This window comes from Denitratimonas organivorans, assembly GCF_037478135.1.
Classification (GTDB): Bacteria; Pseudomonadota; Gammaproteobacteria; order Xanthomonadales; family Xanthomonadaceae; genus Denitratimonas.
In genome coordinates this window covers 1-229,803 of record NZ_JBBHDV010000001.1, presented here as the reverse complement: position 1 = coordinate 229,803, position 229,803 = coordinate 1, and the positions used below count along the sequence as shown (strand labels likewise).

Annotated in this window: 199 protein-coding genes, 2 tRNA genes, 1 other RNA gene and 2 riboswitches (1 of these 204 only partly in view); of the genes, 55 read left to right on the top strand and 147 right to left on the bottom strand. The window is 65.8% G+C overall.

Annotated features, from left to right (window positions below; all coding sequences use genetic code 11):
- The 4 genes from WDB66_RS01000 to dnaB all read left to right on the top strand — a co-directional run.
- Nucleotides 1-679, top strand: the 3' portion of a protein-coding gene (locus tag WDB66_RS01000) for an ABC transporter permease (RefSeq protein ID WP_339396559.1). 317 nt of this gene lie to the left of the window's left edge; the window shows 679 of its 996 coding nt (coding positions 318-996); its start codon lies off the left edge, out of view; it ends in the stop codon at nt 677-679.
- Between the two features lie 406 nt (nt 680-1,085).
- Nucleotides 1,086-1,322: a hypothetical protein gene (locus WDB66_RS00995; RefSeq protein ID WP_339396558.1), complete on the top strand. Its 237-nt coding sequence runs from the start codon at nt 1,086-1,088 to the stop codon at nt 1,320-1,322.
- Between the two features lie 50 nt (nt 1,323-1,372).
- The gene (locus WDB66_RS00990) at nt 1,373-2,131 is read left to right on the top strand and encodes a PP2C family protein-serine/threonine phosphatase (protein WP_339396557.1); all 759 of its coding nucleotides are present in this window, start codon (nt 1,373-1,375) and stop codon (nt 2,129-2,131) included.
- Nucleotides 2,128-3,483, top strand: coding sequence for a replicative DNA helicase (dnaB, locus tag WDB66_RS00985; protein ID WP_339396556.1), 1,356 nt, complete (start codon nt 2,128-2,130; stop codon nt 3,481-3,483). Before WDB66_RS00990 ends, dnaB begins: the two co-directional genes overlap by 4 nt.
- A gap of 74 nt (nt 3,484-3,557) precedes the next feature.
- Here the strand turns inward: dnaB and WDB66_RS00980 are convergent, their stop codons facing one another.
- The 10 genes from WDB66_RS00980 to WDB66_RS00935 form a co-directional block, all read right to left on the bottom strand.
- A complete protein-coding gene (locus tag WDB66_RS00980) occupies nt 3,558-4,187 on the bottom strand; it encodes a hypothetical protein (protein WP_339396555.1) in 630 nt (209 codons plus the stop codon).
- Between the two features lie 34 nt (nt 4,188-4,221).
- A complete protein-coding gene (locus WDB66_RS00975; RefSeq protein ID WP_339396554.1) occupies nt 4,222-4,401 on the bottom strand; it encodes a hypothetical protein in 180 nt (59 codons plus the stop codon).
- Nucleotides 4,398-5,012 carry a 3'-5' exonuclease family protein gene (locus WDB66_RS00970; protein WP_339396553.1) on the bottom strand — a complete coding sequence of 205 codons (615 nt, stop codon included), beginning with the start codon at nt 5,010-5,012 and terminating at the stop codon, nt 4,398-4,400. Before WDB66_RS00970 ends, WDB66_RS00975 begins: the two co-directional genes overlap by 4 nt.
- Complete coding sequence (locus tag WDB66_RS00965) at nt 5,013-5,468, bottom strand: hypothetical protein (protein WP_339396552.1); 456 nt, start codon at nt 5,466-5,468, stop codon at nt 5,013-5,015.
- Nucleotides 5,469-5,531: 63 nt separating this feature from the next.
- Nucleotides 5,532-6,494, bottom strand: a complete 963-nt coding sequence (locus tag WDB66_RS00960; protein ID WP_339396551.1) for an IS1595 family transposase — start codon at nt 6,492-6,494, stop codon at nt 5,532-5,534.
- On the bottom strand, nt 6,452-7,207 hold the full coding sequence (locus WDB66_RS00955; RefSeq protein ID WP_339396550.1) for a hypothetical protein: 756 nt from the start codon (nt 7,205-7,207) through the stop codon (nt 6,452-6,454). Before WDB66_RS00955 ends, WDB66_RS00960 begins: the two co-directional genes overlap by 43 nt.
- Nucleotides 7,195-8,475: an MBL fold metallo-hydrolase gene (locus WDB66_RS00950; RefSeq protein ID WP_339396549.1), complete on the bottom strand. Its 1,281-nt coding sequence runs from the start codon at nt 8,473-8,475 to the stop codon at nt 7,195-7,197. The genes WDB66_RS00955 and WDB66_RS00950 overlap by 13 nt, the downstream gene beginning before the upstream one ends.
- 246 nt (nt 8,476-8,721) lie before the next feature.
- Nucleotides 8,722-9,720: a helix-turn-helix transcriptional regulator gene (locus WDB66_RS00945; RefSeq protein WP_339396548.1), complete on the bottom strand. Its 999-nt coding sequence runs from the start codon at nt 9,718-9,720 to the stop codon at nt 8,722-8,724.
- 135 nt (nt 9,721-9,855) lie between these two features.
- On the bottom strand, nt 9,856-10,344 hold the full coding sequence (locus WDB66_RS00940; RefSeq protein ID WP_339396547.1) for a DUF2721 domain-containing protein: 489 nt from the start codon (nt 10,342-10,344) through the stop codon (nt 9,856-9,858).
- Nucleotides 10,345-10,404: 60 nt separating this feature from the next.
- A complete protein-coding gene (locus WDB66_RS00935) occupies nt 10,405-11,814 on the bottom strand; it encodes a class II fumarate hydratase (RefSeq protein WP_339396546.1) in 1,410 nt (469 codons plus the stop codon).
- A 268-nt stretch (nt 11,815-12,082) separates the two neighbouring features.
- Between WDB66_RS00935 and purB the strand changes: the two genes are divergently transcribed.
- Genes purB through WDB66_RS00920 form a run of 3 tightly spaced genes read left to right on the top strand, consistent with a single transcriptional unit; the run spans nt 12,083 to nt 15,641 of the window.
- Nucleotides 12,083-13,447 (top strand): adenylosuccinate lyase, encoded by a 1,365-nt coding sequence (purB, locus tag WDB66_RS00930; protein WP_339396545.1) that lies wholly within the window; start codon nt 12,083-12,085, stop codon nt 13,445-13,447.
- Nucleotides 13,448-13,504: 57 nt separating this feature from the next.
- Nucleotides 13,505-14,671 carry a cupin domain-containing protein gene (locus WDB66_RS00925; protein WP_339396544.1) on the top strand — a complete coding sequence of 389 codons (1,167 nt, stop codon included), beginning with the start codon at nt 13,505-13,507 and terminating at the stop codon, nt 14,669-14,671.
- A 19-nt stretch (nt 14,672-14,690) separates the two neighbouring features.
- Nucleotides 14,691-15,641: a GNAT family N-acetyltransferase gene (locus WDB66_RS00920; protein ID WP_339396543.1), complete on the top strand. Its 951-nt coding sequence runs from the start codon at nt 14,691-14,693 to the stop codon at nt 15,639-15,641.
- A 197-nt stretch (nt 15,642-15,838) separates the two neighbouring features.
- Here WDB66_RS00920 and WDB66_RS00915 read toward each other — a convergent pair whose 3' ends face one another.
- Complete coding sequence (locus WDB66_RS00915) at nt 15,839-16,936, bottom strand: OmpA family protein (RefSeq protein ID WP_339396542.1); 1,098 nt, start codon at nt 16,934-16,936, stop codon at nt 15,839-15,841.
- Between the two features lie 232 nt (nt 16,937-17,168).
- On the opposite strand from WDB66_RS00915, the gene WDB66_RS00910 reads away from it, so the two are divergent.
- From WDB66_RS00910 to WDB66_RS00900, 3 genes are all read left to right on the top strand, one after another.
- Nucleotides 17,169-19,199, top strand: a complete 2,031-nt coding sequence (locus tag WDB66_RS00910; protein WP_339396541.1) for an FAD-dependent oxidoreductase — start codon at nt 17,169-17,171, stop codon at nt 19,197-19,199.
- A 501-nt stretch (nt 19,200-19,700) separates the two neighbouring features.
- Nucleotides 19,701-20,147: a cell wall hydrolase gene (locus WDB66_RS00905; RefSeq protein WP_339396540.1), complete on the top strand. Its 447-nt coding sequence runs from the start codon at nt 19,701-19,703 to the stop codon at nt 20,145-20,147.
- A gap of 83 nt (nt 20,148-20,230) precedes the next feature.
- On the top strand, nt 20,231-20,845 hold the full coding sequence (locus tag WDB66_RS00900) for a glutathione binding-like protein (RefSeq protein ID WP_339396539.1): 615 nt from the start codon (nt 20,231-20,233) through the stop codon (nt 20,843-20,845).
- Between the two features lie 120 nt (nt 20,846-20,965).
- Here the strand turns inward: WDB66_RS00900 and tgt are convergent, their stop codons facing one another.
- The 5 genes from tgt to queA form a co-directional block, all read right to left on the bottom strand.
- Nucleotides 20,966-22,105: a tRNA guanosine(34) transglycosylase Tgt gene (gene tgt, locus WDB66_RS00895; protein ID WP_339396538.1), complete on the bottom strand. Its 1,140-nt coding sequence runs from the start codon at nt 22,103-22,105 to the stop codon at nt 20,966-20,968.
- A gap of 58 nt (nt 22,106-22,163) precedes the next feature.
- A complete protein-coding gene (locus tag WDB66_RS00890) occupies nt 22,164-23,177 on the bottom strand; it encodes an ABC transporter ATP-binding protein (protein WP_339396537.1) in 1,014 nt (337 codons plus the stop codon).
- Nucleotides 23,174-24,862: an ABC transporter permease gene (locus tag WDB66_RS00885; RefSeq protein WP_339396536.1), complete on the bottom strand. Its 1,689-nt coding sequence runs from the start codon at nt 24,860-24,862 to the stop codon at nt 23,174-23,176. The genes WDB66_RS00890 and WDB66_RS00885 overlap by 4 nt, the downstream gene beginning before the upstream one ends.
- Before the next feature lie 22 nt (nt 24,863-24,884).
- Nucleotides 24,885-25,985, bottom strand: coding sequence for a Fe(3+) ABC transporter substrate-binding protein (locus WDB66_RS00880; protein ID WP_339396535.1), 1,101 nt, complete (start codon nt 25,983-25,985; stop codon nt 24,885-24,887).
- A 112-nt stretch (nt 25,986-26,097) separates the two neighbouring features.
- Entirely contained in the window at nt 26,098-27,144 is a 1,047-nt protein-coding gene (gene queA, locus WDB66_RS00875; RefSeq protein ID WP_339396534.1) for a tRNA preQ1(34) S-adenosylmethionine ribosyltransferase-isomerase QueA, read from the bottom strand.
- Nucleotides 27,145-27,359: 215 nt separating this feature from the next.
- On the opposite strand from queA, the gene WDB66_RS00870 reads away from it, so the two are divergent.
- The 3 genes from WDB66_RS00870 to WDB66_RS00860 all read left to right on the top strand — a co-directional run bounded on the left by WDB66_RS00870 (nt 27,360) and on the right by WDB66_RS00860 (nt 30,429).
- Nucleotides 27,360-28,859 (top strand): aminotransferase class III-fold pyridoxal phosphate-dependent enzyme, encoded by a 1,500-nt coding sequence (locus WDB66_RS00870; protein ID WP_339396533.1) that lies wholly within the window; start codon nt 27,360-27,362, stop codon nt 28,857-28,859.
- 168 nt (nt 28,860-29,027) lie between these two features.
- Entirely contained in the window at nt 29,028-29,594 is a 567-nt protein-coding gene (locus tag WDB66_RS00865) for a PadR family transcriptional regulator (protein ID WP_339396532.1), read from the top strand.
- A 22-nt stretch (nt 29,595-29,616) separates the two neighbouring features.
- On the top strand, nt 29,617-30,429 hold the full coding sequence (locus tag WDB66_RS00860; protein WP_339396531.1) for a siderophore-interacting protein: 813 nt from the start codon (nt 29,617-29,619) through the stop codon (nt 30,427-30,429).
- Between the two features lie 55 nt (nt 30,430-30,484).
- Here WDB66_RS00860 and pip read toward each other — a convergent pair whose 3' ends face one another.
- The 8 genes from pip to rpmI form a co-directional block, all read right to left on the bottom strand.
- On the bottom strand, nt 30,485-31,432 hold the full coding sequence (pip, locus tag WDB66_RS00855; RefSeq protein WP_339396530.1) for a prolyl aminopeptidase: 948 nt from the start codon (nt 31,430-31,432) through the stop codon (nt 30,485-30,487).
- Nucleotides 31,433-31,548: 116 nt separating this feature from the next.
- Nucleotides 31,549-31,625: transfer RNA gene (locus WDB66_RS00850), tRNA-Pro, on the bottom strand.
- A 90-nt stretch (nt 31,626-31,715) separates the two neighbouring features.
- Complete coding sequence (locus WDB66_RS00845) at nt 31,716-32,072, bottom strand: MerR family transcriptional regulator (protein WP_339396529.1); 357 nt, start codon at nt 32,070-32,072, stop codon at nt 31,716-31,718.
- Nucleotides 32,053-32,352 (bottom strand): integration host factor subunit alpha, encoded by a 300-nt coding sequence (locus tag WDB66_RS00840; protein ID WP_339396528.1) that lies wholly within the window; start codon nt 32,350-32,352, stop codon nt 32,053-32,055. Before WDB66_RS00840 ends, WDB66_RS00845 begins: the two co-directional genes overlap by 20 nt.
- On the bottom strand, nt 32,352-34,730 hold the full coding sequence (gene pheT / locus WDB66_RS00835) for a phenylalanine--tRNA ligase subunit beta (RefSeq protein WP_339396527.1): 2,379 nt from the start codon (nt 34,728-34,730) through the stop codon (nt 32,352-32,354). Before pheT ends, WDB66_RS00840 begins: the two co-directional genes overlap by 1 nt.
- Nucleotides 34,731-34,844: 114 nt before the next feature.
- A complete protein-coding gene (gene pheS / locus WDB66_RS00830; protein WP_339396526.1) occupies nt 34,845-35,843 on the bottom strand; it encodes a phenylalanine--tRNA ligase subunit alpha in 999 nt (332 codons plus the stop codon).
- A 150-nt stretch (nt 35,844-35,993) separates the two neighbouring features.
- Nucleotides 35,994-36,353: a 50S ribosomal protein L20 gene (rplT, locus tag WDB66_RS00825; RefSeq protein ID WP_339396525.1), complete on the bottom strand. Its 360-nt coding sequence runs from the start codon at nt 36,351-36,353 to the stop codon at nt 35,994-35,996.
- Between the two features lie 13 nt (nt 36,354-36,366).
- Nucleotides 36,367-36,564 (bottom strand): 50S ribosomal protein L35, encoded by a 198-nt coding sequence (gene rpmI, locus WDB66_RS00820; protein WP_337334683.1) that lies wholly within the window; start codon nt 36,562-36,564, stop codon nt 36,367-36,369.
- 524 nt (nt 36,565-37,088) lie between these two features.
- Here rpmI and WDB66_RS00815 point away from each other — a divergent pair.
- The gene (locus tag WDB66_RS00815; RefSeq protein WP_339396524.1) at nt 37,089-38,309 is read left to right on the top strand and encodes a helix-turn-helix transcriptional regulator; all 1,221 of its coding nucleotides are present in this window, start codon (nt 37,089-37,091) and stop codon (nt 38,307-38,309) included.
- A gap of 63 nt (nt 38,310-38,372) precedes the next feature.
- Here WDB66_RS00815 and WDB66_RS00810 read toward each other — a convergent pair whose 3' ends face one another.
- The 3 genes from WDB66_RS00810 to WDB66_RS00800 all read right to left on the bottom strand — a co-directional run bounded on the left by WDB66_RS00810 (nt 38,373) and on the right by WDB66_RS00800 (nt 43,329).
- A complete protein-coding gene (locus tag WDB66_RS00810) occupies nt 38,373-40,439 on the bottom strand; it encodes a S9 family peptidase (RefSeq protein WP_339396803.1) in 2,067 nt (688 codons plus the stop codon).
- A gap of 87 nt (nt 40,440-40,526) precedes the next feature.
- Nucleotides 40,527-41,825 carry an amino acid permease gene (locus WDB66_RS00805; RefSeq protein ID WP_339396523.1) on the bottom strand — a complete coding sequence of 433 codons (1,299 nt, stop codon included), beginning with the start codon at nt 41,823-41,825 and terminating at the stop codon, nt 40,527-40,529.
- A gap of 4 nt (nt 41,826-41,829) precedes the next feature.
- Complete coding sequence (locus WDB66_RS00800; RefSeq protein WP_339396802.1) at nt 41,830-43,329, bottom strand: amino acid permease; 1,500 nt, start codon at nt 43,327-43,329, stop codon at nt 41,830-41,832.
- Nucleotides 43,330-43,512: 183 nt separating this feature from the next.
- Between WDB66_RS00800 and WDB66_RS00795 the strand changes: the two genes are divergently transcribed.
- The 3 genes from WDB66_RS00795 (at nt 43,513) to WDB66_RS00785 (ending at nt 46,569) form a co-directional block, all read left to right on the top strand.
- Entirely contained in the window at nt 43,513-44,073 is a 561-nt protein-coding gene (locus WDB66_RS00795) for an NUDIX hydrolase (protein ID WP_339396522.1), read from the top strand.
- A 97-nt stretch (nt 44,074-44,170) separates the two neighbouring features.
- The gene (locus WDB66_RS00790; protein ID WP_339396521.1) at nt 44,171-45,895 is read left to right on the top strand and encodes a glutamine--tRNA ligase/YqeY domain fusion protein; all 1,725 of its coding nucleotides are present in this window, start codon (nt 44,171-44,173) and stop codon (nt 45,893-45,895) included.
- Between the two features lie 155 nt (nt 45,896-46,050).
- Nucleotides 46,051-46,569, top strand: a complete 519-nt coding sequence (locus tag WDB66_RS00785) for a hypothetical protein (RefSeq protein ID WP_339396520.1) — start codon at nt 46,051-46,053, stop codon at nt 46,567-46,569.
- A gap of 355 nt (nt 46,570-46,924) precedes the next feature.
- Here the strand turns inward: WDB66_RS00785 and WDB66_RS00780 are convergent, their stop codons facing one another.
- The 9 genes from WDB66_RS00780 to prmC all read right to left on the bottom strand — a co-directional run bounded on the left by WDB66_RS00780 (nt 46,925) and on the right by prmC (nt 54,053).
- A complete protein-coding gene (locus tag WDB66_RS00780; RefSeq protein WP_339396519.1) occupies nt 46,925-47,533 on the bottom strand; it encodes a Uma2 family endonuclease in 609 nt (202 codons plus the stop codon).
- 285 nt (nt 47,534-47,818) lie between these two features.
- Nucleotides 47,819-48,136 (bottom strand): type II toxin-antitoxin system RelE/ParE family toxin, encoded by a 318-nt coding sequence (locus WDB66_RS15180; protein ID WP_489670803.1) that lies wholly within the window; start codon nt 48,134-48,136, stop codon nt 47,819-47,821.
- Nucleotides 48,136-48,360, bottom strand: a complete 225-nt coding sequence (locus WDB66_RS00775; RefSeq protein ID WP_339396518.1) for an addiction module protein — start codon at nt 48,358-48,360, stop codon at nt 48,136-48,138. Before WDB66_RS00775 ends, WDB66_RS15180 begins: the two co-directional genes overlap by 1 nt.
- 301 nt (nt 48,361-48,661) lie before the next feature.
- On the bottom strand, nt 48,662-49,972 hold the full coding sequence (locus tag WDB66_RS00770) for a hypothetical protein (protein ID WP_339396517.1): 1,311 nt from the start codon (nt 49,970-49,972) through the stop codon (nt 48,662-48,664).
- Nucleotides 49,944-50,420 (bottom strand): hypothetical protein, encoded by a 477-nt coding sequence (locus WDB66_RS00765; protein ID WP_339396516.1) that lies wholly within the window; start codon nt 50,418-50,420, stop codon nt 49,944-49,946. Before WDB66_RS00765 ends, WDB66_RS00770 begins: the two co-directional genes overlap by 29 nt.
- A gap of 26 nt (nt 50,421-50,446) precedes the next feature.
- Complete coding sequence (locus tag WDB66_RS00760) at nt 50,447-51,295, bottom strand: dockerin type I domain-containing protein (RefSeq protein WP_339396515.1); 849 nt, start codon at nt 51,293-51,295, stop codon at nt 50,447-50,449.
- Nucleotides 51,296-51,736: 441 nt separating this feature from the next.
- The gene (locus tag WDB66_RS00755) at nt 51,737-52,384 is read right to left on the bottom strand and encodes a LuxR C-terminal-related transcriptional regulator (RefSeq protein ID WP_339396514.1); all 648 of its coding nucleotides are present in this window, start codon (nt 52,382-52,384) and stop codon (nt 51,737-51,739) included.
- Nucleotides 52,381-53,139, bottom strand: coding sequence for a sensor histidine kinase (locus tag WDB66_RS00750; protein ID WP_339396513.1), 759 nt, complete (start codon nt 53,137-53,139; stop codon nt 52,381-52,383). Before WDB66_RS00750 ends, WDB66_RS00755 begins: the two co-directional genes overlap by 4 nt.
- A gap of 44 nt (nt 53,140-53,183) precedes the next feature.
- On the bottom strand, nt 53,184-54,053 hold the full coding sequence (gene prmC / locus WDB66_RS00745; RefSeq protein WP_339396801.1) for a peptide chain release factor N(5)-glutamine methyltransferase: 870 nt from the start codon (nt 54,051-54,053) through the stop codon (nt 53,184-53,186).
- 9 nt (nt 54,054-54,062) lie between these two features.
- Between prmC and WDB66_RS00740 the strand changes: the two genes are divergently transcribed.
- Nucleotides 54,063-55,004, top strand: a complete 942-nt coding sequence (locus tag WDB66_RS00740) for a hypothetical protein (protein ID WP_339396512.1) — start codon at nt 54,063-54,065, stop codon at nt 55,002-55,004.
- 166 nt (nt 55,005-55,170) lie between these two features.
- Here the strand turns inward: WDB66_RS00740 and WDB66_RS00735 are convergent, their stop codons facing one another.
- The gene (locus tag WDB66_RS00735) at nt 55,171-55,737 is read right to left on the bottom strand and encodes a Pycsar system effector family protein (protein WP_339396511.1); all 567 of its coding nucleotides are present in this window, start codon (nt 55,735-55,737) and stop codon (nt 55,171-55,173) included.
- A gap of 21 nt (nt 55,738-55,758) precedes the next feature.
- A complete protein-coding gene (locus WDB66_RS00730; RefSeq protein ID WP_339396510.1) occupies nt 55,759-55,890 on the bottom strand; it encodes a hypothetical protein in 132 nt (43 codons plus the stop codon).
- A 242-nt stretch (nt 55,891-56,132) separates the two neighbouring features.
- Here WDB66_RS00730 and ggpS point away from each other — a divergent pair, with 242 nt between their 5' ends.
- The gene (gene ggpS / locus WDB66_RS00725; RefSeq protein WP_339396509.1) at nt 56,133-58,526 is read left to right on the top strand and encodes a glucosylglycerol-phosphate synthase; all 2,394 of its coding nucleotides are present in this window, start codon (nt 56,133-56,135) and stop codon (nt 58,524-58,526) included.
- A gap of 64 nt (nt 58,527-58,590) precedes the next feature.
- Here the strand turns inward: ggpS and WDB66_RS00720 are convergent, their stop codons facing one another.
- The 4 genes from WDB66_RS00720 to WDB66_RS00705 all read right to left on the bottom strand — a co-directional run bounded on the left by WDB66_RS00720 (nt 58,591) and on the right by WDB66_RS00705 (nt 64,861).
- Nucleotides 58,591-59,238 carry a hypothetical protein gene (locus WDB66_RS00720; RefSeq protein WP_339396508.1) on the bottom strand — a complete coding sequence of 216 codons (648 nt, stop codon included), beginning with the start codon at nt 59,236-59,238 and terminating at the stop codon, nt 58,591-58,593.
- An 89-nt stretch (nt 59,239-59,327) separates the two neighbouring features.
- Nucleotides 59,328-59,633, bottom strand: coding sequence for an FmdB family zinc ribbon protein (locus WDB66_RS00715; protein ID WP_339396507.1), 306 nt, complete (start codon nt 59,631-59,633; stop codon nt 59,328-59,330).
- A 257-nt stretch (nt 59,634-59,890) separates the two neighbouring features.
- Nucleotides 59,891-61,834, bottom strand: a complete 1,944-nt coding sequence (locus WDB66_RS00710; RefSeq protein WP_339396506.1) for an ABC-F family ATP-binding cassette domain-containing protein — start codon at nt 61,832-61,834, stop codon at nt 59,891-59,893.
- A 204-nt stretch (nt 61,835-62,038) separates the two neighbouring features.
- A complete protein-coding gene (locus WDB66_RS00705; protein ID WP_339396505.1) occupies nt 62,039-64,861 on the bottom strand; it encodes a reprolysin-like metallopeptidase in 2,823 nt (940 codons plus the stop codon).
- A gap of 353 nt (nt 64,862-65,214) precedes the next feature.
- On the opposite strand from WDB66_RS00705, the gene WDB66_RS00700 reads away from it, so the two are divergent.
- From WDB66_RS00700 to arsC, 9 genes are all read left to right on the top strand, one after another.
- Nucleotides 65,215-65,934 (top strand): YceH family protein, encoded by a 720-nt coding sequence (locus WDB66_RS00700; protein WP_339396504.1) that lies wholly within the window; start codon nt 65,215-65,217, stop codon nt 65,932-65,934.
- 163 nt (nt 65,935-66,097) lie between these two features.
- Nucleotides 66,098-68,917, top strand: a complete 2,820-nt coding sequence (locus WDB66_RS00695; RefSeq protein WP_339396503.1) for a monovalent cation/H+ antiporter subunit A — start codon at nt 66,098-66,100, stop codon at nt 68,915-68,917.
- Entirely contained in the window at nt 68,917-69,270 is a 354-nt protein-coding gene (locus WDB66_RS00690) for a Na+/H+ antiporter subunit C (protein WP_339396502.1), read from the top strand. Before WDB66_RS00695 ends, WDB66_RS00690 begins: the two co-directional genes overlap by 1 nt.
- Nucleotides 69,267-70,796 carry a monovalent cation/H+ antiporter subunit D gene (locus WDB66_RS00685; protein ID WP_339396501.1) on the top strand — a complete coding sequence of 510 codons (1,530 nt, stop codon included), beginning with the start codon at nt 69,267-69,269 and terminating at the stop codon, nt 70,794-70,796. The genes WDB66_RS00690 and WDB66_RS00685 overlap by 4 nt, the downstream gene beginning before the upstream one ends.
- Before the next feature lie 4 nt (nt 70,797-70,800).
- Nucleotides 70,801-71,298, top strand: coding sequence for a Na+/H+ antiporter subunit E (locus tag WDB66_RS00680; RefSeq protein WP_339396500.1), 498 nt, complete (start codon nt 70,801-70,803; stop codon nt 71,296-71,298).
- Nucleotides 71,299-71,321: 23 nt separating this feature from the next.
- The gene (locus WDB66_RS00675; RefSeq protein ID WP_339396800.1) at nt 71,322-71,564 is read left to right on the top strand and encodes a K+/H+ antiporter subunit F; all 243 of its coding nucleotides are present in this window, start codon (nt 71,322-71,324) and stop codon (nt 71,562-71,564) included.
- Entirely contained in the window at nt 71,561-71,938 is a 378-nt protein-coding gene (locus tag WDB66_RS00670) for a Na+/H+ antiporter subunit G (protein WP_339396499.1), read from the top strand. Before WDB66_RS00675 ends, WDB66_RS00670 begins: the two co-directional genes overlap by 4 nt.
- A 327-nt stretch (nt 71,939-72,265) precedes the next feature.
- Nucleotides 72,266-74,686: a TonB-dependent receptor plug domain-containing protein gene (locus WDB66_RS00665; protein WP_339396498.1), complete on the top strand. Its 2,421-nt coding sequence runs from the start codon at nt 72,266-72,268 to the stop codon at nt 74,684-74,686.
- 82 nt (nt 74,687-74,768) lie between these two features.
- Complete coding sequence (gene arsC, locus WDB66_RS00660; protein WP_339396497.1) at nt 74,769-75,119, top strand: arsenate reductase (glutaredoxin); 351 nt, start codon at nt 74,769-74,771, stop codon at nt 75,117-75,119.
- Nucleotides 75,120-75,256: 137 nt separating this feature from the next.
- On the opposite strand, the gene WDB66_RS00655 is transcribed toward arsC, so the two are convergent.
- From WDB66_RS00655 to WDB66_RS00645, 3 genes are all read right to left on the bottom strand, one after another.
- Nucleotides 75,257-76,267 (bottom strand): Nudix family hydrolase, encoded by a 1,011-nt coding sequence (locus WDB66_RS00655; protein WP_339396496.1) that lies wholly within the window; start codon nt 76,265-76,267, stop codon nt 75,257-75,259.
- A 98-nt stretch (nt 76,268-76,365) separates the two neighbouring features.
- Nucleotides 76,366-79,098 carry a preprotein translocase subunit SecA gene (secA, locus tag WDB66_RS00650; RefSeq protein WP_339396495.1) on the bottom strand — a complete coding sequence of 911 codons (2,733 nt, stop codon included), beginning with the start codon at nt 79,096-79,098 and terminating at the stop codon, nt 76,366-76,368.
- Between the two features lie 136 nt (nt 79,099-79,234).
- Nucleotides 79,235-80,176: a M23 family metallopeptidase gene (locus WDB66_RS00645; RefSeq protein WP_339396494.1), complete on the bottom strand. Its 942-nt coding sequence runs from the start codon at nt 80,174-80,176 to the stop codon at nt 79,235-79,237.
- 24 nt (nt 80,177-80,200) lie between these two features.
- On the opposite strand from WDB66_RS00645, the gene WDB66_RS00640 reads away from it, so the two are divergent.
- Entirely contained in the window at nt 80,201-80,641 is a 441-nt protein-coding gene (locus WDB66_RS00640; RefSeq protein WP_339396493.1) for a DciA family protein, read from the top strand.
- Nucleotides 80,642-80,734: 93 nt separating this feature from the next.
- On the opposite strand, the gene lpxC is transcribed toward WDB66_RS00640, so the two are convergent.
- From lpxC to rnpB, 16 genes are all read right to left on the bottom strand, one after another.
- Nucleotides 80,735-81,649, bottom strand: a complete 915-nt coding sequence (lpxC, locus tag WDB66_RS00635) for a UDP-3-O-acyl-N-acetylglucosamine deacetylase (protein WP_339396492.1) — start codon at nt 81,647-81,649, stop codon at nt 80,735-80,737.
- A 274-nt stretch (nt 81,650-81,923) separates the two neighbouring features.
- Entirely contained in the window at nt 81,924-83,123 is a 1,200-nt protein-coding gene (gene ftsZ, locus WDB66_RS00630; protein WP_339396491.1) for a cell division protein FtsZ, read from the bottom strand.
- Nucleotides 83,124-83,209: 86 nt separating this feature from the next.
- Nucleotides 83,210-84,445, bottom strand: a complete 1,236-nt coding sequence (ftsA, locus tag WDB66_RS00625; RefSeq protein ID WP_339396490.1) for a cell division protein FtsA — start codon at nt 84,443-84,445, stop codon at nt 83,210-83,212.
- The gene (locus tag WDB66_RS00620) at nt 84,442-85,290 is read right to left on the bottom strand and encodes a cell division protein FtsQ/DivIB (RefSeq protein WP_339396489.1); all 849 of its coding nucleotides are present in this window, start codon (nt 85,288-85,290) and stop codon (nt 84,442-84,444) included. The genes ftsA and WDB66_RS00620 overlap by 4 nt, the downstream gene beginning before the upstream one ends.
- Nucleotides 85,287-86,243 (bottom strand): D-alanine--D-alanine ligase, encoded by a 957-nt coding sequence (locus tag WDB66_RS00615; RefSeq protein WP_339396488.1) that lies wholly within the window; start codon nt 86,241-86,243, stop codon nt 85,287-85,289. Before WDB66_RS00615 ends, WDB66_RS00620 begins: the two co-directional genes overlap by 4 nt.
- A complete protein-coding gene (gene murC / locus WDB66_RS00610; protein ID WP_339396487.1) occupies nt 86,240-87,670 on the bottom strand; it encodes a UDP-N-acetylmuramate--L-alanine ligase in 1,431 nt (476 codons plus the stop codon). Before murC ends, WDB66_RS00615 begins: the two co-directional genes overlap by 4 nt.
- The gene (murG, locus tag WDB66_RS00605) at nt 87,667-88,740 is read right to left on the bottom strand and encodes an undecaprenyldiphospho-muramoylpentapeptide beta-N-acetylglucosaminyltransferase (protein WP_339396486.1); all 1,074 of its coding nucleotides are present in this window, start codon (nt 88,738-88,740) and stop codon (nt 87,667-87,669) included. The genes murC and murG overlap by 4 nt, the downstream gene beginning before the upstream one ends.
- Nucleotides 88,737-90,083, bottom strand: a complete 1,347-nt coding sequence (ftsW, locus tag WDB66_RS00600; RefSeq protein ID WP_339396799.1) for a putative lipid II flippase FtsW — start codon at nt 90,081-90,083, stop codon at nt 88,737-88,739. The genes murG and ftsW overlap by 4 nt, the downstream gene beginning before the upstream one ends.
- Nucleotides 90,084-90,085: 2 nt before the next feature.
- A complete protein-coding gene (gene mraY, locus WDB66_RS00595) occupies nt 90,086-91,165 on the bottom strand; it encodes a phospho-N-acetylmuramoyl-pentapeptide-transferase (RefSeq protein WP_339396485.1) in 1,080 nt (359 codons plus the stop codon).
- Nucleotides 91,155-92,537 carry a UDP-N-acetylmuramoyl-tripeptide--D-alanyl-D-alanine ligase gene (locus WDB66_RS00590; protein ID WP_339396484.1) on the bottom strand — a complete coding sequence of 461 codons (1,383 nt, stop codon included), beginning with the start codon at nt 92,535-92,537 and terminating at the stop codon, nt 91,155-91,157. Before WDB66_RS00590 ends, mraY begins: the two co-directional genes overlap by 11 nt.
- A complete protein-coding gene (locus tag WDB66_RS00585; protein WP_339396798.1) occupies nt 92,534-94,003 on the bottom strand; it encodes a UDP-N-acetylmuramoyl-L-alanyl-D-glutamate--2,6-diaminopimelate ligase in 1,470 nt (489 codons plus the stop codon). Before WDB66_RS00585 ends, WDB66_RS00590 begins: the two co-directional genes overlap by 4 nt.
- A 2-nt stretch (nt 94,004-94,005) precedes the next feature.
- The gene (locus WDB66_RS00580; RefSeq protein ID WP_339396483.1) at nt 94,006-95,925 is read right to left on the bottom strand and encodes a peptidoglycan D,D-transpeptidase FtsI family protein; all 1,920 of its coding nucleotides are present in this window, start codon (nt 95,923-95,925) and stop codon (nt 94,006-94,008) included.
- On the bottom strand, nt 95,922-96,191 hold the full coding sequence (gene ftsL, locus WDB66_RS00575) for a cell division protein FtsL (protein ID WP_339396482.1): 270 nt from the start codon (nt 96,189-96,191) through the stop codon (nt 95,922-95,924). Before ftsL ends, WDB66_RS00580 begins: the two co-directional genes overlap by 4 nt.
- Nucleotides 96,188-97,126, bottom strand: coding sequence for a 16S rRNA (cytosine(1402)-N(4))-methyltransferase RsmH (gene rsmH / locus WDB66_RS00570; RefSeq protein ID WP_339396481.1), 939 nt, complete (start codon nt 97,124-97,126; stop codon nt 96,188-96,190). The genes ftsL and rsmH overlap by 4 nt, the downstream gene beginning before the upstream one ends.
- Nucleotides 97,127-97,128: 2 nt before the next feature.
- Nucleotides 97,129-97,575, bottom strand: a complete 447-nt coding sequence (gene mraZ, locus WDB66_RS00565; RefSeq protein WP_339396480.1) for a division/cell wall cluster transcriptional repressor MraZ — start codon at nt 97,573-97,575, stop codon at nt 97,129-97,131.
- A gap of 496 nt (nt 97,576-98,071) precedes the next feature.
- Nucleotides 98,072-98,487: RNase P RNA component class A (gene rnpB, locus WDB66_RS00560), an RNA gene on the bottom strand.
- A gap of 167 nt (nt 98,488-98,654) precedes the next feature.
- Nucleotides 98,655-98,772: riboswitch (SAM riboswitch) on the top strand.
- A gap of 96 nt (nt 98,773-98,868) precedes the next feature.
- On the opposite strand from rnpB, the gene metX reads away from it, so the two are divergent.
- On the top strand, nt 98,869-99,915 hold the full coding sequence (metX, locus tag WDB66_RS00555) for a homoserine O-succinyltransferase MetX (RefSeq protein WP_339396479.1): 1,047 nt from the start codon (nt 98,869-98,871) through the stop codon (nt 99,913-99,915).
- Complete coding sequence (gene metB / locus WDB66_RS00550; RefSeq protein ID WP_339396478.1) at nt 99,912-101,129, top strand: cystathionine gamma-synthase; 1,218 nt, start codon at nt 99,912-99,914, stop codon at nt 101,127-101,129. The genes metX and metB overlap by 4 nt, the downstream gene beginning before the upstream one ends.
- Before the next feature lie 91 nt (nt 101,130-101,220).
- On the opposite strand, the gene WDB66_RS00545 is transcribed toward metB, so the two are convergent.
- From WDB66_RS00545 to WDB66_RS00520, 6 genes are all read right to left on the bottom strand, one after another.
- Nucleotides 101,221-101,994 carry an oxygen-binding di-iron domain-containing protein gene (locus WDB66_RS00545; RefSeq protein WP_339396477.1) on the bottom strand — a complete coding sequence of 258 codons (774 nt, stop codon included), beginning with the start codon at nt 101,992-101,994 and terminating at the stop codon, nt 101,221-101,223.
- A 109-nt stretch (nt 101,995-102,103) separates the two neighbouring features.
- A complete protein-coding gene (locus WDB66_RS00540; protein WP_339396476.1) occupies nt 102,104-102,595 on the bottom strand; it encodes a hypothetical protein in 492 nt (163 codons plus the stop codon).
- Nucleotides 102,596-102,786: 191 nt separating this feature from the next.
- On the bottom strand, nt 102,787-103,056 hold the full coding sequence (gene minE / locus WDB66_RS00535) for a cell division topological specificity factor MinE (protein ID WP_339396475.1): 270 nt from the start codon (nt 103,054-103,056) through the stop codon (nt 102,787-102,789).
- Nucleotides 103,057-103,060: 4 nt separating this feature from the next.
- The gene (gene minD / locus WDB66_RS00530) at nt 103,061-103,870 is read right to left on the bottom strand and encodes a septum site-determining protein MinD (RefSeq protein ID WP_339396474.1); all 810 of its coding nucleotides are present in this window, start codon (nt 103,868-103,870) and stop codon (nt 103,061-103,063) included.
- Between the two features lie 137 nt (nt 103,871-104,007).
- Entirely contained in the window at nt 104,008-104,790 is a 783-nt protein-coding gene (minC, locus tag WDB66_RS00525) for a septum site-determining protein MinC (protein ID WP_339396473.1), read from the bottom strand.
- A gap of 2 nt (nt 104,791-104,792) precedes the next feature.
- A complete protein-coding gene (locus WDB66_RS00520) occupies nt 104,793-105,386 on the bottom strand; it encodes a GNAT family N-acetyltransferase (protein WP_339396472.1) in 594 nt (197 codons plus the stop codon).
- 154 nt (nt 105,387-105,540) lie between these two features.
- On the opposite strand from WDB66_RS00520, the gene fnr reads away from it, so the two are divergent.
- Together fnr and WDB66_RS00510 are read left to right on the top strand one after the other, a co-directional pair.
- Entirely contained in the window at nt 105,541-106,308 is a 768-nt protein-coding gene (fnr, locus tag WDB66_RS00515) for a fumarate/nitrate reduction transcriptional regulator Fnr (RefSeq protein WP_339396471.1), read from the top strand.
- A gap of 56 nt (nt 106,309-106,364) precedes the next feature.
- A complete protein-coding gene (locus WDB66_RS00510; protein ID WP_339396470.1) occupies nt 106,365-107,627 on the top strand; it encodes a phospholipase A in 1,263 nt (420 codons plus the stop codon).
- A 46-nt stretch (nt 107,628-107,673) separates the two neighbouring features.
- On the opposite strand, the gene WDB66_RS00505 is transcribed toward WDB66_RS00510, so the two are convergent.
- From WDB66_RS00505 to WDB66_RS00435, 15 genes are all read right to left on the bottom strand, one after another.
- A complete protein-coding gene (locus WDB66_RS00505; protein WP_339396469.1) occupies nt 107,674-108,165 on the bottom strand; it encodes a YciI family protein in 492 nt (163 codons plus the stop codon).
- A 90-nt stretch (nt 108,166-108,255) separates the two neighbouring features.
- A complete protein-coding gene (locus tag WDB66_RS00500) occupies nt 108,256-110,667 on the bottom strand; it encodes a protein kinase domain-containing protein (RefSeq protein WP_339396468.1) in 2,412 nt (803 codons plus the stop codon).
- Nucleotides 110,664-111,248, bottom strand: coding sequence for an ECF-type sigma factor (locus WDB66_RS00495; protein ID WP_339396467.1), 585 nt, complete (start codon nt 111,246-111,248; stop codon nt 110,664-110,666). The genes WDB66_RS00500 and WDB66_RS00495 overlap by 4 nt, the downstream gene beginning before the upstream one ends.
- Before the next feature lie 107 nt (nt 111,249-111,355).
- Nucleotides 111,356-112,081 (bottom strand): sulfite exporter TauE/SafE family protein, encoded by a 726-nt coding sequence (locus WDB66_RS00490; RefSeq protein WP_339396466.1) that lies wholly within the window; start codon nt 112,079-112,081, stop codon nt 111,356-111,358.
- Complete coding sequence (ccoS, locus tag WDB66_RS00485; RefSeq protein ID WP_339396465.1) at nt 112,071-112,364, bottom strand: cbb3-type cytochrome oxidase assembly protein CcoS; 294 nt, start codon at nt 112,362-112,364, stop codon at nt 112,071-112,073. Before ccoS ends, WDB66_RS00490 begins: the two co-directional genes overlap by 11 nt.
- Complete coding sequence (locus tag WDB66_RS00480) at nt 112,361-114,805, bottom strand: heavy metal translocating P-type ATPase (RefSeq protein ID WP_339396464.1); 2,445 nt, start codon at nt 114,803-114,805, stop codon at nt 112,361-112,363. Before WDB66_RS00480 ends, ccoS begins: the two co-directional genes overlap by 4 nt.
- 11 nt (nt 114,806-114,816) lie before the next feature.
- Nucleotides 114,817-115,329: a FixH family protein gene (locus tag WDB66_RS00475; RefSeq protein ID WP_339396463.1), complete on the bottom strand. Its 513-nt coding sequence runs from the start codon at nt 115,327-115,329 to the stop codon at nt 114,817-114,819.
- A 5-nt stretch (nt 115,330-115,334) separates the two neighbouring features.
- Nucleotides 115,335-116,915: a 4Fe-4S dicluster domain-containing protein gene (locus WDB66_RS00470; protein ID WP_339396462.1), complete on the bottom strand. Its 1,581-nt coding sequence runs from the start codon at nt 116,913-116,915 to the stop codon at nt 115,335-115,337.
- Between the two features lie 18 nt (nt 116,916-116,933).
- A complete protein-coding gene (locus WDB66_RS00465; protein WP_487932607.1) occupies nt 116,934-117,242 on the bottom strand; it encodes a hypothetical protein in 309 nt (102 codons plus the stop codon).
- Entirely contained in the window at nt 117,242-118,147 is a 906-nt protein-coding gene (gene ccoP / locus WDB66_RS00460; protein WP_339396460.1) for a cytochrome-c oxidase, cbb3-type subunit III, read from the bottom strand. Before ccoP ends, WDB66_RS00465 begins: the two co-directional genes overlap by 1 nt.
- Entirely contained in the window at nt 118,144-118,305 is a 162-nt protein-coding gene (locus WDB66_RS00455; protein WP_339396459.1) for a cbb3-type cytochrome oxidase subunit 3, read from the bottom strand. Before WDB66_RS00455 ends, ccoP begins: the two co-directional genes overlap by 4 nt.
- Nucleotides 118,302-118,955, bottom strand: coding sequence for a cytochrome-c oxidase, cbb3-type subunit II (ccoO, locus tag WDB66_RS00450; RefSeq protein WP_339396458.1), 654 nt, complete (start codon nt 118,953-118,955; stop codon nt 118,302-118,304). The genes WDB66_RS00455 and ccoO overlap by 4 nt, the downstream gene beginning before the upstream one ends.
- Before the next feature lie 11 nt (nt 118,956-118,966).
- Nucleotides 118,967-120,400: a cytochrome-c oxidase, cbb3-type subunit I gene (gene ccoN / locus WDB66_RS00445; RefSeq protein WP_339396457.1), complete on the bottom strand. Its 1,434-nt coding sequence runs from the start codon at nt 120,398-120,400 to the stop codon at nt 118,967-118,969.
- A gap of 224 nt (nt 120,401-120,624) precedes the next feature.
- Nucleotides 120,625-122,223, bottom strand: coding sequence for a peptide chain release factor 3 (locus WDB66_RS00440; protein WP_339396456.1), 1,599 nt, complete (start codon nt 122,221-122,223; stop codon nt 120,625-120,627).
- A 65-nt stretch (nt 122,224-122,288) separates the two neighbouring features.
- Complete coding sequence (locus tag WDB66_RS00435) at nt 122,289-123,605, bottom strand: NTP/NDP exchange transporter (RefSeq protein WP_339396455.1); 1,317 nt, start codon at nt 123,603-123,605, stop codon at nt 122,289-122,291.
- Nucleotides 123,606-123,791: 186 nt separating this feature from the next.
- Nucleotides 123,792-123,868: riboswitch (S-adenosyl-L-homocysteine riboswitch) on the top strand.
- A gap of 49 nt (nt 123,869-123,917) precedes the next feature.
- Between WDB66_RS00435 and ahcY the strand changes: the two genes are divergently transcribed.
- Nucleotides 123,918-125,366: an adenosylhomocysteinase gene (gene ahcY, locus WDB66_RS00430; RefSeq protein ID WP_339396454.1), complete on the top strand. Its 1,449-nt coding sequence runs from the start codon at nt 123,918-123,920 to the stop codon at nt 125,364-125,366.
- A gap of 221 nt (nt 125,367-125,587) precedes the next feature.
- Here the strand turns inward: ahcY and WDB66_RS00425 are convergent, their stop codons facing one another.
- The 6 genes from WDB66_RS00425 to WDB66_RS00400 all read right to left on the bottom strand — a co-directional run bounded on the left by WDB66_RS00425 (nt 125,588) and on the right by WDB66_RS00400 (nt 132,501).
- The gene (locus WDB66_RS00425) at nt 125,588-126,793 is read right to left on the bottom strand and encodes an NAD(P)/FAD-dependent oxidoreductase (protein WP_339396453.1); all 1,206 of its coding nucleotides are present in this window, start codon (nt 126,791-126,793) and stop codon (nt 125,588-125,590) included.
- Nucleotides 126,794-127,115: 322 nt separating this feature from the next.
- On the bottom strand, nt 127,116-128,063 hold the full coding sequence (locus WDB66_RS00420) for an aldo/keto reductase (RefSeq protein WP_339396452.1): 948 nt from the start codon (nt 128,061-128,063) through the stop codon (nt 127,116-127,118).
- Between the two features lie 64 nt (nt 128,064-128,127).
- The gene (locus WDB66_RS00415) at nt 128,128-129,048 is read right to left on the bottom strand and encodes a hypothetical protein (RefSeq protein WP_339396451.1); all 921 of its coding nucleotides are present in this window, start codon (nt 129,046-129,048) and stop codon (nt 128,128-128,130) included.
- Nucleotides 129,049-129,112: 64 nt separating this feature from the next.
- Nucleotides 129,113-129,724, bottom strand: coding sequence for a DUF938 domain-containing protein (locus WDB66_RS00410; protein WP_489670802.1), 612 nt, complete (start codon nt 129,722-129,724; stop codon nt 129,113-129,115).
- A gap of 4 nt (nt 129,725-129,728) precedes the next feature.
- Nucleotides 129,729-130,781 (bottom strand): NAD(P)-dependent alcohol dehydrogenase, encoded by a 1,053-nt coding sequence (locus WDB66_RS00405; protein ID WP_339396450.1) that lies wholly within the window; start codon nt 130,779-130,781, stop codon nt 129,729-129,731.
- A 31-nt stretch (nt 130,782-130,812) separates the two neighbouring features.
- On the bottom strand, nt 130,813-132,501 hold the full coding sequence (locus WDB66_RS00400; RefSeq protein WP_339396449.1) for a M28 family metallopeptidase: 1,689 nt from the start codon (nt 132,499-132,501) through the stop codon (nt 130,813-130,815).
- Between the two features lie 178 nt (nt 132,502-132,679).
- On the opposite strand from WDB66_RS00400, the gene WDB66_RS00395 reads away from it, so the two are divergent.
- Nucleotides 132,680-133,483 carry a CHAD domain-containing protein gene (locus WDB66_RS00395; RefSeq protein WP_339396448.1) on the top strand — a complete coding sequence of 268 codons (804 nt, stop codon included), beginning with the start codon at nt 132,680-132,682 and terminating at the stop codon, nt 133,481-133,483.
- An 86-nt stretch (nt 133,484-133,569) separates the two neighbouring features.
- Here the strand turns inward: WDB66_RS00395 and WDB66_RS00390 are convergent, their stop codons facing one another.
- Nucleotides 133,570-134,127 carry a DUF3228 family protein gene (locus WDB66_RS00390; protein WP_339396447.1) on the bottom strand — a complete coding sequence of 186 codons (558 nt, stop codon included), beginning with the start codon at nt 134,125-134,127 and terminating at the stop codon, nt 133,570-133,572.
- Nucleotides 134,128-134,290: 163 nt separating this feature from the next.
- On the opposite strand from WDB66_RS00390, the gene WDB66_RS00385 reads away from it, so the two are divergent.
- Complete coding sequence (locus tag WDB66_RS00385) at nt 134,291-135,928, top strand: tetratricopeptide repeat protein (RefSeq protein WP_339396446.1); 1,638 nt, start codon at nt 134,291-134,293, stop codon at nt 135,926-135,928.
- Nucleotides 135,929-135,991: 63 nt separating this feature from the next.
- Here the strand turns inward: WDB66_RS00385 and WDB66_RS00380 are convergent, their stop codons facing one another.
- The gene (locus WDB66_RS00380; RefSeq protein ID WP_339396445.1) at nt 135,992-139,072 is read right to left on the bottom strand and encodes an efflux RND transporter permease subunit; all 3,081 of its coding nucleotides are present in this window, start codon (nt 139,070-139,072) and stop codon (nt 135,992-135,994) included.
- The gene (locus WDB66_RS00375) at nt 139,072-140,184 is read right to left on the bottom strand and encodes an efflux RND transporter periplasmic adaptor subunit (protein ID WP_339396444.1); all 1,113 of its coding nucleotides are present in this window, start codon (nt 140,182-140,184) and stop codon (nt 139,072-139,074) included. The genes WDB66_RS00380 and WDB66_RS00375 overlap by 1 nt, the downstream gene beginning before the upstream one ends.
- A gap of 72 nt (nt 140,185-140,256) precedes the next feature.
- On the opposite strand from WDB66_RS00375, the gene WDB66_RS00370 reads away from it, so the two are divergent.
- Nucleotides 140,257-140,907 carry a TetR/AcrR family transcriptional regulator gene (locus WDB66_RS00370; protein ID WP_339396443.1) on the top strand — a complete coding sequence of 217 codons (651 nt, stop codon included), beginning with the start codon at nt 140,257-140,259 and terminating at the stop codon, nt 140,905-140,907.
- Nucleotides 140,908-140,913: 6 nt separating this feature from the next.
- On the opposite strand, the gene WDB66_RS00365 is transcribed toward WDB66_RS00370, so the two are convergent.
- The 6 genes from WDB66_RS00365 to WDB66_RS00340 all read right to left on the bottom strand — a co-directional run bounded on the left by WDB66_RS00365 (nt 140,914) and on the right by WDB66_RS00340 (nt 148,038).
- Entirely contained in the window at nt 140,914-142,314 is a 1,401-nt protein-coding gene (locus tag WDB66_RS00365; protein WP_489670801.1) for a purple acid phosphatase family protein, read from the bottom strand.
- 14 nt (nt 142,315-142,328) lie between these two features.
- On the bottom strand, nt 142,329-143,468 hold the full coding sequence (locus WDB66_RS00360; protein WP_339396441.1) for a phytase: 1,140 nt from the start codon (nt 143,466-143,468) through the stop codon (nt 142,329-142,331).
- Nucleotides 143,469-143,655: 187 nt separating this feature from the next.
- Nucleotides 143,656-144,201, bottom strand: coding sequence for a DUF3016 domain-containing protein (locus tag WDB66_RS00355; protein WP_339396440.1), 546 nt, complete (start codon nt 144,199-144,201; stop codon nt 143,656-143,658).
- 50 nt (nt 144,202-144,251) lie between these two features.
- Nucleotides 144,252-145,274: a D-2-hydroxyacid dehydrogenase gene (locus WDB66_RS00350; RefSeq protein WP_339396439.1), complete on the bottom strand. Its 1,023-nt coding sequence runs from the start codon at nt 145,272-145,274 to the stop codon at nt 144,252-144,254.
- Between the two features lie 158 nt (nt 145,275-145,432).
- Nucleotides 145,433-147,370, bottom strand: a complete 1,938-nt coding sequence (locus WDB66_RS00345) for a M48 family metallopeptidase (RefSeq protein ID WP_339396438.1) — start codon at nt 147,368-147,370, stop codon at nt 145,433-145,435.
- Between the two features lie 59 nt (nt 147,371-147,429).
- Entirely contained in the window at nt 147,430-148,038 is a 609-nt protein-coding gene (locus tag WDB66_RS00340; RefSeq protein WP_339396437.1) for a LemA family protein, read from the bottom strand.
- A 118-nt stretch (nt 148,039-148,156) separates the two neighbouring features.
- On the opposite strand from WDB66_RS00340, the gene WDB66_RS00335 reads away from it, so the two are divergent.
- A complete protein-coding gene (locus tag WDB66_RS00335; protein WP_339396436.1) occupies nt 148,157-149,455 on the top strand; it encodes a serine hydrolase domain-containing protein in 1,299 nt (432 codons plus the stop codon).
- Nucleotides 149,456-149,656: 201 nt separating this feature from the next.
- Here WDB66_RS00335 and WDB66_RS00330 read toward each other — a convergent pair whose 3' ends face one another.
- Nucleotides 149,657-150,343, bottom strand: a complete 687-nt coding sequence (locus tag WDB66_RS00330; RefSeq protein WP_339396435.1) for a histone H1-like repetitive region-containing protein — start codon at nt 150,341-150,343, stop codon at nt 149,657-149,659.
- A 302-nt stretch (nt 150,344-150,645) separates the two neighbouring features.
- On the opposite strand from WDB66_RS00330, the gene WDB66_RS00325 reads away from it, so the two are divergent.
- Nucleotides 150,646-150,990 carry a hypothetical protein gene (locus tag WDB66_RS00325; protein ID WP_339396434.1) on the top strand — a complete coding sequence of 115 codons (345 nt, stop codon included), beginning with the start codon at nt 150,646-150,648 and terminating at the stop codon, nt 150,988-150,990.
- A 185-nt stretch (nt 150,991-151,175) separates the two neighbouring features.
- Here the strand turns inward: WDB66_RS00325 and gcvH are convergent, their stop codons facing one another.
- Together gcvH and gcvT are read right to left on the bottom strand one after the other, a co-directional pair.
- Nucleotides 151,176-151,571 (bottom strand): glycine cleavage system protein GcvH, encoded by a 396-nt coding sequence (gcvH, locus tag WDB66_RS00320; RefSeq protein ID WP_339396433.1) that lies wholly within the window; start codon nt 151,569-151,571, stop codon nt 151,176-151,178.
- A gap of 123 nt (nt 151,572-151,694) precedes the next feature.
- A complete protein-coding gene (gcvT, locus tag WDB66_RS00315; RefSeq protein WP_339396432.1) occupies nt 151,695-152,789 on the bottom strand; it encodes a glycine cleavage system aminomethyltransferase GcvT in 1,095 nt (364 codons plus the stop codon).
- Between the two features lie 169 nt (nt 152,790-152,958).
- On the opposite strand from gcvT, the gene WDB66_RS00310 reads away from it, so the two are divergent.
- From WDB66_RS00310 to WDB66_RS00295, 4 genes are all read left to right on the top strand, one after another.
- Complete coding sequence (locus WDB66_RS00310; RefSeq protein ID WP_339396431.1) at nt 152,959-154,839, top strand: MFS transporter; 1,881 nt, start codon at nt 152,959-152,961, stop codon at nt 154,837-154,839.
- Between the two features lie 123 nt (nt 154,840-154,962).
- Nucleotides 154,963-156,702, top strand: coding sequence for a DNA primase (gene dnaG / locus WDB66_RS00305; protein WP_339396430.1), 1,740 nt, complete (start codon nt 154,963-154,965; stop codon nt 156,700-156,702).
- Nucleotides 156,703-156,960: 258 nt separating this feature from the next.
- Nucleotides 156,961-159,495 carry a hypothetical protein gene (locus WDB66_RS00300; RefSeq protein WP_339396429.1) on the top strand — a complete coding sequence of 845 codons (2,535 nt, stop codon included), beginning with the start codon at nt 156,961-156,963 and terminating at the stop codon, nt 159,493-159,495.
- A 91-nt stretch (nt 159,496-159,586) separates the two neighbouring features.
- Nucleotides 159,587-160,870, top strand: coding sequence for a lytic murein transglycosylase (locus WDB66_RS00295; protein ID WP_339396428.1), 1,284 nt, complete (start codon nt 159,587-159,589; stop codon nt 160,868-160,870).
- A gap of 225 nt (nt 160,871-161,095) precedes the next feature.
- Here WDB66_RS00295 and WDB66_RS00290 read toward each other — a convergent pair.
- The 13 genes from WDB66_RS00290 to WDB66_RS00230 form a co-directional block, all read right to left on the bottom strand.
- Nucleotides 161,096-161,170 (bottom strand) — tRNA-Val (locus WDB66_RS00290).
- Nucleotides 161,171-161,263: 93 nt separating this feature from the next.
- A complete protein-coding gene (locus WDB66_RS00285; RefSeq protein ID WP_339396427.1) occupies nt 161,264-161,938 on the bottom strand; it encodes a DNA-3-methyladenine glycosylase family protein in 675 nt (224 codons plus the stop codon).
- A gap of 342 nt (nt 161,939-162,280) precedes the next feature.
- Nucleotides 162,281-165,127, bottom strand: a complete 2,847-nt coding sequence (locus tag WDB66_RS00280; protein WP_339396426.1) for a penicillin acylase family protein — start codon at nt 165,125-165,127, stop codon at nt 162,281-162,283.
- Nucleotides 165,128-165,232: 105 nt separating this feature from the next.
- The gene (locus WDB66_RS00275; RefSeq protein WP_339396425.1) at nt 165,233-165,634 is read right to left on the bottom strand and encodes a DUF423 domain-containing protein; all 402 of its coding nucleotides are present in this window, start codon (nt 165,632-165,634) and stop codon (nt 165,233-165,235) included.
- A gap of 4 nt (nt 165,635-165,638) precedes the next feature.
- On the bottom strand, nt 165,639-166,760 hold the full coding sequence (locus WDB66_RS00270) for a DUF4340 domain-containing protein (RefSeq protein WP_339396424.1): 1,122 nt from the start codon (nt 166,758-166,760) through the stop codon (nt 165,639-165,641).
- Nucleotides 166,757-168,622, bottom strand: coding sequence for a Gldg family protein (locus WDB66_RS00265; protein ID WP_339396423.1), 1,866 nt, complete (start codon nt 168,620-168,622; stop codon nt 166,757-166,759). The genes WDB66_RS00270 and WDB66_RS00265 overlap by 4 nt, the downstream gene beginning before the upstream one ends.
- A 9-nt stretch (nt 168,623-168,631) precedes the next feature.
- A complete protein-coding gene (locus WDB66_RS00260; RefSeq protein WP_339396422.1) occupies nt 168,632-169,366 on the bottom strand; it encodes an ABC transporter permease subunit in 735 nt (244 codons plus the stop codon).
- Complete coding sequence (locus WDB66_RS00255) at nt 169,363-170,304, bottom strand: ABC transporter ATP-binding protein (RefSeq protein ID WP_339396421.1); 942 nt, start codon at nt 170,302-170,304, stop codon at nt 169,363-169,365. The genes WDB66_RS00260 and WDB66_RS00255 overlap by 4 nt, the downstream gene beginning before the upstream one ends.
- A 223-nt stretch (nt 170,305-170,527) precedes the next feature.
- Complete coding sequence (locus WDB66_RS00250) at nt 170,528-171,700, bottom strand: hypothetical protein (protein ID WP_339396420.1); 1,173 nt, start codon at nt 171,698-171,700, stop codon at nt 170,528-170,530.
- 330 nt (nt 171,701-172,030) lie between these two features.
- Nucleotides 172,031-172,672, bottom strand: a complete 642-nt coding sequence (locus WDB66_RS00245) for a response regulator (protein ID WP_339396419.1) — start codon at nt 172,670-172,672, stop codon at nt 172,031-172,033.
- Nucleotides 172,669-173,823 (bottom strand): sensor histidine kinase, encoded by a 1,155-nt coding sequence (locus tag WDB66_RS00240; protein WP_339396418.1) that lies wholly within the window; start codon nt 173,821-173,823, stop codon nt 172,669-172,671. Before WDB66_RS00240 ends, WDB66_RS00245 begins: the two co-directional genes overlap by 4 nt.
- Before the next feature lie 68 nt (nt 173,824-173,891).
- The gene (locus WDB66_RS00235; protein WP_339396417.1) at nt 173,892-174,767 is read right to left on the bottom strand and encodes a UPF0149 family protein; all 876 of its coding nucleotides are present in this window, start codon (nt 174,765-174,767) and stop codon (nt 173,892-173,894) included.
- A gap of 7 nt (nt 174,768-174,774) precedes the next feature.
- Nucleotides 174,775-176,160: a glutamate--cysteine ligase gene (locus tag WDB66_RS00230; protein ID WP_339396416.1), complete on the bottom strand. Its 1,386-nt coding sequence runs from the start codon at nt 176,158-176,160 to the stop codon at nt 174,775-174,777.
- 173 nt (nt 176,161-176,333) lie between these two features.
- Between WDB66_RS00230 and trhA the strand changes: the two genes are divergently transcribed.
- Nucleotides 176,334-176,972 (top strand): PAQR family membrane homeostasis protein TrhA, encoded by a 639-nt coding sequence (gene trhA / locus WDB66_RS00225; protein WP_339396415.1) that lies wholly within the window; start codon nt 176,334-176,336, stop codon nt 176,970-176,972.
- 257 nt (nt 176,973-177,229) lie between these two features.
- Here trhA and WDB66_RS00220 read toward each other — a convergent pair whose 3' ends face one another.
- Genes WDB66_RS00220 through mtgA form a run of 4 tightly spaced genes read right to left on the bottom strand, consistent with a single transcriptional unit; the run spans nt 177,230 to nt 180,071 of the window.
- On the bottom strand, nt 177,230-177,736 hold the full coding sequence (locus WDB66_RS00220; protein ID WP_339396414.1) for a hypothetical protein: 507 nt from the start codon (nt 177,734-177,736) through the stop codon (nt 177,230-177,232).
- A gap of 3 nt (nt 177,737-177,739) precedes the next feature.
- Nucleotides 177,740-178,258: an RNA polymerase sigma factor gene (locus WDB66_RS00215; protein WP_339396413.1), complete on the bottom strand. Its 519-nt coding sequence runs from the start codon at nt 178,256-178,258 to the stop codon at nt 177,740-177,742.
- Between the two features lie 22 nt (nt 178,259-178,280).
- On the bottom strand, nt 178,281-179,294 hold the full coding sequence (locus WDB66_RS00210) for a glycosyltransferase family 2 protein (RefSeq protein WP_339396412.1): 1,014 nt from the start codon (nt 179,292-179,294) through the stop codon (nt 178,281-178,283).
- Between the two features lie 39 nt (nt 179,295-179,333).
- Complete coding sequence (mtgA, locus tag WDB66_RS00205; protein ID WP_489670800.1) at nt 179,334-180,071, bottom strand: monofunctional biosynthetic peptidoglycan transglycosylase; 738 nt, start codon at nt 180,069-180,071, stop codon at nt 179,334-179,336.
- 62 nt (nt 180,072-180,133) lie between these two features.
- Here mtgA and hslO point away from each other — a divergent pair, with 62 nt between their 5' ends.
- Complete coding sequence (gene hslO / locus WDB66_RS00200) at nt 180,134-181,039, top strand: Hsp33 family molecular chaperone HslO (RefSeq protein ID WP_339396410.1); 906 nt, start codon at nt 180,134-180,136, stop codon at nt 181,037-181,039.
- Nucleotides 181,040-181,063: 24 nt separating this feature from the next.
- On the opposite strand, the gene WDB66_RS00195 is transcribed toward hslO, so the two are convergent.
- Nucleotides 181,064-184,054, bottom strand: coding sequence for a bifunctional diguanylate cyclase/phosphodiesterase (locus WDB66_RS00195; RefSeq protein WP_339396409.1), 2,991 nt, complete (start codon nt 184,052-184,054; stop codon nt 181,064-181,066).
- Nucleotides 184,055-184,326: 272 nt separating this feature from the next.
- On the opposite strand from WDB66_RS00195, the gene WDB66_RS00190 reads away from it, so the two are divergent.
- Complete coding sequence (locus WDB66_RS00190; protein ID WP_339396408.1) at nt 184,327-185,343, top strand: hypothetical protein; 1,017 nt, start codon at nt 184,327-184,329, stop codon at nt 185,341-185,343.
- 107 nt (nt 185,344-185,450) lie between these two features.
- Here WDB66_RS00190 and plsB read toward each other — a convergent pair whose 3' ends face one another.
- The 8 genes from plsB to WDB66_RS00150 form a co-directional block, all read right to left on the bottom strand.
- Nucleotides 185,451-187,979: a glycerol-3-phosphate 1-O-acyltransferase PlsB gene (gene plsB, locus WDB66_RS00185; protein WP_339396407.1), complete on the bottom strand. Its 2,529-nt coding sequence runs from the start codon at nt 187,977-187,979 to the stop codon at nt 185,451-185,453.
- A 76-nt stretch (nt 187,980-188,055) separates the two neighbouring features.
- Nucleotides 188,056-188,982 carry a hypothetical protein gene (locus tag WDB66_RS00180; protein WP_339396406.1) on the bottom strand — a complete coding sequence of 309 codons (927 nt, stop codon included), beginning with the start codon at nt 188,980-188,982 and terminating at the stop codon, nt 188,056-188,058.
- A gap of 323 nt (nt 188,983-189,305) precedes the next feature.
- The gene (locus tag WDB66_RS00175) at nt 189,306-190,178 is read right to left on the bottom strand and encodes a 5'-nucleotidase, lipoprotein e(P4) family (protein ID WP_339396405.1); all 873 of its coding nucleotides are present in this window, start codon (nt 190,176-190,178) and stop codon (nt 189,306-189,308) included.
- 79 nt (nt 190,179-190,257) lie between these two features.
- Nucleotides 190,258-192,234 (bottom strand): UvrD-helicase domain-containing protein, encoded by a 1,977-nt coding sequence (locus tag WDB66_RS00170; RefSeq protein WP_339396404.1) that lies wholly within the window; start codon nt 192,232-192,234, stop codon nt 190,258-190,260.
- Nucleotides 192,235-192,415: 181 nt separating this feature from the next.
- On the bottom strand, nt 192,416-192,751 hold the full coding sequence (locus WDB66_RS00165) for a hexameric tyrosine-coordinated heme protein (protein ID WP_339396403.1): 336 nt from the start codon (nt 192,749-192,751) through the stop codon (nt 192,416-192,418).
- Between the two features lie 278 nt (nt 192,752-193,029).
- Complete coding sequence (locus WDB66_RS00160; RefSeq protein WP_339396402.1) at nt 193,030-193,773, bottom strand: hypothetical protein; 744 nt, start codon at nt 193,771-193,773, stop codon at nt 193,030-193,032.
- The gene (locus tag WDB66_RS00155; protein WP_339396401.1) at nt 193,770-194,705 is read right to left on the bottom strand and encodes an alpha/beta fold hydrolase; all 936 of its coding nucleotides are present in this window, start codon (nt 194,703-194,705) and stop codon (nt 193,770-193,772) included. The genes WDB66_RS00160 and WDB66_RS00155 overlap by 4 nt, the downstream gene beginning before the upstream one ends.
- A 30-nt stretch (nt 194,706-194,735) precedes the next feature.
- Nucleotides 194,736-196,592 carry a M1 family metallopeptidase gene (locus tag WDB66_RS00150; RefSeq protein ID WP_339396400.1) on the bottom strand — a complete coding sequence of 619 codons (1,857 nt, stop codon included), beginning with the start codon at nt 196,590-196,592 and terminating at the stop codon, nt 194,736-194,738.
- 147 nt (nt 196,593-196,739) lie between these two features.
- On the opposite strand from WDB66_RS00150, the gene WDB66_RS00145 reads away from it, so the two are divergent.
- Complete coding sequence (locus WDB66_RS00145; RefSeq protein WP_489670805.1) at nt 196,740-198,440, top strand: alkaline phosphatase family protein; 1,701 nt, start codon at nt 196,740-196,742, stop codon at nt 198,438-198,440.
- Nucleotides 198,441-198,560: 120 nt separating this feature from the next.
- On the top strand, nt 198,561-200,276 hold the full coding sequence (gene olsF, locus WDB66_RS00140) for a bifunctional ornithine lipid synthase OlsF (RefSeq protein ID WP_339396398.1): 1,716 nt from the start codon (nt 198,561-198,563) through the stop codon (nt 200,274-200,276).
- 52 nt (nt 200,277-200,328) lie between these two features.
- On the opposite strand, the gene WDB66_RS00135 is transcribed toward olsF, so the two are convergent.
- The 14 genes from WDB66_RS00135 to lptM all read right to left on the bottom strand — a co-directional run bounded on the left by WDB66_RS00135 (nt 200,329) and on the right by lptM (nt 211,953).
- Nucleotides 200,329-200,793: a DUF2269 family protein gene (locus WDB66_RS00135; protein ID WP_339396397.1), complete on the bottom strand. Its 465-nt coding sequence runs from the start codon at nt 200,791-200,793 to the stop codon at nt 200,329-200,331.
- 5 nt (nt 200,794-200,798) lie between these two features.
- Nucleotides 200,799-202,088 (bottom strand): NAD(P)H-binding protein, encoded by a 1,290-nt coding sequence (locus tag WDB66_RS00130; protein WP_339396396.1) that lies wholly within the window; start codon nt 202,086-202,088, stop codon nt 200,799-200,801.
- A 166-nt stretch (nt 202,089-202,254) separates the two neighbouring features.
- Entirely contained in the window at nt 202,255-203,043 is a 789-nt protein-coding gene (gene ubiE, locus WDB66_RS00125) for a bifunctional demethylmenaquinone methyltransferase/2-methoxy-6-polyprenyl-1,4-benzoquinol methylase UbiE (RefSeq protein ID WP_339396395.1), read from the bottom strand.
- Nucleotides 203,040-203,228: a hypothetical protein gene (locus WDB66_RS00120; RefSeq protein WP_339396394.1), complete on the bottom strand. Its 189-nt coding sequence runs from the start codon at nt 203,226-203,228 to the stop codon at nt 203,040-203,042. Before WDB66_RS00120 ends, ubiE begins: the two co-directional genes overlap by 4 nt.
- Before the next feature lie 88 nt (nt 203,229-203,316).
- The gene (locus WDB66_RS00115; protein WP_339396393.1) at nt 203,317-205,704 is read right to left on the bottom strand and encodes a serine/threonine-protein kinase; all 2,388 of its coding nucleotides are present in this window, start codon (nt 205,702-205,704) and stop codon (nt 203,317-203,319) included.
- Nucleotides 205,701-206,291: a sigma-70 family RNA polymerase sigma factor gene (locus tag WDB66_RS00110; RefSeq protein WP_339396392.1), complete on the bottom strand. Its 591-nt coding sequence runs from the start codon at nt 206,289-206,291 to the stop codon at nt 205,701-205,703. Before WDB66_RS00110 ends, WDB66_RS00115 begins: the two co-directional genes overlap by 4 nt.
- 52 nt (nt 206,292-206,343) lie before the next feature.
- Nucleotides 206,344-206,727 (bottom strand): gamma-butyrobetaine hydroxylase family protein, encoded by a 384-nt coding sequence (locus WDB66_RS00105; RefSeq protein WP_339396391.1) that lies wholly within the window; start codon nt 206,725-206,727, stop codon nt 206,344-206,346.
- 108 nt (nt 206,728-206,835) lie between these two features.
- Nucleotides 206,836-208,164 (bottom strand): ATP-dependent protease ATPase subunit HslU, encoded by a 1,329-nt coding sequence (gene hslU, locus WDB66_RS00100; RefSeq protein WP_339396390.1) that lies wholly within the window; start codon nt 208,162-208,164, stop codon nt 206,836-206,838.
- A gap of 20 nt (nt 208,165-208,184) precedes the next feature.
- Nucleotides 208,185-208,595, bottom strand: coding sequence for an NUDIX hydrolase (locus WDB66_RS00095; protein ID WP_339396389.1), 411 nt, complete (start codon nt 208,593-208,595; stop codon nt 208,185-208,187).
- Between the two features lie 3 nt (nt 208,596-208,598).
- A complete protein-coding gene (gene hslV, locus WDB66_RS00090) occupies nt 208,599-209,141 on the bottom strand; it encodes an ATP-dependent protease subunit HslV (protein ID WP_339396388.1) in 543 nt (180 codons plus the stop codon).
- A gap of 262 nt (nt 209,142-209,403) precedes the next feature.
- Nucleotides 209,404-210,330 (bottom strand): tyrosine recombinase XerC, encoded by a 927-nt coding sequence (locus tag WDB66_RS00085; protein ID WP_339396387.1) that lies wholly within the window; start codon nt 210,328-210,330, stop codon nt 209,404-209,406.
- Nucleotides 210,330-211,007, bottom strand: a complete 678-nt coding sequence (locus tag WDB66_RS00080; protein ID WP_339396386.1) for a DUF484 family protein — start codon at nt 211,005-211,007, stop codon at nt 210,330-210,332. Before WDB66_RS00080 ends, WDB66_RS00085 begins: the two co-directional genes overlap by 1 nt.
- Nucleotides 211,004-211,837 carry a diaminopimelate epimerase gene (gene dapF, locus WDB66_RS00075; RefSeq protein ID WP_489670799.1) on the bottom strand — a complete coding sequence of 278 codons (834 nt, stop codon included), beginning with the start codon at nt 211,835-211,837 and terminating at the stop codon, nt 211,004-211,006. The genes WDB66_RS00080 and dapF overlap by 4 nt, the downstream gene beginning before the upstream one ends.
- Nucleotides 211,837-211,953 (bottom strand): LPS translocon maturation chaperone LptM, encoded by a 117-nt coding sequence (gene lptM / locus WDB66_RS15175; protein WP_487931850.1) that lies wholly within the window; start codon nt 211,951-211,953, stop codon nt 211,837-211,839. Before lptM ends, dapF begins: the two co-directional genes overlap by 1 nt.
- Before the next feature lie 40 nt (nt 211,954-211,993).
- Between lptM and WDB66_RS00070 the strand changes: the two genes are divergently transcribed.
- A complete protein-coding gene (locus tag WDB66_RS00070; RefSeq protein ID WP_339396384.1) occupies nt 211,994-212,674 on the top strand; it encodes a hypothetical protein in 681 nt (226 codons plus the stop codon).
- Nucleotides 212,675-212,809: 135 nt separating this feature from the next.
- Here WDB66_RS00070 and WDB66_RS00065 read toward each other — a convergent pair whose 3' ends face one another.
- Complete coding sequence (locus WDB66_RS00065) at nt 212,810-214,864, bottom strand: S9 family peptidase (RefSeq protein WP_339396383.1); 2,055 nt, start codon at nt 214,862-214,864, stop codon at nt 212,810-212,812.
- A gap of 98 nt (nt 214,865-214,962) precedes the next feature.
- On the bottom strand, nt 214,963-217,131 hold the full coding sequence (locus WDB66_RS00060) for a prolyl oligopeptidase family serine peptidase (protein WP_339396382.1): 2,169 nt from the start codon (nt 217,129-217,131) through the stop codon (nt 214,963-214,965).
- Nucleotides 217,132-217,394: 263 nt separating this feature from the next.
- Here WDB66_RS00060 and phbB point away from each other — a divergent pair, with 263 nt between their 5' ends.
- Nucleotides 217,395-218,135, top strand: a complete 741-nt coding sequence (gene phbB / locus WDB66_RS00055; protein ID WP_339396381.1) for an acetoacetyl-CoA reductase — start codon at nt 217,395-217,397, stop codon at nt 218,133-218,135.
- A gap of 206 nt (nt 218,136-218,341) precedes the next feature.
- The gene (phaR, locus tag WDB66_RS00050; protein ID WP_339396380.1) at nt 218,342-218,872 is read left to right on the top strand and encodes a polyhydroxyalkanoate synthesis repressor PhaR; all 531 of its coding nucleotides are present in this window, start codon (nt 218,342-218,344) and stop codon (nt 218,870-218,872) included.
- Between the two features lie 85 nt (nt 218,873-218,957).
- On the opposite strand, the gene phaC is transcribed toward phaR, so the two are convergent.
- Both phaC and WDB66_RS00040 read right to left on the bottom strand, forming a co-directional pair.
- Nucleotides 218,958-220,022, bottom strand: coding sequence for a class III poly(R)-hydroxyalkanoic acid synthase subunit PhaC (gene phaC, locus WDB66_RS00045; RefSeq protein WP_339396379.1), 1,065 nt, complete (start codon nt 220,020-220,022; stop codon nt 218,958-218,960).
- Nucleotides 220,019-221,464, bottom strand: coding sequence for a poly(R)-hydroxyalkanoic acid synthase subunit PhaE (locus WDB66_RS00040; protein ID WP_339396378.1), 1,446 nt, complete (start codon nt 221,462-221,464; stop codon nt 220,019-220,021). The genes phaC and WDB66_RS00040 overlap by 4 nt, the downstream gene beginning before the upstream one ends.
- Before the next feature lie 95 nt (nt 221,465-221,559).
- On the opposite strand from WDB66_RS00040, the gene WDB66_RS00035 reads away from it, so the two are divergent.
- From WDB66_RS00035 to WDB66_RS00025, 3 genes are all read left to right on the top strand, one after another.
- Nucleotides 221,560-222,894 carry a hypothetical protein gene (locus tag WDB66_RS00035; RefSeq protein WP_339396377.1) on the top strand — a complete coding sequence of 445 codons (1,335 nt, stop codon included), beginning with the start codon at nt 221,560-221,562 and terminating at the stop codon, nt 222,892-222,894.
- 155 nt (nt 222,895-223,049) lie between these two features.
- Nucleotides 223,050-223,814 (top strand): 3-hydroxybutyrate dehydrogenase, encoded by a 765-nt coding sequence (locus tag WDB66_RS00030; RefSeq protein ID WP_339396376.1) that lies wholly within the window; start codon nt 223,050-223,052, stop codon nt 223,812-223,814.
- A 79-nt stretch (nt 223,815-223,893) separates the two neighbouring features.
- Complete coding sequence (locus tag WDB66_RS00025; protein ID WP_339396375.1) at nt 223,894-224,571, top strand: response regulator; 678 nt, start codon at nt 223,894-223,896, stop codon at nt 224,569-224,571.
- A 142-nt stretch (nt 224,572-224,713) separates the two neighbouring features.
- Here the strand turns inward: WDB66_RS00025 and WDB66_RS00020 are convergent, their stop codons facing one another.
- Nucleotides 224,714-227,209, bottom strand: a complete 2,496-nt coding sequence (locus WDB66_RS00020; RefSeq protein ID WP_339396374.1) for an ABC transporter permease — start codon at nt 227,207-227,209, stop codon at nt 224,714-224,716.
- A complete protein-coding gene (locus WDB66_RS00015) occupies nt 227,206-228,120 on the bottom strand; it encodes an ABC transporter ATP-binding protein (RefSeq protein WP_489670798.1) in 915 nt (304 codons plus the stop codon). Before WDB66_RS00015 ends, WDB66_RS00020 begins: the two co-directional genes overlap by 4 nt.
- A gap of 37 nt (nt 228,121-228,157) precedes the next feature.
- Here WDB66_RS00015 and WDB66_RS00010 point away from each other — a divergent pair, with 37 nt between their 5' ends.
- Nucleotides 228,158-228,796 carry an arylesterase gene (locus WDB66_RS00010; protein WP_339396373.1) on the top strand — a complete coding sequence of 213 codons (639 nt, stop codon included), beginning with the start codon at nt 228,158-228,160 and terminating at the stop codon, nt 228,794-228,796.
- A 318-nt stretch (nt 228,797-229,114) separates the two neighbouring features.
- On the opposite strand, the gene WDB66_RS00005 is transcribed toward WDB66_RS00010, so the two are convergent.
- Nucleotides 229,115-229,803 (bottom strand): IS110 family RNA-guided transposase (locus WDB66_RS00005; protein WP_339396372.1); only part of this gene is annotated, 689 nt, incomplete at its 5' end.

The following is a 229,803-nucleotide window of genomic DNA, read 5'->3' as shown; positions in this document are numbered from 1 at the left end:
GGCGCTCTACGACGACCGCCGCGACCGCAGCATCCTGTTCTGGAAATCGCTGCCGGTCTCCGACTGGCTGACCGTGCTGTCCAAACTGGCCTGGGCGCTGCTGCTGGCGCCAGTGCTGGCGATCGGGATCGGCCTTGCCATCGGCGCCTGCCTGCTGCTGATTTCGGCGCTGACCATGGCGATCAACGGCATGGACGGCAGCTGGGCGATGATCTGGCACTCGCACCCGATAAGGGTCACGTTCAACGCCTTGAGCATCGTGCCGGTCTACGCCGCCTGGTCGCTGCCGACCGTGGGCTGGCTGATGCTGTGCTCGGCGTTCGCGCGCAGCAAACCGTTCCTCTGGGCCGTGCTGGTGCCGGTGCTGTCGGCCACGCTGCTGAGCTGGATGGGCGCCCTGCCCGGCATCTCGATGCCGCACGGCAGCATCTGGTACACGCTGGTCTATCGCGGCCTGCTCAGCATCGCACCGGGCACCTGGTACATCGACAGTACCCTGGTCGGCCGCCTTGCCGCCAGCGCACAGCACATCGAAAACCCTTCGGACCTGATGCGCGTCATCGACCTGAGCCGCGGCTGGCACATCTTCGCCGGCGCCGATGTCTGGATCGGCATGGCGGCGGGCACCGCGATGATTGCGCTGGCGATCTGGCTGCGGCGCAGGCGCGATGATGCGTGAGGCGCTGATGGCCTGACCACACCACACGAAAAGGCCGCCGGTTTTACGGCGGCCTTTTCGTGTGCGCCCGGAGGCTATCCCGCAGGCGGCGAGCCGCTCCTGACCGTCAACAAAGCCTTGCGACGCTGGGCCGCCAGGTTGGGATTGCGGGCCGAAGCATTGGCCTGAGCGGGTCGAACCCAGGCCAAACCGGCACCGTTCCCTGGAAGAAGGCCGTTCGCATGTAATGGATCGCGTATGGATGCGCTGCATGATGCAGGCAAGTGCGACAGCGACAGTCGTATCGAAATGATGAAGACCCCCGCCTTCGGATGCCCCTGCACGATTTCTCCGGCGATGCGACGACCCCTGTCGCACCGGTATGCCGAAATACGCTTCTCAGGAAAGACAACCACGAGGAGCACGCATGCCCACGCACACCACCCGGATGCAGATCACGTTGAGCGCCGAGCAGACCGCCCGCCTGCTCGAATGGGCCGGCACGACGACGGCGGCAGAGGTCGAGGCCGATTGCGAACCCAGCGGCTACATGCTGGAAGTTGCGATAGGCGGGTTCCCTTCATGGGCTGAAGCCGTGGGCGGCGGTGGACGGATCGACCTGGGCGATGTGGATGTGGCGCTGATCGACGAGGACCTGCGCTGATGCCGGGCGAATCCCCGCACAGCGCTTCCCGGTTGCGCATCGCAGCGACCATGCACCGGGGCCGCAACCGGCAGCAGCAGGATGCCATGTGGCTGGCCGGCTGCGCCTGCCAGCACGCCGACATGCCGCCGCGCGAAATCCCCGCTGCCGCCGAAACCCTGCTCGCCATCGCCGATGGCGTCGCCACCAGCCCCACACCTGCACGCGCCAGCCTGCTCGTGGTTCAGGCGCTGGCCGAACAGCTCCAGGCGCGATCCGACTGGTCTTTCGATGGCCTGCTCGGCACCCGCCATGTGCGCGCCGCACAAACCGCACTCTGCGACGCGCTCGCCTCGCGTCGCCTCGCATGGGGCGCATCCACCACCCTCGTTGCCGCACACCTGCGCGGCAACCGCCTTGCCATTGTCAACAGCGGCGACAGCCGTGCCTATCTGATCCGCGCCAATGGCGACACCACGCAACTGAGCCGGGATCACACCGAACTCCAGCATTTGATCGACAGCGGACAAGCGCAGGCCGGCATCGAGTACGCCAGCGTCTACCACGCCTTGAGCGACTGCCTGATCGCCGACCCGGAAGCCGAAGATTTTGCCGTACACCGCGAAACCACCGAACTCAAACCCGGTGATCGCCTGATCCTGTGCAGCGATGGTGTGCACGATGTGCTGGACGAAACGGCATGGCTGGTGGCGATGGCAGCCCCATCCGATCCGCTGAAAATGGTCGAAGTCACCCGCCGGGCCGTGCTGGAGCGTGGTGCACCGGACAATTTCTCGATGCTGGCGTTGGCATACGGGGCGCAGGCATGAAGCCATCCGGACGATTCCGCCCGGTCGCCATCGAGGCCGAGCAGGCGGTGCTGGGCGGGTTGCTGATTTCCGCACAGGCCATCGAGCGCATCGAGGGCCGTGTTTCGGAGGCCGATTTTTTCCGCATCGAACACCGCCTGATTTTCCGCGCCATCTGCCAGCTTGCCGAACGCAACCAGCCTTGGGATGCCGTGACCCTGGCCGAGTGGTTCGACGCCCATGCCAGCCAATACAAGGATGTCGTCAGCGGCTACATCCTCGAACTGGCCAGCACCACGCCATCGGCTTCCAATGTCACTGCCTGTGCCGACATCGTTCGGGAAAAGGCCACTCTGCGGCAGATCATAGACGTTTGCACCGCCAGTGCGGATCGCGCTTTCAACCCGGAGGGACTCTCCAGCGAAGAAGTCCTGACCGAAGCCGAAAACCGCCTGCTCGCCATCGCCAACAGCCGCCAGCGCCCGGGGCAGGGATTCGTCATCGTACGCAATGCACTCAAGGCCGCCTTGGTTGAGGTGAGCAGGCGCCACGATAATCCCGGCGCATCCATCGGACTCTCCACCGGCTTCATCGACCTGGATCGGATGACGACGGGCGGACTGCAACCGGCCGATCTGGTGATCCTTGCCGCCCGCCCCTCGATGGGAAAGACTGCCCTGGCGTTGAACATCGCCGAGCATGCAGTGATGCACAGCGGAAAGGCCGTTGCCGTGTTTTCGATGGAAATGTCCATCGAGCAACTTGCCTATCGCTTGATCTCCTCGCTGGGGCGCATCAATGCCCAGCGCCTGCGAACCGGACAGCTTGAGTATGAAGACTGGTCACGAATGAGCCAGGCCTTAGTCTCGCTCAGTGACCTCAAGCTGTTCATCGACGACACGCCCGCGCTCTCTCCGGCGGAACTGCGTTCACGCGCACGCCGCCTCGCACGCGAGCAGGAACTGGGATTGATCGTGGTCGACTACCTGCAACTGATGCAGGTGCCGGGAAACAAGGAAAACCGCGCCACGGAGATTTCCGAAATCAGCCGCTCACTCAAGGCACTGGCCAAGGAACTGAACCTGCCGGTGATCGCCCTCTCGCAACTCAACCGCAGCTTGGAACAGCGCAGCGACAAGCGTCCGATAATGAGCGACTTGCGAGAGTCCGGTGCCATCGAACAGGATACCGACATCATCATGTTCATCTACCGCGACGAGTACTATCACCCCGACTCGCCGGACAAGGGCCTGGCGGAAGTCATCATCGGCAAACAACGCAACGGCCCCACCGGCACGGTGAAACTGGCGTTTCGCGGGCAGTACACGCGGTTCGAGAATGCGGCGAGTGGGGTGAGTGGGAGGTTTGAGTGATGTTCGCGCGTGGAGGTGCTTGCGCTGAGTCGCATCTAGAAAGCTGCCGTGATCGATCAGGCGCAAGGCGTTGCTCAATCGCAAGAGGGCGTGTATTTTTCCTTATAGATGCCATCAGCCCGCAGCAGCAATTTTTGTATTTCCTCATCGCATTGGAAAAACCCAGATACCTCCTCCCACGTCACTATTCCGTCGAAGACGCTTAAGGTACTGTCTCCATTGCAATCGGTCTTTCCATGGGTCTCGTGGTTTTTTTTATATGCGCTCGAAATCAAGGCTACCAAGTAGACAGGGAAGTCCATAGCGGAATCGGAGAAGCTCTCCTTGAGAATCTTGGGAATGGCAATCTTGTCCTGCCTGCAACTGCCGACCTGGTTGAAGTCAAACGCACTGTCAGCCTTGGCTTCGATGATGATGATGCTTTTTTCACCGAACAGGCAAAGATCGAACGTTCGCTTCGGGCTGTATCCAAGAAGTTTAGCGCTTTTGCCTTTCCTGGCAAGGAAATCACGATAAAAAACAACCTCAAACCCCATGTCCCAGCCACCCTCCGCCGAGATTGGGAGGTCGCATTTTTCAATAGTCCATTTTGCAAATTCAGCAGAACTTCTCTGGCGCGCGCCCCAATACAGAGCAGAACAGAAGAACCTTTCATCACGAGTCCATGCGTCCCATGCCCTAGCTTCCAGATATGGAATGGTCATATTTTATTCTCCCGTAAAATTCTAATAAAATCAATCATTGACGCAAGCGTTTCCAATAACCGGCGGACTGCACACAGCGCAATTTCATTGCCCGAATTTCCGCCACTATCTTCTTCTGTGCCGAAACATTCGCCGAATGTGTCTGGATCATCGGCGGCACGAATTCTTTCCGTCCTTCGGGCGTCTGGCGCTCCTCATCGAGAAAGGTCTTCATGCGTCTGAGGTGCCATTGCTTGTTATCGCATGGCGGTAGGCCCAGGCATCATCCAGTGCATTGTGCCTGCATCGCCCGGGATTTTCATTGAACCAACGCTCGAGCGCAGGAAGCGCATCATTCGCCGAAGACAGCGGGTGCAGCACGCAGTAGGCCTCGATGTCCACTGGCATCCAGCCGCCTTTGCGCAGGAGTTGCCGCAGCATTTCAAGGTCGGCCTCATCATCGACGAACAGCCGGCAGGGCCGCGCGGAGGTGGCTGAGACTTCAGCCAGCCAATCGCGGAAGCGCCATGCCAGCACCTCGAATGAAGCACTCGCATCGGCAGCATGCAGGTCCAGCCAAGGCAGCACCTGTTCGCGGACGAATCGGGTACACGCGCTTTGCGGGAAGTCGCCGACGATGCCGTAGAAGCTGCGCCCATCATCCGTCACGGCACCAATCGAAATCAGGCGCGGGTCGGACAGCGATGTGAACTCGGTGTCGATGTAAAGGTTCATTCGATGATGCCAGGCTTGGCGGCTACGCCTTCCATGACACTGCATCCCGAACTGGAAACCAGAGGGGGCGCTTCCTTGCCATGGGAGAAAACAACGGTTGTCATCGTGCAATTACTCCCTTTCCAGAGGCGGAAACGATTGGGAAAAGTGAATCCGTGTGTACGTTCTCACGCTGCCGATGCGCAGGATGTTCTGCCAGCCCAGCCTTGGAGAGGAATGGTCGTAGAGATCGTGGAACAGCCACCAATGGTGCTGGTGCGCGAGCGGGTGTTCGGCCCAGTGCTCGTATTCATTCCAGTTCCAGACCGTGCGGGTGATTGACGACAGATCGCTGTATTTTCCGGATATGCAACTGGCGATATGGTGGTCTTTGGCATATATGGCGTTTTCACCGCCGGCCTGGAACAGCGGGTCGCACGGCTCCAGCACAAACTCCATCTGCGCCTCCATGTTCCATCCGCCATCTTCCTCCTTCGGTGCGTCGTGGCCATCCTTTCTGCGGACGGCATGAAACCAGCGGCCACAGGTGTCGAAGTACGTTTCCACGCCAGCCATGAGGGAGTTCATCTGGTCCAGTCTGGCGATGTCGTCGCAGGTGAGCTCATCACTGGACCTGATTAGCCCCATCCCTCAGCCATGAAAGTTGTTCGCCAAGCGCAGAACCCGCTCTGGGCAAGGCTTGCAGCGCGTCAGCGCCGTCGCCAGTCGAGGCAGCATGTCGCGCAGGCGGAATCTGCGGTTGAAGCGATACGCGGCTTCGGCCAGGTAGCGACGTGCGTACTTGGCCTGACGCACCGCGTGGTACACGCCGCTGATGGCACGCTTGGCGTTGGCCAGCACCACATTCGCCCAACACGCGCCTTTGGCCTGCGTCGCGGCGCGACCACCGCCGGTGACCAACGTGGTGTGCGCGTGTCCGGCCTCTTCCAGTTGCCGGAAACAGGCCAGGCCATCGGTATAGACCTCGCATTCCGGTTCCAGCCGGCGCTCGATCCAGTCCCGGAGCGACGCGTTGTCGAACGCCTTCACAGGCTCGATCACGGCGAAGACGGGGTATTCCAGGTTCTCGTCCGTCTGTACGGCGATGAGGAAGGGCTGCTTGTTCTCCGATCCGCGCCCGGGCTTGCCACCGTTGCGCTCACCGCCCAGGTAGGCGTCGTCGATCTGTACGAAACCCTTGAGTTTCCTGGGTTCTTCCCGCTCCAACATGGCCTGCATGATCTTGTGCTTGAGCCGCCAGGCGGCCTTGTAGTTCACCCCCAGGTGACGCATGAGCTCCAGCGCTGCCATGTTGGTCTTGGTCGTGGTGAGCAGGTAGATCGCCTGAAACCACGTGGTCAGCGGCAATCGGGTGGAGGCGAGCAAGGTGCCGCTGGTCAGCGTGGTCTGATGGCGACAGGCGCGGCATTGGTAGTACACCGTCGCTCCACGCCGGAAGCGCGATCGGGTTCGGCCCTCGCACTTCGGGCAACGAAACCCCTGCGGCCAACGCCACTGATACAAGGCCCGGTAGCACTTGGCCTCGGTGCCATAGCGTTGGATGAACTCGTTCATCGACAACCCGTGTTGGAACTGCACGACATTGATGCCCATGTCCCTCCTCCTGCGTGTTCGGCGGGGGCATCGTCTCGCAGCGGCGTCTCATATCCTGAGACGGCCAGCTGAGGGATGGGGCTAATCAGGTCACTGGATGGACCGGGCTGTGGGCGCCTGTTGGCGAACAGGGTTTTCTTCCAGTTGTCGCCCTCGTAACTGTTGCGGGCGAAGATGCCTACCGGCGATGCAGGGGCGGCTGGCGCAGACGGATCGAGCGGAAATGTCTTGTCGAAGGCGAGGAAGGCATCGACCCATACCTGCCCGATCCGCAGGATATTTTCCCAGCCCAGCGACGGATTGCTCCTGTCCACCAGTACGCGCGTCAGCCAGCCATGCGCCCAGATGCACAGCGGGTGATCGGATATATGGCAGAAATCGTTATGCCAGTCGGTCAGCGGATAGCAGTGGCCTTCATCGCCTGGAATCAGCGGCAGCGTATCGAACATTTCGCAGATGATGTTGTCCGAATCCTCATCGTGCTCGGGATCGTCTGCATCCAGCACGAAACTGATGCGGACGCCCAATTGCCACGGGCCACCCGGCTTGTCTGGATGGTCCGTTGCCGCCAGGCGCTTGAGCCAGTTCGCATGACCATCGAGCCAGGACTCGGCAAGGTAAAGCTGTTGGCGCAGCCAGTCGTACCGTGGCTGCATTTCCTGTGTGAACTGGGTGAACCTTCCCCTCCAGCGGTCTGGAATCACGATTTCCATGATGCACCTCCCTGATTTCCTGCCGACCACCATTCCCCATCGTCACGCCGATCCACATTGGCGAACAGTTCGTCGAACCTGTCTCCGTGGAAGGAATGGATCGGCACGAGTTTTTTTGCTGCCAGCGCGGTGGCGAAACGCTGGAGATCGGACACGCTGGCGTGGCCGGATGTGTGGATGCGGCGCAGCGGGATGGCGCCTTGCATCAACCAGTCGCGCACGGGTTTTGTACTGTCGTCCTCCAGGTAGCCGCGCCAGTTGGAGTAGATGAGCTGCGCACCGGCAAGCGGGGCCTTGGCGGCGACTTCCTTCAGCATGCCGGGGCGGAACAGCAGGATGTCGCGTGCCGGATCGAGGTGTTCTAGGAATACGCGATTGGGCTTGAACGGGTCCAGCCGCGTGAAGGTCTTGTCGCGCACGATCCTGCGGCGCATCCATTCGGGCACATACACACCGATGTGCGGCCAGTGCGCTTGCGGCAAGTTCGGGTTTTCCGTGGCGGCGAGCATTTCCGCAGTGAAGGCATCCAGCACCAGCCGCTTGCCGCTGCGTTTGGCGGCGCGGTAAAGGGTGACGATGCGGTCGATGTTCTGGGTGGATGTCCACACCAGGCGCAGGCCCTCGGTGCTGTTGAACGCCTCGACGAAATCGCGCTCCAGCGCGCTTTCGTCGGGGAACGGCGTGCCTTCACCCTCGCGCCCGATGACGGTGCCTTCCATCATCAGCACGTCGATGTCGCGCGGCGGATTGGCCAGCAGTTTCTCGAACAGCTTGGCCTTGCGCCCGTGGCCTCGGAAATCGCCGCTGTAGAACAGTCGTTGTCCATCGGCTTGGATCAGCAAGGCATAGGCGTCATAAGCGGAGTGATCGACAAGCAGCGGCGTGATGGTGAACGGGCCGAGCGTGACGGGTTTGCCGGATTGCCAGTGGATCAGCACACGATCATCGAGCTTCGGGCGATCCAGCCAATCGGCAGCGCGATCCAGAATCCGCTGCCCGGCGGCACCGATGCCGATGGGAATGTCCGGGTGGATGTCATGCACCAAGCCGACGTGATCCTGATGCGGGTGGGAAATCAGCACGCCGAGCAGGTCATCACTGGCATCGCGCAGGCCGGGCACGTCGGGCATCAGGCTGGCGATGTCGTCGGTGTCGGCATCCAGTGGCAGGCCCAGATCGAGCACGATGCGGCCTGGGGTGGATTCGGCGGCGACTTCGATGCAGGTGCCGCCAATCTGGCGGGTGCCACGGTGAATGCGTACTTTCATGCGGGTGCGGTTTCCTCATGTGGTGATGGGTTCTGGCCGGATGGGGCCGGAAGCCATTTCCACACGAAGATGCGACAGATAATGTCGCATCCGCACAGACAAGAGGAAATCGAACCCGTCATTCCAGCGCAAGCTGGAATCGCTCTACGGCTACAGCAAGCGCATAACCCACCTCGGGCAGGAGGCCCGCAGCCACACGGATTCCAGCTTGCGCTGGAATGACGGGATGACGGGACCTGGCGGCTTTCAGGTCACGGGCACCTTGGTGTACTCGACCAATTCATTGCCAAACGATTGCAGCCACCAGGTCAGTTTCAGCGTGTCCTGCACGGTGGCGATGAGGCGATGGCCCGTGCCGCCATCGGCGAACGCAACTTTCTCCACCTGCTGATCGTGCGAGATGCGGCTTTCGGTGAGCGCATGGGCACGGGTACTACGGAACACGGCGTTCAACACAACCTGCCCACCTGTGGCGATGGAAACGCCGCCTTCGGCCACGTAGCGGTCGATGTCGAAATCCGGCAGGTCGCGTGCGGGGAATTCCACGCTCTGCGCAGTAACGAAGCGATGCAGGACCAGCGAGCGCGGATCGGCGTAATCGTCCACCAGCGCGACCAGATAGATGACGCCTTCGCGTGCGATCAGCCCTTGTGGATGCAGCACGTATCGATTGATCGCCTCGCTGGCGTAGGGACGATACTCGGCCTGCAACTGGCGGCGTCGCGCCAGGGCATCGAACACCACGCGCTGGATGGTCGGGTCGATATCCGGCGGAATCATCGGCAAGGAGCGACTGGTGACGGCAATGCGCTGCGGCCAGCGCCGCAGGCCGGAGTCGGGCTGGCGCTCCAGCGCCTTGTGCGCTTCCTCGAATCGGGGTTGCAGGTCTTCCAGCACCTGCGGCGGCAGCAGGTGCCGGGCGTGTTGCTGGAGGATGAGGAAGGTCAGCGCCACCGATGGTTCCATGAAGGGCAACGAGACATCGGCAGCGCCTACGGTCCAGCGCCAGCCGGCGGGCTTGGCGCCATCGGACTCGATGGGAAACAGTTCGGCGAGCTTTTCCAGATCGCGCTGCACCGTGCGCACCGTGGTGGCATAGCCCTGCGCATCGAGTTCGCGCTGGAACTCCCGCACCGATTTCTTGCGCTGGCGCGGCACCAATCGCAACAACTGGATCAGGCGCAGGCTGGTCTCGCTGGAGGTGTTGCCCGTGCGGGTGGTCTTGAGGGTGGGAGCTGTGGTCATGCTGGCGCTTCTCCGGCGGAAATCCATCCGGAGAGCGGCGCGTCGGTGTTTCATGAGACGGGCGAAAGGCTGCCGGATGCCGGCCCCAGTGTGCCGATCAATGCGACAACCGGCGTCGCAGCCAGAGAAAGCAACTCACTCGCCCGTTGCAATCACCTTGCGATGCCGCCGCGCCCGCGCGTGGGCCTGGTCCATTTCCTCGTTCACTGCCGCCAGGGCCATGTGCGATTCCTGCGAGAGCAGCAAGCTGGCTCCGAACAGGCCGAGCACGCCGGCGGTGGCGAAAAGCGTCGGCAGCATTTCCACCCGATAGCCGATGAAAGCGTCCACCGCTACCGTCAGGCTGGTGGCGACGAAACAACTGATGGCCCAGTACAGCAGGCGGCCGGCCTGGAGGATGCGCAGGCTGCGCCGACGCTGGGTGGCGATGTTGTGCTCCAGCACGACGAGGTCTTCTTCGTCCTGCGATTCCCCGATCTCGCACATCAACGCGCGCAACCGGTCCACCACCCGCGCCAGGCGATTGTTGGCCGAAAGGATCAGCGACGCGGTGGCGGTGAGGAAGAAGGCCGGCGCGAGCATCGCGGTGAGGATGCCGTAGTGGTCGATGGAGGTGGGCGTCATGGGCGGGCGAAATGGCGGGCTGGGCGCTGATGCTATCGGAATGGCATCGGGGGATGGGGCTCAGCCACCCCCACCCGCCCCACCATGAATCCCGCCCTTGGCGAGCACCGCCGGGTCGAGCAGTTTTTTCAGTTGCTTGTCGGAAAGGCCGGTGGTTTCGCGCGCTACGTCAAGGATCGGGCGACCTTCGGCGTAGGCCTGTTTGGCGGTGGCGGCGCCTTTTTCGTAGCCGATGACCGGGTTCAGCGCGGTGACGAGGATCGGGTTGCGCGCCACGGCTTCGGCGACGCGATCTTCGCGCACGGTGAAGCCGGCAATGGCGGCATCGGCCAGTTGCACGCTGGCGTTGGCGAGCAGTTCTATGGATTGCAGCAGGTTGTACGCGACCATCGGCAACATCACGTTGAGCTGGAAGTTGCCGCTCTGGCCGGCGACGGTGATCGCGGTGTGGTTGCCCATGACCTGGGCGCAGACCATGCACACCGCTTCGGGAATCACCGGGTTGACCTTGCCAGGCATGATCGAGGAGCCGGGTTGCAGCGCCGGCAGTTCGATTTCGCCCAGGCCGGCGAGCGGGCCGGAGTTCATCCAGCGCAGGTCGTTTGCGATCTTCATCAGCGACACGGCCCAGGTGTTGAGCTGGCCGGACAGTTCCACCGCGGCGTCCTGCGAGGCGATGCCTTCAAACAGGTTGGGCGCGGTTTCAAAACGCAGGCCGGTGAGTTTGGTCAGTTCTTCGGCGAAGCGCTTGCCGAAACGCGGATCGGCATTGATGCCGGTGCCCACGGCGGTGCCGCCCTGCGGCAGGCGGCGGATGCGCTTGCCGGTATCGGTGAAACGCGCTTCGGCCGAACGGATCTGCGCGGCCCAGGCCGCCAGTTCCTGGCCGAAGGTGATCGGCATGGCGTCCATCAGATGGGTGCGGCCGGTCTTGACCACGCGGGTCAGTTCCTTGGCGCGCTTCTCGATGGTTTTGCGCAGATGCGCCAGCGCGGGCAGCAGTTTCGCGTTGACTTCAACCCAGGCGGAGACCTGGATCGTGGTCGGGATCACGTCATTGGAGCTTTGGCCCATGTTGACGTGGTCGTTCGGGTGCACCTGCGCCTTGCCTTCTGCGTTGGCCAGATGCGCGATGACCTCGTTCGCGTTCATATTGGTCGAGGTGCCCGAGCCGGTCTGGAACACGTCGATCGGGAACTGCGCATCGACCTTACCCCTGGCCACCTGCGTGGCAGCCGCGACGATGGCCTTGGCGCGTGCTGCATCCAGGTGTCCGAGGCCGTGATTGGCGCGGGCGGCGGCGGCCTTCACCTGGCCCAGTGCGTGGATGAAGGCCGGCGGCATGGTCAGGCCGGAAATCGGAAAGTTCTGCACCGCGCGCTGGGTCTGCGCGCCGTAGAGCGCATCAGCCGGTACTTTCAGTTCGCCCATGCTGTCGCGTTCGATGCGGGTGTTCGGAGTCTTTTTCATGGGAATGATTCTCGTTACAAGATCGGACCATTCTAGGCCGTCGCCATGGCTGCTGCATGGCGCTGGATGAACCATGGCTGCCCCGGCCTGGCTTGAAAATGCGCAGAAACGGCACAGGGCGAGATGGCACTGCCGCCAATGCCTGACGCCTTCGAAGGGTGTTTCGACAGGTGTCCAGCCAAACCGGCCGGAGTGCCGCACCGGTACCGGCCCGGCGCCATGCCCTCGGGGTAAAATCGGGGACTCCTTCGCACTGCCGGTAGCCGCCATGACCTCTGCCCTAACCGCCCTGTCCCCGCTCGATGGCCGCTATGCCGGCAAGGTCACCGCGCTGCGACCGATCTTCAGCGAGTTCGGCCTGATGCACAACCGCGTCAAAGTCGAGATCGCGTGGCTGATCCTGCTGGCCGATACGCCGCAGATTGCCGAAGTGCCGGCGCTTTCACCGGCGGCGCGGCAGTTCCTGCAGGCCATCGCGGATGATTTTTCCGAAGCCGATGGCGCGCGCATCAAGGCGATCGAGGCCACCACCAATCACGATGTGAAGGCGGTGGAATATTTCATCAAGGAAAAGATCGCCGAGCACCCGGAGCTGGGCGCGGCCAAGGAATTCGTGCACTTCGCCTGCACCTCCGAGGACATCAACAATCTGGCTTACGGATTGATGCTGCGCGATGCCCGCGAACAGGTGCTGCTGCCCGCCATCGACAACATCATCGAAGCCTTGCGCGCGCTGGCCCATGCTCAGGCCGAACAGCCGATGCTGTCACGCACCCACGGCCAGACCGCTTCGCCGACAACACTGGGCAAGGAAATCGCCAACGTGGTCGCGCGCCTTTCGCGCCAGCGCCGGCAGATCGCGCAGGTGGAGCTGAGCGGCAAGATCAACGGCGCGGTCGGCAACTACAACGCGCACCTGACCGCCTACCCGGATGTGTACTGGCAGGCACTGGCGCAGGGGTTCGTCGAAGGCCTGGGGCTGGTGTTCAACCCGTACACCACGCAGATCGAACCGCATGACTGTGTGGCCGAAATCGGCGATGCGGCGCGACGCGCCAATACCGTGCTGATCGACCTGTGCCGCGATGTCTGGGGCTACATCTCGCTGGGTTATTTCAAGCAGCGGCTGAAGGAAGGCGAAGTCGGTTCCAGCACGATGCCGCACAAGGTCAACCCGATCGACTTCGAGAATGCGGAAGGCAATTTCGGCATCGCCAATGCGCTGTTCGAGCATTTCTCCACCAAGCTGCCGATCAGCCGCTGGCAGCGTGATCTGACCGATTCGACCGTGCTGCGTGCGCTCGGCACCGCGTTTGGCCACAGCCTGATCGCGCTGGATTCGCTGGCCAAGGGCCTGGGCAAGCTGGAGGTGAATCCGCAACGCCTGGATGCGGATCTGGACGCGGCCTGGGAAGTGCTGGCCGAAGCGGTACAGACCGTGATGCGCCGCCACGGCCTGCCCAACCCCTACGAACAGCTCAAGGCACTGACCCGTGGCCAGGGCATCACGCGCGACTCGATGCGCGCCTTCATCGAAACACTCGAACTGCCGGAAGAAGACAAGCAGCGCCTGCTGGAACTCACCCCGGCCGGCTATATCGGTGCCGCCACCGAACTGGCGCGTGCGATCTGAACCACGTCACGTTGGACACCGCCGCCTGCCACCGCGCGGGCGGTGCAGGAGCATCACATGATTGAAATCACCGCCGGCGCCGGACAGCTGCTGGGCATGCCGCCCGAAGACTTCCTGCGCGATATCTGGCAGAAACGTCCGCTGCTGATCCGCCGCGCGCTGCCGGACTTCAGCAGCCCGATCTCACCCGATGAACTGGCCGGGCTGGCCTGCGAAGAAGGCACACTGTCGCGCCTGATCGTGCACGATGCCGCCAGCGACGAGTGGCAGGTGCGCAGCGGCCCGCTGCCGGAAAACGTGTTCGCCAATCTGCCCGAACGCGACTGGACGCTGCTGGTGCAGGACGTGGACAAATGGGACGAGGATGTGGCGCCGCTGCTGGCGCATTTCCGCTTCCTGCCCGGCTGGCGCGTGGACGACATCATGGTCAGTTTCGCCGCGCCGGACGGCTCGGTCGGGGCCCATGTGGACCAATACGATGTGTTTCTGCTCCAGGGGCTGGGGCGACGCCGGTGGCAGATTGACGCCGGCGAAAATCCGCCGCAGGATTTCCGCGAGGATGTCGAACTGAAACTGCTGCGCCAGTTCACCCCGACGCACGAATGGGTGCTGGAACCTGGCGACATGCTGTATCTGCCGCCCGGAGTTCCGCACCATGGCGTGGCGCTGGATCCCTGCCTGACGCTGTCGGTCGGCATGCGCGCACCGTCGCACGCGGAGTTGCTGGTGGATCTGGCCGACACGCTGGCTGAAAGACTGCCCGAATCGCTGCGCTATCACGATCCGGATCTGGACCTGGCCAGTGCCGATGGGCGCATTGATGCGGCCGTGCTGCGGCGTGCGCGCGCCGCGCTGGCCAGTTTCCAGCAGATCGATGATGCAGCGCTGGCGGACTGGTTCGCTGCCTTTGTCACCCGTTATCGCAGTGCCGGGCAGATCATGCCGCCGCCACGCCCGCCTTCGCCTGCTCAGCTGGAAAAGCGATTGCACGCCGGCGCCGGGCTGCATCTGCATCCGCTGGCGCGCTGCGCCTGGCACGCCGAGGCGGGTGCGGTGGCGCTGTATATCGATGGCGAGCGCTTCGACACCAGCCAGCGTCTTTCCCAGCACCTGAGCCAGCGTCTGAGCATCGACGCCGCCTTCTACGAGAATCTCACGCAGGAAGAACGCGAACGGGTGCAGCAACTGGCAAAACGCGGCATTCTGGCGCTCTCACACGCCTGAACTCCGCCGGACTTCCGCCATGGCTTCGACCGATTTCCAGATCCATTTCGCCCGCTTCGATACCGACCTGCCGGACCTGCGCGCGGTGCGCGTGCCGGTGTTCATCATCGAGCAGCAGGTACCCGAGGAACTGGAATGGGATGAAGCCGATCCGCTCAGCGTCCATGTGCTGGCGCGTGAAGCCGACGGCACCCCGATCGGCACTGCGCGGCTGACGCCTGACCACCGCATCGGCCGCATGGCGGTGTTGCAGCCCTGGCGCGGACGCGGCATCGGCGCCGCGATGCTGGAAGCCCTGATCCAGCGCGCACGCGAGCTGGGCTATCCGGAACTGGAACTGCACGCCCAGACCCATGCGCTGGGGTTCTACGAGCGATACGGCTTCAGCGCCTTCGGTGAGGAGTTCGACGAGGCCGGCATCGCGCACCGGCGGATGCGACGGAGTCTGGAACAGGAACCCGGCGGCGCAGCGGGCAATGCGACCGCTGACACCGAGCGCGCCCTGCAGAATCTGGACAGCCAGCCGGAAGTGCTGGCCGTGACGCTGCAACTGATCCAGCGCGCCCGCCGCGGCATCGCGCTCTACACCCGCGATCTTGATCCGGTGGTGCTGGATCAGCCGGAAATCACTGATGCGCTGCGGCGTTTCGCCACCGATGTGCGCGGCGCGCAGGTGCGCGTGCTGGTGCACGATCTGCGCCGTGCCGTCAGCGAAGGCCATGCGCTGATCGGTCTGGTGCAGCGCCTGCCGAGCCTGTTCGCGATCCGCGTGATCGAGGAGGAGCCGGACGTGCAGTACGCCTCGGCCTTCATCCTCAACGACCAGGCCGGCTATCTGTTCCGCCCGCTGGCGACCCGTTTCGAGGCCAGCGCCTGTCTGCACGATCCGGCACGCCAGCGCCAGCTGCAAAACTATTTCGACGAAGTCTGGGAACGCGCCCGTCCGGCGACGGAACTGCGCCCGCTGTAAATCCCTGGATACGCCGGTCACTTTCCACCGGAGCCGGAATACCCACGGCGGCGTGTTTGCGCCGGTTGCCCTGAGCTGCTGCGGGCCGATCCGGTTATCCAAGGCATAAAAAACGCCCCGATCATGACGATCGGGGCGTTGGATGCATCTTCCAGCGGGAAGGCGGGACGCCGTAGCGCCCTGCCGTTTCCATCACATTACTGGACGACGTTCAGCTCGGTGCGACGGTTGGTCTCGCTCTTGCAGCCCGGCAGGGTCTGCGGGGTCGGCTCCAGCGGGCGGCTTTCGCCGTAACCGCTCGGGCCCACCAGACGCGAGCTGTCGATACCGTTGGCGGCCAGGTAGTCATAGACCGTCTTGGCGCGGCGCTCGGACAGCGGCTGGTTGTAGGTTTCGGCACCGCACAGGTCGGTGTGGCCGGCCACTTCAACGCGCAGCTCCGGATACTGACGCAGCACGGTGATGGCTTCGTTCAAGGTGGCTTCCGCGTCAGGACGCAGGGTGGCCTTGTCGAAGTCGAAGTTGACGCCACGCAGGTCGATGGTCACTGCCACCGGGCAACCATCCGGACCAACGGTCTGGCCGGGCTGCGAATCCGGGCAGCGGTCATCACAATTGTTGACGCCGTCACCGTCGTCGTCCAGGTCGGCGCAGCTCGGCGGCGGCGGCGGCGGCGGAACGATGTCCTCAACCACTTCCACCGGGGCTGCCGGCGGCGGACCGAGCTTGACGGCCATGGTCAGCTGGGCCAGCACGTCGAGGAACTTGTCTTCCTGCGGCGCTGCCACGCTGCGGTTGTCGAAGTCCCAACGACCCAGCACTTCGGCACGCATCGCGATGCGGTCGTGGTCGGCCTGCATACCGAAGCCCAGCTGTGCGGCCAGGTTGTTGTCCTTGCGCTCGAACGGACGGCCACCAGCCGGATCGGAGTATTCCGACTCGTGACGCAGCACGCCGGCACCGAACGCCAGGTACGGCCACCAGTTGCGGTCGTGGTTGTTGAAGTGGTAACGGCCGGTCAGCATCGCACCGTAGTTGCTCCAGTTCAGCTCGCTGCCGTCCTTCTCCGGGTTGACCGAGTTCAGGTCCAGATCGAGCGAGAAGTTGCGAGTGAAGAACTTGCCCACACCGAGGCCGAAGATCGGCACATCGCTGACGTGGCGGTCACCATCGTGGATCGCGAAACCAGCGGTGCCGGTGAGGTACCAGCGGTCGTCGAACTCCTGCGCGGTCGCAGCTTGGGCGCCGAGGCCCAGCACGCCGAGGAGTGCACAACCAAGAAGTGTCTTCTTCATCTGTTGCTCCTTCAATCTCAAATTTCGTGGGAATTCCAAAACACGATCCAATCCTTAACGGCATTCTGTGACAAATGCCGACGACGCGCAGTCTACAGTCCGGTATGCGTCAGAAGTTTAACACATTGATAACACAACGCCAGCGATGCCCCGCTGCGAACCACCGCCCCCCGCCGCTTGCCGCAGAGCCCCCGTGACGGGCATTGTGCCATCAATCACACCAGCCACCACCATGCCCATGCCGTCCGTCTATCCCCATTTGTTCAGCCCGCTCGATCTTGGCCACTGCACGCTGCCCAACCGGGTACTGATGGGTTCGATGCATACCGGTCTGGAAGACCGCAAGCGCGACTTCCCCAAACTGGCAGCCTATTTCGCCGAACGCGCGCGTGGCGGTGTCGGGCTGATCGTCACCGGCGGCATCGCGCCGAACGTGTCCGGTTGGGTCAAGCCGTTCGCCGGCAAGCTGTCGTGGCCGTGGGAGGCGCGCAAGCACCGCCTAATCACCGATGCGGTGCATGCCGAAGGCGGTCGCATCTGCATGCAGATCCTGCACGCTGGGCGCTATGGCTATCACCCGCTCAATGTCGCACCGTCCAAGATCAAATCGCCGATCACGCCGTTCGCGCCGCGCGAGCTGTCCGACCGCGGGGTCGAGCGCCAGATCGAGGACTTCGCCACCTGCGCCCGTCTGGCACGCGAGGCCGGTTACGACGGGGTCGAGATCATGGGTTCGGAGGGTTACCTGATCAATCAGTTCCTCGCCGCGCGCACCAATCACCGCGCGGCGCCGTGGGGCGGAAGCTTCGAGAACCGGCTGCGTTTTGCCACCGAGATCGTGCGCCGCATCCGCGCGGCGGTGGGCGGGGATTTCATTCTGATCTTCCGGCTGTCGATGCTGGAGCTGGTCGAAGGCGGCGCCAACTGGGAAGAAACCGTGGCCAGCGCCAAGGCGATCGAGGCGGCCGGCGCTTCGATCATCAATACCGGCATCGGCTGGCACGAGGCGCGCATCCCGACCATCGTCACCAGCGTGCCGCGCGCGGCGTTCTCGTGGGTCACGGCGCGGCTCAAACCGGAATTGTCGATTCCCGTGGTGGCGACCAACCGGATCAACATGCCGGATGTGGCCGAACGGATCCTGGCCAGCGGCGAGGCCGACATGGTGTCGATGGCACGGCCGCTGCTGGCCGATGCGCACTGGGTGCGCAAAGCACGCGAGAACCGCAGCCAGGACATCAACACCTGCATCGCCTGCAATCAGGCCTGCCTGGATCACGTTTTCCTGAACAAGCCCGCGACCTGCCTGGTCAACCCGCGCGCCTGCCGTGAAACCGAACTCAACTACACGCCCACCATCACAAAGCGCCGCATCGCCGTGATCGGTGCCGGCCCGGCCGGGCTGGCCTGTGCCACGGTCGCGGCTGAGCGCGGGCACGAGGTCACGCTGTTCGAAGCCAGCTCACGGATCGGCGGGCAATTCCATCTGGCGCGGCAGATTCCGGGCAAGGAGGAGTTCAACGAAACCCTGCGCTACTTCGGCCGCCAGATCGAAACCTGCGGCGTGCAACTACGCCTTTCCACCCGCGCCGATACGGCCATGCTGGCCGGCTTCGACGAGATCGTGCTGGCCAGCGGTGTGGTGCCGCGCATTCCTGCCATCAGCGGAGTCGACCATCCCAGTGTGATGTCCTATGCCGAACTGCTCGACGGCCGCCGTCAGGCCGGTGCACGAGTGGCGGTGCTCGGCGCCGGCGGCATCGGCTTCGATGTGGCCGAATATCTGGTCCAGTCGCAACCGTCCCCGACGCTTGAGCGCGAGCGCTGGCTCGCCGAATGGGGCGTGGACACCACGCTTGCGGCACGCGGCGGCATCGAAGGCATCAGCCATCAGCCGGAACCGCCGCAACGCGAAGTCTGGCTACTGCAACGCACCGAGGGTGCGCTCGGCAAACGTCTGGGCAAGACCACCGGCTGGGTCCATCGCGCGACATTGAAAAAGGCGAAGGTGCGGATGCTCGGTGGCGCCAGTTACCACCATATAGATGATGAGGGCCTGCACATCAGCATCGCCGGCCAGCCGCAGACATTGAAGGTGGACAGCATCGTGCTGTGCACCGGGCAGGAATCGCAGCGTGAACTGCTGGAACCACTGCGTGCCGCCGGCCTGTCCGTTCACGTGATCGGTGGCGCCGATCTGGCCGCCGAGCTGGATGCCAAGCGCGCCATCGCCCAAGGCTGTGAATTGGCGGCGCGGCTGTAACAGGTGCTGCGCGGGGCGCGATGCCAGCGTCGGCGCACATCGGCCCGCTGCGCCGCCCGCATGCACTCATTGACTTTTCCCAAGGACTGCGGAACTGATGGTTTATTCATCAATCCGAAGCAGGTGTCGATCAAGTGAAATGGCGTCAACATGCGGTTTCTTCGACACAGCGCATGATCCGGCAGGCTTGCGATTGCCTGAACCGCTGAACGACCCATTCACGTTTCGTTAAATCACTGACACTTACCTTGCGCCGGTTCCCAGCCGCCGCCCCTGCGGTCCGGCCCGGAATCTTGAGACAGGCAGATGCGGAATCCCGCCTCCTGTCCTGCGGCTGGCGCCGCGATGCCCAAGACAGGCCCGCGCCAGGCGTACCCCGAAGACGCCATATCAGCCTCCCCTTTTTGTGCATCACTCCATACGGCCCGTGCCGTTGGATGGATGCGACCGGATGAACTTCCGGGCAAGGGTCGGCCCGATGCAACGGAGAAGGAGTCCGCGATGAAACTGGCCGTCGTCCTCTGGCTTGCGCAGATCATGCCGCAGCCGTATGCCGATCAGGTCTGCCTGGCAACCACGGTGTATCTGGAAGCCCGCAACCAATCCGAACTGGGCCAGCGTGCCGTCGCCGAAGTGGCGCTGCGCCGCCTCGACAGTGGCCGCTGGGGTGACAGCCTGTGCGATGTGGTCACCGCGCCCAAGCAGTTCGCGCCCACCCTGGTATCCCCGCAATACGACATGGACAACCTGCGCGCCTGGGAGCGCGCCGTGGCGATCACGCTGGACGTGCAGCAGGACTGGCAGAAGCCGCACGCGCAGCGCAGTCTGGTGGTGCCCGGCGCCGACCATTTCGTGGTGCGTGCACTGGCCTCGCCGGCCTGGGCCCAGGGCGCACCGGTCGCCACGATCGGCGATCACACCTTCTACAAGGTCGTCTCGCGTCTGTGAGTTGCCCGATGCGCCCGTTTCCCGCTTGAAGGCAGACCGGGCCGCATCCATGTTCCACCGTCCCCCTACTGCGGATGGTGATGATGAAACTCTACTACCTGCCCGGCGCCTGCTCGCTCGCCGACCACATCGTGCTGGAATGGACCGGCCTGCCCTACGAAGCAGCCGCCGTACCGCGCGATGAACTCAAGGGCGCGTTCCTGAAGATCAATCCGGCCGGCTCGGTGCCGGCGCTGCAACTGGCCGATGGCGCGGTCATCACGCAGAACCTGGCGATCCTGGACTATCTGGCCAACCTCGCACCCGAAGCCGGGTTGTGCGGGGATGGCACGCTGCTGTCGCGCGCTCGCGTGATCCGCTGGGCTGCATTCCTCAATGCCGATGTGCACAAGAACTTCTCGCCGCTGTTCGGGCTGGATCGCCATGTCGATGGCGAGCAGGCGCAACAGAGTTTGAAGGAAAAGGCGCTGGCGCGTCTGCGCGACCAGTTCGAGCAGCTGGATGCGCAGCTCGGCGCCAACACCTGGCTGGTCGATGACCGCCGCTCGATCGCGGACCCGTATCTGTTCGTGGTGCTGCGCTGGGCCCATGCGATGGGCGTGGACCTGTCCGATCTGGACAACCTCGCGCGATTCTTCAAGCACATGCAGGCCGATGCCGGGGTGAAGGCGGCACTGAAGGACGAAAGTCTGGACTGATCGCCGCTGCAGCGGATTCCGCACTGGCCGCGCGTTGATGCGGTCAGTGCGCTGCCCAACGGCGAGTGCGTTTCTCCACTCACCCCGCGCCGTCGAATGCGGCACCGGCTTCCTGCCTGTTCAGCCCTCGCCGGCGGCCAGCCGCGCGTAGAAGTCCGCCACGAACGCTTCAAAACGCCGTTCCTCAATCGCCGCGCGGATGCCGGCCATCAGTTCCTGGTAATAGTGCAGGTTGTGGATCGTCGCCAGCATCGGCCCGAGCATTTCGTTGCAGCGGTCCAGATGGCGCAGATAGGCGCGGGTGAAACCGCCGGCGCAGGCGTAGCAACTGCACTCCGGGTCGATGGGGCGCAGATCCTTTTCATATTTGGCGTTGCGGATGCGCACCGTGCCGAAGCGGGTGAAGTAATGCCCGTTGCGGGCATTTCGCGTCGGCATCACGCAATCAAACATGTCGATGCCGCGCCGCACCGCTTCCACGATGTCCTGCGGCCGGCCCACGCCCATCAGATAGCGCGGGTGGTCCGCCGGCAGCAGCGGGCAGGTGTGTTCGAGCATCGCATTGCGCTCGTCTTCCGGCTCGCCCACGGCCAGTCCACCCACCGCATAACCATCGAATCCGATGTCGATCAGGCCCGCCGCCGAGCGCGTGCGCAGCTCCGGGTAGACATGTCCCTGCACGATGCCGAACAGCGCCGCGTCATTGCCAAGGCGATCATGTTCGGCCCGGCTGCGCGCGGCCCAGCGCAGGCTCAGCTCCATCGATTCGCGCGCACGCTTTTCGCTGGTCACCACGCCATCGGTGGCATACGGCGTGCACTCGTCGAAGATCATCACGATGTCCGAATCCAGCACCTGCTGGATGTGCATGCTTTCCTCCGGCCCAAGGAACACGCGCGCGCCATCCACCGGCGAGGAGAAGGCCACGCCCTTTTCCGTGATCTTGCGCCGGTGCGCCAGCGAGAACACCTGGAAACCACCCGAATCGGTCAGGATCGGCCCATCCCAGCGCGCCAGCCTGTGCAGGCCGCCGTGCGCGGCCACGACATCCAGTCCCGGGCGCAGGTACAGATGGAAGGTGTTGCCCAGGATGATCTGCGCGCCGGTGGCACGCAGCGTATCGGGCGTCATCGCCTTGACCGTGCCGTAGGTGCCGACCGGCATGAAGGCCGGGGTTTCGACCACACCACGCGGGAAGCTCAGGCGGCCACGGCGGGCCTGGCCATCCTGGCCGAGAAACTGGAACTGCAATCGGGACATGCGGGCGACGCCGGGCGGAAAGCCGGTCATTGTCGCGTATCAGGCCGTGTTTTTCCCGTTATCGCTGCGGTTCGCGGGGAAAGCGCAGACGCGCGCCGGGCGCCAGCCGGAAACCCAGCATCTGGCCGACCTGCCACGCACTGTCGGGCGGCAGATCAGCCTGGATGCGCTCGCCGCCGGGCAGGGCCAGTTCGCCGACGCCACCGGGTCCGAGGAACGCGGCTTCCAGCAGACGCGCGCGGATCGGGCCTTCGGCGTCGGGCAGCAGGTGTTCGGGACGCAGCAGCACGTCGTCATCGCCCGCCAGCCCGAGTGCCGCCGCCGGCACCAACGCACCACGCCCAATGAAGCCGGCGACGAAACGGTGCGCCGGCGCGCGATAAAGATCCTGCGCATTGGCCCATTGCAGCAGGCTGCCGCCGTGCATCACGCCGATCATGTCGGCCATCGCGAAAGCTTCGGCCTGGTCGTGCGTGACCAGCAGTGCGGTGGTGCCGCTGGCCTTGAGCAGATCACGCAGTTCGGCTGCAAGGCGCGCGCGGGTGTGGATGTCCAGATTCGAGAACGGCTCGTCCAGCAGCAGCACTTCCGGCTCCGGCGCCAGTGCCCGCGCCAGTGCCACGCGCTGTTGCTGCCCGCCGGAAAGCTCATGCGGATAGCGCGCGGCATAGGCCCACAGTCCGACGCGCTCCAACATCGCACGCACCTGCGCATCGCGCGCCGCGCGCGGTATCCGGCGCAGGCCAAACCCGACATTGGCGGCCACATCCAGATGCGGGAACAACGCGTAATCCTGGAACACCATGCTGACCCGACGCTGCTCCGGCGGCCATTGCAGGTCGCCCTCAGCAATCACTTCGCCGGCCAGCACGATGCGCCCGGCACGGGTCGGTTCGAAGCCGGCCACCGCGCGCAGCACCGTGGTCTTGCCGCAGCCGGAGGCGCCCAGCAGGCAGCCGATCTGGCCGCGTTTCAGGCACAGCGACAGGTCCTGGACCACCATCTGCAGGCCGCCAGCGACCGGGTAGCCGAGCGAAATATGCTCAAGTTCGAGCACGGCGGGCGTGGTCATGCTGTTTCCTCATCAATGATCGGCCGCGCCGGCGCCTGCCATTGCGTGCCGCTGCGCGCCAGCAGCACCACCGGCAGCAGGCCCACCAGCACGATCAGCAGCGCCGCCACGGCGCCGTCCTCATAGGTGCCGCGTGCGGCGTCGGCATACAGCCAGGTGGCCAGGGTTTCGAAATTCACCGGGCGCAGCATCAAGGTGGCCGACAGTTCCTTCATCGCATCCACGAACACCAGCAGCGCCGCCGCCGCCAGCGCCGGGCGCAGCAACGGCAGATGCACCCGGCGCAGTACGCCACCGGAGCTTTCACCCAGACTGCGCGCGGCCTGGTCCAACGATGGCGATACCCGGGTCAGGCCGGCATCGGCACTGCCCACGCTGATCGCCAGGAAGCGCAGCACATAGGCCAGTACCAGCGCCGTGGCCGATCCCATCAGCAACATGCGCGGCTGCGCGCCGAACCACTTGAGGATTTCCCCGGCGCCGATATCGAACCATGCCAGCGGCGCCAGCAGGCCGATTGCCAGCACCGTGCCGGGCACTGCATAACCCAGCCCAGCCACACGCAGGCACACACCGGCCATGCGCGTGCGCCGGCGCGCCTGTGCCAGACGCCAGGCCCAGGCCACCACCACGCCCGCGACCAGCGTCACAACGGTAGCGGCGGCAGCCACGGTGACGGTATTCCAGGCGCTGTCCAGCAACTGGCGCGAAAGACCATGCTGTTGCAGACGCTCGACGCTGGCCCAGCCCAGATACAACGCCGGCAGCAGGAAACCGAACAGCACCGGCACCAGACCCAGACCCAGCGCGAACCAGGCGGCACCACCGCGCAGCATCTGCGGCTGCATCGGACGCGGGCGCTGGCCGGCGGCATAGCGTTGTCGCCGCCGCCCGTAGCGCTCCAGCGCGATCAGCAGCACCACGATCGCCAACATCCCCAGCGCGATCTGGGCCGCGCCCGGCAGATCGCTGCGCGACACCCAGGTCGTATAGATCGACACCGTCAGCGTCTGCACCCCGAGGAACTCTGAAGCGCCGATATCGTTGAGGGTTTCCAGCAATGCCAGTGCCACCCCGATCGCGATCGCCGGGCGCGCCAGCGGCAGCGCCACCCGCCGCAACAGCGCGCGACGCGGCACCCCGAGCGAACGCGCCGCATCCAGCAGACCGCCGGCCTGGGTCAGGAACATCGCGCGCGTGGTCAGGTAGACATACGGATACAGCACCACGCCCAGCAGCAGGATGCAGCCGGCCAGCGAGCGGATGTCCGGCAGGCGGAAATCACGCGGGCTGTCGATGCCCAGCAGCGCACGGATCAGCGACTGCACCGGACCAAGCGGGTGCAGCAGATCCAGATAGGCGTAGGCGATGATGTAGGTCGGCATCGCCAGCGGCAGCAGCAGCGCCCAGGACAGCATGCCGCGGCCACGGAAATCGTAGGCCGTCACCAGCCAGGCGCTGCCGGTGCCCAGCGCCGCCACCAGCACGCCGACACCGAGCAACAGCACCACGGTATTCAAACTGGCGCGCGGCAATACGTGCGCCATCATGTGCGACCACAGGCCCTGGCTGCCCTGCATCGCAGTCCACAACAGCGCCAGCAGCGGCAGCGCCACCAGCACGGCGATCAGGCCGGCGCCCAGCGCCCAGCCACGATCACCGCCCCGCAGGGCGGTTCGCGTCATCGGAACACCTGCACACGCTGGCTCAGAGATCGAATCCAACCCGATCGACCAGTTCGCTTGCGAGCTTGCGGTTGGCCGCGATCTGCGCCAGCGGCAGCGGATCGATCTTCAGCTCGCCGAAGCTGGCCACCACCGGATCCAGCTCGACCCCGGCCTTGACCGGATATTCGTAGTTGGCCTTGGCGTAGAGGTTCTGGGCCTGGTCCGACACCAGGTACTCCAGCAGCTGCACCGCGTTGTCACGGTTCGGAGCGTGGCGCGCCACTGCCGCACCGCTGATGTTGACGTGGGTGCCGCCGCCGTCGGCGCTGGAGAACACCGGCCGGATCACCTTGATCGCATCGCCCCACTGGCGCTGCTCGGAGCCTTCCTCGCTGTTCTTCATGCGGCCCACGTAATAGGCGTTGGCGATGCCAATGTCGCAGATGCCGCCGAGGATGTCGCGCGCCACTTCGCGGTCGCCGCCGGCGGCCTTGCGCGCCAGATTGTCCTTGACCCCGCGCAGCCAGGCTTCGGTCGCGGCTTCGCCCTGGTGCGCGATCATCGCGGCGATCAGGCTGATGTTGTACGGATGCTGGCCCGAGCGGATGCAGACCCTGCCCTTCCACTCCGGATTGGCCAGATCCTCGTAGGCGAAGCTGTCCAGATCCAGATCCTTGTCGGCGTACAGCACGCGGTCGCGCAGCGAAAGCGTGTACCAGCGCCCGTCCGGATCGCGCAGATTGGCAGGGATGGCGGCCGTCAGCGCGGCCGATTCGATCGCCTGGGCATGGCCGTTTTCGACCAGATCCAGCAGGTTGCCGGTATCCACCGTCATCAGCATATCGGCCGGCGACCGCTCGCCCTCGGCACGCAGCCGCTCGCTCAGACCGTCGCGCACGAAGACGGTATCGACCTTGATGCCGGTGTCGGCGCTGAACGCATCCAGCAGCGGCTGGATCAGGCCCGGCTCGCGGGTGGTGTAAAGCGTGACCATTCCGGCCGACGGCGCCGGCGCGGCTGCATCGGCCCCACTGACGCCGGCGTCCTCACTGGGCGAACGGCCACACGCCGCCAGCAACAGCGTGCCGAGCAATGCAGCGACAAGGGTCAGGGTGGAACGGGGGAACTGCGGCGATCGCATCGGAAGCTCCTTCAGGGCTTGGTTCAAGTTTCCCGGCACGACCCGGGAAGGGGAATGAGAATCATAGGCAATCAATGATACTGCCAGATCCCCTGCTGGAACCTGTCCTGGATCAAACTCCGCCCGCCGTGTCGGGCGACGGAAACACCAGCATCGCGTCGCCATAACTGAAGAAGCGGTAGCGCTCGCGCACCGCATGCGCATAGGCGGCCATGACACGGTGATAGCCGGCAAACGCGCTGACCAGCATCAGCAGCGTGGATTCGGGCAGATGGAAATTGGTCAGCAGCGCGTCGACGCTGCGGATCTGCCGGCCGGGGAAGATGAACAGGCGGGTCTCGCCGGCGAACGGCCGCACCCGACCCTCGTGGAAACTGGATTCCAGCGCCCGCACCACGGTGGTGCCGACTGCGATCACGCGCCCGCCGGCAGCGCGCGTGGCGGCGATCTGTTCGCACAGCGCCGCGCCCACATTCAGCCATTCGCTGTGCATCACATGCTCGTGGAAATGTTCGGCCCGCATCGGCTGGAAGGTGCCGGCCCCGACATGCAGCGTGACATGGCCGAACCCGACGCCGCGCGCGCGTAGCGCAGCCAGCAGCGGCTCGTCGAAATGCAACCCGGCGGTGGGCGCGGCGACCGCGCCCGGCTCGCGCGCGAACACGGTCTGATAACGCTCGGCATCGGCGGCATCGGGCTCGCGCGTCATGTACGGCGGCAACGGCATCCGGCCACTGCGCAGCAGTACCTTTTCGACCGGATCATCGCCCTCGAAACGCAGCAGATAGAACTCGCCATCGCGGCCCAGTACGGTGACCCCGGTGCCATCGTCCAGCAGCAGCCGCGCACCGGCCTTGGGCGACTTGCTGACACCCAGCTGCGCGCGCGCCTCGTTGCCGGGCAGCACCCGCTCGATCAGCAGCTCGACCCGGCCACCGCTCTCCTTGCGCCCGAACAATCGCGCCGGCAGCACCCGGGTGTCGTTGAACACCAGCAGGTCGCCGGGCTGCAGCAGTTCCGGCAGCTCACGGATCATCCGGTCCTGCGCAGTGGCCGGGGCCGGCGGCAGCAACAGCAGACGGCTGGCCGAACGCTGTGCCAGAGGCGCCTGCGCGATCAGCTCGCGTGGCAGCTCGTAGTTGAAATCGGACTTCTTCAAAGCAGCGCCACGGCTGGAAACATCCGCCCATTATGACGCGCCCCGACAGCGTGACGAAGCGCATTGACCCGCAGCGTGACAGCAGCTGCCTGCGGCGCCGCAGCACGGCGCTTTTGGCCGCGATGCTAAAATGCCCGTTTCCCTTTCCACCGGAAGTCCGGCACGCGGCCCGCCCGCACCGCCGAGTTTCCGCATCACGCCTTGCAGGAGCACGCATGAACCTCATCGACACCCTCTCCGAGCTGCGCAAGCAGCCCGGTACTGTCCGCACCCACGGCCTGTCCGACCAGACCCTGCTGGAACTGGCTCCGCATCACCCCGATCTGGTGGAAGCGGTCAATGCGGCACGCGCACAACTGGATGAGGTGCGACGCGAGTTCCCCGAAATTGTCGGCATGGACGAGGACGCGCAGTGCGCACTGCTGCAGGCGGACTTCGTCAACTTCTATCCCGGCGACGCGGTCAATCCGTATGTCGCACTGAGCGCGCGCGGGCCGTGGATCGTGACGCTGAAGGGTGCGGTGCTGCATGACGCCGGCGGCTACGGCATGCTCGGTTTCGGCCACACCCCGGCAGCAGTGCTGGAGGCGATGGCCAAACCGCAGGCGATGGCGAACGTGATGACGCCGTCGGTTTCGCAGCTGCGCCTGGCGCGTGCGCTGCGGGCCGAGATCGGCCAGCGCCGCAGCGATGGTTGCCCGTACACCCGCTTCCTGTGCCTGAACTCGGGCTCGGAATCGGTGACGCTGGCCTGCCGCATCGTCGACATCCACGCCAAGCTGCAAACCGAACCGGGCGCACGCCACGCCGGCAAGACGATCAAGCACCTGGCAGTCAAGGGCGCCTTCCACGGCCGCACCGAAGGCCCGGCGCGCTATTCTGATTCCAGCCGCAAGGCCTATATGAAGCACCTGGCCAGCTACCGCGACGACGACTCGCTGCTGATCGTGGACCCGTACGACATCGAACAGCTGCGCGGCATTTTCGCGCAGGCCGAGCGTGAAGGCTGGTTCATCGAAGCGATGTTCCTGGAGCCGGTGATGGGCGAAGGCGACCCGGGCCGTGGCGTCACGCCGGAGTTCTACGCCGCCGCACGCGAACTGACCACCGCACACGGCAGCCTGTTCCTGGTCGACTCGATTCAGGCCGGCCTGCGCGCCCATGGCGTGCTCTCGGTGGTCGACTATCCCGGCTTCGAGCAGTTGCCGCCGCCGGACATGGAAACCTATTCCAAGGCGCTCAACGCCGGCCAGTACCCGCTTTCGGTGCTGGCCGTGCGCCAGCCGGTCGCCGAGTTGTACCGCGTCGGCATCTACGGCAACACCATGACCACCAATCCGCGCGCGATGGATGTGGCCTCCACGGTGCTGGCGCAGCTGACCCCGCAGATCCGTGACAATATCGCCGCACGCGGGCGCGAGTTCGTCGAAAAGCTCGAAGCACTGCAGCGCGAGCTGCCGGCGCTCATCACCAAGGTGCAGGGCACCGGCCTGCTGTTCTCGTGCGAGCTGGCACCGGTGTTCAAGTGCTTTGGCGACAACAGCATCGAGGAATTCATGCGCGAGCGCGGCATCGGCGTGATCCATGGCGGCGAAAACTCGCTGCGCTTCACTCCGCATTTCCGCATCAGCAGCCAGGAAGTGGACCTGATCGTGGCGCAGGTGCGCGACGCATTGCTCAACGGCCCGCGCAGGGAAGCTCCGGCCGCCGCCTGAGCTTTCCCGCAACGCTGATCCTGCAAAAAGCTCCGGCCCGTGCCGGAGCTTTTTCTTTGTCCGGCGCCCACAGGCGGACCGACGGGTGCACGGGTTGCATCGGGGTTCACCTCACCCAATATATCTTACGATACATCTTGTGATGTGTTTTTCCTACGGAGCTCAGCAATGAGTGACCTCCCCGATACCGAAATCCTCACACGCGGCAGCCAGCTGAGCCGTGGACGCAAGTTCGACGCCGCCGAACTGCGCCTGATGCTGCTCTGGCTGCTGCAGCAATCGCCGGGCCATGGCTACGAACTGGCCCAGCGCCTGCGTGAGCTCTCGCACGGCTACTACGCACCCAGCCCCGGCGCGCTGTATCCGGCGCTGGCGCAACTGGAATCCGATGGCCTGTTGCGCAGTGAAACCAGCGGCAAGCGCCGTACCCATGACATCACGGCGGCCGGCATCGAACAGCTGCAACAGCAACGCGAACAGGCCGACACGCTGCTCGCGATCCTGCGCCACGCCGGGCGCCGCATGCTGTGGCTGCAACAGGCCAGCCTGGATCAGGCTGCCGCCACCGCCGCGACCGGCTGGCTGCCCGAATACGTCGAAGCCCGCCGCGCGCTGAAATCCGCGCTGCTGGCGCTGGAGGATGCCGACCACGACGCGCAGCGCCGGATCATCGACGTACTCCAGCACGCCATCGCAGAACTGGCCGCGATGCACCGCAACACTGCCGCACCCTGACCTTTCCTCAACCGAGCCGAACATGTCCCACGATCCCTACAAGACCCTGAAACTCCAGCACCCGATCCGCATCCGCCTGCTGGAAGTGGCTCGCGTCACCGAGCTGGGCCCGTCGATGCGGCGCATCACGCTGCGCGGCGACCTCGCCGATTTCGTCTCGGCCTCGTTCGACGATCACGTCAAGCTGGTGCTGCCCGAAACACCCGGCGCCAAGCCCTCTTTGCCGACACTGACCGCAACCGGTCTGGTCTTCGACGACACCCGTCCGCGTCCCGCAATGCGCGACTACACCCCGCGCCGCTACGACGCGCAAGGTGGCGAACTGGATATCGATTTCGTGATGCACCACGACGGTCCGGCGACCGACTGGGCGCGCCACGCGCAACCCGGACACCTCCTCGGCACCGCCGGGCCGCGCGGTTCGCTGGTGATTCCCGACATATTCGACTGGCACCTGCTGATCGGCGATGAAACCGCGATCCCGGCGATCGCGCGACGGCTGGAAGAGCTGCCGGCCGGCAGCCGCGCGATCGTGCGCATCCGCATCACACGCGAGGACGGAAAACTGCCGTTGCAGGCCAACGGCCCGCTCGATATCCAGTGGCTGGTGGGCGAACCCGGCGATGCCGCCAGCGGCGCCGGCGTACTGGAAAGTGCCGTCCGTCAATTGACCCTGCCAGACGGCGAGGGCCATGCCTGGGCCGCTGGCGAGTACAGCGAGATCAAGGCGCTGCGCCGCCATCTGGTCGAGTTGCACGGCATGGACAAAAGCCGCGTCCGTGCCGCCAGCTACTGGCGCCGCGCCAGCCCGGCCACGCACGAACGTTTCGAATAAGCACGCCGGAGCAGACCGTTTTCAGACTCCCGCAGAGCGGCCACCGCAAACCCACTCAGCGCGCGGAGTAGACCTCAGTCGCACGCACCAGCGCGTCGGTGATCTCCGGCTCGAACGCCGAATGGCCCGATGTCGGGCACACCACCAGATCGGCCTGCGGCCAGACCTTCTTCAGATCCCACGCGCTCTGGATCGGACAGACCACGTCGTAGCGGCCATGCACGATGGTGCCGGGGATGCCGTGCAGGCGGTGCGCATCGCGCAGCAACTGGCCTTCGACCTCGAAGAAGCCCGCGTTGACGAAGTAATGGCTCTCGATCCGCGCGAACGCCAGCGCGAAATCCTCGCCGCGATGCGAATCGATGAACTCCTTGTCCTGATGCAGGAAGCTGCACGCCGCCTCCCATACCGACCAGGCGCGCGCCGCCGCCAGCCGCACGGTGGCGTCATCGGAGGTCAAACGACGGTGATAGGCGGAAATCAGATCGGCGTGTTCCACGCTGGGAATGGCCGCCAGATATTCCTCCCAGGCGTCCGGGAACAGGCGACTGGCGCCTTCCTGGTAGAACCATTCCAGCTCCCAGCGGCGCAGCATGAAGATGCCGCGCAAGACCAGCTCGGTGACCGCTTCCGGGTGCTTCTGCGCATAGGCCAGCGCCAGCGTGGAACCCCACGAGCCGCCGAACACCTGCCAGCGCTCCACACCCAGATGGCGGCGCAGGGTCTCGATGTCGGCCACCAGATGCCAGGTCGTGTTGTCGACCAGATCGGCATGCGGCGTGGAACGCCCGGCACCGCGTTGATCGAACAGGATGATGCGGTAGCGCTCCGGGTCGTGGAAACGCCGCATCGCCGGGCTGCAACCGCCGCCGGGCCCGCCGTGCAGCAGCACCACCGGCTTGCCCTGCGGATTGCCGCACTGCTCGTAATGCAGGCGATGGCGGTCGGACACCACCAGCTCGCCGCTGTCATAAGGTTCGATCGGGGAATACAGGCTGCGCATGATGGTTTTCCGGAAACAGGCGACAAGTCCGATAGTGTAGCTGCACGAGCAATTCCCTCCGCCACGAAAAAGCGGCCCGGAGCATCGCTCGCGGGCCGCTGGTGTTCTCGCAAATTTGGTCGGGGTAGCCGGATTCGAACCGACGACCACTTGTCCCCCAGACAAGTGCGCTACCAGGCTGCGCTATACCCCGATTGGGAACGTCCACCAACCACTGCATCACAGTCGGGTGGGCCGCGCATAATATCAGAAATCCGCGCCGAGGCGATGCTTCGGACCCGCTTCAGCGCCGCAGCAACTGCAGCACTTCCTCCAGCTCCATCCGCACCTGCCGCACGATCTGGGCCGATATGCTGGCTTCGACCTTGCCCTGCTCGCCTTCCAGCCGCTGGCGCGCGCCGGTGATGGTGAAGCCCTGGTCGTAGAGCAGCGAGCGGATCTGTCGGATCGTCAGCACATCGTGGCGCTGGTAGTAGCGCCGGTTGCCACGTCGCTTGACCGGCTTCAGAGTGGGAAATTCGGTTTCCCAGTAGCGCAGCACATGCGGCTTGACGTCGCACAGCTCGCTGACCTCACCAATGGTGAAGTAGCGCTTGGCCGGAATCGGCGGAAGCTCGCGGTTACTTCCCGGGTCCAGCATATGCTTCCACGCGCTCCTTCAGTTTCTGCCCAGGCCGGAATGTCACCACGGTGCGTGCGGAAATCGGAATCTCCTCCCCCGTCTTGGGATTGCGCCCGGGGCGCTGGTTCTTCTGGCGCAGGTCGAAATTGCCGAAACCCGACAGCTTCACCTGATGCCCGCCCTGCAGCGCCTCGCGCAGGGTGTCGAAGAAGGCATCCACGAATTCCTTCGCTTCGCGCTTGTTCAACCCCACGTCCTCGAACAGACGTTCAGCCATCTCGGCCTTGGTCAGTGCCATCACGTCCCCCTGAGTACTGCACCGCAGTCGCGCGCCAGACCTTCCAGCGCAGACGCTACGGCGTCCTCGATATCCTGTTCTCCAAGGGTGCGCGAAGCGTCCTGCAAAATCAAGCCAATAGCGACACTCTTGAACCCAGTTTCCATGCTCTTGCCCTGGTAGACATCGAACGGCAGCACGGCGCGCAGGCGCTCGCCCAGGCTGGCCGCGAGGCTGGTGCGGATGGCGTGCCAGCTGATGTTTTCAGCCACCACCACGGCCAGATCGCGACGTACCGACGGGAAGCGCGAGAGCGTGGCGGCGGCGGGCACGGCGCGCTGTTCCAGCACCCGCACGTCCAGTTCGAACACCACCACTTCCTGTTCCAGATCCAGCGCATGCAGCAGGGCCGGATGCAGGTGCCCGATGTGGCCCAGCAGCATGCCGTCGCGCAGGATGCGGGCGCTGCGGCCCGGGTGCAGCCAGGGCAGGTCAGCCGGCAGCAACTCGATGCCGGAGGCATCGCCGGTCAGCGCCAGCAACGAATCCAGATCACCGCGCAGATCGAAGAAATCCACCTCGCGCTCATCGCCGGACCATTGCTCGGCCCGGGCCGGGCCACAGGCCACGGCGGCCAGATGCAGCGCCTCAAGCGGACCATCCTGCCCGGCATGAAACACGCGACCGGCCTCGAACAACCGCACCCGCGACTGCTGTCTTGCCACATTGCGACGCAGCGCCTCGACCAGGCCCGGCAGCAGCGCGGTGCGCATCACACCCAGCTCGGCCGACAGGGGATTGGCCAACGCCACCGCGCCGGCATCGCACTGCCATGTTTTCAGCACGGCGGCATCGAGGAAGGCGTAGTTGATCGCCTCGAAATAGTCGCGCCCCGCCAGTTGCGCGGTGAACGCGGCCAGCGGCACCCGGGTTTCGGGCAGCGGCGCGAGCTGGATCTGGCCGGTCGGCGCATGCAGCGGCACCTTGTCGTAGCCGTGGATGCGGGCGACTTCTTCGATCAGGTCTTCCTCGATCGCGATGTCGAAGCGGCGCGATGGCGGCACCACCAGCCAGCTCTCGGCATCGGCCGAGACGCCCATGCCGAGCGCACGCAGGATGCGTTCGACCTCGTCGTCCGGCACCTCCAGGCCCAATACCCGCGCCAGCCGCGCGCGGCGCAGGCGCACCGGCGGATTGGCGACGAAGCGCTGCGCGTCCAGCGTTTCGCTGACCGGGCCCGGCTGGCCGCCGGCAATCGACAGCACCAATGCGGTGGCTCGCTCAAGCGCCTGACGCGGCAGCTCCGGATCCACACCGCGCTCAAAGCGCTGTGAGGAATCGGTATGCAGGCCGAGCTTGCGCGAGCGGCCGATGATCGCTTCCGGCGCGAAGAACGCGCTCTCCAGAAACACATCCACGGTGCCGTCGGTGACACGCGAATCAAAGCCGCCCATGACCCCGGCGGCGGCCAGCGCCCGACGCTCGTCGGCGATGACCAGGAAGCCCGGATCCAGCGTGACTTCGCGCTCGTCCAGCAGCTTCAGGCGCTCGCCTTCGCGCGCGCGGCGCACATGGATCGCACCCTCCAGCGTGGCCAGATCGAAGGCGTGCATCGGCTGCCCAAGCTCCAGCATCACGTAGTTGGTGACATCCACCAGCAGGCTGATCGGGCGCAGGCCGGCGCGGCGCAGGCGCTCGCACAGCCACAGCGGCGTGGCAGCACGGGCATCCACGCCACGGATCACGCGGCCGCAGTAGCGCGGGCAATCGTGCGGAGCATCCAGCACGATCGGCAGAGTGTCGGGGATCTGTGCCGGCACTGCGGCGATTTCGAACGGATTGACGCTGCTACCCAACGCCGCAGCCACGTCGTAGGCGACGCCGCGCACGGAAAAGCAATCGGCCCGGTTCGGGGTCAGCTTGAGTTCGAAACTGGCATCCGGCAGGCCCAGATAATCGGCCAGAAGCGTGCCTACCGGCGCGTCTTCCGGTAGTTCCAGCAGGCCCGACGCATCAGCGTCGATGCCCAGTTCCTTGGCCGAGCACAACATGCCGAAGGACTCCACGCCGCGCAGCTTGGCCGGCTTGATCTTCAGCCCGCCGGGCAACTCCGCACCGACCGTCGCCAGCGGCGCCTTCAGGCCCGGGCGCGCGTTCGGCGCACCGCAGACGATCTGCACAGTGTCCTCGCCAATCGCCACCTGACACAGCTGCAGACGGTCCGCTTCGGGATGTTTTTCGCAGGAGACGATCTGCGCCACCAGCACACCGGGCAACGCCGCGCCGATGGTTTCCACGCCTTCCACTTCCAGCCCGATGGCGGTCAGGGTGGCGGCCAGAGTGTCGCGGTCGGCCTCGACGGAGACATGTTCACGCAACCAGGATTCGGGAAATTTCATTTGGGAACCGGGATTGGGGATTCGTGATTCGGGATTGGGAAGAGCGGGACTCGGCGATACGGGAGGGAATGCGTCGCTGTCGCTTCCACGAATCCCCAATCCCGAATCCCGTTCTCAAGCAAACTGCCTGAGGAACCTCAGGTCGTTCTCGAAGAAGCTGCGCAGGTCCGAGACGCCGTAGCGCAGCATCGCGAAACGTTCCACGCCAAGGCCGAAGGCGAGGCCACTGTAGCGTTCCGGATCGATGCCGCAGTTGCGCAGCACGTTCGGGTGCACCATGCCGCAGCCGAGCACTTCCAGCCAGCCCGGCTCGCTGCCATCGCCGCGATCCCAGGCGATGTCCACTTCGGCCGAGGGTTCGGTGAAGGGGAAATAGCTGGGGCGGAAACGCATCTCGAAATCGCGTTCGAAGAAGGCATCGACGAACTGCTTCAGGGTGCCCTTCAAGTCCGCGAAGCTGGAGGTTTCATCGACCAGCAAGCCTTCCACCTGGTGGAACATCGGGGTGTGGGTCTGGTCCGAATCACTGCGATAGACCTTGCCCGGCGCGATGATGCGGATCGGCGGCTGGCGCCCCTGCATCGAGCGGATCTGCACCGGCGAGGTGTGGGTGCGCAGCAGGCGACCATCCGGGAACCAGAAGGTGTCGTGCATGGTGCGCGCCGGATGGTGCGGCGGGAAGTTCAGCGCTTCGAAGTTGTGCCAATCGTCCTCGATTTCCGGGCCGTCGGCGACCTGATAGCCGAGGCGTTCGAAGATCGATGTGATGCGGGCCAGCGCGCGCGATACCGGATGCGCGGCGCCACGCCCGCCATCGCGGCCGGGCAGCGTGATGTCGAGGCGTTCGGAGGCGATGCGGGCATCCAGCGCGGCCTGCTCCAGCAGTTGCCTGCGTTCGGCCAGCGCCTGGTTGAGACGGTCGCGTACCTGGTTGATGCGCTCGCCCTGGGCGCGGCGCTCCTCCGGCGGCAGCTTGCCCAAGGACTTGAGCTGGGCGGTGACGGTGCCGGATTTGCCCAGCAGACGCACGCGCACGGCATCCAGCGCTTCGGGCGAGGTGGCGGCGGCGATATCGGCCAGGGCCGCGTCGGCGAGAAGGTTCAGGTCGTCCATCGGGTCGTTCCTGCGTGACCGGCCAGCGCCGGTATTCATGCATCTGAAAACGAACATGGGGAAGAGCCTGCGCCCTTCCCCATGCGTGGGCGATGTTGCCATCGCCATCGGGCTTGCAGGAGCGGCGGGCCGCTCCGGCTGTCCGCAAGTTTACGCTGCGAGCGCGTCCTTGGCCTTGCCGGCAATCACGCCGAACGCGGCGATGTCGTGCACGGCCAGATCAGCCAGCACCTTGCGATCGAGCGTGATCTCGGCCTTCTTCAGGCCGTTCATCAGGCGGCTGTAGGACAAACCGAACTGGCGCGCCGCCGCATTGATGCGGACGATCCACAGCGCACGGAACTGGCGCTTGCGCTGCTTGCGGCCGATGTAGGCGTACTGCTGCGCCTTGATGACCGCCTGGTTGGCGACGCGATAGACCTTGCGACGGGCGTTGTAATAACCCTTTGCGCGCGACAGCACCTTGTTGTGACGGCGGCGCGCGACGACTCCACGTTTTACTCGTGCCATGGCTCAATACTCCTTAAAGGTAAGGCAGCATGCGCTGGACGCGACCTGCGTCCTCGGCACGTACGTGGTTGGGGGCACGAAGTCCGCGCTTACGCTTGGTGGACTTCTTGGTCAGGATGTGGCTCTTGAAGGCGTGGCCGCACTTGAACTTGCCGGAAGCGGTCTTCCGGAAGCGCTTTGCCGCCGCCCGATTGGTCTTCATCTTGGGCATGACGTGTTCCTTGAGGTCGCAGCCTTGGGGCCGCTGTTTATGACACCGGTACGAGCGGCGGTTGCCCGCGCTTTCCTTCCTGCTCGCACCCGCTTGATGGTCCGGAAGCGTCCGGACGGGTCCTGCACCCGATCCTGACGGAGCGGGCCGGCCATTGTAGCAGCCCGCAAAGACGATGCCCAGCACCCGTTCCGACATGCCTGTCAGGTCCTTGTTCTTGCCCGGTTTCCCGGCCTGCGCCATCCGTTGCGACAACGGTTGTCGCCGCAGCGAACCACAGTAGACCCGCCAGCACGGGCCGCTCACGGCACACCCCATTTGGGGTAGGAGTTTTCCTATACCGCAGCACGAAACGGTGTGTCTTAATGTTCCGGCCCCCGCCGTGGCACCGGGCGCAACACCCAAACCATTGATCCAGAAACACTTTTACGGATGCCTGGGTCACCAGCACGCATCCAACGGGGGAAACCGATGAAATCCATGCGTACCGCACTTGGGACCAGTCACCACATTGGGGTGGCGTAATGGATATCGACGCGGCACTTTGCGCCTCGCCCCAGCCTGATCCGACACCTGCGGCCTGCACCGAGGCGGCACTGCTGCAACTGCTGGCTGAACTGGATCACGTCGAAAACGAGCACCAGCTGATGCAGACCGTGCTGGCTGCGGTCACACAGGTGATCCCGTGCCGTCAGGCGATCCTGTACGAATGGGACGAGGAGGCCGGGCAGCCTCAGCTGTGCTACAGCGCCGCGACGGAGCCGGGATTCCTGACCGAATACCTGGCCCGTTTCCGCTCGATCGACCCGTTCGCAACCGAGGCCGTGCAGCTGCGCGCAATCCAGTCAGGACGCAGCCTGCTGTCCACCGATGTGCTGGCGCGGGAAGCGCTGATGCAGACCCCGTTCTACCAGCGCTTCCTGTCACGCCACGGGCAGCTGTGCCACGGGTTGGGGCTGTATGCGCCATCGCATGGCTACTTCCGGGTCCGGCTGTGGCTGTTCCGTGGCAGCGACGAGGTCGCCTTTTCGGCCGAAGAGAAAGCCAGGCTCGACCTGTTCCTGATCCATGTCGCCGCCAAGGTCCGCCAGCGCCGCGCGCTACAGCGTGCCGAACGCGAGCGCGACGCGATCCACAGTTGCCTGGATGCATGGACCCAGCCGGTCTTCGTACTGGATGTGCATGGCCACGTGGTGTCCTGCAACAACACCGCAGCAGCCCTGCTGCGCGAAGGACGCAGCCTGAGCATGCGCGGCGGGCGTCTGTATCCGGGACGCCTGCGCGATCATGCCTCGTGGTTACCGCCGGCATTGGAGGATGTGTTGCGCCGCACCCGCAGCCCCGGCCAGCCGGCCACACATCTGGAGGCATTGCCGATGCGGCGAGCCGGTGCGGTGCTGCACTTCGGCCTGCTGACGGCGCTGACTTCACCCCGCAAGGCCGGCCAAGGTGCCGCCGCGTTGCTGACGATGATCGACCTGGAGCACGCCGTGCCTCGCCACCGATTGAGTGAGCTGAGCCGGGTGTTCGGCTTCACCTCGACCGAGGCGCGCGTCGCCAACGCCCTCGTTGCCGGGCTGGGAACCGACGAGATTTCCCAAGCGTTCCTGATCCGGCGCGATACCGTGCGCACCCACATCAAGCGTCTGCTTGGCAAGACAGGCACCCACAGCCACGCCGAATTCCAGAAATTGCTGCTGCGCCTGTCGCCGCCCCTGGTCGGGCTATGCCAGAAGCCGGAATGATCCGGCGCGCATCGAAAGCAGCCGGCGGGCACCAGCAACACCGGCACCCGCCGCAACGCCGCGTTACTGCGCGGCGGTGAAACGCAGCAGCCAGTCCTTGACCGTGTTGTGCCACTGGATGCTGTTCTGCGGCTTCAGCACCCAGTGGTTCTCGTCCGGGAAGTACAGCAACTGCGATTCGATGCCACGGCGCTGCAGCGCGGTGAATGCGCCCAGCGACTGGTCCACCGGCACGCGGTAGTCCTTCTCGCCCTGGATCACCAGCATCGGCACCTTCCACTTGCCGACGTGCCGGGCCGGATTGAACTTCTCGTAATTGTCCGGCACTTCGTACACGGTGCCGCCGTTCTCCCACTCGGTGAACCACAGCTCCTCGGTGACATAGCCCATCGAGCGCGTGTCGAACACGCCGTCGTGGTTGACCAGGCACTTCCACGGCGAGTTGCCGTCGGCATCGAACCAGTTGCCGGCGATCCAGTTGATCATGTAGCCGCCGTAGCTGGCGCCCAGCGCACAGGCGCGATCGGCGTCGAGGAAGTCGTACTTCTCCAGCGCCGCAGCCCAGCCCTTCTGCAGATCCTCCAGCGGCTTGCCGCCCCAGTCACCGGAGATCGAATCGGTGAACGCCTGGCCGTAACCGGTGGAACCGTGGAAATCGATGAACACCACCGCAAAACCCGCGCCGGCGTAGGTCTGCGGATTCCACCGGTAATGGAAGTTGTTGCCCATCGAACCCTGCGGCCCGCCGTGCACGATGAAGGCCACCGGATAGCGCGCGCCGGGCTGATGGTTCCACGGCTTGACCACATGCCCGTACACGGTTTCACCATTCCAGCCGGGGAAACTGAACTGCTCGTAGGCGCCCAGCCGGACATCGGCCATCGCGGCCGCATTGAACGAGGAAATCTGCCGCGCCTGGCTGCCATCGGCGCGCGCGGCAAACAGCTGCGCGGGTGCGGTCAGCGTGCTGCGGGTGAACACCAGTGCATTGCGGCCCAGATCGAAACCCTCGATCCGGCCCTCGCCCGGAAGGCGACGCGCCTTGCCGGTGGCGATATCGATCACATGGATCGGGTGCTGGCCCAGTTCGTCCACGGCGGTGTAGATGCGCTTGCCATCGGCCGACAGCGTGATGCCTCCGGCAGAGAAGTCCCAATCCGGCGCGATCTCACGTGTGGCGCCGCTTGCCAGGCTTTTTTCCATCAGCGCCAGCCGGTCGGCCTCGAAGCCGGGGCGTTGCATCGCCAGGTAGTACAGCGTACGGCCATCGGCCGAGAACACCGGCGCGGTATCCATCGCCGGATTGTCGGCGGTCAGATTGACCGGCGCGCCCGAGCCATCGGCCGGCACCCGGTACAGATCGAAATTGGTCGACCACGGCTCGCTGTTGCCAGCGATGCGCGCGGAGAACACGAGACTGCGCGAATCCGGCGCCCAGGTGTAATCACCCGAACCACCGAACGGCTTGGACGGCACATCACCATCGATATCACGGCTGATCCGGAGCGGCTCGGCGGCGGCGCGGCCGTCGGAACCGATCGCCGCGGTGAACAGCTGGCTTCTGCGGCCATCCTTCCAGGTATCCCAGTGGCGCACGAACAGTCGCTCGTAAAGCACCCCGCTGGTCTTGGCCGCAGCGCTGTCGGCCAGGCGCTTGGTGGTGCAGGCAAGATCGTCGCAATCGGTGAACACCTCCAGGCTCAGCGCCAGCGTGCGGCCATCGGGCGACACCCGGAAGCTGCCCACATCCAGCGCATACGCGGTCACCGGATGGGCCTCGCCACCAGCCATCGGCAAGCGCCAGACCTGCATCGAACCGGCGCGCGGCGACAGGAAATACAGCCAGCTGCCGTCCGCCGAGAACTGCGGCGACACCGCACTGGCGCTGCCCGCCGTCAGCCGGCGCGGCGACGAATCACCTTCCAGCGCCTGCATCCAGAGCGAGGTCGTGGCCTTGTTGGCGGCCACATCGGCTTCGCGCAACGCATACACCACACGCTTGCCATCGGGCGAAAGCAGCGGTGAGGACACCCGATCCAGCGCCACCAGATCCTCCGCCGTCAGCCCGCGTGGCGCCGCCTGCACGCCCAGCACCGACAGCAACAGGACCGAACCTGTCAGAAACCGCATCATCTTCCCTCTCCTTCATCTTGTAGGCACGGTAAAGCCGCCGATGGTAGGAGCCACGGCGGCAAACACAAAGCAGCGATTGCAGTCTCAGGCCATGTGCAGGTCGCCGCGATCCAGCAGCCGGAACAGCCCCCAGGCCAGCAGCACCACCAGCACGCCCCAGCCCAGCATCACCAGCGGATAGGACGCCAGCAGCAACAGGCAGGCGAGAATCGCACCGATGCCCAGCAGGCGGTCACGCCCGGAAGGACGCCGTTGCGGGCTGCCCAGCAGCAGGCTCAGACCGGCGGCCAGATAGGCCAGCACCACCAGCATTACCACCACTTCGATGATCAGCTCGAACTGCGCCGAGACCTTCGGTGACAGCGTCAGCAGTGCGATCACCGTCATCGATGCCGCCACGATCAGCAGGCCCCAGGCCGCCGCGCCACGCGTATTCAGTCGCCCGAAGATCGCCGGCAAAAAGCCGCGTTGCGACGCCCGTGCACCCAGTTCGCCAGTCACCAGCATCCAGCCGCCGAGGGTGCCGACCGCCTTCAGTGCCGCCGCTGCGGCGATCACCGGGATCGCCCAGGCGCCGAAGATTTCGCCCGACACCAACGCGAAAGGCGCGCTGGAATCGGCCAGCTGCTGCGCCGGCGCGATGCCCATCACCAGCACCGAGGACACCAGATAGATCAACCCGGCGATCAGCACCCCGCCAAGCGTGGCCAGCGGCAGATCACGCGCCGGATTGCGCACGATGCCGGCCACCATCGCGCCGGTTTCCAGCCCGACGAAGGCCCAGAAGATCATCGCCAGCGACGAGAACACCACCGCCGTGTCGGAACGTTCAGTGACATTCCAGCCGGCCTCGTAGATCGCCGCATCGAAGCTGCCCCAGCCGAAGATCAGCACCACCGCCACCGGCATCAGCCCGAACACCACGCAGAACGACTGGAAGCGCGCCATCGGCCGTGGCCCCAGCAGATTGATCGCGAACATCGCCCAGATCAGCACGATCTGCCCGGCCACCTGCACCGAGGGCTGCTCGCCATCGAACGGCAGCAGCATCACCAGATAACCGAACGCCGCCACCGCGATCGCGTTGTTGCCGATCCAGGTCGACACCCAGTACATCGTCGTGGCGATGAAGCTGGCATCGCGCCCCAGCGCCGGGCGCACGTAGTCATCCGGCGAATCCATCGTCGGGTAATCCCGCGCCAGACGCGCGAAGGCACCGCCCAGCACCACCGCCAGCAGTGTCGCCACCAGCCAGCTGATCGCAGTCACCGCGCCGGAGCGGGCCAGCGTCGCCGGCAGCAGGAAGAAGCCCGAACCGATCATGTTGTTGGCCACCACAAAGGTGGCCAGCACCGGGCCGATCTTGCGCACGGGAGCGTTCATGCAGTCAGCGCTGGCGCAGCTTGCTGTGGCGGTAGCCGTAGCCGATGTAGACGCACAGGCCCAGCAGGGTCCAGCACAGCAGCACGATCCAGTTGAACAGCGGCATGATCGCCACCAGCCCCAGACAGGCCAGCACGCCCAGCGTGCCGACCAGATACACCGCCGGCGCACGGAACGGACGATGCAGCTCCGGCCGCGTGCGGCGTAGCACCATCACCCCGAGACACACCGTGGCAAACGCCACCAGCGTGCCCATCGACACCACATCGCCCAGCAGCTGGATCGGCAGCAGCGCCGCCATCAACGCCGCCACCAGCGCCACCAGCACAGTGCCCTTGTGCGGCGTGCGGAAACGCGTGTGCACCGCCGAGAAGAAACGCGGCAGCAGGCCGTCCTTGCTCATCGCATAGAAGATGCGCGGCTGGCCCATCAGCATCACCAGGATCACCGTGGTCAGCCCGGCGATCGCGGCCAGTTCCACCGCCACCTTGAGCCAACCCAGCGCCGGGAAATTTTCGATCGCGGTCACCACCGGCTTGGCCGTGGCCAAGGTGCTGTAAGGCACCAGCCCGGTCAGCACCGCCGAAACCCCGATATAGATCAACGTGCACAACACCAGCGAACCGAGGATGCCGATCGGCATATCGCGCTGCGGGTTCTTGACCTCCTGCGCTGCGGTGGAGACCGCATCAAAACCGATATACGCGAAGAACACGATCGACGCGCCACGCAACATGCCGGCCCAGCCGAAGCGGTCACCGCCCTGGTTTTCAGGGATGAACGGCACCCAGTTTTCCGGGTTCACATACTGCGCACCGAACAGGATCAGCAACAGGATCACCGCCACCTTCAGCGTCACGATGATCGCGTTGGCGGTGGAAGACTGGGTGATGCCGATGTAGCACAACGCGCCGACCGCGCCGACCACGAGCACCGCCGGCAGGTTGAACAGCGCGCCGGTCAGCACGAACCTGCCGAACTCGCAGGTGCCAGCCTGCGCCGCCTCGTGCGTGCAGAAATTGATCGGCGCCTGGGTCAGCGCCACCGGCAGATGCAGCCCGACGCTGTCCAGGAAACTCACGGTGTAACCGGACCAGCCCACCGCCACGGTCGAGGCCGCGAACAGGTATTCGAGCACCAGACTCCAGCCCACGAACCAGGCCAGCGCCTCGCCCAGCGTGGCGTAGGTATAACTGTAGGCACTGCCGGATGCCGGGATCATCGCGGCGAATTCGGCATAGCACAGTGCCGCCATCGCACAGGCGAAACCTGCGACCACGAAACTGAGCATGATCGCCGGGCCGGCGTGGTTGGCCGCAGCGGTGCCGGTAATGACGAAAATGCCGGCGCCGATCACCGCGCCCAGCCCCAGCATCACCAGATGTTTGGCGGTCAGCACCCGCTTGAAGGTGACTTCTCCTTCCAGACTGCCCTCGACGGGCTCACCGGCATCGACATGCCCGGTCGGGCTGATCGGCCTGGTCGCCAACAGGTTCTTCCACAACATGCGATGTTCCCCTCGCCCTCGCCGCATCGGATGGCGGCACAATCAAAAAGCGGTGGGACTTGCCCACCGCGACGCGACGGAAACCTTAACCCGCACTTAGCGGGCGCAGCAAGCACACTCGCGCACATCGCCGATCCTGCGCAAACCCTTATTGCACCGCCACATGGAGCCATCCCTCACATGCCAACGCCTGACACCCCATTGCTCGCCGCATTGCACCATCACGTCCGCCGCCATCCGGCTGACAGCGCCACGGCCGAGGACTTCATCGGCTTCCTGCAATCGCATCCCGACGTGTTCCACCGCCACCACCCGCCCGGGCATTTCACCGGCTCGGCCTGGCTGGTCAGTGCCGACCATCAGCGTGTGCTGCTGACCCATCACCGCAAGCTGCGACGCTGGCTGCAACCCGGCGGCCACGCCGATGGCGACCCGGATCTGGCGCGGGTGGCCTTGCGTGAAGCGCAGGAAGAGTCCGGCCTGAGCGGGCTGCGTGTGGCACCGGAGATCTTCGATCTGGACCGCCATCTGATTCCGGCACGCGGCGACGAACCGGCGCACTGGCATTACGACGTGCGCTTCGTGGTGTACGCCGGCGAGAACGAGGATTTTTCGGTCAGCGAGGAATCCATCGCCCTGGCCTGGCGCCCGATCGCACAAATGGCACAGACCCCCGGCGACACCCCGTCACTGCAACGCATGGCGCAACGCTGGCTGGCCGGAAACCACATCAGCGCGTAGGCGGGGCGCGATCACGGAGCAGACACCTGCCCATCACGCCCCACACGTGCCGGGCAGGTTAAACTTGGACTCTTTGCCATCTGATCCGACCAAGGCCATGTCCGACGCCACGCCCGCCGCGCCCGAGCGCAACGATTTCATCCGCCAGATCGTCCGCGAGGATCTTGCCAGCGGCAAGCACACCGCGATCCGCACGCGCTTCCCGCCCGAGCCCAACGGCTATCTGCACATCGGCCATGCCAAGGCGATCTGCCTGGATTTCGGCATCGCACAGGAATTCGGCGGGCGCTGCAACCTGCGCTTCGACGACACCAACCCGGCGCGCGAGCATCCCGAATACGTGCAGGCGATCCAGGACGATGTGCGCTGGCTGGGCTACGAATGGGCCGAGCTGCGCCATGCATCGGACTATTTCGAAATCTTCTACCTGGCAGCGGAAAAGCTGATCCGCCAGGGCGACGCCTATGTCTGCGATCTGACCGCCGAGCAGGTGCGCGAATACCGCGGCACGCTGACCGAACCGGGGCGCAATTCGCCGTACCGCGAGCGCAGCCCGGAAGAAAGCCTCGACCTGTTCCGCCGCATGCGCGCCGGTGAATTCCCCGACGGTGCCCGCACCCTGCGCGCGAAGATCGACATGGCCAGCGGCAACATCAATATGCGCGACCCGGCGCTATACCGGATCAAGCACGTGCCGCACCAGAACACCGGCGATGCCTGGTGCATCTATCCAATGTACGACATCGCGCACGCGCTGGGCGACGCGGTGGAAGGCATCACCCATTCGCTGTGCACGCTGGAATTCGAGGACCACCGCCCGCTCTACGACTGGTGCGTGGACAAGGTGGATCTGGCCGGCAACCCGGAACTGATGGCACCGCTGGTCGCCAAGGGCTTGCCCAACACCGCCGCCAAACCGCGTCAGATCGAGTTTTCCCGGCTCAACCTCAACTATCTGGTGATGAGCAAGCGCAAGCTGCTGGCGATGGTGGAAGACAAGCTCGTCGATGGCTGGGACGACCCGCGCATGCCGACCCTGCAGGGCATCCGCCGACGCGGCTGCACCCCTTCGGCGCTGCGCCTGCTGGTGGAGCGCATCGGTGTTTCCAAGCAGAACTCGCTGATCGATTACAGCGTGCTGGAAGGCTGCATCCGCGAGGATCTGGACGCCGTGGCGCCGCGCCGCATGGGCGTGATCGAGCCGCTGAAGCTCGTGCTGACCAACCTGCCCGAGGGCCACAGCGAATCGCTGGAATTCCCCAACCATCCCAAGGACGATGCACTCGGCACCCGTCAGGTGCCGTTCTCGCGCGAGGTGTGGATCGAGCGCGACGATTTCGCGGAAGTGCCGCCCAAGGGCTTCAAGCGCCTGATCCCCGGCGGCGAAGTACGACTGCGCGGCATCGGCATCGTGCGCTGCGATGAGGTCATCAAGCAGGGCGAGGACGTGATCGAACTGCGCTGCACACTGGATCCGGAAACCCGACCCGGCGGCAATGCCGTCGATCGCAAGGTCAAGGGCACGATCCACTGGGTCTGCGCAAACCAGGGCGTGGCGGCGGAAATCCGGCTCTACGACCGCCTGTTCACCGTGCCCGATCCGGACAACGATGCCGACGGCAAGACCTACCGCGACTATCTGAACCCGGATTCGCGCCGCGTGGTGCGCGGTTATGTGGAACCGGCGGCGGCACAGGCCGAGCCGGAAACCCGTTTCCAGTTCGAGCGCACCGGCTACTTCGTCACCGAACGCCACGACCATCGTGCCGAAGCGCCGGTGTTCAACCGCATCGCGACCCTGCGCGATACCTGGGCCAAGTAAGACTTCGTCGTCAGCTGGCGCCTTATGCTCAGCTGCCGATGTTCCCTATTCCTTGACATCCCCTCGCAGGAAAAGGCGGATCGGGCCAGACATGAACTGGACGCGATGCCAGGCAGCCGTGACAATCCAGGCATTCTCTCGATGGAGATGCCTGGATGCGCCTTCGCCTGTTGCTTTCCTCCTCGCTGGCCCTGATGCTGCTGGCCTGTTCGGCGCCACCTTCATCCACGCCGTCTGACCGGACAACCGCCGCGCCACAGTCGCAGGATCAGCCCGCGCCACCGTCTGCCGTGCAACAGGACGATGGCGTCGACCCCTCGCAGCCGGCACCCGCCCTTTCCCCACCCGACCTCCCGACAGAACCAGTGGAGGAAGAAGCACCCATCATCGGCGTCATCGCCAACCCGGCATCAGGTCCGGATGCCGCAGGCGTGGACTACAGCTGCCGCACCGATGCCGACTGCACGATCAAGAATGTCGGCAACTGCTGCGGCTACTACCCGGCCTGCGTCAACGTCGACAGCCCCACCTTCCCGGAACAGGTCCAGGCCGAATGCGCCGCGTCGGGGCTTTCCAGCATCTGCGGCTTCCCCTCGCTGACCGGCTGCCAATGCGTGGACAACCGCTGCGAGGGAGTCACTGGCATAACGCCCACCGACATTTCCAGCAAATGACCCTGCCGGAAACGTTGTCCGGAAGAACTCCGGCTCCATCGCTTACCGCATGAGAGCGGATGGTCCGCAGGTCGGCTCAAGCGCCGAAGGTGCGGAGCCGACGTTCCTGACCGAGCCATATTCACCTCTGACGGCGGAAGCAGCCACCGCATAGGTCGGGCTGAGCGAAGCGATGCCCGACAAGCTGTCCGCAAAGCCAACATTCCTTATAGGGCGACACTCCCCGAACGTCGGCTCCGCCGCGTTGCGGCTTGATCCGACCTACAACGGCCAGGTGCAAGTGGTCATTACGCGGTTTGGCAACGTCAATCCTACGTTGCTGGAAATCGGGCATGGGCCGGGAGGGACGGAAGCGTCAAGCCGATGGTGTGGTTGGGTCGCTTTGAGCTGCGGCTGGTTCCAGCGTATCCAGGTCCTCAAACACGGCATCCAGCCCGGCCTCGAACGCCAGCGACGGCAACACCAGCCCACGCGCGGCATCACGGGTGACCAGCAGCCAGTCGTCCTGCTCGGTACGGCGGAAGATTTCCAGCGTACGCCGCTCCGGATCGATCAGCACATATTCCTTGAGGCTGGAAAGCTTCCGGTAGGCCGCGAACTTGACCCCGCGATCATAGGCGGCAGTGCTGTCAGACAGCACCTCAATCACCACGGTGGGTCGCCGCAGCACACGCTCGGCCAGCAGATCCGCCGGATCACAACTGACGACCACATCGGGGTAATAGACCGCATCGGCAGCCTCCACCTCCAGTTGCATGTCGGAGATATAGGCCCGGCACGGCTTGCCGCGCAGATGCGACTTCAGCAAAGTGGCGACATTGAGTGCCACCATCACATGCGCCTGCCTGGCACCGGTCATGGCGAACACCTCGCCCTGCCAGAACTCGTGCTTCTCCAACTGCTCGTGTTCCCAAGCCAGAAACTCGGAACGGCTCATCGGCAACGACATCGCAGATTCAGCCATGACACTCTCCGGGTGCGGAAACCTTGTGACAGTGTATCGCATGGGTTTGCGGCAGAAGCCGGCGCGCTGTGGCACTGCGCAGCTCCCCACTCCAGTGTTCTCAACCTGTGAAAACGAAGTCAGCCACCACACAGGTCGGGCTGAGCGGAGCGATGCCCGACGGCGGGGTGTCTGTGGTGTCACCGCGCTTTCGGACCCGCCAAGCATCAAGTCCGGGGTCAGCGTCAACCTATGAATGGTTTCCCGCCGTATCGGGTTTAGGAGTGGGGAACTGGGGTATCGACATCATCCAGGCCTCGAGTCCGGCTTTCTTGCGACACGATCATGCCAAGTAGCAGGATCGCGGCGATGGTGGAACACCGCGACCACGAGAATTCCGTCTGGCTCAGGGCGGTAAACAAGCGAATAGGGAAAGCGACGCAGAAAGCTGCAACGACATTCGCCCTCAAGGATTCGGTACGTCAATGGCGCCCGAAGTACGGATTGAACTGCTGCCTCAAGTGCCCGTGCAAACTCGAGCCCCAGGCCCGGTGAGCATCTTTCGTACCAGGCTTTTGCCTCAAGCGCTTCATCACGTGCCTCTGGTCTGAAGCGGACGCGCATCAGTGATTGTGCTGAAAAAGCTCGGTGCGCACGATATCCCATTCCACGGCAGAACCTGGATCGGCATCATGCGCTGCCACGCGGCGGCGCAGTTCCTCGCGTTGCGCTGCTGTGAAGCGGACGGAAGCCGGAGTGTCCAAGGCGATGCTGTCCCAAATGTCTTCCACAAGCTGGATACGTTCGGCAACGGACATGGCACGGAAGTCGGGTACGAGGGTTTTCATCGTTTTAGTGTAGGCCACCTTTCCACCATCGGCCAGCCATGCGAGCGGCTTCAGTCGTGCCGAGCAGTCAGTGAAAGCGGAGACAGCCTCGCATAGTTCGGGCTGAGTGGGGCGATGCCCGACGGCGGGGTGTCCTCCGTGTCGCCAAGCTTCCGGATAGGTCCAGCATCAAAGCCTTGCCCCCCGGATCAAGTCCGGTGTCACCGCCAACCCATGGGCATTTTGGGGTGTGGTGATTGGGTGCGGACAAAAAGAAAGGGCGCCCGAAGGCGCCCTTTCCGGTTCAGCGGTGTTGCGTGGATCAGTGGTTGCGGCGCAGGCCGACCATCAGCAGACCCAGTGCAGCGAAGACACCGATCAGGGCGAACTTCGACCACAGCGAGGTAGCCGGGATGAAGGTCGGGGCTGCGACACCGGCCGGAGCCGACACGTCGAAGACCCACTCGAAGATGCCGTTGCCATCAGTACCCGAACAGGTGATGGCACCCGGGAAGGTCTGGGCGGCATCGGTCAGCGGCACCGTGACGGTGAAGTTCTGCGGCGAGGAGCCAACCGGGAACGTCAGCGAAGCCGGCGAGATCGACACCGGAGCGCTGGCCGTACAGGTCACATCAGCCACGTCCGTACCTGCGCCACCGTCCGGGGTGACGACCAGGGTGCCCGTACCGTTGCTGCCCGGAGCACCGCCGCCAACGGTGACGGTGCCACCACTAGCCGGGTCCGGATCCAGAACCGGAGCGGTTTCGGCACCCGCCGGAGCGCTGACCGGGATGGTGAAGGTGGTGGCGGAGCCGCCTTCCGGCGTCACGGTGCAGACCACATCGCCGCTCTGGGCAGCATCGGTCAGCGTGGCGCTGACGGTCAGGTCATCCGCAGCGGTGTCGGTGTTGTCGTAGCTGCCGCTGGTCGGAGCAACGGTGAAACCGGCCGGGGCGACACAGCTGAAGTCGACGCTGTAGTCACCGGTGCTGGGCGTGAAGTTGGCCGGGATGGTGCCGGTCTGGGTGCTGCCGTACGGGCCAGCAGGCAGTGCAACCGGCGTGGTGTCGAAGGTCAGGGTCGGGGGGCCTTCGGCGACGACGTTGATTTCGCCGTCGTTTACGCTACCACCAATACCAACCGCAGCCATATCAAAGAATGCGGTAGAAACCGGTGCCGGATCATGCGCCAACGGATACGCACCAACAGCAGTGCCAGCCGTGACATCAAAAGTCACAACGCAAAGCTCCTCTGCCGGAAGCGGCAGGGCATCAGCGCTGAAACGGGCAACCGAAATCGTGGTCGTACCGGGATCAACAACACAGCGAGTAGTGCTCGAGGTCGGGTCACCATCGAGAATGGTGCTGTCGTACGAAAAAACCGTATTGTATGCGCCAACATCAACACCTTCCGGGTCAAAAGATACCGGAACGGCTGCCGCACCACCACCTGCTGTCGGCACCGATGCCGAACCGATGTTGATCGACTGTGCGTTAACGACTGCTGCACTAGAAAGTAGCAGCACAGAACTTACTGCCAATGCCAAGTTCTTAATGTTCATAAAAACCATCACTCCGTGTGAAAAAATACCACTACCCACTGTCTTATCGAGTCTTGACAGAACGCCCATCATTTGAGTTTCCGGGTGCATTCAGACCAACACTAGAATTCAGCACACTCGCATCCGCCCCAACAGCGTTGAACTTGACATTGGTGCGAGCAGAAAAATCAGCGCCCGAGATAGCAATGGAACCAATGGAATGGACCCCAGCAGGGAGCGCCTTGGCATTCATCGAAATCGCGATAACTGCGATCTCCCCTTCGTTATGCTTGCAGCGCCCCTCGAAGCCCGCAGGCAATGCGCTCAGACACTTGGAAGTGTCTACCTTCGCCCCCTTGGGCACCGGAATAATGAAGTCGAAACCACTCAGGTCACCGTTGCTCACCACATCGAGAGCCACCATCTTTCCTGCGCTGCGGCTCTTGGACAGGCCGTCATCAGTCAAAAGGAGCTCAGCACCAACGGCAGAACCCAAGAAACCCAAAGACACAAGCGCAACAAGAATTCGTGAAATATTCATCTTCGTCTCCAACCAAGTCTTCAGGTTTAGTTAGCGGAACAAGAACGCTGAGTGGGAACAGTGAATCGGTTCATTGCACACAGTGCGTCACCAGCGTTCACCAAACCATCCTCTGTGCAATCTGGCTGCCCCAGAGAATACGAACCGCTCGGCGGGAACTCGTTGATTGCGGCAAGGGCATCGCCTGAATTGACGAGACCATCGTTATTTGCATCACCCGGGCACAGCCGCCCAATTTCGGTATCAGCAGAGCGAGTGGACTCAAACGCATCAAATGCGAGAGGAATAGTGTTCGCAGCTGCATTCAACACACCCAAACTTGCTGAACCCACAGTCAGAGCGCCGGCGTTACCAGCACTGGCGACCACTGTCTCAGCCGCTGCGTTTGCACCGCGAACCTTGGCTTCGAAAGGACCGTTTGCTGCGTAAGCGATTTCTACGCCATACCACTTGGAAGCTGCGACCGGGACGGTGCTGCTCACGGTGGTGCCATTGACGGTGAAAGCCATCGCCGAACCATTGAGGGCGATGCCGACCACTTCAGTGCCGCCATTGTCATCCTCGGTGGTGGCCGAGAAGATCTTCGGATTGTTGGCAGCAGAGCCAGTAAAGACGTAAAAACGGGCGCGGTAGATCGCCTCGGCGCCTGGGCTGTTGTCAGTAACGTAGCTGGCACCTGCACTTGCAGCCTGGAGACCGCAAGTACCTGAGTAGCGAGGCACTGCCGGCTCACCATCACGGCCCTTGGGGTTGCCAGCTTCAGCGCTTCCGGTCACCGAGGACCATGCGGAAGTGGTGCAGGCCAGTGCGCTGCCCATCGGCAGGGCCGTCAGGAGTGCGGCGGCCAGGAGGGTTCTGGGAGAAAAGATCTTCATGTTCGACACCCTATTAGTCATGAGTTGGTCGGTTTGACCCGATGTGGTGCACCGGCGTCCCCATAGGCGCGGCGAGCTTAACATACGCTTGACGCCTTGCAAGCAGTTGTCACGCATGGGGAACTTTCGGCTCCGGGCCGCACATCTTGCTGCGGCCTGGTGGGTAGTACGCGGCAAGGCAGCCAAATGTGCCACTGTCCTGCCCCCTTCCGTCTGGAACTTCCTGCACGTCCACTGTGTCCAAACACGTCACTATTAGACACGGCATGTCACCCTGGCGCAACTGTGGGGGTTGGTGAGGGTGTGATCCGGGGGAGCCCAGCACACGCAATCCGGTAGGTGCCGGGGCTGGTCAGGGGGCCGGTTGGTGCCCTGCTGTCGGGCATCGCTGCGCTCAGCCCGACCTACCGCGTTGATTGAGCCGGCCTGTGTGGAGAATCGCTACTCCACCAAGCCACGCCGCGCTGCTTCCAGTGTGGCTTCGGCGCGGCTGCCGATGCTGAGCTTGCGATAGATGTCTTTGAGGTATCCGGCCACGGTGTGGGTGGAAAGTTGCAGCATTCCGGCCACTTCCTGGCGAGTGAGGCCTTTGGCCGTGAGGCGCAGGACTTCGGTTTCGCGCGGGGTGAGGTTGGATTCGTCGGTGGTATCGGCAGGCGGCGGCGCGACAGGGGCTGCGAAATGACGCAACAGGCGGCGGGCAATCGAGGGTGACAGCGGCGGTTGGCCGGCGGCGATGCCGCGCAGCATGTCGGCCAGGGCTTCGGTGTTCTGGTCTTTCAGCACATAACCTTGGGCACCGGCGCGCAAGGCGGGGAATAGGTGGGAGTCATCATCGAACACGGTGGCGACGATGCACAGTGTGTCGCGGTGAAGGCGTTCGATCAGGCTGATGCCGGAGCCATCAGGCAAGCCCAGATCAATCAGCGCCAGTGGTGGGGGCGGATCAATCAGCTGGGCCGCTTGTGCGAGGCTGGCGGCGGTGTCGATGTTGACGCCAGGAAAGGCCAATTGCAGCGAGTGCGACAGCCAGTCGCGGCTGGAGGCCAGGTCATCAACAACGAGGGCGCGGTGGTACGTGGGGGTCATGGTGATGACTTCACTTCTTCAACGATGTGCATATCGGAAGGTATCGGCATGGAGAGCAGAACCTTGGTGCCGCCCTCGGTACCGGGAACCCAGCGGATGTCGCCGGCCAGTTCGGCGGCACGGTCGCGCATGGAACGCATGCCGGAGCCGGATCTGGCAGTGCCAGCATCAACGCCTTCGCCATCGTCGGTCAGTTCAATGCCCAGTTGTCCGCCAGCATGGCGCAGGCGTATGCGCAGGCGTTGGGCATGGGCGTGGCGGATGGTGTTGCTGATGGCTTCGCGCACGATGCGATGCAGGTGCAGGGCGCGTTCGGTATCCAGTTGCGGGTCGGGCAGATGGCCGGGGTCTTCCCAGACCAGGCCGATGCCGACGACAGCCAGACGCTGGGTGGCTTCGCTGCGGATATCCGCCAGTACATCGCCCAAGGTGCCGGGTGTGCCGCGCGAGCGGGTGACGACATCGCGCAGATCCTGAAGGATCGAGCGCGCCAGATCGGCCTGGATCAGATTGCTGGCACCGTGCACCAAGCCGAGCAATTTGGCACCCAGATCATCGTGCAGATCGCTGTAGATGCGTTCGCGTTCGTTGGCGATGTCGGCGGCGTGGCGGGTGTGCTCGTGGGCGGCTTGTTCGAGGACGCGGACTTGTTCGCGCAGTGCCTGCATGCGGTGAAGTTGCCACAGGATGATGAACGCCAGCAGCACCACTACGGCGCAGGCGAGCAGCAACAGTGCGGGAAGGGCGTGCGACATGTGGACAGTGTGCCGCAAGCGAGGCGGATTTGGCGTGGGTTGTGCTATCCCACCGATGGCATCCGACCGAAGGTGATGCGGTCGCGGTGTTCCAGGTCCTGGCGGGTTTGCGCATCAGTGAAGCCGGCATCGAGCAGCAGTTGCCGGACAGCGGCGCCCTGGTCGAAGCCGTGTTCGAGCAGCAGCCAGCCGCCGGGGTGCAGATGCGCCGGGGCCTGCGTGGTGATGTGGCGCAAGGCGTCGAGCCCGTCGCTGCCGCTGGACAGGGCGTTGGCAGGCTCGAAGCGCAGGTCGCCGTGTTGCAGATGCGGGTCACGGTCGGCGATGTAGGGCGGGTTGCTGGCGATCAGGTCGAACTGTTCGCCTTCGAGCGGTGCGAACCAATCTCCGAGACGGAAGGCGACATTGCGCAATCCGAGGCGCTGCGCGTTGGCCTGCGCGACCAGCAGGGCATCGATGCTGGCGTCGGTGGCGAGCACATGAGCGTGCGGGCGTTCGCTGGCCAGGGCCAGGGCAATCGCGCCGCTGCCGGTGCCCAGGTCGGCGATGCGGGCGCGGCTGTCGGGTGCAAGGTGTTCAAGTGCGATTTCTACCAGCAGTTCGGTTTCCGGGCGCGGGATCAGGGTGGCCGGGGAAACAGTGAGATCCAGCGTCCAGAAGCCGGCGCGGCCGAGGATGTAGGCGACCGGTTCGCCGGCGCGGCGGCGCTCGATCAGTGCCGCGTAACGCTGCACATCGGCAGGTTCGAGCACATCGCGGGCATGTACGAACAGCCAGGCGCGGCTCACGTCCAGCGCGTGTTCGAGCAGCAGCTCGGCTTCGCGCCGGGTGTCGCCTTCCGGCAGGCGCGCGGCAGCCCAGCGCAGCAGCGCGGCGATGTCGGACGGGGGAGGAATTTCTTCTGCTTCAGGCATCATGTGGGCATGGTATCCAACCCTGCCCTCACCTATCGCCCCGCGAGCGCGCCACGGGATTTTTCCACGCTGGTCAGTGATTGCTTCACGCTGTGGCTGGCCTGTCTGCGGCCTGCGTTCTGGCCGGCGCTGGGTTACAGCCTGGTGTCGCAACTGCCGTGGTTGCCGTGGTGGTGGCGTAGCCGCGCGCTGTTTGAACACGATCCGTTGCGCGCGTGGATCGCGCCGGGGCTGTTCCGGCCGGATGGGCTGGTGGGCGGGTTCGGCCTGTTGATGGGGCTGGCGGGATTGTTCTTTCTGCTGGCGATGCTGCGGCGGCAAGGCCTGATCGCGCGTGGTTCGCAGCAAGAAACGCCAGCCGGCGATCTGGCGGCAGCCTGGCGGGCCTTCCCGGCATCGCTGCTGGCCACGTGCAGCTATCTGCTGCTGATGCTGCTGGCATTGGTACCGGTGCTGATCGGCTGGTGGTACGGGCAGCATCACGGAGAGCCGCTGGTGTTGCTGCTGGCATTGCTGGTCGGGTTGCTGGCGGCGGCGCCGCCGCTGGGCTGGGTGTCGATCGCGGCGTGCTTCATCTATCCGCCGATCCTGCTGGATGGGCAGTCCGGATTATCGGCGCAGCGCCTGAGTTTTCGCCTGGTGAAAGGGCACTGGACGATGGCGGCAGTGCTGGTGTCGCTGGCGACGCTGGCATTCTGGGGATTGCTGGGTGTGGTGGCGACGTTTCCACTGCTGCTGACCGGCATGATCGCGTTCGCGATGGACGGAATGCAGGCGCTGTTGCGGCCCGGATGGCTGGTGTGGGGGCAAGTGCTGGGCGCGCCGTTGATGGCATTGCTGGTGCCGCTGGCCACGGCCGGGTATTGGGTGGCGTATGAGGAATTGCGCTTGCGGCGGGCGGTGAGGGCTTCCAGCGGGAGCGACTCCGATACGCTCTCCGGTTCCGCATAGGCCGGGCTGAGCGAAGCGATGCCCGACATCGGAGTGTCGGCCGTGGCGGGAGTCTTGTGGATGTGCCGGCATCAAGGCGTTGGGGTTCTCCCGGATCAAGTCCGGGGTCACCGCCAACCTATGAATGATCCTGTTGTTCAAAAATTCCGAGGGGCCGCGGCCCGCATCAGCCCCTGAGCAGCACGATGCCCTGCGCCAGGCAGGCGAGCAGGAAGCCGGAGAGGAAGAACAGGTAGCTCAGCCGCAGGTAGGGGTACTTGTGCGTGGCCAGGTAGCGGCCCAGGCCGTAGACATCGCGGGCGATGGTTTCGTAGGCGCGGCCGGTCTGCATCGCGGCGGCCAGCTCGCGCAGGTAGGCAGCTTCATCAAGGCCGGCGAAGTGGCCGAAGAACAGGATGTTGAAGCCCGCCGGGCGCGCACCTTCGTCGCCGGACATGCGGCGGTATTTGGGCAGAACCGCGAGGATCGCCAGCAGCAGCGCGACCAGCGTGAACACGCTGAGCACCGTCATCGCCAGCCGGTAATCCGGATCAGCGGCACGGCCCAGCGCAAGCGTCAGCACGATCGAGGATACGGTGATAATGATGTTGGCCTTGGTGTCGGCCATCGTCGACAACTGCACGTGGTGCTGTTGCAACAGGCGCATCAGATGATCGCCGCTGGAGCGTTCGGGCACGGCGGAGAACGCGGATGCGGGCGGGTCGGAAGCCGGTGGAGAAACGTGGTTGGGCATCGGTCCGTTTCCGGAAACAGGTCAGCGCATCATAAGCAATCGGCGCCGCGACACGTTGCTTTCCCATGCTTCGCGCAGGGCGCGGCGCAGCCCCGGAAATGGCTTGAATCCGCCATTTCCCTTCAGCCGGCCGGGTTGGGTACGGCGCTTCATGCTGCTATGTTGTGGCACCGGATGCGCACGTCACCGCCATCGGCCTTCGTTGGAATTCTCCTGCGGTGCAACCTGGAACAGGCACCGATTGCACCTTGCACCTGTCCACGACCTCGCGCGAAACCGGCCTTTCCGGCCGACCCGCTGATGCGCCGGATCGCATGCCGCATCCACGATGCCGCCCTGCCCGGCCGCACCCCATGGCGCCATTGCCGCCTGAATCCACGTTCCAAGGAAATCCATTGAACCAGACTCCCGCTTCCGCCTCTCCACGCACCGCGTCGGAGCCGGCGCTGATGCTGGCCACCGATCTCGACGGCACGTTTCTGGCCGGCAGCCCGGCCCACCGCAAGCAGCTTTACCGGCTGATCGAGCGTCATCCGGGCATCAGCCTGACCTTCGTCACCGGACGTGGGCTGGAGCACGTGATGCCGCTGCTTTCCGACCCCACCCTGCCGCGTCCGGACTATGTGATCTGCGATGTCGGCGCGACCGTGGTCGATGGCCACACCTTGCAACCGGTGCAGCCATTGCAGGCCGAAGTCGATGCGCGCTGGCCCGGCGAACACGCCGTGGCTGATGCGATGGCCGGTTTTGATTCGCTGGTGCGCCAGGATGTGCCGCAGGAACGGCGCTGCTCGTATTTCTGCAGCCCGGAAGAACTGGAGCTGGTCCGCAGCCGGATCGAGACGGCCGCGCAGGAACTGGAATGCTCGGTGCTGTATTCGGCCGACCGCTACCTGGACATCCTGCCGCCGGATACCGACAAGGGCCGCATGCTGAGCGCACTGGCCGCGCATCTGGGCATTGAGCGGGAGCGGGTGCTGGTGGCCGGCGACACGCTCAACGACCTGTCGATGTTCACCGCCGGCTTCCAGGGCGTGTGCGTGGGCGAATCCGAGCCGGCGCTGGTATCGGCCACGCAGCAGCTTGCGCATGTGCTGCACGCCGATGCGCCCGGCTGCGGCGGCATCCTGCAGGCAATCGATCATTTCAACCTGCTTGCGGCCAACGACCCGCACCGCAAGGTCACACGCGACACCGACACCGGCGATGCCGAGCTGGTGATGGTCTACCACCGCCTGCCGTACGAGGAAGTCATCGAAGACGGCAAGCGGGTGCGGCGCCAACCGCAGTCGCCCAACGGCATCATCCCGAGCCTGCTGGGATTTTTCGGCAGCGGGCGCAAGGGCTCCTGGGTGGCCTGGAGCATCGATGATGCGCGCCATGGCCGTTTCCAGACGCATACCCCGGTCGATCCGGAGCAATTCCCGAATCTGACCGTGGCGCGGGTGCCGCTGAAAAAGAGCGAGGTCGATGCGTTCTACAAGCGCTTCTCGAAGGAGGCCTTCTGGCCGATGCTGCACACCTTCTGGGAACGCGCGCGTTTCCGCGAGGACGACTGGAACACCTATCTGAACGTGAACCGCCGCTTCGCCGAAGCCACCGCCGCCGAAGCCGCGCCCGGCGCCACCGTCTGGCTGCACGACTACAACCTGTGGATGGTGCCGGCGGTCCTGCGCGAACTGCGGCCGGATCTGAAGATCGCCTTCTTCCACCACACCTATTTCCCTTCGGCCGACGTGTTCAACGTGGTGCCGTGGCGGCGCGAAATCCTCGGCAGCCTGTTGCAGTGCGACTACATCGGCTTCCATATCCCGCGCCAGGTGGAGAATTTCGTCGATGTCGTGCGTGGCGCGATGCCGATGGAAATCCTTTCACGCGAAGGCTGCGCACCACGTTTCCTGACCTACGGCTGTGCGGTCGGGCTGGACCTGATGGCCACCCGCATCCGCATCGGCGACCGAGAAGTCGGCCTCGGCGCGCACCCGATCGGCACCGACATTGCGCGCATCCGCCAGGTGCTGGCGCAGGCACCGGTGCGCGAGCGCATCGGCCAGATCCGGCGCGAATTCCGCAACCGCAGGCTGGTGCTGTCGATCGAGCGGCTGGACTACACCAAGGGCACGCTGGAAAAGCTGCTGGCGCTGGAAACCCTGCTGGAAAACCATCCGGAACTGCGCGGCGAGATGACCCTGCTGATGGTCTGCGTGCCGGCGGCGGCGGAAATGACCATCTACCGCAACCTGCAATCCCAGATCGAACAGGCGGTCGGCCGCATCAATGGGCGCTACGCCAATCTGGACTGGTCGCCGGTGCGCTTCTTCGCGCGCGGCCTGCCATTCGAAGAGGTGGTGGCGCACTACGCCGCCGCGCAGGTGATGTGGATCACGCCGTTGCGTGATGGTCTGAACCTGGTGGCCAAGGAGTTCGTCGCCACGCACGGCATCGAGGGCAGCCACGCGGTGGTGGTGCTGTCCGAATTCGCCGGTGCCGCCGCCGAGCTCAAGGGCGCGGTGCTGACCAACCCGCACGATGCCAATGACCTGATCGCCGGCCTGCAGCAGGCGCTGGCGATGCCCGAAGACGAGATCGAAGGGCGCCAGCGGCAGATGTTCGACATCGTCGAGCGCTACGACATCCAGCGCTGGGGGCAGGAATTCCTCGCGGCGGTGGACAACGCCGGCAGCGGCGCCGGGCATCACTGCTACGCGATGCCGCAGGACGACACCCAGTCCACCGAAGAAGTGCCGGGCGCTGCCGCAGGCAACGGACGCAGCAGCACCGGCGCCTGAAGCCGGCTCAGTGCCGGCAGCAGGCCAGCCAACGGGGGCGATCCGCCCCCGCGCAACGCTGGGCTTATTCGAAACCCCAGGGCACCGGCGGTATCGCCACCGGCGTGGCCAGGTCGAATTCGACCTGGAACATGCGTCCCTTCGGGTTCAGCCCACCTTCCGGACGCGAAAGCTCGTAGAGGAAGCGCTTGCCGGGCTCGATTTCCATCGCCCAGGTGTTGGTGGTGGAAACATCGGCGCCGGTGCGGCCGAACAGTTCGATGGATTCGGCATCGACCGGGAATTCCTGCCGGATCGCGGTACCCGGCGTGTTGGATTCCCCGCCATACATGGTCTGCTCGTCCGGGCTGCCGTCTTCCAGGCGGTGATCGTGCTTCAGGCGCAGGCCGGAATCGGTGCGGGTCAGCACCCAGGTACGCGAATGATCGTCGCCGACGTGGAACGGCACCAGCAGCTGGCGGTGCGGATCATCGCAGCCGCGCACATGCATCACCAGCGCCTTGCCTTCGAAGGCGTCGGGCTGCGGCGATGCAGGCTCGTTGGCGATGATGCGGCCGGCGAATGCCTGACCGCAGTGGCTGGCCAGGGCCGCAAGGAAAGCATCGGCGGGCGCGGTTTCAGCGGCAGGGGTTTCGGCATGGATGCCGGCCGGAACGGCCAGCGCGAGGGCAACCGCGAAGGCGGTGCGGTAAAAGGAAAATGATGTGTTCATTTCCGGACCGTAACCGTGATTGCCGCGCCGGTGCAAATCCGGCCGCCCTGCCCGGCCGCAAACCGCGGCTGGGGCTTGCCTCACAAAGCTCAATCGCTGCTGGCAGATGCTGCTGCGGTTGTGGCACTGCCGGATGCTGCTGCGGGCGCTGAAGTGCCGGCACCATCACCGCCGCTACCGCCGCCGTCAGCGAGGTTGCGCTTCTTGTCACCTTCCTTCTTAAAATCGGTTTCGTACCAGCCGCTGCCGGCCAGACGGAACTGCGGCGCGGTCAACTGGCGGTGCACCGGGCCTTTGTTGCAGGTCGGACAGGTATCCGGGTCCGGGTCGGACAGGCGTTGCAGACGATCGAAATCAAGGCCGCAGGCGTTGCAGCGATAGGCGTAGATGGGCATGGCGAACTTCCGTGGAACACAGCGCACAGTGCGCAAGATGCGGGACGTTGTGGTCGTGGCCGGCAGACATAAGCCGACCGCTGGCGAAGATAGGGGCCGGTGGCGGGGAATCAAGGGCTGGCCAATCCGGTGTAACCGGGGAAGCCCCCATCGTGTCCAAAGCCGATTGTGTCATTTGCCGGGCTGAGTTGGCCGTGAGTGGATATCGCGCACATCGCAGATGGGCGCGATGCAACGACATCGTGCCGAGGCGCAGCTCAGGCCAGCTCCAACCACTCGGTTTCCAGATCGTCCTGTTCGCGCGCCAGTTCGGCCTGGCGGATGCCAAGTTCAGCCAGGCGTTCGTGGCCGGCGCTGGTGTAGAGGTCCGGATCGGCCAGCGCCTGTTCGACTTCCGCGCGTTCGCTGCGGACCTGTTCGAGCCGGGCTTCGATGCGGCGCAGGCGACGCGCGATGGCCGGATCCGGGGCGGTGCGTGCCGCAGCTTTGGGTGCCGGCTTTTCCACCGCCTTGGCCTTGGCTTCGCCGTTGGTGGCCGGGCGCGAACGCAGCCAGGCGGCGTAGGCGTCCAGATCGCCATCGAACTCTTCGACCCGGCCACCGGCCACACGCCAGAAGCTGTCACAGACCAGGCCAATCAGATGGCGATCATGGCTGACCAGCACGATCGCGCCGGGGAAGTCGGCCAGCGCCTCGGCCAGCGCTTCGCGCATGTCCAGGTCGAGATGGTTGGTGGGTTCGTCCAGCAGCAGCAGGTTCGGCCGGCGCCAGGCGATCAGCGCCAGTGCCAAGCGCGCGCGTTCGCCGCCGGAAAACCCATCGACCGATTCGAAGGCCCGGTCACCGGCAAAATTCCAGCGGCCAAGGAAATCGCGCAGTTCCTGCATCGGCGCATCGGGCGCGAGCTGGCGCAGGTGGTCCACCGGGCTGGCGCCGGGCAGCAGCGATTCGACCGTGTGCTGCGCGAAATAGCCGATGCACAGGTCCGGGTGCGCATTGCGCTCGCCGGCCAGCAGCGGCAGCCCGCCGACCAGGCTCTTAACCAGCGTGGACTTGCCGGCACCGTTGGGGCCGAGCAGCCCGACACGATCGCCGCTTTCGAGGCCGAACCCCACGCCGCGGAGCACGACGTGGGGTTCGGGATTGGAAATTCGGGATTCGGGATTTGAAAAAGCCGAGGCATCGCGCTTTTCCGAATCCCCGATCCCCAATCCCGAATCCCTCGCCGTTGCGGCATAGCCACAATCCGCATGACCCAGCCTGATCAGCGATGTCGGCAATTTCTGCGGCTCGGCGAAGTTCAGATGCAGTGCACGTTCAGCGCGCACCGCTTCGGTGCCGGCGAGTTTTTCCAGCCGCTTGATGCGCGATTGCGCCTGGCGCGCCTTGGTCGCCTTGGCGCGGAAGCGGTCGATGAAGGATTGCAGATGGGCGCGTTCGGTCTGTTCCTTTTCATGCGCGATCTGCTGCTGGCGCAGGTGCTCGGCGCGCTGGCGCTCGAAGCTGGTGTAGTCGCCGGTGTAGAGCCGGGCGCGGCCGTCGTGCAGGTGCAGGGTGTGGGTCGAGACGCCGTCGAGGAATTCGCGGTCGTGGCTGATCAGCAGAAGCGTGCCCGGGTATTTGAGCAGCCACTGTTCCAGCCACAGCACCGCGTCCAGATCCAGATGGTTGGTCGGCTCGTCCAGCAGCAGCAGGTCGCTGGGCATCATCAGCGCGCGCGCCAGATTCAGCCGCACCCGCCAGCCGCCGGAAAATTCCGACACCGCGCGCGTATGCGTATCCGGGGTGAAACCCAGGCCGTGCAGCAGGCGGCCGGCACGGGCGCGGGCGTCGTAACCGCCCAGTTCGGCCAGGCGCTGGTGGGCCGTGGCCACGGCCTCGTAGTCCTCGCGTGCCATCGCGGCGGCTTCGGCGGCCAGCACCTGTGCCACCTCGACATCGCCGCCGAGCACGAAATCCAGCGCTGCATCGGGCAGCGACGGGGTTTCCTGCGCGACCGAGGCGGTGCGCACCTTCGCCGGTAGTTCCAGTTCACCGGCATCGCCTTCCAGCTCACCCATCAGCGCCGCGAACAGGCTCGACTTGCCGGCACCGTTGCGCCCGATCACGCCCACGCGCCAGCCGGCGTGCAGGGTCAGGTCCATCTGGGACAGCAGCAGGCGCTGACCGCGCCGCAGTGCGAAGTTGCGGAAGGAGATCATCAGGACAGGATTGGCAGCGACATCGCCGCAAAGTGGGCGAAAACCCGCGCAGTGTAGTGAGTTGCCAGGATTTTCCGCCAATGCAGTTTGGATGTGCCCCTGCTTGGGCCGGTTGAAATGTCCCCTATTGAGCTGGGCAGGGTCCAGCCAGCAGTGCGACGGCAAGCATGGGCCATTGCATCTGGCCCATGCTTGCCGTTGTTGTCAGTCGTCCTCGAAGCCGTCGGCAAAAATGGCATCCGGTAGTTCCGGCACGGCCGCACAGGTCACGTCGACATTGCTCACATGCTCGTAACCCATGGTGCCTGTTGCGTTTGCCACATCGCAGACCTGGCCAGCAGGGTGGGTGAGGACGGTGACTTCGTAGTCATCGCCGCTGTTGACCCCGGGAACGAAGTTGTACAGGCCGTTGAAGTTGACGGTGCGGGTCAGGCCACCATTGAGCTGCAATATCAGGCCCGGTGATGCCAGTCCGCTGACCCGACCACCGACCATGTACGGTTCGGGCGGGTTGTCGGTACAGTTCAATTCGACCGTGTCCACGTCCGCACCATTGACGGTGCCACTGTTCTGGATGATCGAACAGGTTTGCCCGACCGGCTGGGTGAGGATGGTGACGAGGTACGGGCTGTTATCCAGCAAGCCGAATTCGAACACGAAACCGGTCGAACCGCCCGGCACCATCAGCTCCTGCTCGCCGTTGTTGAGGCCGAGCTTGAGGCCATTGTTGCTCAGTCCGCTGATGCTGCCGCCAACGCTGTAGGTAGCCAGATCCACACAGCTGATCTGGACATCGGTGACGTCGGCTTCGTCGATGGTGCCGCTGCCATTGCTCACCGTGCACGCCTGATAGGGCATGGTCGGCTGGCTTGCCACCGTGACTTCATAGGCATGGCCATCAAGCAGCGGGACCGGAAAATCGAAGGCGCCGTCGGCGGTGATCGCCAGCGGGCTGCCGCCGTTGAGCTGTAACTCCAGACCGCCGCCATTGAGGCCGGAGACCTCGCCGCTGACGTAGTACAAATCACCGCCCGGCATGATGGTGAAGTTGGCCTGCGAAACATTGAAGAACACATTGTCCGAGCACATCACGGCGACCCGGGCCGTGTTGACGGTCGTGCCCACAATCGGAGTGGTGACGTTTGCGCTGCCGGTATTCGGCACCCCCTGGGCGGCGACATGGTCGAAGCTGTTGCCGCCATCCAGGGACACCAGCACATCCACGCTGCTGCAATTGACCGGCGGCAGATTGGTATTGGCCACATCCCAGCTCACCGCGCCCGCCGCACCGCCATACCAGATGTCGCTGGCCAACGGCGTGTTGACCTTGAACGGTCCGGCGCTGTTGGTGACGTTGATCTTGTAATCCACGCTCCGGCTGCGACCCATGCCAAGTTGGCTGTCATCACGATCACGCACCGTGAGCCGGAACTTGAGCTCGCGGTTGGTGGTGGGCAGGGTTTCGCCCTTGATCGCCGGACCACCGAGCACGGTGGACATCGACGGGAAGGAGCGCACGCCGGTCTGGGTGGGCGGCCAGGAACGGAAAATCGGACTGGAGCCATTGTCACCGGCACTCAGCGGCGCCTGCGGTCCCAGATCCCATTGTTCCCAACCGAACCAGAGGGTGTCGCCCGCATCCGGATCGGAGGCACTGGCGCTCAACAGGAACGGCGTTTGTGCCGGAATGGTGCGCGTACCGGTGGGCGGCAGATCCGCCAGGCTGATGTTCGGCATCTGGTTCGGATTCGTCGTGTTCTGCGAGCACGAACCACCCGTGGACGGATTGCCGATGAAGCTGTTGATTTCCTGCAGGCTGATAGCGTGGAAATAGGGATCGGAGTTGTTCTGCAGGTTGTCGGCACCGCAGATGCCGGCATAACTCTGGATGCTGCTGCCGCTGCCCGGCTCATAGGCCGTGGCCCCATTGCGATTGCCACCGGAACAGTTGCCCAGCGAACCATTGAAGGGGTGGTTGCCTCCGAACTGATGGCCGATTTCGTGTGCTACGAAATCGATGTAGAACACATCGCCGATCGGACTTCCCAGCCCGGTGGTGCCACCGCCCTTGCTGCCGCCACAGACAACTCGCAAATACGCCACGCCACCGCTGCCGGTGGTGAAGGCATGTCCGATGTCGTAGTTGGCGGAACCAATGATGCCGTTGATCACCCCGGTGATGCTGCCGAGAATACCCGAGCCATTCGAGGCGAACGGATCACTGCCGGCATTGGGGAACATCAGGTCGATGTTGTTGGGAACCAGCTCCAGCTGCACCGACAGATCGTGATTGTAGACCTCGTTGACGCGGTTCATTGCCACCACGACCGCAGCCTGGCCGCCGGCTGCCGTGCCACCACCGACGGCTGTGATGTAGCGGTTGTTGGCGGCCACCGCGGCACGGTAGGTGCGCATCACGGCGCCGACCTCGGTCAGCGGCGCAAACGGTCCCTGCGATTCGTTCGCATGATCATGTAGTGCCTCGATCTCTCCCTCGATGTACTGGAAATCATCCGGCAGGCTCAGTTGACTGCGCCGGAAGCTCAGGTACTGGTTGTTGCCAATATCGAAGGTTTCCGGGCGGATCACCCAGATGCCATCCGGGTCGAACACCATGGCCTGGAAGCCGATCGGCGAGACATCAAGGCGCAGGCGCCGACCCTCTGCATCGCGCCCCTTGAGGCTGAGCACGTCGAAATCGAACTCGTTCTTCAAGCGGGCTTGCAGGCCCGGCGACATCGTGCCCGAATCAACCACACTGAAATCGCTGAAGCCGCCTTCGGGCAGTGGCAATGACACCAGCCCCGGCTGGTCGCTGGCCAGCACACCCTTGAGGTGCCGCATCATCTGCTGGCCATCAAGCGCCAGCGAGCGGAACTGGGCCGGTTGCGGTGCTTCCGGCGGCAGGCTGCGGTTGGCGGTGTCGTGCCAGTAGTGGTCGGTGGCGGCCGCCCAGGCCGTGAGCGGGCCGAGCATGCAGGCGAGCAGGACCACTCGCGCCATGGATTTGACGAATTGCGCTTTCACGGAAATCTCCCCGAGGTCTTCAGAATTTGGTGTACGTCCCCCTGACACCACGAGTCGGAACCTGGAAACGCGGCGATAGCCGGGCACGCGCAGACCCGCAGGACGCGGAAGTCTAACAGGGTGCCGTGCGCACGCCTCGCCTTGGGGTGGACCACTCCCAACGAGCCATACTCCGGGCTGCCGGAGCGTGGAAAAGCCGGGGCCAGCCAAGCGGCGCCCCCGGCCAGTGGAGACAGCTCCAACTGGCTGGAAGGGGTGCGCTACCAACCCAGGCTTGCGCTTGGCAGGATTTTCGCTTGCGGATATGGGCTCGGAGGCTCTAAGGTTGAAGGCTTCCCGAAGCCACCGCCGCCATGACCGACACCGACGCCACCGCCGATGCCGAGCCCAGCGCCACCGAGCTTCCTGACGCCTTGCTGCTGACGCCGGTGCAAGCCCGCATCCTGGGCTGCCTGATCGAAAAGGAAGCCACGACGCCGGACCAGTATCCGCTCACCGAGAATGCCCTGACGCTGGCCTGCAACCAGAAGACCAGCCGTGATCCGGTCATGGATCTGAGTGCCGGGCAGGTTGGCCACGCGTTGCGCGAACTGGAACCGCGCCAGCTGGTACGCAGCCAGCATGCCTCGCGCGCGCAGCGCTGGGAACACCGCTTCACCCAGGCTTATGGCGTTACCGCGCAACAACAGGCCGCGCTGTGCGTTTTGATGCTGCGCGGGCCGCAGACTCTGGGCGAGATCCACAGCCGTACCGAGCGCATTGGCCGCTTCGCCGACGCCGAACAGGTACGCCATACGCTGGAACGTCTCGCGCAGCGCAGCCCGGCGCTGGTGCAGCTGCTGCCGCGTGCGCCCGGGCAGCGTGAGGACCGCTGGGTACACTTGCTGTGCGGGCCTCCGGATGTCGAAACACTGACAGCTGCGGCGCGCGCCAGCGCATCCGCGCCGGCGGCAAGCGGCAGCGCCAGTCTGCTGGCGCGTCTGGATGCGCTGGAAGAACGACTGGCTGCACTGGAAGCCCGTCTTGACCCGGAATCGACCGGGCCGGCGCCGCCGGATATCCAAAATACCTAGAAATACCTGCATCATCCTGTCACAGGGTTGATGCATGAATCGTACGATTCGCGGCGCCGGGTAGATTTCGCCCGCGCCGCATCCGTTACACGCCGGCAGCCGCCGGCATTTCAGCAACCGTGCCACGACCTGCGGCCTGGCGTGGCTCACCTGAGGGACCTTGATGCTGTACCTGTTGCTGGCAACGCCCTTCATCGCCGCATTGCTGGTCGCGCTGGCCTGGCGCGCGCCGCGGCGTCTGATCGGCTGGCTGACGGCGGCCGCGCCGTTGCTGGGACTGGTACTACTGTTGCCGCTGACGCCAGCGGTGATGGGCGGGGAAGTGCCTTCGGCAGTGCTGCCTTGGGCGCCGGAAATCGGTTTGATGCTGAGCATCCGGCTGGACGGGCTGGCCTGGATGTTCGCGCTGATGGTGCTGGTGATCGGCGTGCTGGTGGTGATGTATGCGCGCTATTACCTGAGCGCGCAGGACAGCGCGGCGCGGTTCTTCTCGTTCCTGCTGTTGTTCATGGGCGCGATGCTGGGCCTGGTGCTGTCCGGCAACCTGTTGATGCTGGTGGTGTTCTGGGAGCTGACCAGTATCAGCTCCTTCCTGCTGATCAGTTTCTGGTCGCATCGCGAGGATGCGCGCGAAGGTGCGCGGATGTCGCTGGCGATCACCGTCGGCGGCGGCCAGGCGCTGCTGGCCGGCATCATCCTGATCGGCCATGTGGTCGGCAGTTTCGATCTGGACGTGGTGCTGGCCTCGGGCGATCTGATCCGCAACAGCGAGCTGTATCCGTGGATCCTGGGTCTGGTGCTGGCCGGCATCTTCACCAAGAGCGCGCAGTTCCCGTTCCATTTCTGGCTGCCGCATGCGATGGCCGCGCCGACGCCGGTATCGGCCTATCTGCATTCGGCCACGATGGTGAAGGCCGGCGTGTTCCTGCTGGCGCGGCTGCATCCTGCGCTGGCCGGCACTGATCTGTTCTTCTACGTGGTCAGTGGCATCGGTGCGGCGACGCTGCTGCTGGGCGCGTGGTACGCGATCTTCCAGCATGACCTGAAAGGCCTGCTGGCCTATTCGACGATCTCGCACCTGGGCCTGATCACACTGCTGTTCGGCCTGTCCACGCCGTTCGCGGTGGTTGCCGGGCTGTTCCACATCATCAACCACGCCACGTTCAAGGCATCGCTGTTCATGGCGGCCGGCATCATCGACCATGAAACCGGTACCCGCGACATGCGAAGACTGGGCAATCTGCGGCGCTACATGCCGTTCACCAGCGCGCTGGCGATCATCGCGGCGCTGGCGATGGCCGGGGTGCCGCTGCTCAACGGCTTCCTGAGCAAGGAAATGTTCTTCGCGCAGGCGCTGGAAATCGAAGGCCACGGCGGCATGCGCGATCTGATGACCTTCGCAGCGGTGCTGGCGGCGGTGCTGGGCGTGGCCTACAGCCTGCGCTTCGTGGCCGACACTTTCTTCGGGCGCGGCCCGCGTGCGCTGGAAGAAGCGCCGCACGAGCCGCCGCGCTGGATGAAGATTCCGGTCGAAATCCTTGTCGTAGCCTGTCTGGCGGTCGGCATCGCACCGGCCTGGACGGTGGAGCCGGTGCTGCGTTCGGCTGCGCGCGGCGTGCTGGGCGATGCATTGCCGCAGTACAGCCTGTCGATCTGGCATGGCTTCAATCTGCCGTTCCTGATGAGTCTGGTTGGGTTGCTGGGCGGCATCGCGCTGTATTTCGGGCTACGCCGGTTGTTGAACCTGCATGCGATCGTGCGCGAATCGCTGGGCCGCAAGATCTTCCGGATCAATGTCGAACGGCTCTACTACCTGGCCGACCGTTTCACCCGCGCGATTGCCAACGGAAGCGTGCAGCGCAGCCTGTTCCTGCTGGTGCTTTCGGCCATCGTGCTGGCGCTCAGCCCGATGCTGGGCCACATCTCGCTGCCGCCGATGCCGCAATTCAGCTCGCTGCCGCCAATCGGCTGGATGGGCTGGCTGATCCTGGTCATCGGCACCTTCGCCACCTTGCGGGTGCATCGGCTGCGATTGCGTGCGGTGATCGTGGTCGGCTCGGTCGGGCTGATGGTGAGCCTGACCTTCGTCTATCTGTCCGCACCGGATCTGGCGCTGACCCAGCTGCTGGTGGAAATGGTGACGATCAGCCTGATGCTGCTGGCGTTGAACTATCTGCCGAAGGAATCGCCGCCGGAGCGCTCGCGCCTGCGCCACTGGCGCGATGTCGGCATCGCCGCAGTCGCCGGCCTGGGCGTGGGCGGACTGGTCTACGCGATGCTGTCGCGGCCCGGCCAGAGCATCGCCGGGGAACTGCTGGCACGCTCGCTGCCGGAAGCCTACGGCAGCAACGTGGTGAACGTGATCCTGGTGGATTTCCGTGGTTTCGACACCTTCGGAGAAATCACCGTGTTCGGCCTGGCCGGGCTGATCGTGCATGCGCTGCTGCGCCGCAGCCGGATGGCACCGGAAGAAAAGGTCGAAGGCCCGCCGTTGCCGCTGCCGATGGCCGCCGACCTGAGCCAGCTGCTGTTCCCGCTGGCGTTGACGGTGTCGATCTACCTGTTCCTGCGCGGCCACAATGCGCCCGGCGGCGGCTTCATCGCCGGGCTGGTGCTGGTGATTCCGGTGCTGCTGCAATACATCATCCAGGGCCTTGATGCTTTCGAGCGGCAGTTCGGGCTGGACTACGTCAAATGCATCGGCGCCGGTCTGCTGGCGGCGGCCGCGACCGGTCTTGCGCCGCTGCTGTGGGGCTATCCGTTCCTGACCAGCGGCCATGTCGAACCGGAGCTGCCGCTGATCGGCGCAGTACCGCTGGCCAGCGCGCTGGGCTTCGACATCGGCGTGTATCTGGCGGTGTTCGGCGGCGCGATGCTGATTCTTTCCACACTCGGCGGCATCCGGCCTTCGCTGACCCGCGAGGCCTACCAGGCGCCGATCCGGCGCCCTGATCCGGCCCAGTTCCGAGGGAGGCGCAACTGATGGAAATCGCCCTTGCCAGTGCCATCGGCGTGCTGACCGCCGCCGGCGTTTATCTGATGCTGCGGGCGCGCAGTTTCGATGTGGTCCTGGGGCTGACGCTGCTGTCGTATGCGACCAATCTGCTGATCTTTTCGTCCGCGCGGCTGGTACCGGGCAAGCCGCCGGTTCTGCGCGAGGGTCTGGCGCCGACGCTGGCCAACTACGCCGATCCGCTGCCGCAGGCGCTGGTGCTGACCGCGATCGTGATCTCGTTCGCGATGACCGCAGTGCTGCTGGTGCTGGCGATGCGTGGCCGCCACGACAACCGCGTGGACCATGTGGACGGCAATGAATCCAGGGAGCGCGACCGTTGAGCCAGCATCTTCCCATTCTGGTGATCGTCCTGCCGCTGGTGGTTGGGGCGTTGCTGCTGTTGCTGGAGCGACGCGGCATCGCGGTGCAGCGCACCGTGTCCTGGATCGGCATCGCGTTGCTGTTGTGTCTGGTGGTGACGTTGCTGCGCCAGGCCGGCGATGGCGGCATCACCGCCTATCTGGTCGGCGACTGGCCGGCGCGGCTGGGTATTGCGCTGGTGGTGGACCGGCTTTCGGCCTGGATGGTGCTGACCTGCACCCTGCTGGCCGTGGCCTGCCTGCTGCACGCCTGTTCGGGCTGGGACCGGCGCGCGCCGCATTTCCATGCACTGTTCCAGTTCCAGCTGATGGGCCTCAATGGCGCCTTCCTGACCGGCGACCTGTTCAATCTGTTCGTGTTCTTCGAGGTCATGCTGGCGGCCTCGTACGGCCTGCTGCTCAGCGGCGGGCGTGGCGGCCGGATGCGGGTCGGCTTCCATTACGTGGCCTTCAACGTGGCCGCTTCCACCCTGTTCCTGATCGCGCTGGGCCTACTTTACGGCCTGCTTGGCACGCTCAACATGGCCGAACTGGCGGTGCGCGTGGCCGAAATCGAGCCGCAGCACCAGCCGCTGCTGCAGGCGGTGGCGGGGCTGCTGCTGGTGGTGTTCTGCGCCAAGGGCGCGATCCTGCCGCTGTACCTGTGGCTGCCGGCGACCTATGGCCGGGCGCAGCCGGCGGTGGCGGCGCTGTTCGTGATCATGACCAAGGTCGGGCTGTATTCGGTGCTGCGCGTGTTCAGCCTGATGTTCGGCGCGGCGGCGGGAGAACTGGCCGGTTTCGCCTGGGACTGGCTGCTGCCGGCCGGCATCGCCACGTTGATGCTGGCGGCGCTCGGCACTATGGCGGCAGTACGGCTGCGCATCCTGTCCGGCTATCTGGTGCTGGTATCGGCCGGCACGTTGTTCGTCGCGTTCGCGATGAACCGGGCCGAGGCCTTCGGCGCGGCGCTCTACTATCTGGCGCACAGCACGTTCGCGGTCGCGGCGTTGTTCCTGATCGTGGAACTTGTGCGCCAGCACCGGGTCACTGATCGCATGAACGTGGTGCTGCCGATGCCCGGCCGCGCCCTGCCCGGCACGCTTTACGCGATCACCGCAATCGCCGCGATCGGGCTGCCGCCGCTGTCGGGCTTCATCGGCAAGGCCGGCATCCTGCTGGCGGTGCCGGACGAGCACATGGGCTGGGTGTGGAGCACGATTCTGGTATCCACGCTGTTCGTGATGGTGGCGATGGCGCGCGCCGGCAGCAAGCTGTTCTGGGTGGTGGCGCCGGCCGGCACCGAGGTTGAACTGCCGACCAAGCCGCGTCGCGGCCGCCGCAGCGAGATCGCCGCGATCATCCTGTTGCTGGTCTACTGTGTCGGCATGACGCTGGCCGCCAGCCCGGTGATGCGTTACGCAATGGCCGCTGGCGAACAACTGGCCGCGCCGGAGAACTACATCCAGTCGGTTCGCACCACGACACCGGCCCTGCGGGAGCCATGACGCCATGCGCAAGCGCCTCAAGACCATCATCCCTTCGATCCCGCTGAGCCTGACGGTCTTCATCTCCGGCCTGCTGCTGGTCAACACGGTGACCGCTGGACATGTCGTGCTGGCATTGCTGCTGGCGCTTCTGATCCCGCAGGTGGCACGAAGGCTGGAACGCGAGTTCGCCCATATCGGTACGCTGCGGCCCTTGCCGAAGCTGGTGCTGGTGATGCTGCACGACATCGTACGGGCCAATATCAACGTTGCAAGACTGGTGCTGGGACGCGGGGCCGACATCCACCCGGGCTGGGTCTGGGTGCCGCTGGACCTCACCAATATCCATGGCATCACGGCCCTGGCCAGCCTGATCACACTGACACCCGGCACGGTATCGGCCGAACTCTCCGATGACCGCCAGTACATCCTGATCCACGCGCTGCACCTGGACGATCCGGAGGCGCTGATCGAAGAAATCAAGACCCGCTACGAGGCGCCGCTGAAGGAAATCTTCCCGTGATCGAGATCGCCATCCTCATCTCCATGCACGTGATCGGCATTTCGATGCTACTTGCGCTCTACCGCCTGCTGCGTGGTCCGGGCGTGGCCGACCGGATCCTGGCGCTGGACACATTGAACATCAATGCCATCGCCCTGTTGATCCTGGACGGCATGTACCTGAGGTCCGAGATCTATTTCGAGGCCGCGCTGGTGATCGCGATGCTGGGCTTCGTCAGCACCGTGGTGCTGAGCAAGTACGTGCTACGACGGGACATCGTGGAATGAACCTGTTCGCCGAGATCATTCTGTCGGCGCTGCTGCTGGTGGCGTGCTTCTTCACCCTGGTCGGATCGATCGGGCTGGTCAAGCTGTCGGACTTCTTCAAGCGCCTGCACGCCCCGACCAAGGCCACGACGATGGGCGTGGGCAGCATTCTGGTCGTGTCGGTTTTCTACCATGCGCTGGTGGGCAACAGCTTCCACCCGCGTGAAGTCCTGATCAGTGTGTTCCTGATCATCACCGCACCGATCAGCGCCCACATGATGGCCAAGGCAGCCCTCTCGCTGCGCCTGAAAAAGCGCCCGCAGTGCCCGACCGACGAAACCCCGGATCCGAACGAAGACGACGCCAGCCAGCCGCAGCCGGATTCGGATCTGTAGGCCGCCTCGGGCAGCGCCTGGCACTGCGGCGCTCACCGGCCCCTGCCACGCCGCTTTGGCGCATGCCAGCAATGGCGCCCAGGCGCCATTGACTCATTCCCCGCAGCAATAAGAAGATGCCATGAAATAACTCGGCTACAGGATGCGGCTGCGCGATCATCATCTGATTCCCGCTCCGACCTGCATCGTGGATACAGCATGCGGTCCGCATTGTGCGGCATTCCCGCTGCCCGACAATCTCCCTGCACGGAACGTAATGCGGTACCGGCTTCCCATCACCGGGCGATGGTCCAACCACCCGCCCGGCCCTTTTACGGAGTTATTGCCATGATCATCCGCCCCCTCGCCCTGACGATTGCCGCCGCACTGTTTCCTGCCGGCGCCGCACTGGCACAGGATCCGCCACGCCCGGACGGGCAGCACGAGGAACTGCGTGCACTGGATACCGTGATCGCCACCGGTACGCGCGTCAGTGATCGCACCGTGGCCGAATCCCAGTCCCCGATCGACATCATTACACCAGAAGTCCTGCAAGCTACCGGCACGCTGGAACTGGCGACCGCGCTGTCACGCGCCCTGCCTTCGCTGAACTTCCCGCGTCCAGCCATCACCGACGGCACCAGTGGCGTGCGCCCGGCGCAGTTGCGCGGCCTGGCGCCGGATCAGGTGCTGGTGCTGGTCAACGGCAAGCGCCGCCATATCGCGGCCCAGGTCAACGTCAACGGCAGCATCGGCCGCGGCTCCTCGGCAGTGGATCTGAATGCGATCCCGATCGCGGCCATCGCCCGGGTCGAAGTGCTGCGCGACGGCGCCTCGGCCCAGTACGGCTCGGACGCCATCGCCGGCGTGGTCAACATCGTGCTCAAGGGCAGCGGCAGTGGCGGAAGTCTGGTACTGGATGCGGGCCAGTATTCGGCCGGCGACGGTCGCAGTGTACAGCTGTCAGGTGACACTGGCCTGTCCTACGCCAACGGGCTGGGCCGCCTGCATCTTTCCGGCCAGATCACTGATCAGGATTACACCAACCGCGCCCGCCCCTACCGGCCAGAACCCTCGCAAGGGGTAACGCCGAATCCGCACAACGGCAACAACCCCGGCGTGGGTGAAAAGGGGTTCATCTATGGTGATCCTGCGGTGGAAGCTGTGAACGTCGCCTTCAACACCGAGCTGGATATCTCCGACACCACCACCGCCTACGCACATGCCATTGTCGGCGAGCGCGACATCGTCTCGTTCGCCTTCTACCGATCGCGCAACCATAGCGGCCAAGGCGCCCTGCTGGAGCAGACTTACCCCAACGGATATGTCCCGGAAATCAACCAGATATCCAAGGATTACTCGTTCGTTGCCGGCCTGCGTGGCGGTGATGACAGCGCCTGGAGCTGGGATCTGAGCTACAACTACGGGCGCAACGACCTGGCCTTCTACACCCAGAATTCGATCAACTACAGCCTCGGTGCCGGCAGTCCGACGCGTTTCTACGACGGCAACCTGGAATACACCCAGCACCTGTTCAACCTCGATCTGGCGCGCCCGCTCGACATCGGTCTGGCCTATCCGGCCACGTTGTCGCTGGGTGCCGAATACCGCACCGAGGAGTGGAGCCAGTACGCCGGCGAACCCAATTCCTACACCGGCTCGGGTGCTCAGGGCTTTGGCGGCTTCACCCCGGCCAATGCAGGCAGCTTTGATCGTGGCAGCCATGCCCTCTATGCCGGTCTGGAAGCCGATTTCACCGAACGCTTCTCCGGTGGCATCGCCCTGCGCCATGAGGATTACGACGATTTCGGCAGCGAGCTGTCCGGCAAGCTCTCCGGACGTTTTGCCTTCAACGACGCGATCGCACTACGCGGCACGGTGGCATCGGGCTTCCGGGCGCCGGCGCTGGGCCAGCAGTACTACCAAGCCGTCACCAGCAATATTGTCAGCGGCGTGTTCTACGAATCTGGCACCTTCCGCACCACCAGCGAGGCCGCACAGGCGCTCGGCGCCGAACCGCTCAAGGCCGAGACTTCTCTGTCGTACAGCCTGGGACTGGTCCTGCAACCCATCGACCGCCTGTATCTGACCATCGACGCCTACGACATCGACATCGATGACCGCATCGTGCTCTCGTCCAACCTGCTCGCCAACCAGGCGGTCACCGACCTGCTTGCCAGCCTGGGCATCACCAACGTTACCAGCGCACGCTATTTCACCAATGCGGTGGACACCAGCACCCAGGGCGTGGACGTGGTCGGCAGCTACAGCATTCCGCTGTCCAACAGCACGCTGAACCTGACCGCAGGCTACAACTACAACAAGACCGAGATCACCCGCATCGCGCCCAATCCGTCGCAGCTCAGCGCCCTGGGTGCGGACCTGGAACGCATCGCCCGCGATGAGCAGGCGCGCTTCGAAGAAGGCTATCCGCGCACCAAGACGACCCTGAGTGCCAACTGGAACTTCACGCAGTGGGACTTCAACCTGGCCGCAACCCGTTACGGCGCCTACACCACGCGCCAGTCCAGTGCGGCGCTTGCCGCTCGTGACCAGACCTTCAGCGCCAAGTGGCTGCTCGATGCCTCGGTCAGCTACCGGCCTGCCGACCGCTGGACCCTGACTCTGGGCGCGGACAATCTGCTCAACGAGTATCCCGACGAAAACATCTACCTGAACTCCACCACGGGCCAGTTCCCGTACAACAGCCAGTCGCCATTCGGCTTCAACGGCGCGTTCGCCTACGGGCGGATCAGCTACGCCTGGTAAGGCCAGCAAGGGCGCAGGCCGTCCTGCGCCCTTGGCAAGGTAGTGCGACAATCACTGCATCGACCCGAACCGGTGCACCGACATGAGCTGGACCCTCTACCACAACCCCAACTGCGGCACCTCGCGCACGGTACTGGCCACGCTGCGCGAGGCCGGTATCGAGCCGGAGGTGGTGCTGTACCTGAAAACGCCGCCGGATATCGCACAGCTGCGTGCCCTGCGTGATGCGCTGGGACAGCCGGCGCAGGCGTTGCTGCGCACCAAGGAAGCCCTGTGCGCCGAGCTGGGACTGGATCAGGAAGGAGTCGACGAGGAGCGCATCCTGGCCGCGATCGCCGAACATCCGATCCTGTTGAACCGCCCGGTGGTGTCCTCGCCTCGCGGCGCGCGGGTCTGCCGGCCGGCGGAAGTGGTGAAGGAGTTGCTGGGCTGAGAGAACGGCGTCCGTGCGCTTCACACGCCCTGAAATCCGCCGCACTGGGATCCGACGCACCGAAATCCGCAGCGGCGGACGCATGCATAAGCTGCTGCGTTCGACCGTTTCAGCTCCGCTATTTCAGCCGTGCTGCTTCAGTTCGGCCACAACGCCCGGATCGCGGCCACGCCCTGGGCACCATGGGCGCGGGCCGTGGCCTGGTCTTCGCGCCCGAGTCCGCCCAGCGCGTAGATCGGCAACACCACTTCCTCGCGCAAGGCGGCAAAGCCGGGAAAACCGATTGGCGTCCCGTCCGGATGCGTGTGACTGGCCTTGACCGGGCCGAGCACGACGAAATCCAGACCCAGCGCCTGCGCCTTTTGCAGTTGTTCCAGATCATGGCTGGATGCGGCGCAGGGCAGGTTTTCCGGCAATGGACGGGCATCGAGCCGGGCCAGGTCGCCGCTTGTCAGATGCAGACCCAAGCCGAGGTTTCCTGCCAGTTCCAATCCGTTCTCCAGCCCGAACGAGCCGCTGTTGAGCAGCAACTCTGCATCATGCGCGGCCGCCAGTTCAGCGGCGCGCGCGGCCATGGCCGACAGCGTCTGTGTGCCCAGCCCGCGTGGCCGCAGCTGGATGCGGTTGATGCCGGCCTGCAACGCGCGTTGCAGGCGCTGCATGAAATTCGTTGTATCGCCGACGAATTCCGGCGTGATCAGATAGGTATCAGGTTGGCGCAGCGCCGCGACCACCGGTCGGTCGGCACCGGGCATCGAATAATTGCCCAGCCGTTCGGGCAGCACCCAGGTCACGGCCTGGGATTCCATGCCACGCGCGCGGCCTGAAAAACGCTGGATGCGGTAGACATCCAGCAGGATGCGGCGGCCGTTGGCCATGCGGTGCGGCACCGCGATCAGCGGCTGTGCCGCTGCCGGTTCCACGTCGATACCGAGTTCTTCGTTCAGTTCCCGCGCGAGCGCCTGGCGCGATGTTTCCCCAGCCTCGACCTTGCCGCCGGGAAACTCCCAGAGCCCGGCCAGCTCACGCCGGCCTTCGCGCCGTGCCAGCAGGATGCGTCCGCGCGCATCCTGCAGCACACCAGCCACCACGTGCAGTGGCGGTGTCGACTCCAGCGGTTCGGGCGGGTGTGGGGCGGGACTGCTCATCGGCGATCAGCACGTGCTGCGGTCAGGGTACACGACTGCACACCCCGCCGCCGCACAACAGCCGAAGGCGGGTCATCCCGCTTCTTCATCCCTTGCGATCAAGCCAACTGCCCGTGGCAGTGCTTGAACTTCTTGCCCGAACCACAGGGGCACGGCTCATTGCGACCGACCTTGGGCTGCTCGCGGATCACCGGGGTCGGGTGTGCAACGCCCTGTGCGGCCACCTGGGCGGCCTCTTCGTCGGCACCCAGACCACCGCTGTCCTCGTGGCGGAACTGCATGGCCTGGCTGCGCGCGGCGTTGCGCTGGCGCTCGGCCTCTTCCATCTGCGCGACTTCTTCTTCCGAGCGGATGCGCACCCGCGCCAGCAGCTTGATCACCTCGGTGCGGATCTTGTCCAGCATCTGGCCGAACAGTTCGAAGGCTTCGCGCTTGTATTCCTGCTTGGGCTGCTTCTGCGCGTAACCGCGCAGATGGATGCCCTGGCGCAGGAAGTCCATGCGCGCCAGATGTTCCTTCCAGTTGGAATCCAGCACCGTCAGCATCACGTGCTTTTCCAGCGTGCGCATCATCTCCGAACCGATCATCGCCTCCTTCTCGCGGAACAGACGCTCGAAGTTCTCGGACACATGCTCGGCCATCTCCTCGGCGGTGATCTCGTCCTTTTCCCGATGCAGGCGCTGCAGGTCCAGCGACAGGCCGAAGTCCTCCAGCAGGGTCGCTTCCAGGCCCGGCAGGTTCCACTGCGCATCGATCGAATCGGGCGGAACGAAGCGCGCCACGATGTCGGAAATCACATCACTGCGGATCTCGGCAACGACATCGGCGACCGAATCGCTGACCAACAGTTCATCGCGCTGGCTGTAGATCACCTTGCGCTGGTCGTTGGCCACGTCGTCGTATTCGAGCAGCTGCTTGCGGATGTCGAAGTTGTGCGCTTCGACCTTGCGCTGCGCCTTTTCGATCTGGCGGCTGACCATCTTGTCTTCGATATGGTCGTCTTCCTTCATGCCCAGCAGCTGCATCGCGCGCTGCACCCAGTCGGAGGCGAAGATGCGCATCAGGCTGTCTTCCAGCGACAGGTAGAAGCGCGAGGAGCCCGGATCGCCCTGACGGCCGGAACGGCCGCGCAACTGGTTGTCGATGCGGCGGCTTTCATGCCGCTCGGTGCCGATGATGTGCAGGCCACCGGCGGCCAGCACCGCGTCGTGGCGTTTCTGCCACTCGGCGCGCGCTGCGGCGATGGCGTCTTCGGTCGCATCCGGGCCGAGCGCTTCCAGCTCTGCTTCCAACGAGCCGCCGAGCACGATGTCGGTACCGCGACCAGCCATGTTGGTGGCGATCGTCACCGCGCCACTACGACCGGCCTGCGCGACGATCTGCGCCTCGCGTTCGTGCTGCTTGGCATTGAGCACTTCATGCGGGATGCCGGCACGGTTCAGTTCATTGGAGAGCAGTTCGGAGGTTTCGATCGAGGTGGTACCGACCAGTACCGGCTGGCCATTCTTGTTGCGTTCCTTGATGTCTTCGATGATCGCCTTGAACTTGGCCGGGCGCTTCATGAACACCAGGTCCGCCTCGTCCTTGCGCTGCATCGGGCGATGGGTCGGGATTACCACCACTTCCAGGCCGTAGATCGACTGGAACTCGTAGGCCTCGGTATCAGCCGTACCGGTCATGCCGGCGAGCTTGTCGTACATGCGGAAGTAGTTCTGGAAGGTGATCGAGGCCAGCGTCTGGTTCTCGCGCTGGATGGTTACGCCTTCCTTGGCCTCGATCGCCTGGTGCAGGCCATCGGACCAGCGTCGCCCGGCCAGGGTGCGGCCGGTGAATTCATCCACGATCACCACTTCGCCATCGCGCACCAGGTATTCCACGTCGCGGTTGTAGAGCGAGTGGGCCCGCAGCGCGGCATTGAGGTGATGCACCACGGCCAGGTTCTGGCCCGAGTACAGGCTGTCATCGCCTTCCAGGATGCCGGCTTCACGCAGCAGCTGTTCGGCGTGTTCCATGCCGGCTTCGGACAGGTGCACCTGCTTGGCCTTCTCGTCGGCCCAGTAGTCGCCTTCGGATTGTTCATCGGCCTGGCGCACCAGCTTCGGCACGATCCGGTCGACCTTGATGTAGAGGTCGGGAGTGTCGTCGGTGGGACCAGAGATGATCAGCGGGGTGCGGGCTTCGTCGATCAGGATCGAGTCAACCTCGTCGACGATGGCGAAGTTCTGCCCGCGCTGGAAACGTTCCTCGGCCGACAGTGCCATGTTGTCGCGCAGATAGTCGAAGCCGAATTCATTGTTGGTGCCGTAGGTGATGTCGGCGGCGTAGGCGCCCTTCTTGTCACCGTGCGGCATGCCCGGATAGACCACGCCCACGCTCAGGCCGAGCCAGCGGTAGACCTGGCCCATCCACTCGGAGTCGCGGCGCGCCAGGTAATCGTTGACGGTGACCACGTGCACGCCCTTGCCCGGCAGTGCATTGAGGTAGACCGGCAAGGTGGCGACCAGAGTCTTGCCTTCACCGGTGCGCATCTCGGCGATCTTGCCCATGTGCAGCACCATGCCGCCGATCAGCTGTTCGTCGTAATGGCGCATGCCGAGCACGCGACGCGCGGCTTCACGGACGGTGGCGAAGGCTTCGGGCAACAGCTGGTCCAGCTTTTCACCCTTTTCCAGACGGGCGCGGAACTCTGCGGTCTTGCCCTGGAGCTGGGCATCGTCCAGCGCCTGCATCTGCTCTTCCAGCGCATTGATGCGGGCGACACTGCCCTTGAGTTGATTGAGCAGGCGCTGGTTGCGGCTGCCGAAGAGGCCGGTCAGGAGCTTGTTGAGCATGGAAAGGTCCGAAAAAAGGAAGCCGTGCCGGAGGGCACACGCGAAAGGCCGCACACAGCGGCCTTGGCAAAAGGGGATTTTAACGTGGGGATGCGCTGGCGGCGAATCAAGTCGCCACCGTCATGCGCGATGACCTCTAGCCGCGTGCGTTGCGCAGGTACTGGTTCGGGTTGACCACGCGGCCATTGAGCCAGACTTCGAAGTGCAGATGGGTGCCGGTGGCGCGCCCGGTGGCGCCCATCTTGGCGATCACCTGACCGGCCTTGACCCGGTCGCCGACCGTGACCAGGTTCTTGTCGTTGTGCGCGTAGCGGGTCATGTAACCATTGCCATGGTCGATTTCCACGGTATTGCCGTAGCCGTTGCTGCGACCGGCGAACTGCACCACGCCATCGGCCACGGTATAGATTTCGCTGCCGCGCGGGCCGGCGAAATCGACCCCGCGATGGAATTCGCCAAAGCCGGAAAACGGGTCCGCACGGCGGCCGTAACCGGAGGAGGCGTAGCCGGTGCGCACCGGCATGCCGGCGGGCAGCAGGCTGGCGTCCAGTTCGCGGTCGGAAAGCACGCTTTCCAGCAGGATCAGCTGCTGGGTCTGCATCGAGATCTGCTGCGAGAGCGCGTCGATCGAGCTACCCAACTGCCTGCCATCCGGTGCGGCGGCAGGACGCTGGCTGCGGGAGCTGCTGCGTTCCGGACCGCCGACGGCGGGCGGTTCGTCGAAGTTGAATTCGCCGTCATCCAGCCGCGCGATCTTGGTCAGGCGCGCGCCGAGGGCGTTGATGCGGTTGGATTCGGCCTGCAATTCGGCCAGTTTGACCGACATCGCGTTGAGCTCCCGCTGGGCCTCGCTGCGGGTCTGCTCGAAGGCCTGTTGCTGCTGTTCGATCTGGAGGCGCAGCGCCTCGATGTCCTGCGCCGACTGTCCGGCGATTCCGGCACGTATCCCGTACCCGGTGGCTGCTCCGATTCCCAGCAGCAGCAGCATTGCGGTGAACAGCAGTGCGGCGATGCGCGGTTCCCGCAGGCAAAGTTTCCGAGGCGTCTTCAGAAACTTCGATACGATGATGACATTCATCACTCAATCCGTTCTCGTTTGCCCATGCAGCCACCTTCCAGAAAATCCGCCTTCCGTCCCGCCCTTTCGGCGGCACTTTCCAGCGTTCCCGATGGATTGATCGAACGCGCCATGCAGCTCAGCGCGCTCGACCGGCAACTGCGCCAGTCCCTGCCGGAGCCGCTGGCTTCCCATGTGAGGCTGGGAAACCTGCGCGACGACAGGCTTGTCTTTCTGGCCGATGGCCCTGTCTGGAAAGCCAGGCTGCGGCTGCATGCGGCCGATCTTCTGGACGCAGCACGCGCGGCCGGCATTCCTGCCAGCGACATCTCCGTGAAAGTGGCAACGATGCTGCCCGTCCCCCCGGACGAGGCACCGCCTTCACCCCTTTCGCCCGCAGCACGCGAATCACTGCGCGCTGCGGCTGCAACCGTGCAGGACGAGGAACTCCGTGCCTGCCTGCTGCAATTGGCCTCCATGGCCTGATCATTCATCCTGCGTTCGGGTTGGGGAGTCTCGCGACCCGCCAACCCGCAAGTCAATAACAAAAGCTCACAAACGCAACCGGGTTCTCAAAGCTCAAAGCACGGCCTGGGCCGGGTGCGCGTAGGAAATCGGCGCGCTGTCGTTGTCCTCGTAGGTGACTTCTTCCCAGGCCGAGGCATCGGCCAGCAGTGTGCGCAACAGCTGGTTGTTGAGCTGGTGCCCGGACTTGTAGCCGTAGAACGCGCCGACCAGGCTGTGGCCCAGCAGGTACAGATCACCGATCGCGTCGAGGATCTTGTGCTTGACGAACTCGTCCTCGTAACGCAGGCCGTCCTCGTTCAGCACGCGGTAGTCGTCCAGCACGATGGCGTTGTCCATCGAGCCGCCGAGCGCGAGATTGTGGTCGCGCAGCATCTCGATGTCCTTCATGAAACCGAAGGTGCGCGCGCGGCTGACTTCCTTGACGAACGAAGTCGTGGAGAAGTCGATCTCGGCCTTGGACAGGCTGGCCGGGAAGGCCGGATGCTTGAAGTCGATCGAGAAGCCGACCTTGAAGCCGTCGAATGGCTCGAAGCGCGCCCATTTGTCGCCGTCCTTGACAGTGACGGTGCGCTTGATGCGGATGAAGCGCTTGGCCTTGGACTGCTCTTCGATACCGGCCGACTGCAGCAGGAACACGAAGGGACCGGCGGAACCGTCCATGATCGGCACTTCCGGCGCGGACAGGTCGACATAGGCATTGTCGATGCCCAGTCCGGCCATCGCCGACAGCAGGTGCTCGACCGTGGCCACGCGGATGCCGTCTTCGATCAGGGTGGAGGAAAGCATGGTGTCGCCGACGTTTTCCGCCGTGGCGCGGATTTCGCGCGGCTCGGGAAGGTCGGTGCGGCGGAACACGATACCGGTGTCGACAGCGGCCGGGCGCAGGGTCATGAAGACCTTTTCGCCGGAATGCAGACCCACGCCGGTGGCACGGATCGTGTTCTTCAAGGTGCGTTGCTTGATCATTGTTGTGGCGTTCTCCGGGGATGGAGCGCATTAAAACGCGCTGGACAATAGCACACCTGCGGGCTGCCGGGCACAAACTTTCGGCAAATGCCCCACAGTTTTGTCTCTTTTTTGCAACATCATGCTGTCAGACTGGCGGTGACATGCACGAAATTCCGGCGGCGTCCGAGGCACCGCCGGATATGTCGCTCCCCTTGGAAGCTGGGGCCGATCCCGCCCATTGGAACCCATGGCCGCTGAACGCCGGTCAAGGCGCGCGGCCATGGGCACGCCATCAGTCAGCCTGGCGACGCAGGAAGCTGGGGATATCCAGATAGTCGATCGCCGCAGCGGCATTGCCCGCCGGCTCCACCTGGGCGCGGGCCGGAGTGCTGGGAATCGCTGCCGCAACAGCACCTGCCGCCGCCGTTGCCGGGTGCGGCACATGCACCGCACCGGGATTGCGCAGCGAAGGCACCGGACGCAGCGGGGGCGAGGTTTCTCGCTCCGGGGTACGGACCGGCTTCTGTGCCACAGCACGGTTGAGGCCGGTGGCCACCACGGTGACGCGGACCTCGTCCTGCATATCCGGGTCCAGCACGGTGCCAATGACCACGGTGGCGTCTTCGGAAGCGTACTCCTCAACGGTGCGGCCGACTTCGTCGAATTCGCGCATCGTGAAATCCGGGCCGGCGGTGATGTTGACCAGGATGCCGTTGGCACCGGACAGGTTCACATCATCCAGCAGTGGGTTGCTGACGGCCTTTTCCGCCGCTTCCATCGCCCGTTCTTCTCCACGGCCGGAGCCGCTGCCCATCATCGCCATGCCCATCTCGCTCATCACAGTGCGAACGTCGGCGAAGTCGACGTTGATCAGGCCCGGACGCACGATCAGGTCGGCGATGCCGCGCACCGCGCCCTGCAGCACGTCATTGGCGGCGCGGAAGGCCTGCACCATGGTGATTTCCCGGCCCAGCACCGAGATCAGCTTCTCATTCGGAATCGTGATCAGCGAATCGCAGTGGTGGCTCAGTTCCTCGATTCCCTTCAGCGCGACCTGCATCCGGCGTCGGCCTTCGAACGGGAACGGCTTGGTCACCACGGCCACGGTCAGGATGCCCATTTCCTTGGCCAGCTGTGCGACAACCGGCGCGGCGCCGGTGCCGGTACCGCCGCCCATGCCCGCGGTGATGAACACCATGTCGGCACCTTCCAGCGCAGCGATGATTTCCTCGCGGTCCTCAAGCGCGGCCTGACGGCCGACTTCCGGGTTGGCACCGGCGCCCAGACCCTTGGTGACGCTGTTGCCCAGTTGCAGCACCTGACGCGCACCGGCGTTGCGGATCGCCTGGGAATCGGTATTGGCGCAGATGAATTCCACGCCCTCCAGCTGTGAATTGACCATGTGGCATACGGCGTTGCCGCCGCCGCCGCCCACGCCCACGACCTTGATCACCGCGTTGGGCGCAACACTTTCAACCAGTTCAAATGCCATTTTTGCTTCCTCCATGACCCTGAAATTACAAACCCGACAACCCTGTTTTCCCACTGCCCACGAGACCCTCCCGGGCCTCAATTCCTTCAGAACTCTCCGCGATACCAGTTGCGCACCCGCGACCAGAAGCCGCCGACGCGGCTGCTGCCCAGTGCCGGGCGGCGTTGCTGTTCGTGCCTACTGCCCCACAGCAGCAGGCCGGCGCCGGCGGCATATTCGGGATTGCCGATGACCTCACTCACGCCTTCGATGTATTGCGGGATGCCGATGCGCACCGGCATGTGCAGCATTTCCTCGGCCAGTTCGGTGACGCCTTCCATCTTGGCCGCGCCACCGGTCAGCACCAGGCCGGCGCGGATCATCGGCGCGTAGCCGGCGCGCTCCAGTTCGGCCTGGACCATTTCGAAGATTTCCTCGTAGCGGCTCTGCACCGCTTCGGCCAGCGACTGGCGCGCGAGGCGGCGCGGCGGGCGGTCGCCGACGCTGGGCACCTGGATGCTTTCCTCGGCCGTGGCCAGCTGTGCCAGCGCACAGGCGTAGCGCACCTTGATCTCCTCGGCGTGCGGGGTCGGGGTACGCAGCATGTGGGCGATGTCGCCGGTGACCTGGTCGCCGGCAATCGGCAACGAGGCGGTATGGCGGATCGAGCCCTGTGCAAACACCACGATGTCGGTGGTGCCGGCGCCGATATCGACCAATGCCACACCCAGATCCTTTTCATCATCGGTCAGCACCGACTGGCTGGAGGCCAGCGCACCAAGCACCAGCTCATCGACCTGAAGGCCGCAGCGGTTCACGCATTTGCTGATGTTCTGCGCCGCCGAGAGCGCGCACAGCACCAGATGCGCGCGCACTTCCAGCCGCACGCCGGACATGCCGACCGGGTGGCGGATGCCTTCCTGCGAGTTGTCGACGCTGTATTCCTGCGGGATTGCATGCAGGATGCGTTGATCGGATGGCACTGCGACCGCCTTGGCCGCTTCCAGTACCCGCTCCATGTCGCCCCAGGTGACCTCGCCATCGCGGATCGGCACGATGCCGGGCGAGTTGAGGCAATGGGTGTGGCTGCCGGAAATGGAGGCGTAGACGCTGCGGATCTCGCAGGCGGCGATGGATTCGGCTTCTTCGATCGCGCGCTGGATCGCGTTGACGGTGGATTCGATATCCACCACCACGCCGCGCTTGAGTCCGTTGGACGCGTGGCTGCCGATGCCGATCACCTCGACCGGGCCGCCGGGCGAGTATTCGCCGACCAGCGCCTTGACCCGGGAAGTGCCGATATCCAGAGCCACGATAAGGGATTTGTCGCCTTTGCGGTTCATGATGTTGAGGGGCCGGGAATGGGGAGTCGGGAATCGGGATTCGTAAAAGCGGGTTGGCTGGCAGCGATGGGGGTTGGGGCGAAATCGAGTGTGCGGGTCATGGATGGCGAGACTTTTTCCATTCCCGACTCCCGATTTCCCACCCCCGGCTCCCCCCACGCAATCGCGAACCCGTTCGTGTAGCGCAGATCGATGCGCTCGAATGGGCGGCGTTCGCCTTCCAGCAGTTGCGGCAAGACCCGCACCAGGCGGCCCAGACGCGCCTGCGGCAGCGCGGTGCGGCCCACGACGATGCTGGCGCCGTTGCCCAGTTGCAGGCTCCAGCTGCCACGCTGCGACAGCCGCACGCCTTTAAGGGAAAGGCCGATGCCGGCCAGCTGCTGCTGCGCGCTGTCGTGGAAGGCCATCACTTCTTCGATACGGTCATCCGGGCCATCCAGCTGCGGCAGACCTTGAAGTTCAGCGGCGCCGGGCGTGGTGAACAGCTGGCCCTGAGCGGAAATCAGCCGCTCCTGTCCCCAATGTGCGACGGCACGGTATTCGACCAGCACCACATCGATCTGGTCCGGCCAGCGCTTGCGCACCTGCACCGATTCCACCCAAGGCAAGCCGGCCAATGCGGCGTGGATGCGCGCCGGATCGGTATCGAAATAGCCGCGCCCGACCTGGGCTGCGACCACGCTGCGGATCTGTTCGGCGCTGACACGCTGGTATTCGGCCGTGACCTGGAGATGGCGGACCGGCCAACGGTCCGGTGCCATCCAGCCGTTCAGCACCGCGACCACCGGCAATGCCGCCAGACCCAGCGCCAGCACCCAGGCGAAGATACGGATCAGGCCGCTCATCGCCGCTCCTCCGCTGCGTGCGGCAGGCTGGTTTCCAGCACGCGCCAGCACAGCGACGGGAAATCGATACCCAGCGCCGCGGCGGCCTTGGGCACCAGCGAATGACTGGTCATGCCCGGCGCGGTGTTCACCTCGATCAATTGCAAGCCACGTTCGCGGTCGCGCATCACGTCGACCCGGCCCCAGCCGTGGCAGGCGGCGGCACGGAATGCGCGCAACGCGAGGCTACGCACTTCGGCCTCATCATCGCCTTCCAGGCCTGGGCACAGGTATTGGGTGTCGTCGGCGATGTATTTGGCTTGGTAGTCGTACCACTCGCCGGCCGGCACGATGCGCACCGACGGCAGCGCGACATCGCCGAGGATGCCGACGGTCAATTCGTCGCCGCGCACCATCTGTTCCATCAACAGCTCGCCCGGATACGACGCGGCGAATTCGATTGCCGACGCCAGTTCGGCTTCGGACAGCACCCGGAACACGCCAACACTGGAACCCTCCGACGAGGGTTTGACGAATACGGGATACCCCAGTCGCTCGGCGGCGGCTCGCAGATCGGCGCCCTTCGGCAGACGTTCGTAGCGTGGTGTCGGCAGACCTTCGGACAACCAGACCTGTTTAGTGCGGATCTTGTCCATGGTCAGCGCGCTGCCAAGCACGCCGGAACCGGTGTATGGCACCTGCAAGGCATCCAGCAGTCCCTGCACGATGCCGTTCTCGCCGGCACCGCCGTGCAGGATATTGAATACACGGCCGAAATGCCCGGCCTGGAGCGATTCGAGCAATGCCGGCACGCCATCCACCGCAGCGGCATCCACACCACGCGCACGCAGCGCCTCCAGCACGCCGGCGCCGGAATTCAACGACACTTCGCGCTCGCTGGTATCGCCACCCAGCAGCACCGCAACGCGGCCGAAGACGGCGGGATCGGTGATGCGTTCCGCTGCGATGTTCATGCGGCGCCCTCCTGCGCAATGCGGGCCACGATGTCCTGCGCCGCCTGGCCGATGTCGCCGGCGCCGGCCAGGATCACCAGATCGCCATCGACAGCGACGCCTTCGAGGGCTTCCATCAGTTCGCGCGGATGCGCCACCAGCACCGGATCGATGCGGCCGCGAGCGCGGATCGCACGTGCCAGCGCACGCGCATCGGCGCCGGGAATCGGCGCTTCGCCGGCCGGGTAGACCTCCGTCAGCAGCAACGCGTCCACCTCCGACAGCACGGCGGAAAAATCATCCAGCAGATCACGCGTGCGGCTGTAACGGTGCGGCTGGAACGCCACCACCAGTCGCCGCTCCGGCCAACCGGAACGCGCCGCTTCGAACACCGCCGCCAGCTCGCGCGGGTGATGGCCGTAATCATCGACCACCTGCACCCGCACATCGCCGGGCAGGCGCAATTCACCGAGCAGGTTGAAACGCCGGCCGATGCCCTGGAAGGTTTCCAGCGCCTGCACGATGGCGTCCTGTTCGACCCCGAGCTGCCAGCCCACCGCGGCGGCGGCCAGCGCGTTCTGCACGTTGTGCCGGCCCGGCATGTTCAGCGTCACCGGCTGCGGCGGCAGTTCCGGCAACAGCAGCTGGAAGCGGGTGCGCGGGCCGTCCTGTTCCACTTCCAGCGCACGCACCTGGGCATCCTCGGTGTGGCCGTAGGTCAGCACATGGCGCTGCACGCGCTCGGCCAGTTCGCGTACGTTCGGATCATCCAGGCACAGGATCGCCAGGCCGTAGAACGGCAGGCGGTGCAGGAATTCCTCGAACGCGCTGCGCATGCGGCCGAAATCGCCTTCGTAGTTTTCCAGGTGGTCGATGTCGATATTGGTGACCACCGCGATCAGCGGTGTCAGGCGCAGGAAGGAGCCATCGCTCTCGTCGGCCTCGGCCACCAGCCAGTCGCCGCTGCCCAGCTGCGCATTGGCGCCGGCCGACAGCAACTGGCCGCCGATCACGAAGGTCGGATCCAGCCCGCCTTCGCTGAGCACACTGGCGATCAGGCTAGTGGTGGTGGTCTTGCCATGCGTGCCGGCCACCGCGATGCCGCGCCGGAAGCGCATCAGTTCCGCCAGCATTTCGGCACGCGGCACCACCGGGATGCGGCGCGAACGGGCCGCACGCAGTTCCGGATTGTCGGCACTGATGGCGCTGGACACGACCACCACATCGGCGCCTTCCACATGCGCGGCATCGTGGCCGAAATGCACCTGTGCGCCGGCCGCGATCAGGCGTGCGGTGGCGCGCGACGGATTCTGGTCCGAACCGGACACGGTGTAGCCCAGCGTGCACAGCACCTCGGCGATGCCACTCATGCCGACCCCGCCGATGCCCACGAAGTGCACGCGGCGGAAGGCGCGGGTGAAATCGGCGTCGGTGTGCAGGCGCTTCATGGGCGGGCCTCGGCAAGGATGGCGTCGGCCACGTCGTTGGCGGCGGCGACACGTGCCAGCGCGCGCGCAGCCTCGGCGCGGGCAAGACGCAGGCCGGCATCGCTGGCGAGCACACGGATCTGTTCGGCCAGGCGTGGCACGAAATCGGCACCTTCGGCGACCCGCACCGCAGCGCCGTGTTCGACCAGGTATTCGGCATTCCAGGTCTGGTGATCGTCAGCGGCACTGGGCAGTGGCACCAGCACGCTGCCGATACCGGCCGCGCAGACTTCCGCCAGCGTCAGCGCACCGGCACGGCACACCACCAGATCGGCCCAGGCATAGGCCTGCGCCATGTCGGCGATGAACGGTTCGATCCGGGCTGCGACACCGGCGTCGGCATAGGCCTGGGTGGCCGCCGCGACGTTCTGTTCACCGCACTGGTGCAGGACATCCAGCGCCACGCCCTGCGCCGCCAGCGCCGCCGGCACATCGCGGTTCAAGGCCCGCGCGCCCTGGCTACCGCCCAGCACCAGCATCCGCACGACGTCTTCGCGGCCGGCCATGCGCGCGGCCGGCGGCGGCAGTTGTGCGATCTGCGCCCGCACCGGATTGCCCACGGTCTGCGCCCGCAGCTTCTCTGGGAAACTCGCCGGGAAAGCCTGCAACACGCGTCGCGCCAGGCGCGACAGCACCCGGTTGGTGACGCCGGGGCGGCTGTTCTGTTCGTGCACCAGCAGCGGAATCCGCGCCAGCCACGCAGCCAGACCGGCCGGGCCGGCGGCATAGCCACCGAAACTGATCACCGCACGCGGTCGCGCCTGCTTCAGCACCGCACGCGCCTGCCATACCGCGCGCAGCACGCGCAGCGGGCCGAGCAGCAGCGCTGCTGCGCCACGGCCACGAATGCCGGCGATATCGATTTCCTCGATCGGGAAACCCTGCGCCGGCACCAGCGTGGTTTCCATACGGCCGCGCGCGCCGATCCACAGCACCGGCACCTGGCGTTCGCGCAATACCTGCGCCACCGCCAGACCCGGGAAGATGTGTCCGCCGGTGCCGCCGGCAAGAATGGCCACCGGTGCACTCATCCCAGCACTCCCAAGGTCGGTTCCACGCGTCCACGCGGCGGCGCGGGCTCGGGTTCCGGCGCACGCGGACGTGCCGGCGCAGCTCGCGGTGCCGTGCCCTGCGGCAGCGGCGCACTGGCACCGGCCACGGCGGGAATCACGTCATCGCCGCTGGGCTGCGGCAGCTGGTCCGCGTTTTCACGGATGCGCGCGACCTTGCGCTGGACGAAGTCCACCTCGTAACTGATCCGCAGCAGCAGACCGATCGCCACGCAGGTCATCAGCACACTGGAACCGCCCGAGGAAATCAGCGGCAGGGTCAGGCCCTTGGTCGGCAATAGGCCCAGATTCACGCCGATCGACACGAACGCCTGCAAGCCCAGCGCCAGCGCCACGCCAAAGGCGCAGTAGCCGGCGAACACGCGCTTGACGTCCATCGCCACCAACCCGAGCCAGAAGGCACGTCCGACCAGCAGCGCAAACAGCCCGACGATCACCAGCACGCCGAAGAATCCGGTTTCTTCCGCGATCACCGCGAAAATGAAGTCGGTATGCGCCTCGGGCAGGAACGACAGCTTCTGGATGCTGGAACCCAGCCCCACGCCGAACCATTCGCCACGCCCGATCGCGATAAGCGCCTGGGTCAACTGGAAACCCTTGTCGAAAGGATCCGACCACGGGTCGAGAAACGAGGTCAGGCGCCGCACCCGGTACGGCTCGCTCATCGCCAGCAGCACCATCATCGGCAGGATCACCAGCACGGGCAGCACCAGATTCCTGATCCGCACCCCGCCGAGGAACACCATGCCGCCCACAATCGCGCAGATCAGCAGGGCCGAGCCGAAATCCGGCTGGAACAGCAGCAGCATCACCATCACCCCGGCGATGCCAATCGGCTTGAACAGGCCCCACCACTGGTTCTGCACCTGCTCGCGATGGCGCACCAGATAGCTGGCCAGCCACACGATCAGCAGCAGCTTGACCGCCTCCACCACCTGGAATCCGAACACGCCCAGATTCAGCCAGCGCTGCGCGCCGTTGACCTCGCGCCCGATACCCGGCAGCAACACCAGCACCAGCAACAGCATCGCCAGCAGCAGCAGTCGCTGGCCCTGGCGCTCGATGTAACGCAGTTCCACGCGTGCGATCACCGCCGCAAGCACCAGCCCCATCGTCAGGAACACCAGATGGCGGATCAGGAAATACGAAGGCCCCTGCCCAAGCCGCTCGGCCACGCCGACCGAGGCCGACGCCACCATCACCACGCCGATCACGATCAGCGCTGCGACCGTGCCCAGCAGCACGGTGTCGTAGCGCCCCTCGATCTCGTCGAGGCGGAAAGCCTGCCTGAAACGGTCCGGAATCATCAGCGCACCTTCAACGTCGCAAGACCGACCAGCACCAGCACCACGGTGATGATCCAGAAACGCACGATCACGCGCGGCTCGGGCCAGCCCTTGAGCTCGAAGTGGTGGTGGATCGGTGCCATCCGGAACACGCGCCTGCCGGTCAGCTTGAAGCTGGCCACCTGCACCATCACCGACAGCGTTTCGATCACGAAGATGCCACCCATGATCACCAGTACCAGCTCCTGCCGCACGATCACGGCAATGGCGCCCAGCGCCGCTCCCAGCGCCAGCGCGCCGATGTCGCCCATGAAGACCTGCGCCGGATAGGTGTTGAACCACAGGAAGCCCAGCCCGGCGCCACCGATGGCCGCGCAGATGATCGCCAGTTCGCCGGCACCGGGCACCGCCGGGATCTGCAGATAGGCGGCGAACTGCGCATGGCCGGAGACATAGGCGAACACACCCAGACCACCGGCCACCAGCACGCAGGGCATGATCGCCAGCCCGTCCAGGCCATCGGTCAGATTGACTGCATTGGAAAACCCGACGACCCAGAAATACGCGATCACCACCAGCCCGGCACCAAGTGGAATCGCCACGTTTTTCAGTAGCGGCAGATACAGCGTGGTGTTGGAAGCTGCATCGGCGGTGGCGAACAGGAACACGCCGGCGGCCAGCCCGAAAATCGACTGCAACAGATACTTGGTACGCGAGCGCAGGCCCTTCGGATCGCGCTTTGCGACCTTGATCCAGTCGTCCAGCCAGCCGATCAGGCCGAAGCCCAGCAGCACCGCCAGCACCAGCCAGACATAACGATTGCGCAAATCGCCCCAGAGCAGGGTCGCGGCCGATACCGAGAACAGGATCAGCGCGCCACCCATCGTCGGGGTGCCGGCCTTGGACAGGTGCGACTGCGGCCCATCGCTGCGGATCGGCTGGCCTTTCAGCGCCGCCAGCCGGCGGATCACCGTCGGCCCCAGCCACAGTGCCAGCACCAGCGCGGTCAGCGTCGCCAGGATCGCGCGCACCGTGATGTAGTCGAACAATGCGAAGAAATCGTCCAGCTCCTTCAGCCGGCGAGTCAGTTCAAGCAGCATGACCGTCCTCCTCTCCGACGCCGGTCAGCGCCGCCACCACACGATCCATCCGACTGCCGCGCGAACCCTTGACCAGGCACACCACATCCGGCGCCAGCAATCCCCGCAGCCGCTGCACCAGCGCTGCCTGATCGGCGAAATGTTCGCCACCCACGCCGAAGGCCTGCACCGCGTGCCGGCTCATCTCTCCGACACTGAGCACCCGCGCCAGTCCGGCCTCGCGTGCACGCTGGCCGACTTCCGCATGCAGCACCGCCGCACCGGGCCCAAGCTCGCGCATATCGCCCAGCACCAGCCAGGCCTGCGCGTCGCGCGCCTTGGCCTGCGTGGCCAGCAGCGCGATCGCGGCCGCGACCGAGCCGGGGTTGGCGTTGTAACTGTCGTCCAGCAGCAACGCGCCGCTGGAAAGTTGATGCGGCTGCTGCCGGCCGGGCACGCCACGGGCTTGCATCAGGCCCTCGGACACGTCCTGCAGCGAAGCGCCGGCGGCCATGGCCAACGTGGCCGCCGCCAGCGCGTTGGAAATCTGATGGCGGCCCGGCAACGGCAGCTCGATCCACACCTGGCCCCACGGGCTGCGCAGCAGGAAGCGGCTGCCGTGTTCACCTTCCTCGACCGCCTCGGCCACGACTTCGGCGCTGGCATCCAGCGCGTAGCGGATCACCTGGCGCGTACCGGCACGTTCGATGAAATACGGTGCGAAGGCATCGTCAGCGTTGACCACGGCGATGCCGTCGGCCGGCAGCGCATCGAAAATCGCCGCCTTGGTGTCGGCGATGCCGAGCAGGCTGCCCATGCGTTCCAGATGCGCTGGCGCGATATTGGTCACCAGCGCGATGTGCGGGCGCGCGATGCCGGCCAGCCAGGCGATGTCGCCCGGTGCACCGGCGCCCATTTCGTAAATGCCGATGCGCGCATCTTCCGGCTGTGCGATCAGCGCCAGCGGCAGGCCGATCTCGTTGTTGTGGTTGCCGGGGTTGGACCAGATGCGCGCATCGGGGCGCTGCAGGATCGAGTGCAACAGGGTTCGGGTCGTGGTCTTGCCGCTGCTGCCGGTGATGCCGATCACGCGCGTGGCGCGGGTGGCGGCCAGACCGGCGGCGATCCGGCCCAGCGCACGCAGCGGATCGGCGCAGACCAGTTGCGGCAGAGGCAGCGGCATTTCCTGCGCCACCAGCAATGCCGCAGCGCCAGCCTGCATCGCCGCAGCACAGAAATCGTGGCCGTCAAAGTTCTCGCCGCGCAGCGCGACATACAGACTGCCCGGCTGCAAGCGGCGGGTGTCATTGCCAATCGCGTGCACCGTGGTGTCCTCACCATGCAGGCGGGCATCGCACCAGGTGGCCAGCGTGCTCAGGGGCAACGGCTTCATGCCCTGCCCTCCAGCATCTGCGCGGCAATGGTGCGGTCATCGAAGGGATGCCGCACGCCGGCGATTTCCTGATACGGCTCATGACCCTTGCCGGCGATCAGCACGGTATCGCCGGGCTGCGCCTGGCCGATGGCGCGCGCGATGGCGCGGGCACGATCGCGCTCCACACTCACGATGCTGCGGTCGCTGAAGCCGGCAAGGATGTCGGCGACGATCGCATCGCCATCCTCACCGCGCGGATTGTCGTCGGTCACCAGCACCGCATCGGCGCGCGCCTGCGCAATCGCCGCCATCTGCGGGCGTTTGCCGGCATCGCGCTCGCCACCGCAGCCGAATACGCACAGCAGCCGCCCGGCGGTGTGTTCACGCAGGCTGGCCAGCGCCTGTTCCAGCGCATCGGGGGTATGGGCGTAGTCCACCACCACCAGCGGCTGGCGGCCATCGCCACCGAGCCGGCCCATGCGGCCGGGTACCGGCTGCAGATCCGCAAGCGCCGCCGCAATCTGGTGCAGCGGCCAGCCGAAGGCTTCCAGCACACCGGCCACGGCCAGCAGGTTGTCGATATTGAAACGGCCCAGCAGTGGGCTGCGCACCGATGCGCGCTGCGTACCACGCACCAGATCGAAGCTGATTCCAGCAGCGGAAGGCTCGATATTTTCGGCGCACAAACGTGCAGCTTCCGCCCCGCGACTGCTGACGCCGACCTGTTCCACCGTCGGCGGCAGTTCGGCAGCCAGTGCGGCGCCGAAGGTGTCATCCAGATTGATGACCGCCGCCTTCAGCTCCGGCCAGGCGAACAGGCGCGCCTTGGCTGCGCCGTAGGCGGCCATGTCGGAGTGGTAATCGAGATGATCGCGGCTCAGGTTGGTGAACACGGCAATCTGGAAACGCACCGCATCCACGCGGCCCTGATCCAGCGCGTGCGAGGACACTTCCATCACCACATCGGTGGCGCCAGCATCGCGCATCGACGCCAGCGCAGCGTGCACCGCGATCACATCCGGCGTGGTGTGGCCGCTTTCGCGCAACTCGCCGGGGAAACCGGTGCCCAGCGTGCCGATGCTGCCGGCGCGATGTCCGGCGGCGGTCAACGCCTGGGCCAGCAATTGCACGGTGGAGGTCTTGCCATTGGTGCCGGTGACGCCGACCACGCGCAGTGCCTGCGAAGGCGCACCGAAGAACCGGTCTGCGATGCGGCCCAGCTGCGAACGCAAACCCGGCACCGGCAGCGCACCGTGCGGCGGCTGGATATCCGGCGGCGGCGCGTCATACAGTACGGCAGCCGCCCCCCGGCGCTGCGCCTCGGCAGCGAATGCCAGGCCATGCCCACGCAGCCCCGGCAAGGCGACGAAGGCACTGCCGGGCGCAACCTGACGGCTGTCCAGCGTCAGCCCGGCCAGCTCCAATCCAGCCAACTCCGGTGCCGGCGCCGGTGCGATGTCCTGCAACAAGTGGTCAAGTCGCATGCTCATGGCGTGCCCTCGAACAGATCCGGCACCGACTCGGCTTCCGGCGGCAGCGCACCCGGTGCCGGCGGCGGCAAGGCCGGGCGCGGCGCGGCCACATACCACTGCTGCACATCGTCGGGTTGCACGTCCATGATGCGCAGCGCGCCATCCATGACATCGTGGAACACCGGCGCGGCCACCGCACCGCCGTAATACACCTGGTTGCCGTTGGCATCGGTGCTGCGCGGATCGTCGATCACCACCACCACGGCAAAGCGCGGATTGCTGGCCGGCACCAGGCCGGCGAACAGGCTGACATAGCGCCGGTCGTAACCGCCGCCGGCGGCCTTGCGCGAGGTGCCGCTCTTGCCCGCCACGCGATAACCGGAAATGGCCGCACGCCGCGCCGTGCCTTCTGGCCCGATTACGGTTTCCAGCATGTCCAGCAAATCCTGCGCGATATCCGGATCGATCACCGCCCGCGCCTGCGGCTCCGGATCCTTGAGAAAGCTCGGCGACACCAGGCGCCCGCCATTGCCGATCACGGCATAGGCCTGCGCCAGCTGCAACGCGGTCACGGAAATCCCGTATCCGAACGAGATCGTCGCCTTCGGCAAGGTGCCCCAGTTGCGCGGCGACGGCAGTACGCCGCCCGCCTCGCCTGGGAATCCGATGCCGGTCAGCTCACCGAAGCCGAAGCGGCGCAGCACGTCGTGGATATGTTCGGAGGGCATCTCCATCGCCAGCTTCACGACGCCGACGTTGCTGGATTTGGTCAGCAGCCGGGTTGGCGAAACGGTGCCGAAATTGCGCACGTCACGCACCGTGTGGCCGGCCACCTGCATCGTACCGGGCCAGGTTTCGATTGGGGTATCCGGCGTCACCTTGCCGGTTTCCAGCGCGGCGCCGACGATGAAGGTCTTGAACGTGGAACCGGGTTCGAACACGTCGGTGACGGCGCGGTTGCGGCGCGACTGCGGAGTGGAACCTTCGCGCGAATTGGGGTTGTAGCTGGGATGGTTGACCATCGCCAGCACTTCGCCGGTGTTCACGTCCAGCACCACGATGGAACCGGTTTCGGCGGCGTTGTCCTTCATCGCCTTGCCCAGCGCGCGGTGCGCCAGATGTTGCAGGCGGCGGTCGATCGACAGCGCCAGCGGACGGCCCGGTTCGGCCGCCTGCAGCAGATCAACGCTCGCCACCTGGCGGCCTTCGCCATCGCGGATCACGCGCTTGGTTCCTTGCTTGCCGGTCAGCCATTCGTCATAGGCCAGTTCCAGCCCTTCCTGGCCCTTGTCGTCGATATTGGTGAAGCCCAGCACATGCGCGGCCACTTCACCGAGCGGATAGAAGCGACGGAATTCGCGCTGTGACGACAACCCCGGCACATCCACCGCCAGAATCGCCTCGGCCTGATCCGGATTCACATGCCGGCGCAGCCAGATGAATTCCTTGTCGGCACGGCCCTCCAGACGCTCGCGCAGCACCGGCGGCGCAATCTCCAGCGCCGCAGCCAACTCACCAATGCAGTCGACGTGCTTCCACTTCTTCTTTTTAGCAGGCGCGTTGTCTTCCGCTGGCGCGGATGCGTCCTCGGCCAGTTCCTGCCGATGCGCGCGTTCGTGCTCCAGCAGCAGACGCGGATTGACCCAGATCGAATCCACCGGGCTGGACACCGCCAGCGGCTCGCCATTGCGGTCGGTGATCATGCCGCGCGAGGCGGCAATCGGCAGATCACGCAGAAAGCGCGCGTCGCCTTCGCGCTGGTAGAAATCGTTGTGCAGCAACTGCAGATCGACCGCGCGCGCCACCAGCGAAGCGCAGCACAGCCCGAGCACGCCGGCCACGACCTTCATCCGCCCGCGCGTATCGACCGCGCGGGCGCGTGGGCGCGGCATATTGCCCTTGCCGCCGATGCGGCTGTCGCGCCGGCGGCTCATGGCTTCACCACTACGACATCAGCGGCTTCGGGAAAGCGCATATCGAGCTGGCGCATCGCCTGCTGCTCGATCCGCGCGATATCGGCCAGCGTCGCGATCTCGATCTGCAGGCGGTCGAAATCGATATTGAGCTCGTCGCGCACGCGCTCCAGCCGCGACAGTTCGGCGAACGCGAGGCGATGCTGGTGGCGGCTGTGCACCACGCCGATGGCACTGGCCACCAGCACCAGGGTCAGCAGCGAGATGCCGAGCAGGCGCAGGCTCATGCCAGCTTCTCCGCACAACGCAGCACCGCGCTGCGGGCACGCGGGTTGCGCGCCAATTCTTCTTCGCTGGCCATCACCGCGCCGCCGATGGCGCGCAGTTTCGGAACGAAGACGGCAACTTCCGGCAGGCGACGGTTGCCAGCCGGTGCACGCGCGTGGCCGGCGATGAACTGTTTGACGATGCGGTCCTCAAGCGAATGGAAGCTGATCACCGCCAGCCGGCCAGCCGGGCGCAATTGTTCAAGTGCCGCATCCAGACCTTCGCGCAGATCGTCCAGTTCACTGTTTACGTGGATCCGCAGCGCTTGAAAGGTGCGCGTGCCCGGATGCTTGCCCGGCTCGCGGCGACCAATGGTGGCGGCCACCAGATCGGCCAGCTGTGCGGTCGTGGTCAGCGCCGCTTCGGTGCGGCGCACCACGATGGCACGCGCGATGCGGCGGCTCATGCGCTCCTCGCCGTACAGCCAGAGCACATCGGCGATGGTCTTTTCATCGGCCTGGGCAAGGAAATCGGCAGCGCTCTGGCCGGTATCCGGATTCATCCGCATGTCCAGCGGGCCATCGTGCTGGAAACTGAAACCGCGCCGAGCCTCGTCCAGTTGTGGCGAGGACACGCCCAGATCCAGCAGCACGCCATCCAGACCTGCCACAGTTTCGTCCCAATCGGCCAGCGTAGCGAAGCTGGCCTGGCGGATCGCCACGCGCGGATCGGCACCGAAGCGCTCATGTGCCACGGCGATGGCGTCCGGATCCTTGTCCATCAGCAGCAGCCGTCCGTCGGGGCCGAGCTTTTCCAGCACCGCGCGGGCGTGCCCGCCGCGGCCGAAGGTGCCGTCCAGATACCTCCCGTCCGGTCGTACCGCGAGGGCGTGGAGCGCCTCCGCAAACAGCACCGGGACATGGGCGGGGGTCGTGAAGTCCGATCCCGTGCCCATGGCTAGAGCACCAGTTCCAGCATCGCCGGGCTGAGATCCGCCTCGCCGATGATCTTCTGGATTTGCGCCAGATGCGCCTGTTCGCTCCAGATTTCCAGCTTGTTGCCCATCCCCATCAGCACCGCCTTCTTGCCGATGCCGGTGGTGGTGCGGTGGCTGGAAGGCAGCAGGATGCGGCTGGCGCCGTCCGGCTCCACGAAGGTCGCCGCACCGATCAGCTTCATCTGCAACAGGCGATGGCCGGGCACGGCCTGCGGAAGCGGGCTGACACTGTCGCGCACCTTCTCCCATTCGCCCTGCGGAAACAGCCACAGGCAACCAGCCTCGTAGGGGTGGTAAGTCACCACCAGGCGATTGCCACACTCGCGCGCAACGAACTCCCGGTAGGCCGTCGGAATCGCCAGCCTGCCCTTGTCGTCGATCGTGATGGAGGTTTCGCCCTGGAACATGATTCCCCACAAAAAACCACGAAATCCCATAAATTCCTACTAAGCGCCACATTAGCATCGCTCAAAGCCGTGTCAACCGTGGATTTCATGCAGCCCGGGCGGCGCAAGCGATTGGTGCGATTGATATTTTTCCCCGGCCCACGCAGGCGCAGACAAACACCATTCAATACATGCATTTAGCGGACAATCGTAAAGAGTGGCTTCAGAAGAGGCTGCGCGCCGCTCAGATTTCCACGCTGCACAGCGAGACGCGCTTCACAGCTTGCCGATGCGCGCGATTGCGCGAACCGCAGACAGCACAACGCCCGCAGCAGGACCGCGGGCGCCGTCATTGATCAGGGTGTGGAGCCGGCCGGGACGCCGGCCTCGCTTCCGGCGGATTGGCCGTTGTGGCCGGTTGCTGGCCGTATTGCGTCAGGCCAGCGATGTCGGCCGCGTCGGTGAACCTCTGTCACGCCTCAGGCCATGACAGAGGTTCATCGACGCGTGAGATGAAGTGCGGAGCCGGCCGATAAGCCGGGTTCTGTCGTGGACAGTCATTCCTCTGGGCGCACCGTCACCGATGCGCTCAAGCAACCTACCCGGACCCGACGCGGGCCGCGCCATGAGGTCCCTATTTGGTCTTGCTCCCGGTGGGGTTTGCCGTGCCGGTCTGTTGCCAGACTCGCGGTGCGCTCTTACCGCACCGTTTCACCCTTGCCACGCACCCTGCCTCCGCCTTCGGCGGTGCGGTGGCACTTGGCCGGACTTGCGTCCGGCAGTGCCCTCGCAGCGGCAGGGCCGTTCGGCGGTCTGCTCTCTGTTGCACTTTCCGTCGGCTCGCGCCGCCCAGGCGTTACCTGGCACCGTGCCCTTTGGAGCCCGGACTTTCCTCGACACCGTTGCCGATGCCGCGACTGTCTGGCCGACTCCGCCGGCGCATTGTACGCGCACCGCCACCCTGCCGCGCAGCGCCGGTGATGCGCGTTCAGCCGAGCACGTGCACGCAGCTGCCAGGCATTCCCTCAGAACAGATAAATCGCTTCATCCGAATAAAGCGATTGACACCTGCCTGGAGGGCGGGCAGAATCCGCTCCGAAATCCCATCAAGACCGGCGGAGGGACAGGCCCTTTGATGCCGGGGCAACCCACAGGATGCAAATCCTGTTCGGTGCCAAATCCTGCGGCTGGCGCGCAGCGCCTTCCGGAAGATGGGTCGCCGGTAGCGTTCTTCTGGTTTTCCGCACCGCCGCGACATCGCCTCCGAGCCACAGGACTTGCCGGGATCACCCGCAACCGCTCCGGAGCACGATGATGAGTTTCTCCCCCGCCTCCTGTCCCGCGCACGATCCGGCCTCGCTGGCCGCGATTGATCCATCCACCTGCTGTCCGACCACGCCGGTGTTGCCTGCCACACGCGGTGTGCGCGACCTGACCCTGGCGATGCGCCACGCCGGCATCCGCCGGGTGCAGGTGGCCTGGGAGATGCAGGGTTGCGCTGGTTCGCCGGTGGTCGTGGTGCAGGGCGGTATTTCCGCGCACCGCCATGTCGCATCGAGCGAACACTTTTCCGAACCGGGCTGGTGGCAGGCGCAGGTCGGCCCGCAGCGCGCAATCGATACTCTCCGACACCGCGTGCTGGCGATCGACTGGCTCGGTGCCGATGGCAGTCTGGATGCCTGCATCGATCCGGCCGACCAGGCCGACGCGATCGCGGCGCTGCTCGATCATCTTGGCATCGCTCGGTTGCGGGCGTATGTCGGCGCCTCGTACGGCGCCATGGTCGGCTTGCATTTCGCGGCACGCCATCCGGCTCGGCTGGGCCGGCTGGTGGCGATCAGCGGCGCGCACCGTTCACACCCGCAGGTCACCGCGTTGCGCGTGATCCAGCGCCGCATCGTGGCGCTGGGCCGCAGCGAGGGCGGCGTGCGCGAGGCGCTGGCGCTGGCGCGCGCGCTGGCGGTGATCGGCTACCGCAGCGATCGCGAGTTCGAGCAGCGTTTCGCGGCCGCGCCGCAGGTGGAACCGGCGCAGGCGCGTTTCGTGGTCGAGGACTATTTCGATGCGATTGGGCCGAAGTTCGTCGCGCGTTTCTGCCCCACCGCCTATCTGCGCCTGTCCGAATCCATCGATCTGCAGGACGTGGACCCGTCGTCGATCAGCGTGGCGACCGATCTGGTTGCGGTACGCGAGGACCAGATCGTGCCGGAAGCCGATCTGTTCACCCTGGCCGAAGGCCTGCGCGGCCGCAGCCGGCTGCACCGGATCGAGTCACTGTACGGCCATGACGCCTTTCTGAAAGAGGAATCGCGCATCGGCGCGATCCTGACCGAAGCCCTGACCCGGAGTGATGCCGCATGAGCACCACGACCCCCTGCCCCGACACCACCCGCCTGCGTCATCCGACCACGGCCGCCGTGCGTTCGGGCATCGACACCGATGCCGCCCATGGCGCCGTGGTGCCGCCGATCGTGCTGTCGAGCAACTTCAGCTTCGACGGCTACGGCGGCAAGCGCAAATACGATTACACCCGCAGCGGCAACCCCACCCGTGACCTGCTCGGCGATGCGCTGGCGGAACTGGAAGGCGGCGCCGGCGGTGTGGTGGTGTCCACCGGCATGGCCGCGATTACGCTGGTGCTGCAACTGCTCCAGCCCGGCGAGCGTCTGGTGGTTCCGCACGATTGTTACGGCGGCTCGTGGCGGCTGTTCAATGCGCTGGCCGACAAGGGCCATTTCGAACTGGACACGATCGATTTCACCGATCCACGCGCACTGGCCGCGGCATTGGCCCGTTCACCGAAAATCGTCTGGATCGAAACCCCTTCCAACCCGCTGCTGCGCGTCACCGACATCCGCTTCGTGGCTGAAGCCGCGCACCGCGCCGGCGCGCTGGTGGTGGCCGACAACACCTTCCTGTCGCCGGTGCTGCAAACCCCGATCACACTCGGCGCGGATGTCGTGGTGCACTCGACCACCAAGTACATCAACGGTCACAGCGATGTGGTCGGCGGCGCGGTGGTCGCCGCTGATGCCGGGCTGCACGAAAAACTGGTGTGGTGGGCCAATGCGCTGGGCCTGACCGGCTCCCCGTTCGACAGTTTCCTGACCCTGCGCGGGCTGCGCACGCTGGATGCCCGGCTGCGCGTGCATCAGGAAAACGCGACGGAACTGGCGAATCTGCTGGCGGCGCACCCGGCCGTCGCGGCGGTGCATTTCCCCGGTCGTACCAGCCACCCGGGCCACGCGCTGGCGGCACGACAGCAACGCGGTTTCGGCGCGATGATCAGCTTCGACATCCACGGTGGCGAGCCCGCCGTGCGCGCCTTCCTCGACGGGCTGGAACATTTCACCCTGGCCGAATCACTCGGCGGGGTCGAAAGCCTGGTTGCGCACCCGGCCTCGATGACCCATGCCGCGATGCCGCCCGAAGCGCGCGCGCGGGCCGGAATCGGTGACGGCCTGCTGCGCCTGTCGGTCGGCATCGAAGCCGCGCAGGATCTGGCACAGGATCTGGCGAACGCGCTGGAACGCGCCCTCCGGGCCGGTGCGTCCCGTGATGCGGCCTCGGGCTGACGCCAAAAACACGGCGCCCGGTGCGGATGGCACCGGGCGCTGAAGAAAACCCGTGTGGTGCAGCGCCGATCATCGGCGCGGAATTACCCGATCAGACCAGCGACCGGTAATTGGCCGGGCCAAGCAGATCGATGCCGCACTCCAGCTTGGACAGCCAGTCCAGGAACTGGGTCTTGACCTGGCCGCGCATCGGCAGGCCGTGCTGCGGCACGATGATGTCCGGATCAATCGCGCGCACCATGTCGCACCACAGCTTCGCCACCTTGTTGGACGCCATGTAGCGGCGGTGGAAGCCTTCCATCTTCGGCCGGTGTTCGGCGAAATCCTCGACCATCCGGTACGGCTCGCCGCTGGCGATCATCGAGGCGCCGACGTCGCCGGAGAACAGGATGCGACTGACCGGATCATAGAAACTGAAATTGCCGACCGAGTGCAGGAAGTGCGCCGGCAGCGCTACCAGATAGTTGTCACCCATCGGAATCCGGCCGCCCTCGTCGGGCAGCAGCATGTAGCGCTCCTGCCCGGCGTTCTGCTGGTAGTGCGGCACCGTATGCGGCACGAAACGCCCCCACAGCTTGGAACACACCACCGTGGCCTGGGTGTACATCAGCCAGCGGTCGGCGGCGCCGATGATGTCCGGATCCTGATGCGAGGCCAGCAACCAGGTCAGATCCTTGGGCTGCACATACTTGCTCATCGCCATCGACAACGGCGTATAGAGCAGCGCACCGCCCGGATCAATCAGCGCCGAAGCACCGTTGTGTGTCACCAGGAACTGGTTGGCCTGCACGCCATCATCGCTGCGCACCAGGTCGTTGAACACCACGCAGCGATGATCGCCGCTTTCAAAGAGCACATTGGCCATCAGATTCCGCCATCATTGTTGTTGAATGCAATCGGGCATTGTCGGCCGCAGTTCCGGCTGCGGCTTGATCCTGCGCAAAGCATCGGGCCAAACCCGATGCAGTCGCACTTTATTGCAAAACTTCACAATTGGGGAAGCCTGGCAGGTTCTGCTGCAACCACTGCCGCGCATCGTCGGCATCGCGCTCGAACCAGGACTGCGCCGAACCGAGGCGGAAGCTGTAGCCCCAGGCATCCATATCCGCCATCAGGCGGGCGCTGCCCACGCCCGGCAGTCGTTCGGCAAGCAGGATCTGCAGATAGCAGGTGGCGTCTTCTTCGGCGATCGAATCGGTGGCATCGGTATGCACCTGCGCACGGCGCTCGGGTGGCAGCACGATCAGGTGACAGGCTTCGTGCAGCATCGAATGCACCGGCGTATCCGGCCGCACGTAGACCCGCTGCGCGATGATGCCCGCTTCCGGCTCGCCCCAGTAACTGCCGGGAATCGGAGCCTCGGCGGGCACCGCGACCAGTTCCAGCCCGAAGCCGGCCAGCAGCGCGGCGGCATCGTCGAAGGCGATATCGGCCAGAGTCAGGATGGAATCTTCATTGCCTGCCACGGTGCAGGTTCACTCCGGAAAGATCATTTCCGCGCCATGCGGCGGGAAAGGGCTGCCGGGCCGCAGCACTGGGATGACACGAGCGCATCCGATGCGCTGTCCTGCCGTGATGGCAGCAAGATGGATGCATCAGCCCGTGCTGTCGCCACCCGGGCGCAGGACGCGCAGGCGGACGAGATGTTGCAGTGGGCTCAGACGGCGCCGGCCGGGCCGGGTTTTTCCGGCAGCGATACCGAGATGTCCAGCACATCGTGGTCGCCGTCCTTGAGCAGATCCACCTTGACCGCATCCAGATCGACACTGACGTAGCGGCGGATCACTTCCAGCAGCTCGCGCCGCATCACCGGCAGGTAATCCGGGCCACCACTGTCACTGCGCTCCTGTTCGATCAGGATGCGCAGGCGGTTCTTGGCGATGCTGGCGGTGTCTTTCTTCGGCCGCAGGAAATCGAAAAGCGCCATCGGCTCAGCCTCCGAACAGCTTGGAGAGAAAACCCTTCTTCTCCACCTGGGTGAATCGCAGCGCGCGTTCCTGTCCGAGCAGGCGCGCCACCGCGTCGTCGTAGGCCTGTCCGGCCGGGGTTTCCATGTCCAGGATCACCGGCTCGCCCTTGTTGGAAGCGTTGAGCACATCGGTCGATTCCGGGATCACGCCGAGCACCTTGAGCCCGAGGATTTCCTCGACATCCTTGATCGACAACATCTCCCCGCTCTCCACCCGCACCGGGTTGTAGCGGGTCAGCAACAGGAAATCCTCGACCCGCTCGCCACGCTCGGCCTTTTGCGTCTTGGAGGACAACAAGCCCAGCACGCGGTCTGAATCGCGCACCGAGGACACTTCCGGGTTCACCACCACCACTGCGGTATCGGCGTAGTACATCGCCAGGAAGGCACCCTTCTCGATGCCGGCGGGCGAATCGCAGATGATGAAGTCGAAGCCGTCTTCCTCCAGCTCCTTCAGCACCTTGCCGACGCCGTCCTTGTCCAGCGCGTCCTTGTCGCGGGTCTGCGAGGCGGCCAGCACGAACAGGTTGTCAAAGCGCTTGTCCTTGATCAGCGCCTGCTTCAGCGTGCACTCGCCGTTGACGACATTGACGAAGTCGTACACCACGCGCCGCTCGCAGCCCATGATCAGGTCCAGGTTGCGCAGGCCGACGTCGAAATCGATCACGACGGTCTTCTTGCCGTGCCGCGCCAGGCCACAGGCCAGGCTCGCGCTGGTGGTGGTCTTGCCTACCCCGCCCTTGCCGGACGTGACGACGATGATCTGGGTCAAAGCTGTGTTCTCCGAATGGGTTGCCCGGTGAAACGGCGTGCCCGCCGGGCCGGAAAGGGAGTCGCGGGAAACAGGCCCGCGCAACTGTGATCGTAACGGGTATGCGGGCCGGAACGGGAAAGCACAGGCCCGCGCATTCAGGCGATCTCGGCCATGCGCAGGCTGTCGTCTTCCAGCCAGACCTGCACCGCCTTGCCGCGCAACTCCTGCGGAACTTCCTCGATCACCTTGTAACGCCCGGCGATCGCGACCAGTTCCGCATGGAACTCGCGGCAGAATATACGTGCTTTTTCATTGCCTTGCGCACCGGCCAGGGCGCGACCGCGGAGCGGGCCGTAGACGTGGATCGAACCGTCGGCGATCACCTCGGCACCGGCACCGACATTGGCCGCGACCACCAGATCCCGGCCCTGGGCATAGACCTGCTGGCCCGAGCGCACCGGCGTGGTGTGCATCAGCGATACCGCCGCCGGTGCTGCCGCAACTGGCAATTCAGGCGGTGCCGCGGCCGCAGCGGGCGGCGCGGCAGGTGTGGCTTCAACCACCGGCGCGGCCACCGCCTCGCTGCCGGGGCTGGTTTCATATTGCGCGCGGAACCGCGCCAACAGCGGCAGCCCCAGTTCCTGCGCCAGCGCATCGTTGTCGCGGGTACCGTAGGCCAGCGCCACCGGCAGCACGCCAGCATGGCGCAATTCGTCCAGCAGTTGCCGTGCGATGGCGGCATCGGGCACCTGCGACAGGCCGCCGAAATCCACGATCACCGCCGCCCGGGCAAACAGGTTCGGCGCGCGCGTCACCCGTTCACGCATTTCCGCGCCCAGGCGCGCCACGTCCAGGGTGCGGATGCGCAGGTTGGCAATGCCGACCTGACCGACCTTGAGTTCGCCCGCCTGTTCGAAATCCGGCATCGAAGCACTCATCATCAGCCCTCGGCCACGGCGCGGGTATCGTGTTCACGCGACGCCAGCCACGGCACATCCGGCAACCCGGGGCCATCGAGCCAACGCGATTTCACCCACGGATAACTGGTCAGCTCCTTGGCCAGCATCGACACCCGCAGGCCGGTTTCGTCCATCACCCGCTGCCCGACTTCCTGGAAGCCGTAGGTGCCGTGGAACACCAGCGCGACATCGTTACGTGGCTCCAGGAACACCTCGCAGGCCAGCAGCGGCGCGCGCACTTCGGCAAAACTGGTGATGTCGGCATAGAACACCCGGCCCACGCCGGCGCCGCGCTGGGCGCTGGCGATCACCACCCGGTCGATGTAGAGGAAGGCCGGATAGTGCTGCTTGAACCACAGGTAATTGCTGCTGCGGTAACTGCTGTCCTGGTCGAAGGCGATCAGGAAACCGACCACCGCGCCATCGACCTCGGCCACGCGGAAATAGGCGGCCTCGTCATGGCAGAACGCCAGCTGGGCCTGGTCCAGTTTCAGGATCGTGGGGCCGGCGGCGTTGTTCAGTGCAAGGATGGAATCCAGCTCGTGCTCACGCACGTCGCGGATGAGGATCGACATTCCACTCTCCGAAAATAGCGGGCGGCCGGACCCTGCTGCCCGCCCGTCCGCGTAGCAGACAAGTATCGCATGCAGGCGCCGATTTTCGGTAAGGCGACGGTTCTGGCACGATAGCGTAGGCGGATTTCCTGCATCCGCACGGACTTCATCCCGAATGAGCGAAAGCGTCGTCCTCGACCTGGCCCGCCTGCGCCGCAGTTGCGCGCAGTGTTCGCTGCAGCAGCTCTGCCTTCCGGCCGGCATCGGCCCGAACGACATGGAGCAGCTGGACAGCATCGTGCACCGCCGGCGCCCGCTGGCCCGGCGCGAACGCCTGTTCCGCATCGGCATGCCGCTGGAGGCGCTATACGTGGCGCGCGAGGGCGCATTCAAGACCGTGGCCATCAGCAGTGATGGCGAGGAACAGATCATCGGCTTCCACCTGCCCGGAGAACTGATCGGCCTGGACGCGCTGGGCAGCGGCCGCCACCGCTGCGAAGCCGAAGCGCTGGGCGCAGCATTGGTGTGCGAGGTGCCGCTGGATGCACTGGACGACATCAGCCGCCAGGTGCCGGGCCTGCAAACCCAGCTGCTGCGCGTGATCGGGCGCAGCGTGGGGCGCGATCAGGATCATCTGGAAATGCTCGGCCGGCGCCAGGCGCAGGAGCGCATCGCGATGTTTCTGCACGGCCTGTCCGAGCGCTATCAGCAGCTGGGCCATACCGGCACCGATTTCAGCCTGCCGATGAGCCGCGAGGACATCGCGCGTTATCTGGGGCTGGTGATCGAAACCGTCAGCCGCGGCTTCACCCGCCTGCAGGATGAAGGCGTGATCAAGGTGCGCGGGCGCCAGTTGCGGATCCTCGACCCGGCAGTGCTGGCCACGATCGCGCACAGCAGCAGTGCCGTTCCAGCTGAAAGCACGCAACGTTTTTCGCACTGACACGCGGCGCCTGGGCCCGTGTCCCGTTCCAGCCAATTTCCTCGATTCCCGACACCATGCCGCACCGCCCGAGCCGACCTTCCCTGAGCCTGCTGTCCGCGCTGCCGCTGCCGCTGCTGGTGGTGAGTGGCGCCCTTCACGCTGAAACCGGCGGCGCCGCGCATTGCGCCGCGATCGCCACCGCCGCCGACCGCCTGGCCTGCTATGACGCGGTCTATCAGCGCGGCCCGGACGATACCCGCGCCGCCGATGCCGCCGCGCGCGTGGCCGCCGCGCTGCAACAGGCGCATGCGGAACTGGAAATCGGGGTCGGGTCCACGGACACCGATGTCGAAACTGCGGTGGCAGCAAGTACCGATGCCGGCGACATGCAAAGCAGCGATCCGCGCCGCTGGGGCGCGCTGCGCAACCGCATCATGCAATGGCTGCCGGCCGGGCTGAACCCGGATACAGGGCAACTGGTGCCGCTGGACGACCCGGCCGCCGCGCTGGCCAATGCCGGCCGTGGCTCGCAGCTGGACCGGCGCTGGGAGTTGGCGCGTGATTCCAAACTCGGCGTGTTCAACCTGCGCTCGTACAAGCCGATCTACGCGCTGCCGCTGTTCTGGGCCTCGGACACCAACCCGGCCCCGAGCTCGGCCAACCCCAACAACACCGTCACCGAGCCGGTCCACACCCAGCCGCTGGAAGGCAAGTTCCAGATCAGCTTCAAGACCAAGATCGTGGAGAACCTGTTTGGCGACAACGGCGACCTGTGGGGCGGCTACACCCAGACCTCGCGCTGGCAGATGTTCAACGGTGACGAATCACGCCCGTTCCGCGAAACCAATTACGAGCCGGAGCTGATGCTGCTGTTCCGCAACCGCTACCACATCGGCGAATGGAGCGGCCGCATGGCCGGCATCGGCATCAACCACCAGTCCAACGGGCGCGGCGATCCGCAATCACGCAGCTGGAACCGGATTGTCGGCACGATCGGGCTGGACCGCGAGAACTGGGCGCTGGTGGTACGGCCGTGGTGGCGCGTGCCGGAAGGTTCGCGCGAAGACAACAACCCGGACATCGAAGACTACATCGGGCGCGGCGACGCGATGCTGGTCTGGCGTCACGGCGATCACGAACTGGCCGCGATCGCGCGCCACTCGCTGCGCACCGGCGACCGTTCGCGCGGTTCGCTGCAACTGGACTGGGGCTTTCCGCTCGACGGACCGCTGCGCGGCCATGTGCAGGTGTTCAGTGGCTATGGCGAGAGCCTGATTGATTACAACCACAAATCGACCTACGTCGGGCTGGGCATCTCGCTGGTCGAGTGGTTCTGAGTCTTGCTGCCCGGTTCACGGGCTGCATGATTCAACGCCGCCCCGCTCAAGGATTCCGGCGCGCCACCTTTCCGTGCAACTCCGGCAGCTGCATCAATGCGGCACTGCCGTACCAGACGTGGAAATCGGCGCTCATCTCGCCGTTGGCGATGACCGGATCGGTCTCGACCAGCCGCCGCGCGCTGTCAATGTCCGGCACCGCCAGCACGAAGATGCCGCGCCGCCCGTCCACGCCATCCAGCGGCCCGGCCAGCACCAGGCTGCCGGCCTCGGCCAGACGCCGGATATTGTCGAGATGGCCACGGAACATCGCTTCCCGTTCAGGGCCGGCCGGCATCGGGGTCGGCCCGCTGCGCAGGATCACCAGCACATAGCTGCGCATGCCGTAATCATCCGCACCCAGGCGTTCGGCCAGCGACTGGTCGTAGTCCGGCTGCACAGCGGCTTCGTCCTGCATTGCTGCGAATGTCGGCGTCTGCAACGCGGCGAGCAGACACGCCCCGGCCAATACCAAGGCGGCCGCCATCCTGATTCCCATGTGCTGTCTCCTGCATGCCGGCACCTCCGGCAACGAGATGCTGAACCGTGCGTCGGGCTGCTGCAAGCGCGACGCCACGACAATCCGGTATCAGAGCGGGTGAAGTCGTTTGTGCAGCGATTCCAGCCGCGCCTGTGCCGCTGCGCGTTCACTGCCGCCGGTGTCGAGCAGCGCATCGGCATCTGTCAGCGCCTGCGCCGCTGCGGCCCGTTCGCCCGCGACCAGGTGGGCCTCGGCCCGTACCAGCGCGGCGCGCAGCAGCAGTGACGCCGGCGGTGGCGCATCGCCTGTCGAACCGAAGCCCTGCAACACTTCCAACGCCTGCGCTCCACGCTCCAATCCCAGCAGCGCCTCGGCCCCAGTCACGCGCTGGGCCTGGCTGAGCAGGCTCGCCTCGCCGGCGTGGGTCAGGGCCATGTCCCTAGCTTCTTCGGCATGCGCCAGCGCCTCCTCAAAACGCTCCAGCCCGTTCAACACACGGGCGTAATTGCCGATCAGTGCGGCGGTCGCGGCCGAAGGGCCGTGCAGCTGGCGACGCAGCCCCAGGGCTTCGGCAAACGCCACCTCGGCCTGCGCCAATTCACCCTTGCGGAACTGCGCCGCGGCCAGGTTGTTGAGCGTGTTCAGCGCATCGTTGCCGGCACCCAGATTCAGCGCACGCCACAACTCCAGTGCCTGCTCCGAGGCCGCAATGCCATCGTCGATGCGGCCGGCCTGCATATAGGCGGCCCCCAGATTGGTGTAGAGCGCGGCGGTTTCGAAATGCTCGCGGCCGGATTGGCGCAAGCGCAGCGGCAGCGCGGCTTCCAATGTGGCCAGCGCGGCTTCCACATCGCCGGCCTCGCGCTGCAGCCGGGCCTGCAACATGCGCGAGGTGAGCAGTACATCGGCGTGACGCTGCGGGTCGGTATTCCAGAATTCCTGCGCTTCGGCCAGCAGGCGCGCGGCTTCTTCACGCTGACCCATGCGATGCAGGGTTTCCGCCAGGGTGAAGCGCACATCGGCGGCGGCGACCGGGTCCTGGATCTGCACTTCGTGCGTCAACCAGCGTTGCAGCAGCGGCTCGGCGCCGGCGTAGTCGTTGATATGGAAGTGCAGCTCGCCCAGCGCCTTCAGCACCTCGGCATTGGTGGCCGGGGCGTCGGAAAAACTGGCCTGCACCCGTGCCGCCGCCTGGTCCAGCACCTGCTTGGCGGTCAGGCTGTCGCCCTGCCCGGCGTGCTGCCCGGCATCGCGGAACATATGGGCCAGATAATCACGCACCGCCTTGCTGCGACGTGCTTCGGTCTGCGCGATGTCGCGTTCGCGCACGGCCTCGTTGCGCGCCAGCGAGATCGCGGCCAGTGCCGCCGCCATCGCAGCGAAGGCCAGCAGGGTCAGGCCGGCGGCCAGCCAGTAGCGCCGCAACAGGCGGCGCAGGCGGTATCCGAAAGCATCGCCACGCGCGTGCACCGGCGCATGCGCCAGATGGCGGCGAATGTCCTGCGCCAGCGCCTCGACCGAGGCGTATCGCGCCGCCATTTCCGGCCGCAGCGCCTTGTGCACGATCGCGTCCAGATCGCCGCGCAGGCGCCGCGCCAGCGCCGCCGTGTCCGCCTGGCTGGCCGGGCTGGGCGGCGGGCCGGCACGCGCGCGTTGCAGCAACGCGATCGGCCCGGAGCCGATCAGCGTTCCCCAGGGCGATTTCCCGGTCAGCAGCTCATGCAGCAGCAGGCCCAGCGCATAGACATCGGTCTGCGTGTTCTGTTCTTCGCCGGCCAGCTGTTCGGGCGCGGCGTACTGCGGAGTCAGGCGAAGTTCGCGCGTGGTGCCGGTATGGCCATCGAGCAGGCGCGCAATGCCGAAATCCAGCAGCACGGCCTGCCCGTTCTCGCGCACCAGGATGTTTTCGGGCTTCAGGTCGCGGTGCACGATCAGATGCCGGTGGGCGAACGCGACTGCATCGCAGACTTGCAGGAACAGGCCCAGCTTCGCCTCGACCGGACGCCCTTGCGCATACTGCATCAGGGTCGTGCCGCGCACGCATTCCATCACCATGTAGGGCGCGCCATCGGGCAGGCTGCCGGCGTCGATCAGACGGGCGATGTTGGGGTGTTGCAGGCGCGCCAGCAGACGCTGTTCGCGCAGCAGGCGCTGCACATCATCGCCGTCGTGGTAGCGCAGCAACTTGACCGCGACCTGTTGTTCGAAGCGCCCGTCGGCGCGCTGCGCCAGCCAGACCTCACCCATGCCGCCGCGCCCCAGGCGCCGTTCCAGTCGCCACGGCCCAAGCTCGCGGCCACTGTGGTCTTCACCCAGCGCGGGGGCTTCCAGAAAGCCTTCGGATGCAGTCACCGCATCCAGCAGCCCCAGCACCTCGGCGCGCAGTTCCGCGTCGTCGCATTCGCGTTCGAGAAATTCGCCGCGTTGCGACGGCGGCAGATCCAGCGCTGCATCCAGCAGGGCCTCGACCCGGATGAAGCGCTGCGTCCCGGCACCCCCACCGGACGAGCCACTGTTCATGCGGTATCGGCGTCCATCGTGGCGGGTGCAGCCTCGCCAAGCTCGCGGTAGAGCCAGGCGCGGGCCTTGACCCAGTCACGCCGCACGGTGCGGTCGGTGACGCCCAGCGCGCGGGCGGTTTCGACTTCGCTGTAGCCGGCGAAAAAGCGGCATTCCACCACCTGCGCCAGGCGTGGACTCAATTGCGCGAGCTGCTCCAGCGCGTCGTTGATCTGAAGGATCTGGTCGTCGGCGGCATCGGGCGCATCCAGCCCTTCTTCAAGACTCAGCGGTGCCTGCCCACGGTTGCGCTTGGCGGTATGGCGCGTGATCGCATCGCCCACCAGCACCTGGCGCATCGCCAATGCGGCGGTGGCGAGGAAGTGCTGTTCGTTCTCCCAGGTGGCGGTGCGCTGCAACTTCAACCAGGCCTCGCTGATCAGCGCCGTGGTGCACAACGTCGCCCCGGCACCGACACGGAAACGCTCACGCCGCGCAATGCGGCGCAGGTCGCCATAGAACACATCCACCAGGGTTTGCAGCAGCTCCTCGTTGGCGGCGGTCTGATGGGGAGCAACAGGTGGCGGCGGAGCGGAGGTCATGCATCCGAGTCTAACCGCTGCGCCCACGCTTGATAACGGGTGAGCATGTCCGCTTTCGTTGCGTTATCAGGTATCAGCGGGGCTGCACGGTGTATTCCCGACCGGGATCAACGCCCGCTTGGCAGGCAGCCCAGCGCTTCGAGCACGCCATGCAGCGCCGGCACCTGCATCAGCCACGGCGCGGCCAATGTCAGCACACCGGCGAACAGCATCAGCCCACCCAGCATCCGGCGCTGCCCCGGCCGCGCCAGCCAGCGCGCACCGCTGTAAGAAAGTGGCAGCATCGTGACCAGCGTGCCGCTGCCGAATACCGCCATCAGCGCCGCACCAGCGGGCGCGCTGGCCTGCAACCAGGCCGCGACCAGCATCGTGCTGGACAGCCCGCAGGGCAGCCAGCCCCACAGCATTCCGAGCCCGAAACGACGCGGAAAGGTATTGGCCGGCAGCAAGCGTGTTTGCAGCGGTCGCAGCCGCGCCCACAGCGCCTGCCCAATCCGGCCCAGCATGCCGAAGCCACCACGCACGCCGAGCGTACGCAGCGCGACGATGATCAGCACCACGCCGGCAAGAGCGCGCAGCCCGAACATCAGGTGTTCGGCCCGGAACAGCGCCACCAGCCCATGGCCGAATCCGCCGACGATGGCACCGGCCAGCGCATAGCCGCAGACCCGGCCCAGGTTCGTGGTCAGCGCCACCTTCCACGCCGCGCCCGGCTCATTGCCGCCATGCGCGGCAAAGCCGGTGGCGATCCCGCCGCACATCGCCACGCAATGCACGCTGCCGAGCAGGCCAGCCATCAGCGCCGCGCCAAGTGCGATCAGGTCAATCGGCATTGCGGATCGGACGTGGCGGATCGGCGGAAGCGTCGGATTCAGCCGATGGCACATCGCTGGCCACTGCATCGTCGGCTGGTGGCGGGGTGTCGATCAGGCTGCTGCCGGCAGCATCACCTGACGTAGCGGCAGCAGCCTTCGGCAGCGGATCATCGGCCAGAATGTCCAGCGCCGGCGTATCCAGATCATCGAACTGGCCCTTGCGCACCGCCCAGGCGAAGGCCCAGATCGCCACGCCCAGCAGCACGATGCTGATCGGCACCAGCACCAGCAGAACCTTCATCGCAACACCGTGGCGACAGCCGGAGGAACGGCAGTGTCGCGCGTCGGTGCGCGCCGCACCAGACGCAGTGCGTTCATCGTCACGATCAGCGAGGACGCCGCCATGCCCAGCGCCGCCAGCCATGGCGCCACCCAGCCGGCTGCCGCGAACGGCAATGCCAGCGCGTTGTAGCCCAGCGCCCAGGCCAGGTTCTGGCGCATCGTCGCGCGCGCCTTGCGTGCCAGAGCGAGCGCCTGCGGCACCCGCGTCAGTGATTGCGCGGTCAGCACGAAATCCGCCGCGCCATGCGCCAGCGCGGCACCGGAATGCAGCGCCACCGAAACATCGGCGCCACCAAGTACCGGCGCATCGTTGATGCCGTCGCCGACCATCAGCACCCGATGGCCCTGCTGCTGGAGTTCGCGAATGCGGGCCAGTTTATGTTCCGGCGTGCGGCGTGCGGCATGACGTTCGATGCCCAGCGCCGCCGCCACTTCGGCCACGGCTTCGGGGCCATCGCCACTGAGCAGTTCGCACGTCAGATCCAAGCCACGGCAGGCCTGGATGGTCGCCGCGGCTTCCGGACGCAGGCTGTCACGCACCTGGAAGCGGGCCCAGGCGCGCTCACCATCGCCGAGCCAGATCGCGCCGTCGTCGGCCGCACCGGCCGCAAACATCGCGTGCCCGAGACGCCAGCGCCGGCCCTGCCACTGCGCCTCGACACCGGCACCGGCAATGTGTTGAACCGGCACCTCGGAACCGAAGGCCCGGTCCTCGTCGTCGCCATGACCCCGGAACACCTGCGCCAGTGGATGCCGACTGTCATGCTCCAGGGCGCGCGCCAACGCCAGCGCGTGAGACTGCGTGATGCCGTCGAACACTTCCACCGCCGCCAGCGTCGGCGTTCCGCACGTCAGCGTGCCGGTCTTGTCGAACACCACGGTATCGACCCGTGCCAGCGCATCCAGCGCATCCGGCCGGACCGCCAGAACGCCGATCCGTGCCAGTGCGCCGTGGGCGCTGGCCAGCGCCGTCGGGATCGCCAGCGACAAGGCGCAGGGACAGGCCACCACCAGCACCGCCAGCGTGACTTCGAAGGCGCGCGAGGGATCGTGCCGCAGCCACCAGATGCAGGTCAGCGCCGCCGCCACGAACAGCGCCAGCACGAAACGCGAGGCCACCACATCGGCCAGCCGCGCCATCGCCGGGCGCTCCTCCTGGGCGCGTTCGATCAGGCGGGAAAGTTGCGAAATCCACGTTTCCTGGCCGGTGCGCAGCACCCGCAGCCGCGCCGTACTGCCGATCGCGATGCTGCCGGCGCGCAGTTCCTCGCCTTCGCTGCGCGCCACCGGCACCGATTCGCCGGTCAGCAGCGACTCGTCGAAGCTGCCGGCTTCCAGCGCGATGCCGTCGGCCGGCAGCGCTTCGCCCGGTGCCACCCGCACGATATCGCCCTGCTCCAGCATCGCCACCGGCACCTGGATCGCACGGCCGGCGTCGGTTTCCCGCAGCGCGAAGGCCGGCCGCGCACGTGCCAGGGTATCGACGTGATCGGTGGCACGCCCGCGCGCAGCGGTCTCGATTTCGCGCGCGATCAGCAGGAACAGCACGAACATCACCGCCGCGTCGAACCACACATGGGTGCCACCGCGGATGGTCTCGAACAGGCTGGCGAAATAGGCCAGCAGCACCGATGTGGCGACCAGCGTGTCCATGCCGAAACGGCGCAGACGCAGCTCGTTCCACATGCCGGAAATGAACGGCCAGCCGGAATAGAACACCACCGGCGTGGACAGCAGGAAGGTCACCCAGCGCAGGAAATCGCGCGTGGGGATCGTCATTTCCCGGGCGAAATCCAGATACTCCGCCTCGGCGTACATCATCGCCTGCATCGCGCCCAGCCCGGCCACGCCCAGGCGCATGATCGAAGCGCGACGGGCGCGGCGGCGGGCATCCTCGCGCGCCTGACCCGGGGCCAGATGGGCGCGGTAGCCGAGCGCGGCAAGATCGCCCAGCACCTCGGAAAGCTTCGTGACTTCAGGGTTCCAGTCGATCCGGATACGGCCGGTGACGGCATTGGCGACCACATCGGCCACACCTTCGCGGCGGCGCAGGGCACGGTCGATCAGCCAGGCGCAGGCGGCGCAGCGCATGCCGTCGGTCAGCACCGTGATCTGGCGGTTTTCCCCAACCCGGCGCACGTGCTCGGCCTGCACTTCGGGCCGGTCCCACAAGCCCAGGTCTTCGTCCTGTTCCGCATCGACCCGCTGGCCCTGGCTCTGGCGCAGGCGGTAGTAGTCGCCGAGGCCGGCGGTGGCGATCCATTCGGCCGCACCGGCGCAACCGCTGCAACAGAAATCGTGCGCCTCGCCATCGATCCTCAGCGATACGGCATCGCCGCCAAGCGCCTCGCCACAATGGAAACAGGTGGTGGCGGACACCGGAACGACACGGGCGTCCATCAGCACACCGGTCAAGAATCTTCCGAGAACGCCGGTGCCAGCATGGTGGCGCCGTAGCCGGATTCGTAGCGTCCGGTAACGCGCCATGTGCCTTCAGGGTCACTGACCTGCACCGCCCAGACCGGCGCCAGCGGCAACGGCAGGCGGCCGAGGAAGCGTTCGCCACTGCGCACCAGCTCAACACTGGCATCGCCGGCGGCGCGGGCCGGATGGATCAGGTCCAGATGCAGTTGCAGGGTCTGCGGCGGAACATTGTCCAGTTCCACCTGCACCGCGCCGGTATCGGCATTGATCGCCAGCGTGCCGCGCAACTGCATCGTGATCGCGGCACGATCCGCGCGCATGTCTTCGACCTGCACCTGCGCGGTACGCCGCACCTGCGCCGGCCAGGCATCGGTGCCGCCGGCACGCAGCGCGACCGTCACCATCACGATGGTCGCCACCACCACGGCCGCAGGCAGCCCCAGCACCAGCCACATCATCGGCTCGCGGTACCAGCGGCGGGGAGAGTTCCCGGTAGTCATCGCACTCACCTCACAGGCCCGAAGAAGGCAGCTTCCTCCACCACCTTCACCGGTGGTGCGTCCGCACTTTGCCCCTCACCCTGCACGATGAATTCCACCGTGACCCGCCCCTTCACCGCGCCGCCCGGCGCCTGCAACGTCACCGGCAGGCTCACCACCTGTTCGGCCGGCAATTCGATCACCAGCGGCGCATCGCTCAGGCTCACATCCGCCTCGGACTGCACCTGCACGCTATAGGTGGCCGCCTGGCCGGTCTTGTTGACCAGCTTCAGGCCGTAGCCGTTCTCGATGCTGCCATCGGCCAGCTCGCGGTACAGCGCGTTGCGGTCGTGCAGCACTTCCACGATCAGCGGCGAGCGCATCGCCACGCCCACACCCCAGCCTACCAGCAGCGCCAGCAGCAGGAAACCGTAGACCAGCACGCGCGGACGCAGGATGCGGCTGGGCTTGCCTTCCAGCGCATTGTGCGTGGTGAAACGCACCAGCCCGCGCGGATAGCCGATCTTGTCCATCACATCGTTGCAGGCGTCGACGCAGGCACCACAGGCGATGCACTCGTATTGCAGGCCGTTGCGGATGTCGATGCCGGTCGGGCAGACCTGCACGCACAGGGTGCAGTCGATGCAGTCGCCCAGCACTTCGCGGTTCTGCGCCGCCAGCTCGAACAGCGACGCGCCTTCGACCTCGCTGCGGCCGCGATTTTCGATCAGCGCCGTGGTTGCCCTGGCGCCGACCGCGCGCGAAGCCGCACTGAGATTGGTTGCCGCGTACAGCAATGCCGACTCGGCCGCCTCCGGGCTGAGCCGCGCGCGACCGCGCTCCTGCACCGAGCCCAGGCTGCCGCGCTTGCGTGGACCGCGCGGCTCGCCACGGGCCGCGTCATAGCTGATGATCAGCGTATTGCGGTCGAACATCGCGCTCTGGAAGCGCGCATACGGACACATGTATTTGCAGACCTGTTCGCGCAGCACGCCGGCATTGCCCCAGGTGGCGAGCGAATAGAACAGCACCCAGAAGATTTCCCAGCCGCCCCACGCGAACGGATAGAAGCGCGCCGCCAGATCCTTGATCGGGGTGAAGAAGCCGACGAAGGTAAACCCGGTCCACAGCGCGAACACGACCCAGGCCGCATGCCGGCTACCGCGCTTGAGGATCTTCTCGCGCGTCCACGGCGACTTGTCCAGCCGAATCCGCGCACTGCGGTCGCCTTCGAAAACCTGCTCCATCGCGATGAAGATTTCCGTCCACACCGTCTGCGGACAGGCAAAGCCGCACCACAGCCGTCCGGCCAGCGCGGTGAAGAAGAACAGGCTCAGGCCGGCGATGATCAGCAGCAGCGCCAGGAAGATGAAATCCTGCGGCCAGAAGGTCAGCCCGAACACGTAGAAACGTCGTGCAGGCAGATCGAACAGCACCGCCTGGTGACCGTCCCATGTCAGCCATGGGAACAGGTAGAACATGCCCAGCAACACGATCGTGGCGAGCTTGCGCAGACGCTGGTAGCGACCGTCGATGTCGCGCGACTGGATCTTCGCTTCCGAAACGTAGAGCGAATGTTCGACGGTAACCGGTATTTCCTTTTTCACATCAGGGACCGATGGCGATCAGTCCCGCTCCTTTGGCAGTGGGCGGTTGAAACGGCTGCGCGGATGCAGCAGCAACCAGGTGAACAGGCTGGAACTGGCCGTCGCCAGCCAGAACATGAAGAACGCGATCGAATAGCCCAGCGGGCGCGAGATCTCCAGCTTCGGGAAGGTGATGTCGCGCAGCGCAAGCGGATCGACAAAGGCGAAGAACACCATCGTCATCACGCAGGCGGCAAAGAAGCTGGGCCATGCCACCGCGCCGACCCGCTGCACCGTGGGCAGCATGCAGGGATAGTCGAGTCTGTCGCGCGGTGGCAGACCGGCCATCATCGGGCTCCGTCAGGATCGTTGGACTGGGCCCAGACCCAGGCCGCGACCAGGCGCGAGCGCATCTGGCCAAGGATCGGCTCATGCGCCGGCATCGAACCGTTGTGGCCTTCCAGCACCGCACGGCGCAGGGTGTCGAAGTCGTTGCCGTACAGCCAGATGTCATCGGTCAGATTCGGCGCGCCGAGCAACTGGTTGCCGGTGCCGTCGACGCCGTGGCAGGCGGTGCAGACCATGTCGAACTTGCTCTTGCCGGCCGCCGCCAGCGCCGGGTCCACCCGCATCCCGGACAGCGACTGCACATACACCGCGACCTCCGTCGCGCCCTGCTCGCCGCCGACCACTTCGCCGAACGGCGGCATCACTGCCTGACGGCCGTGCAGCACCGTCTGCAGGATGTCATCCGGGCTGCCGCCCCACTGCCAATCGTCGTCGGTCAGGTTGGGGAAGCCGCGTGCACCGCGTGCGTCCGAACCATGGCAGGTAGTGCAGGTGTTGGCGAAAATCGTACGGCCCAGGCGCAGCGCCTCGTCGTCCTGCGCAATCTGGTCGATCGGCATGTCGCGGAAATGCCCGAAGCGTGATTCCAGCACCGCAGCAGCGCGGGCCGCGTCGGCATCGTGTTCCTTGGCCGAGGTCCACTTCGAGGTGCCCTCGAAGCTGCCCAGACCCGGATACCAGATCAGGTAACCCATCGCGAACACGATGGTCAGGTAGAACATGTTGATCCACCAGCGCGGCAACGGCTTGTTGAACTCGGTCAGGTCGCCGTCCCAGACATGGCTGGTTTCATCCGGTGCCGGATCGCCGGGACGACGGCGCGCCGTCCACCACAGCAGCCACGTGTAGCCGGCGATATGTACCAGCACCAGCACGATCACGTAAATCGACCAGCCCGTGCTCATCGTGCATCTCCCTTGCAGATCGCGTCATCTTCCAGCGGCAGGCGTGCCGCCTCCTCGAAATCCTGCCTGCGGCGGGCGCTGAACGCCCAGAAGCAGCCGTAGATGAACACCGCCAGCAGCAGCGCGGTGACCAGCCCGGAAAGCAAACCCGTATTCATGGCGCAGCTCCTGCATCAACGACCTGGCCCGGACGCGGCGCATGCCGGCCCAGACCCTGCAGATAGGCGATCACGGCATCCATCTCGGTCTTGCCTTCCAGCGCTGCGGCCACGCCAGCGATGTCCTCGTCGCTGTACGGGTCACCGAGCTTGCGCAGCACCTGCATGCGGCGGGTCACGCCTTCCGCGTCCAGACCGGCCTGCGCCAGCCACGGATAGGACGGCATGTTGGACTGCGGCACCACGTCACGCGGATTCATCAGATGCACTTCGTGCCAGTCGTCCGAATAGCGCCCCCCCACGCGCGCCAAGTCCGGCCCGGTACGCTTGGAACCCCACTGGAACGGGCGGTCGTAGACCGATTCGCCGGCCAGCGAATAGTGGCCATAGCGCTCGGTTTCGAAGCGCAGCGTGCGGATCATCTGCGAGTGGCAGTTGTAGCAGCCTTCACGCACATAGACATCGCGGCCGGCCAGTTCCAGAGGCGGATACGGTTCGATACCCGGCGCCGGTTCCACAGCCTCGGCCTGGAACATCAGCGGCACGATCTCGGCCAATCCACCAAAGGAGATGACCACGGCGATCAGCACCGCCATCAGGCCAACGTTTTTTTCGATCTTCTCGTGACCGTTGTTGTTTGTCTGGCTCATTAGCCCTCTCCTCAGGCCTGGGCCGGCAGCGGGACCGCGATCGGCTCGATCTTCTCGGTCATGCGGTAGGTCTTGAACACGTTCCAGGCCATCAACAGCATGCCGGACAGCACCAGCACACCGCCCAGGAAACGGATCAGGTAATACGGATAGGTGGCCGCGACCGATTCCACGAAGGTGTAGGTCAGGGTGCCGTCGTCACCGGAAGCGCGCCACATCAGGCCCTGCATCACGCCGGCGATCCACATCGAAGCGATGTAGAACACCACGCCGATGGTATGGATCCAGAAATGCGCGTCGATCAGCTTCACCGAGTACATCTGCGACAGCCCCAGCAGGCGTGGCAGCATCGCGTAGACCGCGCCGATGGAGATCATCGCCACCCAGCCCAGCGCACCGGCGTGCACGTGGCCCACGGTCCAGTCGGTGTAGTGGCTCAGCGAGTTCACCACCTTGATCGACATCATCGGGCCTTCAAAGGTCGCGATCATGTAGAACGACAGCGCCACGATCAGGAACTTCAGGATCGGGTCGGTACGCAGCTTATGCCACACACCGGACAGGGTCATGATGCCGTTGATCGCACCGCCCCACGATGGTGCCAGCAGGATCAGCGAGAACACCATGCCCAGCGACTGCACCCAGTCCGGCAGCGCGGTGTACTGGAGGTGGTGCGGGCCGGCCCACATGTAGATCGAGATCAGCGCCCAGAAGTGCACGATCGACAGGCGGTACGAATAGATCGGCCGCTGCGCCTGCTTCGGCACGTAGTAGTACATCATGCCGAGGAAACCGGCGGTCAGCAGAAAGCCCACCGCGTTGTGGCCGTACCACCACTGCACCATCGCATCGACCGCGCCGGAATAGACCTTGTAGGACTTGAACATGTCCACCGGCAGCGCGATGTTGTTGACGATATGCAGCAGCGCGATCGCCAGGATGTAGGCGCCGTAGAACCAGTTGGCCACATAGATGTGCTTGACCCGGCGCTTGGCGATGGTGCCGAAGAACACCACCGCGTAGGACACCCACACCACCGCGATCAGCAGGTCGATCGGCCACTCAAGCTCGGCGTATTCCTTGCCCTGGGTGATGCCCAGCGGCAGCGTGATGGCGGCTGCCACGATCACCAGTTGCCAGCCCCAGAACACGAACGGGATCAGCGGCCCGCCGAACAGCTTGGTATGGCAGGTGCGCTGTACCACGTGCAGGCTGGTGGCGAACAGCGCACAGCCACCGAACGCGAAGATCACCGCGTTGGTGTGCAGCGGACGCAGGCGCCCATAGCTGAGCCATGAAATCCCGTCGGTGAGTTCGGGCCAGTACAGCTGGGCCGCGATGAAGACGCCGACGAGCATGCCGACGATGCCCCAGACCACGGTCATCACCGCGAACTGGCGCACCACCTTGTCGTTATAGGTTTCGTTGAGTGTTGCCGAAGACATGACCTGCCTCGAGAGTAGGGCGACGGATATGATGCGTCGCGACACCGTTGATGATTTTGACGCAAGTCAAAACCCCTTTTCTGCCGAGCCTTCCAGCACCAACCAAAGCCAGTGCTGCCGCGGCTTTTCGAGCCTTCAGGCCGGTGGCGGCCGCGGCCACAGGCATCGTGCCGATGCCTGTGTGCAGTGCACAGAACGCGCACCAATGACGGGAAATGCGCGTCTCACGCCACGGCCTGGGCGTGTTCGCGCGTGGCCTTGAATTCCACCGCCGGCGCACGCTCCTGCGCCAGTTGCAGATTGACCCGGCTCGGCGCCAGATAGACCAGCTGGCCGGCGGCATCCAGTGCCAGATTCGTCGCGTTCTTGTCGCGGAACTCTTCCAGCTTACGCTCATCATCGCAGTAGACCCAGCGCGCGGTGGCGACCTGCACCTGCTCGAAAATCGCCTCGACGCCGTATTCGTCCTTGAGCCGGTAAGCCACCACGTCGAATTGCAGCGTGCCGATTGCGCCCAGGATCAGATCGTTGCTCATCAGCGGGCGGAAGAACTGGGTCGCGCCCTCCTCGCTCAACTGTTCCAGACCCTTCTGCAGCTGCTTGAGCCTGAGCGGATCGCGCAGGCGCGCGCGGCGGAACAGCTCCGGCGCGAAGTTGGGGATGCCGGTGAAGGCCAGCTTCTCGCCCTCGGTGAAGGTATCGCCGATGGAAATCGTGCCATGGTTGTGGATGCCGATGACATCGCCCGGCCAGGCTTCGACCGCCACTTCGCGGTCAGAAGCCATGAAGGTCAGCGCATTGGCCAGCTTCATGTCCTTGCCGGTGCGCACATGCAGCACCTTCATGCCGGCGGTGAAATGGCCCGAACATACCCGCATGAAGGCCACGCGGTCGCGGTGCTGCGGGTCCATATTGGCCTGGATCTTGAACACGAAGCCGGTCAGCGGTGCCTCGTCCGGCGCCACATTGCGCGAGGTGGTGGCGCGGGGCTGCGGCGACGGCGCGTGCTTGACGAAGAAATCCAGCAGCGGCTGCACACCGAAATTATTCACGCCCGAACCGAAGAACACCGGCGTCAGCTTGCCGGCACGGTACTGCTCCAGATCGAAACTGTGGCTGGCGCCCTGCACCAGTTCCAGTTCGTCGCGCAGCTCATCCAGCATCTTCTCGCCGATGCGTTCGGCCAGCCCGGGCGCATCGAGCGAGGGAAAAATCGTGGAATCCTGGCGGGTGAAATTGCGCCCCTGCTCGTAGAGATGCACCTCGCCGGTGACCAAGTGGACCACGCCCTTCAGGCGTTTGCCCATGCCGATCGGCCAGGTCACCGGCGCGCAGGCGATACCGAGCACGCTTTCCACTTCGTCCAGCAGCTCGATTGGGTCCTTGCCCTCGCGGTCGAGCTTGTTGATGAAGGTCATGATCGGCGTATCGCGCAGCCGGCAGACTTCCATCAGCTTGATCGTGCGCTCCTCCACGCCCTTGGCCACGTCGATCACCATCAGCGCCGAGTCCACCGCAGTCAGCACGCGGTAGGTGTCCTCGCCGAAGTCGGCATGGCCGGGGGTATCGAGCAGATTGATGATGTGGCCCTCGTAGGGGAACTGCATCACCGAGCTGGTCACCGAAATGCCGCGCTCCTGCTCCAGCGTCATCCAGTCGCTGGTGGCGTGGCGGGTGGTCTTGCGCGATTTGACCGAGCCGGCCATCTGGATCGCGCCGCCGAACAGCAGCAACTTCTCGGTCAGCGTGGTCTTGCCCGCGTCCGGATGGGAAATGATCGCGAAGGTGCGACGGCGGCGGGCCTGCTTGGAAACGTCGGGCATCAGCGGTGCACCCGTGCGGGCGCCGGAAAAAGTCAGAGGTCGCCAATTATAGCTGGCGCTATCCGTTACCGCCTGTGCCGCTGCTGTACACGCCCCAGCCACAGACCCAGTGCCACCCACACCAGCGCCAGCGGCAACACCACGCTGACCAGCCCGCCCAGCGCCAGCCCGACACGCCCGAGCAGGCCTTCCACCTGCGCCCCGACCACATCGCCGGCACGGTAGACGAAGGTGTCGATGAAGGCCTTGGCCTTGTACTTGTCCTCACGCGGCAGCACCGTGAACAGCGCCTCGCGCGCCGGCCGGGTCAGGCCGCGCTGGACCGCCTTGCTGCCCGCCTCCAGCAGCACCAGCAGCGCAAACGAGCCATAGATCGCCAGCCCGACAAACCCCAGCACCGTGGCCACCGGCAACGCCGCCAGCGCCACGCCCAGCCCGAAGCGCCGGATGATCTGCCCGCTCAGCGTCAGTTGCAGCACCAGCACCGCGATCTGGGTCCACATATCGATATTGCCGAACAGCGCGGTACGCGCATCCAGCCCGGTTTCGGCCGCCGCCACCATCTGCAACCGGGTGAAATAGATGAACGTGGCCATGATCGTCATCAGGATCACGTAACCGGCGATGCCCAGCAGATAAGGCGAGGAAAACACCGCGCGGAATCCCGCCCATGCGCTGCCGCCGATGCGCTGCGCTTCTTCGGCCCGCACCTGCGCCACCGCATCCGGCGTCTGCAGCCCACGGTCCGGCCGTATCCACACCAGCAGCCAGGCGGCCACGATCGCAAGACCCAGGAAACTTGCCGCCACCAGCAGCAATCCCGGCGTTCCCAGCGGCTGTGCCAGACGCGCCGCCAGCCATGGCCCGAAGATCGCCCCGAGCGTGCCACCTACCGCGATCAACGCGAAGAAACGCCGCCCCTGATCGGCGGAAAACCGGTCCGCCAGCAGCGCCCAGAACACCATCGTGGCGAACAGGTTGAACACGCTGAACCAGACATAGAACACCTGCCCGCTGACCTGCCCCACCGCCTCCGGCGCAAACACCAGCAAGGCCCAGAAACCGCACAGCCCGAGCGCGAAAAAGGCATAGGTGGCGGAAATGAAATGCAGCCGCCGCAAGCGCGCCACCAGCCAGCCGAACACCGGATTGACCGCCAGCGTCACCAGCGCGGTGCCGATAAACAGCCAGCGGATCGCCTCGATGCCGCGCGCCATGCCCAGCGCATCGCGTGCCGGCCGCAGCAGCATCAGCGCACTCAGGATGAAAAAGAAGAACAGCGCCGCCAGCAGCACCGGCACGACTTCCTCGCGCCGCAGATTCATCGCCTGCTGCAGCAGGCTCGGGCGTTCAGCGGGCGGATTCGGCAGCGGGCCGGCCATGCGGGAAACATCCGTTTGGCGCCGGCAACAGGACGCCGCCGGCCAGCGGCCTGAATCTAGCAGTTCATACCCGGCATCGCAGCGCCGATACCGCGCCCACCGGCCTGCACCAAGCGTCGTCCCCGGCAAAATCCGGCATGCCGGCAGTACGGACGGCGCTCAGCCTCGCCGTTTATAATGCGCGGCTTCGTCGAGGGGCGCTGCGACCGTGCCAGGCACGGCCAGGCTCGACGGAATCCGAATGCAAACGGCGCCCGGTTGCCTTTTCCCATCCCGCACACGCAGGCCACGGGACCGAACCGGAACACATCCATGAACGCACAACTGAAAACCTTCTCCCAGGACGGCGACTACAAGGTTGCCGACATCTCGCTGGCCGACTGGGGCCGCAAGGAAATCGACATCGCCGAGCACGAGATGCCGGGCCTGATGTCGATCCGCCGCAAGCATGCCGCGCAAGCACCGCTCAAGGGCGTGCGCGTGACCGGCTCGCTGCACATGACGATCCAGACCGCGGTGCTGATCGAGACACTCAAGGACATCGGCGCCGACGTGCGCTGGGCCTCGTGCAACATCTTCAGCACCCAGGACCACGCCGCCGCGGCCATCGCCGCCACCGGCACCCCGGTGTTCGCCTGGAAGGGCGAGACGTTGGAGGAGTACTGGGACTGCACGCTCGACGCGCTGTCCTTCCCCGACGGCAAGGGCGGCTTCCTTGGCCCGCAGCTGGTGGTGGACGACGGCGGCGACGTGACGCTGCTGATCCACAAGGGCTACGAGCTCGAGCAGGGCGACGACAGCTGGGTGAACTCGGCGTCGGGCAGCCACGAGGAGCAGGTGATCAAGAACCTGCTTAAGCGCGTCCAGAAGGAGCGTCCCGGCTACTGGACCCGCGTCGTGGCCGACTGGAAGGGCGTCTCCGAGGAGACCACCACCGGCGTGCACCGCCTGTACCAGCTGGCGCAGGACGGCAAGCTGCTGGTGCCGGCCATCAACGTCAACGACTCGGTCACCAAGAGCAAGTTCGACAACCTCTACGGCTGCCGCGAATCGCTGGCCGACGGCCTCAAGCGCGCGCTCGACGTGATGCTGGCCGGCAAGGTCGCCGTGGTCTGCGGCTACGGCGACGTCGGCAAGGGCTGCGCCGCCTCGCTGCGCGCCTACGGTGCGCGCGTGATCGTCACCGAGATCGACCCGATCTGCGCGCTGCAGGCGGCGATGGAGGGCTACGAGGTCAAGACCGTCGAGGACACCCTGGGCGAGGCCGACATCTATGTCACCACCACCGGCAACAAGGACATCATCCGCGTCGAACACATGACCGCGATGAAGGACCAGGCCATCGTCTGCAACATCGGCCACTTCGACAATGAGATCCAGGTCGATGCGCTGAAGGCGCTGCCGGGCGTGGAAATCGTCAACATCAAGCCGCAGGTGGACAAGTACATCCTGCCCAACGGCAACGCGATGTTCCTGCTGGCGGAAGGCCGCCTGGTGAACCTCGGCTGCGCCACCGGTCACCCGAGCTTCGTGATGAGCAACTCCTTCGCCAACCAGACGCTCGCGCAGATCGACCTGTGGGAGAAGAAGGGCGAGTACGCCAACAAGGTCTACATCCTGCCCAAGCTGCTCGACGAGGAAGTCGCGCGCCTGCACCTGGAGAAGATCGGCGTGAAGCTGACCAGGCTGACGCCCGAGCAGGCCGCCTACATCGGCGTGCCGGTGGAAGGCCCGTTCAAGCCGGAGCATTACCGCTACTGATTGGCGGCGGTTTGGCTGATGCCATCAAAAAGGGCGCCGAAAGGCGCCTTTTTTGTTGTTGTTGAAGCTCGCAGACCCACCCAGCCTGCGGGCCACCATTTCCCTCACTCGCCAGTTGAATCGTCGCTCTCCCGCGGGAACTGGCTGAACGCAGAAGCCGGCGCGTCGTGGCCCTGACCTCGATATCAGGCCCCACCGAGCGCACGCAGCCGGCTGTTCAACTACCGCCCAAAGCCGAACAGCCCGCTCAACGGATGTGCCTTGCCCTCAATCAAGGCCCGGATCAGTCCGGCGCCGATCATCGAATAGGTGATGCCGTTGCCGCCGTAGGCCATCGCGAAATGCACGCGTTTGCCATGTTCGGGATGTGGCCCGAAGTACGGAAGGCCGTCTTCGGTTTCGGCGAACGTGCCTGCCCAGGAATACGCCGGCTGCAACGGAAGCTCGGGAAACAGCCGCCGCACCTGCCTTATCAGGCGTCGTGCCTTTTTATCCACGCGCTTGTCCCGCCGCGCCGGAATATCGACGGCATCATCCTCCCCGCCGACCAGCAGACGACCATCGCCGGTGCTGCGCAGGTAGAGGTACGGGCGCGCCGATTCCCAGATCATCGTGTCAGCCAGTACGCCCAGTTCGGCTTCATCGATGGGATCGCTGATGAACGCGTAACTGCTTCGATTGCGCGCCACTGATTCGGACAACCACCGCTGCGAAGCGTAGCCTGCGGCCACCACAAGGTGGTCGGCCCGAACCACAGCACCCGTCTTGGTACGCACCGTGACGCCGCGGTTGTTGGCGGTGATGGAATCGGCCTGCGTGCGGTCATGGATGGCGGCGCCCTGCTTTTGCAACCGCGCGAACAACCGATAGGTAAACCGGTAAGGATCAATGCGGCCGCCCAGACGGCTGAGGATCGCGCAGGGCGCGTCGAATCCGAAGCGCTCGCGCATCGCGTCGCGCTCCAGCAGTTCCACATCGAAACCATGACGCTGCCGCAGTTCGAATTCGGCCTCCAGCGCCCGCCGGTGGCGTCGTCGACTGGCGTAATACAGGCTTTGCATGCGCGCAAAATCCACATCGCGCACGTCGCGCGCGAGGGTCTGGATCATCGGAATGGCTTCAGCGCAGGCGCTGTAGGCGATAACCGCCGGCGCTTCACCGAAGCGTTCGGCCAGATCGGTGAGATGCGTATCGATTTCATACTGCAGCAAGGCGGTGCTGGCAGCCGTGCTGCCCCAGCCGATGTCGCGCTGCTCCAGCACGACGGCCTCATGCCCGGCGGTGACCAGCTCATAGGAAATCAACGCGCCGGTGATGCCGCCACCGATGACGACCACATCGCAGCGCGTGTCCGCTTCCAGCTTCGGAAACGCGTGCATCAGGCCGTTCTTCACGGCCCAGTAGGGATAACCGCTCTTCAGGTCCATCGCAGGTTCCTTCGACAGTCAGGCCATCACGCATGCGGAGAATAGCGCGCGCAGCGGCTGCGCCTGCGAACCCGGCATCCATCCGATTCACCCGCTGGGACACCTTCATTCACATCGAACGCGCGGACCTGTGCCATCGCTTCGGCGCGGATGCGGGCAATCGATGGAAAGGCACTTCCAACCGGCAGGCCGATTGACGCCCGGCTCAGCCCGAAAAGCTGCCGCCGCTGATGGGCGGATGTCTGGCGAATGCAGACAACAAGGGCGCCGAAAAGCACCCTTGCTGATACCGCGAAAAACCCGCGTGTGACCGCCGCCGACGTCAGCCCAGTGTTTCGATGTAATCAATCATGCGCTGGCGGGCGTCTTCGTCCGGCAGGCGGCCGGTGGCGGCGCCAAGGTTGTCGATCAGGTTCTTCGGCTGGCTGGTGGCCGGGGTCGCGGCGGTCACCGCAGGGTGCGAGACCACGAATTTCAGGAAGAACTGGCCCCAGGTGGCGATGTCGTAATCGGCGGCCCAGTCCGGCAGCGCCTTGCCTTCGACCTTCTGCCACAGCCGGGTGCGACCGAACGGGGCGTAGACCAGCACGCCGATGCCGCGCTCCTGCGCCAGCGGGAAGATGCGCTGTTCCATGGTGCGGTTGTCGACCGCGTAATCCACACCGATGAAGTCCAGCGGCTCGGCCTGCATCAGCTTTTCCAGCGCTTCGTACTGCGGCTCGAAGGTGGTGGTGACGCCGATATGGCGTACCCGGCCGGCAGCCTTGTATTCGCGCAGCAGGCCGAGCTGGGTCGGGATGTCGGCCATGTTGTGGACCTGGATCAGATCAATCGGTGACTTGCCGACGCGCGCAAACGACTGCTCCAGTTGCGCCCGCGCCGCGGCGGGATCGGCGCTGCCACCGCCACGGCCGGCAACATTGAGTTTGGTCGCCCAGAACACCTGCTCACCCAGACCAGCTTCGCGCACGATACGGCCGGCGACTTCTTCCGAAGCGCCGTAGCTGGGCGCGGTGTCGAACACGCGGCCGCCGTGCTGCACCAGGGTTTCCAGCACCTCACGTACACGCCCGACCTCACCTTCGCCAGCAATGCGCGAGAACGAAGCCGAACTGCCCAGACCCACGACCGGCAGTTGCTCGCTGGTACCGGGGATCGCACGGCTGATCAGCGCGCGCGGGCTGTCGTCGGCCAGCAGCCGGGCCGGGTTGATGGCCAGCACCACACCGGCGGCGGTGGCCAGCTTCAGGTATTCGCGTCGGGTAATCACGGTGGTGTCTCCCTCTCCAAGACAGCTCCGGGTTTTACCACAGCGGGCCGGCAGCGGCGTCCGCTCAGCGGCGCGGTTCGTACAGCAGCGCGGATTCGGCCGGAATGTCGGCCACCTGCATCCATCGCACCCAGACCGTGCCGATGGCATCGTCCATCACCACCGAATCCCGGCCCAGGCCCGTGCTCAGCAGTTCCTGACCTTCGACATTGGACGAGATCACGAACACGAAACGCGGTGCCTTCTCTGCCGCGACCGGCATCTCGGCCTCTTCACCGATGGCGGCGATCAGATCCTCCATGATGCGTGCCGGATGCGGGCCGGTATCGGTATGCGCGAGATAAGCCGATGCCGGCGATGTCACTTCACGCGGCTGCCAACCCGGCGCTTCCGGCCCGGTTGCGGACGGCAATTGCAGGCAGGGCGTGCCCAGGCAATCAGCCGCTGCGGATTGGGCCGTATCCAGCAGCTTGCGCGCCGCCATTTCCACGCCGGCGCGCATGCCCTGACGCGGTGCCATCGTGAAACGCCACGCCACGTTCGGCCCTTCGCCAAAACTTTCGACCGGTGCCAGATACTCCTCCTCCACATAGGCCGCCAGATCCGCATGGCGCGCGGGGCCGAGGTTGAAGCGCTGGATCTGGACCTGATGAACGAGACGCTCCGGCGTTTCCACGTCTTCCACCACATGCCACTCCACGCGGTAACGCGCATGCGGCAGCAGCCCTTCGAGATGGTCGAGCAGCAACAGCGCGCGGACGGGTGCGGCCAGATCCGCATCCGGGTGGAACACCGAAGTGCCCGACGCAGGGAAGCGCTCCGGCGCGTAGTACGCATCGCTTTCCGCAGTGCCCGGGTCAACCTGCTTGAATCCGGGTGCCGCTGCCCACCACTCACCATCCGGCACGCCCTCCGGCGCCGCGCAGGCCGTGGCGACGATGCCGGCGGCCATCAGGCCAACGAGGAACTTGAACTGCTTGTGCACGATATGAACCTTGCTTGCGGGGCCAGCCTGTCTGTACGCGATGCGCCGGCCGATCCGGACACCATCACGCACCCGCACGCCAAACCAGGCAGCGGTTGTTGGCGGGCATTTCGATATCGGCCAGCAGCCGCAGCCCGGCGGCTTCGGCCAAGGCATCGACGGCTTCGAAATCACGGATGCCCGAGCGCGGATCGCGGGCCTTCAGCCAGGCATCGAACTGGCGGTTGCTGTCGCTGGTGTAGGCGCCGCCGTAGTTGAACGGTCCGTAGACGATCAGGGTATCGCCGCTATCGGCCAGCAGTTTGCCGACGCCTTCAAAGAGCGCCTGCACGCCATCCCAGCCCATGATGTGCAGCGTGTTGGCGCTGAACACCGCGTCCACGTCCAGCGCCGGCCACGCCGCCAGCACATCCAGTTCCAGCGGCGCCGGCGTGTTCGGCAGGCGCGCATCGTCGAGCCAGGCGCGGATGCCGGGCAGGTATTCGGCGCGGTCGCTGGCCTGCCATTGCAGCCACGGCATCGCGGCAGCGAAAAACACCGCGTGCTGGCCGGTGCCACTGCCGATTTCCAGCACCTGGCGGCGAGTTGCGAAGTGTTCGCGCAGCACCGCCAGGATCGGCTCGCGATTGCGCTCGCAGGCCGGGGAGTGGGGTTTTTCCGGCATCGCGTTGCCCATGCGATCAGGCCGGCGCCAGGCTGCCGATATCGATCACGAAGCGGTACTTCACATCGCCAGCCAGCATGCGTTCGTAGGCCTGATTGATCGCATCGGCGCGGATCAGTTCGATGTCGGCGACGATGCCGTGTTCGGCGCAGAAATCCAGCATTTCCTGGGTTTCCGGAATGCCGCCGATCAGCGAGCCCGCGAGCGAACGGCGCTTCATGATCAGGCTGAACACGTTCGGCGACGGGTGTGGCGTGGCCGGCGCACCGACCAGCGTCATCGCGCCGTCGCGCCGCAGCAGAGCGAGGAAGGCATCCAGATTGTGCGGGGCGGCGACGGTGTTGAGGATGAAATCCAGTTGGCCGCGCTGTGCTGCCATTTCCTCGCGGTTGCGCGACACCACGACTTCATCCGCGCCCAGCGCACGCGCCGCTTCGCGTTTGGAATCGGAGGTGGTGAAGGCCACCACATGCGCACCGAGCGCATGCGCCAGCTTGATGCCCATATGACCCAGCCCGCCGATGCCGACCACACCAACGCGGCTGCCCGGCCCGACCTTCCAGTGCCGCAGCGGCGACCAGGTGGTGATGCCGGCGCACAGCAGCGGTGCCACAGCGGCCAACTGCGATTCGGAATGGCGCACGCGCAGCACATAACGCTCGTGCACCACGATCTGCTGCGAATAGCCGCCCAGGGTGTGGCCCGGCGCATCCGGCGTGGCGCCGTTGTAGGTCCCGACCATCGCGTCGCAATAGTTTTCCAGCCCGTCGCCGCATTCATCGCAGCTGCGGCAGCTGTCGACGATGCAACCCACGCCGACCAGGTCACCGGTCTTGAAGTTTTCCACCGCATCCCCGACCGCGCTGACGCGCCCGACGATCTCGTGTCCCGGCACGCAGGGGAACAGCGTGCCGGCCCATTCGGCCCGCACCTGGTGCAGATCGGAATGGCAAACGCCGCAGTAGGCAATCGTGATCTGCACATCGTGCGCGCCGGGCGTACGGCGGGGAATCTGCATCGGTACCAGCGGCTGATCGCCGGCTTCTGCGCCATACGCGTGGATCAACATGGGAATGCTCCTTGAAGTAGTGAAAATCGGATCAGTGACCGCTGCGTTCGGCCGCACTGGCCTGGCGTACGGCGCGGAACTCGCTGTCGGCATCCCATGCCGGCCAGTCGACCGAATTGGCCACATCGTGCACCAGTTGCAGCACGACATCGGTATCGGCGGTCGGGCCGCGCATATCCCACCAGTCGCCAAACTCGTCGCTGGGCTGGTGGTAGTGCCTGGCGAAGTATTCGGCACGCGCCGCCATGCCGCCTTCTACTCCGCCATCAAGCTGGTCCATGCCCGGGCCGACGGTGATCGCCGGCACGCCGGCCTGCGCGAAGGCGAAATGATCGGCGCGGTAGAACAGCCCGGCTTCCAGATTCGGATCGCTGGAATAACCACGCCCGCGCGCCTTCGCGGCGGCGGCAAGATCGCGCTCCAGCGACACCTTGCCCAGACCCCAACTGGAGATATCACGCGTGGGGCCGTCCGGACTCCACATTTCCATATTGACCACCGCTGCGGTCGTGGCCAGCGGGCGCAACGGGTTGGCGGCGTAGTACGTCGCGCCGAGCAGGCCGCTTTCCTCGGCCGTCAAGGCGATGAACAACACGCTGCGCGCCGGCGCCTCACCCAGTGCCATGACCCGCGCGATCTCGATCATCGAGGCGATCGCGGTGGCGTTGTCGACCGCGCCATTGATAATCGCATCGCCGCTTTCGTCCGCATCGCCGATGCCGAAACTGTCCCAATGACCGGACACGATCACGGTTTCTTCGGCCTGCGCACCACCGGGCAGCAGGCCGAGCACATTGCGGCTGATGATGCGGCTGCGCTCGACTTCGAATGCAGTGGAAAAGCCGATCCCCTGCATCGCATGGGCGCGGAAGCCGTGCTGCTGCGCGGCGCGCTTGGCCTCATCGAAATCCAGGCCGGCCTCGGCGAACAGGCGCTGCGCGGTGGCCAGCTGGATCCAGCCGCGCACCGGCAAATGGAACGCCGCCGCATCCTCGCGCACGATGTCGAACTGCGGCGCACCGCGGCCATTGCGCACCGTGGCCCACGGATACGCGGCCGGTTCGGTTTCGTGCACGATCAGTACGCCAGCGGCACCGCGCTGCGCGGCCTCGATGTACTTGTAGGACCAGCGCCCGTACCAGGTCATCGCGCGGCCACCGAAGCGGCCCGGTTCGGTTTCGAAATCCGGATCATTGACCAGCACCACGACCAGCTTGCCGGCCACGTCCAGCCCGGCGTAATCGTCCCAGTCCAGTTCCGGCGCGGTGATGCCGTAGCCGGCGAAGACCACCGGCAGTTCGCGCAGGTCGATATCGCTGTCAGGGTGCAGCGATTCGAGCGCGATGTCCTCGCCGTTGACCAGTTCCCAGCGCGTGCCGTTGAGCGAAAAAGCCGCTGTCACCGGACCGTTGATGACCATCTTTTCCAGCGTCACGGCCTGGGTCCAGCCGCCGTTTTCGCCACCGGGCTGAAGCCCGGCGGCGGCGAACTGTTCGGCAATGTAGGCCACGGTCTTTTCCTCGCCCGGCGTGGCCGGGGCGCGGCCTTCGAACTCGTCCGAGGCCAGCATGCGCAGATGCTGCGCGAGGCGATCGGAGTGGATCGCGGCAGCGTCCTCGGCCAGCTTCACCACAGGCGCCGCAGGTTTCTGCGCCGGTGGCGCCTCGTTGCCGCAGGCCGCCAACAACAGCACCGCCAGCAGGCCGGATACACGCTTCATGGTTTGCACTCCAGATCAGGATGCGCCCATTGTGCCTGCGGCGCCGCACCTTGTGCTGGCACCGGCCCCGGTGCGATGGCAGACTGCCTGCCGCAACCGGCCACCACCGTGCCCCGGACCATCCGGGCTCACACTGCCGGGGCCCACGTCTTCTGGAACCGTGCCGTCTGGAACCGCCATGCCCACCCGTCCACCTGCGGCAATCGCCGAAGCGGCACGCGCACTGGCCCACAAGGAATGCGCGGCGATCCAGCAGGCGCTGGATTCCCCGGCGCAGGTGCACGAAGCGATCCATTCGGCACGCAAATCGATCCGCCACCTGCGCGCGCTGCTGCAACTGGTCGAAGACCGGATACCTGACGCGCAACGGGCCGACCGCATCCTGCAACGGGTCGGCGACAGTCTTTCCCGCCTGCGTGATGCGCATGTGGCGATCGCCACCGCCAGCCGCTTCATCACCGAGGATGGGCCGGAACACTGGCTGCCGGTGGTACAGCACCTGACCCGGCGGCGCGATTCGCTGCTGGAAAAGACCCTGGCACGCGACCCGGCCTTCGCCCGCCGCCGCACGCGGATCGAACGCGTGGCGCAACTGCTGGAACAACTGGACTGGGCCCGGATCCGTGGCAAGGATCTGCGCCACGGGTTGGAAAAAGGCCAGCGCCGGGTGGAAAAGGCCGCCCGTCGCGCCGCGCGTGATCCGGACCCGGACAATCTGCACCGCTGGCGCCGCCGGGTGCGCAAACTGCGCATGCAGATGGAAGCGGTGAAACGCATCGCCCCGGACATCGCCAAAAGCGCCGCGCAGAGCAGCACCAGCAAGCAGCTCAAGGCGCTACACACACTCAGCGACCAACTTGGCGATTGTCAGGATCTGGACGTGCTGCAAACCCTGCTCGACCGCATCCCCGCCTTGCCCCAGCGCGACCACCTCCGCGCCTGTATCCGCGCCAGCGCAACCCTGCCACCGCTACCGGGTTGATCTCGGAAAAGCCCAGGCTCGACTGGTCACCTGCCACTCCAGGTTCGTCGGTTCCGCCGACATCGCAACCAGCCGCACCGGTGAAGTTATCCGCGCCAGTTGGCGTTGTTTTCCCAGAACGCGACAGCTTTGCGGTAAGCATCGCGGTCCAGTGGCACGCCGGAACCGCCCTCTTCCACCCCGAGCGCGTTGCGCATCATCGTGATCGGGGCCATCGGGATTTCTTCGGGTTCAGCGGTGTAGATGCAGCCGACCACGCCCCAGTCGCCGTCGATAGGTGAACCTTCTTTCGCCAGTTGTCCGGCGCTGTACAGGATCACCACGAGGTAATCCGCCACCGGCGGCTCGACGCCTTCGAACCAGCGCACCAGCACCGGCAGTTCCTCGCGGCTGCGGGCCTCGTAGGCCGAGCGCAGCAGGTGGCGGTTGGCGTCGGTGATCGGCACCGTCAGGCAGCGGGTCGAAGTCCAGTTGCGGTGCACATGCAGGCGGCAGAATGGCGCGTAGCCGGGCAGCACCTTGAACGGCGGCTCGTCGTTGAGGCGCTGCTCAAACTCCTCCGGGGTGCAATCCTGGATGGTGTTGGCGCGCGGCGGGCGCGGAAACAGGCGGGTACGGGCAAACGGCGTCAGGATGATCGACATGGCAGGCAACAGCTTGGCAAAGCTGCCAGCCTACCCATTGGCCGCCGCGGCGCCAACGCCGCGACACCGCTTCGCGACGCGAAAAGCACGCAACCACGCGCGAAATCCGGCCAAGTCGCGTTAACCTGCGCGACAGACCACAAAAACCGCCCGAGGGGAGCGCATGGACCAGACCACCGCGAACGAGCGCTACAAAGCCGCCGGCGCCCTTTATCGCCAGGGCCGCCACAGCGAGGCGCTGGAAATCCTTGATGAACTGGTTGCCGCCACTCCGAATGCCGCGCCGTTGCACTTCCACCGCAGCCGCTGCCTGCGCGCGCTGCGGCGCGAGGCCGAGGCCATCACCGCGCTGGACCGGGTGCTGGAGCTGAGCCCGGATTACGTCCCTGCGCTGTTGGCCCGGGTCGAACTGGCGCGCCACGAGGGCGAAACCTTCGACGCATTGCCGCTGCTGCAGCGCGCGGTACAGCAGGAGCCTGACAACGCCCGCGCCCTGTTCCTGCTGGCCGAAGCCGGGCTGATCCAGGCCGCGCCCGGCTCCACGGAGGAGGCCGAGGCGCTGGCGCACCTGGAGCGCAGTCTGGAACGGGATCCCGGGCAGGCCGAAAGCTGGGCCTGCCGTGCCGAATTCCACGCCAGCCGCACCTTCACCGAAGACAGCGGCGAACACGTCATCACCGATCTGGTCGGCATGCGCCATGACCGGCGTGCGCTGGAACAGGCGCTGCACGACTACCAGCGCGCCGCCGAACTGGAACCTGGCAACCGCTTCGACCGGCGCATCGCGCAGCTGGCCGAACGCCTTGGCGACTGGCCGCTGGCCACCGCCTGCCTGGACCGCATCCTGGCACGGATGGCGCCGGATGCGCCCGGACGCGAACTACTGGTCAACGAGCGCGACCGCTATGCCGCAGGCGAGGCCGGCGCGCGTGACGAGATGGCGAAACTGCTGGAACAGGCCGGTGACAGCGATGGCCACGAACGCACACTGGAAGAAGACACCGCCCATGCCCTGACCCACGCCGCCGCCGCGCTGGTGCGCCAGGGCAGCGACCTGCCCGGCGCGCTGGATGCGCTGATCGACGACGAATCCCCCGAGGCCCTGCAGGCCACCACGATCGCGTTCCAGCTCTACAACTACGCGCACGAGCCGGCACCGGACCTGATGGAAGTGGACGCCAGCGATTACCCGCGTTACCAGCGCGCCCATGCCGACGCCTGTGAAAAGGCGCTGGCACCACTGGGCTATGTGCCGCTGGCCGACGCCGAGGCGCTGGGCATCACCAGTTCGCAGGGCTCGCGCGCGCTGATCCGCATCTTCCACCACCCCGAATACGGCAGCGCCGCGGCCTTTGCGCTGAAACCCAAATGGCCCGGCCTGCTCGGCTTCCTCATCCTGCTGCTGACCGGAAAATGGAAGGCGGCCTGCATGCTGGAATGCGCCACCCGGCTGGACAACGGCCTGTTCCTGCACAGCCGCGCCGCCGGCCCGGACCCGTTCGACAACAGCGCGATCGAACGCCTGCGCTTCGATTTCCTGCCGGCCGGCACGCCACCGCAGCACGTGGCCGAACACCACATCCAGCGGATCCAGTCACAGCTGGCCGAAGGCGCCAGCGTGGTCCCAGCCGACTCGCTGGAAGCGATCGAAGCCAACTGGCAGGAAAGCAACGAACTGAAGGCGCAATACCGCCAGAGCATTGGCTACGTCACTGATACCGAACTGCGCGCGCTGCTGGGCAAGCACCACGACACCCTTGCCGGCCTGATCCGCGATCGGCTGGCACTGATGGGCGGCTGATGACGGCTGGCGTGCACTGCGCGCCAGCACGCATATTGTTCAACCACCTGCCCCGGTCATGCATCACGGCGCCACCGGCGCCTCCTCCTTGACCCGGAACCAGGCCGCGTACAGCGCCGGCACGAATACCAGGGTCAGCACCGTGGCCAGCAGCAGGCCGCCCATGATCGCCACCGCCATCGGGCCGAAGAAATCGCTGCGCGACAGCGGGATCATCGCCAGGATCGCGGCCAGGGCGGTCAGCACGATCGGGCGGAAGCGCCGCACCGTGGCATCGACCACGGCCTGCCAGCGCGGATGGCCGGCGGCGATGTCCTGTTCGATCTGATCCACCAGGATCACCGAGTTGCGCATGATCATGCCGGCCAGCGCGATGGTGCCGAGCATCGCGACAAAACCGAACGGCACCCGGAACACCAGCAGGAACAACGTCACCCCGATCATCCCCAGCGGCGCGGTCAGGAACACCAGCAGCGAGCGCGAAATGCTGCGCAGTTGCAGCATCAGCAAGCTGAAAACCACGACCACGAACAGCGGAATCCCGGCCGCGACCGAAGCGCCGCCACGGGCCGAATCCTCGACCGTGCCGCCCACTTCCAGCAGATAGCCGGGCGGCAGCCGTTCGCGCACCGGTTCCAGCGTCGGCAACACCTGCGCCACCACCGTGGCCGGTTGCAGGCCGCCGTGCACATCGGCACGCACCGTCACCGTCGGCAGGCGGTTGCGGTGCCAGACGATGCCTTCCTCGAAACCGTGCTCCAGCGTCGCGATCTGCGCCACCGGCACGCTCTGGCCATTGGCGGTCGGCACCGCCAGGGAACCCAGCAAGGACAGCCGCGCGCGTTCTTCCTGCGGGCCGCGCAGCAGAATCTGGATCAGCTCGTTGCCCTCGCGGAAGGTACTGACCTCCATCCCCGACAGCGAGCTTTGCAGAAACTGCGCCAGATGCGCCGAGCTGACACCCAGTGCGCGCGCGCGCTCCTGGTCCAGTACCAGACGCACGATCTTGCTGGGTTCCTCCCAATCCAGATTGACGTTGGCCAGATGCGGATTTTCCCGCGCCCGCGCCGCCACTTCGCGTGCCAGCGCTCGCACTTGGTCGATATGTTCGCCCGACACCCGGAACTGCACCGGATAGCCGACCGGCGGGCCATTCTCCAGCCGTGTCACGCGCGCGCGCAGATGCGGGAAATCCTGCTCGAACAGCGCGATCAGTTCGTCGCGCAGCCGTTCGCGGGTTTGCAGATCATCGGCCAGCACCACGAACTGGGCGAAGCTGGTCTGCGGCAGCTGCTGGTCCAGCGGCAGATAGAAACGCGGCGAGCCGGTGCCGACATAGGCGACGTAGTTGTCGATGCCGTCCATCTGTTGCAGGCGTGCTTCCAGGCGTTCGACCTGGGCCTGGGTGGCGTGCAGCGACGCGCCTTCGGCCAGCTTCAGATCGACCAGCAGTTCAAGCCGGGTCGAAGACGGGAAGAACTGCTGCGGCACGAAGCGGAACAGCGCCACCGATGTCACGAACAACGCCAGCGTCGCCACGATCACCAGCCGCCGCTGCCGCATCGCACCCTCGACGATGGCGCGGAAGCGGCGATAGAAACGGGTCTGGTAGGGATCGTGCAGGCCGTCATGCCGCTTGGCGTTGCCGGCATGCGGATCGGGCAGCAGCTTGTCGCCCAGATACGGCACGAACACCACCGCCGCAATCCAGCTCACCAGCAGCGCGATCGTCACCACCTGGAAGATCGAACGGGTGTACTCGCCGGTGCTCGACGCCGCCGTGGCGATCGGCAAAAAGCCGGCGGCGGTGATCAGGGTGCCGGTCAGCATCGGGAACGCGGTACTGGTCCAGGCGAAGCTGGCGGCGCGGATGCGGTCGTAACCCTGCTCCATCTTGATCGCCATCATCTCCACCGCGATGATCGCGTCGTCCACCAGCAGCCCCAGCGCCAGCACCAGTGCGCCGAGCGAAATCTTGTGCAGGCCGATGCCGAATCCGTGCATCAGCGCGAAGGTCATCGCCAGCACCAGCGGGATCGACAGCGCCACCACCAGCCCGGTGCGGAAGCCGAGCGAGAAGAAGCAGACCACCAGCACGATCGCCACCGCTTCGGCCAGCACCTTGACGAATTCGCCGACCGAACCGCGCACTGCCGCCGGCTGGTCGGAGACTTTCTGCAACTGCATGCCCAGCGGCAGGTTCTGTTGCAGACGCGCCAGTTCGGCATCCAGCGACTTGCCCAGTTGCAGGATGTCACCACCTTCGCGCATCGAGACCGCCAGCCCGATCGCATCGCGCCCCATGAAGCGCATCTTCGGTGCCGGCGGATCGGAGAATCCGCGCCAGACCCGCGCCACATCGTCCAGCCGGAAACTGCGCTCGCCCACCCGCACCGGGAACGCTGCGATGTCGTCCACCGTGTCGAAACGCCCGGACACACGCAGCTGCACGCGCTCGTCCGGGGTTTCGAAAAAGCCGCCGGGCAGCACCGCGTTCTGTTCGTCCAGCGCCGCCTTGATCGCCTGCAGCGGAATGCCCAGCGTGGCCAGCTTGGTGTTGGACAACTCGATCCAGATCTTCTCGTCCTGCAGACCGATCAGTTCGACCTTGGCCACATCCGGCACGCGCTGCAGTTCGATCTCCAGACGGTCGGCGTAGTCCTTCAACACCGCATAGTCGAAGCCGTCGGCGGTCAGCGCGTAGATATTGCCGAAGGTGTCGCCGAACTCGTCGTTGAAGAATGGCCCGATTACGCCGGCCGGCAGCGTCGCGCGGATGTCGCCGACCTTCTTGCGCACCTGGTACCAGAGCGCTGGCAGCTCGCGCGAACGCAGATTGTCGCGCGCCACGAAGATCACCACCGATTCGCCCGGGCGCGAATAGGCCCGCACGAATTCGTAGCTGCCGGTTTCCATCAGCTTGCGCTCGATCCGGTCGGTGACCTGACGCGCCACCTCCTCGGCCGTGGCGCCGGGCCAGATGGTGCGCACCACCATCGCGCGGAAGGTGAACGGCGGGTCTTCACTCTGCCCCAGCTGGTTGTACGACCAGACCCCGAGCAAGGCCAGCAGCACGGTCGCGTACAGCACCAACGAACGGTGCCGCAGCGCCCAGGCCGAAAGATTGAAGCGGCTGTTTTCCATCAGCGTGCTTCCGCCAGATCCAGCGCGCGGTTGTCGTGGTCGACCGGGCGCAAACGCTGGCCTTGCCCGACCAGATGCACGCCGCCGGCCACGACCCAGTCCTGCGGCGTGAGTCCATCGCCGACCAGCGCCTCGCGCTCGCCCCAGCTGTTGATGTCCACCTCGCGCCGCTGCGCCGTCAGCGTCGTCGGATCCAGCACCCAGACGAAGGCCGCGCCCTGTTCGCCACCGACCGCCGCCAGCGGCACCGCCAGCACGCCGGCCTGCGTGCCGCTGACCAGAACGCGTGCGCTCTGGCCCAGCTCGACCAGGTCATCCGGCGCCTGGAAGGCCACACGCGCTGCGAAGGTACGGGCCTGCGGATCGGCGGCGGCGGCCAGTTCGCGCACCGTTCCCGGCCAATGCCGGCCCGGCTGCGACCACAGTTCCACCATCACCGCCTGGCCGACGTAAAACTGCCCGATCTGCAATTCCGGCACGCTGATCGCGACTTCGCGTGCGCCCTCGGCGGCCAGCACGAAGACCGTCTGCCCGGCCGCGACCACCTGTCCGTCCTCGACCTGGCGCGCCAGGATCACGCCGGCCTGCGGCGCGGTCAGCTGTGCGTAGCCGCGCTGGTTGCGCATCACCGACAGCTGCGCGCGGGCGTTTTCCTGCTGCGCGCGGGCCGCCTGCAGCGCCGCCTGGCGGGCCTCGAACACCGAGGCGCTGACCAGCCCGCGCTCGCGCATGTCGGCATAACGCGCGTATTCGGATTCGGCCAGCGCCAGTTCGGCCTGTGCCGCCGCCAGTTGCGCCTGCGCCGCCTGCGCCTGCAAGGCCAGATCGGCGGCGTCCAGTTCGGCCAGCAGCTGATCCTGTTCGACCCGGCTGCCCACATCCACCAGACGCCGCGCCACCTTGCCGCCAACACGGAAGGCCAGCGCCGCTTCCTGGCGGGCGCGCACTTCGCCGGAAAACAGCTGCATCCCGCCCTGCACCGCACGCGGCTGCACCACGATGGCCGGACGCGGCGGTGGCGGTTCGCTCTGCACGCCATTGCAGCCAGCCAGCAGCAGCGCCAGCACCACGCCCGCGCCGAATCCGGTGATCCCGTTCCTCTGTGTATTCATGCCGGCGGCCAATAAGTAAACTGGGCGGTACAATATAGTTCCTGAACCGATCAGTCCACTAATTATTTTCCCATGCCGACCCTGCCCGCCTCACCCGCCAGCCCCGGTCCCGGCCGCCCGAAAAGCGCCAAGAAGCGCAGCGCGATCCTCGACGCTGCCGGGGCGCTGTTCCTGGAGGCCGGCTTCGATGGCGTCAGCATGGATCAGATCGCCGCCGCCGCCGGGGTGTCCAAGCTCACCGTCTACAGCCACTTCACCGACAAGGAGACCTTGTTTTTCGAGGCGGTGAAGGCGCGCTGCGAGGAACAGCTGCCCGACGATCTGTTCGCGCCGCCGCCGGACGGCCCGATCGACCAGGCGCTGCGCAGCATCGGGCACCGTTTTCATGCACTGCTGGCCAGCACCGATTCGATCGCACTGCACCGGATGATGCTGGCCGATCCGCGCAACGTCGAACATCTCGGCACGCTGTTCTGGAACGCCGGGCCGGCGCGCATCATCGCCGGGCTGGAAGCCTTCCTGCGCAGCGCCACGCAGCGCGGCGAGCTGGATATCGACGATACGCGCGAGGCCGCCGGCCAGTTCCTCTGCCTGCTCAAGGGCGAGGTCAACCTGCGCATGCTGTGCGGGCCGGTCGGCTGCGTGCACGGCGATGATGACGCCGCGCACGTGGATTCGGTGGTGACGCTGTTCCTGCGCGCCTACCGCCCGCAGCGCGGCTGACGCGGCCTATTCCCAGCAGCGGTCGCGGCGCCCGCCCAGAGTCGCTTCGCGGCCGCAGTCACGCGGAGCGATGCGGCCTTCGGGTTGTTCGTGCAGCGTGGTGCCGGCAGCGCCGTCACGGCGCAGTTCGAACGCGTCGTAAAGCTGCCCGGTGACGGTGTGGGCGCGGTAGCTCAGCACGTCACCCTCGATACGGATCACCTGGAACAGCTGGGTGTCCTCGCCCACCGGCGCCATGCTGCGGCGCGCCTGATCCGAAAGCCGGTACTGCTTGGCCCCGGCCACGCTGACGATGTACTGCGGCGTGGCACGTTGCGGATCGTCGCCACCGCGTCGGCCATAGGTGTGGTCGTGGCCCTGCAGCACCAGATCCACGATGTGGCGTTCCAGCACCGGCTGCAGGTGTTCGCGCAACAAACGATTGTCGCGGCCTGCGCGCGGCGAATAGACCGGCTGGTGCAGCAGCACGATCGACCAGCGCTGCGGGTTGTCAGCCAGCACCTGATCCAGCCAGCGCGCCTGCGCCGGTGCCGCGCCCAGATCCAGCGCCGAAGTGCCATCGACCACGGCGAAACGCACGCCCTGCCAATCGAACCAGTAGCTGCTGGCTTCCACGCCCGGCGCGCCATTGCCCGGCAGCGCGAAATGCGACCACCACTGCGGCCCGAGCACGCGCCGCTCCTGTTCGGTGTCCTCGTGTTCCTTGTAGAACTCGTGGTTGCCCGCTGCCGGCGCGAACAGCATCCGCGCCAGCGGTGCGGTGGCGTCGAACCATTCGCCCCACTCGTCGTCATCGACCGCTTCGCTCACCAGATCGCCGGCGAACAGCACCAGATCGGCGTCCGGCGCGAAGCGCACCGCCTCGTACGCGACACGCGTGCCGAGACTGGCGTTCTTGTTCTGGGTATCGCCCAGATAGACGAATTCCAGTGGCGTGCCCGGCGCCGCAGCGGTGCGCAGTTGCCGCCACGGACTCCAGCTGCGGTCGCCCTGCACCCGCCAGGCGTAGAGCCGGCCCGGCTCCAATCCGTCCACGCGTACCTGGTGGTGATGCGCCAGGCCATTGCCGGCCAGCAGTTCGTGCGTGCTGGCGCGCAGTTGCCGCGGCGCACCATGTTCGGCCCAGGCATCGGGCGAATCGCTGGCCGGGCTGATTTCCAGCAAGGGTTCGCGCACGGCGGTATTGGTGCGCCAGCTGACCGAAAAACCGCGCGCGCCATCCTGCGCCGGCAATGCCACGATCCGATCCGGCAAGGGCGAAGGCGCATAGCGCTGCACACCGGCCGGCAGCAGTGTGTTCGGCTCCTGGCTGCGCGTTGTGGCATCGGCCTGCGGTGCTTCCGCGTGCAATGCGAACACGGATGCCAGCAGCAGTCCGCCGCCGATGGTTTGCATGAGGTTTTTCATCGCCGCAGATCCGTTCATCGGGCACAGGCCGGCAGCGCCAGCGCGGCGGCGATGTCGCGCCAGTCGAACGCGACCATGCCCTGATCGTCATGCACTGCGTACAGCGCGCCGTCCGGGAAGCGCGCGCTGGGTGCCTGATGCAGCCAGATGCCATCGGTATTGGCGACCTCGCGGCCACTGACCGCGCCCGCATGCGCCAGCGAGTGGCGATCGAACAGATGGAACACGGTGCGGCCCTTGCCCTGCTCGGTGGTGATCCACCAGCCGCCGCCATCGGCGCAGGTGCGCAGCGCGATGCCTTCGGACTGGGCCTGGAACACATCGCGCCCGATGGTGCGGCCGCGATAGTTGCCGGCCAGGTCGTAGACCTTCAGTTCGTTGGCATAGGTTTCATCTTCTTCGGCGATCAGCAGGCGGTCGTTGGCGGCATCGCCCCAGAGCGACTCGACCACGCGCAGCGCGCCTTCAGCCGAGGTGGCGCCAAAGCTGCGCAGCAGGTTGGCCTGCACTTCTTGCCCATCACGCAGCACCTGGTAGTGCTTGATCCGCGCATCCAGCTGTTCCAGCGGCGGCAGAATGTCCTCGCCATCGGCATCCTCGCCGGCCATGTAGGCATCGGAAACGTACAGCGCGTAGCGGCCCTGCCCTTCGGCATGCACCCACAGGCCGTAGGGCTTGACCAGATCCTGCGCGCCGAACATGCCCAGCACATTGAAGTCCGGCAGTTGCATGACCTGCACCCGGCGGTTGTCGCGCTCGACCACGAACAGCAGGTCATCGACCACCGCCACACCGTTGGGACGCTCGAACCGCCCGGCCTCCGCACCGCTGCCGCCGATGCGTTGCAGCGTGGCGCCGGTTTCGCCGTCATACACCACCAGCACATCGGTGGCTTTGGCGGTGGCGATCACCCGGATGGCGCCATCCGGCGTCTGCCAGGCGGCCGGGGAATCGATGTTGTCCTCCGGCATCAGCGCGGTGATGAAGGCTTCATCGATCACCGGCAGGCGGCGGCCATCCTCCAGCAGCAGCGGTGATGCGATGCCGGGCGATGCCGGTTCGGATGCCGTCACCGGATGGCCGGCGCAGGCGGCCAGCAACAGGGTGGGCAGCAGCGCCAGCAGGCTGCGGCACGGAGAAGCTGGGGTGTTCATTCGTCGGTCCCTTGCATTGCGATCGGGCCGGAAGCCGGCATGGCCTCGCCGGCGTTGCCACCTGCAAGGCCGGGCGTTGCCGCCGCCTCCGGCGTCCCGGAGACTGTATGTCCGTCCGGTTACGGCCGCATGACACCCCGTCCGGCCACTGCCACCCACGCAGTGGCCGGACTGCGTTTCTGCGCGATCAGTGCGTGCCGCCGAAACGCTCGCGCAACCAGTCGTCGAGCATGCGCTTTTCAAAGCGCAACGCATCCGAACCGCGGCTGCCACCGGTGCTCAGGAAGGCCGGATCGCGCAACACCGCATCGCCTTCGTCCAGCACCTGCCCGGCGGCATCGCTGAGGCGGTAGTGCAACTCGATGCGCGGCGGGTAGATATCCTTGACGATGCGCACATCGTGCAGGCTCATGCTGCGGCCCGGCTCGAACTCGCCGGCCAGGTCCACATCGCGCAGCAGCAGGTGCAGCTGCTGGCCGGGTTCCAGCATGCGCTCGGCGCGACCGGCCAGCCATTCGCCCAGACGCCGGATCGATTGTTCCGTATCGCGCCGCGCGCTGCCGTGCATCCGCCTGAACTCGCGCATCTGTTCCAGCTCACCGATCTCCACCTGCACCGCTGCGGCGGTGTCGGCCGCTGTGTCCTGCGCCGCGTATGCAAAAGCCGGCGCAGCGGCGAGCAACAGCATGGCTGCTGCCACCCGCATGTTTCGGGTCTGTCTACTGATATCCATATCCTTCTCCTTTGATGAAACGGGAAGCCAGCCCATTCCGTCCGGCCGCGCTACTGGCCGGACACCACGTTCCGGACCGGCTCGCCACGACGCCAGGCCAGAAGGTTTTCCGCGCTCTGCTGCACCAACCGCTGCCGCGCCTGACGGCTGGCCCAGGCGTTGTGCGGGGTGACGATCAGGTTCGGCAAGCCCGCTGCCAGCAGCGGGTTGCCATCACGCGGCGGCTCCTGCCCGAGCACATCGATCCCGGCCCCGCCTACGCGGCCTTCACGCAGCGCCTGTGCCAGCGCGGCCTCGTCCACCAGCGCGCCGCGCGCGGTATTGAGCAGCAAGGCGCCGGGTTTCATCGCCGCCAGCGCCTCGGCATCGATCAACTGGCGCGTGCCTTCGGTCAGCGGGCAATGCAGGCTGACCACATCGGCGCGTGCCAGCACTTCGCGCCATGGCAACGTATCCGGTCGTGCCGGGCGGCCGGGCAGTTGTGCGAAGAGTATCTGCATCCCGAATGCACCCGCCAGCCGTGCCACTTCACTGCCGATCGCACCGTTGCCGAAGATGCCCAGGGTGCGGCCCTGCAATTCCAGAATCGGCTGATCGAACAGGCTGAAATCCTCGGCCCGGCTCCATTCACCGGCCTGAACCCGCTGCGCGTAATCGCCCAGACGCGCATGCAATGCCAACATCAGCGCCAGAGTGTGTTGCGCCACCGCCGCCGTACCGTAATCGCGGCAGTTGCAGACCGCGATGCCGCGCAACGCGGCGGCGCCAAGATCGACATTGTCGACGCCGGTGGCGGTGACCAGGATCAGTTCCAGCGCCGGCAGCGCCGCGATCGCGACGTCATCGAGCACGGTCTTGTTGCAGATCACCACATTGGCCTGCGCCGCATGCAGCGCGATCTGATCCGGTGCGGTGCGGGAAAAGCCGGTCAGCACATCGCAGGCGCCCAGCAGCGGCGTCAGATCGATGTCCTGGCCAAGTGTGGCGACATCCAGAAACGCCGCACGCGCCTCGCGCATCGTGTCCGATGCGGGCGCCAGCGGGCCGACGGGAGCGGGATCGCGGATGTCCATGCGCACCACTTTATACCCGCATCGGGCAAGGCCGGTTCAGCACCCGGGAAGAAAATCACGTCCTGTGGTTTTCGTCAGTCGCAGGGCATTCATCCGCGTGGTCACCTCGCGCCCGGCCATCCATGGCCCGGTCGGGAACGTGAAAAATCCGCAGGCGTTCAATGCTCCAGCATCGGTGGCAACGGGCAATGCAACACGGCGCAGACAGTGCGCAGCAGTTCGGCTTCGGACACGGAGACATGGCCGTCGTGGCTGATCGCTTCGACCATGCCTTCCACCAGCAGCGCCTTGCCCATCGGCTCCACGCCGTCGAGCTGGGCCAGGGCGTGTTCCAGCGCCTTCACGAAATCGTCTGGCGGTGCGTAGCGCGTGGCGCTGCCGGGGAAAATGCGCGCCATGCCAGCAGCGTGGGCACGCTGCGCCAGCTGCGGATCGTCGTGCCCATGCTGTGCCAGCACCGCCAGCAGGTCCGCGACTTCGGCCCGCACCTGCACCAGCTTGCGCCGTCCGCTGGGAGCGAAACGGGAAGGATCCAGCGCCTCCACGGTCTGCCGTCGCAGCAGGCGGCCGAGGCAGTATTCGGACATCGCGACCTTGCCATCCAGCCCGATCAGCACCTCGCAGCAGCGCAGGAAACGCGCCAGCTCAGGCCGTGGCCGACGCCGCAGCACCGGGAACGCGAACGAGGCCAGCGGCAGGCGCAGCATCGGATGCAGCTGCGCTACGGTGTGGTGAAGCTCGCGCGTCAGCATCGCGGTGGGTTCGTCGATGAGCTGTCCGACCTGTTCCAGCTGGCGTATGCGCAAGCTCTGGTCGGCATCCAGCAGCAGCGCCAGGATCAGCGGAATGGCGCGGTCATGGCGGCGTGCCAGTTCGCGCAGGTCTTCGCTCAGCGCCTGCACGATCGCACTGGCGCGCTGGTAATCGTCGGCGGCCGGGGCACCAACCTGGGCCACGACCTGTTCCGGCCCGAGTTCGAGTTCGGCACGCGCCGCCGGCAGTGTTTGCTGCGGGCCGAGCCGGCTGCCATCGGGCGCAAAACCCAGCGCCAGATCTTCCTGCGCGGCGGAAGGTGGTTGCATCGCCCAGCGCGCCCGCACCTGCTCGAACGCCTTCGCATCGAAGTCCGGCTCCAGCGCCTTGATCCGCTCCAGGATCGGCGGATGGGTTGCGAACATCGAGGAAAATCCCATGCCCTCGCCGAACAGCATGTGGCTGACTTCCTCGGTATCACCGTTGCCCAGGCGCGAGCCGGCGGGCAGGCCGGCGATCTTCTTCAGCGCGCCGGCGATGCCGCTGGTCTGGCGGGTGAACTGCACTGCCGAGGCATCGGCCAGGTATTCGCGTGAACGCGAGACACTGGCCTTGATCAGGCGCCCGAAGAACAGCCCGACATAGCCCACCACCATCATCACCACGCCGGCCGCCAGCACCGCCGCCAGGCCCTTGGAATCGCGCCCGCCACGCACATGCATCAGGATGCGGCGGCCGATGATGCCCAGCACCAGGATGCCGAACAGCACGCCCATCAGGCGGATGTTCAGGCGCATGTCGCCGTTGAGGATGTGGCTGAATTCGTGCGCGATCACGCCCTGCAATTCATCGCGATTGAGCCGGTCCAGCGCGCCGCGCGTCACCGCCACCACCGCATCGGTCGGCGAATAGCCGGCGGCGAAGGCGTTGATGCCCTCTTCCTCTTCCATCACGTAGATGTCCGGCACCGGCACGCTGGAGGCGATGGCGATTTCCTCGACCACATTGCGCAGTCGCCGCAGTGCCGGATCGCGGGTATCGCTGGATACCGGCATCGCGCCCATCGCGCGCGCCACTTCGGCGCCACCGCTGCGCAGCATCGTGATCCGCACCAGACTGGAGATGCCGATCACCGCCAGCGTGGCGAGCGTGGTGAACAGCAGGATGCCGCCATGGCCGCCACCGCCGCCGCGTGCGGCTGTATCCGGTGATTGCGCCATGCCCAGCGCCAGCCACACCGCCAGATCGATCGCCAGCACGATGCCGACCACCGCCAGTGCGAACAGGACCACCAGGCGGCGCGACGAGGCCCGCGCCTTCTGCTGATGTTCAAAAAAGTTCATCGACGCTTCCGCAAGGGGCCGCCGCCGGGCAGATGCCGACGGCGGCCGGGGTCAGGGGATCAGTTGAACGACACCTTCGGCGCTTCGCGCTTGTGCGCCTCTTCGGCGCCAATCTCCAGCAGCGCGGCCGGCTGGAAGTTGAACGTGCCGGCCACGATGTTGCCGGGGAAGGCCTCGCGCTTGTTGTTGTAGTTCATGACCTGGTCGTTGTAGGCCTGACGCGCGAACGCGACCTTGTTCTCGGTGCTGGTCAGCTCCTCGGTCAGCTGCGCCATGTTCTGGTTGGCCTTCAGATCCGGATACGACTCGCTGACCATCATCAGCCGCCCCAGCGCGGCACCGAGGCCGCCTTCGGCGCCGGCCAGCTGCTGCATCGCGGCCGGATCGCCGGGGTTGGCTTTCGCGGCACCGAGGCCGGCAATGGCGCTGGAGCGCGCGCGGATCACCGCTTCCAGCGTATCGCGCTCGTGCGCCATGTAGGTTTTCGCCACTTCCACCAGATTCGGGATCAGGTCGTAGCGGCGGTTGAGCTGCACATCGATCTGGGCGAACGCGTTCTTGTAGGCATTGCGGGCCTGGATCAGGCCGTTGTAGATGCCCACGGCGAACAGCGCCAGCAGCACGGCACCGCCGAAGATCACCAGCAGGAACAACAACATCGCGGTCATGACATCTTTCTCCAGGGAAAATGGTGGTTGGCGCCGCAGGCCGGGCAGGAAACGACCGGACGACCGGGACAACTGCGCTAAACTGCCACGGAACCCCTTGCAGGCAAACCCTCCGGCAGTGAAACGCGTCCTTGCACGACCCGCGAGCCTGGCCGTTGTGACATGGCTGGCGCTGGCTTTCAGCCTCGCGACACCGGCGATCGCCGGCAACAACGCCCTGGCCACCAGCGCGGCACCCATCAGCAGTACGCCTGCCAGCCCGCTGGCGCTGCGGCCCAATGCCAAACCGCGCCCATCCGAACAGGAACTCAAAGCCCTGGCCACCCGCATCGAGCGCCTGGCCGAGCGCATCCTGAAGGACGTCAAGGGCAGCGGCATGGCGATCGCCATCGTGCAGGACGACACCGTGCTGCTGGAACGCGGCTTCGGCGTGACCGATACCAGCGGCGACGAAGCGGTCGGCACCGACACCGTGTTCCGCGTCGCCTCGCTGTCCAAGGCCTTCGCGGGCACCGTGGCCGCAATGCTGGTGCAGGAAGGTGCGCTGCGCTGGGATGCGCGCATCGTCGACCACCTGCCGGCCTTCAAGCTGCGCAATCTGGAAGCGGCGCAGAACCTGACCGTGCAGGACATCCTCAGCCACCGCATCGGCCTGCCCTACAACACCCTGGACCGGCTGCTGGAACAGGACGAACCCTATCCGCTGCTGGTCGCGCGTCTGGGCGATATCGATCCGGTCTGCGAAGACAGCGAGTGTTATGGCTATCAGAACATCGCCTTCAGCCTGATCGGCGACATGGTGTTCGCCAGCACCGGCGATTTCTATTCGCACCAGGTGGAAAAGCGCATCTTCCATCCGCTCGGCATGTACACCGCCACCTACGGCCGCGACGGGCTGGAAGACAGCGCCAGCTGGGCGCGGCCGCATATCCGCAGCAGCGGCCGCTGGACCCCGGTGCGGCCGAAGGAAACCTATTACCGCGTGCCACCTGCTGCCGGCGTCAACGCCAGCATCCGCGACCTGTCGCTGTGGCTGCGCGCGCAGCTGGGACATGCGCCGGAAGTGCTGAGTCCGGCGTTGCTGGAAACCACCCGCGAGCCGCAGGTGCATACACCCGGCGAAACCCGCGCCTCACCATGGCGGCGCGAGCGCCTGCGCGATGCGCATTACGCCCTTGGCTGGCGCATCTACGATTACGCCGGACATCCGATGGTCTACCACGCCGGTGCGGTGCAGGGATATCGCGCCATGCTCGGCCTGCTGCCCGAGCACGGATTCGGCATGGTGGTGGTCTGGAATTCGGAAAGCGCCGCACCCAGCGGCCTGCTGCCGACCGCGCTGGACCGTTATCTGAAACTGCCGGAAAAGGACTGGCTGCAACTGGACAAGCCGGTGCGGCGCGGTTATCTGCGCTGAGCCGGACCTGCAAAGCATCACGCTGATCGCTGTCGGGCACGGATGACCGTGCCGGCCACGCCTTGAGTGCGCGTCGCGCCACTGCGGTGACACGGACCAGATCCGCCGATTTGCCTCCACCCAAATGACGAACGCCCTTCCCGCTGGGCATCGGGAAGGGCGTTCATTGCGTCAACGGCAGCGGCGGCTGCCGTACCCGGCTTACAGCGTCGGCGCCACCGGTGCCGGCGGCATCGGAGCCGGCTTGGGCTTCTTCACCGCCTTGCGGGTGGGCTTCGGGGTCGCGACCTTCTTCGCCGCCGGCTTGCTGGCCGCCTTCTTCGTCACAGCCTTTTTCACCGCCGGCTTTTTCGCGGCGGCTTTCTTGGTTGCGGGCTTTTTTGCCGCGACCTTGCTGGTTGCCGCCTTCTTCGTGACCGCCTTCTTGGCAGCAGGTTTCCTGGCTGCGGCCTTCTTCGCTACAGGCTTCTTCGCTGCGGACTTCTTGGCGGCAGGCTTCTTGGCCGCAGCCTTCTTCATCGCCACCTTTTTCGCGGCGGCTTTCTTGGCAACCGCCTTCTTCACGCTGGCGGCCTTCTTGGTAACCGCCTTCTTGGTACTGGCAGCCTTCTTGGCCACGGCCTTCTTCACCGCCGCCGCCTTCTTGGTCACCGCCTTCTTCGCGGCAGCCGCCTTCTTGGTCACGGCCTTTTTCACGGCAGCCTTTTTCGCTGTGGGCTTCTTCGCGGCAGCCTTCTTGGCAACCGCCTTCTTCGCCGGCGCCTTGGCCTTGCTGGCGGCGCCCTTCTTCGGTGCGGCCGCCTTGGCGCTCACCTTCTTGTCGTCATCCTTCTTGGCTGCGGGTTTCTTCGCGGCAGCCTTTTTTGCAGCAGGTTTGCTCGTAGCCATCTTCAGGTTCTCCTCGTCAATGGACTTGTTGCGTCAACGCCCAGGTACCGCGCGGTCTGCGCCGCATGAAAAACGCCTGCATCCTTTCAGAGGCAGGCGTCGTGTCCGCGAGTCAGGCAAGTCGGTCATTGCGTACCGCAATGCAGGGGAGGCGACGCCACCAGCCACGCATGGATCGTGGCAATCATGTTGGCAACGCTTCCTGATCGATGTGGGTTGGTGCACCCGATATGCCTGAAACAATGATGTTGCGCGAAACCTAAACACGCATCACAACACTGTCAACAAAGCACGCTCTCCACATGACGAACAGCGATGCATCCATCGCTGATACGGACCGGAAAATCCTGCGCGCAGCGCGCGACGCGAACTATCCGAAGCAATGCATCCGACGCATCACAAAACCCGGAACACGACAGCGCCAATACAACGCAAACCCTTGTACTTCAAGGCTTGCCAGCTGCATCACACTTGCCATCGCGATGCCGCATGCAACACCAGTCGCAGACCGGGGCATACCGCGAAACATGCACGGCCATCCTGCAAACCACACATCTTCGATCTGCTACATCAAGACCATCGAGTTTCGCGCCGCAACATCACGATTGCGCGAAAGTTATGCCCCGGCATCACCATGGGCACGATGACGCAGGCCGGACATCCACTCCGCGAATGGCAGCTTCACGCGCTCAACCCGCACGATGATTCCAGCGGCGGGCAAGCAACAACGATGCATCCCAGCGTCCACTTGCAACGAACAGACTTTCGGATCGCGCAAACGCAACCGGCCGCACGAGGCGGCCGGTCAGTCATGCGGGATGGTGCAGAACGATCAGTTCGATTCTTCATCCACCAGCGTGGCGTAGTCGGCCGGGGAAAGCAGGCCTTCCAGCTGCGACGCGTCCTCCACTTCCAGCACGAACAGCCAGCCTTCGCCGAAGGCATCGCTGTTGATCGTGTCCGGAGTGTCGGACAGGGCTTCGTTGATCGCCACCACGGTGCCGGAGATCGGTGCGTAGATGTCCGAAGCGGCCTTCACCGACTCCACCACCGCACAGGCATCGCCCTGCGCCACGCGGTCACCCACGGCAGGCAGTTCGACATAGACCAGGTCGCCCAGCTGCTCCTGGGCATGGTCGGAAATGCCGACGGTGGCGCGGCCGCCGTCCTCGAGACGCACCCACTCGTGTGAGCGCTGGAATTTCAGGTCGCCGGGAATATCACTCATTGGTCTGGCTCCGAAGAAGAAAGGCGCCGCAGGCGGCGGCGGGGATTGTAGGACGTGGACGTGCCGGCATGCACCGGTCACGGCCACGATCCGCCATGGGTATCACGCAGGCCGGGCGCCGGATCAGATCTGGGCCTGGCCGTCGCGCACGAACGGGTATTTGACGATGCGTGCCGACAGCAGCTTGCCGCGGATGTCGACGCTGACCTCGCCGGCCTCGCCAGCCGGGATGCGCGCCAGCGCGATGGACTTGCCCAGTGTCGGGGCGAAGGTGCCGGACAGGATCCGGCCATCACCGGCCGCCGTCACCACGCGCTGGCCGTGGCGCAGCACGCCCTTGTCTTCCAGCACCAGCCCCACCACCCGGCTCGGCATGCCTGAGGCCTGCTGTGCTTCCAGCGCGGCGCGGCCGATGAAATCGCGGCCTTCGTCGAAAGCCACGGTCCAGCCCAGGCCCGACACCAGCGGCGTGGTGTCCTCGTCCATGTCCTGGCCGTAGAGATTCATGCCCGCTTCCAGGCGCAACGTGTCGCGCGCGCCCAGACCAGCCGGCTTGACCCCGGCCTGCGCCAGACGCTCCCAGAACGCGACCGCCTGATCGGACGGCAGCACCACTTCAAAACCGTCCTCACCGGTGTAGCCGGTGCGCGCCACGAACAGGGTTTCGCCATGCAGGCCGCGCGCATCGGCGGCGGTGAACTTGCCCAGCGCTTCGACCGCGGCGCGGTCCTGTTCGGACACCAGCTTGAGCACGGCGGCGCGCGCGCTCGGCCCCTGCACCGCGATCAGCGCCAGCTCCGGGCGCTCAGTGACGCTTACATCGAACTGCACGGCGTGCTGCTGGATCCACGCCAGATCCTTGTCGCGGGTCGAGGCGTTGGTGACCAGGCGGAAGAAGTCGCCGCCCAGCCAGTAGGCGATCAGGTCGTCGATGATGCCGCCGCGCTCGTTGAGCATGCAGGAATAGATCGCCTTGCCCGGCGCCTTGGCCTTGTCGACATTGTTGGCCAGCAACCGGTGCAGAAATTCGCGCACCCGCTCGCCGCGCAGGTCGATCACGGTCATATGCGAGACATCGAACATGCCGGCATCGCGGCGCACGGCGTGGTGCTCGTCGACCTGGGAGCCGTAGTTGATCGGCATGTCCCAGCCGCCAAAGTCGACCATGCGCGCTCCGGCTGCGCGGTGCGTGGCGTTGAGGATGGTTTTCTGCGTCATGGCGGCCTCGATCAGGTGGACGGATCGCCCATTATCGCAGGGCCGGGGCCGGAGTGGCCCGGTACTTGTGGCGCAACATGCAGCCATTCCGGCACAACGCCGGCGGCGCTATGGCGCGGCCACCGCATCGCGCGCCATCATGCGCCATCGCCTTCCGGACCTTGCGCCGATGTCCCAGTCCCAGTTCAGCCTGTTGCGCCGCCGCCGTTTCCTGCCGTTTTTCGTGACCCAGGCGCTGGGTGCGTTCAACGACAACATCTTCCGCAACGCGCTGATCATCCTGGTGACCTTCCATATCGCCGGGCTGAGCAGCCATCAGCGCGATCTGTATTCCAACCTCGCGGCCGGGCTGTTCGTGCTGCCGTTCTTCCTGTTCTCGGCCAATGCCGGGCAATGGGCGGAGAAATACGAAAAATCGCGCTCGATCCGCTGGATCAAGTTGGCCGAGATCGGGCTGATGCTGCTGGCGGCGCTGGCGCTGTGGCTGCAATCGCTGCCGCTGCTGCTGGGCACGCTGTTCCTGAGCGGCGTGCAGAGCGCGCTGTTCGGACCATTGAAGTATTCGATACTGCCGCAGGCGTTGCGGCCGGCCGAACTGGTCGGCGGCAATGCGCTGGTGGAATCGGGGACGTTTCTGGCGATCCTGCTGGGCACCTTCGTCGGCGGCTGGCTGATGGGGTTTTCCGCCGGCACGCTGTGGGTTGGTGCGGCGCTGGTCGGCGTCGCATTCGCCGGCTGGATGGCCTCGCGCGCGATTCCCGCTGCACCGGCCACCGCGCCGGAGCTGAAACTCAACTGGAACCCGCTCAGCGAAACCTGGCGCAATGTGATGTTCCTGCGCGGTCATCGCGCGGTGCTGAACTCGGTGCTCGGGGTGAGCTGGTTCTGGTTCTTCGGCTCGGTATTCCTGGCGCAGCTGCCGAACTACACCCGCCTGTATCTGGGCGGCGGCCAGAGCGTGGCGCCGCTGGTGCTGATGCTGTTCGCGCTGGGCATCGGCGCCGGCTCGCTGTTGTGCGAAGTGTTCTCGCGCCGCACCGTGGAAATCGGTCTGGTGCCGCTGGGCGCCTTGGGCATGACAGTCTTTGGCGTGGATCTGTATTTCGCCCGGCCCGAGATGGCGGCCGTTACCGGGCTGAGCTGGCAGCAGTTCCTCGCCGCGCCGGGCAATCTGCGCATCTGCTTTGATCTGGTGATGATCGGCGTCTCCGGCGGCTTCTTCACCGTGCCGCTGTACGCGCTGATCCAGCAGCGCAGCCCGCGTGAGCGGCTCTCGCGCACGATCGCGGCCAACAACATCCTCAACGCGGCCTTCATGGTGGGCGCGGCGGTGCTGGCGATCGTGCTGCTCAACTCCGGCCTCAACGTGCCGCAACTGCTGCTGGTGGTCGCGGTGCTCAACGCGCTGGTGGCGCTGTACATCTTCACCCTGGTGCCCGAGTTCCTGGCGCGTTTTGTCGCCTATCTGGCCGCCAAGGCGCTGTACCGGCTGGAGGTGAAACACATCGAGCGGGTGCCGAACGAAGGGCCGGCGCTGATCGTCTGCAATCACGTCAGCTACATGGATGCACTGCTCATCCTGGGCGCGGTGCCGCGCCCGACGCGCTTTGTCATGTATTACAAAATCTTCGACATCCCCGGCATGAACATCGTGTTCCGCGCCACCCGTGCGATCCCGATTGCCAGTGCGAAGGAAGACCCGGAGCTGATGGAGCGCGCCTTCGCGCAGATCGACGAGGCGCTGGCGCAGGGCGAACTGGTCTGCATCTTCCCCGAAGGCGGGCTGACGCTGGATGGCGACATCGCGCCGTTCCGCAAAGGGGTGGAACGCATCCTCGCCACGCGTCCGGTGCCGGTGGTGCCGATGGCACTGCGCGGCATGTGGGAAAGCATGTGGAGCCGGCGCGATTCGCGTCTTTCCCGGCTGCGTTTGCCGCGCCGCTTCCGCGCCCATGTGGAACTGGTGGTCGGCGAACCGATGGCGCCGGAGCAGGCCAGCGCCGAAGCGCTGGAAGCTCGGGTGCGCGAATTGCGTGGTGATGCGCGTTAGCCCGCGCACCCCACGCTGCCGGAGTCACCGGAGCCGGACAGGACGGTACGACGCACTGCCCGGGCCGGGCTTGGGCCACAATGGCGGGCCGCCGTTGCCGTTTCCCGTACTTGTCTCCCTCCCATGGCCCGTATCCCTGACGCCTTCATCGATGACCTGATCGCCCGCACCGACATCGTGGAGCTGATCGGTTCACGCGTGCCGCTCAAGCGCGCCGGGCGCGAACATCAGGGCCTGTGTCCGTTCCACGATGAACGCACGCCCAGCTTCACCGTCTCGCCGACCAAGCAGTTCTACCACTGCTTCGGTTGCGGCGCGCATGGCAGCGCGCTGCGCTTCCTGATGGAGTTCGAGCGCCTGGAATTCCTCGATGCGGTCGAGGAGTTGGCGCGCCGCGCCGGCATGGAAGTACCGCGCGAAACACGCAGCCGCAACGAAGACGGCCATCTGCGCCGCATGTACGACACCCTGGCTGCGGCCTCGCGCTGGTATGTGGCACAACTGGCCAGTCATGCTACCGCACAGCAGTACTTCAAACGACGCGGCATCGATGCCGCTACCTGCGAGCGCTTCTCGCTGGGCTACGCGCCGGAAGGCTTCGACGGGCTGAAGAACGCGCTGGGCCACGATGCCGATGCGCTGCGCCTGCTGGAAAGCAGCGGCATGCTGGCCAAGAGCGACGGCGGCCACGTTTACGACCGTTTCCGCGAACGGGTGATGTTCCCGATCCACGACCGCCGCGGCCGGCCGATCGCGTTCGGTGGCCGGGTGCTGGGCAAGACCACCGCCGACGGGCGTGAGGCCGGGCCGAAATACCTCAATTCGCCGGAAACCCCGCTGTTCCACAAGGGCCGCGAACTCTACGGGCTGTGGCAGGTGCGGCAGGCGCATTCGAAGATCCCGCGCCTGATCGTGGTCGAGGGTTATATGGATGTGGTGGCGCTGTTCCAGTACGGCGTCACCACGGCGGTCGCCACGCTCGGCACCGCGACCACGCCGGAACACGCCGAACTGCTATTCCGCAACGCCGCCGATGTGTTCTTCTGCTTCGACGGCGATGCCGCCGGCCGGCGCGCCGCGTGGAAGGCGCTGGAATCGGTGCTGCCACGGATGAAGGACGGCCGTCAGGCGGCCTTCCTGTTCCTGCCCGACGGCGAAGACCCGGACTCGCTGGTGCGCAAGGAAGGCAGCGCCGGTTTCGAGGCGCGTCTGGCGCAGGCCGAACCGCTGTCGGAGTTCTTCTTCCGCGAACAAGGCGCCGACATCAACCTGCACACCCTGGATGGCCGCGCGCGCCTGGCCGAACACTGCAAGCCGCTGCTGGAAAAGATCCCGGATGGCGCGTTCCGCGATCTGATGTTCCAGCGCCTGTCCGAACTCACCGGGCTTGCGGCCAGCCCGCATGCCGCCACCATTCCGCCACCCGTGCCGCCCGCCGCTGCCCGCCGCCACAGCAACAACACGCCACGCCGCAGCCTGGTACGCCAGATCATCACCTTGCTGCTGCACAACCCGGCGCTGGGCCTTCGGGTGGAGCCGCCCTACGCCTTCGCCGCGTTGCGCCTGCCCGGCATCGAACTGCTGATCGAAGTGCTGGACCTGATCCACGCCAGCCCGAGCCTGCGCACCGGTGGTCTGCTCGAACACTTCGCCGGGCGCGAAGAAGCCGATGCACTCGGCAAGCTCGCGCTGATCGACATTCCCGGTGAAGCTCCGATCTGGCAGCAGGAACTGGATGACGCGATCGTCCAGCTCATCACCCAGACCCGCCAGCAACGGATCGAGGAACTGAAAGCCCAGAGCCCGCTCAGCGCTGCGGAAAAGAACGAACTGCGCGAACTGCTGCTGGCACGGGTCGACTGATCCCGCAAAAAATCCGCCCGCACCGGCCCCACTATCGCCCGTTGGCCACTAGTATCAACCGACCCATGCTCGGGGGGGCCTGGGAGGTCGGGCGAACGCCCGCTTCACATCAATCCGCCAAGACGTCGTGTCTGGAGCGCGCGTGCGGCGGACACCTTTGGGGTATCAAAATCAATGAAATTGCATCAGCAAACTGCGTGGCTGCGGCGCGCGCTGCCTGTCGCCCTTGCCTTGGCGCTTGGTGTTTGTGCACCGGTGATGGCCAAGGATTCTTTCGAAACGGGCGATCTGACCGTGGAAGTCGCAAAGGACGGCATCCAGACCCTTGTCACACCCGCCCTGAAAACAGACGAACTGATCGCGCGCCACATCGCCGCGAGCAAGCCGGGACACCCCCTGCGCATTGCCGAACCTTTTGTGCTGGCGGCCAGTGCCAGCGACGTGGGCACCTGGTCCGAAGATGGCGACCAGGCGGTGTGGCAGCTGCGCATCCACAGCCCCAACGCCCGCTCGATCAATCTGGGCCTGAGTCATTACAACCTGCCGGAAGGCGCCAGCCTGTTGCTGCTCGACGGCAACGGCAAGACATCCATCCGCCCCTTCACCGCAGCCGACAACAAGCCCCACGGCGAGCTGTGGACGCCCATGGTGGCCGGCGAAGAGGCGATGCTGGAGCTGCGAGTACCGGTAGCCCTGCGGGATCAGGTGGTGCTGGCGCTGGGCTCGATCAATGCCGGATTCGTGGATCTGGATGACCCTTACGCCGCGGTGAAGTCCGGCTCCTGCAATATCGACGTGGTGTGCCCGGCGGGCGACCAGTGGCGCGACCAGATCCGCTCGGTGGGTGCGTACACACGCGCCGGCGTGGACTACTGCTCCGGCACCTTGGTCAATAACGCACGCGGCGATGGCACGCCGTACTTCCTCACCGCCAACCACTGTGCCAGCACGTCCGCGCATGCAAGCTCCATCGTGGTCTACTGGAACTATCAGAACTCCACCTGCCGCACGCCGGGTTCTCCGGCAAGCGGCCAGCCCGGCGATGGCCAACGCACCCAGTTCAACTCCGGCACCATCCTGCGCGCCACCCGCGCAGCATCCGATTTCACCCTGCTGGAGATGGAAGACCCGATCGATCCGGACTTCAACCTCTACTGGTCCGGTGTGGATGCCAGCGGCACGGCGCCTTCCAGCGCGGTGGCCATCCATCACCCCGGAGTCGAGGAAAAACGCATCAGTTTCGAGAACGATTCGCTGACCGCCGCCGCCTACCTTGGCGCCCCCGGCAGCGGCACGACCCACTGGCGCGTGGGGAACTGGGAACAGGGCACCACCGAAGGCGGCTCCTCCGGTTCGGCACTGTTCTCGCCCTACCCGGAAAAACGTGTCGTCGGCCAACTGCATGGCGGCTATGCCGCCTGTGGCAACAACGATGGAGACTGGTATGGCCGTGTCTCGGTGTCCTGGGCCGACGGCGGCACCGCTGCCACCCAGCTGAAAAGCTGGCTGGACCCTGACAACACCGGCGTCCTGCTCATCGATGGCCAGGGTGGAACGCCCTTCTCGCTTTCGGTGTCGCCAGCGGCCGTGGGTATGTGCGCAGCCGAAGACAGTGTGGATGTCGCCATCAGCATTGGCCAGAACCTGGCAACCTTCACCGATCCGGTCGATCTGGCATTCAGCGGACTGCCAAGCGGCGCCAGCGGCACCCTGTCCAGCACCACGGTAACGCCTCCGGGCAGTTCGACCCTCACCGTCTCCAACCTGGCTGGCGCCACCGCCGGCAGCCACACCCTGCTGATTGAAGCCAGCAGCGGCGGCGACCAGCTGAGCAAATCGGTGCCCTTCGAACTGTCGGCCGATCTGCCGAACAGTGCCACGCCGGTATCACCATCGAATGCATCGGTCGGCAACAGCATCGCGCCGATCCTGAGCTGGGATGCCGACGTTTCGGTGATCGAACATCGGCTTGAAGTGGCTACCGATGCGGGCTTTGCCAACATCGTGACCGACCAGATCGTGACCGGCACCACGGCGCCGCTGTCCGGGCTGTCCACCAACACCTGGTATTACTGGCGCATCACGGCCAGCAACTTCTGCGGCACGGCGGATGCGTCCACGGTGTTCAGCTTCAAGACCCAGCCGGCCGCGGGCGACTGCGATGAAAGTGCCGAGACGGTAACGCTGTTCAGCGAGGACTTCAGTGCCGGCCCCGGCAGCTTCACCACCACCGGCAGCATCGGTGCACAGACCTGGGCCCCTTCCACCGTGCGTCCCAGTCCGGTTTCCGGCGGCAATGCGATGCTCGCGGTCAACATCGGCAGCATCTCGGATCAGCGTCTGATCTCGCCGGTGATTGACCTGCCCGCCGACCAGAACCCGATCACGCTGAAATTCCAGAACTGGCGCAACATCGAGAACAACGGTACGACCGCGTGCTGGGACGGCGGCGTCCTGGAGGTGGCGGCCAATGGCGGCGCCTTCGTGCAGGTCACCGGCGGTGCGCTGCTCAACGACCCGTACCGCGGTGTGATTTCTGGGAGCTTCCAGAACCCGTTGGCCGGCATGGCCGGCTGGTGTGAGCCAAGCACCAGCCGCCCCTACGCCGACACCCTGGTGGATTTGAGTGCCTGGGCCGGCCAGTCCGTACAATTGCGCTGGCGCCTGGGAACCGACACGTCGATGACGCGTGAGGGCTGGTATGTCGACGATATCCGGGTCCATGCCTGCGAAGCATCGACCGGTCCGCAGCCGGTCCTGATCTTCGCAGACGGCTTCGAATCCGCGGACTGAAACGGGTACGGCCTGCACGATGCTTTCATCGTGCAGGCCAGCGTGATGCCGGCAGGGTGAAATCTGCCGGCCAACGCCGCACACTTGGGCAATGAGACTTCTTGCCCCCATCGTTTCACTGTTTGGCGCGATTGCGATCACCGTGGCCAGCCCGGCGCTCGCCACGCGCGCCGGCACGCCCGCCACTGATCCCGCCTTCGGGCGCTGCCTGGGTTCGCTGCGCGGCAAGGCCGCAACAGCCGGCGTGCCGGGCGCGGCCTTCGACCATTACACCGCCACGCTGGCACCGGACCCGAGCGTGCTGGAACTGCTCGACGCACAACCCGAATTCACCACGCCGATCTGGGATTACCTGGCCGCGCTGGTCGATGAGCGCCGCATCACCCAGGGCCGCGAGATGCTTACGCGCCATGCCGGGACGCTGGCGCAAGTGGAAGCCGAATACGGCGTCGACCCAGCCACGGTGGTCGCGGTCTGGGGCGTGGAAAGTGATTACGGACAGGTGTTCGGCAAGCGCCCGCTGCTGGTGTCGCTGGCGACGCTGTCGTGTGCCGGACGGCGGCAGGCGTTCTTCCAGGGCGAACTGTTCGCACTGCTGAAACTGCTGCACGCCGGCGATCTCTCCGCCGAAGGGCTGACCGGCTCTTGGGCCGGCGCCTTCGGCCACACCCAGTTCATGCCCAGCACCTATGCCCGCATCGCGGTGGATTTCGATGGCGACGGCCGACGCGACCTGGTGGCCAGCATCCCCGATGCGCTGGCCTCCACCGCCCACTATCTGAAGCGCGCCGGTTGGCGCAGCGGTGAGCCGTGGGGCCACGAGGTGCGTATTCCCGCCGGTTTCGACACCTCATTGGCAGGCCGGAAAAACAAGCGCACGCTGGCCGACTGGAAGGCGCGCGGCATCGTACGCATCGATGGCGTACCGGTTCCCGCTTCCGACACCCGCGCCGCGCTGCTGCTGCCGGCCGGCAAGGAAGGCCCGGCGTGGCTGGCGCTGCGCAATTACGACGCGGTGTTTTCCTACAATGCCGCCGAAAGCTACGCGCTGGCGATCGTGCTGCTGGCCGACCAGTTGCGCAATGCACCACCGCAACAGGCCGCCTGGCCCACCGACGATCCCGGCTTGGGCCGCGACCAGCGCCAGCAACTGCAACGCCTGCTGCTGGCGCGCGGCCACGACATAGGAGAAGCTGACGGCCTGATCGGCAGCCTGACCCGGCGCGCCATCGTCGTCGAACAGCAGCGCCTCGGCATCAAACCGGCCGATGGCCGCGCCGGAAAGAAAATCCTCGACGCACTGCAATCCGAAGCACGGCCCGCTCACGTCAACGAAAGCAACACCGTACCCGACAGCAGCGATACGGAGCGCTGACCGGCATCCTGCGCCGACCTGCCCCGAGCCGTGACATTGCCTTGCCGGCGGCACACCACCACAACCGCAGCCAGACCCTGAAAGGCAAAATCAGCGCGCGCCCGACGGGGGTGGCTTCCCGCAGGTCTTTCGAAGATTTTCCGTAGCCACCGCAACAAAAAACCCGGCACGCTGGCCGGGTTGTCTGGTCCATCCGAATTAATCGTGTCAATTCAACACATTGGATGGTGGGCGGTACAAGGTTCGAACTTGTGACCCCTACCATGTCAAGGTAGTGCTCTACCGCTGAGCTAACCGCCCGGAACGCGTCGCCGGCAAGTGTACTGCGGGCGAGGGCCGCGCACTATAGCATCCGTGCCGGCGCGCCTCAAGCAGAATCCGCCGGGTCGGGCATCACTCCTGCGAACGCGGCGTCGGCGCCGTGACGCCCAGGTCGGAAATGCGCCACAGCGCCAGCGCCGCGCTGCTGCGCCACGGTGCCCAGCGCTCGCCGCGTGCAGCCAGCTCCTTCGGCGTGGGCGCGTCGGCAAGGCGATCCACGCGCTGCAGACCCTTGCGTACGCCCAGGTCATCCACCGGCAACACATCGGCGCGGCCGAGGCGGAAGATCAGCATCATTTCCACGGTCCAGCGGCCGATACCACGTACCGGTGTCAGGGCCGCGATGATGTCCTCGTTGGCCATTCCCTGCAGTTCTTCGACCGAAGGAATCTCCCCGCGTCCGGCGCGCCCGGCCAGATCCCGCAGCGCGCGCAGCTTGTTGCCGGACACCCCGCAGGCGCGCAGCGTCGGATCGTCCGCCCGTCCCAGAGTGTTGGCGTGCAATACATTGGAATCGATCGCCTGCTCCACCCGGCCCACGATCGTGGCAGCCGCCTTGCCGCTGAGTTGCTGGAAGAGGATCGCGCGCGCCAACGCATCGACAGGATCGAACGGCTCGCTCCAGCGCGGATCAGGCAGCAGCGGCGGGATTTTCGGGAACCAGCGCGCCAGGCGCCGGTCGCGACGCGATACGTGCGCCAGGGCGGCATCGACATCGAAACCGCGTTGATGATGTTGAGTGGACATGTTTCTTCCGGATGCGGAACCGAGCCGCGCGGATGCAGCTATGCGCGCAGGCCGCCAGTGTCGCATCCGGACGGCTGCGGCACATCGTGGTGCCGGGGCTCGCGATGTTCACACCAGAAACCGGGGACGGATCCGGGCTTGGTCCGCCCTCACCCGCACAGGCGCACGCGCACGCGCGGTGATCACGCAAAAGCCTGCCGATACGCACTGCATGGCAGCAATCGGCATGCTTCCGCGCAGTGCCAGAAAACCGCCGAATGCCACGCCGTGGCGGCTGCCGATAAGCCAAAAAGAAACGGGGCACGTTTCCGTGCCCCGTCCGATTCCCGCTGTTGAAAAGCGTTACTTCGGTGTGAATTCCATCCGCACCACGGCGCTGGCCTCGGAGACCGCCGGATCGATCACCAGCGGCTTGTAGGCATTGACCAGCCAGCGCGGCAACTGGCTGATGTAGCCCATGTCGCCGGGGTTACCGTCCTGCCCGCCGGGCGCGATCTGCAGCAGCGTCGGGGTGTCGGTCATTTCGCCGATGAAGCGGCGCACCGGGCCGGAGCCGAAGGTGAAGCCGTTGACGCTGTTGGCACGCGCGTTGTGTCCGGACGCATCCAGCACGTCGTAACCACCCTGACGCGCCAGGCCCGGCAGGCCTTCGCCCAGATGCTGGAACGGATAGCCGGCGATTCCCGGCACGCTCAGCGGCGCACCCAGCGTGTGGGCCAAGGTGATGCGATGCAGCTTGCCCCAGCGATAGTCTTCCAACTCGGTGGAGCCGCCGAAGGCGGGTGCGAAGGCGTCGCTGGCCAGCAGATTCAGCCCGTCACGCACGCTGCCCAGCAACACACAGTCGCGACGTACATCAGCTGCGGCATCGGCCAGCGCGGCCGGCACCCTAGTGAAGAAGTCCAGACCGGACGCACCCTTGCCGCCGAGCGGACCGAACGCATCAAGCTGGAACTTCAGGCCCGCGTAGGCTTCGTTGCCGCCCGGCAGATAGCTGCCCAGGCCAACCTTGGTCAGAGTGTGGTCGATGGTATTGCGGATCAGCTGGCCACGCGTGATCGCCCACAGCGTGGCACCGACCGAGCGGTCGATCTCGTCCTGCGACGGTGGTGCCAGCGCCATCGGATTGTCACCGTAGTCAAAGCCCTGCTGGATGCCGGTGGGCGTGGTGAAGTCCCAGGCCGCCAGCCGGTCCAGCGCCTCGCCCAGCTTCGCATCCTCGCCATAGCCGCAGGCTTCGGTGCGGGCGCGGGCGTTGAGCACATGCGGCAGCACCAGTTCGGCGTCGAGCTGCTGCACATTGGCCTGCAGCGCGATCATGTCCTGCACCGTCACATTGCCGCGCTCGATCAGCTTCTGCATCTCGCGGTCCAGCCGGCCCATGCGGTACGAGGAATGGCCCGGCGCGTAGTACAGGATGCCGCCGCCCGGACGCAGCTGGTTGAGCGGATTGTTGTCAAACGTGGTGCCGATCGGGTCGTTGTTGGCGTTGGCAATGTAGCCGCGTGCCGGATTGATCGTGTACGGCATTTCCTCCGGCGAGAGGATTTCGTATGGCAGGTTCTGGCCGGGGTAGCGGTTCTGTACCGGCAACCATTCGTTGCCGCCGGCGCCGTTGCGGATGATGTAAGGCGGTGCGCCATTGACGCTGCCGGCCTGCAGGTCCTCTCGGATCGGTGCTTCGGCACTGACGAAGTAGGCGAAATTGCCTTCCTTGTCGACGTAGCCGAAGTTCTGCGAGCCCACATCGAAATCCATCACGCTGGCGCGGAACTCTTCGAGATTGCGCGCGCGATTCATTTTGCGGAACGCCTCCAGCTCGTAGGTCGCGCCCCAGCCGGTGTACTGGATCGACAGGCCCGTATTGCCGGTGATCGACACCACCGGACCGTTGTTGCGGCGTGGCACGACGATGCTGATGCCGCCGTTGGTGTAGCCGATGGAGTTGTCACGCACCACGTTGTCCGGCACGCCATCGAGCTGATTGACGAAGTAGCTCTGGAACACCCACAGCACCGGCTCGCGCACGCCGTTGTAGATGGTGTGGGTCGGCAACCCGTAGGAGTTCAGCACGAACTGTTCCTGGTAAGTGTCGGTCACGTCCAGCGAGTTGGTGGTCAGGCCCCAGCAGAAATCCGAGGTGCAGCCCAGGATCGGCCACGGTGTACCCGGAGCGATCGAGCCGACCGTGTTCATCGGCTGCGGATAGCGCGGATCGTTGGAAACCACATGCCCTTCCTGGAACAGCATCGGCGTGGACAGCTGCAGATGCGGATCGTTGGCCAGGATCGGGCGGCCCGAGGCAGTGTGTTCACCGCCGACCATCCACCAGTTGCTGCCGGCACGGTCTTCGCGCCGCTTCAGGTGCGGGGCGATGATCGGGTTGTCGGCCACTGCATCGCGGTAACTTTCGGCCAGTTGCAGCATCGTGGCATCCAGCATCGGCGGCGAAAGCTCACCGGCCAGCTTGGCGTTTGCGGCGTCCGCAGCGGCACCGCCACCGGGCACGAAATCGGGGATCGAGGCCCGCGCATCCGGCGGCGCCGAGCGGTGGGTATCGCCAAAGAACAAGGCATTGCCATCGAAGCCCGCAGCGGCACCGGCCTGCTGATAGGCCCCCAGGCGGATGGTGTAGTCGATTTCCAGATCGAACGAGAGCTGATAGGCCAGCAGTTTGCCGATCACGACCGAATCCACCGGCGTCCACGGATCGGCCGAAGTCAGCTCCAGCGCGCCGTATTCGATCGGCAGCGGATGGGTCGCAAGCCAGGCATTGACGCCGTCGGCATAGGACTTGAGCTGGGCACGCAGCTGCGGCGAAGCCTTGGCCCAGGTTTCCCATGCGGCACGGCGCAGGCCCAGGGTGCGGACCTGGATATCCTGCGCCAGACCGGCGGCGCCGACCACTTCAGCCACGGTGCCGCTGGCGCCACGGCGCAACGTATCCATCTGGAAGAAGCGGGTGCTGGCGTGGGCATAACCCATCAGCCAGGCGGCGTCCTCGTCGGTGGCGCCGACCACCGTCGGCACGCCTTCCGCGTCCCAGGTGATCGTGCCCGGATTGGCCAGCCCCGGCCCCTGCAGGGTCACGCTCTGGCTTTGCGCCTGGGCGACGCCCAAGCCGAGGATCGAAGCGACAGCCAGCGCGATCAGCGTGCGCGGACGCGCTGCGGAAAAATACTTGTTCATGAATTCCCTCCCGGTTGGGACCACGATTATGCGTACCCCACCGTAGGGAAAAAAAGCCCTGCGCCGTTTACTGCCTAGGCAGTCCTGCATTGCGCCGCAGCAACTTCAGTCGCGTACTTCGCGAAAAGCGGCCACGGCCTGCAGCAGCCAGCCCAGCATGAAGGCGATGCCGCCGAACGGCGCCAGCACCGCCGGAGCGTTCCACAGTGCGGCTGCCACGAGGCTGCCGCAGAACAGGAAGCACCCGGCCAGCCAGCAGACCAGGCTGATGGCGGACAGAAAGCCGCGTTGCCGCAGCGCAAAAACCGCAAGCGCCAGACCATGGAAAAAAAGATAAAGCGTGGCGGTATCCAGTCGCGCCTGCGCCTGTTCCGGCGCCGCGTGCGCAGACCATGCGCCCAGTGCCACCGCGCAGGCGCAGAAAACCGCACCCAGCGCGGCGGCGATCCGGCGCCCGGCCACGGGGCTTGCCGTGGCCGGGCCGCTCTGCTGCGGAGCATCGTGCACGCTGCTATTCCTTGGGCTTCAGATAGTCCTCCAATCCCTTGTTGAGATTGGAGGCCTTGTACAGCGGTAGCACATAGACCCGGTCCTGGTGGACCTGCTCGAAGGCGGCGACCTGCGCGGCGAGGGATTCCAGCGTTTCGGCCGCTGCTTCTTCCGGCGCCACACCGTCTTCACCTGTGGCGGAAACTTCCGCCTCGTCGGCGGCCAGTTCCGTTCGCGCGTCGATCCAGGCCTGTGCGGCGGCCTCGTCCAGTGCCATCGACAGGCGTGCGAAAGTGCGCTCGTCCTGCTGCCAGGAGCGCAGCGTCAGCCGGCGCCCGTCACGCAGACTGAAGCGGGCTTCCTGTATCGCCTCCGGCTCGGGCATTTCGTCCAGCGTGAAGACATCCTCGAAACTCAGCCCGGACAACACCCCGGCCAGCGCCTCGCGGGTATAACCCTCGGCCGGTTCGCGCCCGCGCGGCAGCTCGACGAAGGCGAAATCCGATGCTGCGTCGTCCTCGGCACTGCGGGCCAGTTCGATCACCGGTCCTTCGATCGGCTGCACCCGGATCGCGTCGATGCGGTTGGCGCCGATGTCGATCAGTTCCCTGACCAGCCAGTTGGCCGGATTGCGTTCCACTGCGATATTGTTGCCGACCAGCCAGCTCTGGTCTTCGGCGACGTGGCGCACATAGGTGCCGCTGCCGCGCACAACGTTGTCGCCGAACACGATGGCGAACTGATGGCTGCCGGCGTCGATATCGACCTGCACTCCGTGCGCATCGGCGGCAGAAACATCTTCCACGCCCAGCTGCGCGTGGCGCTCGGGCAACGCGGTCTTGGGTTCGATCTTCTGCGCCAGTGCGATGGCCGAAAGCAGGCTGCGCAGCTTTTCCACGTCGACCGGATAGCCGCCCTTTTCGAGTAGTTTCCACTGCCCGCTGCCGTCTCGCTGCAGCGTCGCCAGCACCGTGTTGCCGGCGCCGGTGATGCGTACCTGGGTGACTTGATCCAGTTGCGAACCCAGCCCGGGCGCCAAGGCGCCGCCTTCGATTCCACTGGACTGTGGACTGCGGGTGGAGGCCAGCCAGATCGCGGCGAGCATGGCCACGATCGCGGCGATGACAAGGATGCGGGTCTTCATGCCGTGGCCCTCCGCGCACGCTGGCGCGCACGCCAGCCGACGAATACCAGTGCGCCGATCGTCAACAGCAGCGGCACGCCGGCGATGTTGAGGAACTTGAGCTTGGCGCCCAACTGCTGGATGTCTTCGTCCAGTTGGCGGCGCACCTGACGCAGCTCCTTGCGGATGCGCAGTTTTTCTTCCTGGAACTGGAGCAGTTCGGCTTGCTGCTCCGGGCTCAGCGACAGCGAGTTGCCGCCGGGCTGGGTCTGTTGCAGCGCGGCCAGTTTCTCCTCGGTTTCCTGCAGACGCGCCTGCAACTCGCGCTCCTTGGCGCGGAAGCGCGCATCGGCTTCGACCCGCAACGCATCCACCGTGGTGAACGGGCGGTGCGAGCCGGCGCGGGTACGCACCGCGATCAGGTCGGCGCTACCGATCAGGTTGTCGATCGCGTTGATCACCAGATCGCCATTGCTGGCGAAGGCGTTGACCACGCGCTGCCCGAAGAACTGCTGCGCCTGCGCCCAGAGGCGGTCGCTGAGCAGATCGGTATCGGCCACCAGGATGATGTTGGCAGGCTCCGAGCTTTCCGCCAGGTGCCCTTCGCCGCTGCGCTCGGGGAAGGCGCTCTTGAGCGTGCCATTGAGCCGCACCGCGATCGCGTGGCGTTCGCCACCGGGATTGAAATCGGCGAACAGCGTCGACGGATCAGGCAGGAAGCGCAGCCGCTCGGCATCCACGGTGCTGGAATTGGCCGAGCTTTGCAGCAGCGGCTCCAACGTCACAGCGGCATCGGGCGCCAGATCGAAACTACCGACGCTGGACAGGTTGATGGTGCCCAGCTGGGCGGTGACCACATCGTCCGGATTGACATCCTCGCCGCCGAGCCCGATCACACCCGGATGCCGCACCGGCGGCATGCCGGCCTGGACCTGGATAGCCAGCGCGCGTTGTGCGTCCAGCACCACCCGCTGGGGGTCATAGCGCACGCCCCAGGCGGAGAACAGTTCCGGCAGGTCCGAGGACTTGTCATCGAACATGGCCTGGGTCGGGTCGGCCGACTGGCCCGGCTGCTCGGCCTCGGCATGCGGATCCACGAACACCAGCAGCCGTCCGCCACGCAGCACGAACTGGTCGATCGCATACAGCGTGTCGCTGCCCAGGCCCTTCGGATGCACCAGCACCAGCGCATCAACCTCGTCCGGAATCTGCGTGACATTGGTTTCCACGCGCTGGATTTCAAACAGATTGCGCATCTCCGAATCGATGATCCAGCCCGGCGTCGGGCGCCCGGCGGCCGGATCGAAACTCGGCCCCATCGGCAGCGTGCCCATCATTCCAACCACCGGCCGGCCCTGCTGCGACAAGCTCGACACAAGCTTGGCCAGGTCGTATTCGAGGAAGGCTTCCTTGTCCGGCTGGAAGAACGGAATCGCGGCCTCGTCACCGACGCTGTTGCTGCCGGCAAGGCCGAAGAACAGCGTGTCGCCGGCGTTGCCCAGCGGGATCGCCTGCAAGCCGGCGGCGGTGGCGCGGTCCTCGTCCTCGGAGAACGGCTGCGGGTCGATCACCGCCAGGCGCAGTTTGCCGCCCGAGCGCGCCGCCATTTCCTCCAGCATCTCGCGCACGCGGGTGGCATAGGTGCGCAGCTGCGGCAGATCGCGTGCGGCGTGGTCGGAATAGTAGAAGTTCAGGTTCACCGGCTCATCCAGCTTGCCGATGATCGCGCGGGTGCCTTCGGTCAGCGTGTACAGCCGGTTCTGGGTCAGGTCCACGCGCGCACCGCGCAGCACGATATTGCCCAGCACTACCAGGGCGATGAACAGCAGCGCCAGCGCCAGCAGCGCGACGCCGGTGGAAATGCGTCGTTGATTGATTGTCATGTCAGGCCCTCAATCGGCTTTCCTGAGGTCGATCACCAGCGCGCAGGCGACCAGCCAGAACACGATGGTGAGCACGAAATACAGCGCGTCGCGCAGGTCGACCACGCCCTTGGCGATGGCCGAGAAATGGGTCAGGAAGCTGAGCCCGGCGACCGCATCGACCACGCCCTGCGGGAAGATCGCGCTGATCGCTTCCAGCACCAGCGAAAAGCCCGCCAGCAGCAGCACGAAACACACCACCACGGTCAGGATGAAGGCGATCACCTGGTTGCGCGTGGCGGCCGAAAGACAGGCGCCGATCGCAAGGAATGCGCCCGCCATCAGCGCACTGCCCAAATAACCGGCCAGGATCGCGCCGTTGTCCGGATCGCCCAGGTAGTTGACCGTGAGCCAGATCGGGACAGTCAGCGCCAGCGCGATGCAGATGAAGGCCCAGGCCGCCAGGAACTTGCCCAGCACCGCCTGCCACATCGTCACCGGCAATGTCAGCAGCAATTCGATCGTGCCGCTCTTGCGCTCCTCGCTCCACAGGCGCATCGACACCGCCGGCACCAGGAACAGGTACAGCCACGGGTGGAAATTGAAGAACGGTTGCAGATCGGCCTGGCCGCGCTCGTAGAAGCCGCCCAGATAGAACGTGAAAGCGCCGGCTAGCACCAGGAAGATCACGATGAACACATACGCGACGGGCGTGGCGAAATAGCTCGCCAGCTCGCGCTTGAAGATCGCGCGGACCGGGTTCATGCGGCCTCCTTCGCGGGCTGCGCCGCCTGGGTGATGTTGCGGAACACCTCGTCGAGACGACCGCGCTCCAGCTGTACCTCGCTGACCGGCACCGACTGGCTGCGCAGGAACTCGCCGACCTGCTCGAAGATCTTCTGCCCGGCGCGCGGGAACGCGGTGATGCGCCCATCCTGCGCGTCGATCTCGACCTGCGCCACGCCTTCCACCCGCAGCAGGCCATCGCGAACCGCCAACGGCTCGGGCGTGGTCAGCGACACCGCACCGTGGTAGCGCGAACGCGCTTCCAGTTCGGCCGGGGTGCTGTCGGCCAGCACGCGGCCGGAAGCAATGATGATTGCGCGGCTGCACACCGCATTGACCTCCTCCAGGATGTGAGTCGAGATCACGATGGTGCGCTGCGCCGCCATCGACTGGATCAGACTGCGCACCTCATGTTTCTGGTTCGGGTCCAGCCCGTCGGTGGGCTCGTCCAAGATGAGTACGCGTGGATCGTGCAGGATCGCCTGGGCCAAACCGACGCGACGGCGGAATCCCTTGGACAGGGTGTCGATCACCTGCATCAGCACGCCGCCCAGTTGCAGCCGGCCAACCGCATCGTCGAGCCGCTCGCGCCGCTGCGCGCCCTGCAGGCCGCGCACATCGGCGATGAAGTTGAGAAAACCCCAGACCGTCATCTCGCCATAGCTGGGCGCGCCTTCGGACAGATAACCCAGTTCGCGCCGGGCCTGGATCGACTGCTCGCGCACATCGAATCCGCAGACTTTCGCGCTCCCCGAGCTGGGGGTCAGGAAGCCTGCAATCATCTTCATCGTGGTGGACTTACCGGCGCCGTTGGGGCCGAGGAAGCCGAGCACCTGCCCGGGCTCGACCCGGAAGGACACGTCATCGACCGCCTGGATGCGGCCATAACGTTTGGACAAATTCTGGGTTTCTATCATGGCTTTCTCCCTTGGGATGCGGGCAGCGCACCGATCCGTCGGGAACGGAGCGCCGCAACGCGCGCCGAATTACCACGAAAGTAGATGAAAGTTCCCGCCCCGCTGCCGGCGGCGACAGGATGAAAACCGGATCCCGGCAGCGGATGGCGTCTGCCGGACGGCTGCGCCGGGATGCAAAACGGCCGGCACGTCCAAGCGTGCCGGCCGGTGTTTCAATTGTCGATCAGCGGATCGGCCAGTAGACGCGGAACAGCGCGTCTTCGGCGGCGGTCTCGTCAATCTCGGTCAGATATTCCTCGAATGCACGCTCATGCAGCTGCTCGCCATGCGCGGCGGCATAGGAACGCAGCTGGTCGCGGATCAGCGGCAGCGCGGCCGGATGGCCACGGTATGGCGCCACCACCACACGACCGCCGTAGCTCTGCCCGCTGTGGACGTTGTCCGGCAGGTTCAGGCCTTCCAGCGGCTCGGGGGCGGCCAGCAGGGTCTCGTCGGCTTCGGCTTCATCAGCGGCTTCACCATCGCTGTCGGCAACCGCCTCGGCTTCGCCGTTGGCTGCCGGCTCGTCGCCGCCATTGGCCGGAGCATCAGCATCCAGCTCCGTATCCGGCCTCGGCAGTGCGACCGGAATAGCGACATCGAACTCATACTTTTCCGCACCGAAACTGGTGGTGATCAGACGCGGCCGACCGGCTTCCACCAGCTTGTTGGCACTGATCGCGGCGCGCAGATCCTTCAGCGCCACATCCATCGCATTCTCCACCGCGGTGATGTTGCGATCCGCAGTGGTGGTGATGTACAGGATGTTCTTCGGTGCGATCTGGTCGACCTGGACATCCAGGCTGCGGTAATCGAAGTTCGGCATCGAAGCCAGCAGGTTCGCCAGGTTGGCGGCACCGCGCTTGATGTCGTCACCGGCGGTGCGGTCCACGTACAGGCCGGCGTAGCGGCCCAGCAGGTTCCAGCCGTAATCGACCGAATACAGCCAGTCGATGGTGACGACCTTGCCGCGCTGGCTCAGCGTCAGCAGGTGGTTCTTGTTCTGGCCGTAGGCATCGTTGTAGACCGCGTAGCGCACCAGTGCATCGGGCTCGCTCTCGCTGATGCGCCAGGTGCCCTCGCCGATCTCCGGGCGGGCCGACTTGTATTCCAGATGCGCACCGACACCGCGCTCGGGGCCGGAAATCGTGTACTCCACCTGCGGGTCGTGCTGACGCAACGGATTCCAGTCGGTGAAACGCTTGAAGCTGTTCAGGGTGTCATACACCTGCCGCAGGGGATGACTGGTTTCCACACTGTGCTGCACCGTGCGCTTGTCGGGCAGGAACACGCCGACCAGCACGAACAGTGCGACCACGATCAAAACGGACGTCAGCAACTCAAAAAAACGGGTCATTCGGGATTCTCCGGGGGGCTCCTTGCTCGCCACACCCGATCGGAAAAGGACGGCATTGCGTCTTCCCGGCCGGGAGCGGCGAAGCATAGCTGAAGCCAGCATGAGCCGCACGGGGTTTCGGCCGATCCGGCCACGGCATTGCGCAAACCGTGCGGCGGCGCCCGCTGCCTGCCCGGATCAGCCCCGGGCTCAACCTGCATTCAGCACGGCCCGGACGCGCGCCATGCCCGCCCGGCCCGGAAAGGGCGAAGCGGCCCGCATATGGAACGGAGCCCGTGCGGCGCGAAACGCCCGGCCGCCTGCAGGACGCCGGGCCGAACATCCTTGCCCTCAGATCAGCTTGAGCTCGAACGCCTTGAGTACGGCGCGCGTGCGGTCGCGCACACCGAGCTTGGAAAGGATGTTGGAGACGTGGTTCTTGACCGTGCCTTCGGCCACGCCCAGCGAGTTGGCGATCTCGCGGTTGGAGTAGCCGCCGGACATCAGCCGCAGGATCTCGGTTTCGCGCTCGGTCAGCGGGTCCGGCTGGCCGAGGCTGACGAAATCGTTGCGGATCGTTTCCATGCCCGACAGCAGGCGCTGGGTCACCGCCGGCTGCACCAGCGAGCCACCGCCGGCCACGGTGTGGATCGCGGCCACCAGCTGCTCCAGCGACACATCCTTGAGCAGGAAACCACGCGCGCCTGCCTTGAGCCCGGCCAGCACCAGTTCGTCATCATCGAATGTGGTCAGGATGATCGTGGGTGGCAGCTGCTGACGTGCCGACAGCACCTGCAATACCTCCAGACCGGACATCACCGGCATGCGCATATCCAGCAGCACCACGTCCGGCGCGGTCTGTGGGATCACCTCCAGCGCCTGGCGTCCGTCGCCGGCCTCGGCCACGACGCGGATATCCTCGGACAGGTCCAGCAGCGAACGCACGCCCTGGCGCACCAGGGTCTGATCATCGACAAGGCAGACTCGGATCATGGGTTGGGACCCTCCATCGGCAGGGATATGTCCAGTGCGAAACCGGCACCGGTGGCGGTGCTGACGGCCAGACGCCCGCCCTGTTCAGCCAGGCGCTCGCGCATGCCGCGCAGACCGTTGCCGGCGGCGAATCCGGCACTGCCGCGGCCATCATCGCGCGCCTTCAGCGAAATGCCACCCTCATCGGCAGCCAGCGCGATCCAGAGATTGTCGGCCTCGGCGTGACGCACCGCGTTGGTGATGATCTCCTGCACGCAGCGCAGGATCACCTGCGCCCGCAACGGATCGTTGACCGCCAGCTGTTCGGAAAGGTCCAGGTGGATGGTCAGCGACGGCACCCCCTCGGCCAGCGCGGTCAGGGCCTCGTGCAGATCGATGGTGTCGTCATCGCGCAGTCGGCTGACGGCCTCGCGCACATCGGTCAGCAGCAGCTTGGCCAACAGTTGCGCCTGTTGCACGTGCTCGCGGGTACGTCCGTCGGACAGGTGCGTGGCCACTTCCAGATTCAGGCTCAGTGCGGTCAGGTGGTGGCCGAGCAGGTCATGCAACTCGCGCGAGATGCGGGTGCGTTCGTTCAACCGGGTGGATTCGGCCAGCAGCGCGCGCGTGGCGTGCAGTTCGGATATCAGCCGGCGCTGCTCCTCGCGCGCCTGCGCCTGGCGCCGTGCCACCAGCCCGGTGACGAAGGCCACGGTCGAATATCCGATGTAGAACAGCGCCTGCAGCAATGCTTCGATGACGCTGAACTCGGCCCGCCCGGCAAACACCGGTACCAGCGCCACATGTTGCAGCACCAGCCAGACCAACCCGATGCGCAGACTCAACACCCACGGCAGAATGCCGGCGATCACCAGCAGCAGGCCACCACCCAGGCCGCTGTTGGAAAAATGACTGACCGCGATCGCGCAGAACGTAACCAGTACCAGCAGCGCGATATCCAGCGGCCGGTTGCGCCCGCGCCCCAGGCGCCGGGTCAGTACCCAATAGCCAACCCCGAACGCCAAGTACACCACACGCCAGGCGATCAGGTCGGCGCGTGACAGGCCTTCGTGGAAATACCAGGTGTTGAGGACCAGCGGGATGCCGACGCAGGCCCAGGTAAACAGGCCGGCGTAGCGCAGCAGCTGGGAATGGCTCAGATGGGGCAGCATGGCCGCATCATAGACCCCGGATGGCGCGCTGGACCCTGCCGCAGGTCATGCAGCGCCGGTGTCGCGGATCAGTGCAGCCGGGCCGGATCGCCGTGGCATTTCTTGCATTTCAGGCCGCTGCCGCATGGGCACGGATCGTTGCGCCCCGGCTCGTGCTCACGCCGCAGCGGAACGCGCGAAGTGCGCTCGTCGATCGCGATGCCGTGGAATTCGTGCAGGATGGCCGGCAGCGAGGCAATGATGTCCAGCCGCACTTCCAGGCTGATCGGCTCGTCCTGTTCAGTGTCGTCATCCTGATCGAACGCGTCCTCGTCATGCCGCAGTTCGATGGACTGCCCGGCCGCAGGCGCGACAACCTGGATGTCCATGTCGGCATCCTCATCCAGATCGATTTCCGGGATCAGCGAGAGGATGTCGACCACATCCAGCGCACCTTCTTCATCCTCGTCCAGACGCCGCTCCCAATCACTGGCGCGCAAGTCATAGGCCAGCATGAAACCCACCGCCCAACTGGCGCCAACTGGGAAGTGTTCACCGTTGCCATCGTCGGGTGCCAGGGCATCAAGCATGGCCTGCTCGTCCAGTTCGTCGGCCTCGCCGGCCGGTGGCAGACCGAGCAGCGGCATGCACAGCGACGGGTCATCAGTCGGGCCGCGTGCGATGCGCTGGCCGATGCTTTCCCACATCAGCTCCAACAGATGCAGCAGTTCTTCAGGTGCGGCGGCGATTTCCCGACCCAGCACCAGCGGCAACAGTTCAGGCAGCTCCAACGGCTGGCCGGGTGAAACCCGGGCGCCACTGAAGAGCCCGTCGACCGCTTCCAGCGAGAGCCCGCCCTGCGGCAGGCACTCCTCGAAAAGCAGTGACTCCAGCCGCTCGATCGCGGCATCGTCAAAGCGGGTGCGCGAGGCGGCGCGCGGCACGGGAGGATCGATGGCTGGCATGGCGGAGTCAGTACGCGAACTGTTCGAAAACGGGGTCGACGCTACCGCCCCACGGCCCATGAAACAAGTCCAGCTTGCGCTCGGCCGGGGTCTGATTGGCCAGGGCAAACTCGAACAGCGGGTCCAGGAACAGGCTCTCGTCCTCGCCAGCCGGATTGCAGCGCGCGCGGCGCGCCAACCCGGCGCGGGAAATCTTCAGCGCTTCCAGCGCCAGTTCGCGCAGCGTAGCTTCGCGGAACGGCAATTTGAAGCCGTGGCGCGGCACGCCGTCACGCAGCGCATGGCGTTCGGCGCGGGTGAAATCGCGCACCAGATCCCAGGCCGCATCCAGCGCCGCATCGTCGTACAGCAAACCGACCCAGAAGGCCGGCAGCGCACACAACCGGTTCCACGGGCCGCCATCGGCACCGCGCATTTCCAGGAAGGTCTTCAGTCGCACTTCGGGGAACGCGGTGGTCATGTGGTCGGACCAGTCGCGCAATGTCGGCAGCTCGCCGGGCAGGCCGGGAAGGCGGCCGTCGAGGAAATCACGGAAGCTCTGACCGGCCACGTCGATGTAGTCGCTGCCGCGCTGCACGAAGTACATCGGCACATCCAGCAGGTAGTCGACATAGCGTTCGTAGCCGAAGCCGTCCTCGAACACGAAATCCAGCATGCCGGTGCGGTCCGGATCGGTATCGGTCCAGATGTGCGAGCGGTAGGAGAGAAATCCGTTCGGCCGGCCTTCGGTGAACGGCGAATCGGCGAACAGCGCCGTGGCCACCGGCTGCAGCGCCAGCGAGACCCGGAACTTCTTCACCATGTCCGCTTCGTTGGCGAAATCCAGGTTCACCTGCACCGTGCAGGTGCGGGTCATCATGTCCAGGCCGAGCGTGCCGACCTTAGGCATGTACTGGCGCATGATCTTGTAGCGGCCCTTCGGCATCCAGGGCATGTCTTCGCGCCGCCATTTCGGCTGGAAACCCATGCCTAGGAAGCCCAGGCCCAGCGGTTCGGCCACGGCCTTGACCTCTTCCAGATGGCCGGTGGTTTCACAGCAGGTTTCGTGGATATTCTCCAGCGGTGCGCCGGACAACTCCAGTTGCCCGGCCGGCTCCAGTGTCACCGAGGCGCCATCGCGCTGAAGTGCGATCAGCACACCGTTCTCCTCGACCGCCTGCCAGCCAAGCCCGGCCAGGCCACGCAACATCGCACCGATACCGCGTTCGCCATCGTAGCCCGGCGGGCGCAGGGCCAGCGCCGGATCCTGCCCGGGCACGGGCAGATGGAAACCGAATTTCTCGTGCTCGGTGCCGATGCGCCAGGCTTCGCGCGGTTTGCCACCGGCAGCCAGCACCTGCGTCAGTACACGACGGTCGTGGATCGGTTCGTTCCTGGAAGTTTCGGCCTGCATGACGGGTCTCGCTGGGGGGATGCGAAGCATGGCGGCCGCACTCCCAGTCCGCAAGACATGGGCCGGCCGCAGGTGGTGTCGGGGCCGCAGTGCACAGATTCCGCCAGCCTGCGCTGAACCACGATGCGCCGGTGGCTTGTCGCGCTCCGGTCATGGCCGTATCGTGGCGTGCCATGAGCCAGCACGCCGCCTCGTTCCGCGAAGAAGTCGCCAACGCCCTTACCCACGGCTTCGGCGCCGCCGCCGCACTGGCTGCAGGTGCCGTGCTGATCACGCTGGTGGCGCTGCACGGGGATGGTTGGCAATTGGCCGGCACAATCGTGTTCTGCGCCGCGCTGCTGCTGCTTTACGTGGCATCCACGCTGTATCACGCGATCCCGCACCCGGTCGCCAAAGCCCGGCTCAAGGTGTTCGACCATTGCGCGATCTACGTGCTGATCGCCGGCACCTATACCCCGTTCACGCTGATCGGGCTGCGCGGTGCCTGGGGCTGGAGCCTGTTCGCGGTGATCTGGACGCTGGCGGTGGCTGGCGTGGTGTTCAAACTGTTCTTTACCGGCCGTTTCAAGCTCGTTTCCACGCTGATCTACATCGCGATGGGCTGGCTGGTGCTGGTCGCCATCGTGCCGATGACGCGCGCGCTGGATGCCTGGGCGCTGGGATGGCTGTTCGCCGGCGGGCTTGCCTATACCGCCGGCACCTTCTTCTACATGAGCCGGCGCATTCCCTACGCGCACACGATCTGGCATTCGTTCGTGATCGGCGGCAGCACCTGCCATTTCCTCGCAGTCGCCGGCCACGTGCTGGCCTGAGCCAGACGCACCGGCCGTGACCGGGCACCGATCGCATCACACCTTTTCGCCGCTGCGCGACGGGAATATCTGATCAAGTCTCGCTGCGCCATTCCGGCTTTCGCCGGAATGGCGCCTTATTCAGATGCTCCGAACAAAAAAACGCCCCCGGTGACGGAGGCGCATGGGGTAACAGGTTCGCTCCATAGGCACCCTGGATGGTGGCGCCGTACGGTTCGCGGCAGGCGAGTTGCAACGCCCTGATCAGGAGCCCTCGATCAGGAGCCGAAACCGCCGCGGAAGATGGTGTCCTGGCTGGACGGAGCGGCCGACACCTGACCGCGTTCGGCAGCTTCAAACGACACCGCCATGATCACGTCCGCGCCGTCGGCCTCCGCCGCAAGCTGCGCTGTGCCTGGCACCGGCTGGGGTTCAAGCGAGCCCTGCCCCTGCACCAGTGCGAACAGCACCGCGAACGCACCGACGCCGGCGGCCAGCGCCAGGCCACGGCGCAGGAACCGCTGCAACGGCACCACGCGCGGAGCGCGCTCCTGCCGGACGTCGCGGGCCAGCTGTTCGATGTCCTGGTCCAGCCCCTCCATCAGGCGGGCGATATCCGACGACAAGGCCGAAGTGGCGACACGATCCAGCGGGCCATGCACATCGGCCGGCCAGTCGCGACGTGACAACACCGCGAGAATGTCTTCGGCCAGCGGGCCGTCGTGCACGGCGTCCTGCGCCAGTGCATGCTGGCGGTACAGCTCCCTGATGCGTGCCTCGTCCATTTCCTATTCCTCGTATCCAGCGTCGCGCATCCGCGCTTTGACTTCATCCAGGCCGCGATAGATCAGCTTGCGTGCGGCATCCAGCGTCAATCCACTCATGTCGGCCGTTTCCTGAAGGCCGAAGCCCTGCAGGTAGAGCTGCAAGGGGCGACGCCGCCGGGGCGGGATCAGCTCGATGCAGCGGGCCACTTCCTCCACCTTGCGCTGGTCGGCGGCAACCCGGTCCGGGCCCGGCGCGACAGTGGGAAGTTCGTGGCCGTCATCGGCATCGGGCAGCGGATCGGCAGCGCGCACCTGCGCCCGTCGTACCGCGTCCACGATCACCGTGACCACCACTCGCTGGATATAAGACGCAGGGAAGTCCGCGTTTGGGTCACGCTGCAGCGCCTTCCACAGCCGGATGCGCACCTCCTGCTCCACGTCATCCGGGTCGATTCCGTGGATATTCAATGCGTTGGATGCGATCTGCGCACGTACGCGGGAGGCGAAGCGCGCCAGCAATTCTTCCAGGCGCCGACTCATCACGCCCTGCTCCACGGCCCGCTCACCGGGTGGCCTCCGCCGCGATCACGTCGGGCACATGTGCCTGCCACGGCGCCGTCGCCTGCGGCACCGTGCCCGATGCCGGGTGGAAGCTGTCCAGCAGGTACAGCGGGCGCGCCTTGGCTTCCATGTAGAGCCGGCCCAGGTACTCACCGATCACACCCAGCGCCATCAGCTGCATGCCGCCCAGGAACAGTATCACCGTCATCAGCGAGGGATAGCCGGCGACCGGATTTCCCCACAACAGGGTCTTGGCCACGATCCACAGGCCGAAACCGAACGCCACCAGCGCGGTGGCCAGGCCAACGTAGGTCGCCACCCGCAGCGGTGCGGTCGAAAACGAGGTGATACCTTCCAGCGCGAAGTTCCACAGCTTCCAGTAGTTGAACTTGCTGACCCCGGCATGACGTGGGTCGCGCCGGTACGGCAACGCCACCTGCGGGAAACCGACCCAGGCGAAGATGCCTTTCATGAAGCGCTGGCGCTCACGCAGGCCACGCAGGGCTTCCAGCGCGCGCCGCGACATCAGCCTGAAATCACCGGTGTCCGGTGGAATCGCAGTCGAGGACAGGCGCTGCATGACACGGTAGAAAGCCGCCGCGGTGGCGCGCTTGAGCCAGGTTTCGCCATCGCGCTCCAGCCGCTTGCCGTAGACCACGTCGTAGCCTTCACGCCATTTCTCGATGAACTGTGGCAACAGCTCGGGCGGATCCTGCAGATCGGCATCGATCACCAGCACCGCATCGGCGTCGACCTGGTCCAGGCCGGCACTGAGCGCGGCTTCCTTGCCGAAATTGCGCGACAGTTTCAGCGCCGCCACGCGCGTATCGTCACGCGCCAGCGTGGTGATCGTGTCCCAGGTTTCGTCGCGGCTGCCGTCATCCACGTAAAGCACGCAGGCGTCCACATCCAGCTGTGCAAACACCGCCAGCAGCCGGGCATTGAATTCAGGCAATACCGCCGCCTCGTTGTAGGCCGGCACGACCACCGCCAGGGTCTGGCGTACGGAACTCATCACCTGCCTGCTCCATCGATCCGTCGAAAGCCGGCCATGCTACCGCGTCGCGCCGGGTTCGCCACAGCATGCCTCCAGCCAGGCCGGGCCGCCCAGTTGCCGCACCTGGCGCTGAATCCAGACACGGCGTTGCAGCACGTAGGACGATGGTGCCTCCACGCGATAGCGTTTCGGGTTCGGCAGCACCGCCGCCAGCAACGCAGCCTGACCGGCATCCAGGCGCGAGGCCGGGATGCCGAAATAGCGCTGCGCCGCCGCTTCCGCGCCATAGATCCCATCGCCGAACTCGGCGATGTTCAGATACACCTCCAGAATCCGCTGCTTGGGCCAGATCAGCTCGATCGCGAGCGTGTAATAGGCCTCGATCGCCTTGCGCAGCCAGCTGCGTCCCTGCCATAGAAACAGGTTCTTGGCGACCTGCTGGCTGATCGTGCTGGCGCCGCGCGAAGGCCCGTCGGCACCGCCCTCGCCCAACGCGCTGGAAATCGCGTCCAGATCGAATCCACGGTGCTGCGGAAACTTCTGGTCCTCGGCCGCGACCAGCGCGATCGGTAACTGCGGCGACACCTGTTCCCAATCCACCCAGCGCCAGTGCAGGCGGAAATCCGCATCGCCACGCGCTTCCCAGTGCCGTGCCAGCATGAAGGCGCTGGTGGGCGGATCGACAAAGCGCAGCAGCAATACCGGCGCCAGACTGGCCAGCCACAGGCCGAACACCAGCCACAGCCAGCGCCGCAACCGCCTGGGTTTTCGCCGCCGCGTCATGCCTGCGCCCATCCCCACGCCTTGAAGCCCGCTGCCGGCGTCGCCATAGTGCCCTCCCACTGTGAAGAATCCCGATGATGCCTGCTTCCACGCCACTCCACGATGATGTCCTGCACCGTTTCCTGATCGAAGGCGCCGGCGTGCGCGGCGTGCTGGTGCGCCTGCGCGAAAGCTGGCAGACCGTCCACGCCAACGCCGATTACCCGCCCGAAGTGGCGCGCCTGCTCGGCGAATCCATGGCTGCGGTGGCGCTGTTCGGCGGCCACACCAAGATCGAAGGCCGGCTTTCGCTGCAACTCAAGGCCAGCCAATCGCTGCGCACGATTTTCACCGAATACCGCCATCCGGGCAGCCTGCGCGGGCTGGCGCACTGGCAGGAACCGGTACCGGCTCCGCTGACACCACGCCAGTTTGGCGACGACGCCTTGCTCGCGCTGACCCTGGAAACCCAGCCACCCGGCCAGCCCGAGCCGGTGCGTTACCAGGGCCTGGTCGGGCTGGATGCCGATTCGCTGGCGACCGCCTTTGAAGGCCATTTCGACCAGTCCGAGCAACTGCCCACGCGCCTGCTGCTGGGCCAGCGTGACGGCTGCGCCGCCGGCCTGATGGTGCAGGTGCTGCCCGGCCAGGAGGCCGATCCGGACGCCTGGAACCGGGTCCAGGCACTGCTGGAAACATTGAAGCCCGAAGAACTGTTCGAGCTGCCGGCCGAGCAACTGCTCTACCGCCTGTTCCACGAGGACGGCGTACGCCTGCTGGCCGAACAGAGCCTGCGCTTTGCCTGCACCTGCTCGCACGAACGGGTCGAACAGGTGCTGCTGGGCCTGGGCGAAAGCGAGGCGATGGCCGCCGCGCAGGACGATGGCGTGGCCACGATCACCTGCGAATTCTGCGGACAGAACTACCGTTTCGACACCGTCGACATCGGCCACCTGTTCGCGCAGCCGGCGGCCAGCGCCGCGCCCGATCTGACCCAGTAACACCTCCGACCGATCAGCTGCCGATCAGCTGCCGACCCAACCCTGTGCCACGAGGCTGTGCGCAGGTGCCGGGCGCGCCAGCAGGAAACCCTGACCGCAGGCGCCGCCCAGCTCCTTGATCAGACGCAGCTGCTCCGGCGTCTCGATGCCTTCGGCGATCACTTCCAGCCCCAGTTCGGTGCCCAGCGCATGCACCGCGCGCAACACCGTCAGCGAGTTGCCCGGCGTCGGGCTGTCCAGCGGGCTGATGAAGGAACGGTCGACCTTGATCGCCTGCAGCGGGAACTGGTGCAGATAACTGAGCGAGGAATAGCCGGTGCCGAAATCATCCAGCGCCACGCTGATGCCGTAGCTGGCCAGCCGCGCCATCAGCGCGCGGCTCTGTTCCGGATCCTCCAGCAGCACGCGCTCAGTGACCTCGATGCGCAACTGCGCCGGGTTGAAGCCGAAGGCGTCGAGCCGATGCAGCAGCGCATCGACGAACTGCGGCGTGCGCAGATGCCGCGCGCCGACGTTGATGCCCAGATAGGCGCGGCTGCCGACCAGCACTTCGGCCTGTGCGAAAGCGCTGTCGAACACCTGCCAGTCGATCGCCTCCGACAGCCCCGACTCCTCCGCCTGCGACAGGAACTCGGCCGGCGCGATCAGCCCATGCTGCGGATGCCGCCAGCGCAGCAGCGCTTCGAATCCGACCACGGCACCGCTTTCCAGATCGAACACCGGCTGGAACACCGGCTCGAACTCGCGCCGCGTCAGCGCCCGGCGCAGATTGCCTTCCAGCTCCAGTTGCAACAGCACATGGCGGCGCAGGGTTTCGTCGAACACCTCGAAACGGCGGCGGCCGTTGGCCTTGGCCCGATACAGCGCGACATCCGCGTCACGCAGCAACTCTTCGGCAGTGCGGTAATGCGGCTGCGACAGCGATATGCCGATGCTGACCGAGCTGTAGATGTCCTTGCCGGCGATGCGCAGCGGCTCCTCCAGCGCGGCGATGATGTGCGAAGCCACCTCCGGCGCCTCGCCGGCCGCATCGGAGGATTCCAGCAGCACCGCGAATTCGTCGCCGCCCAGACGCGCGATCATCGCGTGCTCGGGCAACTGCGCACGGATGCGGCCGCCGGCGGCTTTCAGCAGTTCGTCACCGACCAGATGCCCGACCGAATCGTTGACCACCTTGAAGCGGTCCAGATCCAGGAACAGCACCGCGAACTGCATCGCCGGATCGCGCCGGTAGCGGTCCAGCGCCTGTGCCATGCGGTCCAGCAGCAGGCTGCGGTTCGGCAACCCGGTCAAGGCGTCGTGCAGCGCAGCGTGGCGCAGCCGCCGCTCCGCGCGTTCGCGCTCGGCGATCTGGTCGCGCAGCGCGGCATTGATCGAGGCCAGCGCCTCGGTGCGTTCCCGCACACGCTCCTCCAGCGCGGCGTTGGTCTCGCGCAGGATGTCGGCCTGGCGTTTGCGTTGCAGCGCATTGGCGATGTGGTGCGCAACGAAGGTCAGCAGGTCCTGGTCGCGCTGGCGATAGGTGTGGGCATCGTCATAACTCTGCACCGCCATCACGCCCACGGTGTGGTTGTCGTAGATCAGCGGCACGCCCAGCCAGGTGGTGGACATGGTGCCGTGGGTGCGCAGTTCGCCTTCGTTTTCCAGCGCCCGGATCATCTCGCGGTCGGCCAGCAGCGCACGCCCGTTGCGCAGCACGTATTCGGTCAGGCCGTGGCTGAGCAGGCGGGTGCTGCGGACGCGGTCGCGCTCGTCCACCGAATACGGGAAATCCAGATGCTCGTGATCCGGCGCGAGCAGCGCGATATAGAAGTTCTCAGCGTGGATCAGCTCGCCGATCACCGTGTGCAGCGACTGGAAGAAGGTTTCCAGGCTGCCGCCCATCGAGCCCAGTTCGGCGATGCGGAACAGCGCCGCCTGCAGGCGCTCGGCCTGCTCGCGTTCGTGGATCTCCGAGCGCAGTGCGGTGTTGGCCACGTTCAATTCGTCGGTGCGCAGCCGCACCCGCCGTTCCAGCTCCTCGTGCGAGCGCAGCCGGTCCAGTGCGGTGGCCACATGCTGGGCCACGAAGTTCAGCAGGGCGCGGTCCTTTTCGCTGTAGCGGCGCTGGCTGTCGTAGCTTTGCACCACCAGCACGCCGACCACTTCCGAGCCGCGCAGCAGCGGCACCCCCAACCATGCCTCGCTCTGCGGACCGAAACCGCCGGGACGCAGGCCGTTTTCGCGCAATAGCTGATCCGAAGGCCCCATCATCGATTTGCCGGTACGCAGCGCGTGCAGCGTCAGCGAACCCTCCAGATCACTGACCGGGAACACCGCCTGCTGCAGATCGACGTCCTGCTCCATGACATCGCGGAAGTACGGCATCCGGACGGTTTCGGTCTGGGCGTCGTACAGCGCGATGAAGAAATTCTCGGCGTACATCAGCCCGCCGATGATGCCGTGGATCGCGGCCAGCACGTCGTCCATCGCGTGCTCGCCACTGGCCAGGTCGGCAATCATGTAGAGCGCGCGTTGCAGGCGCTCGGCCTCGGCCAGCTGTGCCAGCGCCTGGTTCAGCCGTTCCAGTTCCAGCGCACTGGGAAGGCGCTGCGCCAGCAGCGCGGCGGCCTCCTCCATCTGCGCCAGCACCACTTCGTCCCAAGGCTTCTGGAACTGGCTGACCAGCACCCCGTGCAGGACATCGCCATCCCGCAGTGCCTGCACCAGCAAGTCGTCGGCCGGTGCTGGCGGCGCCGTGGTTTCCGGCTGGAGGAAATGAAGGACCAACGCATCCGCATCCCTGGCATCCAGCGCCCCGCTTTCCCCCACGCGCTGCGGCTGGCCGTCCTCCCGCATCACGTACAGACCATGCGCCACCGCGCCCAGTCGCCTGCCCGACCACGCCAGCAGCGATTCCAGCAGCGAGCCGATCCGGTTGCCCGACAGCAACAGTTCCGAGCGCGGCACACGCGACTGGGCGGCGGCACCGTCATTGGCGATGGGCTGGTCCTGCATCGAATTCTGGTACTGCATCGAATCCGGAATGATCCCCGTTCATATTGCACGCGGGACGCCCTGTCGCGTCGCGCCCCGATGGCCTGCCCCACATCTGTGCAGGGTCACGACAGTGTCACCGGTGACCGCGCGTCTGTCTATGCACACCCGGAGACGCAAGCGCCATGCAGCGCCAGAAAAATTGTTAAACAATCATGAATTTGTTACCATTCGCGACACTTGCCTGCCGCCACCCGCCGTCCCGTTCCGGGCAGGGAACCCGCCGGGCATTCGAAGGTCCAATTTCCGCCATGTCCTGCATTTCCGCTCCCGCCCTCCACCGCATCAAGGCCCTGACCGTGGCCTGCATGCTGGCGGGTGGGCTGCTCGGCGCAGCGGCGGCGCATGCGCTGGAACCGGTGCAGGACAGTGACACCCATGTGCTGCCGGTGTGGAACACCAGCAGCGGCCGGGTCGAAGCCCTGCTGTTGCTGTCCCCACAGCAGGCCGACGGCAGTGCCACCGACTGGCTTCTGTCGCGCGAACCGAAATTGCCCGGCATCGGCCTGCGCAGCAGCGGTGACAGCGGCAATCGCCTCAGCGGCAACCTGCATCTGGACAACAACGCCGGTCTGGCGCTGCTGTGCAATCAGGGCATCCATGTGGCGATGGCACTCGGCCCGCTGGCCGAACAGTGCCTGCTGGCCGAAGTGGCTTCTTCCAACGACCCGCTGATGCTGCGCAGCAGCAGCCCCGGCGTGCTGCTGGATGCGCACTGGCAATCGGACGAGGGCGCTCTGGACCTGAGTTTCGGCCTGTCCTGGTTGCAGACCTCGCTGGAACAGCCCGGCCCGGACACGCTGCCCACACTGGGCTCGGCCCTGCGGCACCCGTCGATTCCGTCGATGCTGCCGGCCACGCTGGGCGAAATCAATCTGCGCCAGCTGCATTTCAACAGCAGTCTGAACCTGCGCGGCCAGCGCTGGGTGTCGCTTGGCGGCGCGCTCGGCACCCAGGAACTGCTTGGCGTGTTCGGCGCTCCGCAGCGCTGGGATACCGCCACCGTGACGCTGGGCATCGGATATCGTGGCCTCAGTGGCCGCCTCACCGGTCGCCTGATCGAACTGCCCGAAGGCCAGGGCAACTGGAACGGCCTTGATCTCGGTTTCTCCTGGCGCACGCCATGGCAGGGCGAACTGAGCTTCGGCGCGCAGAACCTGCTCAATCAGAAGCCGGACACCAGCCAGTGGCCGCTGCACGATCTGCCGGCGGTGATCGAAGCGCCCGGCGGCCGCACGCCTTACGTGCGCTACAAGCAGGATCTCTGATTCCGCGGCCTGCCGGCCGCGCGGGCCCGCACCAGCGAAACCCGCACCCACCTCGTTTGACCACAGCGCGCTCCCCTCCCGGACCCTCCGACCCATCACGCCGCACTTCAGCTGTCTTCGCGCGTCTCCGCAGGAAGTGATGCACGCGCGGTTTCCGGCGTGATCTTCAGGATCGAATGGCGCAGTTCGCGCGACAGGATCAGGCGCGAGTCATTGCTCCAGGCCACCAGTTCCGGCCCGAAGGTCAGCTTGGCGTTTTCGTCAAGCTGCACCAGACGCAGTTCGCGCAGGGTCGCGATGAAACTGCGGAACAGGGTGCGGTCGAAGAACTCCGGCCCGGCCGTGGGGCCGTACAGCAATGACAGGCGCTGCGCGGTGAGCTGACACAGATTCTCCAGTTCGGCCGCGCTGATCGTGCCCGAGCCGTTCTTCACCAGCACTGCCATCGCGATGTAGTAGCGCTCGAAGCCCTGCATCATCGAATTGGCGATCACGCGCAGCCGGAACACCTCGTCGGTCTGCCCCGGCCCGCGTTGCAGGTAACCACTTTCCGCGTCGAAGGACAGCAGGCCGATGTCCACCAGTGCATCGATGGTGGCGTCCACATTCGCGGAAAACCCTTCGCCATCCCACGGCAGGAACAGCTCACGCTTGAGGAACGGATACACCGCGCTGCCCAGCCGCAGCACTGCCGTGCGCGACATCCGGCGCGAATTCTGGAAGCAGCTGGCAACCCAGGCCGCGCACACGAACAGGTGCAGCACATTGTTGCGGAAATAGGTTTGCAGCACCGCCTGTTCGCCCTCGAACGACAGCACGTCGCCGAGCGGATGGCAGGTGCGGGTCAGCACCTTGACCTCCTCGCCGTAGGCCACGATGTCCGCTGCCGACAATTCGGTCACGGTGACCCGGTCCGAGTACGGCACCGCGTGCAACAGCGCCTTGAAGATGTCCAGCTGCGCCAGCAGGTCGGCCTCGCTCATCGCGTGCTTGGGCGTGGACAGCAGGGCGACCGCGAGCAGATTGATCGGATTCACGTCGGCGGCGCGGTTTATGTTGACCTGGATGCGCTGCGCCAGATCGTCGACCGCGGCATTGATCCAGTCCGGGCGCGCGCCGGCGGCCTGCTGTTCGCGCCAGTCCGGCGCGTGCCGTGCCAGCACCTCGTCCAGCATCACCGGCTCGGCGAAACTCACCGCCACCTGGCCATAGTTGTGCCGCAGCACCCCAGCGCCGGCGCGCAGCAAGGCCCAGATGGTTTCCTTTTTCTTGGGCCGGCCGGAGAGCTCATCCAGATAACTCTTGCCCTCGATCAGCTGCTCGTAGCCGATGTAGACCGGCTGGAACAGCACCGGTCGCCGCGGCTGGCGCAGGAAGGCACGCAGCGTCATCACCAACATGCCGGCCTTGGGCGTCAGCAGCCGGCCGGTGCGTGAGCGCCCGCCTTCGATGAAGTATTCGATTGAATCCCCGCGCCCGATCAGGGTCGCGACATACTCGCTGAACACGGCCGAATACAGCGGGTTGGCCTTGAAACTGCGGCGCAGGAAGAAGGCGCCCCCGCGACGCAGGATCGGCCCGACCAGCGGCAGATTCAGATTGACCCCGGCCGCGATATGCGGCGGCACCAGGCCGTTGCTGTAGAGCAGATAGGACAGCAGCAGGTAATCGATATGACTGCGATGGCAGGGCACATAGATCACCTCGTGCCCCGGCGCGTTCTGCCGCAACGCGTCGAAGTGGTGCATCCGAACGCCGCGGTAGATCTTGTTCCAGAACGGTGTCAGCACGAACGACATCGAGCGGATCACGGTATGCGAATAATCGGCCGCAATCTCGCGCGCATAGCCGTGCGCACGACGCCAGGCGTTGGCCGGGCTGATGTTGTCGCGCTTGGCCTGGTCGGCAATCGCCGCGCGCACCGGCTCGGATGCCAGCACCCCGTCCACCAGGGTGCGGCGGTGCGAAAGGTCCGGCCCGATCACCGCCGTGCGGATGCGGCGGAAGTGGGTGCGCAGCACACGCGAGATCTTGCGTACCGTGGTCTCGGTGCCGAGTTCCTCCTGCAGCACGCTGCGCAGCGACACCGGTGCGGAAAAACGCACGATGGTATTGCGGCCGTTGAGCAGCACCGCCAGGAAGCGGCGGAAGCGCCCGACCATCGCCCAGTTTTCCGCGAACAGCACGCGGAACCAGCCCGATTGCCGATCCGGCGCACGTCCGACGAAGATCGACACCGGCACGATCTGCACATCCAGCGCCGGGTCCGCTTCCAGCGCCGCGACCAGATTGGCCAGCCCTTCGGAATGGGTGCGGTTGCGCGGGCGCCCGAACCAGAAGCCCAGGCGGCGCGACAGCGCGACCACGGCACGGCCCTGCCCGGCCATGTCGCCGGGCATGGCCACCAGCGGCGACGGCAGGCCGGCCTCGCGACAGGCCTGTTCCAGGATCAGCACGTTCGACAGCCCGTAGCGCTCGATCGCATAGCAGACCGGCAACTCGGGCAGAACCAGTTCGTCACCGGCACCGGGTGGCTCGCGCCGGATCGCCAGCCACGGCTCGATCAACCGGCCCAGCAGGCGGAACAGCCAGGACGGCGGCACATGGCGCGACGGCAGCTTGGAAGACTCACTCATGGCGGACGACCTGCCGCCGGAAGCCCGGCGGCACCACGGCCGGGCGGGCCCGGCGCGTGCGGTCGGAAGATCCGGCTCAGTCCGCGATCGCGGCCTCTTCCTGCTCGGAGGCTGCGTCCGAATCACCGATGGCCAGGGCGCTGACCAGGCCTTCGACGGTGTCCTTGCCGTACCAGCGGCCATCCACTTCGATCATTTCCGTTTCCGTGGTCAGGGTCTTGCCCAGCAGCGTCTGGGTCACCGAGACCGTGGCTGCGCCAGCGTCCTTCGAGGCAATGCTGGCCTTGATGCTGGACAGCGACTGGTCGATATCAAAGCCGTACAGCGCCAGGATGCCCTTGATGCCGCCGAAGGCCACGCCGGCCTTGCCCATGGCGTGGTCGAAATCCAGCGCACGGACATCGTCCAGGGTGTTCAGTTCCAGGTCGCGCGCGGTCTTGACCGCAATGGAGATGCCCTTCTTCGCCAGATCACGGTCGGCGAACTTGGCGGTCTGCAGCCAGCCGGCAAGTGCGCCGATGACCTCGGTGGCTTGCTGCTTCTGCGCTTCGCTGAAGTCCTCATTGGCCTGGATCGACTGCATCAGGAAGCCCTGACCCATGCCGATCATCATCGGCATCTGCGCAGCGAGTTCGGTTTCATACTTGACCAGCTGCGGCTCCAGCAGCGAGTACAGCGTGGTTTCGGCATCCGGTGCGGTCAGCATGGACATCTTGGCGGCGAACTCGGCCTTGTCTTCGGCGCTGGGTTCTTCGCTGCCCATCTTCTTCTTCCACTCGGCGCGGATCTCGTCGAGCTTGGCCGGTGGCACCGCCAGCTGCACCGCCTCCAGCACGTTGTTTTCCTTGAGCTTGGCAGCGAATGCCTCGACTGCCTTGGCCGGGTCCGAGGTCTGGCGCGCCACGGCGGCCTCGGACGCGGGCTCGGACTTGTCCTTGCCACCACATGCCACCAGACCAAGGGCGAACAGGCTGGCGCAGGCCAGCACGGCGATACGTTTCATGGGAACTCCAATGGGATGTTGTGAGGAACGGAAAGAAGCAATGATGCCCAAAGCGCAGTCGGAAAAAAATGTTGGCGCTGATGCCGCTGCCGCGCCACGTCCGCTGGAGTGCGCGGCGGCCCCAGCCCGGGGATCGTACAAAAAAACACGGGAGGCCGTGGGCCTCCCTTGAGTTCCAGCATCCTGCCGGATCGGATCTTATGGTTGTGGGCGCTGTGATTCGGGCAATCGCCGTCTGTTGCGGCATGGCCGAATGATACGTCGCACACAAACCTCATGCAACACCTTATGAAATCAAAGGCAAATAACTGATTCCCCAAGGATCAATAGTCGTGCCTCAAGGACGAACGCACGCAGGAACGCGGATCGCTGTCGGTTTCGCAGCTGCGCAGCACGGCGTTGTACCAGGAGCCGTAGGTCGGGTTGGGCAGCATGAACCAGCGCCGGCCCCACCAGTCCGCATACGGCGCGATCAGTGCCTGGCGGGTGGCAACATCGGAATTGATGCCGTCAAGAAAATCACCGAGGTTGTCGCCGAACATCTGCACCACGCGGTAGTTGCGGTCGATCCAGCGGCGGCGTTCGCCCTTCTCGCGTGCCGGCGCGCGCGCGTCACCGCGCAGCAGCACATTGCTGGCATCGGCCGCGACCGGGAAACCGAGCTGACGCAGGTTGGCGACGGTGGCCTCGTATTCGTCCGGCGCATCGCGGTTGGTGACGTAGAAGATCGTCACGCCGCGGCTGTCGGCGTACTGCGCGAACTCGACCGCGCCGGGAATCGCCCGCGCCGCCTGCGCGTTGACCCATTCGACCCAGCTTTCGTGGGTGTAACCGCGATCCTCGATCACGCCACGGGCCTGGAAGGCGCTGTTGTCGATCAGGGTTTCGTCGGCGTCGGCGATGATCGCCGGCGGTTTGCTTTCAAAGCCGGCGCTGGATTCGCCATGCGGCAGCGCGATCCACGAAGGATCCTCCAGCGCCTCGTCCAGCGCATGGCGCGCCGCGTTGAACACGCTACGCACGCTGCCTTCGTATTCGGCGGCGGACTGGATCCACAGCGTGGCGTTGAGGTTGTCGTGTGCCGGCGCGCCGACCACTGCCGGCTGCGCGGGCGGTTCGGTGCGCAGCTGCGCGGTGGAACAGGCGGCCAGCGATACAACGGTCAGGGCGGTCAGGCCCCAGCGCAACAGGCTCATGGCGGTTCTCTCTTGTTCGGGTGGCGCAAGTGTAGCCGCGCCGGCATGACAGCTCACAGCGCGCGGCCGGTGGTGGATGTCAATCGGCGAACAGTGCCGACAGTTTCGCAATCGCCGCATCGGCGTGTTCGCGCGTGCGTTCGGCGTCCTGACCGGCATCGCGGCCGACCACATGCAATTCGGCCGCCGGCAGTTCGTCGATGAAGCGGCTCGGGGTGCAGCGTTGCAGTTCACCGAAGCGCCGCGCGTGGCGCGCATAACTCAGATGCAGCAACTGCTTGGCGCGGGTGATGCCGACATACATCAGGCGGCGTTCCTCCTCGATCCGGCCTTCCTCGATCGAGGCATCATGCGGCAGCAGTCCGTCTTCGACCCCGACGATGAACACGAACGGGAACTCCAGCCCCTTCGAAGCATGCAAGGTCATCAGGCGCACCGCATTGCCGGCCGAATCGCGGTCGGCATTGGTCAGCAAGGCCAGCTGCGCGACCAGATCGCCGGCGCTGCCCTTGCCGGCCGCATCGAACCACTGCGCCAGTTCCTCGACGTTTTCGCGGCGGCGCTGGAACAGCGGTTCATCACGGCATTCGGCACGCAGCGCGGCGAGCTGGCCACTGTCTTCGACCAGCTTGCGCACCAGATCTCCGGCCGGCATCGTCGCGGCGGCACGGCGCAGCGCGGCAATCAGCTGCATGAAACCATCCAGCGCGTTGGCGGTGCGCGCCGGCAACTGCCCGAGCACATCCGGGCGCTCGGCCGCACGCGCCAGACCCAGATGCAGGCGGTTGGCCATTTCCCCCAGCCGCGCCAGCGTGGTCGCGCCGATCTCGCGTTTCGGTGCCGCCACCGCACGCAGGAAGGCGGCATCGTCATCCGGATTGGCCAGCAGCCGCAGCCAGGACAGCACATCCTTGACCTCGGCCCGCTCCAGAAACGCAGTACCGCCGGACAGGTGATACGGCACGCGTTGCAGCTGTAACGCCTTTTCCAGCGCGCGTGACTGGTGGTTGCCACGGAACAGGATCGAAAAATCGTCCCACTGTGCGTTGTGCTTGTTGGCCAGAAAGGCGATCTCGGCCGCGACGCGCTCGGCCTCGCTTTCGGCATCGGCACATTCGAACACCCGGATCGGCTCGCCCTCGGCGTGATCGCTCCAGAGTTTTTTCGGGTGCAGATGCGGGTTGTTGGCGATCAGCGTGTTGGCCGCGCGCAGGATGCGGCGCGCGCAGCGGTAATTCTGTTCCAGCTTGATGATGCGCAGTTCCGGGTAATCCTGCCCGAGGCGTTCGATATTGGCGGTGTCGGCACCGCGCCAGGCATAGATCGACTGGTCGTCATCGCCCACGCAGGTGAACGCGCCGCGCGGCCCGGCCAGCAGCTTCAGCAACGAATACTGCGCGGTGTTGGTGTCCTGGTATTCGTCCACGAGCAGATAACGCAGGCGCTCGCGCCAGGCGTCGCGCAGCGATTCGTGCTGTTCCAGCAGCTGCACCGGCAGCCGGATCAGATCATCGAAATCGACCGCGTTGAATGCCGCCAGACGCTTCTGGTACTGGCCGTAGATATCGGCCGCCTCGCGCTCGCGCGGGCTTTTTGCCAGCTCGGCGGCACGCTCGGGCGACAGGCTGTCGGACTTGGCGCGCGAGACCAGATTGCGGATCGCGGCGATGTCCGGGCCACTGGTGCCGCGCGGCATCAGATCCTTGACCAGCGCACCGGCATCATCGCTGTCGAAGATCGAAAAGCCGCACCGCAGGCCGGCGGCCTCGTGTTCGATCTGCAGAAACTTCAGCCCCAGCGAATGGAAGGTGCAGACCGTCAGACCCTCGGCATCGACCCCGCGCAGCAGCGCATTCGCGCGCTCGCGCATTTCGCGTGCGGCCTTGTTGGTGAAGGTGATCGCGGCGATCTTCTGCGCCGGCATCTGGCGGCGCACGATCAGGTGCTGGATCTTCTGCGTGATCACGCGGGTCTTGCCCGAACCGGCGCCGGCCAACACCAACAGCGGCGTATCACAATGTTCCACAGCGGCGCGCTGGGCGGGATTCAGACTCATGTTGCAGACGTACTCGGGCAGCCGGAAAACAGGACATTGTGCCCGGCCGCAACCCAGCTGTCCCGCACGCGGCGCCGCGGCAGGCAGGATCCCGCGCAAGCCCGCTCCCATGAACACGCGGGGCGTGGCCGCAACGCCGTCAACGCAAGCCTGGCGGCGATCCGGTGCGGACCTGGTGCGCTTACTTGTCGCGCCAGTAGTTGTTGGCCTGGGCCACGGTCTGGAAGTTGATCGCGACCGTCTGCGAGGCCTGGATCAGTTGTTCCGGATCCTTCGCGTATTCGGGCCGGCCGGCCTTCAGCACGCTCTTGTCGTGCTGGGTCTGCGACACGCCCAGGCGCGAAAGTTTCAGTGCCAGCTGGAAACCTTCGGCCGGTGTGGCGGTGATCAGGGTTGACAGTTCAAGCGGATTGCGCTCGGGCGCGGCAGCAGGTTCGGCCTTTTCCTGTGCCAGCGCGCTGGTGGCCAGCAGTGCGGACAGGCAAGTGGCGGTCAGGATCGACATCGTGCGGGACATGGCTTCCTCGTGGCGTGATCGGCTGGAGATGTACGGGCGCCGCGCCGGCATCCGGGCGGATACCGCGACACCCGGCGTCCATGCTACTCCCGGCCATCCACAGTGGCGAAAACCACCACCCGCCTCCGACCACGGACAAACCCGCCCCCGCGAATGCCGCACAAAACACTTTCGTGGCACGAATGACGGGCCTGCGGGCCGCGAGCATGAGCCACGAAACAGGCCAGACCGGCCGCGACAACGCGACCAGCCTGCTCCACCTTCAGCGCGTGCCGGCCTCAGCGCGTGCCGATCGTCGTGGCCGAGTAGCCGCCGACTTCGAACTCCAGCGTGCGCGCGCCGCCGTTCTGCAACACCGCATCGATGCGCACCTTCGAAGTCTCCGGCAGGTGTTGCACGAAGTGGGCGAAGTCCTTGACGAAGATCGCGTGCTCGCCGGTTTCCGGAATCTCGCCCTCCACCGTGCGTACCGCAGCGTCATCGAAACGCACGCTCAACCGGCACGGCGAGCCACAAGTGAACGGGCCGTGGTCGGACAGCAGGTAAACGTCATCGCCCCATTGCGGATGGCGGCGCAGCACCAGACGCGCGCGTGGCGCTTCCTTGCCGGCCTGCGCCGGTGCCAGCGGTTCGGTGGCGAAGATGTAGGCCGTCCGCACCCGGCCACCGGCTTCGGCATCGTGGGCATCGTGGTAGACCCACAGGCCCTGGAGCCTGCGTTCCTCGCGTTCGGCACTGATCTGCGCGCGCAGCGGCTCGACCTCGGCCCGCAATGCCGCGGCGGCCGGGGTCTGCGGAAAATTGGCGATGACGTGATCGGCGATGTTCAGCGCCAGGTCGGCACGGCCGCCGGCCTTGAGCTGCTGGTAATTGTCGTACTGCTTTTGCGCCTCGGCCTCGATCCGGGCCTGCATCATGGCCTGCTTTTCCTCTTCGCTCGGCACCTTGTCGCAGGCCGGCAGCACGGCCAGCGCGGCGAACATGGCAAGAGCGGCGATGAGCCTGGTGATCTCTGGTTTCATTGCAGGAACTCCCTCAGCGCCGCCACCGTGGCGGCCTTGCATTCGAACATCGGCATATGGCTTGCGCCGTCCATCAGCACGATGCGGTTGTCCGGAATTTTCGCGGCATAGATCGCCGCCGCACTGGCATCGATGACGCGGTCGCCACGGCACCACAGCAGCAGGGTTGGCGCGCGGATCGCCGCAGCTTCCTGTTCCGGCAGGAAGGCGTCTTCGCTGCGCCCGATGCTGTCCAGGATGCCCTGCTCGAACCCGGCCTGCGCGATGCGCTGGCGCACCATCAGACGCGCCACGCTGCGGGGCATCCACGGCACCTTGTCGAACACCAGCCCCAGATAATTGCGCAGCGAAGCCTCGTCGGAAACACCGAACGGGTTTTCACCCTCCAGCACCGCCAGGCCGAAGGCGTTGTCGGAAAACCGCACCCCGGACGCATCCATCAGCACCAGCCGCCGCACCCGCTCCGGATAACGCGCCGCCAGCACTGCGGCAATGCCGCCACCCATCGAATGCCCGACCACATCCACCGGACCGGCGCCAATGGCATCGATGAACTCCGCCAGCCGCCGCGCCTGTTCCGCATAGCCGTAATCGGCGCCTTCGATGCGTTCGCTTTCGCCCCAACCGGGCAGGTCCGGCGCCAAGTGCCGCCAGCCCTTGCCCAGCGGCCCGATCAGCGGCAGGAAGTTTTCCTTCATGCCGGTGAATCCGTGAATATGCAGCAGCGGCGGGCCGCGCCCGGCTTCCAGATAAACGATCCGGCCATCGGCCAGTGACAAACGGCGAACCCGGGCGCCGGCGATCAGGCGTTGGCGTGCGAATTCGGCACGCAGCAGCCGCGCCGGATCACTGAGCCAGACCGCCGCCAGCGCCGCACCACCCAGCGCCAGACCGGGCAACAGCCAGGCATTGCTGCGGCGAGGCGAGGACATCAGTGCGGCTCCCGGCGGCGCATCGATGGATTACCGCTTCCGTTCCGCCACCACGGCCTCGACCGAGGCGGTGGTGATCGGGTGATAGCCCGGACGCGCCTGCTCGAACACCTGGCGCGCGAACTCGCGCCCGTCACGGCTGGCGACCAGCGCTTCGTACACCGGCATGATCAGCTTGCGCCGGCCATTGGTTTGCAGGAACTCGGCAATCGCCGGGCGCGCTTCGAAATAACCGCTGCGCACCGTCAGCGGGAACCAGCGCATCAGGATTTCGCCGTTATGCGACGTGGTCAGGCGGAAGGCCTCGTCCAGTTCCACCAACTGCTCGTTGGAAAGCTTGTTCGGCAATCCTTCCAGGAAGTGCACCCACTCTTGCGACACCCAGCCGCGCGTATCGATTTCCTCGGCCGGCACCTGTCCGCCAAGCCAGCGCTTGCGCACCTCGTCCACCGCTTCCAGCCGCGTGGAAACAGCAGCCGGCGCGTTGGCGGGAATCCCCGGTTGGTAGAGCCAGGCATCCAGTTCCTTGTCGGTGATCGCTTGCGGGAACTGCTGCAGCAGGTTCTCGCGCAGATAGGCCAGGAACTGCCCGGTTTCGATGCTCTGGAACGCGAAATGCTCGAAATACCCGCGCAGGAAGGCGTCGAAAGTCTCGCGCCCGACCCGCGATTCGAGAAAACCCAGGAACCACGCGCCCTTGTCGTAGGCCACCGAACTGAGCGTGCCTTCCGGATCGGAACCGGCCACCGGGCTGGGCGCCAGCACCTGCGCCGCCTTCGGCATGCGCTTGATCTCGCGGCGCAGGCTGTCCTGGTTGATGACGCGCTCCATCGCGGCCACATCCTCGCCGTACAGCGCCTCGATGATGCGGTTCTCGACATAACTGGTGAAACCCTCGTTCAACCACATGTCGGCCCAGCGCGCGTTGGTCACCAGATTGCCGGACCACGAATGCGCCAGCTCGTGCGCGATCAGCGACACCAGCGATTTGTCGCCGACGATCACCGTGGGCGTGATGAACGACAGGCGCGGATTCTCCATGCCGCCATACGGGAACGAGGGCGGCAGCACCAGCAGGTCGTAACGCTCCCAGCGGTACGGACCGTACAGCGCCTCGGTCGCGGCGATCATCGCTTCGGTATCAATGAATTCGGCATGCGCGGCTTCCAGCGTGGCCGGTTCGGCCCAGATGCCGCTGCGTTCGGATATCGGCTTGAACACCACATCCCCGACCGCAATCGCCATCAGATAAGACGGAATCGGCTGGCGCATGCGGAACACATAATCGCCATCGCGCGGCTCATCGGGCGGATTGTCCGCGCTCATCAGCGCCATCAGCGAAGCGTCGGTGCGGACCCGCGCGCTGTAGGTGTAGCGCACCGAAGGCGTATCCTGCAGCGGCACCCAACTGCGCGCGTGCACCGCCTGCGACTGGCTGAACATGAAGGGATGGCGCTTGCCGGCCGTCATCGACGGCTCCAGCCATTGCAGCCCGGACGCCTGCGGCGAAGTGCGGTAGCGGATGCGCACGTTTTCGTAAGGGCGGCGCAGCGTGATCGTCAGCTTCTGGCCCAGATGCGGATCAGTCTCGCCCAGCGCATGTTCGAGCTTGAACCAGCGCCCGTCCTCACCCTTGCCCGACACCCGCTCGATCGTCAGGTCGCGCGTATCCAGCACCAGCTCGCGCGCCGCCGGATCGATCCACTCCAGCGCCAGATCGGCCCGCCCCTGCAACTGCTTCGCCTCGAAATCGACCTTCAGATCCAACCCGATATCGCGGATCACGACCTTGTCCGGCTGCGCATGGGAATGCACATCGCGGGGGGGTTCCTGGGCCACCGCCACGGCGGCGTACAACAGGGCGGACAAGGCAAGCAGACTGCGCATCACGGCATCCATTCTGACGGGCTGAACCAGCCGTGGAGTCTACCGCAGCGCCGCCCCCGGGCGCCGCCCGCAGCCGGCTGCGTCATGTCGTCGTTACCTGCATCAGGCATCATGTCCGGCCTTTCCCGCCACACCATGTATTCCGCCATGCGCCGCACCTGTCTGCTGTTGTCCCTGCTTCTTTCCTCGAATGTGATGTCCGCTGCCCCCTCTGCCGGTCATGAGGGTGCCCACGAGGGTGGCCATCAGGTGCCGCCGGTGCCGCGCATCGCGCATCCGCACGAGGAAACGGCGGCGTGGTGGTTCCACGCCGGGGCCGAGGCGGCGGCGCGCAACCGGGGTGCGGCCAAGCCTGCGGCGCGCAATGTGATCATCTTCATCGGCGATGGCATGAGCATCCCGACGCTGGCGGCGGCGCGCATCCTGGAAGGCCAGCGCCTGGGCGCATCAGGTGAGGAGCGGCGTTTGTCGTTCGAGGAGTTCCCGCACACCGCCTTGAGCCGCACCTACAACACGGACAGCCAGACGCCGGATTCGGCCGGCACCATGAGCGCGATCACGACCGGCGCCAAGACCCGCGCCGGCGTCATTTCCGTCGGACAGGGCGCGCGACGCAGCGATTGCGCATCGGCACAGGGCCAGTCGCTGGTGACGCTGATGGAACTGGCCGAAACCGCCGGCATGGCGACCGGCATCGTCACCACCACGCGCCTGACCCACGCCACACCGGCCGCAACCTTCGCTCACGCGCCGGACCGCAATTGGGAAAGCGATGGTCAGATCCCGGCCGCGCAGCGCGAACACGGCTGCACCGACATCGCGCGGCAGCTGATCGAATTTCCCTACGGCGATGGTCTGGATCTGGCGCTGGGCGGTGGCCGCCGCCATTTCCTGCCGGCCGGCAAGGCCGATCCGCAAGACCTGCCACGCGCCGGCCTGCGCCAGGACGGGCGCGATCTGACCGCCGAATGGGCCGCACGCGAAGGCGCGGTCTACGTCAGCGATGCCGCACAACTGGCGGCGGTGGACATGGACAACACCCGCCAGCTGCTCGGATTGTTCGCGCACGATCATCTCCAGTTCGACCACGACCGCCGCCTCGATGCGCGCGGCGAACCCAGCCTGGCCGAGATGACGCGCAGTGCGATCGAGTTCCTGTCACGGCGATCGGAAGGCTATGTGCTGATGGTCGAAGGCGGCCGTATCGACCATGCCCACCACTACGGCAACGCCTACCGCGCGCTGGATGACACCGTCGCACTGTCGGACGCGGTGCGTGTGGCCACGGAAATGACCTCCGAACAGGACACCCTGATCCTGGTCACCGCCGATCACAGCCACACTCTGCACATCACCGGCTACCCGGAGCGCGGCAATCCGATTCTGGGCCTGGCGCAGCGCCAGCGCGATGGCAAACCGGTGCCGCTGAAGGATGCCCTCGGCCTGCCCTACACCACGCTCAGCTACGCCAACGGCCCCGGCTACACCGGTGCCAGCAACGCGCAGCCGCAGGGCGCCAAACAGTGGCCGCATGCGCTGGCCGGTCTGCAAGCCGCAACGGCTCCCGTGGATCTGACCGAAGTGGACACCACCGCACAGGACTTCATGCAGCCTTCGCTGGTGCCGCTGGAAAGCGAAACCCACGGCGGCGACGATGTCGCGGTGTTCGCACGCGGCCCCGGCGCCGAAGCGGTGCGCGGCTCGCTGGAACAGAACGTGCTGTTCCACCTGATCGTGCAGGCCCAGCCGACACTGCGCGGCCAGCTCTGCCGGCTCGGCGCCTGCGTCAACGGCACCGTGCCCAGCGCCCTGCCCGATCATTCCAAGCTGCCCGCCACCGCACGCTGATTCCCGCACTCCACCCGCGCCGGGCGCCGGCGCGGCCGTCACCTGACTGACGCCGAAGCGCAACCTGTCTGTCGTCTACAGCGCCGATGCTGGCCTGATCCTGATCACTGGACGGCAGCAATGCAGGAACTGGAAACCACGCTCTCCGAGCGCTACCCGCGCTGGTTCCAGGGGCCGCGCTGGCCCTTGGTACGCGGTCTGCTGCGGCACTTCGGACGCTGGTCGGGCGTGGACCGGCTGCGTGGTTTTCTGGCCGAACACGGCCACCTGCGTGGCCTGCCGTTCGTCGAGGCGGCGCTGCGTTTCCTCGACCTGCGCTACACCGTGGACCAGATCGAGTGCAGCCGCATCCCGGAAACCGGCCGCCTGCTGATCGTCGCCAACCATCCGTGCGGCGCGCTGGATGCGCTGGCATTGCTGGATTTCGTCGGACGCATCCGCCAGGACGTGCGTATCGTGGCGAATGATTTCCTCAGCGGCATCGAGGGTCTGGCGCCGCTGCTGCTGCCCGTGCGCATCCTCGGCGGGCGCCCGCAGCCGGGCAGTCTGCGTGCGATCGAACAGGCGCTGGCGCAGGGCCAGTGCGTGATCGTGTTCCCGGCCGGCGAAGTCTCGCGCCTGGGTCTGCGCGGCATCGCCGACGGCCCGTGGCGGCGCGGCCTGCTGCGCTTTGCGCTCAACAGCGGTGCACCGGTGCTGCCGGTGCGGATCGAAGCGCGCAATTCGGCGCTGTTCTATGCCGCCTCGGCGCTGTTCAAACCGGCCGGCACCGCCTTGCTGCCGCGCGAACTGCTGCGCCAGCGCCGCCAGCGCATCAATCTGCGCATCGGCCAGGCCCAGCAACTGGCACCCGGCGACGATCCAGAGGCCACTCTCGCGCAGCTGCGCGATGCGCTGTATCGCATGGGCCGCCGCCCGGCAGCGAGCCGGCACGAAACCGAACCCGAAACTCTGACCGATGCGGTCGATCCGGCGCTGCTGGAAGCCGAATTGGCCAAACTGCGCACGCTCGGCGACACCGCCGATGGCAAGCGCATCCTCGTCGGCCGCCTGCCGCCCGGCTCGCCGCTGCTGCACGAACTGGGACGGCTGCGCGAACTGACCTTCCGCACCGTCGGCGAAGGCACCGGCAAGCGGCTGGATCTGGACCGCTACGACGCCTGGTACGAACAGATTGTGCTGTGGGATGCCGGCGCACGCCGCATCGCCGGCGCCTACCGCGTCGCCAACGGCGCCCGCACCATTGCCGAACATGGTCTGGCCGGTTTCTACACCCACACCCTGTTCGACTATTCCGACACCATGCTGCCGCGCATCGCCGCCGGGCTGGAACTGGGCCGCAGCTTCGTCACACCCGAATACTGGGGCAGCCGCAGCATCGACCTGTTGTGGCAGGGCATCGGTGCCTACCTGCGCCACCACCCGGAACTGCGCTACCTGTTCGGCGCGGTATCGATCAGCGCCGCACTGCCGCTGCCGGCGCGCGAACAGATCGTCGGCTACTACCGCCACTTCTTCGGCAGCCGCCAGCGCCTGGCCAGCGCCCGCCGCCCGTTCACCCCGATGTTCGCGCACGACTACGGCGACAACGACGCCGACAGCGCCTTCCGCCAGCTCAAGGACAGCCTGCACGCCTTCGAATGCAGCGTGCCGATGCTCTACAAGCAATACGTCGACCTGTGCGAACCGGACGGCGTACGCTTCCTCGCCTTCGGCGTGGACCCGGATTTCTCCGACAGCGTCGACGGCCTGATCGAACTGGACCTGGCCTGGCTCAAACCGCGCAAACGGGCGCGGTATCTGGGGGAAACGGAAACCGCATCCGAGGTGGCGTGATGGTGTCCGTACCCGCGAAAGCATGTTCCATGCGCCGCGCCATGATCCACCCTCACCCCGGCTTGCGCACCATCAGCCAGAACACCAGCACCAGTGCGAGAAACGCCGGCCAGCCGAGCGCGAACCACCAGCGCATCAGGCGGAAGTAGGCGGTCGGCAGCGGGGTTCCGGTGCGGTACGCGGTGTCGGCCAGGGCGCGGACGCGGTACTGGATCGCGACCACCGGCAGCCAGCAGGCGCCGGCCAGCAGGTACAGCGCGAGCGAGAGCCACAGCCAGGTCATCGTCCACGGCAGGCCCATGAGCTGGATCAGCCAGAAGCCGGTCAGCGGCTGCACGATGATCGCCGGCGTGGTGAACAGCCAGTCGGCCAGCACCACGTGGCGCGAGGTGATGGCGATGCCGGCGATATCGCCACGACGGTGCGCCATCCACATGAAGAACGCCGTGCCCAGGCCGGTACCGAACAGCACGGTGGAGGAAAGAATGTGGATCGTCTTGAGGGTGAAGTAGTCCATCGCTATCACTGGCGCTCCGCACCGGCTGCGGCGAAGGCGATGGCGACCAGCACGAGGCCGTTCTTCAGCAGGCCGCCGAAGGGATCGAGCCATGCCTGCGGCAGCAGCAGGCCGATGAACCCGCTGTAGCCGAGCACCAGCAGGGCCATTGCCGCCAGCGCGGCACGTGGCGCGCGGCCGGAAAGCAGCCAGGCACCGAGCACGATATCGGCCACGCTGCCGGTCAGTCCCAGCACCGGCGCCCATGCAGCGGGAAACGGGCTGTGCGCGAACAGCGCGGCGACCTGTTCTGCCGGCAACGCGAAACCGACGATGCCCGAAGCGATGAAGGTCAACGCCAGCACCACGCGCAGCAACGGTTGCAGGAAGACGCTGCGCGCCTGCCAGCGGTCGGCACTGCTGGCCGGCGCCTGCGCCAGTACCGCATCCATGCGCGCCGGGGTCCAGTCCAGTGCGGCAGCAGCGCGTTCGGCATCGTTGATGTTCAACACATTGCCGCGTTCCAGCATGCGCCACATTGTCATACCGAGCGGGCCGCGCCCGAGCTTTTCGCCTAGCCATGCGCCGATGCGCGCCAGCGGTTTCGGGGTCGTGATGAAACGCGTTTCGCCCAACCCGAGCCAGCGCCGCCACAGCGCCAGATATTCGCGCAAGGTCAACGCCTGTGGGCCGCCCAGCGGCAGGATCTGGCCTACCGCTTCGTCGCGTTCCAGTGCGGCCAGCACCGCGTGCGCCAGATCATCGGCATCCAGTGGTTGCAGGCGTTGGTCGCCCTTGCCCGGCAGTGGAACCCATGGCAATGCCGCCAGACCACGCAGCAGTGTGGTGCCGCCGTAGGAACCGCGCGTGGAATAGACCACCGACGGGCGCAGCACCACGGCGGCAACACCGGATGCGAGCAGACGCGCATCGCCGCGATGTTTGGAAGCGATGAACTCCCCATCGGCCGGATCGCCCAGCGCAGACACCTGCACGATGCGCTTCACACCCATCTCGGCGCAGGCATCAAAGAGCGCCGCCGGTACGGTTTCGTGCACTTTCTCGAAGGTGGCTGCGCCGCTTTCGCGCAGGATGCCGGTGCAGTTCACCACCGCATCAATGCCGGCCAGACGCGGCCGCCAGACCGCCGGATCGGTATCGCGGGCGAAATCACAGGCGATGGACGCAACGCCCGGCAAGGCTGTGTCTACCCGTGTTGCACGCACTGCGGCGACCGGTTCGTGCCCGGCGCGCAGCAGCGCCGAAACGATATGCGCGCCGATAAAACCGTAGGCGCCGGTGATGAGTATTTTCATGGAGTTGTGCGGCCTCTCCTTGCTCCCTCTCCCCCAAGCCTGCTTGAGAGAGAGGGTTGGGGTGAGGGGGGCTTTACAGTCTCACCGCCGGGAAAAGCGCTCGCGACTTTGCCGCTCCCCCCTCACCCCAACCCTCTCCTCCGCAAGCGGGGGAGAGGGGACATCATCAAACGCGATAGCCGCTGTGGATCGCGCAGATGCCGCCGCTGAGGTTGCGGTAGTCGCAGCGCGCGAAACCGGCTTTTTCCATCATCGCGCGCAGTTCATCCTGCGGCGGGTGCTTGCGGATGGATTCGGCCAGGTACTGATAGGAATCCGGATCTCCAGCGAACAGCGAGCCGAGCTTCGGCAGCACCTTGAACGAGTGGAAGTCGTAGATCGGCCGGAACCAGGCCGGCTTCACTTCGGAAAACTCCAGTACCAGTGCGCGTCCGCCGGTCTTGAGCACGCGGAACATCTCGTTGAGCGCCTGCTGCTTGTCGGTGACGTTGCGCAGGCCGAAGGCGATGGTGACCAGATCGAAATGGCCATCGGGAAACGGCAGTGCTTCGGCGTCCATCTGCACGTATTCCAGCCCGCGCACCAGGCCGCGATCGGTCAGGCGGTCGCGGCCGACGCCGAGCATGTCGGCATTGATGTCGCCGATGACGATTTCGCCGCTGTCGCCCACGTGCGGATGCAGCAAGGCGGCGATGTCGCCGGTGCCTCCTGCCAGATCCAGCACCCGGTCGCCGCGTTTGACGCCGGAGGTGGCGACGAAATAGCGCTTCCAGATGCGGTGGATACCGAGCGACATCAGGTCGTTCATCAGATCGTACTTGCGCGCGACCGAGCTGAAGACTTCGCCGACCAGCTTGCGCTTGTCCTGTAGCGGCACATCGCGGAAGCCGAAATGGGTGGTGGCCGGGGCCGGCTCGGCCGGCGCGTTCTGGGTGGGGGTGGTTTCGTTACTCATGCGCGAATTATCGCACCGCGCCTGCCTCGCCGCCCGCCTGCGGTTCGAATCCGGCGCAGAACGCCAATGCAGACATTGGCCCCGGGCGGATCGGCGCGCAACTCCTGCAAGAACTGGCGCAACGGCAGTGCGGCCCGGGCCCGTTCAAACAGTTCCAGGATGGCGATGTCGCGGGTCTTGCTCATGCGCTGCCCATTGCGGTAACCGGGCCATCGCCGGTATGCGATGCCTCGTTGCAGAAGGCGTGAAGTGGCGGGCGATCAGCTCAGGATTTCAGGGCTTGTCGCGCAGCGCAGCGGCCAGCGCGTCGAGATCCTCGCGCAGCGCCGCCGGAACTTCATTGATGCCCCGCAGGGCCTGTTCGGCTGCGTCATGCGACTGCCGCGCAGCCTCGCGCTCACCCTGGATCAGCTGCACCATTGCCAGCATCGCCCACGCCTTGCCCTTGTCATCGCTGGCCTGCGGATACAGGCGCTCGGCCATCGCGACGGCCTCCTGCGCCACCGACCGTGCCAGCTCCAGGCGCTGCTGCGAGACCGCCATCTCGGTCAGATTCGCCAGACCGAACAGCACCACCGGATGATCCCCACGGAAGCTGCGCTTGCGCATCTCGACCGATTCGCGCATCAATTCCAGCGCTTCCTCGCCACGCCCCAGATCCAGCGCCAGCAGGGCACGGTTGTTGAGCAGGATCGCAATGTCGCGGCTGCCTTCCGGATGCAGCCGGCGCAGCAGTTCGCGCGCGCGGGTGTAGCCGGCGTCGGCCAGTTCCAGTTCGCCCAGGTCGTGCAGCACCTGCGCATGGTTGCTGAGGATGTTGGCGTATTCGTCCTCGGGCACGCTCACGCCGTGCTGCTCGATTGCGGCCAGGGCCTGTTCCACATACGGCCGCGCGGCGGCGTATTGCCCCTGCATCATATGGATGTAGCCCAGATTGCTGGAAGCGGTGACGTAGAACGGCAGGCGCTGCTGGCCGGCCTGCTGCATCTGCGTGACGACCTGCTCGAGCCGGGTCGCAGCTTCCTGGTAGTGGCCCTGCTCGAAGCGCAGCAGGGCCAGTGCGTCGGCCAGCTTCCAGGTGGTGGGATGGGCATCACCGAACACGCTCTGCGCCTCGGCCAGGCCGGTCAGGATCTGGCGTTCTGCCGCCTCCAGCCGGTTCAGGCTCAGCAGGCTGGCGCCGATCGCATGGCGCACTCCGGCGGCAATGGCCGGGCGCTCTCCGAAACGGCTGTCCAGTTGCTGCGCGGCCGATTCCAGCACATCGCCGAGGCTGACCTCGACGCCGGTGTGGTCGACGTTGGACTGGCCCAGCACTTCGAGCAGGAAATCGTTGATCTCGGCCGTAGCCTGGGCCGCGATCCGCGCCTGATACCCCTGATACAGCGCCAGCCCGGAGGCCGCCAGGATCAGCATCAGCGCGCTGCCGACCAGCACGCTGGCAACGCGGTGGCGGGACAGGAACTTGGATGCGCGATAGCGCCAGGTATCCGGCTGCGCCAACACCGGCCGCCCGGCCAGATGGCGGCGCAGGTCGTCGGCCAGTTCCTGTGCGCTGCCGTAGCGCCGTTCCGGCTCCTTGTGCAGCGCCTTGGCGACGATACGGTCCAGATCCTGCGACAGGCGGCGCAGCGGTTGGGCATAGCCGGGCGTGGCATCGCCATCCTGCAGGGCACGCGATAGTGTCGGCGGCTCTGTGTCGCAGACCATGCGTTCCACTTGCGCCGGGGTCATTTGCCCGGTGTCGTAGGGGCGCTTGCCGCTGAGCAGCTGATACAGGATCACGCCGAGCGAATAGATGTCCGAGCGGGTCGTGATCGGCAGGCGGCGGATCTGTTCGGGGCTGGCGTAGGCCGGCGTCATGGCGCCCAGCACCGTGGTCTGGGTATCGGACGCGGTACCGGATTCATGCAGCGGATCGACCAGTTTGGCGATGCCGAAATCCAGCAGGCGCGGATTGCCGTTGGTATCGACCAGCACGTTGCCCGGCTTCAGGTCGCGGTGCACGATCAGGTGGCGATGGGCTTCCTGCACCGCTTCGCAGACCTGACAGAACAGTTCCAGCCGCGCGTTGACATCCAGTTGCTGCTCGCGGCAATAGCGCATCAGATCCACGCCATCGACGAATTCCATCACCAGATACGGCACGCCGAGTTCGGTGCGGCCACCGTCCAGGATGTGCACGATGTTGGGATGTTGCAGCTGCGCCAGGATCGCGCGTTCTTCCTCGAAACTGGTCAGCAGGCCCTGACGTCGCACCGGGTCCAGTGCCAGTTGTGCCGGCTGGATCAGCTTGATCGCGACGCGCTGGCGGTACAGGCCGTCATCGCGCCAGGCCAGATACACCACGCCCATGCCGCCGGCATTGATCGGCCGTTCGATACGGTAGATGCCGACCCGTTCGCCCGGCTGCGGCAGGCCCGGCGCCAGCGGTAGGCTGATGCCTTCGCCCGGCTCGAGGAAGTCACCGGAGCGCTCGTGGCCAAGCAGCAGCTCACGCAGGCGCTGACGCCGACTTTCCGGAAGATTCATGTTGCGCAGTGCGGTTTCGCGCTCGGTGGCGGGCAGTTCGAGCAGTTCTTCCAGCCGCTCCAGCACCTCGCGCTCGGCCGCGCCATCGGACGAATCCGGTGTTCCCAGTACGCGCGTGGGCGCGCTCATGGTGCGCTCCCGGCGCGTGCTTCCGGAGTTTCGCCGGAGCCGTGGCTGAGTGCATCGAACAGCCAGACCCGTGCCGCCTGCCAGTGACGTTTGACCGTGGCCGGCGACAGCTCCATCGCCTCGGCGGTATCTTCGATCGAGAGGCCACCGAAGAAGCGCAGCTCCACCACACGGGCCTTGTCCGGCGCGATGGTTTCCAGCCGCAGCAGGGCGTTTTCCAGATCCAGCACGTCCAGCGCGTCCTGTTGCGCCGGCAGGTTGGTGAACAGGGTGACGCGCTCGCCGCCATCGCGCTTGCTGGCCTGGCGGCGACGCGCATGGTCGATCAGGATTTCGCGCATCAGCCGCGCCGCGACACCGATGAAGTGCGCCCGCCCCTGCCAATCGATGCGGTCCAGCGCGGCCAGGCGCTGGTAGGCCTCGTTGACCAGTGCGGTCGGTTGCAGGGTGTGTTCGCCACGCTCGCTCTCAAACTGGCGCCCGGCCAGTGCGCGCAGCTCCTGGTACAGCAGCGCGACGAGCCGGTCGCGCGCCGCCGTGTCACCAGCGCGCCATGCATGCAGCAATTGCGTGGCATCCCCTGTCATGCCTGCGAATCTACCACTGTGTCGGCGCCGGCGCGTGCCCGGTTCAGCCGGTTCAGCCCGCCCGCGTGGTCTGCCCGGGGCTGTCGCGCGACAGGCCGGCGGCTTCCAGCGCGGCCAGATATTCATCCCAGTTGCGCTGCTGTTCGCGCCCCAGCGCATGCAATTTGGTCCAGGAATAGATGCCGCTGGCATGGCCATCGGAAAAATTCAGCAGCACCGCGTAATTGCCCATCGGCTGGATGCCGTTGATCGCGACCTCGCGCTTGCCGCCCAGCAGTACGCGCTGTCCGGGGCCGTGGCCCTGCACTTCGGCCGAGGGCGAGTTCACCCGCAGGTATTCGGCCGGCAGCCGGAAGCGGCTGCCGTCATCGAACGCCACTTCCAGCACCCGCGAGGCGCGATGCAGGATCAGGTCGGTGGGCCGGGGTGTATCCATCGGAATCGGTTGCCGGGTTGGTTGCGGTATCCGGTCAGGGAGCCTTTGATCAAGTCTCGCAACGTCATTCCGGTTTTCGCCGGAATGACGGCTTGTTTAGACGTTCCTTTACAGGATATAGCGGGAGAGATCCTGATCCTGCACCAGATCGCCCAGGGTGGCATCGACGAAAGCGGCATCGATGCTGATGCTTTCGCCGTCGCGATCCGGGGCCTCGTAGGACAAGGTATCCAGCAGCTTTTCCAGCACCGTGTGCAGGCGCCGCGCGCCGATGTTCTCGGTGGTTTCATTGACTGTGAAGGCGATGTCGGCCAGTCGCTCGATGGCATCGTCGGTGAAGCTGACCGTCACGCCCTCGGTGCCGAGCAGGGCCTGGTACTGCCGGGTCAGCGCGCTGTGCGGTTCGGTCAGGATGCGGCGGAAATCCTCGCGCGAGAGCGAGGTCAGCTCGACCCGGATCGGGAAACGGCCCTGCAGTTCGGGAATCAGATCCGACGGCTTGGCCAGATGGAACGCACCCGATGCAATGAACAGGATGTGGTCGGTCTTGACCGCGCCGTACTTGGTGCTGACGGTGGAACCTTCCACCAGCGGCAGCAGGTCGCGCTGCACGCCTTCGCGCGAGACATCGGCGCCATAACCTTCCGAACGCTTGGCGACCTTGTCAATTTCGTCGATGAAGACGATGCCGTTCTGCTCGGCCATCTCGATCGCCTGTTCACGGATGTCGTCCTCGTTGACCAGCTTGCCGGCTTCTTCCTCGATCAGCAGCGGGCGCGCGGCAGAAATCTTCATCGTGCGCTTCTGGGTTTTCGCGCCGGAAAGCTGGGAGAACATCTGGCGCAGCTGCTGGCCCATTTCCTCCATGCCCGGCGGTGCCATGATGTCGACGCCGACATTGATCGCGGTTTCCAGATCGATCTCGCGCTCGTCGAGCTTGCCTTCGCGCAGCTGCTTGCGGAATTTCTGCCGGGTTTCGTTCTGGCTGCCGTCTTCCTGCGGCCAGCCGGCGGCGTCCTGGCGGCGCGGCAGCAACGCATCCAGGATGCGGTCCTCGGCGCGGTCCTCGGCCTGGCTGCGAACCCGGGCCTTGGCCTGTTCGCGCTGCATCTTCACGGCGGTATCGGTCAGGTCGCGGATGATCTGTTCCACGTCCTTGCCGACATAGCCGACCTCGGTGAAGCGCGTGGCCTCGACCTTGACGAACGGCGCATTGGCCAGTTTCGCCAGACGACGCGCGATCTCGGTCTTGCCCACGCCGGTGGGGCCGATCATCAGGATGTTCTTGGGCGTGACTTCACGGCGCAGCTCGGGTTCCAGCTGCATCCGACGCCAGCGGTTGCGCAGCGCGATCGCGACCGCGCGCTTGGCGCTGTTCTGGCCAATGATCCAGCGGTCCAGTTCGTTGACGATTTCACGGGGGGTAAGGGAGGACATCGTGGTTTCCTGGAAAAGCGTCAGGCCAGTACGGCGACGCGGGGAAGAATGTGGTTGCGGCTCAACGGAGCAATGACAAGATCTTCGGGCAGCGCGGATGGATCGACCCAGGCCAGCGTTTCGATTTCAGCCTGCGGCACGGGTTCGCCATCGACACTGCAAATGAACACCTGCGCCTCGACCCGGCGCCCGATTTCATGCACGGCATCGTCGGAAAATTCGCCCAGCGCCTGCGCCGATTCCGGCTTCAGCCGCACGCCCAGTTCCTCGTGCAGCTCGCGCGCCAGCGTATCCAGCGCAGCTTCACCCGGTTCGCGCTTGCCGCCGGGCTGGATGTAGGTGCCCGAGCCGCGCTTGCGCACCAACAGCACGTGGCCGGCCGCATTGCGGATCACCGCCGCGACAATGCGCACCGGTGCTGGTCCGGCCATCGCTCAGAGCTCCTCGATGGTGCGGTTGTGGTTGGTGTAGATGCAGATGTCGCCGGCGATCTTCAGCGCCTGTTCGACGACCTGGCGCGGGTCCAGTTCAGTGTTTTCGATCAGCGCGCGCGCCGCCGCCTGCGCGAACGGGCCGCCGGAACCAATCGCGATCAGGCCGTGCTCGGGTTCCAGCACATCGCCATTGCCGGAAATCAGCAGCGAGGCTTCCTTGTCGGCCACCGCCAGCATCGCTTCGAGCCGGCCCAGACGGCGGTCGGTACGCCAGTCCTTGGCCATTTCCACCGCTGCGCGCACCAGCTGGCCGCCGTGCTTTTCCAGCTTGGACTCAAACAGTTCGAACAGCGTGAAGGCATCGGCCGTGGCCCCGGCAAAACCGGCCAGCACCTTGCCGTTGCCCAGCCTGCGCACCTTGCGCGCATTGGCCTTGACCACAGTGTTGCCGAGCGTGACCTGGCCATCGCCCCCGATCACGACGCGATCACCGCGACGCACGGAAACGATGGTGGTGGCGTGGAAGGATTCGTTACTGGACACAATGGCAATCCGGAAAAGGCAGTCCCAATACAGGTGGGGGCGGCATGGATGGGATCAAGCCCAATCCCACTGCTCGCCACACAGGCCGCCGGGGACGGTCCCAGCGTCACTGACCGGCGGACGGTCAGCCCGGGGACCGAAGCCCCTCACGCCCCCCACTGGCCCGGGCGCGGGCTGCAAATCGCGCAGATAACTCGGCAGGACTCGATGGAAACCGTGCGACAGGACAGCCATCGCGGCCTGACCACAGCAGCGGCGTGGCTCAACCGCGTCGCCGCGCGCGCGGATGGGCCGCGTCGTAGACATTGGCCAGATGCTGGAAATCCAGGTGCGTGTAGATCTGCGTGGTGGAGATGTCGGAATGGCCGAGCAGTTCCTGCACACCGCGCAGATCCTGCGAGGATTCCAGCGTATGACTGGCAGAGGCATGACGCAGCATGTGTGGATGGACGCGCTTGTCGATTCCCTGGCGCTGGGCGATGGCCTTGAGCCGCAGGCCGACGCTGGCGCGCGCGATCGCTGCGCCGTTGCGGCCCTTGAACACCGGCTGGTCCGGCCCGGCGCCACCGGCGGCACGCAGCGCCAGCAAGGCCTTGCGGGCGTAGCGGCCGACCGGGATGTCACGGTCTTTCGCGCCCTTGCCGAGTACGCGCACCATGCCTTCGTCCAGATCCAGATCGCGCCAGCACAGCCCGCAGACTTCAGCCAGACGCAGGGCCGAGGAATACATCAATTCGAACATCGCCTTGTCGCGCAGGTCTTCCGGCGTGAGCACCTCGAAATCCAGCAGCCGCGCCATTTCATCCACGTCCAGCACCTGCGGCAGCTTGCGCACCACGCGCGGCGCGCGCAGGCCGGCGGCCGGCGAGGCGTCGAGGCGGCCTTCGCGCACCAGATGCAGGAAGAATCCGCGGCACGAGGACAGCAGCCGCTGCACGCTGTTGGGCGAGAGCCCGCGACGGTGTTCGGCTGCGAGGAAGGCGCGCATCTGGTGGTTGTCCAGCGCCTTCCAGGCAGTGATCGGCAACGCGCGGGCGTAGCCGGTCAGACGCGCCAGATCGCGCCGGTAGCCGGACAGGGTGTGGGGCGAACAGCCGCGTTCCACCCGCAGCCGTTCGAGGAAACCCAGCACGTCGGCGGACAGCGCATCACGCGATTCCAGCCCGTCGTGGCGGCTGGCCGTGCTCATCAGAGCGGATCAAAGCGCGCCAGTGCGGCGACCACGGCCTGGGCCATCAGGCGCAGGAACATCGTGCCCATGCCCGGATAGAAGCGATTGCTGTCGTCGCTGCCGATCGCCAGGATGCCGTACCTGCCCAGCGGCAGCAGCGCGCTGGACTGCACGCTGCCGGCATCGGCGCCGAACAGTACTTCCAGCTTCTGCGCCTGCACCCGGCCGCACAGCGGTTCGTCGCCGGCGAGAAAGTCGGCGAACGGCGCCAGCGTTGGATCCTGGCGTGGCAGCACGCGCCACCACGGACTGTCCGGCAACGCGACATCACCCAGCAGCAGCACGCGCAGCCACTGGCTGTTGAAATCCTCGCGCAGGCTGGCGACCAGCGTGGTCAGCGTTTCGGGCAGATCGCGCGCGCGCATCAGCGCCAGCGTGAACTGGTGGGTGCGCACGGTCAGCCGTTCGTTCTCGTTGGCAACCGCGAACAGGTCCTGCAGGCGGCGGTTGAGTTCGCGGTTCTTCTCGCGCAGCACGTCGAGCTGGTAGCTGGCCAGCGAGGTCGCCTTGCCCTGCTCACGCGGCAGTTCGATCGCCATCGCCACATCCGGGAACTGCGCCAGGAAGGTGGGATGCTCGCGCAGCCAGGCTGCAATGGTGGCGGCGTCGATGTCACGCCTGGGGGTGTCGCTCATGACAGGAACTCTCCTTCGAAAACGAATTCGGCCGGGCCGGCCATGTGGATCGGCGTGCCCTCACCGGCCCAGCGCAGGTGCAGCGTACCGCCGGGCAGTTGCACCGCCACCTGTTCGTCCAGCAGGCCGCGCCGTGCCAGCACCGCGACTGCGGCACAGGCGCCAGAACCGCAGGCCAGGGTTTCACCGACGCCGCGCTCGTACACCCGCAGCGCGATGCGGTCGCGCCCCAGCAACTGCGCGAAGCCGACATTGCAGCTATGGGAAAACGCGGCATCGCGTTGCAGCGCCGGCCCGATGCGCACCACATCGGCCTGCGCCACGTCCGGCACTTCGATCACCGCGTGCGGGTTGCCCATCGACACCGCGCCGGCTTCGATGGTTTCGCCATTCAGCGTGAAGCGGTACGGATCGGCCTGTTCCCGTGCCAGACCGACAGCCGGCGGGGAAAAATCCGGCACGCCCATGTCGATGCCGATGCCGTGTGCATCGACGCTGGCGACGATACGCCCGGCCGGGCTGTCGAGCACGAAATCACCGGACGGCACACCGCCATCGCGCAGCAACCAGGCCGCGACGCAGCGCGCGCCGTTGCCGCATTGCGCAGCATCACTGCCATCGGCATTGAGGATCGAATAGGCCGCCTGCGCGCCCGCACTGCGCGGCGCATCGATCGTGATCAGCTGGTCGAAACCGATGCCGCGATGGCGGTCGGACATGCGCGCCACACGCTCGGCCGCCAGCGGTACATCGGCGGCGCGGCGGTCGATGATGACGAAGTCGTTGCCGGCCCCGTGCATCTTGGAAAAGCGCAGCGGCATGGCCGGCATCACCGCAGCGCGGCAGGCTCGGGCCGGTCCGGCAATACCAGGTCGCCCTTGTTGCCGCAGGCACAGGCGGCGGACAGGAGCAGTGCGGTCAGGGCAAGGCGCAAGATGGTTTTCATGCTGGCAGTATAAGCGTCACGTTCCGACTGCGAACCTGCCATGTCTCCGTCGCTGTTCGTCCTGATTCCCGCGCTGGCCTGCGCGTTGTTCGCGCTGATGCTGATCGTCGGCATGCGGCGTCGGCCGGTCTTCCGCTCACGCACCGGCAACGGGCTGCGCGGCCTGTTCGCGTTCGCCTTCGCGCTGGCGGCCATCGGGCTGATCGGACTGGCGTTGTCGCTGCACCATTACCTGACGCTGGAACGCGAAGTCACCGTCGCCCGGCTCGCTTTCCAGGCGCATGGCCCGCAACATTTCACCGCCACTCTGGATACCGCCGACGGCCGCCGCCGCGAGCTCACGCTGCGCGGCGACGAATGGCAGCTGGATGCACGGGTGATCTCGTGGAAACTGCCGGCGCTGCTGGCTGGCGCGCCACCGCTGTACCGGCTGGAACGTATTTCCGGACGCTACCGCGATATCCGCGCCGAGCGCGAAGCCGAGCGCAGCGTGCATGCACTGGATGAAGACGCGCTGCTGGATCTGTGGACGATCAAGCAGCAGTTCCCGCGCTGGCTGCCCTTCGTCGATGCCCACCACGGCAGCGCGGCCTACCTGCCGATGCTCGATGGCGCGCAGTTCGAGGTCACCCTCGGCGGCCGTGGCGGGCTGGTCGCACGCCCGGCCGACGACACCACACGGCTGAAGCTGGAGCAGTCCGGCTGGTTTGGCGGCCCCTGAGCGGCAATCGCGGATGCGGGCCGGACCTGAGGCCCGGCCATCCCTGACCGGGCCCGGTCCTGAAAACGACAATCAGGCGAACAGCTGCCTGACCATCCAGCGCGACCCGCGAGTACCTGCGGTCACGCCCGGCCTTCAATCCACGTTCAACTGATCCAGCATGAAGGCATACCACTCCGCGGTCTGTTGATAGCGCGCGAAGCGGCCGGACTGGCCACCGTGGCCGGCTTCCATATTGGTGCGCAGCAGGATCGGCTTGTTGCCGGTGCCGGTGGCGCGCAACCTGGCGACCCATTTGGCCGGCTCCCAGTACTGCACCTGCGAATCCCATAGCCCGGTATCCACATACAGCGCCGGGTAGTCCTGCGCCTTGATCTGGTCATAGGGCGAGTAGGACAGCATGTAGTCGTAGTAGACCGGATCCTGCGGATTGCCCCACTCGTCGTATTCGTTGGTGGTCAGCGGGATCGTGGTGTCGAGCATGGTGGTGACCACATCCACGAACGGCACGCCGGCGTTCATCACCGCATAGTGCTGCGGCGCCATGTTCGCGACCGCGCCGATCAGCAGGCCGCCGGCGCTGCCACCGGCAGCGGCGACGCGATCCGGTGCGGCATAGCCTTCAGCCACCAGATGCGTGGTCACATCGATGAAGTCGGTGAAGGTATTGATCTTGTTCAGCAATTTGCCGTCCTCGTACCAGTGCCGGCCCAGTTCCTGGCCGCCACGGACGTGCGCGATGGCGTAGACCATGCCGCGATCCAACAGCGACGGCAGCGCGACGTTGAAGCGCGGATCGACGGAGTTGCCGTAGGAGCCGTAGGCGTATTGCAGCAGCGCGGCGCTGCCATCGCGCGGCACATCCTTGCGGTGAACCAGCGATACCGGAATCTTCACCCCGTCACGTGCCGTCGCCCAGATGCGCTCGGTGACGTAGGCGCTGGCGTCGTAACCGAGCACCGGTTCGGTCTTGAGCAGACGACGCTCGCCGCTGGCCACGTTCAGTTCGTAGGTGGTCTGCGGCGTCGTCAGCGAGGTGTAGACGTAGCGCAGCCAGCCGCTGTCCGGCTCGGCGTTGATCGAAAGCCCCATGGTGTAGGCCGGTTCGTCCGCCTTCACCAGGAAAGGCTCGCCGTCGCGCGGCAGCACGCGGATACGGCGCAGGCCTTCGGAGCGTTCACCCAGCGCGACAAAGCCGTGGAACAGCTCGAAGCCGGAGAGGAACACTTCCTCGTCGTGCGCGATCCATTCCTGCCAGCGGGCACGGTCGCCCACGGCGTCCTCGGCCACGGTCATCAGCCGGTAGTTGGGCGCGTCCCAGTCGGTGCGGATCACCCAGCGACCGTCCAGATGATCGGCGTCGTACAGGAAATCACGCTGGCGCGGTGCCAGCACGAAGAAATCCGTCGGGTCTTCCAGCGAAGTGCAACGCAGCTCGCTGGACACCGTGCTCTCCAGCGTGATGCACAGGTACTGCTCGGAGCGGGTGCGCGAAATCCACAGGTAGAAGGTTTCGTCGGCCTCCTCGTAGACCAGCTCGTCGGCGCTGGCCGGAGTGCCGAGGCGATGCCGTTTGACGCGCTTGCCGAGCAGGGTTTCCGGGTCGTTTTCGATGTAGTACAGGGTGCTGTCATCGGCGCCCCATACCAGTGCCGGCGCGATGCCTTCGATCACATCGGCATGCACGTTGCCGGTGGCCAGATCCCGGATCCGCAGCGTGTACTGGCGACGGCCCACGTCATCCTCGACCCAGGCCAGCAGACGTCCGCCGGGGCTGACTTCGTAACTGCCGATCTGGAAATAGCCCTTGTCCTGCGCCAGCGCATTGCCATCGAGCAGGATTTCCTCCGGCGCCTCCATGCTGCCCTTGCGGCGTGCGTGGATCGGGTACTGGCCGCCTTCCTCGTAGCGACTGTAATACCAATAACCCTTTTCCAGAAACGGCACGCTGGCATCGTCCGGCTTGATCCGCGCGACGATCTCGTCATACAGCGTGCTGCGGACCTCGGCCTGCGGCGCCAGCAGCGCATCGGTGTAGGCGTTCTCGGCTTCCAGATAGGCGATGACCGCGGGATTCTCGCGGCTGTCGTCGCGCAGCCAGTAGTACGGGTCTTCGCGGCTGGCACCGTGCGGTGCCACCACCTGGTACGGCTGGGTGGCGGCCATCGGCGGTGCGGGCTGGGATGCCATCGGATTGTTCATCGCATCACGCTGCGGAGTGCTGCCGCAGGCTGCCAGTACGCAGCCTGCCAGCCATGCCAGTGCCCACTTGCCACCGGACGCAAACCTCACTGCGCCGCCCCGTTCGAATCGAACAGGTGCTGCTTCAGATAGGTGTAGGCCAGCGCCTGCATGTGGGCGCGCTGGCGGTTGTCGGCTGCACCGCCGTGACCGCCTTCGATGTTCTCGTAATAGGTCACATCGTGGCCCTGCTCCTGCATGCGCGCGAACATCTTGCGCGCATGGCCCGGATGCACGCGGTCATCGCGGGTGGATGTGGTGAACAGCACCGGCGGGTAACTCACGTCGGCGCGCACGTTCTGGTACGGCGAGTACTGCTTCAGGAATTCCCAGTCGTCGGTGTCCGGGTTGCCGTATTCGGCCATCCACGAGGCACCGGCCAGCAGCTGGTTGTAACGCTTCATGTCCAGCAGCGGCACCTGGCAGACCACTGCGCCGAACAGTTCCGGATACATCACCGTCATATTGCCCATCAGCAGGCCGCCATTGCTGCCGCCCTGGATGCCCAGATGCGCCGGCGCGGTGATGTCGCGCGCGATCAGATCCTGCGCCACGGCTGCGAAGTCCTCGTAGGCACGGTGACGGTGCTGCTTGAGCGCGGCCTGATGCCAGCGCGGGCCGTACTCGCCGCCGCCACGGATATTGGCGACCACGTAGACGCCGCCCTCGGACAGCCAGCCACGTCCGACCGCAGCGCTGTAGCCGGGCAGCAGCGAGACTTCAAAGCCGCCATAGCCGTACAGCAGGGTCGGGTTGCGGCCGTTCCTCACCAGATCCTTGCGTGCCACCATGAAGTACGGCACGCGGGTGCCGTCCTTGCTGGTCGCGAAGTTCTGGGTGATCTCGTACGGGCTGGCGTCGAAGAACGCCGGCAGCTGCTTCAACAGTTCCGGCTCATCGCCGCCGATGCTGCCCAGGTAGAGCGAGGTCGGGGTCAGGTAGTCGGTGACGGTCATGAAGAAGTCGTTGGATTCCTCGTCATCCACCGCGCTGATGCTGACCGTGCCGAAGGCCGGCTGGTGCGGCAGCGGCGTGCGTGCCCAGGTTCCCTCACCGGGCGTGACCAGATAGATGCGGTTCTTCACGTCTTCCAGCACATTGATGTAGACGTGGTCGCGGGTAACGCCGAAGCTGGACAGCGAACTGCGCTCATCCGGCTCGAACACCACCGAAAGCTCACGCTTGCCGGCGATGAAGTCGTCGAAGTTCGCGGCCAGCAGGGAGCCGGCCTGATAGGTCCTGCCATCGACCGTCCAGGGCTCGCGCAGGCGGATCGTCAACCATTCGCGGTAGGCGCTCTTGTTGGCCGAATCGGGCACATCGATCTTGACCAGTTCGCCATCGGCCTGGCGCAGATAGATTTCATTGCTGAAGAAGGCCGGCGCGCGGAACACGAAGTCGCGCTCGTAGCCGCGCGTGCTGTCATGGAAGGCACCGACCGAAACGTCCTCGGCCTGCCCTTCGAACACCACCTTGGCCGCTTCCATCGGCGTGCCGCGCTTCCATTCCTTGACGATGCGGGCGTAGCCGGAGCTGGTCATCGAGCCGTCACCAAAGTCGGTGGCCACGTAGACCGTGTTCTCGTCGATCCAGCCCAGCGAGCCCTTGGCCTCGGGACGGTAGAAGCCGCCTTCGATCCATTCGCGGGTTTCCAGGTTGAACTCCCGCGTCACGTCGGCATCGGCACCGCCGCGCGAAAGATCCACCAGGCAGCGCACCCAGGGTGCGCCCTTTTCCTTCGGCCGCAGGCACGATGCGCCGTGCCAGACCCAGTTTTCGCCTTCGGCCTGGTTCAGCGCGTCGAGGTCGATCAGGGTTTCCCAGGCCGGATTCGGCTTGCGGTATTCATCCAGCGTGGTGCGCCGCCAGATGCCGCGCTGGTTCTGCTGGTCGGTCCAGAAGTTGTAGAAATAATCGCCCTGTTTGTAGACGAACGGGATCTTGTCGTCCGAATCCAGCACTTCCAGCAGGCTTTCTTCCAGCTGCGCGAAACCCGGCGCCGATTCCACCGTCTGGCGGGTCTGTTCGTTGTGCCCGCGCACCCAGTCCAGCGCGGTGTCGCCGCCGACATCCTCCAGCCACAGATAGGGATCTTCCGCCGCAGTGGCAGCCGTGCTGGCGGCGGTCGGGGCCTCCGGGGTCTTTTCGTTCACGGTTGCGCAGGCGGACAGCAGCGCGAGCCCGGCGGGCAGCCAGGCAAGAGCAAGACGGGACATGGCGGAACTCCTGGGTACATGTGGCCGGCACGCTACCACGGCACGGGCCCGTCCGGTGCTTGCCGAAAGTCATGCCCGGCGCGCCTGCGGCGCCGGACTGCGGTGTTGCCGGCGGACATTCCACCGCGCCCGGACCTGCGGTCACCGGCCCTTGCCGGCAATGCCGGCCCGTGGCCCGGCCGGCAACACGGGACCTGTCGCCTGCAACATGTAGAATCGCGGGAAGCGCGCCATTCGAGCGCGAATCACCGAGGGAGTTTCCAATGACTGTACGCATCGCACTGGTCACCGGCGGTACCGGTGGCATCGGCACCGCGATCTGCAAGCGCCTGGCCGATGCCGGGCACAAGGTCGCCACCAACTACCGCGACGAATCCCGCGCCCGCGCCTGGCAGGAGAAGATGCGCGCGGAAGGCTACGAATTCTCGATCTTCCCCGGTGACGTTTCCGACACCGCCTCCTCGCAGGCGCTGGTGGCCGCGATCGAGGCCGAACTCGGGCCGATCGACATCCTGGTCAACAACGCCGGCATCACCCGCGACACCACCTTCCACCGGATGACGCCGGAACAGTGGCACGAGGTGGTCAACACCAACCTCAATGCCTGCTTCAACGTCACCCGCCCGGTGATCGAAGGCATGCGCGCGCGCAAATGGGGCCGCATCGTGCAGATCAGCTCGATCAACGGCCTCAAGGGCCAGTACGGCCAGGCCAACTACGCCGCGGCCAAGGCCGGCATGCATGGTTTCACGATCTCGCTGGCGCGCGAAAACGCCAAGCTGGGCATCACCGTCAACACCGTTTCGCCCGGCTATGTGGGCACCGACATGGTGATGGCGGTGCCGGAGGAAGTACGCGCCAAGATTGTTGCCGACATCCCCACCGGGCGCCTCGGCACACCGGCGGAAATCGCCTACGCGGTGGCCTTCCTGGTCGACGAACAGGCGGCCTGGATCACCGGCTCCAACCTCGACATCAACGGCGGCCACCACATGGGCTGGTAAGCCCGGCTTGCAAGCGCCATCCGGGTACGCGATGCTGAAAAGCCGCCCGGACCGCATCCGGCAGGGCATACCGCCAGCGCGGCTGCCCTCCTCCCCGCCCCGGCGACGGCCGCCAGCAGCGAATCGCCGCCGCTCCGGCCCACTGAAGGCGGATGCGCTGGCACACTTCAGGCATCGGCCATCCGCCGCACTACACAGGCCCTGACATGGCACAGAAACGCGTCATCAAGAAGTATCCCAACCGCCGGCTCTACGACACCGAAATTTCCAGCTACATCACGCTGGAAGACGTTCGGCAGTTGATCTGCGATGGCGAAAGCTTCGAGGTCATCGATGCCAAGAGCGGCGAAGACCTGACCCGCACCGTCCTGCTGCAGATCATCGCCGAGCACGAGGAACGCGGCACGCCGATCTTCTCCACCGAGCTGCTGACCCAGATCATCCGCTTCTACGGTGATGCGCTGCAGGGCTTCATGGGCAATTATCTGGAACGCTCGATGCAGCTGTTCCTGGACCAGCAGAACCAGTTTCGCAGCCAGCTCACCAACCTCATGGGCCAGACCCCGTGGAGCATGTTGAACCAGCTGACCGAACGCAATCTGGATATCTGGAAGAACTTCCAGCAGGGACTGGTCAGCTCGATCCCGGCCGATCAGGCGCGTACCGGCACCGGCACAGGCGCGGGTACCGGCACCAGCGGCCCGGCCCCGACACCGCGTGGCAACACCAAACGCTGAGTCGCAGCAGCATCAAGCACATCGAAAACGGGGCCATCGCGGCCCCGTTTCCGTTTGCGTCTTTCATCGCAGCGGCGGCAGTTTCTCAACGCCGCGACAGCCAGTCGCAGATCGCGGTCGGCACTTCCTGCTGCGCGCGGCTGGAGACGTAGATGCCGATGTGGCCGCCACGGAAAGCCAGTTCGCTGTAGTCGTCGGTACCGACCAGCTCCTTGAGCGCACGCGAAGCGTCCGGCGGCACCAGGTGGTCCTGCAAGGCATAGATGTTCAGCACCGGCATCGTGACATCCCGCAGGCTCGGGGCGCGGTCACCGACCCGGATGCCGCCGTTGATAAAACCGTTGCCCTTGTAGAACTGGTTGACGAACTGGCGCAGCATTTCCCCGGCCTGGTCGGGTGAATCGAAGATCCACTTTTCCATCCGCAGGAAATCCTCGACCTGGCCGGCGTTTTCCAGCGTGTCGACAAACCCCGCGTATTTCTGGAAATTGAGCCGGAACGGCTTGAGCATCAGGTAGCACAGGTTCATCTGGTCGGCCGGCACATTGCCGAGCGTGTCGACCATCAGGTCCATGTCGATCGACTGGACCCAGCGCGAGAGCAGATTGTCCGGGGTGTGGAAATCCACCGGCGTGACCGTGGTGATCAGGTTGCGGACCTTGTCCGGATGCAGCGCGGCATAACACAGCGCCATCACCCCGCCCTGGCAGATGCCGACCAGATTGACCGCATCGATGCCGTGGCTGGCGCGCAGGAAATCGACGCAGCCACCGAGCAGGCGCTCGACGTAGTCCTCCATGTCCAGATAGCGGTCGGACCGGTCCGGATAGCCCCAGTCGATCAGGTAGACATCTTCGCCGCGCGCCAGCAAGCCGCGCACCAGCGAACGGTTTTCCTGCAGATCGACCATGTAGGGGCGGTTGACCAGGGCATAGCTGATCAGCAGCGGCACCGCACCCTTGCGCCGGTTCGGGTTGGCGTAGCGGTACAGGGTGAGCTTGTCGTCGCGGTAGACCGCGTCCTTGGGCGAACAACCGAAGTCGACATCGCCCACCTCGCGCAGGGTGCGCGGGCCGGTGGCCAGACGACGGCCGAAATCGGCCATCTCGCGGCCGAACCGGAACGGGTCAAGGCTGCTCGGAGCGATCATTTGCTGGCCCTCCTGCGTGGCGCTGCTTCAGTTTTCCGGGCGGGCGCGGCGACACCGATTGCGCGCGGTAGCGAGACGATCGGCAGCACATTGCCCGAGGCTGCGGATGCGGGCCCGGTGCGTGCGGCGCGGGCCTTGGTCGCGGCCTTGGTCACCGCTTTCGTTGCGGCCCTGGTCGCGGCTTTGGCGCGGGGCTTTTCCGGTTTGGGCGTGGTTGCCTTCTCCGGTTTTTCGGCCTTGGCCGAAGCTGCGGTCTTCAGCGCCTTGCCGGTTCTGGCCTTGCGTACCGGCGCGGCAGTGGCGGCGGCGCGGCGCGGCTTTTTCGCCGGCGCCGCAGATACGTCCGTTGTTGCGGCAGGTGCCGCCTCTGCCGCCGCGCCGTGCAGCGGCACCACGGCGGGGGATGCTTCGGCCGATGCGGGTTTTGCGCTCGCCGCAGACACGGGATTGCGCTGCGGACGATCCGCGCCATGCAGGGCTTCGACCTGAGCGCGCAGGCGGCGCAGCTCACGTTGCAGTTCGGCGATGCGACGGTGGTCGGCTTCCACCTCCTGGCGCGTGGGCAGGCCAAGCGATTCAGCCAGACGGTTGATCTGGTCGGCCATCGCGGCGCGGACCCGCAACTGTGCGTTGGTGTAGGCACCCAGTGCGGCGACGAATTCATCGCTGCCTGCATGTTCGGCCCAGGCCTGCTCGCCGGCCTCGATCCATTCGTCGAACAGCGCGCGCATCGACGGCAGCGGCTCGCCGGAACTTTCCTGCGCACGTGCCGCCAGACGTTGTTCAAACAGGCGCTGCGCCTGGCTCAGAATCTTCCCGAGCAGTTCGGAAAACGCGCGTGCCGCCTGCTGGTAATCCAGTTGCGCCAGCATCGCCTGCTGCCAGCGTTCGACGTGCTCGCGCATCGGCCCGACCTGCGGCGTGGACAGCGCCTCGCGCCAGGATTTTTCGACATCGGCCAGCGGTGCCGGTGTCTGCGCTGCGGCGGCCATCGCTGGCGCCATTGCTTCCAGCAGTTGGCGCCACTGTTCGATGCCAGCGCCGGTTTGCGTTGCAGGCGTGGCGAACTGCGCGGCCAAATGCTGCCACTGGCCCTGCGCCAGCGTCGAGAGCTGGTCGAACATGCCCGAGAACATGCCGCCCACACCAGGCGCACTGCCCGCCATCGCGCCGGGCATCATGCCCGGCATCTGTGCCAAAGCCACCCACGGCGCCGTACCTGCCCACGGTGCGCCCGCACCCCAGTTCTGGCCGGGCGACCACGCCGACTGTCCAAACAGCGCGGACAGATCCGGCATTCCCGTCATGCCGTGCATCCCCGACATGCCGGAAAACCCGGCCGCCGCTGGCGCACCCTGGGACTGGAAAGCGGACATCGTCTCGCGGAAGGCACGCATCCAGGGTTCCAAACCGGGATACTGCGTGCCACTGGCCGTATTCATGGGCATTCTCCTGTTGCGATCGCGCCTCATAGTATGCCGTGACGCCGCGCAACGCCGATGACAGCCTGCGCACCCCGCCACCCTCCGGAACCGCCATGAGTGATTCATCATCTCCCGCACCCGTGCCCGGCCGTGATCCGCTGCCGCGCCGCACCACGCCCACCTGGGAAATGGAACTGCTGATTTCCGGTGCCACGGTGTTCTCGCTGCTGCAGGTGCCGCGTCTGATGGATCAGGTCTATTACGCGCTGGTGCCGCGTCTGGACGCGGTCTACCAGCCGGTCGCAACGATGCCGTACCTGTACCTGATGACCGCCTGCCTGGCACTGATCCTGACCTTCCTGCTGCACCTGTGCGTGCGCGGTTACTGGGTGGCGCTGGTCGGGCTGGTGTCGGTGTATCCGCGCGGCGTGGACTGGGATTCGCTGCCGTGGGGACCGGCCTTCGTCAAGGCGCTGCGGCGCCACACGCCGCCACCCGAGGACATCATCGAGCGCTACGACAACCGCGCCAGCCAGGTGTTCGGCTTCGGCATGGGGCTGGCGTATCTGGCGCTGGGCATCGCGCTGATGGTGATCCTGGTGATCGCACTGGTGGTGGCGATGCACGAGTTGTCGGGCCGGCGCCTGGGCGTGAACGCGCTGCTGCTGGGTTGCATGATCCTGTTCTTCGCGCCCTATCTGCTGCTGTACACGATCGACAGCCGGCTGCGTGCCAGACCGGCACGCTTCCCGCGCCTGACCGGCTGGCTGGACTGCTTCTTCGACCGCTTGTTGCGCTTCCGCTTCCTGCACGGCACCAACTATCCGCTGCTGCTGTTTTCCGCCCATGCCGGCGGCCATCGTGGCTCCATCGCACTGGCCAGCGTGCTGTTGCTGCTGATCGGCGTAGCCGCGATCCGGCTGGATGGCGCCGATCCGCTGCGTCATCTGGACGGCTCCGACCTGTTCCGTGCCGAAGCCAGCGACGGACGCACGCTGGACCCGCGCCGTTACGCCGACCAACGCGCGCGCCTGGACAATCTGCGCCCCAGCATCCACATCCCGTCCGAGCGGATCGAAGGCGACTGGCTGCGCCTGTTCATCCCCTTGCGTCCGTCCCACGACAGCGATGCACTGCTACGGCTGTGCCCGCAACTGGCCGATCCCCATGCCGCCACGCCGGATGCGGTGCTGGACTGCATGCCGCAGCGTTTCCGGCTCTGGCTCGACGATGTGCCGGTGTCCGCGCCAACCTTCGATTACGCGCACGATCCGATCCAGGGCCTGCGCGGCGTGGTCGCGATGCTGGATGTGCGCACGCTGGCACCGGGCCGCCATGTGCTGAAACTGGAAGATGGCGATGTGCCGGATGCCGCGGCACCGCCCTCATCCGATGACACGAAGACCGAGCAGGAAAGCGCGGTGCTGCGCATCCCGTTCTGGCGCTGATTCAGGTGTTGGAATCCTCCCGCACCCGCGACGTCATCACCCGCGCCCGAGCGCCGCGTCGGACCAAAGTACGACGCAGCCTGTGGCACCGCCCTGCTAGGCTTCGCCGCGATCGCGCCGCCGGCGCACGCATCTTTTCCCTCGGAGAACCACACATGACCTCCCTCACCATTCTTGTCACCGGTGCCGGCAGCGGCATCGGCGCCGGCATTGCCGAACATCTGGCCGCCGCCGGCCACCATCTGGTGGTCACCGATCTCAACCTCGAGGCCGCCACCCAGGTCGCGGCCGGCATCGGCGCAGCCGGTGGCTCGGCCGAAGCGCATGCGCTGGACGTGACGTCCGACGACAGCGTCGCAGCGCTGCTGCCGGCGCTGTCGCGCCCGGTCGATGTGCTGGTCAACAACGCCGGCTTGCAGCATGTTGCGCCGCTGGAAGAGTTCCCGATCGGCAAATGGGGTTTCCTCGTCGATGTGATGCTGACCGGCGTGGCGCGCGTGACCCAGGCGTTGCTGCCGTCGATGCGCGAACGCGGCTTCGGCCGCATCGTCAACATCGGCTCGATCCACTCGCTGGTCGGCAGCCGCTACAAGAGCGCCTATGTCGCGGCCAAGCACGGCCTGCTGGGCTTTTCCAAGGTGCTGGCACTGGAAACCGCCGATACCGACATCACCATCAACACCATCTGCCCGACCTACCTGAAGACGCCGCTGGTGGAAAAACAGATCGCCGACCAGGCCCGCACCAACAACATCCCGGAAGAACAGGTGGTCAGCGAAATCATGCTCAAGCCGATGCCCAAGGGTGTGTTCATCACGTTCGAGGAAGTAGCCGGCATCACCGCCTTCCTGTGCTCGCCGGCGGCGCGCAACATCACCGGCCAGGCCATCACCGTGGATGGCGGCTGGACGGTGCAGTAAGCAGCTTCCTTCACGCAGCGGACCGGCAGCAACGACGCCGGGCGCGACAAGACGGGCCTGTGCCTCGATAATCGGGGCCATGCCCAGGTTGCTGATCGCCGACGACCACCCGCTGTTCCGTGCCGCACTGACCCAGGCGGCAGTGGCGGCCGCGCCGGACTGCCAGGTGCTGGAAGCGTCCGACCTGGAAAGCGCACTGGCGCTGCTGGAATCCGACCCGGACATCGATCTGGTGCTGCTGGATCTGCACATGCCCGGCAACCATGGCCTGGCCGGGCTGGCGGCAGTACGCGCACAGTTTCCGCAGGTGGCAGTGGCAGTCTGCTCCGGCCACGACGACCCGCGCGTGGTGCGGCGCGTACTCGATCACGGCGCCGCCGGCTTCGTGCCCAAGCGCACCGACATGGCGCAGATCCGCCACGCCATCGCCGCGATGCTGGATTGTGAAACCTGGCTGCCCGACGACCTGCACCGGGCCATGGCAGATACCGCTTCCAACCCCGCCGACAGCGATCTTGCCGCCCGCCTTGCCAGCCTGACGCCACAGCAGTTCCGGGTACTGAACCTGATCGCCGAAGGGCTGTTGAACAAACAGATCGCCGACCGCCTTGATGTACAGGAGCGCACCGTGAAAGCCCACGTCAGCGCGATCTTCGAAAAACTCGGCGTGCGCAACCGCACCCAGGCCAGCCTGCTGCTGCGCGAACTGGCACTGAGCGAACCGGGTGCGCTGGATGGCGATCCGGCAAGGGACTGAGCCGGCATTTGCAATCACCGAACCCGAGCGAATCCAACACGTAGCCCGGGCAAGCGCAGCGCACCCGGGGACAAGATCATCGGGAAAGCCAACCCCGGATGCGGCCTTCGGCCTTACCCGGGCCACGTGGGCGGGCTGCGATTCAGCCGGCCAGTGCCCGCAAGGTCTGCGCCGGCGGCATCCGCGCGATGCGCCGGGTGGCGATCAGGCCGGTGACGGCGACCACAAGGATGCCAAGCGCACCACCAGCCAGCGCCACGCGCCAGTCCGGCGCCCACGCTTGCTCGAATACCTGTACCGCGATGGCACCGGAAATCACGCTGGCGGCAATCGCGGCCACCACTCCGGCAATCGCACCGATGGCGATGAATTCGGACGCATGCGCCAGCCGCAACTGCGCGGTGCGCGCGCCCAGCACGCGCATCACGCCGCCTTCCAGCAGGCGCTCGTCCTGGCTGGCGCTGATCGAGGCCAGCAACACCAGCACGCCGGCCAGCAGGGTGAAATAGAAAACGTATTCGACCGCGCCGGCGACCTGATCGGCGGTGCTGCGGACCTGGTCGATGACCGCGTCGATATCGACCACCGACAGGTTCGGATAGGCCTCCACCAGCGCCCGCGTCAGCGCCGGATCGCCGCGCTCCACACGCGCCGAGGTGATGTAACTGGCGGTGTGCGCATCGAGCGGGCCAAGCGGGGTCTCGACGAAGAAATTGGGCCGGAAACTTTCCCAGTCCACCCGCCGCAGGCTGGTGATCGGCGCTTCGAAATGGCTGCCGGCAATATCGAAACCAATCACATCGCCCACCTTCCAGCCGAAGCCGTCAGCCATGCCCTGCTCCACTGAAAACTGCGGGCTGGAATCCCCCGCCTGCCAGAACCTGCCGGCGACGACAGCGTTGTCACTCTCGCGCAGCGTGGCGACCGAGCTGAGATTGAATTCGCGTTCGGCCAGGCGGCGCGCACGGTCGCCGCGCGCGGCATAGGTTTCGCCCGATACCGGTTCGCCGTTCACCGTGGCCAGACGGGCGCGCACCATCGGGTACAGCGTCGGAGCCTGTTCGCCGTGCTGTTGCAGGATGCTGCGCACGCCGTCCAGCTGATCGGGCTGCACGTTGACGATGAAACGGTTCGGCGCGTCTTCCGGGAACGACTGCTGCCAGCGCCCGAGCAGGTCGCTGCGCACCAGCGTCAGCAGCAGGATCGCCATCAGACCCAGACCCAGTGAGGCGATCTGCGCGATGCTGGCGGCACGACGGCGGCTGACGTTCGCCAGACCATAACGCCACGGCCCGCGCATCCGCGTGCGCAGCCGCGTCAGCGCCGCCACCAGTACCAGCGCCAGCAGCGCCAGCACCACGAAGGTGCCGGCGATGCCGCCCAGCATGGTCAGCGCCAGCGTCGGCGAACCGGCCTTCCACCACAACAACGCCGCAACGCCGCCCAGCCCGGCCAGCGTCACCAGCAGCGCGCCCGGCTCGACCGCGCCGATATCGCGCCGCAGGACACGCAGCGCCGGCACCTTGCGCAAGGCCACCACCGGCGGCACCGCAAACGCCAGCAGCACAACAAAACCCACGGCGAAACCTTGGGCCACCGGCAACCAACCCGCCGCCGGCACCGCGATGTTCATGATCTGCGCAAGCCAACCGCTCAGCAGCGACTGCACCGCCCAGCCGCCCAGCACACCGAGGCCGCAGCCGATCAGGCCCAGCATCATCAACTCACCGATGTGGATGATCGAAATCGTGCGTTGGCTGGCACCCAGGCAGCGCAGCACCGCGCAGCCATCCAGATGGCGCGCGCTGTGACGCCGCGCCGCCATCGCCACCGCGATCGCGGCCAGGATCACCGCGACCAGCGAGGCCAGCCCGAGAAAACGGTCGGCCCGATCCAGCGCGCGCCGCACTTCCGGCCGCGCATCGGCCACGGTTTCCAGCCGCTGTCCTCGTTCCAGCCGGTTCTGCATCGCATCGACGAAACCCTGCGCCGCGCCATCGTCGGACGCGACGATGAAACGGTGGGTGATGCGGCTGCCTTCCTGCACCAGACCGGTGGCATGGATCTCGTCCAGCCGCACGAACACGCGCGGCGCGACGTTGAAATAGTCCATCGCCGCATCCGGTTCCTGCGCCACCAGCGCGGCCACACGCAGTTCCGATTGCCCCAGCCGCACCGTGTCGCCGACAGCCACATCCAGCAGTTGCGCGCCGGCGCGGGTCAGCCAGACATTGCCCGGTGCCGGCAGGCCGTCGGCCTCGTATTCGCCGGCGCCTTCGTCGATACGGTAGCGGCCGCGCAACGGGAAGCCCTCACCCAGCGCGCGCACTTCGGACAGGCTCAGGCCCTCACCGGCGCGCAGCATGCTGCGGAACGACCAGGTTTCAGTCTGGCGAAGACCCAGTTTGCGCGCCAGCTCGCGCGGCATTTCGCCTATCGCTTCATCGCCGCGCAGCACCACGTCGCCACCGAGCAGGCGGTTGGCTTCCAGCGCCAGCGCGCGCTCGGCGCGTTCGGTGACAAACGCCACCGCCGTCACCGCCATCACCGCCAGTGCCAGCGCGGCCAGCAACACGCGGACTTCACCCGCGCGCAGATCGCGGCGCAGGAAGCGCCACGCCAGACGCCAACCGGTCATGACGCCAACAGCCCGCAGTTCTCACGCCAATTCTGCTGCGACCGCCCATCCATCCGCTGTGAAAGGCGCTTTGAGCCGCTTGCCGAACTTGACGTAGTGCCTGCTACGCCTGCGTCCGGCAACCGGCTCGAATCACCTTCCACAACGGCGTCTGGTCGGTCTCGCGACGAATCGGCGTGAGAACTGCGGGCTAGCCGACCTGCGTCGATGTGCAATACGCGGTCGCAGCGTGCGGCCAGTTCGGGATCGTGCGTGACCAGCACCAGCGTGGTGCCCGATTCGGCATTCATCTGGAACAGCAGGTTCACCACCGCCTCGCCGGTGTGGGTGTCGAGGTTGCCGGTGGGTTCGTCGGCGAACAGCACCTGCGGCCGTGTCACGAAGGCACGTGCCAGCGCAACACGCTGCTGCTCGCCGCCGGACAGCTGGCGCGGATAGTGGTTCAGCCGCTCGCCCAGACCGACGGCTTCCAGGATCGCCTGCGCCGGGCCGCGCGCATCGCGTTCGCCGCGCAGTTCCAGCGGCAGCATCGCGTTTTCCAGCGCCGTCAGCGAGGGCAGCAATTGAAAGGCCTGGAACACGAAACCGACCTGTTCACCACGCAGCCTGGCGCGGCCATCCTCGTCCAACCCGGCCAGCCAGGTGCCGGCCAGTTCCACATCGCCGCTGCTGGGCGTATCCAGCCCGGCCAGCAATGACAGCAGCGTGGATTTGCCCGAACCCGAGGCACCGACGATCGCCACGCGCTCGCCGGCGCGGATCGAGAAATCCACGCCTTCCAGTATCGTTAACGGGCCCGAAGGCAGACTCACTCGCTTGCCCAATTGACGGGCGCGCACCATCACGGTGTCGGTATCTGCGGCGGCTTTCGCAGGCACAGGCGAACGGGTGGCGGCGTCGGAAACCGTCATGGGCACTTCCACTTGAATCAATTAGGAACCCGTCACAATGCGGACTCCATCGACCTGGCGCAAGGTGTATGCGCTGCTGATCGCGTTCTTCTTCATCGCCCAGACATCGGCGCTGGCGGCCGAACCACAACGCACCGTGCTGGTGATGGGCGACTCGCTCTCGGCCGCCTACGGGCTTTCACCGGAGCAGGGCTGGGTCGCGCTGCTCGGCCAGCGCCTGAGTGAATCCCATCCGGACTGGCGTGTGGTCAACGCCAGCGTCAGCGGCGAAACCACCGGCGGCGGCGCGGCGCGGTTCCCGCGTGCACTGGAAGAACACGCGCCGGACATCGTGATCCTGGAGCTAGGAGCCAACGACGCACTGCGCGGCCTGCCGCTGCAACCCGCGCAAGCCAACCTGCAACGCATCATCGATGCCGCGCACGCGGCCAACGCCAGGGTGCTGCTGGCCGGCGTCGAAATTCCACCCAACTACGGCCCGGAGTATGCGAACGCCTTCCGCGCGATGTTCGCCACGCTGGCGCAGGAAAACGATCTGGCCTTCATCCCGTTCCTGCTCGAACCCATCGCCACCGACCTTGCCGCCTTCCTGCCCGACACCATCCACCCCACCGCCGAATCCCAGCCGAAGGTGCTGGAGCATGTCTGGCAGACGCTGGAACCGATGCTGGATTGACCTGCATTTCATGCCGGCTCCGCCTCAGCACCCGGCATCCACTTGCGCCGGTTGCCACCACGCACCCCGGAACGTAGCCCGTATATGGACTCCTCCTCTAGCGCAACCCCATCGGACGGGAAGATCACCGCGAACGTATATTCGGCTTCATGAGTGGGGCCGTCGCCCCGAGCCTAGATGGGTCAATCGCTGCCAAGCTGCCTATCGGATAAGCGGCACGTCATGTGCCTGCGGGCTACACGGCATTTGCTTGGCCGGATTCGATCCTGGTTCCGTCTTCCGGGTGCGCTGTGTGGATGGGCTTCCTTGCCTTGGGGGTTACACGGTGGCCGCTGCGGGCTTGCCGTAGCGGTAAGGTTCGCCGTGTTTGATCACGGCGTAGATGATGCGGGCCAGGCGGTTGGCGACCGCCACCACCACGGCGTTGCGTGGTTTGCGTGGCAACAATCTCTGCGCCAACTGGCTGATCGGGTCATCGCGCCGGGCACTGACATTGACCACGCTCTGGCTGCCTTGTATCAGCAGGCGACGCAGGTACGGATCGCCGCGTTTGGTGATAGCGCCCAACTGTCGTGTCTGGCCAGACGAGTGCTCGCTGGGTGTGACCCCCATGCTGGCGGCAAACTGGCGGGCATCGGCGAAGCGGCGCACATCGTTGCCGAACTGCGCCAGCACCGCCGTGGCGATGATGGCACCCACGCCGTGGATGCTGTCCAGCCTCCGTGCCACGGGGTGATGTTTGGCGACCTGCGCCAGGCGACGGTTCACCTGCACGAGTTGCTCGTCGATGAAGGCGATCTGTTGTTTGACCTGCACCAGTATCTGGATCAGAGCCGGCGTGACCTCACCGCCCGGCGGCGCTTCCAGCGTCGTCAGCAGCGCTTCCACGCCTCCCTCGCCACGCGCGGCCACCCAGCCGCGCTCGGCCAACAGGCCGCGCAACTGGTTGATGCACGCTGTGCGCTGCCCCACCAGCAGATCACGTAGACAGTGCTCGGCGCTCAGGT

Bases quoted from the DNA above. Each gene is read 5' to 3' on its own strand.
- WDB66_RS00020 (WP_339396374.1), bottom strand. From the start codon at position 227,209: ATGACCGGTTGGCGTCTGGCGTGGCGCTTCCTGCGCCGCGATCTGCGC.
- lpxC (WP_339396492.1), bottom strand. From the start codon at position 81,649: ATGATCAAGCAACGCACCTTGAAGAACACGATCCGTGCCACCGGCGTG.
- prmC (WP_339396801.1), bottom strand. From the start codon at position 54,053: ATGCCTGAAGCAGAAGAAATTCCTCCCCCGTCCGACATCGCCGCGCTG.
- WDB66_RS00505 (WP_339396469.1), bottom strand. From the start codon at position 108,165: ATGGGAATCAGGATGGCGGCCGCCTTGGTATTGGCCGGGGCGTGTCTG.
- WDB66_RS00475 (WP_339396463.1), bottom strand. From the start codon at position 115,329: ATGACTACCGGGAACTCTCCCCGCCGCTGGTACCGCGAGCCGATGATG.
- WDB66_RS00330 (WP_339396435.1), bottom strand. From the start codon at position 150,343: ATGGCTACGAGCAAACCTGCTGCAAAAAAGGCTGCCGCGAAGAAACCC.
- WDB66_RS00325 (WP_339396434.1), top strand. From the start codon at position 150,646: ATGACGAACAGCGATGCATCCATCGCTGATACGGACCGGAAAATCCTG.
- rplT (WP_339396525.1), bottom strand. From the start codon at position 36,353: ATGGCACGAGTAAAACGTGGAGTCGTCGCGCGCCGCCGTCACAACAAG.
- WDB66_RS00015 (WP_489670798.1), bottom strand. From the start codon at position 228,120: ATGACGGTTTCCGACGCCGCCACCCGTTCGCCTGTGCCTGCGAAAGCC.
- WDB66_RS00655 (WP_339396496.1), bottom strand. From the start codon at position 76,267: ATGAGCAGTCCCGCCCCACACCCGCCCGAACCGCTGGAGTCGACACCG.
- WDB66_RS00230 (WP_339396416.1), bottom strand. From the start codon at position 176,160: ATGCAGGCCGAAACTTCCAGGAACGAACCGATCCACGACCGTCGTGTA.
- WDB66_RS00640 (WP_339396493.1), top strand. From the start codon at position 80,201: ATGCAGCCACCTTCCAGAAAATCCGCCTTCCGTCCCGCCCTTTCGGCG.
- WDB66_RS00425 (WP_339396453.1), bottom strand. From the start codon at position 126,793: ATGGACCTGAAGAGCGGTTATCCCTACTGGGCCGTGAAGAACGGCCTG.
- WDB66_RS00965 (WP_339396552.1), bottom strand. From the start codon at position 5,468: ATGAACTCCCTCATGGCTGGCGTGGAAACGTACTTCGACACCTGTGGC.
- WDB66_RS00035 (WP_339396377.1), top strand. From the start codon at position 221,560: ATGAGTGATTCATCATCTCCCGCACCCGTGCCCGGCCGTGATCCGCTG.
- WDB66_RS00360 (WP_339396441.1), bottom strand. From the start codon at position 143,468: ATGAACACCCCAGCTTCTCCGTGCCGCAGCCTGCTGGCGCTGCTGCCC.
- WDB66_RS00815 (WP_339396524.1), top strand. From the start codon at position 37,089: ATGGATATCGACGCGGCACTTTGCGCCTCGCCCCAGCCTGATCCGACA.
- WDB66_RS00880 (WP_339396535.1), bottom strand. From the start codon at position 25,985: ATGCGATCGCCGCAGTTCCCCCGTTCCACCCTGACCCTTGTCGCTGCA.
- WDB66_RS00870 (WP_339396533.1), top strand. From the start codon at position 27,360: ATGAACCTCATCGACACCCTCTCCGAGCTGCGCAAGCAGCCCGGTACT.
- WDB66_RS00795 (WP_339396522.1), top strand. From the start codon at position 43,513: ATGCCAACGCCTGACACCCCATTGCTCGCCGCATTGCACCATCACGTC.
- WDB66_RS00135 (WP_339396397.1), bottom strand. From the start codon at position 200,793: ATGGACTACTTCACCCTCAAGACGATCCACATTCTTTCCTCCACCGTG.
- WDB66_RS00395 (WP_339396448.1), top strand. From the start codon at position 132,680: ATGCCCACCCGTCCACCTGCGGCAATCGCCGAAGCGGCACGCGCACTG.
- secA (WP_339396495.1), bottom strand. From the start codon at position 79,098: ATGCTCAACAAGCTCCTGACCGGCCTCTTCGGCAGCCGCAACCAGCGC.
- WDB66_RS00845 (WP_339396529.1), bottom strand. From the start codon at position 32,072: ATGCTGGACCCGGGAAGTAACCGCGAGCTTCCGCCGATTCCGGCCAAG.
- WDB66_RS00775 (WP_339396518.1), bottom strand. From the start codon at position 48,360: ATGAAAACCCTCGTACCCGACTTCCGTGCCATGTCCGTTGCCGAACGT.
- WDB66_RS00060 (WP_339396382.1), bottom strand. From the start codon at position 217,131: ATGTCCCGTCTTGCTCTTGCCTGGCTGCCCGCCGGGCTCGCGCTGCTG.
- WDB66_RS00350 (WP_339396439.1), bottom strand. From the start codon at position 145,274: ATGGACATCCGCGATCCCGCTCCCGTCGGCCCGCTGGCGCCCGCATCG.
- WDB66_RS00145 (WP_489670805.1), top strand. From the start codon at position 196,740: ATGCGCCGCACCTGTCTGCTGTTGTCCCTGCTTCTTTCCTCGAATGTG.
- WDB66_RS00240 (WP_339396418.1), bottom strand. From the start codon at position 173,823: ATGCTGCCCCATCTGAGCCATTCCCAGCTGCTGCGCTACGCCGGCCTG.
- ccoN (WP_339396457.1), bottom strand. From the start codon at position 120,400: ATGTCTTCGGCAACACTCAACGAAACCTATAACGACAAGGTGGTGCGC.
- WDB66_RS00400 (WP_339396449.1), bottom strand. From the start codon at position 132,501: ATGAAGCGTGTATCCGGCCTGCTGGCGGTGCTGTTGTTGGCGGCCTGC.
- WDB66_RS00755 (WP_339396514.1), bottom strand. From the start codon at position 52,384: ATGACCCCCACGTACCACCGCGCCCTCGTTGTTGATGACCTGGCCTCC.
- WDB66_RS00975 (WP_339396554.1), bottom strand. From the start codon at position 4,401: ATGAAGACCTTTCTCGATGAGGAGCGCCAGACGCCCGAAGGACGGAAA.
- WDB66_RS00945 (WP_339396548.1), bottom strand. From the start codon at position 9,720: ATGACCACAGCTCCCACCCTCAAGACCACCCGCACGGGCAACACCTCC.
- rsmH (WP_339396481.1), bottom strand. From the start codon at position 97,126: ATGGGCACGGGATCGGACTTCACGACCCCCGCCCATGTCCCGGTGCTG.
- WDB66_RS00270 (WP_339396424.1), bottom strand. From the start codon at position 166,760: ATGAAGACCCGCATCCTTGTCATCGCCGCGATCGTGGCCATGCTCGCC.
- metB (WP_339396478.1), top strand. From the start codon at position 99,912: ATGAGCACCACGACCCCCTGCCCCGACACCACCCGCCTGCGTCATCCG.
- WDB66_RS00295 (WP_339396428.1), top strand. From the start codon at position 159,587: ATGAGACTTCTTGCCCCCATCGTTTCACTGTTTGGCGCGATTGCGATC.
- WDB66_RS00670 (WP_339396499.1), top strand. From the start codon at position 71,561: ATGAACCTGTTCGCCGAGATCATTCTGTCGGCGCTGCTGCTGGTGGCG.
- WDB66_RS00235 (WP_339396417.1), bottom strand. From the start codon at position 174,767: ATGCCAGCCATCGATCCTCCCGTGCCGCGCGCCGCCTCGCGCACCCGC.
- dnaG (WP_339396430.1), top strand. From the start codon at position 154,963: ATGGCCCGTATCCCTGACGCCTTCATCGATGACCTGATCGCCCGCACC.
- pip (WP_339396530.1), bottom strand. From the start codon at position 31,432: ATGCGCAGCCTGTATTCCCCGATCGAACCTTATGACAGCGGCGAGCTG.
- WDB66_RS00500 (WP_339396468.1), bottom strand. From the start codon at position 110,667: ATGAACAGTGGCTCGTCCGGTGGGGGTGCCGGGACGCAGCGCTTCATC.
- WDB66_RS00920 (WP_339396543.1), top strand. From the start codon at position 14,691: ATGGCTTCGACCGATTTCCAGATCCATTTCGCCCGCTTCGATACCGAC.
- pheT (WP_339396527.1), bottom strand. From the start codon at position 34,730: ATGAAATTTCCCGAATCCTGGTTGCGTGAACATGTCTCCGTCGAGGCC.
- WDB66_RS00750 (WP_339396513.1), bottom strand. From the start codon at position 53,139: ATGTCGCACGCCCTTCCCGCACTGTTGCTGCTCGCCTGCGCCGTAGTG.
- WDB66_RS00115 (WP_339396393.1), bottom strand. From the start codon at position 205,704: ATGAGCGCGCCCACGCGCGTACTGGGAACACCGGATTCGTCCGATGGC.
- WDB66_RS00615 (WP_339396488.1), bottom strand. From the start codon at position 86,243: ATGAACATCGCAGCGGAACGCATCACCGATCCCGCCGTCTTCGGCCGC.
- murG (WP_339396486.1), bottom strand. From the start codon at position 88,740: ATGAGTGCACCGGTGGCCATTCTTGCCGGCGGCACCGGCGGACACATC.
- phaR (WP_339396380.1), top strand. From the start codon at position 218,342: ATGGCACAGAAACGCGTCATCAAGAAGTATCCCAACCGCCGGCTCTAC.
- ccoP (WP_339396460.1), bottom strand. From the start codon at position 118,147: ATGAGCACGGGCTGGTCGATTTACGTGATCGTGCTGGTGCTGGTACAT.
- WDB66_RS00805 (WP_339396523.1), bottom strand. From the start codon at position 41,825: ATGAACGCTCCCGTGCGCAAGATCGGCCCGGTGCTGGCCACCTTTGTG.
- WDB66_RS00215 (WP_339396413.1), bottom strand. From the start codon at position 178,258: ATGAGTCGGCGCCTGGAAGAATTGCTGGCGCGCTTCGCCTCCCGCGTA.
- trhA (WP_339396415.1), top strand. From the start codon at position 176,334: ATGAGCCAGCACGCCGCCTCGTTCCGCGAAGAAGTCGCCAACGCCCTT.
- WDB66_RS00785 (WP_339396520.1), top strand. From the start codon at position 46,051: ATGCGCCTTCGCCTGTTGCTTTCCTCCTCGCTGGCCCTGATGCTGCTG.
- gcvT (WP_339396432.1), bottom strand. From the start codon at position 152,789: ATGACGCAGAAAACCATCCTCAACGCCACGCACCGCGCAGCCGGAGCG.
- minC (WP_339396473.1), bottom strand. From the start codon at position 104,790: ATGAGTGCTTCGATGCCGGATTTCGAACAGGCGGGCGAACTCAAGGTC.
- WDB66_RS00675 (WP_339396800.1), top strand. From the start codon at position 71,322: ATGCACGTGATCGGCATTTCGATGCTACTTGCGCTCTACCGCCTGCTG.
- WDB66_RS00585 (WP_339396798.1), bottom strand. From the start codon at position 94,003: ATGCGACTTGACCACTTGTTGCAGGACATCGCACCGGCGCCGGCACCG.
- WDB66_RS00280 (WP_339396426.1), bottom strand. From the start codon at position 165,127: ATGAACAAGTATTTTTCCGCAGCGCGTCCGCGCACGCTGATCGCGCTG.
- WDB66_RS00730 (WP_339396510.1), bottom strand. From the start codon at position 55,890: ATGAAGCGCCGTACCCAACCCGGCCGGCTGAAGGGAAATGGCGGATTC.
- mtgA (WP_489670800.1), bottom strand. From the start codon at position 180,071: ATGGGCGCAGGCATGACGCGGCGGCGAAAACCCAGGCGGTTGCGGCGC.
- WDB66_RS00070 (WP_339396384.1), top strand. From the start codon at position 211,994: ATGTCTCCGTCGCTGTTCGTCCTGATTCCCGCGCTGGCCTGCGCGTTG.
- WDB66_RS00910 (WP_339396541.1), top strand. From the start codon at position 17,169: ATGCCCATGCCGTCCGTCTATCCCCATTTGTTCAGCCCGCTCGATCTT.
- WDB66_RS15180 (WP_489670803.1), bottom strand. From the start codon at position 48,136: ATGCGCGTCCGCTTCAGACCAGAGGCACGTGATGAAGCGCTTGAGGCA.
- WDB66_RS00195 (WP_339396409.1), bottom strand. From the start codon at position 184,054: ATGCAGTACCAGAATTCGATGCAGGACCAGCCCATCGCCAATGACGGT.
- WDB66_RS00220 (WP_339396414.1), bottom strand. From the start codon at position 177,736: ATGGACGAGGCACGCATCAGGGAGCTGTACCGCCAGCATGCACTGGCG.
- WDB66_RS00210 (WP_339396412.1), bottom strand. From the start codon at position 179,294: ATGAGTTCCGTACGCCAGACCCTGGCGGTGGTCGTGCCGGCCTACAAC.
- WDB66_RS00715 (WP_339396507.1), bottom strand. From the start codon at position 59,633: ATGCCCATCTACGCCTATCGCTGCAACGCCTGCGGCCTTGATTTCGAT.
- WDB66_RS00165 (WP_339396403.1), bottom strand. From the start codon at position 192,751: ATGTCCCGCACGATGTCGATCCTGACCGCCACTTGCCTGTCCGCACTG.
- WDB66_RS00410 (WP_489670802.1), bottom strand. From the start codon at position 129,724: ATGGGCAACGCGATGCCGGAAAAACCCCACTCCCCGGCCTGCGAGCGC.
- WDB66_RS00110 (WP_339396392.1), bottom strand. From the start codon at position 206,291: ATGACAGGGGATGCCACGCAATTGCTGCATGCATGGCGCGCTGGTGAC.
- WDB66_RS00765 (WP_339396516.1), bottom strand. From the start codon at position 50,420: ATGAATATTTCACGAATTCTTGTTGCGCTTGTGTCTTTGGGTTTCTTG.
- WDB66_RS00760 (WP_339396515.1), bottom strand. From the start codon at position 51,295: ATGAAGATCTTTTCTCCCAGAACCCTCCTGGCCGCCGCACTCCTGACG.
- WDB66_RS00040 (WP_339396378.1), bottom strand. From the start codon at position 221,464: ATGAATACGGCCAGTGGCACGCAGTATCCCGGTTTGGAACCCTGGATG.
- WDB66_RS00620 (WP_339396489.1), bottom strand. From the start codon at position 85,290: ATGAGCGGCCTGATCCGTATCTTCGCCTGGGTGCTGGCGCTGGGTCTG.
- WDB66_RS00915 (WP_339396542.1), bottom strand. From the start codon at position 16,936: ATGAAGAAGACACTTCTTGGTTGTGCACTCCTCGGCGTGCTGGGCCTC.
- WDB66_RS00740 (WP_339396512.1), top strand. From the start codon at position 54,063: ATGGTATCCAACCCTGCCCTCACCTATCGCCCCGCGAGCGCGCCACGG.
- WDB66_RS00665 (WP_339396498.1), top strand. From the start codon at position 72,266: ATGATCATCCGCCCCCTCGCCCTGACGATTGCCGCCGCACTGTTTCCT.
- WDB66_RS00250 (WP_339396420.1), bottom strand. From the start codon at position 171,700: ATGACCCGTTTTTTTGAGTTGCTGACGTCCGTTTTGATCGTGGTCGCA.
- WDB66_RS00865 (WP_339396532.1), top strand. From the start codon at position 29,028: ATGAGTGACCTCCCCGATACCGAAATCCTCACACGCGGCAGCCAGCTG.
- ccoS (WP_339396465.1), bottom strand. From the start codon at position 112,364: ATGAAGGTTCTGCTGGTGCTGGTGCCGATCAGCATCGTGCTGCTGGGC.
- WDB66_RS00995 (WP_339396558.1), top strand. From the start codon at position 1,086: ATGCCCACGCACACCACCCGGATGCAGATCACGTTGAGCGCCGAGCAG.
- WDB66_RS00840 (WP_339396528.1), bottom strand. From the start codon at position 32,352: ATGGCACTGACCAAGGCCGAGATGGCTGAACGTCTGTTCGAGGACGTG.
- WDB66_RS00790 (WP_339396521.1), top strand. From the start codon at position 44,171: ATGTCCGACGCCACGCCCGCCGCGCCCGAGCGCAACGATTTCATCCGC.
- WDB66_RS00440 (WP_339396456.1), bottom strand. From the start codon at position 122,223: ATGCCCGACGTTTCCAAGCAGGCCCGCCGCCGTCGCACCTTCGCGATC.
- WDB66_RS00405 (WP_339396450.1), bottom strand. From the start codon at position 130,781: ATGTTGATCCACGCGTATGGCGCAGAAGCCGGCGATCAGCCGCTGGTA.
- WDB66_RS00150 (WP_339396400.1), bottom strand. From the start codon at position 196,592: ATGCGCAGTCTGCTTGCCTTGTCCGCCCTGTTGTACGCCGCCGTGGCG.
- WDB66_RS00990 (WP_339396557.1), top strand. From the start codon at position 1,373: ATGCACCGGGGCCGCAACCGGCAGCAGCAGGATGCCATGTGGCTGGCC.
- WDB66_RS00300 (WP_339396429.1), top strand. From the start codon at position 156,961: ATGGCCAAGGATTCTTTCGAAACGGGCGATCTGACCGTGGAAGTCGCA.
- WDB66_RS00310 (WP_339396431.1), top strand. From the start codon at position 152,959: ATGTCCCAGTCCCAGTTCAGCCTGTTGCGCCGCCGCCGTTTCCTGCCG.
- WDB66_RS00810 (WP_339396803.1), bottom strand. From the start codon at position 40,439: ATGCGGTTTCTGACAGGTTCGGTCCTGTTGCTGTCGGTGCTGGGCGTG.
- ftsA (WP_339396490.1), bottom strand. From the start codon at position 84,445: ATGAACCGCAAAGGCGACAAATCCCTTATCGTGGCTCTGGATATCGGC.
- WDB66_RS00370 (WP_339396443.1), top strand. From the start codon at position 140,257: ATGCCGACCCTGCCCGCCTCACCCGCCAGCCCCGGTCCCGGCCGCCCG.
- WDB66_RS00155 (WP_339396401.1), bottom strand. From the start codon at position 194,705: ATGTCCTCGCCTCGCCGCAGCAATGCCTGGCTGTTGCCCGGTCTGGCG.
- WDB66_RS00960 (WP_339396551.1), bottom strand. From the start codon at position 6,494: ATGGGCATCAATGTCGTGCAGTTCCAACACGGGTTGTCGATGAACGAG.
- fnr (WP_339396471.1), top strand. From the start codon at position 105,541: ATGAGCGAAAGCGTCGTCCTCGACCTGGCCCGCCTGCGCCGCAGTTGC.
- WDB66_RS00120 (WP_339396394.1), bottom strand. From the start codon at position 203,228: ATGAGCAAGACCCGCGACATCGCCATCCTGGAACTGTTTGAACGGGCC.
- WDB66_RS00980 (WP_339396555.1), bottom strand. From the start codon at position 4,187: ATGACCATTCCATATCTGGAAGCTAGGGCATGGGACGCATGGACTCGT.
- WDB66_RS00680 (WP_339396500.1), top strand. From the start codon at position 70,801: ATGCGCAAGCGCCTCAAGACCATCATCCCTTCGATCCCGCTGAGCCTG.
- WDB66_RS00690 (WP_339396502.1), top strand. From the start codon at position 68,917: ATGGAAATCGCCCTTGCCAGTGCCATCGGCGTGCTGACCGCCGCCGGC.
- WDB66_RS00925 (WP_339396544.1), top strand. From the start codon at position 13,505: ATGATTGAAATCACCGCCGGCGCCGGACAGCTGCTGGGCATGCCGCCC.
- tgt (WP_339396538.1), bottom strand. From the start codon at position 22,105: ATGTCCCGATTGCAGTTCCAGTTTCTCGGCCAGGATGGCCAGGCCCGC.
- hslO (WP_339396410.1), top strand. From the start codon at position 180,134: ATGATGCCTGCTTCCACGCCACTCCACGATGATGTCCTGCACCGTTTC.
- WDB66_RS00860 (WP_339396531.1), top strand. From the start codon at position 29,617: ATGTCCCACGATCCCTACAAGACCCTGAAACTCCAGCACCCGATCCGC.
- WDB66_RS00455 (WP_339396459.1), bottom strand. From the start codon at position 118,305: ATGAATACGGGTTTGCTTTCCGGGCTGGTCACCGCGCTGCTGCTGGCG.
- WDB66_RS00390 (WP_339396447.1), bottom strand. From the start codon at position 134,127: ATGTCGATCATCCTGACGCCGTTTGCCCGTACCCGCCTGTTTCCGCGC.
- WDB66_RS00080 (WP_339396386.1), bottom strand. From the start codon at position 211,007: ATGAGCGACACCCCCAGGCGTGACATCGACGCCGCCACCATTGCAGCC.
- rpmI (WP_337334683.1), bottom strand. From the start codon at position 36,564: ATGCCCAAGATGAAGACCAATCGGGCGGCGGCAAAGCGCTTCCGGAAG.
- WDB66_RS00495 (WP_339396467.1), bottom strand. From the start codon at position 111,248: ATGACCTCCGCTCCGCCGCCACCTGTTGCTCCCCATCAGACCGCCGCC.
- WDB66_RS00170 (WP_339396404.1), bottom strand. From the start codon at position 192,234: ATGAGTCTGAATCCCGCCCAGCGCGCCGCTGTGGAACATTGTGATACG.
- WDB66_RS00590 (WP_339396484.1), bottom strand. From the start codon at position 92,537: ATGAAGCCGTTGCCCCTGAGCACGCTGGCCACCTGGTGCGATGCCCGC.
- WDB66_RS00490 (WP_339396466.1), bottom strand. From the start codon at position 112,081: ATGCCGATTGACCTGATCGCACTTGGCGCGGCGCTGATGGCTGGCCTG.
- WDB66_RS00255 (WP_339396421.1), bottom strand. From the start codon at position 170,304: ATGATAGAAACCCAGAATTTGTCCAAACGTTATGGCCGCATCCAGGCG.
- arsC (WP_339396497.1), top strand. From the start codon at position 74,769: ATGAGCTGGACCCTCTACCACAACCCCAACTGCGGCACCTCGCGCACG.
- WDB66_RS00465 (WP_487932607.1), bottom strand. From the start codon at position 117,242: ATGGCCGGTCTGCCACCGCGCGACAGACTCGACTATCCCTGCATGCTG.
- WDB66_RS00180 (WP_339396406.1), bottom strand. From the start codon at position 188,982: ATGAAACGTATCGCCGTGCTGGCCTGCGCCAGCCTGTTCGCCCTTGGT.
- phbB (WP_339396381.1), top strand. From the start codon at position 217,395: ATGACTGTACGCATCGCACTGGTCACCGGCGGTACCGGTGGCATCGGC.
- WDB66_RS00160 (WP_339396402.1), bottom strand. From the start codon at position 193,773: ATGAAACCAGAGATCACCAGGCTCATCGCCGCTCTTGCCATGTTCGCC.
- WDB66_RS00900 (WP_339396539.1), top strand. From the start codon at position 20,231: ATGAAACTCTACTACCTGCCCGGCGCCTGCTCGCTCGCCGACCACATC.
- WDB66_RS00890 (WP_339396537.1), bottom strand. From the start codon at position 23,177: ATGACCACGCCCGCCGTGCTCGAACTTGAGCATATTTCGCTCGGCTAC.
- WDB66_RS00695 (WP_339396503.1), top strand. From the start codon at position 66,098: ATGCTGTACCTGTTGCTGGCAACGCCCTTCATCGCCGCATTGCTGGTC.
- phaC (WP_339396379.1), bottom strand. From the start codon at position 220,022: ATGATCGCTCCGAGCAGCCTTGACCCGTTCCGGTTCGGCCGCGAGATG.
- minE (WP_339396475.1), bottom strand. From the start codon at position 103,056: ATGGCGCTTTTCGATTTCCTGCGGCCGAAGAAAGACACCGCCAGCATC.
- ubiE (WP_339396395.1), bottom strand. From the start codon at position 203,043: ATGAGTAACGAAACCACCCCCACCCAGAACGCGCCGGCCGAGCCGGCC.
- ccoO (WP_339396458.1), bottom strand. From the start codon at position 118,955: ATGAGCCAGACAAACAACAACGGTCACGAGAAGATCGAAAAAAACGTT.
- WDB66_RS00735 (WP_339396511.1), bottom strand. From the start codon at position 55,737: ATGCCCAACCACGTTTCTCCACCGGCTTCCGACCCGCCCGCATCCGCG.
- WDB66_RS00355 (WP_339396440.1), bottom strand. From the start codon at position 144,201: ATGGATATCAGTAGACAGACCCGAAACATGCGGGTGGCAGCAGCCATG.
- WDB66_RS00095 (WP_339396389.1), bottom strand. From the start codon at position 208,595: ATGGCCGGACCAGCACCGGTGCGCATTGTCGCGGCGGTGATCCGCAAT.
- WDB66_RS00265 (WP_339396423.1), bottom strand. From the start codon at position 168,622: ATGACAATCAATCAACGACGCATTTCCACCGGCGTCGCGCTGCTGGCG.
- hslU (WP_339396390.1), bottom strand. From the start codon at position 208,164: ATGTCCTCCCTTACCCCCCGTGAAATCGTCAACGAACTGGACCGCTGG.
- WDB66_RS00885 (WP_339396536.1), bottom strand. From the start codon at position 24,862: ATGACGCGAACCGCCCTGCGGGGCGGTGATCGTGGCTGGGCGCTGGGC.
- WDB66_RS00545 (WP_339396477.1), bottom strand. From the start codon at position 101,994: ATGGCCAATGTGCTCTTTGAAAGCGGCGATCATCGCTGCGTGGTGTTC.
- WDB66_RS00435 (WP_339396455.1), bottom strand. From the start codon at position 123,605: ATGGCCGGCCCGCTGCCGAATCCGCCCGCTGAACGCCCGAGCCTGCTG.
- WDB66_RS00645 (WP_339396494.1), bottom strand. From the start codon at position 80,176: ATGAATGTCATCATCGTATCGAAGTTTCTGAAGACGCCTCGGAAACTT.
- WDB66_RS00905 (WP_339396540.1), top strand. From the start codon at position 19,701: ATGAAACTGGCCGTCGTCCTCTGGCTTGCGCAGATCATGCCGCAGCCG.
- mraY (WP_339396485.1), bottom strand. From the start codon at position 91,165: ATGCTGCTTGAACTGACTCGCCGGCTGAAGGAGCTGGACGATTTCTTC.
- WDB66_RS00010 (WP_339396373.1), top strand. From the start codon at position 228,158: ATGCGGACTCCATCGACCTGGCGCAAGGTGTATGCGCTGCTGATCGCG.
- WDB66_RS00285 (WP_339396427.1), bottom strand. From the start codon at position 161,938: ATGTCCACTCAACATCATCAACGCGGTTTCGATGTCGATGCCGCCCTG.
- WDB66_RS00385 (WP_339396446.1), top strand. From the start codon at position 134,291: ATGGACCAGACCACCGCGAACGAGCGCTACAAAGCCGCCGGCGCCCTT.
- WDB66_RS00065 (WP_339396383.1), bottom strand. From the start codon at position 214,864: ATGGCATCCCAGCCCGCACCGCCGATGGCCGCCACCCAGCCGTACCAG.
- olsF (WP_339396398.1), top strand. From the start codon at position 198,561: ATGCAGGAACTGGAAACCACGCTCTCCGAGCGCTACCCGCGCTGGTTC.
- WDB66_RS00025 (WP_339396375.1), top strand. From the start codon at position 223,894: ATGCCCAGGTTGCTGATCGCCGACGACCACCCGCTGTTCCGTGCCGCA.
- purB (WP_339396545.1), top strand. From the start codon at position 12,083: ATGACCTCTGCCCTAACCGCCCTGTCCCCGCTCGATGGCCGCTATGCC.
- WDB66_RS00770 (WP_339396517.1), bottom strand. From the start codon at position 49,972: ATGATGGGCGTTCTGTCAAGACTCGATAAGACAGTGGGTAGTGGTATT.
- WDB66_RS00935 (WP_339396546.1), bottom strand. From the start codon at position 11,814: ATGAAAAAGACTCCGAACACCCGCATCGAACGCGACAGCATGGGCGAA.
- WDB66_RS00085 (WP_339396387.1), bottom strand. From the start codon at position 210,330: ATGAGCACGGCCAGCCGCCACGACGGGCTGGAATCGCGTGATGCGCTG.
- WDB66_RS00955 (WP_339396550.1), bottom strand. From the start codon at position 7,207: ATGGAAATCGTGATTCCAGACCGCTGGAGGGGAAGGTTCACCCAGTTC.
- pheS (WP_339396526.1), bottom strand. From the start codon at position 35,843: ATGGACGACCTGAACCTTCTCGCCGACGCGGCCCTGGCCGATATCGCC.
- WDB66_RS00260 (WP_339396422.1), bottom strand. From the start codon at position 169,366: ATGAACCCGGTCCGCGCGATCTTCAAGCGCGAGCTGGCGAGCTATTTC.
- ahcY (WP_339396454.1), top strand. From the start codon at position 123,918: ATGAACGCACAACTGAAAACCTTCTCCCAGGACGGCGACTACAAGGTT.
- WDB66_RS00710 (WP_339396506.1), bottom strand. From the start codon at position 61,834: ATGATCTCCTTCCGCAACTTCGCACTGCGGCGCGGTCAGCGCCTGCTG.
- WDB66_RS00030 (WP_339396376.1), top strand. From the start codon at position 223,050: ATGACCTCCCTCACCATTCTTGTCACCGGTGCCGGCAGCGGCATCGGC.
- WDB66_RS00365 (WP_489670801.1), bottom strand. From the start codon at position 142,314: ATGAAAAACCTCATGCAAACCATCGGCGGCGGACTGCTGCTGGCATCC.
- ftsZ (WP_339396491.1), bottom strand. From the start codon at position 83,123: ATGGCATTTGAACTGGTTGAAAGTGTTGCGCCCAACGCGGTGATCAAG.
- metX (WP_339396479.1), top strand. From the start codon at position 98,869: ATGAGTTTCTCCCCCGCCTCCTGTCCCGCGCACGATCCGGCCTCGCTG.
- ftsL (WP_339396482.1), bottom strand. From the start codon at position 96,191: ATGAGCCTGCGCCTGCTCGGCATCTCGCTGCTGACCCTGGTGCTGGTG.
- WDB66_RS00580 (WP_339396483.1), bottom strand. From the start codon at position 95,925: ATGAGCCGCCGGCGCGACAGCCGCATCGGCGGCAAGGGCAATATGCCG.
- WDB66_RS00175 (WP_339396405.1), bottom strand. From the start codon at position 190,178: ATGAGCCTGTTGCGCTGGGGCCTGACCGCCCTGACCGTTGTATCGCTG.
- WDB66_RS00375 (WP_339396444.1), bottom strand. From the start codon at position 140,184: ATGAATACACAGAGGAACGGGATCACCGGATTCGGCGCGGGCGTGGTG.
- gcvH (WP_339396433.1), bottom strand. From the start codon at position 151,571: ATGAGTGATATTCCCGGCGACCTGAAATTCCAGCGCTCACACGAGTGG.
- WDB66_RS00950 (WP_339396549.1), bottom strand. From the start codon at position 8,475: ATGAAAGTACGCATTCACCGTGGCACCCGCCAGATTGGCGGCACCTGC.
- WDB66_RS00520 (WP_339396472.1), bottom strand. From the start codon at position 105,386: ATGTCGATCCTCATCCGCGACGTGCGTGAGCACGAGCTGGATTCCATC.
- dnaB (WP_339396556.1), top strand. From the start codon at position 2,128: ATGAAGCCATCCGGACGATTCCGCCCGGTCGCCATCGAGGCCGAGCAG.
- WDB66_RS00510 (WP_339396470.1), top strand. From the start codon at position 106,365: ATGCCGCACCGCCCGAGCCGACCTTCCCTGAGCCTGCTGTCCGCGCTG.
- WDB66_RS00245 (WP_339396419.1), bottom strand. From the start codon at position 172,672: ATGATCCGAGTCTGCCTTGTCGATGATCAGACCCTGGTGCGCCAGGGC.
- WDB66_RS00700 (WP_339396504.1), top strand. From the start codon at position 65,215: ATGACCGACACCGACGCCACCGCCGATGCCGAGCCCAGCGCCACCGAG.
- WDB66_RS00130 (WP_339396396.1), bottom strand. From the start codon at position 202,088: ATGAAAATACTCATCACCGGCGCCTACGGTTTTATCGGCGCGCATATC.
- WDB66_RS00340 (WP_339396437.1), bottom strand. From the start codon at position 148,038: ATGACCGCGATGTTGTTGTTCCTGCTGGTGATCTTCGGCGGTGCCGTG.
- WDB66_RS00380 (WP_339396445.1), bottom strand. From the start codon at position 139,072: ATGGAAAACAGCCGCTTCAATCTTTCGGCCTGGGCGCTGCGGCACCGT.
- murC (WP_339396487.1), bottom strand. From the start codon at position 87,670: ATGAAGCGCCTGCACACCGACGCCGATTTCACCCGCGCCTTCCGCCGC.
- WDB66_RS00720 (WP_339396508.1), bottom strand. From the start codon at position 59,238: ATGAACACATCATTTTCCTTTTACCGCACCGCCTTCGCGGTTGCCCTC.
- dapF (WP_489670799.1), bottom strand. From the start codon at position 211,837: ATGCCGGCCATGCCGCTGCGCTTTTCCAAGATGCACGGGGCCGGCAAC.
- WDB66_RS00105 (WP_339396391.1), bottom strand. From the start codon at position 206,727: ATGGATACACCCCGGCCCACCGACCTGATCCTGCATCGCGCCTCGCGG.
- mraZ (WP_339396480.1), bottom strand. From the start codon at position 97,575: ATGTTCCAGGGCGAAACCTCCATCACGATCGACGACAAGGGCAGGCTG.
- WDB66_RS00345 (WP_339396438.1), bottom strand. From the start codon at position 147,370: ATGAACTTTTTTGAACATCAGCAGAAGGCGCGGGCCTCGTCGCGCCGC.
- WDB66_RS00940 (WP_339396547.1), bottom strand. From the start codon at position 10,344: ATGACGCCCACCTCCATCGACCACTACGGCATCCTCACCGCGATGCTC.
- plsB (WP_339396407.1), bottom strand. From the start codon at position 187,979: ATGAGTGAGTCTTCCAAGCTGCCGTCGCGCCATGTGCCGCCGTCCTGG.
- WDB66_RS00190 (WP_339396408.1), top strand. From the start codon at position 184,327: ATGTCCTGCATTTCCGCTCCCGCCCTCCACCGCATCAAGGCCCTGACC.
- WDB66_RS00780 (WP_339396519.1), bottom strand. From the start codon at position 47,533: ATGGCTGAATCTGCGATGTCGTTGCCGATGAGCCGTTCCGAGTTTCTG.
- WDB66_RS00480 (WP_339396464.1), bottom strand. From the start codon at position 114,805: ATGGACGCCCGTGTCGTTCCGGTGTCCGCCACCACCTGTTTCCATTGT.
- lptM (WP_487931850.1), bottom strand. From the start codon at position 211,953: ATGAAAACCATCTTGCGCCTTGCCCTGACCGCACTGCTCCTGTCCGCC.